Source organism: Pseudoalteromonas sp. FUC4 (genome assembly GCF_008370255.1).
Taxonomy (GTDB): Bacteria; Pseudomonadota; Gammaproteobacteria; order Enterobacterales; family Alteromonadaceae; genus Pseudoalteromonas.
Map to the genome: position 1 here is coordinate 230,687 of NZ_SEUI01000002.1, position 230,686 is coordinate 461,372.

Sequence of the window (230,686 nt, forward strand, 5' to 3'; positions counted from 1 at the left end):
TAAGTAAGCACAAACAAACCCGAACAAGCACCAAATCATTAGCGATGTAAAATCTGCGATGTGCTCTGAGTCTTCAATTAATTCTGTTCTAACTTCTTCAGTCGAAAATTTATCAAATAATAAACCGGCAATAAACACCGCAATAAATCCACTGCCGTGAAAATATTGAGTGACAGAAAAAACAGCCATAGCAAAACCGAGTAATAAAAATGGACTGGTATTTTGCGCAAAGTAATGACGTTTCATTGCAAAGTTTAAACTCGGTATAAAAACAACAATACTTGTAATAGCTATTAATAAAGCCAGGCCTAGCTCTCGGCCAAACACACTTAATGTTTGTGTTGCAGTAATAGCTGAATCAGGATTTTTAGCGAGTAATATAAATATTAAAAATATGGGCACACATAACCCATCGTTCAAACCACTTTCAGTATTTATCCCTTCGCGTATTTTTTCAGGTACTTGTGTACTTGCTAATAGCCCTTTGCTTAATGCTGCATCGGTAGGCGTTAAAATAATTGCAAGTAACGCTGCTTGGATAAGTGAAAGCTCAGCAAAGAAAAATAAAGCAACAGCAATACCAAGTAACAAAGTTAAGGGTAGGGCAACAAACAATAGTAAACTAGGATACTGAAAACTATGCCTTAAAACACTTAGCTTTGATTTAGCTGCATCTGAAAATAAAAATATACTTAGCGTAAGCTCTATAAATGGTAATAAAAGATCAACGCCTTCTTTTATTTTATGTCCTTCGTTGGGTAACATAAAAGCTAAACATATTCCGCCGACAACAAAAAACATTGGACCGGTCACTTCTGTTTTTTCTAACTGGCGAAGTGTTAAAGAATAAATTAAAAATAGTCCGCCTATAAATGCTATTACTAAATACTCCATTAAACTTTCCTTTTAAGTCCTGATTTTGCTCGCTCTTTAATGTTTGTTTGAATATAAATTTGATCGGTAGTCGCAATTTTAGAATGGCCTAAATCTTCAGATAAATGTTTAAGCGGTCTAGTTTGCGCATCATGTGTGGCACCAGTATGACGAAGCCAATGCGCAGTTGCAGCGCCAAGTTGTTCAGCGTCATCTTTAAAACCATCATCAAGTAATGATTGCTGAGCATAATCAAAACTTTGTTGAACTAATCGCCTTATTTGCCTTACTGTCATGCCACCTTGACCACGAATTTTATGAACTAACGGCTCAGATTCATCAACTCGAGGAAGAGCAGGTAGCCCTCGATATAACCTGTATCGTTTTAAATATTCAACAAAATCATCACTTAAGGTTACATCTCGTAATTTATTACCTTTACCCATTATACGTAAAAACCAAAATCCATCATTATCTTGCCAAAAATGAGACATTACCGGCGACCATTGTGGGCGCTCAGATAATTCTGATATTCGTAAATAAAGACCTTTTAGGCAGGCAAGCGTAAATAAGTTTCGCTCTAAATCAGGGTTATGTTCGCATAAATCACGCGTTACACCAAAAACGTATTCCCATTGAATATCACTTAATGTATCAGGAATTTGGATTTGTGATTGAACAACTAAATACGGGCTATTTTTTTTAACAACAGGAACAAAGTTCGCAAATGTTTTTTCTTCGAGTAGGGCAAACTTATAAAATACATTTAAGGCAGTAAACATGGCCGATAAAGTTTGTTGGCTGGCAGTTGATTCTTTTAGCATAAAAGGGCGCCAATTTTGATTTAATCTACGAATTCCTTGCTCATCTTTATAACGCCATTGCACTGAAGTTGCAGCCCAGGTTTTATCGGGTTCGACCATAAAATCAACGTAAGCTTCAATATCTTCACGTTTTAAATCGAATACTGATTTTTCTGCTATTAACCACGACCATAAATAAAAGCGTTCAAGCTCATTTCGAAAACGGCTATAAGTGGCTTCTGATTTTCTGCCATAAACATATAAAAACTGATATAAGAATGTCAGATCGGCTTTTGATTCAGTTACAGTCAAGCCAACTTCCTGTATAAAGGATGCAAGTTCTGGGTATTCTGAATTAAGAGTACCGTCATCTAGATGGGCAATTTGATATCTTAATTGTTTTAACGTATCAACCAAAGCAACAAGCATAATGTATAAATATTCAATTAAATAATAGGCTTACAGAATAACGTTAAAGTCCGATACTGTCTAGTATTGGACATAGTAAAGTTCTAATTATTTTAATACCGTGATTATTCTATGGTTGTTGGTTGCTATATCTTATTAAGGAAAACATTATGAAAAAACTAATTATACTAAGCGTACTTGCATTAACTGTTGCGTTAAGTGGGTGTGCTACTACAGGTAGTGCATCACCAAGCGAAAAACGTGCACTTGTACAAAGTATGAAAACAAATACATTAGATAAATTATACGCTGAAAAACCCGATGTTAAAAAGCAAATTGCTAATTCGGCTGGTTACGCTGTTTTTGATAACGCGAACGTAAATGTTGTTTTAGCCAGTTTTGGTGGCGGTTACGGCGTAGTTAAAAATAACCTTACTGGTAAATCGACTTACATGAATATGGGTGAAGCCGGTTTAGGACTTGGTTTAGGTGTAAAAGATTTTAACGTTGTAATGGTTTTTCATAATCAAGCTGCACTAAATAGATTTATTGAACATGGTTGGGCTTTTGGCGGAAACGCTGATGCAGCAGCTAAATATGAAGATAAAGGCGGTGCATTGGTTGCCGAAGCAATTGCAGACCAAGTTACTGTATATTCTGTAACCGAAAATGGTCTTGCACTACAAGCTGTATTAAAAGGAACTAAGTTTTGGGTTGATTCAGAGCTTAATTAACCACCAAATTACTCTCCTAAAAGCGAGCTGGTTTGTATAATCACGCTCGCTTTATTAAAACCCAACCAATTTAACATAACGTAATTTATGAGCTGTGTTGTAAGATTAAAAATAAACTATTTACTATGTCCTCTAGTGTCACTTATACTCAGAATATTATTAATCCTTTAAGGCTGTTCTATATTGTGTGATTTTAACTATTATCTTGAAATACTTCGAAACGTTTCTCTCATAATAGTCCCCACACTAGTAGGCTATATTTCTTTTAAACAATACAATATTAATAAATTAAAATATGATGTCGAGCATCACAAACTAAAGCTAGAGCTTTTCAACAAAAGATTTGATGTATTTGATACTACGATGAAGCTTTACAAAGAAACTATGGAAAATACAGTCAAACAAGAAACATTTAATGATTTCAATACAAGCTATAACTCCTCATTTTTCCTTTTCCCAAAGTCTTCTGGTGTTTATGACTTATTAGATGATTTTCATAAGCGATTTGTCGCAATTCGTGGATATAGAGTAGCTCCTTATAAAAATGGTTCTTTAATCATGGATGTGGATACTAGCAAGAATATTTCCGAAAACTTAAATTGGATTAGAGATAATATTCCGATTTTAAAGGAACTTTTATCTATACATATATCTGTGCCTTAATATATTAAGGTATCCAACTTTTCATTGATTTCTAAAATAATAGTTTATCTCTATAGTCTACTTCATATTTATTTGTCGTTTAACTTTTTATCAAACGCCTCAGCCAACTTTTCAGTTTCACTAAAAACGGTATTCCAATATTTAATACGCGTGTCTGTATCGAGATCGGTAAAGTCGTTCCTGTCTGGAATTTTCCCGTAAGGTAAGCTTGCTACAAATTCTTTTGATGGGGTGATCATCACCACGTTGTCGTAATTAAGTGGTGATACTTTACGTTTTAAATTTTTATCAAACCACCCTGCTTTTGGCTCGCTATTAAAATGCGGATATAAAATTAAGCCTGGATTATTAATTTTTAAATCAAAGTGGTAATCGATAATTCCGCCGTCGCGATATATTCCAGGAGGCGAGCCTGCAATATTTTTTATGCCTTGCATAACAAGCGGTATTGAACCCGATGCAAGTAATGCGTCTTTTAAATTATTTTGAGTAAGCGCTATATTTTGCGTTTTAAAATTGTAGCTGTCGGTAATTGATAAGTCACTTGTTGCTGGGCCAAATATAAAACGCTCATACTGCGCGCCTAATAATTTTCGGTTAGCGCGGTTGAGCATATAACTTTTTGATAAACCCATTAACTGTATTAATTTATTTTCGCTGGCAATAAAGCCATTCGATTTTGCGACAATAAAGTGCGCTTTAAATACGGGGTTATTTATAATTTCGGTTACGCCGTTATCGCCAAAAACCTCTTCAAGTAATGCGCGCGCTTTTATTGTGATTTCACTTGGTGTTGGTTTATTACTTGAGTACCGAGTTTGCGAATACGATTTTGCTAAGCGCTCAATTGCTGCAACGGGATCATTTTGTGCAAAACACGCAGAGCGAAAAGCGCCGGCAGATGAGCCAATTAAATTAAGTGGTTGAGTGCGGTTTTTAAAAAATTCACTAAAAATATATTTATCTAAGCCAAATAATGTAAACCATTTTGGGCCGCCACTCGCGCCTAAAAAAGAGGTGAAAAGTTCTGGTTTAAAGCCCTGTTCGTTTATTATTTTTGCTGCGGTTTTACCTGCGTGGATCTCGATCATCTAAAAAGTTGTACCTTTATTATTGGTTATTATAGTTGTTTACTTAAAACTTAAAGTGAATAATTATTCAAAACAAAAAGCGATTTTATGTTGCCATAAAACCGCTTTTTATAGTTAAAGGTGCTTTAATTAGTCCCAAATGCCGTCTTCGCATTTGCCCTGTACTTTTACATCTTTTACTTTAAATTCGGGCTCTAGACCTTTGTCTCTTTGTGCGTGGTAATCGCTCGTGACAGACAAAATAGTTGGCGTGAGCAATATAATAGCGATAACGTTAACCACTGTCATTAACCCTAAGGCAATATCAGCTAAATCCCAGACTTCTTTTAATGTGGCCGATGCGCCCCACAACATCATTGATAAATAAAGCAAAGTGTAAATACCGCGCCCTACTTTGTTGTCGAGTTTAAATAAATGCAAGTTACTCTCTGCATAGGCGTAGTTTGCCACCACCGATGTAAAAGCAAATAAGGTTATAGCGGCTGCTACAAAGTAAACACCACCTTGTGCTAAATGAGCGGTCATGGCGCTTTGCGTTAAACGAATACCTTCCATTTCGCCGCTTATATCTATATCGGCTAATAAAATGATCACAGCGGTACAGCTACAAAGGACTATTGTATCGAAGAATACGCCTAGCATTTGTATGTAACCTTGCGTTGCAGGATGGTTAGGAATTGGGCTGGCACTTGCTGAAGCATGCGGCACACTACCCGCGCCCGCCTCATTAGAATATAAACCACGTTGAATACCGTTTTTAATGGCAGCGCCCATTGCACCCGCTCCGGCTTCTTGTAAACCAAATGCTGATAAAAATATATCTTTAAGCATGGCAGGTACTTGCGTGAAATTTATAATCGTAATAATAACGGCGGCAAGTACAAACACAATGCCCATTATTGGTACAACACGCTCTGCAAATCGGGCAATTGCTTTAAAGCCACCGAGTATGATTGAGCCTGCTAGTACGGTAATAACAAGGCCTGAATAAAATGTAGGAACTTCAAACGCGTAGTTAAGTGCGTCGGTAATTGTGTTAGTTTGCATTGCGCTAAACGTAAATCCGTAACCTAAAAACAAACACGCGGCAAACACAATGGCAAACGCCCGGCTACCCAAACCTTGTTGAATATAATATGCAGGCCCGCCTCTAAACTCGCCACCACTATCGCGCACTTTATATACTTGCCCAAGTACGCTTTCGGCAAAGCCTGTAGCCATGCCCAATATGGCTATTACCCACATCCAAAATATAGCGCCGCTGCCGCCAAGTGAAATTGCAACCGCCACACCGGCTAAATTACCGGTACCTACTCGTGCGCAAAGCCCTGTACACAATGCTTGGAATGATGAAATATCGTCTTTTTTACATTTGCTGCTGCCTTTTAAAAGGCTAAACATATGTTTAAATTTAAGTATTTGAATTGCTTTTAGTCGTACCGAAAACCATATACCTGTAAACAACAGTATATAAATAAGTACCTGACCTTCTCCCCATAAAAGGTTGTTTACACTTTTGACGACGGTATCGAACATTACTAATCCCTTTTTATTTTATACTTTTACTTTATGTTAGCACCGACTTTAAACTCTGCATGTAGCGCTACTCAACCTTAAAACTCCGGCAGCTCATTATGCATTAAACATAATAGTGTTTAAGTTTGGCTTTACCCGATAGTGAAGTGTGTATTGGTGTTTAATAATCTGTAAGCAAGCACATTTAACATTGAATTTTATTTCTATAAATATGAATAATAAATCACACCTACACTTTATATTGATTAGTTAAAAAATCAATAATATCTTTTTAAGATTCAGTATTTTATTTTGCGCATAGGTGCGGGATGCAATAGTTTTTATTTTGATGCAGTAAGCTTTATATGAGGCGTAATGAGGATTAAGAATGGCAAAAAAATAGCGCATAAAGTTATGCGCTTTTTTGTAATTATATTTAATTAGTTATAGCTGTATTGTGTAGGTGCACTGTAATGGTTGTTGCTGTTAATCTGTAAATTTTGCATTGCTAAGTATGAGCGACCGGCGTCTAAGCCTAATTTATGATCAAAACGTAAATCGTTATTTGAACTACCTAATAATTTGCTATGCAGTTTTTGGTCTGCAAAAATTTGAATTATTTCCACATCACTTGGTGGGTTTGCAATAAATTCAAGCTCATCTAAATACGCTTTTTCGTGCTGTATTAAGTAGTCTAATGTTTTTGGACAATAACCTGATGCAATAGCAAATGTTCTTAGCTTTTGCACCCATGCAGATTGCGCTTGAAAATTAGCGTCAACCGTTCTTATTACCACAATTTTACGAGCGCCTCGGTTGTAAGCTTCACGCACTGGTAATGGAGCGGCTAAACCGCCATCAAGATAAAAATCGCTCTGTGCTTGTTCTTCAGCAAGATGTGTTTCATTCGCTGCTTTTGCATTTAACCAAGGTGTTAATTTTACACCCTCTTTGTACAAAAATGGCAGTGCGCTTGATGCTTTTAAAAGATCGCGCCATTGATTATCTTCACCTGTAGGCGATAAGTAATATGGCTTTCTGTCACGCGCATTAGTAGCTGTAATAAGTAGCTCACGTTCGCCTAAACTTGTTTTTGCTGTTTTAAAGTCTATCGCTCTTTTTACTTCAGTGGTTTTGTCAAAGTACCAATCTAAATCAACTATGTGTTTACCCACTAATCCGCGACCAAGCTGAAAAAAACGCTTATTACGCGAAAGTCCTCTAATTAGGCGTTTAGCGTAGCCTTTTTGGCGCGCTAAGTAGCTAGTTAAATTTTGCGAACCTGCTGAAGTGCCAATGAATAAATCAAAAGGGTCATAGCTTTGCTCTAACCACGCATCAAGTACGCCCGCTGTGAAGATCCCTCGCTGCCCGCCACCTTCAGCAATCAGTGCAACTTTTGGTTGCGCTGTTTTGTTAACTGAATTAGCTGTTACAGTGTTTAGAGAGTTCACGGTGTACCTGCCTTTAATTTTATGATGTCTAGTTTAATAGCTACATTATAAAAAATAAAAGTAATATTTTAAAATTGATCATTTAAATTAGTTCGATTGAAAAAACAGAACGGTATGTAAAGCAAAATGTATACTAAAAATAGCAATCAAATTTACTTTGAATATTTAAATATCGAATTCAACTTTATACAGACATCACTTAAAGTTAATAAAATGAGTTAAAAAAGTTTAACTTTTGATGATGCCTGTATATTAACAAGCCCAGAGTGTACGCTTGCTTAACTAGCTATATTTTAGTGCTTTATTTCCATTAAAATTTCGAGTGCACGGTGGCGTTTTTCACTATCGAATACATCATTGGTAAATATAAACTCATCAACTTCTAGCTGTTTCGCTATCATCTCTAACTTGTGTTTAATACTTACATGTCCGCCTACTACGCTTAGGCTTAAAAAGTTCTCTACATGAGCGCGTTCTTGTTCGCTCCATAATCCGTCCATACTTTCAACAGGTGGTTTTAACCAAAGCTCGTTACCGCGTATAAGTTCGAGCACACGTTGCTTAGAAGTAGTCGACAAGTATTGCGCTTCATCGTCGGTGTCTGCTGCCACTAAAGGCAGTGCAAGCATGACGTATGGCTTATCAAGGTCGCTTGATGCTTTAAATTCTCGCTTATACAATGCTATTGCGTCGTGCACAAAACGCGGTGCAAAATGTCCTGCAAATACATACGGTAGCCCTTTTTGCGCCGCTAGCTGCGCGCTAAATAAACTCGAGCCTAATAACCAAATAGGAACGTTTGTGTTCTCACCCGGTATAGCGCGTATTGGGTGTGTACCATTATAAGGACCTAACAAAGTTTGCAGCTCAGTTACTTCACCCGGGAAGTTTTCTGCACGGCTCATATCGTTGTTTAATGCTCGGCTTGTTACTGGGTCGCTACCTGGGGCACGCCCTAGCCCTAAATCTATTCGCCCTGGATATAAGCTCTCTAACGTACCAAATTGTTCAGCAACAACTAATGGGGAGTGGTTTGGCAGCATAATACCGCCTGACCCAACGCGTATCTTTTTGGTATTACCTGCAATGTGACCAACCAAAATAGACGTGGCAGCGCAAATTATACCTGGCATATTATGATGCTCAGCAAGCCAAAAACGGTTAAAGCCAAGCTCATCTGCTCGCTGTGCGTATTTAGTACTTTTATGAAGAGTGTTGGCAACACTGTCCCCTTTGATCATGGGGGCAAGTTCTAATAACGAAAAAGGAATGGAATTTAACAAAATAGCAGCTCCTAAAAATGCATACTAACAATGTATTACATCATTAGCATAAAACACTTAAATGGGTCTGCTATTAGTTCAATTCAAGTTACGCAGTGGTATTAGAGCAAAATAGGTATATGTTATTTTGCTCTAAGGTATTCAGGCAAGCTGTGCATCACGTTGGCGCAGCTTTTTATAGCCTTCTGAATCCACGCCTTTTTTCCAATACCCTGAGGATACAATATTACCGCGTGGTATATTAAATTGCTCTGTTAACAATGTTTTTGCATTACGAACAAGCCCAGCCTCCAATGCCATAAATACAATAGGAGACTCTGCTGTAATGTGCAAATTTTGAAGCGCGCTAAGTAGCGCTTCGTCAGCATTTTCGGTAACAAGCCAATTAACATCGCGGCTTATTTCTAAATCAATAATGTCTTTTTCGGTGGGTACATGTACAAAGGCATCAATTTTTGAAAATAAAGGTAATTGCTGTATATACCCCTTTATTGCATTTACCGATGTTAAATCGCCAAGTAATACATAATGTGAATGCCCATAATTATCTAGCTTTTTAGGGCCTGGGCCTGCTATACCTAGCTCATCCCCTACTTGTGCAATTTTAGCCCAATGGGTTGCTGGGCCTTGGTGCATATTAATTACAAAATCGAGTGTTAGTGCGCCGCTTTCCTCATTTACATGCTGTATTGTGTATGAGCGCATGCATGCTGTTTTTAAATTAAAATCGGCAACGCCATTTTGTGGAATAAGCACTTTTACATAATTACCAATGTGCACGGAGGTTATATCTGCAAAATCGTCTGAGCCTACAACAATACGCTGTAAGTGCGGTGTAATTTGCTCAGTGCTTAATACTTTAGCTTTGCGAACTTGTTTACCCATTTAAAATCACCTCGTTTACAAAATAGTTAACTGCTTTTTATAGCAAGCATTGCACAACGCCCAATTAGTTGATAAAATCAACTATAACAAATTAATTGATTTTGTCAACTATATTGAGAATTCTATGAATACACCTTTATCAAATACCTTGTTTGAGCTCATGCAAAATTACCGCGTAACAATTCGCGAGGCCATTAACGCAGGCGAACTTGGTATTAACGCTATGCACGTACGCTGTATACATATAATTGCCGGTACAAGTAACTGCACAGCTAACGATATAGTTACTAAAACACAGCGTGATAAAGCACAGATAGCACGGTTAATTAAAGACCTTATTGCGTTAAACCTTATTAATAAGCAAGCAAGTGAGCACGACAAACGTTGCTTTATTTTGTCGCTCACTGAGCAAGGCAATACATTGTTTGATAAATTATTAGCGTCTGAGCAGCAAATAAATGATCAAATGTGCAAAAATTTAAATCCTCAACAAATCAAAGACTTTCTAAATACAGCACAACAAATGATCAAAAACATGGATTGATCGTCTTTCATTTCTTGGCATAACTCATACAAAACGCATATACTGTACACTTATACAGTATGTGCGTTTTAGGTTGTGTTATGTTTGTTATTCCCGTTTATATAGAAGCCGGTGTGTGTGGATTTGAATCGCCCGCGGCGCAATATACCGAGCTAGGTGTTTCTCTTGATGAGCTATTAATAAAACACCCAGATGCCACATTTATTGGCATTGCATCGGGTAACTCTATGCAAGAGGTAGGTATTTTTGAAGGCGACCTACTTGTAGTAGACCGTGCAGAGCAAGCCGATAATGGCGATGTTATTGTTGCTAATTTAAACGGCCTGTTTGTTTGTAAGTTACTCGATAAAACCAATGCAAGGCTGCTGTCGGCATCGTCCCTACATAAGCCAGTACAACTAACACCAGCAGATGAGTTTCAATTAGAGGGCGTAGTGACGCTATCAATAAGAATGCACAGGCAAACTCCAGAGCTTTTAAAATGTATGCCTTAGTTGATGCTGTTTCATTTTATGCAAGCGCCGAAAAAGTATTCGACCCTTCCATTCGCTCTAAACCTGTTGTTGTACTTACTAATAACGACGGCTGCGTATGTGCTGTATGCCCTATTGCTAGGCAGTTAAACATTCCTAAATTTGGCCCTTACTTTAAAGTTAAGCATTTGCTTGAGCAAAACAACGTGGTTGTACGCTCAAGCAATTACGAGCTGTATGCCGATTTAAGCGCCAAAATGATGAACATAATTGGCCGCTTTTGCGACACACAATATATATACAGTATTGATGAGTCGTTTTTACACTTTAATGGCTACACACCACTTATTAAAAACTGGTACGAATACGGCCATGTAATAAGGCGCACCGTATGGCGAGAAGCAAAACTGCCCGTAGGCGTAGGATTTGGCCCAACACCTACCCTTGCCAAAGCAGCTAACCACGCGGCTAAAAAGCTAAGCGGGTTTGATGGTGTAGCCGTTATAGATAACGAGCAAAGCCGCCAAGCTATTTTACAAAGAATGAGCTGCGAAGATGTATGGGGTATAGGCAAGCGCTTAGCTAAAAAGCTCAAAATAATGAACATAAACACAGCATGGGAACTTGCACAGCAAAGCCCTAAAACAATGCGCCGCGCGTTTAGCGTAGTTGTAGAACGTACAGTAAGTGAGCTTAACGGTGTAGCATGTTTAGCCTGGGACGATGTACGCCAAAATAAACGAGAAATTTATTCTACCCGTAGTTTTGGCGAACGAATATACGAGCCTAGTGCATTAAAAACCGCTCTTATGAACCATGTTACTACGGTTGCCAGTAAATTACGGGCGCAGCGCTCACTAACAAAACAACTTTATATATTTGCCGCAAGCGGTAAACACGAAGACCGCTATTGTAAAAAGTCGTTTATGTATAAGTTTGCAACTCCCACTAACGATACCTGCGTAATGGCAAATGCAGTCTCTGAGGTGTTTAATACTATTTATCAGCCAGGGGTTCGGTTTTATAAGTGTGGCGTAGGCGCTTTAGAGCTTACCTCGGTGCAGTATCAGCAAAGCGATTTATTTAATCAAAGTGCCGATAACCCAAAATTAATGCAGTGCCTAGATACAATAAATAACCGATACGGAAAAGGCATGCTAAGCCTTGCTAGCAGTAAATTAAATGACCGCTGGCACATGAACCGCGATTATTTATCGCCCCAGTACACGACTCGCTGGCACGATATACCTAAAATTTACTGCGAATGATTTGCTACTTACTAGATGCTTTATTTACTTTCATCTGCTTTTTTAAATGTGCACTCTACACTGGGTTCGCTCAATGTGTATTTTAGTGTGTTATCAGCTAAAAATTTAATGCTTTGGCTGATTGTTTTTTCGTTTGCGGGATTTTCACAACGGCTCATTCGTAAACCGTTTTCAAGACCATCACTTTTATATTTTAATGAGCTGGTAATAAAACAAAAGCCAGGTTTTTTTACTGTTTGTGTACCGTTATGAAGCGGACCAAATATAATTTGTTCTCCTAACTTAAAGCCACTATTTGGGTTGTTTTCTTCTGTTAGGCTTAAGTTACTATTAACGCATAATCCTGAATTAGTTGAGACAACATCGTACGCACCCAATTTTGACTTTAAAAGCGGTATAAATCGTGTTTTATTACTTGGCTCACTAAAGGCATAAGCACTTGTAAATGTAATTGCTAACAAAGCAAATGTTATATATTTCATTGCGTGTGTGTATCCTTCGAGAGTTAATGTATTAGATAAGCAAAAAATGCTTATCTACTTAACTTTTTACAACTATAACAGAGATTTACTATAAAAGGAGAGAAGTCGTGCTACAGCACTTAGATACCATAACTAATCATTTTGTTGTTAAGTACTCTGTTAAATACGTACTGAAACAACAAAACGATTAAATACACATTACTGCCAGTACTTTTGAAATAACTGAGGGTAGCTTTGCTTTAAAAATTTAGGTTTGTCTTTAAAACGTTTACCTGCTGGTTGCTCACCTGATGGAACAAACGGCAGCTCATCGTCGTTACGCTCTTCATAGAGTAAACCCGCAATTAAATCGTACTCATCAATATAAGGGTAAGGTTGCTCGTTTAAATAATATATCGGTGAACACTGTGCCAGTGAATCGGCATTATTTAAGGCATTGTTAAATACTGTTTGTCCGCGAGATATAAGCCAGCACCTAAATTCACTAAAGCCGCATTCGTCGTTACAACCCGCCATTACAAATGCCGCACCAAATAGATCCCAGGTAAAACATTTACGCATGTTAATACCAAAAAACTTATCAAAGGCAATTAGCTGCTCGTCTGTTAAATCACTTAGCCTAGCTTTTAAATTATCGCTCACACTTTGTGGGTCAAGCCCTAAGTCAGGTGCGGTTACTAAATCCCAAAAGGCCTGCTCTGTTAATGCTGCCATTATAAAATCTCTTTTACTCGGCCAACTTGACCATCTTCTAAACGCACTTTGATGCCGTGTGGGTGATTTGGCGATTTTGTTAAAAGACGCTCAACAACACCCTCAGTTAATGTGCCGCTGCGTTGATCTTCTTTTAATACAATATTTACTGTAGTGCCTGGTGAAATTTGCGAACGCGAAGGAACAGCCATAATTTAAACCCTAAAAATAATTTATCTAATTATAACGTCCATGTGATGTCATACCAACTAAACCGCTGTTAATTGGCTAAAAATGAGATGTGTGCTGGTTTTACGTTCAACTTAATAGTTGCTAGCTGGCTAAGTATAATCTGAGTTAACTCATCAAGTTGCAGTTTTGCATCTTCACGGGCTATCTCATCAATAAAGTAACATTGTACTTTTAACGTGTTTACTTCGTTATTTAAATCAACTGTATGCGTTAGATAATCAAAACCAATTACCATTTCTTTTATTGCTTCGCATGCATTAGTAAGGGCTAAGCGAATTTGTTTATCGCGCTGTTTTTGAGTTTTAGTCATAAATATAAAGGTTACTTAGTCTGGGCTTGTTGCTGTTTTTTGAACTCTTCGTAGTTAGAGTCTTGTTTATCTAGGCATTCATAATATTCTTTGTCAGCTTTAAAGTTACACTCATCAAGTCGTGCCGATTGCAATTCATGAAAACGTGCATCAGAGCTGCAACCAGCCAAAACACATGATCCAATAATAAGTAATGCGCTGCTTTTTAGTTTATTGATAAACATTAAATTTCCTTACACTTTCTATATCGAAAAAGCGTTAAATTATTATGATATTATTGTATATTAGCGCCCTAAAATCTTAATCTCCAAAGGATCTATTACTATGATGTCGCAGTTACAAAAGTTGTTTCAGCGTATAGACAAAAGCAAGATATTTCAATCATTTGTTATAGCTGTAATTATTGTTTCTGCCCTTACAGTAGGTGCACACACTTACTCACTACATCCTACCGTAGAGCTTGCTCTAAATTGGATGGATGTTGGCATTACTGCATTCTTTTTAATTGAACTAATAATCCGCTTTGTTGCAAGTAAAGGCATTAAAGACTTCTTTTCAAAGGGATGGAATATATTTGACACTATCATAGTATTGGGCAGTTTATACCCTGCTGCTGGCTCTACAATGTTAATTGCTAGGCTGTTGCGCATATTTAGAGTGTTACGATTGGTTTCGATGATCCCAGAGCTACGCTTATTAGTTAACTCATTGCTTAAAGCAATTCCGCAAATGGGTTATATAGCTCTATTAATGTTTGTTATTTTTTATATATACGCCGCTATGGGCAGCATGATGTTTGCTGAAATAAACCCCGTACTTTGGCAAGACGTCTCAATCTCAATGCTTACTTTGTTTAGGGTCGCAACGTTTGAAGATTGGACCGACATCATGTACGAAACAATGGCAGTGTACGAATTAAGCTGGATTTATTACCTTACGTTTATATTTTTAACCGCATTTGTATTTTTAAATATGATGGTAGGTGCCATTTTAGAAGTAATGAGTGAGGAGCACCGAAAAGCGAGAGAAGAGCTCGCAGATGACAGCTCATTACCTGCAACGCAAGGGCAAGTAAACGAGCTACAATCCCAAATTGCTGAGCTTAAAGCGCTATTGAGTAACCGAAAAAACTAATCTGATAAGAGTACTAAAGCACCCACTTAAAGTTTAAAAAGTGGGTGCAGCTTAGGCATTCAACGCAAACATGCATTCCCAAAGTGCTTTAATTTTCCTTGTTATCAGGTTTTTCACCCGTATCTTCAAACGAAATGATGTTATCTACTTTCATTTTAAACGCATCAAAAAATGCGTTTTTTAGTACAGAAATAACGGCTTGAAAAGTCGACACATCCGTATTATCTAATTGCCCCTCTATAGGAATGCGTGCAGCAACGAGTTTAGACTCATCGTTTTCGAGTATAGAGCCCAGTAGATCTACACTGCCTTCAAATATGGCAGTAAAGATACCGTCATCATCTTTTTCTATATCTTCTCGCCAAGAAAATACACTCAGGTTTTGAACACCCGCTTTTACATAACCATTCAAGTTATTATCTTTAGCCACAAGCTCCATTGCACCATCAATGCCCCCCGCTTCAATATCAAACGGTGTATACACTTTAAACACAGTGTCGAGATTTTTAACTGAGAAGTGCTGTATCTCTGCGTTAAAATCAAAATTAGCGCGTTTGCTAAAAGGGTTTAGTTTGCCATCAAGCTTTAATGCGGCCTCTCCCATTAACGCCCCCTCTACGTTTAAAGTAGTCACAAGTGTTTTTGATAGGTTTTGCGCATTCGTTATATTTTCAATTCTGGCATTAATATTTGATATAAAAGTGGGTTTTTCACCACTATTGGTTGAGTTAACTAAGGTTAACTTGCCTTGCTCAATTATTAAGGTATCAATAGAAAACAGTACTAAGTCATTCGCCAGCCCCACCCAAGTGGTTTCATCTTTTACTTGTTGATTTTGCTCAGAGGCATTGGGGTCTTTATCGTAAATAACTATTTCAGGACGCGTAAAAGCCATATTTGTGACTAAATTCCCTTTTAAAAGGGCTGACCACGCAAGTGAAAAGTCGAGAGTTTGAATACTAAGTAAAGGCTTAGGAGCTGAAGTTGCATCAACAGCGTAAATTTCAACGTCGTCAATCGCGTAGGCACCGCGATATAAAAACAAATCTACATCACCAACATGCCCCGTTACACCTTGCGTATGTTTTAGCTGATAATTTACATACTGCTGAAGTGCATAAGGCGCGGCTATTCTGGCAATAATAAGGACTAATAAAATAACAGCAAATGAGTTAAACCATTTGCTATGAAATACATTAGAAATCGAGCTCATTGTAATTTCCTTTACCTAATACTTTCAAATGAGCATTTTAAACATGTAAGAATTACGCAAAATTGTAATAACACTACGTAAATCGTATTTAAAACACATCGTTAATAGCCTAACTGAAGTCAGATTGGCTAATTTAAGTATTAACAGCAAAGGTTATACCAATTTAAAATTGCTACAAAAATTGGGTTTATGCAGCAATGCTTAACTAAATAAAAACAGCTAGTACCTTTAATATATCAAGGATAGAGCTTGCTCAAATCTAACTGGCTTACTGAATATAAAACCTTGGTATTTATCAATTTCTAAGTTTTGTAATAACGTTAACTGAGCTGGGTTTTCTACACCCTCCGCTATTACTTGGCAACCAATCATATGCGACATGTTGGTTACCGCAGAAACAATACTTTTATCTTTAGAGCACTCACAAATATTATCAATATAAGATTTGTCTATTTTAATGTAATCAACTGATAGCTCTTTTAAAACCGATATAGAAGAAAACCCAGTACCAAAGTCATCAATTGAGATACGCACACCGGTGTTTTTTATGGCCGTAATCACTTTTGACAAATACGGTAAATTCTTAATCATGACTGTTTCTGTTATTTCTAAATGCACATTGTATGGTTGAACCGCGTATTTAGTTAAAAGGGTAACTAAAAAATCTAAAAAGTTATGGTTTTCTAGTTGTAACACCGACACATTAATCGACAATCCAATATTACTATTGACGGCATTTAGCTTACTTAAGCTCGCAATCGCTTGCTCTAGTACAAATTCACCGAGTATATTAATTTTTCCATATCGCTCTGCAATATCTATAAATTCTGAAGGGGGAATAAACTCATCATTAAATTGCCAACGAAGTAGTACTTCAAACGTGGTTATTTCATTTGTACTTATATCAACAATAGGTTGATAACAAAGATGAAAGTCACCTTTTTCTACGCACTCCTTAATTGAGCTGCGAAGTACTTCTTCTCTTTTAAGCGATTCATGCATTCGCTCGTCAAATACCGATATTTCGTTACGGCTTTTCTTACCTTCATACATAGCCACATCAGCGTATTTAATCGCATCTGCAAGATTAAAGTTTTCGCGCGTAAAATACAGCCCAACCTTAAAAGACGGATTTACTTGATAGCTGTCCATGCTTACTGTTTTCGTTAAGGTTTTAACTAATCTAAAAACACAGTCAAAAAGTTCATCTTCGGTGTTACTACGAGAATAAAAAATAAACTCATCACCTCCCCATCGACAAGCAATAAAGTCGCCTTGGGTTTGTGTTTCAACTAATCGTTTACCTGTTTGGGCCAGCACAAAATCACCAAAGTCGTGACCGTATTTATCGTTGATGATTTTAAAGTCATCCATATCTAAAAATAAAACGGCTTTAATATCATCATTTTGATTGACTAAATCAAGTTCAACATTAGAAACAAAACTCCCCCTGTTAAACAATTTAGTTAGATTATCTTTTTGCTCTAAAAGGATTATTTTTTCAGTACGGACTTGCACTTCATTTTCTAAGTTTTCAATGAATTGATCTAACTTAAGTTCATTATTAATAGATGACTTTACATCTTTTGCACTGCGTATAGCCGTTACAAAACATAAAATAAACCATAAAACGAGTCCTAAAACGCCTAATACATTCTCATCTTCTATTGGCTGTAAAAGTAATAAAATACTAAATGGAACCAACAAACAGGTTATATACGACAAGGATGAACGAATATCAGAAGCTAAAACGTTTACACCGCCACCAGCAAGGGAGCTAAAAACAACCAAGGAGACAAATTTCTCCTGTATTCCCATGTTTTCATAAAACAAAATAGGGAAAGCAGCCCATGTTAAAGCCGTTAGTAATAAACCTATAAAATACAGGTGATATTTAAAAGCATGGGTGTTGTTAACAAATACATGGCTGGCTATTCGAAGTAATGAAATAAATGATAACGTAAAAAGCCAATAAAGTTTTTCTTGTGATGCGCTATGGTTAATACTGCTAAAAATAAGAAAACAAGAAACAACCGTATTTATAGCAATTGCAGAACTAAAATAGGAGCTAACAAATGCTAACCGCTTATTGGCAAAATTATTTATGTGAGAAGTCATTAATGTTACTTGAACAGGCTGTTGCACAGTGTAAACAGTTTACTTAAGTTCAATAATAAACAAAAGTGAACATTCATAAAAAAGTATTATTTAAGCCTCTTAAGCGGTTTTATAAGCCATTAAACTAAAAAGGGCTGGCAAATTGCTAACCCCTTTTGTTAATACTGATTATATATTACTCATCATCAACAATTATGCGTAACATACGACGAAGTGGCTCTGCCGCTCCCCATAAAAGCTGATCGCCTACTGTAAATGCGCTGATGTATTTTGGCCCCATCGCTAATTTACGAATACGCCCAACAGGAATACTTAACGTACCCGTTACTTTAACAGGTGTTAAATCTGTAGCACTGATATCGCGCTCGTTTGGAATTACTTTAACCCACTCGTTATGAGACGCTAAAATTTCTTCAATTTTTTCTACGCTAATATCTTCACGTAACTTAATAGTCATCGCTTGTGAATGACAACGCATAGCGCCAATACGTACACACAAACCATCAATAGGTACTGGTTGCTTTGAAGAACCTAAAATTTTGTTCGCTTCAACCTGCGCTTTCCACTCTTCTTTAGACTGGCCGCTTGGCATAGGTACGTCAATCCAAGGGATTAAACTGCCCGCTAGTGGCACACCAAATTGGTCTTGTGGTAAATCGCTTGACGCCATTGTTTCACTGACTATTTTATCAATTTCTAAAATAGCAGAGCTTGGGTTATCAATTTTGTCAGCAACACTTGCATGAATAGCGCCCATTTGTGCAATAAGCTCTTTCATATTTCGTGCACCAGCACCAGAGGCCGCTTGGTAAGTCATTGGGCTTACCCATTCAATTAGGTCTTGCTCAAATAAACCACCTAATGCAAGTAACATCAGCGATACTGTACAGTTACCGCCAACAAAGGTTTTAACGCCTTGCGCTAAGCCTTGTTCAATAACATCTTTGTTTACGGGATCTAGCACTATTATGCTGTCCTCACTCATACGCAGTGCTGAAGCTGCATCAATCCAGTAACCATCCCAACCCGACTCGCGTAATTTAGGATATACCGCATTGGTGTAGTCACCACCTTGACAGGTAACAATAATATCCATTTTAGCAAGTTCGCTAATGTCACTTGCATCTAGCAATGGTTTTGCATCGCCAGCTATATCTGGGCCCAGTTGACCTGCTTGTGAGGTGGTGAAAAAGGTGGTGTCGATGTTTGCAAAATCACTTTGCTGCTGCATACGTTCTAATAACACAGAGCCAACCATGCCACGCCAACCGACTAATCCTACTTTTTTCATTGTTTGTTCCACTGTTTGGTTCATAAAAGATGCCTTAATACGTTAAAAATTAAAATTCATTGCGTGAGATTTAATTTTTATTAACGTCAAAATAACACCACCAGCCCACTAAAACTAGTGAATAAAGTAGAACTTAAATTTTTTTCATAGTCATAAAAAACCCTGTATTAAATACAGGGTTGATGGTGGGTTTATTCACCCCTTTCGAGGGGGGTTACATTAAAGTAAACGCTTAAAACTCGTAGCTGTAACTTAAGTCAAAGGTAATACCCTGCTCTTTAGAGCGCACAATAATATCTGATTGGGTTACTTCTTGATCTTCATCGAGTAAGTTTTTAACTTTAAATTTAACTTTAGAATTAAAATCAGGGTAGTACGTATAAACTAAATCAAGTGAATGAAATGGCTGCTCGTAGGCATCATCACGATTAGCTACTCCGGCCGCTAATATGCGCTCACCAAATACGTTATAAACAAGTGAGCTACTGTGCATACCATCAAGTGAATCGTAATTAAGTTGTAAGTTAACTACATATTGAGAGTGACCAGTCATACGCTTTTTAGGATTAGTTAACGTGCCAGCAAGCGCAGGGTCAATAGACGCCTCAGAATCACTTATCGTAATGTTACCACTGGTAAATAAACCTTCTGCGGCAAACGTTAAGTCTTGAAGCCATTCAGCTTCAATACCGTAAACCTCAGCAGTTTCACCGTTAATAAATGACGCAGAGTAATCTTCATCACCAATATTTAGCACTGTTTCGATAGGCGCAGTTATGTCTTTATAAAAGGCAGCTACACTAAAAGAATTACCTGCTTGGCCGTAATACTCATAACGCAGGTCATAGTTTTTAATTGGGCTACTTTTTATACCGGTACGGCCAAATGTTCTGATATCAGTTAACGGGTCATAATATGTTACCGGTACAACTTCACGAAAGTCAGGTCGAACAACCGTTTCGCCATAACCTAAACGAATTTGATAATCGTCACTGCCTACATAAGTAACTGACAATGCAGGATACCAATCCTCTGTGACGATAGAACCCGTTTCAATTTTTTCAGGGTCGTAAAAAGTATTTAAGTCTTGTTGATCAAAGATAAGGCTCGATGTACCAATTGATGTTTGCTTAAACTCTTCATAACGAATACCACCACTGACTCTTATCCATTGCTCGTAAAAAACATCAAATGATACATAGCCAGCATCTACCTTTTGAGCGGCAATATAATCGTCGGCATCAGGCGCTGTTGGCTCATTAAAATCAACTAAAATGGCATTATTATTAATGAAGTCGTCTGTTAAGAAACCACTATTATTGAGTGGATCAGCGCTTCCCTCATTAATTGAAATACCAGAGCCACCACTGTTGTTAATTGCAAAACTTGAGGTATTAAATAGTCGCGCCCTATCAGAAAAATCGTAACCAAACTTAAACTCAACTTCCATCGCGTCAAAAGACAGTGGTAATGTAAGATTACCGCCGTAGGACTTAACGCGCTCTTGCATATTGGTATACGACATAATTACGCGGTTATCATCGCCAGTTATAGTAGAACCCGCATAGGTGCCATCGTTATTATAACTATCACGAAATTCAAAATCCGCACTGGTAGGAATATCTGTCGTTGCTTTAGCTTCAGTGTATTGCCAATCAGCGCCTATTCCCATGTAATCTAAAAAGGTATGTTGACCAATAAATTGTGTAATGTTTAACTGCCGCTCTTCGTAATTAAACGCATGATTACGATTTGCAACGCCATCGCCTGTAATACTAAACGTAGAGCTACCTGCTGGGCTTTGCGAAATAGCAATTTCTGATTCGTCTTCATTATCAATAATATAAAGCTGTTGAGCTGAAATGCTATGTGTGCCAAGCGTATAAGAAAGGCTAAGCGATCCGTTATAACTTTCGGTCTCAGTAGTTACCTGCGAATTTTTGACTGTGTTGTAGCATGAGTTAGATACATCATCTGCTGTGGCAAGTGACGTTGTACAATCAATTGAGCCATCCTGGTTTTTAAGATCTTGAGTAATTACAGAGCTAAAGCGCTCTTCAAAATCCCATTCATTTTTATATGCGCCAGCCAGTAAAAAGCCAAACTTCCCGCCAAAGTAAGACTCTTCAAAGCTGTCGCCATAATGCGCTTTAACATTATAACGAGGGTCTAACGACTCATCTTTTAGCTCATACCCACGTGGCAATGACTTTAAAAGTGCGTTATTAACAGCAGTTGCTTGTTCTGCACGCGTTAAATCGCCATCTTCAAAGCCTTCACGGCTAACTATATTACCAATACCAAAGTTACCTCGGTATTGAGATATCGCATTATTTAAAGCCTCTGGGATGCCCTCTTCATTACGATTATACGTAAATCCATCGCCTGATGCCGTGTCGTATCCTGCGCCTACTTCAAATCCTGCAGTAAATTCACTAGGTGCTGTTTTAGTTCTTATATCAATATTACCGCCACCAAATGCAGCGGGCATATCAGGCGAATACGCTTTTTGAACAGCCATACTCTCAATAATACTGGCAGGAAATATATCTAGTGGGATTACATTACGTGTTAAATCAGGGCTTGGAATATAAGCACCATTTAATCGAGCACTTGAATAGCGCTCACCTAAGCCACGTACGTAAATAAACTTACCATCAACGAGCGTTAGGCCTGTTACTCGACGAAGCGCAGATGCTGCGTCGCTGTCACCCGTACGTGCTAATTGTTCAGAACCTAAAATATCGGCAACAAATGCTTGGTTTTTACGCTCTTCAACAACAGCGGCTGCGCTGCCTTGTAAGCGCGTACCTACAGCGACAACTTCTTCTATTTCTTGTGAATTGGTTAACTGTTCATCCGATTGGGCGGCAATAAGGCTTGTAGACTGTGTAACTAAGCCTAAGCCGATTGCCCAAGTAATTTGATTGAGTCTATGTTTTTTAGACATGAGATAATCCTAATCAGGTTATACAAAAGAGGCGCCTGACGCTTATATACAAGCCACAAGGCGCCTTTAATTAGAGGTTATAAATGCAGTACTTCGTTAGTCAGCATTAGCTGCTGTAACAGCCGCTTGAACCCATTTATACCAGCTAGAATCTGTATCCTGATCCGATACTGCACCAATGTAGTTAACGTTTTCAAAGAATGAATCTGTTGCACTTAAATCAGTGGCCGTAACCGTCACTTCGCTAGCTGCAGTGTTAGTTGCAAAACCATTTTCAGCAAGAAGCACCACGTCATCAGTTAGAATTTGATTAGCACCGCTATTTTCAAACCATGCTGTTTTGGTTTGACCCTCTAATGGTCCACTTGCAAAAGTATCTGTATCTGTAAAGTTTGCAGAGCACGCCATTACAGAGCTTGTGAATGAAATTTTGTCTGCTTGCTTTTCGCCGTCACCAGAGAATTGAATACACTGTGTATTTGTCGCGTTTTTCTTAATAATAACGGCGTTGTAAATACTTGAATTGAACTGATCATCAAACTTGTATGCTTGTGAAGGGTCATCATCACGTACAGAGTTGCCATCAGTCGTAATTACAGTAACATTTGCAACAGTTGGGTTAGAGGGAGAAACTTGCTCAGAAGATGCACCTTTAACGCCATCAGATTCAAAGCCATTGTTACCCATGTTTACAACCGTGCCGTCGTTTAACGTTACAGTACCGTGCTGAATAAATAAGTATTGAGCTTTGCCCTGCCAACCTGCATCAAAGTCAAATGAATCATCTTGTGTATCTGTTACTGCAACATGTTTAAGTGTTGTAGCACCACCAAAAATTTCGATACCATCATCAAAACCTTGGTGAATATGTAAATAATCAAACTCAGAACCAGAACCTACAGCATTAAGTGTTAAAGAGTTTAAATCATCGCCTTCACCACCAACACGTGGACCCGAACCCGCATACCAAATTTTAGCCCATTTAATATTACCGCTAGAGTCTGCATTGTCGTTACCACCAAAGTAACTAGTAATACCTTCAGAGGCTACGTTACATGTACCACCACCGCGTTCTGCATCAGTACATTGGTCAGTAATACCGTTACCATTGATGATGATACCGCCCCAGTCAGCGTAACGTGCGCCTTCGCCCGCTGTATCAAAACGGTCAAACGCATTAGCAGAAGTAAATACAACCGGCTTTTCTTGCGTACCTACTGCTTGAATTTTTGCACCGCGTGCAACGCGTAAGATTGCTTCACCTGAACCAAAAGCTAACACCGCACCTGGCTCAACGGTCATTGTTGGACCATTCGCTGGAATTTCAAAACCATCAACCGTGTTGCCGTCTTCACCAATTTGCAGGGCATCATCAAAAACGTGAACACCGCCACCTGGCAATTCTTTAAACGTAATGTTATTTGTAATAGAAATTGTTTTACTCGCAAATGAGTCGTTATATAAACAATCAATTCCGCTAACGACACCCGTTACCGTACCTGCATCTGATTCGTAGCTTGCACACTCAGCGTCTTCATCAGCCGTTGAACCCGCTGTATTATTTGAATTATTAACACTGTTATCTGTTGACGAGCTGTTATCGTTTACCGTTGGTGTAATTTCGATATCGCCGCCACAGCCAGCTAGAGTCATTGCAGTTGCTACTAGGCTTACCTTGAATAAATCAGATAATTTCATTGTTCACTCCGTTAAAGTATTTAATTATTTTGTTATCGTATTAAGTAAAAACTTAAGTCACTTTAAAGCACGATACTCATGCATTAAGGTGACTTAAGTTATCGAATGCAGGTAAGATACTGTAGTGATATGACAAAGTAGTTACAGTTTAATAACCATAAGGTGACAATATTAACTTTCATAAAATCAATTGGTTACTTTTTATAGCAACAAAAAAACCGCCCTGAGGCGGTTTTAGTATTGCGATTATGAACGGCTCTTACACGCGTTACTTGTTAATTAGTAAAGCGCTTTAAAATTTACAGTAAAGCTGTTCTAAGTGTTTCTGCATGCACTTTTTCGCGCTTTACATATTTGATCCACTGCTGCGCTAAACGCTGAGATTTTTTATGTTTTTCTGCCTGCTCAAACGCTAAAATAGATGCATCAAAATTTTGCATGTTGTACTGCGCCATACCGAGTGCAACGAATGCATTTGATTCAAAATCAAGACCACCTTTATCAAGTGCTTTACGCGCTGCATCGGCGGCTTCTTCGTATTGCTCTGTGTTAACAAAAACTTCAGCTAAACGTTGGTCGTATTTACCGTGCTCAGATAAATCCGCAGCTTTTGAAAAGTAAGTAATAGATTTTTCATCTTCTTTAGCTTGGATCATCGCCTCGGCTACAAAAGCGTAGTTTTTTGCTGTTTTTTCAGCAATATCTTTATCAATGGCATCGCTCATCACTTTTGCAGCTTTAAACGCTAAACCATTATATAAATACACTTGCGCTAATTGGCGTAAATCAGACTTAGAGGTTAAAAATCCTTGCTGGTAAGCCGCTTCAATTACCGCCAACTGTTGTTTTTCTTGACCTGTTTCACCATACATACCCGATAACTGTACCCAATACTCAGGCTTGTTATAAAGCTTTACCATGCGCTCAAGTACTTCAACAACTTTGTCAGTTTGATTGAGTGAGTAGTACATGGCACGCTGAAGTACTAACCAGTTTTCTTTAGGGATTTTGCCTTCGCTATCGCTTAAAGCAATCACTTGAGATATGTACTCAAGTCCTTTTTTATAATCCTTTAACTGATAGTATGTTTGAGCCCTTAACAAGTAATAGCCTTCTGTTTTAGGCTTAGTGTTAATACTGTCCCAGTCATCTAAAAATGCGATAACTTTAGGATAATCACTATTAGCCATAGCTAGTTGCGCTAAACTAAAGGTAGTACTTAAACGAAGCGACTCAGGAATAGCCCCTTCTGCTACGACCTTTTCAAAAGAAGCTATCGCTTTTGGTAAATCGTTTTCGTTGTAATAAATAAACCCGTAAAAGTTATGCATCATTGCCACTTCGTACGAGTTCATGCTTGAAGCTCGCTCTTCAATGCTATTAAGCGCTTCAAGTCCGCCTTTAACATCGCCATCATCAGCGAGTTTTTGTGCACGTGCGAGTTGGCTATAAACCTTTTCGCGAAGTGCTGGTACACGTTTCGTTTTTTGTTCTTGCTCTGCATATGCCGTAGCTACATTTAGCCCTGGAATTAGGCTTAGAGCACTTGGTGCAACAATACTTGTACTTACTGCAGCGGTACAAAATAGTGTTAACTTTAAAAGTTTAGTTGTAGGTAGTAATTTCATAATCGCCTCGCATTTCTGTCCATTTACTCGTGGTTAATGACTAAATTAACCACTAATTTGGAAAGATATTTTGTTCTGAACACCCGCAACTTCAACGGCTTCACCGTTTACTACGCGCGGTTTATATTTAAATTTAAGGGCTGCATCCATCGCGGCTCTATCAAAGAGTGACTCAGGCTCTGCTTTTACTACTTGTGGGTCGCGTACTGTGCCTTGCTTAGTTACTGTAAATTCCACAATAACGTAGCCTTCTATACCACGAGATAACGCACGGCGCGGATAAACAGGGGCCACCTTTACAATCGGTAAGTATTCACCATCACTTTTTTCAAGTGCTAACCCGCCAGCTAAATTTACATCCGCATCTACATTGGCACCAAAGTCAAAGTTGTTAGCATTTGCTGTAGCATCACTATTTTGCATTTGCGGTGATTCCATTGGTGGTGGCGGCTCTTTTGGTGTTGGCGGCTTTTGTGGTTTACGCTCTTTTTTTTGTACGGTTTCTTCTTTTTTCAAGCGAACAAAATCAAGTACGTTACCCTTAACCGGATCCGTCATAGCGCCTTCACCGCCAGTAATAAGTGCCTGCATGCCTAAAAACAACATAAAGGTCACTACACCGGCTATTACTAATGCAACTAAATATCGCAACATAACTAGCCCTTAAGACGCATCTTGTGCGGCAATAGATACATCAAATGCGCCCGCAGCGCGCGAGGCATCCATCACCTTTATTAACATTTCGGTAGTGGCTTTTTTATCTGCTTGAATCACAACGCTACCTTGTGGATTTTCAGCTTTTAAACGCTCGATATTGGCTTGTACTGCGCGTACATCAATTTGACGTTTATTAATCCAAATCTCGCCTGTATCAGAAATCGCCACAAGGATATTTGCACGCTCTTTTTTAACCGCTGTTGCAGCTTCTGGGCGGTTAACATCAATACCGGCTTCTTTAACAAAAGAGGCAGTTACAATAAAGAAAATAAGCATGATAAATACAACGTCTAGCATTGGAGTCATGTTTATTTCTTCAGCTTCATCTTCTTGAAATAGGTTTCCTAACGGGGCTCTCATTTTTATTCTCCTAGGACGAGCGACTTTATATAAGCCGCTTATCAAAATTTTACTTAATGGTCTAAAACCATGCTGTCTTGTAGTAGTTCTACTTCGCGCTTAGCTTTTCGTTGTAAATACGTTGAAGCAAATACCCCAGATAACGCACCTACCATGCCAGCCATTGTCGGAATAGTTGCTTTAGATACCCCGGATGCCATTGAGCGCGCACTGCCTGTGCCGGTAATTGCCATTACATCAAACACTTCTATCATGCCCGTTACCGTGCCTAACAAACCAAGTAGTGGGCACAAAGCAACCATCACATTAATCAAAGAAAGATTGGTGTTTAAACGCATACCTGCTCGCGATATCATCGCTTCGCGTATTTGCTCTGCATTCCAACTATCACGTTCTGCACGGTTAATCCAATTGGCTTTAAGCGCATGTTTGTAGCTTCTAAAACCATTAAAAAAGTAAATAAATCGCTCGAGTATCAATAACCACATCGCGAAGATTAACACCCCGATGACCAAGAGAACTTGGCCACCAGTGTCGAGAAAATCACGGATAGCATTGATTGAGTCAATCAATAGCACCATGGTTTATGCTCCCTTTTCGCTTCGCTCTGCAATAATACCAGCGCTCTGCTCTTGAATAGTCAGCAAGATATTTTTAGCGCGCGTATTAAGTAAGGTGTATAAAAATACCGTCGGAATTGCCACAACTAAGCCAAGTACCGTTGTTACTAGTGCTTGARAAATACCGCCCGCCATAAGCTTAGGATCCCCAGTACCAAATAAGGTAATTGCTTGGAATGTATTGATCATGCCTGTTACCGTGCCTAATAAACCTAACAGCGGTGCAACTACAGAGATGATTTTGATAAGTGTTAAATTACGCGTCACTTTTGGCATTTCACGTAAAATAGCTTCACTTAGTTTAAGCTCCAGTGTGTCGTGTGAAACACTTGGGAATTGATCTTTTACTTTCATTACGCGCCCAAGCGGGTTGTCATCACGTGCAACTGTATCTTTAAGCTGACGACGAATTTTACCGCCCATAATTAATAACGAGAAAAAACGCTCAAGTGATATAAGAAGTGCAATAACACCTACGCCTAAAATCACATAACCCACGGTGCCACCTTGATGAACACGCTCCTGAGTATCGGGTGCTTGTACTAATAAACCTAAAATAGAGCCGCCTGTTGGGTCAAGTGCAAATTGCACCACACCGCTTTTAGTACTTTGAAGATCCTCAGCCGTTGCGGTAAAACGCGATACGGGCTGGCGAGTTAATTCACTCAAAGAATTAGTCGAGGAATTAAACTCTAAATACTTACCGTTTGATATAAGGTTAAATGCGCCCACTCGCACAACTTCTTGCTGTGCTTTAGTACCGCCTTCAACAATAACGCTTGCGTTAAAGCGGCTAACTTTACCTTGCTCTGTCATTTCGCGTTGTAGTTCAAACCATACTTTTTCAATATCTTCTATTGAGGCAAGTTTTGACGTTGAACCCATTTTTTGAGCAAGTTCATCCATAAACGTACTGCGCCCGTCTATTTGAGCCGACACAATTGATGTCGCAAACTTATTGCTCGAATCACCTGCAACTTGTTGAAGAACGCCAAACAACTCTTTAAGCGAACCCATACGTTTAGAAAGCGTGTCTGTTAAGTTAGCAAGCTTTACTTCATTTTCTTCAAATTGCGTTTCTAGGCGCTCAGATTCCACCAGCATTTGATTGCGCTTTGCTTGGGTATTTTTAAGCATTTGTACTTGCTCACTTTGGCGAGCAGCAAACTCTTGTTCACGTAGCTTATTTTGCACGCTTTGAGCTGATTGACCATTTTCGAGCGTTTTAAGTAATGAATCTAAGTTCATTGGCTCTGCCGCTATACTTGCACCAGTAATGCTTAAGCTTGCAGCAAAAAGAGCTATTTTTGTCATTTGAGTAAACAATTTCATTTTCAACCTCTTATTCTGCTGCATGTACTGGCAGAGTTAACATATCTGGGGCAAGTTGTTTACGCGCAATGCGTAAACCTTTATTAATTTGGCTTATTGTAGAGTCTGGTAATGCTTCAAATGATTTTGTCTCTGCATTCCAGCTACCTGCTTTTTTGCCATCGCGTGTTAAGTAAATAAGCTCTAAACGGCCAATGCGTAAAAAATCAACTTCACGCTCTTTGTCATCCACATTTAAAAGTGCGGTATAAGCTTCAATAGTGCGCCCGTAGTCTACTTCTACTTGATACGCTTCAAGCACACGGCGAAACTTTTCGCTTGAGTTGATATCTGCACGATTCATCATTTCTTTTAAAGACGTAACGCGCTTAGTGCGCTCATCAGCTAAAAATGGAATATCTAAAGATACAAACTGCTCAAGACCTTCAATCATTCTAAGCATTAGCGGCGTAATTTGACGCTCAATAATAGAAACCTGATCCATTGACAGGTTTAAAGATTCCATCTCTTCTATTTGATTATTTAACTGTTTAGTTAGCTGGGCGTTGTAAACAGCTAAACCATCAATTTCTTTATTGAGGGTTTTAAATTGCTGTAAACGTCCTTGCATTGAATCTGCAATCTTGTCTATTTTTGTTTGTGATTGCGCAGCTGATTTATTAATTTCACTGCTTTTATCAATAACCTTATTTAAATCGTTTGCGTGTACTGCTGCACTTGCGGCCACAATACCAGCTAAGATTAATGGTTTAACGCCTTTCATCGCATACACCTTTACTCGTTAGTTAGCGGATTTGCTAGTTTGTTTTTTAACGTCATAAACTTTGTTATATAAATAATTTATGACTTAATAATTTCAATGAGCAGGAGTTTATAGATGAAACATGACAAGGATGTTGCGCAAAAAAGTCGCTTTTATGACAGCGGTAATAATTGAGACTTAATGGGATTTTAATATTTTAAGAGGTAGGCAAAAGGAATTTGAGTGTTTAATTGCTAAACACTCAAAATTTAAAATAAGTGTTAGTTTATAAGTGTATTAACGTGGTTTAACGTTTTTTGCCAATCGGTGTAATTTATTTCAACTGGGTATGCTTTATTATCTTTTATAAGCACGAGTGAGGGGAAACCTTGAATAGGTAATGTACGAACAAAGGATAGCTCTGATTTGAGCTCCTCATTAAGCTCGATTGAGGTTAACTGCGCCGAAAACTCATCTTTATCTAAGCCAATTTTTTCAGCCAAACTAATTAACGTACTTTCATCAGAAGGATTTTGCGCATTTAGGTAGTAAGCGTGTTGAATTGCAGCCACCATTTGAGCTTCTTTATCCGCTTTACGCGCTATAAGTGCAGCTCTACATGCGGGATACGTTGAACGCCTTGGCTGGCAATTGCGCCAAAAGTTATAATTAAATTGCGTACCTAACTGCGCTGAAATTTTATGCCAAGTTCCCTCGAGCATCTCTTTCATATTTTGTGGCATTGGGTCTTGGCTATCAGGTGCTAGGCCACCAACTTTATATTCAATTGCTACTTTACGAGCAAGCTCTGACTTTAGCTTAAGCCAGGTTGGAGAGTAACCCCAACACCAACTACACATTGGGTCATGAACATATATTAATTTACTTTGAGACATATTAATCCTTCAACTAGTTCGAGACGACTCTATTTCGACCTGAAGCCTTTGCACTATAAAGAGCTTCATCAGCTTGTTTTAATGAATCATCATAATCAGTTACTTTATTTACTTGGGAAATACCAATGCTGCAGGTGATTGAAATGCACTGCTTGTCATCAGTGAATATAACATGCCCTGCCACGACTTCTCGAAATTTGTTCGCAATTACAGAGGCTGTAGAGGCAGTGAGCTGCGGTAAAATAACGACAAATTCTTCACCGCCATAACGGGCCTTTAACGCAGTTGCCAAAAATTGAGACTCAAGAAGTTTGGTAAATTCTATCAATACCGTATCACCAAAATCGTGGCCATGCGTATCGTTTAAAGATTTAAAATTATCTAAATCAATTAACAAAATTGAAAAAGGTAAGTACTGCTCTGGGCGTGTTTGAGCAAGCTTTAAAAAATGAGAGGTAATAAAACGTCTGTTTGCTATACCAGTAAGGGGGTCGGTATAAGCATCTTGTTTTTGCTCCAGCGTAATATCGGCAATAGCCATATGGCTTTTATGCCTAAAATACTCACCAATAAATGAGAATAAAAACACCATAGAAAAGGACGCTATAAATCGTGTTTTTTCAACGAAGCCATAGCTAACTTGACCAAAGTCAGGGCCGTATAAAATAACAATACAAGAAAACAGTAAAGTACACCCCAACCAAGCACCTAATCTGACCCCTAAAGATGCAAACGTTACGACAGGATAAAACATTAACCAATATAGCGCGGTGTTGTCTTTACCACCGGTATAAACAAGTGCAACAAACATCATGCACACAATGCTCATACTTATTAATGCCACTACTTGAAGATTACCCGTTCTTATAAAGTATATAGAACAGCTTATATTTGTAATGTTAACGATAATTAATGAAGCGGTGAGTATTGGCGAGTAAACCTGATAATTCAAAAACACTAATACAGCAATCACCACAATTGAAATCCCAATCATGGTAAATAAAGAAAACGCTTTGCGTTGCATGTCTGAGCTATAAACACTGTCAATATTTATTAGACTCAGCCAACTTGGTTTATTCACATTTTTTTTAGTCATTAATTTTATACTTTAAACTTTTGAACCATATTTTCTAATGCACTAAACTGTTGTTTTAGTTTGGTACATTCGTTAAGCGTGTTGTTTAAGTTCGCCTTGCCTTGTATACAAAGCGCATTAATTGTTTGAATATCGGTATCTAATAACTTAACTACTTGGTTTTGCTCATCGGTTGCACTGGCCACGGAGTGATTAGCATCATTAATTTGTTTAATAGCCTGTATAACATGGCTCATTAAATTGCCTACTGCATCTGCTTGTTGCACGCTTTTTTCACTATCTTGTAGGCTTGTTTTCATAAGTTCTACAGCAAGGTTTGAGCCTTTTTGCAACTGACTAACCGTGTCTTCAATTTCTTGCGTTGACTGTTGAGTGCGATGCGCTAATTGGCGAACTTCATCTGCTACAACGGCAAAACCACGTCCTGCTTCTCCTGCTCTCGCAGCCTCTATCGCGGCATTGAGTGCCAATAAATTCGTCTGCTCACTTACACCTTTAATAACTTCAAGCACTTGGCCAATACTAGCTGTATGCGTATTTAAACTGTTGATAGTTTGCTGAGCTTTTTCCATATTACCCGAGAGCTGATGGATAGTTGCAACACTGTGGCTTAATGCTTCTTGGTTTTGTGTTGAGTGTTCATCTGCATTTTTAGCAAGCTGCGATGCACTCTCTGCGTTATTTGAAATATCCATTGATGTGGCAGAAAACTGATTAATCGCGGATGCCACGCTATCGGTACGCTTGCTTTGATCGTCATACATAGACAACGATGAATGTGTTTGTGACACCAAACTCTCAATAGCTGTATCTAATTGCTCTGTGGTGCTTTTTACATGTTCTATTGAGTGTTGAATCTTTTCAATGAAAATATTAAATGAATGACTTAATTCGCCAAATTCATCATCATTTTCAACGGTTAAGCGCCCTGTTAAATCGCCTTCACCTTGCGCAATATCTTTAATAGCATCATTTAAACGGTTCATAGGTTGCATTAAATAGCGCAATAAAAGCTGCATCATGATAATGATAGTAACAATCCCTATTACCATAAAAACAGCCGCAGTTTGGCCAAAAGCCGATACACTGGCATACGCTTTATTTTTATCTATAACAACACCTAAGTACCAATCTACGTTTTCAATACCACTTATTTTTGTAAACGAAATAAGCTTAGACTCTCCGTTTATCTCGTATTGGGTAAACTCACTTTGCAAAGGCGTATTAGTACCAAAAATGTCTGATGTATTTTTTAAGTTTAACTGTGCATTTGGATGGCTTAACACTTGGCCTTTATTATCGAGTAAAAAACCATAACCGAGCCCTAAAAAGTCAATATCGTTAATGATTTTAGTCACGGTTTGCATATCAATATCGGCACCTGCAACACCACTAAATTGGCCATTTTGTAGCATGGGTACCACCGCTGAAATTGTAAGCTCGTTAGTAGTCACATCAATATAGGGGGTTGTAAAAGCGGTATTAGATTTGTTTTCGACTAATTTGTACCAAGGGCGAGAGGTCGCATCAAAATCAGCAGGTAAAACAACTGATTGGTCGTTTAATATAAACGTGCCACTGGATTTACCTATATAAGTATTTTTAAAACTTCCAGCAAGCTCTGCAGTATTTAATTGTGAAAGGGTGAGTGCTTTAGAATCATTAGCTTTATGGGTTTTAGCAATTGATATAACAATCGCCAACTTTGCATTTAACCAACTCGCTATATTTTGTGAAACAGATTCGGAATTTTGTTGTAATACTAGGCTTAACTGCTGCTCGGTTTGCTTGCGCATCGCAATGTAGTTATTAAAAGTAAATAACCCTAGCACCAAAACCAAAATTAAAGAGGCTGCAATAGTCACTTTGGAAGTAAATTTCAACGAGTTAAGCATATACATCCTTTTTATTATTTTTCTTTGTTATCCATATAGTTTTAGCAAAAATTTAGCTAAATGTCCCAATAAATAAGGCTTGCGACTAGGTTATTAGATAAAAATAAGGATAAAGGATTAAAAAATAAGAGGCTGTAAGGGGTAACCGACTAATATTGAAATAAATTGTGACGAGGTACACCATTTGTGGAACGTTCCTATTAAATGTAGCTTTATAAGTGACTGAATACGTATTCAGTCACTTATATATAGTCTATTATTGCCACTTATTTGCTAAACGAACAACATTTAAACCGTACCATGCAATGAATGCATAACATAACATTGGAACAAAAAAGCTTTGCTGTATATTTACTGTATCAGCTATAAACCCTTGCAGTAATGGTACAAGCGCACCGCCAACAATTGCTAAACATAACCAGCCAGAACCTTTGCTCGTCAATGATCCTAATCGCTCGATTGCAACTGAAAATATAGTCGGGAACATAATTGAGTTAAATAAACCAATTGCCAATACTGAGTATAAAGCGACGTCACCTTGAGTAAAAATAGTGATCAATAATAGCGCAATAATACTAAATGCATTAAACGCTATAGCTTTAGAAGGTGCTATCTTTTGTAATAATACAGAGCCAATAAAACGCCCTACCATTGCCCCGCCCCAGTAGTAACTAATAAGTGCAGCCGCAGTATGCTCTTCAAGCCCAGCTATGTGCGCCTCACCAAAGTAGTTAACTAAAAAGCTGCCAATGGCAACCTCTCCACCTACATAACAAAATATAGCAATTACACCCATAGTTAAGTGCGGTGCTTGCGTTAACGAACGAGATTCAATTGCTGTATTATTTTCCTCTTTGTGGGCTTCAATTTCTGGAAGCTTTATAAAGGCAAATATAATAGCGATAAGCAATAAGGCGCCAGCAAGCATTAAATAAGGTACTTTTACCGATTCAGCAGTTGCTGCAGATGCGGCTAAACTACCTGCTGTACCAAAAAATAATAAACCACCAACATAAGGCCCAACGGTAGTACCAAGCGCATTAAGTGCTTGTGCCAAATTTAAACGAGAAGAAGCTGTTTTTTCGCTGCCAAGAGCTGCAACATAAGGATTGGCAGAAACCTGAAGTACTGTTACACCTGAGGCAAGTACAAATAAAGCACCTAAAAATAGCCAATATTGATGTACTACAACAGCAGGGTAAAACAGCATACAACCCATTGAAGCCACAATTAAACCAGTCAAAATCCCTTTTTTGTAACCAAATTGCTTAACTAAAAGACCCGCAGGAATAGAAACAATAAAGTAAGCTCCAAAAAAGCAAAACTGTACTAGCATCGCTTCAAAAAAGCTCAAGTCAAATACGCCTTTTAAGCGCGGTATTAGTACATCGTTTAAAACAGTAATAAAACCCCATAAAAAAAATAGGGTCGTCATTGCAGTCAGTGGAAACAGATAATTTTTATTTGGCTGTTCGTTGACCGCGAATGATTGATTTGTATTTATTTCACTCACGTCGTTTTCACTCCATTAACAAGTTGAAAACGATTTTACATGTTTAAATATAAATTAGTCAGCGCAACAAAGGAACGTTCCAACTTTATGGTTTGCATTGAGTGTTTGTTGTATTGATAATACGGTCCATCTCGCCACTGTTATGAAACTGATAAAGCCCTTCATTTATGTCCTCTAAAACTAAAAGCCATTTAGGTGTAAGCTTACTAATGGCAAAATATAAAGGGTTGTATTGCAGAGGAATGCTTTCTTGCTCAATAGAAGAAAGCAAAGATTGTTTTTCAGATTTAGTTAAAGAGGAGTACATTATAGAGAATTTAAGAACTTGAGGGTCGCCTATAATCAAATCAACACGTTTAGCAACCAGAAGCTGAACAAGCTGTAAATCATCAACAGAGGAGATAACTTTAAACTCACCATTGTCCATCATAGCATCAAATTCTGGCGTATTTTGATACCCTCGAACAACACCAATCTTTTGCCCTTTAAGTGATTTTAAGTTTCCTGTGAAATGGTCTGTATCGCCTTTCCTTTTTAAAAAGGCAATTTTTCCACCTTTAAATGAATTAGATAAACCGAGTAATTCTCGACGTGTTTTACCATTAACGTAATCGGAGGGGGCTGTATCTTCTATAAAGTATTCAGGCATTAGTATATCAGCTTTGCCTAGTTCTACATTTCGTACTGCTCTTGCCCAAGGCAAAAATTCAATATATACGCTGTAGCCCTTACTATTTAATAATGCAATTGAAAACTGATAAACCCAGCCTTTATTACATAAATTATTACCAATATAAGGAGGCCAATCAAGTGTAGCTAGATGAAGTGTTTGTTTGGAGTTTTTAGCTTCATAGAGCACTCCGGATTTATGGGAATGCCCATTTAAGGTGTGTTGAATACCATTTTGAAAATACTCAACCGATGTTTCAGCAAAACTATTATTCGTTGTTAGCAATAATATAAAATAAAACCAGCGCATTTTAGAATCTATTTGTGATTAATATTGTTTTAAGTTTAGCTACAACTAAGACTTTTGCACAAATAAACCTTAACTAATCAGCTTTTTTGCCACCTCATTTTATTGTTTGTATCACGAGAGCTAATAATAGTATCGTCACTACTCTCTACACCGCCTAATTTAGCCAGGCGGTCATACAATACTACATTACAGGTTGCCGCTAGATTCATACAGCCGATAGTTGGAATATAAACAACCTCATCGCACCACTTTAAAACATCTTTTGATACAGTGCCATCTTCGGGGCCAAATACATAAAATGCATTTTCAGGGTGTTTAAACTCAGGTAAAGGTGTTGCACCTTCAATAAGCTCAATAACCACAACCGTAGCACCTTGTGGCTTTATTGATTCTAAACTATTGGTTTCAGTTAAAGGAATACGTTCCACTACATTTTTTGTGTCTGTATGGAATTTTTTAGCATTTAAGTAACGATTACCTGTAAAGAAAACTTGTTTGGCATCGTAACAACCAGCTGCTCGCAATACACCGCCAACATTAGTCGGGCTTTTAGGATTGATTAAACCAATTACCGCTTGTTGTGTACTCATTAATCTACGTCCTTTGTTGGCCACTCTGCAATGTACAAATCAAAGTCGTCGAGTTTTACATCACAGTCTTTTACTGTTTTGTCTTTTACAGAAATACCTAGCTCATGCATCTTTGTTTTATCGCCACTATTTAATAATGGGTGCCAAGAAGCCAAACCACGGCCTTCGTGTAAACGACGGTAACTGCAGCTTTGTGGCATAAAAAAGATGTCTTTAAGGTTTTCTTTTGTAAGTTTTACACAAGAAGGAACAAGCGTTTGGCGGTTTTCGTATTCGCTACAACCACAAGTGTTGTTATCGAGATACTGACATACAATATTAGTGAATATTAACTGCTCACCTTCGCGTAACTGATCGGTGGCGGTAAATTCGTCTTCATCTTCGCTATCAATAAACGTGTTTAAACAACATTTTCCGCATCCATCACAAATGGCTTCCCATTCGTTTTGACTCATGTCGCTTAAGCTTTTTTTAAGCCAAAATTGTGTATTTGCTAATTGTTGATCAAACATAGTTTACTCGTGCCCCCTAAAGAGCGCGCATTCTACCGTATTGCTGTAAATGGCGCAAAGCCAATACCCTTTCAAAGTACTGGCTTTGTGCTATAAATTAGCTTTGAGATTTAACCCAACGCTTAATTTTTTCCTCTAGTATTGGCATTGGTAATGCACCATCAATCAATATTTGCGTGTGAAACGCTTTAATATCAAATTTATCACCCAGTTGTTTTTTAGAAAAATCACGTAACTCTTGAATTTTAAATTGCCCTAACTTGTAAGAAAGCGCTTGTCCTGGCCATGCAATATATCGCTCAACCTCTGCAATTACATCGCTCTTTGCCATAGACGAGTTAGCAAGCATGTAATCTATACCTTGTTGACGCGTCCATCCTTTTGCATGAAAACCAGTATCAAGCACTAAACGCATTGCACGTAATTGCTCATCCGATAAGCGTCCGTACCACATATAAGGGTCGGTAAATAATCCGAGCTCTTTGCCTAAGCTTTCTGCGTAAAGCGCCCAACCTTCGGCAAACACCGTATAACCACCAAATTTACGAAAATCAGGTAACCCCTCTATTTCTTGCTGAAGTGCTATTTGAAAGTGATGGCCCGGGGCTGCTTCGTGAATTGATAAAGTTTCGAGTAAAAATTTAGGCTGCGCTTTTAAGTTATAAGCATTGATATAAAAAATACCTGGGCGAGAGCCATCAGGTGCCGGTGATGCATAAGATGCACCGGCTGCCGACTGCGCTCTGTATGCTTCAACCGCTTTTACAACGTAAGGGGCTTTGGGTGCGATGTTAAAAAGCAGAGGCAAACGCGCGTCTATTTTTTTCTTAACGTTTTCATATGCTGCAATTAACTCCTCAGGCGTGTCGTAGTAAAATTCATCTGAATCACGTAAATGGTCAAAAAATTCAGATAGCTCGCCTTTAAAGCCTACGGTTTCTTTTACTTTTTTCATTTCGCTTAAAATGCGCGACACTTCACTTAAACCAATGTCATGAATTTCGTCTGCAGATAAGCTAAGCGTTGTGTTTTTCTTAATTTGGTATTCGTACCATGCTTTACCGTTTGGTAAGTCACTATAACCTACGCTTTCTCGGCTATTAGGAATATACTGATTAGCTAAAAAGTCACTCATGCTTTTATAAGCAGGTACTAAATGCTGCATGATCAATTGACGATACTGCGCTGTAATTTTTTGCTTTTGTTGTTCGCTAAACGAGTCTGGTAATTTTTTAATTGGTCCCCAAAATAGTGAATCTTCGGCATTTTTAACTACATGAGCTGCAAATTGTGGCTGCAGTTTTTCAGCAAGTGGTTTTGGTAACGTAATACCTAATTTAATGCCTTGTGCCATTGAGCGCTCTACACTAGCAAGCCACTTTACAAAACCTTCGCTACGCGAGATAAAAGCCGTGTAATCTTCAGCGGTATTAAACGGCTGAGCACTTTGACCTGAACCAAAACCTGCAAAGGTGTTATGTGCACCTGCCATTTGATTAATTGGTAGTAAATAATCAGGAAACTGCATGCCTTCTAATTTAAGTGCAAGGTCACGCTCTAATATTTCAAAACTTAAAAGCGATTGCCCTGTTAACTGTGCTTCATCTATAAAGTTTAATCGCTGTTGATATTTTTTATAAAAAGCTGCTTTTTTTGCTCTATTTTCTTTTGAAATCGCAGGCGTAAATTGATCGTTAAACTCATTACGACCATTGTATGTTGCGCTGATGGGGTTATATGTGAGCGATTCATCGTAATACTGTGCAACAAGTACATCGAGTTGTTGTTCTGCCGAGAGCTCTGAAACAATACCTGCCGATGCGTTAACTGTGTTTAACTGTGTACTGGGATTAGTGTGTGTACTAAGCTCAGTATTCATACAGCCACTTAAAGCAAACATAACGCCACTGGCAACTAATGCTAATTTAATTGATTTCATAATAATCCTTTTTAATATCGTTTTTTAATTATGCGCATTAAAGCGTGCTTAATAAAGAAATTACGATAGATTGCATTCATCGTATTAAATTTGCACTTTTATCTTAACTTGTTACATTTCTATTAATTCAAATATGATTTAAAAGAAAAATAAAATGAAAAAACAACTACTCAGCACCTCTATTGCCTTACTTTGCTTAACCACTTTTAATACCCATGCTGTCATATACCTATCGGCTAAAGCCATGGTTGATGTTGAAGATGGCAAACTCATTAAATCTCCATTAATTACTATTGATGATGGCGTGATCACTAATATTGAAAAAAATAAAAAACCCACGCTGACTAAAGATGATAAACATATTCAACTACCTGATTTAACCCTTATGCCAGGTTTAATGGATATGCATGTGCATTTAACGAGCGATCCTACGGTGCCGCGCAGTGAACGCTTGGGTCAATCTGTACCTAGAATGGCAATTAAAGCGGCTCATTTTGCTAAAAAAACCTTAGAAGCCGGATTTACAACAGTACGTAATGTTGGCGCAGAAGGTTACAGCGTTATAGCGGTGCGTGACGGCATAAATGCGGGTGACATAGTTGGCCCTCGTATTTGGGCTGCAGGCCCATCACTCGGCATTACTGGCGGGCACTGTGATAACAACCGATTACCTCCTGAGCTTAAATATACTTCAAGTGGCGTCGCAGACGGTCCATGGGCTGCGCGTATAAAAGTACGCGAAAACATTAAATACGGGGCAAACGCTATTAAGTTTTGCGCCACAGGCGGAGTATTTTCAAAAGGGACTAAAGTAGGTGCACAGCAGTATTCTTTTGAAGAAATGAAAGCCATTGTTGAAGAAGCCCATATGCGAGATTTACCAGTAGCTGCCCATGCGCACGGTACAAGCGGGATTAAAACAGCCATTAAAGCAGGTGTTGATAGCGTAGAGCATGCCAGCTTTTTAGATGACGAAGCGATAGCACTTGCCAAAGTGCATGGTACGTGGCTTTCTATGGATATTTATAATACCGAATATACGCTAACTTATGGTGAGCAAAACGGTGTAGACGAAGAAAACTTAAATAAAGAGCGCCAAGTGTCTAAAAGGCAACGTGATAGCTTTAACCGTGCTGTAAAAGCAGGCGTTAAAATGGTGTTCGGTACCGATGCTGCAATTTACCCGCATGGCGACAATGCAAAACAGTTTAGCCGCATGGTTAAATTTGGCATGACAGAACTACAAGCCATTCAAGCATCCACTATTAATAGCGCTAAGTTATTAAAAATGGATACTCAGTTAGGACAAATTAAAGCAGGATTTGCAGCTGATATAATTGCGGTAAAAGCAAACCCTCTTAAAAGTATTAAAACCTTAGAGGCAGTACCTTTTGTGATGAAAGCAGGTGTTGTTTATAAAAACCAATTGTAAATACACGCTATTAAGGCTGAGCTTACTTAGCCTTAATAAACCCTCACCCATCTCAAGCAGCCTATAAAAGGTACAACGTACCTTTTATAGGCTTAACTTTGTTTATTAATTATCCGAACAGTTTGATTTAATCAAATAAAATGAACTTTCTATTCACTTTAAAAACAATAACCATTATCATTCGCGCAAATTCAATAACGCGAATAGTTATCACTCTATGAAAACGTTTAAGTACTCTCTTATTACTCTTGCTTGTTTAAATGCAAATATGGCATTTGCCCAAAATACACAAGTTGATGCTGATATTGAACGCATCAGCGTATACGAAAAACAAAACCGCGTGGTGATGAGCTCAGGTCTTGCTACTAAATCAGACATGTCTTTAATGGAAACACCTGCACCGGTTGTAATTATTGACCGAGAACTGATTGAATCTCAAGGTGTAGATAGCCTACAAGATTTAGTTAGAAACGTAAGTGGTTTAACACAAGCAGGTAATAACTACGGTATTGGTGATAACTTAGTAATTCGTGGTTTAGATGCAAACTACACCTATGATGGTATGTACGGTGGTGCAGGCTTGGGTAATACATTTAACCCAACTCGTTCACTTACAAATGTTGAATCTGTTGAGGTTTTAAAAGGCCCTGCAACAGGTTTATATGGCATTGGTAGTGCAGGCGGCGTAATTAACTTAATTGAAAAAAAACCAGAGTTTGAAGAAAAACACAAAGTAGCGGCTGAGCTTGGCCAGTGGGATAGCTATTCATTATCGTTTGATAGCACCAACGCTATAACTGATGACTTGGCCTATCGTGTAATGGCTAAAACAGCGTCAAGTGACGGCTTTCGTGATTTAAAAGAAGATCGCGACGAAATTTATACCTCACTTAAATACGTGCTTAATGACAGACAAAACATCATGCTTTCTGCAGCGTATATAAAAGATGAAATAGCGGTTGATTCTATTGGTCACCCTATTCGTATTTACAACGCAGAAACTGCAAACGGTTTAAGCGCAGGTGAAGTTACCGGTGCCGATTTAGTAAACGATCCAACAGGAAGCGGCGTACAGTTAAGTGATGCACAACGCGACCAACTTGCTAATTCGCTATCTGCATCTGATGGCTTAACACCTTATAGCTTTGGCACAAATGGTATTATTTCACCAATGGCTGATGCCAACAAAGGTGAAGAGCTGCGTTTTAAATTAACGCATAACTACTACATTACTGACGATTTGTTTTTAAACCAGCAGCTACAGTACCGCAACTACACATCTAGTTTTGCACGCCAAACAGGTGCATATAACTACGTCTATTCAACGCGCAGTGGCATTATTAATAATGACCCTCGTGCACCTTTAGTTGAAGACGGCGTACTTTACCCGTTTGCAGCACGCCGCCAAGAATACCGCCAAGTAGAAGCCGATGAAAAATCGTGGCAGTACTTTTTAGATTTACGTTATGACTTTATGTTAGGCGACGTAGATAACGAATTGCTTGTTAACGCCAACTATGAAGATAGAGATATTCGTTTTAAACAATTCTCAATATGGGATCAAGATTACGTACTCACAAACAATGATGGTGATGTAACGTACCAAGGTTCTTTACCGTATATTTACGATATAAGAGAACCAAATTGGCCATCTGGCAGCTTTGATGACTTCGATCCACTTAAAACCAGCGACTACAATAAAAAAGTACAAGCATGGGGCTTAGGTATTCAACATGTAGGCTACATAACTGAAGAACTTACAACGCGTATTGGTGTAGCATATAACCGAATTGAGCAAACTTATGAGCACTTTGGTGTTGATGAGCGTTACAGTTCTAGCCGTGCAGAGCCAACTCCTGAAGCGAGTACATCAGATTCAGGCTTAACATACAACCTTGGTGCAACGTATCAGCCATCTGAAGATTTATCTGTATTTGTAAATCATTCAAAAGGTCGTACCGCTTATAGTGTGTTAGGTTCAGTGGCAGGTAATGAAGCTGACCGAGAAGATTCAGAGTCTATAAGTAACGACCTAGGCTTTAGATTTAAAGCGTTTGATGACCAACTACTAGCATCTGTTGTTGTATTTGAAAGCTCTCGTACTAATTTAGAATACGCAAACCCGCTTTATGACGCTTTAACATCAGGCTCAAATGTACCTGAGAGCTATTATGATGGTAAAGAGCAAACAAAAGGTGTTGAACTTGATTTAAACGCTTACTTAAATGATAAATGGAAGATAAACATAAACGGTATTTATCAAGATGCACGAGACAAAAGTAATCCTAATAGCAGCAGTTATGATACACGCCAAAAAGGTGTGCCTTACGTAACAGCAAGTACGTGGGTAACCTACTACGCAGATATGTTTAACTTACCTGAAGCTGTAAATATAAGTGGTGGTATTACATTTGTAGATAACAGAAGTACTAATTCAAGTTCGTTCTCGATTCCTGATGGTTATGTACCAAGTTACACTACTTACGATACAGCTCTATCGTATACAACTGATAAATGGCATATGCAGTTAAACTTAAATAACTTGTTTAACAAAAAATATTACTCAAAAGCAATGTTTTTAGGTGGTATGCCAGGGGAAGAGCGTAATGCTAAATTAAGTTTTAGTTACACACTTTAACTCGCTAACCTGAACTCTGGATAATAAATCTATCTCAAGCAGAGCTCAGGTTAGTTAAATACTTAAAAAGCACGGTATTCTAATTTAGAAGCCGTGCTTTTTTATGTTTGATCTACACTTAATCTAAATCAAATAGTAACCACTATGCGACCGTTAATTTCACCTTTGAGCATATCATCAAAAATTTCGTTAATGTCCTCTAAGCGTTTTTCTTCAATAATCGCTTTTACTTTACCTTGCGCAGCAAATTCCAAGCATTCTTGCAAATCTTTACGCGTACCAACAATAGAGCCCACTACTGACACGCCATTGAGCACTGTATCAAAAATAGGTAGCGGCATATCCTCTGGGGGTAATCCGACTAATACACATTTACCGCCACGGCGTACACTTTTATAAGCTTGTTCAAACCCCGCTTTAGATACCGCAGTACACACAACGCCATGCGCGCCACCTACTTGTTCAAAAATAGCTTCACTAGGAACAACTTCTTTAAAATCAAGAGTAATATCTGCGCCTAACTCTTTAGCAAGCGCGAGTTTTTCTTTGCCAGTATCTACAGCTATTACATTAAAACCCATTGCTTTAGCGTATTGCACGGCCAAGTGACCTAATCCGCCCACACCAACAATAGCAACCCACTGGCCTGGTTTAGCGCCAGATACTTTTAATGCTTTATAGGTTGTAACACCTGCACAAAATAATGGAGCAGCCTCAGAAAAACCGAGACCTTCTGGTATTTTTACAACATAGTCGCCATGTGCTAAACAATATTCTGCATAACTACCATCAATAGAATAGCCGGTATTGTGCTGCGATAAACAGAGTGTTTCTTTACCATCTAAACAAAACTCACAGTGCCCACATGCACTATAGAGCCAAGGAACACCCACTTTATCGCCAACTTCTAAGTGCTTAATGTTACTTCCAACTTTATCAATAACACCGACTCCTTCATGCCCTGGAACTAATGGCATTTTTGGCTTTACCGGCCAATCACCATGACAGGCATGTAAATCGGTGTGACAAACGCCACAAGCGGCTATTTTTACTAAAACGTCGTTTATTCCAACCTCAGGAATTGGTAAGTCTGTTATTTGTAATTTACCTTTGTATTCATTATTAATTGCAGCTTTCATAGTCATTCCATCGTATGTGAAAAAATTAAAAATAAGGATTTATTTACGTATTGTTGTGTACAACATACCCCAATATAGATGTATAAATATTAATCTAAATCATACTTTAGTCGTTAAAATATAATTTATAAAATGGCTAAGAACTTGCTATCCAAAATGAGCGTGCTAGCATTTACTTTCTGAAATTACTGAAAGTTACTAAGCTATGAGTTTATCCGAAAAGAATTTTGCCTTTGTAATGCATTGTGGTGAGATGGGCAGCCGCTGGGGATTCAATCGTACGATTGGGCAAATGTGTGGTTTGCTGATTATTACTAAAAATCCAATGACAGCTAATGAGATTGCAGATGCGCTTAGTATTTCTCGCGGTAATGTAAGTATGGGTATTAAAGAGCTGCAATCGTGGCAGTTAATTAAAGTACAGCATATTCCTGGCGATCGTAAAGAGTACTATGCCCCTGCTGGCGATATTTGGGATATGGCGAATCGCGTATTTGAAGAACGTAAAAAACGCGAAATTGAGCCCACCTTAACATTGCTACGCGATAACTTATTAGACGAAGCCAGTAACGACGATGAGCTTTATGCACAAAAACAAATGGGGGAGATTCACAACCTACTTGAAACCGTCACTAAATGGTCATCAGAGCTGCAACGTTTAACGCCAGAGCAGCTTAATAAGCTGATGAAACTAGGTTCTGGAATTGGTAAAGTTATTGACCTAAAAGAAAAAATATTCAAAAAAGAATAAAGCCGCAATTGCGGCTTTATTTATAGATATATTTTAAAAATTAGATTTTTGGATAACCAATTCTATCCGACAAATAACCGACACTAGTAGCAAAGTAATACGAGCGGTTCCAATGCATAAACACTTTGTAGTTATCATACGCTAAGTACATACGGCCATTTATATCATCAGGCATAACCAGCGCAGCACGTACGTCCACATTAGGTAAATCAGAACCATCAGCTTTACGAACACCCAGTGCTTGCCAATCCGCTAATGAACGCTCTGAGTCGTTCCAATATTCTAACCACTGCTTGCGTGTTTTTGTACCACGCACTAAAACATATTTACTGTCAAAGTTTTCAGGTAGCTGAACTTGGCGACCCCACGTAAGAGAGTCATTCCAACCTTCTTGCTTTAGATAATTAGCAATTGAAGCAAAAGCATCTTCTTTTGTAGTCCAAATATCTTTACGACCATCGTTATTGTAATCAACCGCGTAAGCATTAAAAGAGGTAGGCATAAATTGCGTTTGCCCCATAGCACCTGCCCAAGACCCTTTAAATTTATCAAGCGTTATGTGGCCCGACTTTAAAATATCCAGTGCAGCCCAAAGTTGGCGCTTATAAAGAGCTTCTCGGCGGCCATCAAAAGCAAGTGTCACTAATGATGAAATAACGTTATGGCCACCTTGAATGGTACCAAAGTTACTTTCAAGTCCCCAAAGCGCGACTATAAAGCGTGCTTGTACGCCAAAATCTTTCGCTACTTTTTCAAGTACCTCTTTGTTTTCTGCGTAAAGCTTACGTGCACGGTCAATTTTCCATTGTGGTACACGTTTTGGTAAATACGTTTCAAGGGTTTCTTTTACTTCTGGCTGGTTTTTGTCAGCCGAAACCACTTTTTCTTTGTACGTTGCTGTTGCAAACGCATCGTCAATAAGTTTGGCTTCGTAACCTTTTGCAATGGCTTCTTGCTTTAAATTCGCTAAATAATCTTGAAATTCAGCCTGAGTTTTTGCCATAACAGGTGAGCTTAAACATACACCACATAATATAACGATAAGTTTTTTAATCACTATCAACTCCATTGTCTTTTCGTAATTGGCTTAGCAAATTTTGCTCAGGTGGTGGAATTTGTAAGTAGTAGCCTTTATCAGGGTTTGATAACGCAGATTTTACAGTTTCTAAATCTGCCCCACCTAAATGCTCACGTTTTGCTAAGTTGATGATCATCACATAAATAGGTTGACCAAACATAGTCATCAAAGGTTCCGGAACTTTACTAAAATCATCTCTTTTTTCGACAAATAAGAACGTATCCGCTTTTTTCTTACTTTTATATACTGCAGTGAGCATTATGGCCCTATAAATTCTTGCTTAACAATGCCGCACACTATAACATGAGAGTAATAATAAGTTAGAAAAATTAGATTAGAAATTTCAATAAAGGCCTTATTCAGCCTATGTTTATCTAATATTGATTTTTAATCAGACAATTCAATTGAGCGTGTATGTCGGACCAAATTTTTGAGTTAAAAGGGAATCTTTTTACGTTATCAGTTTTACATCTTTATAGTACTGATATAGCCCTTCTAGCAGAACAACTGTATGTAAAAATAGCCCAAGCACCTAGATTTTTTGAAGGTGCTCCTATTGTTGTTAATTTACTTGAAGTTAAAAACAGTTCACTCGATTTTGTACACTTAAAATCGTTGATTGAGCGCATGAGCTTTAATGCGGTGGGTGTGTGTAATGGCTCTGATGAGCAACATGCCCAAGCTAAAGCGGCTGGCTTATCTGTTTTAAATTATTCACAAGACGTTAAGAGCGAACCTGTTAAACAAGAGGCTAATACGTCTATTGTAGAAAAAACGGTTCATTTACCAGCGCAAATTATCAGCGGTACAGTTCGCTCTGGACAACAAGTTTATGCAAAAGATAGAGATTTGATAGTACTTGGCGCAGTTAGTCATGGCGCTGAAGTTATTGCCGATGGCAATGTGCATATTTATGGCACGCTACGCGGTCGCGCTATTGCAGGCGCAAAAGGTTTTAAAGAAGCACACATTTTTTGCCAAAAACTTGAAGCCGAGTTGGTTTCAATAGATGGTAACTACTGGATCAGTGACTCCCTTCAAGGCGAACATTGGGGAAATGCAGTGCAAATACAACAAAAAGACGAATCATTAGAAATTTCAGCTTTGGTTAAAGGATAAATCTCATGGCAAAAGTAATTGTCGTTACCTCAGGTAAAGGCGGTGTTGGTAAAACAACATCAAGTGCTGCAATTGGCACAGGCTTAGCGTTAAAAGGCTATAAAACAGTTATTATCGACTTTGATATTGGTTTACGTAACTTAGATTTAATTATGGGTTGTGAACGCCGTGTTGTTTATGACTTTGTAAATGTAATTAATGGTGAGGCAAACCTTAACCAAGCGCTTATTAAAGATAAGCGTGTAGACAAATTATTTTTACTACCCGCTTCACAAACACGTGATAAAGATGCTTTAACACGTGAAGGTGTTGAACGCGTACTAAATGAACTAAAAGAAGACTTTGATTACATAGTATGTGATTCACCAGCAGGTATTGAAGCTGGCGCTATGATGGCAATGTACTTTGCTGATGAAGCAATTGTGACAACAAACCCAGAAGTATCGTCAGTTCGAGATTCAGATCGTATTTTAGGTATTTTACACAGCAAATCAAAACGTGCTGAAGAAGGCCTAGAAAACATTAAAGAACACTTACTATTAACACGCTATAACCCTGGTCGTGTTGAAAAAGGTGAAATGCTATCGGTAGAAGATGTGCAAGATATTCTGTCAATCCCATTATTAGGGGTTATTCCTGAATCGCAAGCGGTATTAAGTGCTTCAAACTCAGGCCAACCTGTTATATTGGATACAGAATCTGATGCAGGCCAAGCTTATTCTGATGCAATTAACCGCTTACTAGGTGAAACCGTCGATTTTCGCTTCTTAGACGTTGAGAAAAAAGGCTTATTTAAACGGATTTTTGGAGGTTAACGTGTCTTTACTTGACTACTTCCGCTCAGAAAAGAAAAACAGTGCGTCACTAGCAAAAGAGCGATTGCAGATCATTGTCGCGCACGAGCGTTCTCAACGAGGAACGCCGGATTACTTACCACAATTAAAACAAGATATTTTAGATGTGATCCGTAAATACGTGAACGTAAGTACCGATGCAGTTCAGGTTCAGTTTGATCAAAACGAAGACGACTTAGCCGTACTTGAGCTAAACGTTACACTACCTGATGAAGAAAAGAAGTAATTGAAGAAAGGGCGCTTTATAAGCGCCCTCTTTATTTTTATTTACTTTGTAATAATCACTGTGAATATCTACGCTTTATGCCTGCGCTCAACTAAAATCTTTTAACCATGTAATATGAACCAATAGACCCTTATCACACAGTTAAAGGTATATATTTAGCGTTAAGTATCCCACTCTTTTAAGGCATCTTTAACGAAGCTGTATCGCCAAGAGCTTAGTAAGTCAGGCTTTATATGACTCTTTTTTTGCTCATTAGTTAACTTCCAATTCCAACTAATCAATTGATTAATTTGCTTTTTAGAGGCCATAACGTCTTCTGGTATATTGTGCTCTTTAGCTACTTTAGTGATCTTTTGTTTAATATCTTTGGCTACTTTTTTATAAGTAGGAAAATCAATTAAGCGCTTAAGTACATCAGGGTGCTCAGCATCTGGTACAGCTTTGGCAACTTCAATACACTTTATTATATCTACACCAGAGCGATTAACTTCAATAGCTTCAACTCCTGGAATTTGTCGTAGAGCATTTAAACTTGAAGGACCACGTTTAGCAATTTCAGTCATGTTATGTTCTTTTAACACAAAATTTAGCGCTAAATTTTTCTTAATGGCTTTGTTTCTGCGCCATACAGCAAGTTCTTTTAAAACCGCGAGTTCGTGCGGTTTAAGTTGCCATGCATTTTTAATATCTTTATATAAAAGCTCGTCTGGTGTTTGAAACGCACGCTTTTTAGCTATCAGCTCACTCTCGTTTATTACAATGTCAAAGAACCCTGCGGCATTAATACGTTCTATAATCAGCTCGAAACACGGCAATAAGTAAAAAGTATCTGCAGCAGCATAATCTAATTGTTTTTTAGTTAACGGACGTTGCAGCCAGTTAGTACGTGATTCACTTTTATCTATTTCAATACCTTGCAACTCTTTTACCATAAGGGCAAAGCCCATACAGTTACCTTCCCCAAGTAACTGCAACGCAAATTGTGTATCAAATAATGGGGATGGAACAAAACCTGCGTACTTTTGAAAAACTTCAATATCTTCTGAAGGTGAATGCAGTACTTTTAAAACACTAGGATCTTTTAGTATTTCCCAAAAATCGAATAATGAGAGCTCAGCTAAGGGATCGATAAGCGCTAAATGCTCACCATCAAAAACTTGGATAAGTGCAACTTCTGGATACAAAGTGCGACGACGCATAAACTCAGTATCAATAGCTAAAATAGGCTTGTTTTTTATTTGTTCAACAAAAGTGTTCAGTTGATTTTGGGTTTCGATCAATTGGTATTGCACTTAATCTCCTACAATAAAAAAGCCGACATATGTCGGCTTTTTTATAGGTTGCTAATCTTTCAAGGCTCTTCGGAGTATTTTACCTACGTTAGTTTTAGGTAACTCATCCCTAAACTCTACCAGTTTTGGGACCTTGTAATTAGTTAAATTATCACGACAGTGACTTATTATATCTTTTTCAGTTAAAGAAGGGTCTTTTTTAACAACAAAAACTTTAACTTGTTCGCCACTTACATCGTGAGGAATACCAATAGCAGCAACTTCAAGCACACCTTCGTGCATAGCCACTACTTCTTCAATCTCGTTAGGGAAAACATTAAAGCCAGATACAATGATCATGTCTTTTTTGCGATCTACAATAAAGAAGAAACCTTCATCGTCATAAGTTGCAATATCACCTGTTGCAAACCAGCCATCTTTTAAACATTCAGCGGTTGCATCTGGTCGCTTGTAATAACCCACCATAACTTGCGGGCCTTTCACACACATTTCACCCGGCTCACCTTTAGCGGCTTCTTCACCGTTATCAAGTATTAACTTAATTTCAGTATTAGGCGCAGGCAAACCAATAGAACCATTATATGATTCTAAATCATAAGGGCTAATAGTTACCAATGGAGAACATTCTGTTAGGCCATAGCCTTCCATTAATTTTGAGCCAGTCACTTTTTGCCACTTTTCAGCAACAGGACGTTGCACTGCCATACCGCCACCAAGTGACATTTTTAAATGACTGAAATCAAGTTCAGCAAAGCCCGGTGTGTTTAATAAACCATTAAATAACGTATTAACACCCGTAATAGCTGTAAATTTATGCTGACCTAGCTCTTTAACAAACCCAGGCATATCTCGTGGATTTGTAATTAATATATTTAAACCACCGTACTTCATAAACGTCAGGCAATTAGCTGTTAAAGCAAATATATGATAAAGCGGTAAAGCGGTAACAACAACTTCTGTACCACGATTTAACACTTTGTCTAAACAGCCTGAAACTTGTTCAAGGTTACCAACCATGTTGCCATGGCTCAGCATTGCCCCTTTAGATACACCTGTTGTGCCACCGGTGTACTGTAAAAAAGCAAGATCGGACAAGCTCATTTCAGGACGTGTATATTTAGTTTCGTCTGCAGCTAAAACGTCTGAAAAGTTAATTGTGTTTGGTAAGTTGAACTTTGGCACCATTTTTTTAATGTGCTTCACAACAAAGTTAACTATGTGCTTTTTAAGCCCACCAACCATATCGCCTACTTGCGTTACTACAATGTGTTTAACATCAGTGTGTGCAAGTGACTTTTCTAGTGTGTCAGCAAAGTTTGCTAAAATGAAAATGGCAGTAGTGTCAGAATCCTTTAGCTGATGCTCTAACTCACGCACAGTGTAAAGTGGGTTAACATTTACAACCACACAACCCGCACGTAAAATACCTAAAATAGTGACTGGTGTTTGTAGTAAGTTAGGCATCATTACGGCAACTTTGTCGCCTTTTTTAAGACCTAAATCATTTTGAATGTAGGAAGCAACTTTTTTTGTTGCTGTATCTATTTCGCTATAAGACAGCGTTTTACCCATATTAGTAAATGCAGGTAAATCGGTGTAGTCGGTAAAACTTTTTTCGAACACTTCGAGTAACGAGTTGTAATGCTCAGGATCGATTGTTTCAGGCATACCCTCTGGGTAGCGCTTAAGCCAGATTTTTTCCACTCTTAGCCCCTGTTTATAATTATATTTTTATTAACCTTAATCTAAGTAAGGCGCTTTAACAATTGAGCAAATACTCTAATGGAGGAATAATCCCACATTTTACGTAAACTTACAATTAACATGCACCATTTTGCAGCATAAAGTCTTGAATATGCTTAAAACATAGTTCGTTACTTTGCATATGACAATGGTGCCCACCATCTACATTAATTACCTTTAAGCTATTGTAATAACTAATATACTTTGCCATATTTTGTTTTACAAACGAATAACCTTCGTTACCTAAAATTAATTGGCACGGTGCAATTAAATCTTTTATTGCACCAATACATTGCGCCTCATCAAACCTAAAACCTGAGTGATTTTTAAGCTTTGGATCTGTTGTTAATGTATAACCATCTAAAACCGATTTTATATTTCGCTGCATTAAAAGAGCAATAAGCTCACTATTTAAATCGGTTGTTTGGGCACGTGCTTCATAAATAAGTTCTTTCGATTTATAAACTCTCTGCTTCTTATTTTTTAAGCGCGATCTATTTAATACAGCACTTTTTAGCTGTTCACATACGCCTTCGCTAGGAGTTGTAACACAACCAATCCCTTCAATAAAGGTAACAGACTTTACATAATCACTAAAGCAACTAGCAAAAAGCCCTGCAACCATCGCTCCCATCGAATGACCAACTAAATGAACTTTTTTAACACCAAGCGCATTGATAAGTTGGTACACATCATCAATATAATCAACAAAATAATAATGTGCATCATCACTTCGCCAAGATGATAAACCATGCCCAACAAAATCAATACAGTACCAAGTGTGCTTTGGCTTAGCTTTACTTAACATGGGTATAAAACTGTGGCAGTTATCTAACCAACCATGTAACGCTATTACTATTTCGTCCCCAAAACCTACTTTTAAGCCATGAATATTTAAGTTATTGGTTTCAATATTAAATGGCTTCACAGCAAGTTCCTTTATAAATTTAAAGCATTATTATTTATAGCATACAAGTTGTCAGACCACTAACCGAGAAAATGGTGCCAAATTCGCTATTTAATTATCTTGGCGATCTAAAGAAAGCAAAACATATAAAATAAAATTTAAACAATATCATAAGTTTAATTACATAAAAAATAAACTGACCGATTTAAATATGTTTACTTTGTATGCCTTTTAAACAATTAAAAGGTGATAGCATTATATGTACTTAAGCTATAACAAGTATAATTTAAATAAATAGAACTAACAGTGTTAACTACAATTCTATTTATATAACCCCAAATTATAAATATCTTAGATATTCATTTATTTATCATCCTATCTGTATACAATATCAGCGGCTATTAAATAAGGTACACTCATAAGGTACAACCATGAAAAAACAGATCAGCTTATTGGCACTTTTATGCACCGCTTCTGGTGCTTACGCAGAATCAGCACCTAAAAATGTAATTTATATGATTGGTGATGGCATGGGTCCGGCTTACACCACGGCTTACCGCTATTTTAAAGATGACCCTGCAACAAAAAAAGTAGAAGGCACGGTTTTTGACACTATTTTAAAAGGCATGGCTCATACCTACCCTGACGACCATACTTATGTAACAGACAGTGCAGCGGGTGCTACAGCACTTAGTAGCGGTCATAAAAGTTATAATGGCGCGGTTGCTGTAGATACAGAAAAAAAACCAGTTAAAACTATGCTTGAAATTGCAAAAGAGCGTGGTATGACAACAGCGCTAGTTGTAACGTCACAAATAAACCATGCAACGCCTGCCAGCTTTACAGCTCACAATGAATCTCGTTACAACTACGATGATATTGCCAACGATTATATTGATAATAAAATTGCTGGTAAATTACCCGTTGATTTAATGCTAGGTGGCGGTACTAAATATTTTATTCGTGATGACCGTAATTTAGTTGAAGAATTTAAAGCGGCTGGCTACCAATACGGTGACGATATTAATAATTTGGGCCAAATTACACAAATACCTGCCATAGGTTTATATGCAAGCAAAGGCCTGCCATTTGCACTTGATATGAACCCAACTCGCCTTACTCAGTTAACATCTAAAGCACTTGGTTTACTAGATAACCAGAACGAAGAAGGCTTTTTTATGATGATTGAAGGCAGCCAAATTGATTGGTGTGGTCACTCTAACGATATAGCCTGTGCGATGGCTGAAATGGACGACTTTGCTAAATCAATCGAAAAAGCAAAAGCGTACGTTGATAAAAATAAAGATACTGTACTTGTAGTTACAGCCGATCACTCAACGGGTGGCTTAACTATTGGTTCGCACGGTCAATTCAAATGGGAAACAGACGTAATTAAGGGTGTTAAGGCAACGGCAAGTAAGTTAACAGACAAACTTATGGAGTCTAAAGACTTAAAACCAGTATGGACTGCTAACACCAATATTGAATTTACAACTGAAAACCAAATAAAACTTGAACAAGCTAAAAAAATGGGCGAAAAAGCGCTTAATTTAGCTGTTAAGAGTATTATTAGCGATGCAAGCTTTACTGGCTGGACAACAGGCGGGCATACCGCTGTAGACGTGCAGGTATTTGCCTATGGCAAAGGCAGTGAACAATTTATCGGCTCACAAAATAATACTGATATTGCAGATAAGCTGATTGGCTTTATTAAGCAGTAAGCTTTACGTGGTTTTTAACACAAAAAGCCCGAACATTTGTTCGGGCTTTTTATTAAATTTTATCGCTGTATTTATATAGAGCGCTTAAATAAGCGTTAAGCGTATATATCGACGCCTATTAAATTTTGTACTTCTGCTCTGCGCTCTAAATTAGCAAATTCAGTATAAGTAGAAATCGCTTTGCTTACTTGAACTGTAGGTTGGTCGTAAATTGTTTGGCTGTATTCATTGCTTTTAGCACTGCTTTTAAAAAGCTGATTAGCAAGTTCAACACCCTCAACACTGCTTTTTACGTAATCGGTATTTGTTTTGTTAGCAGCCGGTTGCTCTAATAAACTCTGTGGCTTATTAGTAACAACTTTAGTAGAGCTAACCCTACCCGGAATATCTCCGGTAAAAAAACCTGAACCAATAGGCAGCGTCATTACGCGTCTCCAACCTTAATAATGCATAAAATTATGATTTAAAAACAACCAATTTGCAAATAATACTTGAATTCAAGATTTGGTTACTCTCGACCTGGTAACTTTTTCCACGTTACTGTATCGCGCACATATTTAGGTTGAGCGTCACTCGCTTTTACAACGTCCCCTGCTAAAAACGCGGCTTCAACATGCGCTAACATATAACGTGCATCAGGCAATGTAATTTCAGTATTAATTGTCACGTTTGCAAAGTCATTAAGCGCATCAGGATAGGTTTTAAAGCCCGTACCCACCGCTACAGATGGCTCCGTGGCTGCTATATACTCATTATTTAGTAAATCAGGTTTTATAACGCATTCTTGGTTAACTAAAAGCATTAAATTATTTTGCGCTTGGTAATGTGCAAAGTATATCTCCCCCATACGCGCATCTATACTTGGATAGACGCTCAGGCTGCCGTTTTGCTCAAACGCTTGTTGAGCCATAGTAGCCAGTGTAGAAACACCTACAAGCGGCAAATTAGTTGAATATGCTAAGCCTTGTGCTATTGCTACACTAATACGTACACCGGTGAAACTACCTGGCCCTTGGCCAAAACCGATTACGTCTAAATCTTTTAATTTACAGTTTGCTTTAGTTAAGAGCTCATCTACAAGTGGAAGTATTTTTTGGCTATGCTGCTGCGGACACTCTTCAAAATGATGAAACGTTTGGCCCTGGTAATGTAAAACAATTGAAAGTGCTTCAGTTGAAGCATCAAGGGCAAGAATATTACTTTTGATCATTTTAGTACTCTAATTAATTTGTTTTAAAAATGTATTGGCATCTTCTAAGCTTCGCGTGCGGCGCATCGGCGGTAAGCTTTTCAAAAATACTTGGCCATATTGGCGTGTAACTAAGCGATTATCGCATATTACAAGTACGCCTTTGTCTTTACTATCTCGAATTAAACGCCCTACACCTTGTTTTAGCGCAATAACAGCCTGCGGTAATTGTATGTGTGAAAAAGGGTCTTTTCCTTGCATTTGGCAATCTTGCATTTTAGCTTGTAGCAATGGATCGTCAGGGGCTGCAAATGGCAATTTGTCTATAATAACACAGCTTAATGTACTGCCGCGTACATCAACACCTTCCCAAAAAGAAGCCGTGCCGAGTAATACCGCATTACCATGGCGAGTAAACTTCTCTAAAATAATACGCTTAGACATTTGCCCCTGCATATAAACTGGGTAGTCTATTTGTGTAGTAAGCCCTTCGGCCACTAAGTGCATCATTCGATAACTAGTAAATAGCACAAAACAACGCCCTTGCGCTGATTTTATAAGCTCAAGTGTTAGTTTTACAATCGCATGCGGCATATTATCAGCGTGCGATTCAGGTAAGTAGCGGGGTAAACACAGCAGCGCCTGGTTAGGATAATCAAATGGGCTATCTACCATCATGCTTTGTTTTGGTTTTAAACCTAGGCTTGCATTAAAATGCTCTAGTTTATTATCAACCGAAAGTGTTGCTGAAGTAAATACAAAGCCTGCGCCCGTGTCTTGCATCATTTGAGCAAACTTAGCTGATACATTTAATGGCGTTATATTAATTGTTAAATAACGGCGCGTTGTTTCATACCAATAACTAAAGCCAGTTTGGGCTGTGTCAAAAACCCGCTCTAACTGCCCTTTAAATGCCAAGGCACGCTCAAACGGATGCTCTATTTTATCGCTTCTGTCTAAGCAAAGTTTAAGTACTTGGTAAACAAAATCTAAATCACTGATGACACGATGAAGCGCCGCGCATATTTGTTTATCGCTGAGTTTTTCTCGCCAATCGCCACGACTGCCATCAACGCCAAATTGTAATCGTAAGTCAGCTACGCTTGTCTCAAGCTTGTTTAAGCTTTTACCCAGTTGCAGCATATCGGGAATTTCAGCTCTATAAATAGCACGTAAATCGTTAATTAAATCCACAAGCTTTTTAGTGCTTACACTTTCACCAAAATAATCACTGGCAATTTCGCTTAACTGATGGGCTTCATCAAATATATACGCATCAGCTTTTGGCATAAGTTCAGCAAAGCCACTTTCTTTTACAGCCATATCAGCAAAAAACAAATGGTGATTAATCACAACCACATCGGCATCGGCCGCAGTTAACCGTGCTTTGCGAATATAACAGCTTTGAAAATCTGGACATTCTTTGCCTAAGCAGTTATCAGCTGTTGAATTTACATAAGGCAATACTTTGGCATCATCTTCTATACCAATACAATCGGCTAAATCGCCCGATTGCGTTTCGCTTGCAAACTTAGCTACCATGGCTAGTTGATGCATTACGTCAGAGTCGTCAGTAGGTACATGCGCAACATGTTGATTAAGTCGGTAGGTGCATAGGTAATTGGCGCGCCCTTTTAATAAGGCGGTTTTTTTTGAAGCACTTAAAGCTTTAACTAGTTGCGGTAAATCGCGGTGATAAAGCTGCTCTTGTAGAGCTTTAGAGCCTGTTGATATTATCGTGCGCCCTTTTGACTTAAGTGCAGGGGCTAAGTATGCAAATGTTTTACCAGTACCCGTGCCTGCTTCAACAACTAATTGTGAGCTGTTTTTTAATGCATCCGCAACAGCTACTGCCATATCAATTTGTGGTTGGCGAGGCGTATACCCATCTAAAGATAACGCCAAAGGCCCGGTTGCACTAAACAGCTGTTTGATAATACCAATCACTTTAAAATAAATAATAGCGGGATTTTACGTAAGCAAAGCATTAAGGGCAAGTAATTACAAAACCCACTTTTACTTTACGAATTAGTACGCACTTTAATAGTGTAATTAATCATTCGATTTTACAATATACTGTGTATTTATAACGTACATTTAATTTAATAATGACAATATTTACAAAGCCCAATTTCCTATTAACTCCTACTAAAAATAATCCCTATTAAAAGCTATATTTAGACATAAAAACTGTGACTCTGAAATATTACAGGAGTACCATACGCGGGTTTATAATCCTCTTTTTCGTGTGTCGTTTAAAAATAGTAAGGTTAGCCAATGAATGCTTGGTATCTCATTTGTTTTCTCTCTGCCATTGCAATTTTTATTGCTTTTGCAAACCAATATATCCTCAAAATGCAAACTACAATTGCCATTACTACAGGCTCAGTTGTTATTTCTTTATTATTGATTATTGCCGTTAAATTATTAGGCGATCAAAATGCATTAGCCATGACCCAAATTGTTTCCAGTATTAACTTTAACGAGTTATTACTCAAAGGTATGCTCGGATTTTTACTTTATGCTGGCGCATTGGAAATTAACCTTATGGCGCTTCGTAAACAACGATGGGAAATAACCGCACTAGTGCTATTTTCAACCATTGCTTCTACTTTTATAGTCGGTTATTTAAGTTTTTATCTATTTGCCTTATTTGGCTTTGATGTACCATTTATATACTGTTTATTATTTGGCGCACTTATTAGCCCAACCGACCCTATTGCTGTACTTGCTATTATTAAACAAATGCGTGCACCAGAGGGTATCTCAGTTCAAGTAGAAGGTGAGTCGTTATTTAACGATGGTATTGGCTTGGTAATATTTACGACCATTTTTTCAGTTGCTTTTTATGGCACCGATGCACAATTTGGCGATATAGCAGAACTCTTTTTTGTAGACGCCCTAGGCGGTATTGCATTTGGTTTAGTTATCGCTTTGGTTGGCCACTTTTTAATTATTAATAGCCGCGATGTAAATATTCGCTTATTAATTACCTTAACTATTCCTACCGCAGGTTTTGCCGCTGCAAATATTTGGGAAATATCAGGCGCACTTGCCATGGTAACCAGTGGCATATTAATGGGGAACATTACTCGCTCTAAAGCAACTGAGCGCACGGGGCCTGAAGATACTCGTTACGTAAAAGATTTTTGGCATGCAACCGATAGCTTTTTAAATGCCCTACTGTTTTTAATAATAGGTATGCTAATAGTAACTATGCCAATCACACTTGGTGAAATTGGCTTAGGCTTACTGATGGTACCTGCAGTATTAATAGCACGCTTTATTAGCGTAGGCGCACCCTTTGTTATCTTTAAACGCTTTAGAACTTACGATAAACACAGTGTTAAAATTTTAACCTGGGGTGGGCTACGTGGTGGCCTTGCACTGGCAATGGCAGCAGCAATCCCACGCGAGCAAGTTTTTGTAGGCGGCTCTGACCTACATAACCTAATCGTTATTGTTACTTACGTTGTGGTTATATTTTCTATTATTGTACAAGGCTTAACTATTTCGCCGCTTATCCAAAGCAGCATTAAATCAGCTGAGCAAGCAAAGTAATAAATGCTTTGTGAGCAATCAACTCAGTAACCAAGTTATTATATAAATCACTTGGTTACTGTTACTCTCGTGTTACAAAAACACTTAAAAGTTCTATAAATTGTTATCCTTTTTATTTATCTTCTTTGTTTAAATTAATCCACTTGAAATGCAAATGAAAACAATTATAATTTTGGCTTTTCCTCTGTAGGGCTTTTCAATGTCCAAAAATAATTCTCACGTGTTTTTTAATTTGATATCTATGGGCAAACGACAATTTCATTGTTTTTTTGTGCTTTTTATAATGGCTATGGCAAGCTTTAATGTGTCGGCCTCACCTAATGAGCAAACAAAAATAAAACAAATTGCACAGCTTGCAGAGTATGTAGGTGTAGATTACGTGGCAGCTGTTGGAAATGGTGAAATACTAGACCCCGACGAATATCAAGAAATGACTGAATTTTCGCACGTCATTATTGAGCAAGCTGGACAGCTATCAGGCCAAACTAATGAGTTTGATACAGTAAAGGCACAAGCTAAAGCACTGCATACAGCGATTGCTAATAAAGCGAGTGTTGCTGATGTACGTGCAGCAAGCTCAGCGCTTCGTGAGTCGCTGCTTATTTTTATGCCACAACTATCATTACCTACATCGTTGCTTGCGGTTGAGCAAACTAAAGCGCTTTTTGCTGCTAACTGCTCAATGTGTCATGGCCTAAGTGGTCAAGGCGACGGCCCGCTTGCAAAAGATTTATCGCCAGAACCTACCAATTTTACCGACGAAGAACGTGCAACTAACCGCTCATTAATGGGGTTATTTGACGCTGTAAGTAACGGCATTGACGACACACCTATGGTTGCTTTTACTCAATTTAACGAACAACAACGATGGTCTTTAGCTTTCTATGTAGGTAGCTTGGCATTTAAAGATGTTCAAAAACCACAAAATGTAGAACAAAACATTACGGCTTCGCAGATTGTAAACCTAAACCCTGCACAATTATCGGCAGGTCAAAGTGAAGCACAAGCACATTACGTTAAATGGCTTCGTGGTAACCCAGAACAATTATTTAGCGCTAACAAAAATCCGATAACAGTTACTCGCACGCAATTACTAGCAGCACAAGCCGCGCATGCTAAAGGCAATTACTCACAAGCAAGTGATTTAGCAATTAGTGCATACTTAGATGGCTTTGAGCTTGTTGAAAACAACTTAAATGCCTACGACGAGACTTTGCGTAAAAACATCGAAGTACAACTGATGAGCCTGCGCCAAACATTCAAAAACGAAAAAGATACAGCCGTCGTTGCCGAAAAAGTAAATGCGGCACTCACGCAACTCGCTAAAGCTGATAGCATGCTAAACGAAACAAAGCTAACTGATGGCGCTCTACTTTCAGCAAGTTTAATCATATTACTGCGAGAAGGCTTAGAAGCACTCTTAGTTGTTATTGCCCTTATGACTGTGCTTATTAAAACGAAACGTCAAGATGCGCTTAAGTATGTACATATTGGCTGGGTAACAGCACTTATTGCCGGTGGATTAACATGGGCTGCTGCGCAAACATTAATAGAAATAAGTGGTGCAAGTCGAGAAGTAATGGAAGGTGCTGGTGCATTGTTTGCCGCTGTAATTTTACTGTATGTTGGCGTATGGATGCACAGTAAAACAAGTGCGCAACAATGGCAAAAATACATAAAAGACAACATAGATAAGCGTCTTGAGTCGGGAACACTTTGGGGATTGGCGGGGCTTTCTTTTATTGCCGTATACCGTGAAGTATTCGAAACCGTATTGTTTTATCAGTCTTTATTAACGCAAAGCTCACCTGCTCAATATTCATCTATCGCATCGGGTTTTGCGATAGCTATAGCAATACTAGCTATTATTACGTGGGTATTAATTAAATACTCGATTAAATTACCGGTGGCTAAGTTTTTTGCCATTACCACTTACCTACTATTTGCACTCTCGTTTGTGCTTATGGGCAAAGCCGTAATTGCATTACAAGAGGCCGACATAATAGGTATTACCTCGCTACCAATGAGCTTTGATATAGCATGGCTTGGTATTAAGTCAACATGGCAAGGTATTATAGCTCAGGTATGTGTGTTCGCTATATTTAGCTTTTATATATTTAAAAGCAAAAACCAATAGTAATGCCTATCTGCTTAAGAGTTTAAGCTAATTGGCATAAGCAAAATACATAGTAAAAAGGCCCGCAAGGGCCTTTTTGAGTTAATTGCTTATGTATTTAGTAAAGTTGGTATTATCAAGCCCATGTATCTAAATGGGGGTTTTCGTCATCGTCTACGTTAGCGTTTTTTTTATTATTTTTATCATCAAGCATATTGAGCGTTTTCTTTTTTTGTAACTCACGCCTTTTTTTATTCTCTAGCTCAACTTTTTCAGCGGCCGATCCACTTTGCACACCCGCAATATGAAAAGCACTTTTTGACTCAACTTCTAGTCTGGTTATTCTTCCTAAATAAGGAATCATGATATCCATACACACTCCCTTAGTTTATTGTTTAATTATCTAAACGCTTGGTTTGGCTAATAAACAAACAAATATATACAAAAATTGCACTTTTCTTCCCAATATTATCGACAGTTATAAGATATGCTTTAATTAAGCTAAAAAAAACTTGCCATAATACGGCTGTTTATGTTTTTATGAATGCGAAATTTATTTAAACAGATAACAACTGAACGTTACTATAATAACGAGCAGTTACATAGGATAAAAAATGCGCTTAAACCTGACAACAGTACATCATCACCACCATTCACCGGAATAACCTGTCAGGTCTTTCGCTGAGAGGTTATTCCTAAAAGGAACCTCTGGCGATTCAAAAAACATTGATTCATTTTCGCCCTGAGGTTCCCCTCGGGGTTTTTAGTTTTTAAATTAAAGGAAAATGAATAATGAGTAACTCAAATCGTCTACGTATCGCCATCCAAAAAGGCGGCCGCCTATCTAAAGATTGTCAAGATCTGTTAAAACAGTTAGGTGTTAAACTTAACCTTCGTGAACAACGCTTAATTGCACACTCAACTAATATGCCAATTGACGTACTACGTGTGCGCGATGACGATATTCCTGGTTTAGTAATGGACGGTGTATGTGATTTAGGTATCGTTGGCGAAAACGTACTAGTGGAAGTTCAAGCAGAACGTGAACGTCAAGGTGTTCCAAGCGAAGTCAACAAACTTTCAAAACTAGATTTTGGTTACTGTCGTCTTGCACTTGCATGGCCACAAGAGCTAGGCGCTCGCGATAAGAGCTGGTTTGAAGGCAAACGTATTGCAACTACCTACCCAGAAATTTTAACGCAGTGGTTAAAGCGCGAAGGCATTAACGCAAGTACAGTAATGCTTACTGGCTCTGTTGAAGTAGCACCACGTGCAGGTTTATCTGATGCAATTTGTGATTTAGTATCTACTGGCGCAACACTTGAAGCTAACGGCTTAATTCAAGGCGATACAATTTTAGAATCAAACGCCTGTTTAATTCAAAATAAAGATCTTCAAGACGCTGACAAACTAGCACTAATCAATAAGCTTATGCCGCGCCTACGTGGTGTTAGACAAGCTAAAGAAAGCAAATACATCATGCTACACGCTCCAAAAAACAAGCTTGATGAAATTTGTGAAATCTTACCAGGTTCTGGTCAACCTACTCTACTTGCCCTTGCTGGTAACGAAGAGTACGTAGCACTTCACATGGTAAGCAGTGAAACATTATTTTGGGAAACAATGGAGCAGTTAAAAGCCCTAGGCGCTAACTCTATTTTAGTTATGCCAATTGAAAAAATGATGGAGTAAGTACCATGCTTCGTTGGAATGAGGAATCTTCACAAGTACAAGCAGCGGCGCTAATGCGTCCTGCAGTTTCTGTAAGCGCAAAGGTTGAAGCAATATGCAAAACTATTTTAGCTAATGTAAAAGAGCAAGGCGATGAGGCCTTACTTAGCATGGCCAAAGAGTTTGATAATAGAGCTAACCCACGTTTGCGTGTACCGCTAGATGAAATTAACGCATCTGAGCAAGCACTAAGTGCAGAGCTTAAATACGCAATTGACACCGCTTATGCAAATGTTAAACGTTTTCACGAAGCGCAGTTGCCAAAAGATATTAAATTATCGACCCAACCAGGCGTTGTATGTGAACTGAAATATCAAGCCATCGAAGCAGTCGGTATATATGTACCCGGTGGCAGTGCTCCACTGCCATCGTCGGTTATTATGCAAGGTGTATTAGCACAGTTAAGCGGCGCTAAAACCGTTGTACTTGCTACGCCGGTACAAGGTGACAAAGCAATTAACCCTGCTATTTTATATGCGGCTAAGTTATGTGGCATTACTACTTTAATAGAAAGTGGTGGCGCAGGCGCAATTGCAGCAATGGCATATGGCACCGAATCGGTTCCTAAAGTAAACAAAATTTTTGGCCCAGGTAATAGCTTCGTAACAATGGCTAAACAGCTCGTTGCGCAAACTATCCCAGGTATGGCAATTGATATGCCAGCAGGTCCTTCTGAAGTATTAGTTATTGCAGATGAACGTGCAAACCCAGAATTTATAGCCGCCGATTTACTCTCACAAGCAGAGCACGGCGCAGACTCGCAAGTTATTTTACTATGTAACAGCGAAAATATTATAGAACAAACTCAGCAGGCACTTACACGCCAGTTAGCTAATTTGAGCCGCAAAGAAACAGCCGAGCAAGCGCTTGCTAATTCTTCACTTATTTTGGTTGATTCAGTTGAGCAAGCATTTGAAGTATCGGCGCAATACGGCCCAGAGCACTTAATTTTACAATTAGCTGATGCAACTCCTTACCTAGATAAAGTTAAAAATGCAGGCTCAGTATTTGTAGGTGACTACACACCAGAATCTGCAGGCGATTACGCATCGGGTACTAACCACGTGTTACCAACGTATGGTTATAGTGCAACTTACTCGAGTTTAAACTTGCTTGATTTTTTCCGTACATACACAGTGCAAACAATTACTAAAAGTGGTTTAACGCAGCTTTCAAAAGCAATTTTACCACTTGCAGACGCAGAAGGCCTTGATGCCCACGCTAATGCGGTTTCAATTCGTTTAGAGGCAATTAAAAATGAGCAATGAGAGCGCACAATCGTCTAGCTTATTACCTAAAAATATTGCAGCTCTTGCTGCCTATAGCTCTGCTAAAAGTGAAAAGCTAACCGGTACTACGTGGCTAAATGCTAACGAAAGCCCGTATGCTAAAAACCTTGAACTGAGTATTGAAGATTTAAATCGCTACCCCGATCCACAACCGCAACTGGTTATTGACAGGTACGCAGCTTATACAGAGCTTAAAAGCGAAAATGTATTAATGACGCGCGGTGCAGATGAAGGCATTGAGCTTTTAGTACGCACTTATTGCGAACCTGCAAAAGACAGCATTGCGTTATTTTTACCAACCTACGGTATGTACAAAGTAACGGCTGATACTCATAACGTTGCTATTAATAGCCTAACGCAAGCGCTATTACTTGATGGTAGTGTGGATGAAATAGTTGCAGCTGTTGGCAGCTCAAAATTGGTATTTATTTGTAACCCAAATAATCCAACGGGTAGCTTAACGCCTCTTGATAAAGTAAAAGCAATTGCAACAGCCCTTGCGGGTAAAGCCTTAGTAATTGTTGATGAAGCCTATATAGAGTTTTGCCCAGAGCAAAGCGCCACTAAACTTATTAATGAGTTTAGTAATGTAGTGGTTTTGCGTACACTTTCTAAAGCCTTTGCACTTGCAGGCCTTAGAACTGGTTTTACACTTGCACAACAAAGTGTACTAGCGCCAATTCGTAAAGTGATTGCGCCGTATCCGGTATCGGGTGTGGTGGCAAGTATTGCAGCGCAAGCAATTGCACCTGATGCAATTACATCAATGCGCCGCCAAGTTACTATTTTAAATAGCTTAAAAGCTAAGTTGGTAGATTGGCTAAACGCCTCTCCTGCTGCATTAAAAATTCTCACTGGTGAAGGTAACTTTGTTACTTTAAAATTAGCCGATAAAAACTACTTTAAAATTGCACTTGAGCAAGGTTTGGTTATGCGCGCTTTTACGCTATACGGTGAAGACGATTGGCTACGAATTTCTATTGGCAGTGAACAAGAACTTGAACAAGTAAAAATTTGGTTAGATGGCTTACAAACGCCGGCTACCGCAGCATCTTTAGCAGGAAACGAAGTATCATGAGTAACCCCTATTTATTTATAGACCGCGACGGCACTATTATTGAAGAGCCAATTACCGACAAACAGGTAGATAGCCTTGAAAAGCTAGCATTTTTACCTGGTGTTATTCCTGCGTTATTACAATTACAAGCCGCAGGTTACCGTTTAGTAATGGTATCTAACCAAGATGGCTTAGGCACAGACAGCTTCCCGACTGCTGATTTTGACATAGCACAAGATAAAATGATGGACATAATGCAAAGCCAAGGCATTAGCTTTGAGACCGTATTAATTTGTCCACACTTTGACGAGCAAAACTGTGATTGCCGTAAACCTAAAACAGGTTTATTAACTGAGCTTATGCGCTCTGGCAAAGTCGATTTAGCACGTTCATATGTAATTGGCGATCGCCAAACAGATATTGGCCTTGCACAAAACTTATGTTGTGAAGGCATTTTGTACGATGGCAGCTGGCCTGCCATTGTTACCAAGCTAACCACAGCCAACCGCGAAGGTCGTGTTACCCGTAACACCAAAGAAACCCAAATTGATGTAGCCATAAACCTAGATCAAACTAAAAATGGCAGCATAGACACCGGACTTGGCTTTTTTGATCATATGCTTGATCAAATTCGCACCCACGCAAACATTGGTTTAAACATTAAAGCCAAAGGCGATTTACACATAGATGAGCACCACCTTGTTGAAGATATTGGTATTGCTCTTGGTGTTGCACTTAAACAAGCGCTTGGCACTAAATCGCAAATTGCACGCTATGGTTTTGCGCTTCCTATGGATGAATGTAAAGCCGAAGCACAAATTGATTTATCGGGTCGTGCTTCATTTGTATTAAACGCTAACTTTAGCCGCGAAAAAGCAGGCGACTTAGACGTGCAAATGGTTGAGCACTTTTTCAAAAGTTTAAGTGATAACGCCGCTATTAGCCTTATTTTATCGGTAAGCGACGGTAACTGTCATCACCAAGTAGAAGGCTTATTTAAAGCGTTTTCACGTGCTCTTCGTATGGCAGTAGCACAAGACACGACCCAACAAACAGCCAGCTCTAAGGGATGTTTATGATTGCCATAATTAATACCGGTTGTGCCAATATAAATTCAGTACGCTTTGCGTTTGAACGCTTAGGGCAAACGCCAACAGTAATTACATCACCAGAGCAATTAGCGGGTTTTGAACGCGCTATATTGCCAGGTGTAGGTCATGCGTCGGTTGCTATGAAACGCCTAGTAGATAACGGCTGGCAACAAGCTATAAATGAATACCAGCGCCCACTGATGGGAATTTGTTTAGGTATGCAGTTACTGTGCGAAAGCACCGAAGAAGGTAACGTACAGTGCCTAGGTAAAATACCAGGGCAAGTAAAAGCGCTTGATGTAGGCAATTTAACGTCGCCGCATATGGGTTGGAATAACTTAAGCGTTAATAAAGAGCATGCATTAACTAAAGGGCTAACGCTTGATGAGCAAGTTTATTTTGTTCATAGCTTTGCGCACACCGTAAACGACGCCACACTAGTAAGCGGCGAGTACGGTCAAACCTTTTCAGCCATTGTTGCTAAAGACAATTACGCAGGCATGCAATTTCACCCAGAGCGCAGCGCAAAAGTTGGCGCACGTTTATTACAAAATTTTGTTGATTGGCAGTTATAAGCTGCCCATTAACTAACAAAAAAGAGATTATTTGTGATTATTCCAGCATTAGACGTATTACAAAATCAAATTGTGCGCTTGTACCAAGGTAAATACGACACAGCACAGTTTTACCCTTTCGAACTTGGCGCGCGTTTAAAAGAATACGCCGACAGCGGCGCAGGTAAACTACACCTTGTTGATTTAGAAGGTGCACGCGATCCAAGTAAAAAACAGTGGAAACATATTCAAGCTGCAACCAAAGCACTTAACGTACCGTACCAAGTGGGCGGCGGTATTCGCTCAGAGCAAGATGTAAGTGATTGGCTAAAAGCCGGTGCAAACCAAGTTGTTATTGGTTCAATGGCAGTAGAAAAACGCGAACAAGTAAAAGCCTGGATTGAACAATTTGGCGCAGAGCACTTTGTAATTGCCCTTGATGTAAATAAAACAGCTACGGGCTGGGCACCAGCAACACACGGTTGGTTAAGTGAATCTGAATTTGGTTTACTAGAGCTGGTAGATTTTTACGTGGGCTTAGGTGTTATTGATTTTTTATGCACGGACATCAGTAAAGATGGCACCATGACGGGTCCATCGTTTGAGCTTTACGAAGATTTAACTCGTCACAACAGCACTATTAAAGTGCAAGCTTCAGGTGGCGTAAGCTCACTTGACGACATTAAAAAGCTTAAAGAGCTTGGTGTGGGCGGCGTTATTTTAGGTAAATCATTGCTTGATGGCGCATTTAGTGTTGAGGAGGCGTTGGCATGTTATCAAAACGCATAATCCCATGTTTAGATGTTAAAGACGGCCAAGTAGTAAAAGGCGTTAAATTTAAAGGCCATGAAATAGTTGGCGACATTTTAACAATGGCTAAAGCCTATAGCGAAGCTGGCGCCGATGAATTGGTTTTTTACGAGATCAGCGCAAGCGTTGAAAAACGCCTACTTGATGTAAACTGGGTAGAGAGCATTGCACGTAATATCGATATTCCATTTTGTGTAGCCGGCGGTATTAAGTCGGTCGCTGATGCAGCGCGTGTTTTAGAGCGCGGCGCAGACAAAATAAGCATCAACAGCCCTGCTATTGCGCGCCCTGAACTTATTAAAGAATTACACGATGAGTTTGGCAAGCAATGTGTTGTTGTAGGTATTGATAGCTTTTTTGATGAAATTACCGGCGAGTATTTAGTGTATCAATTAACCGGCGATCCTAATGCATCAAGCCGTACGCGCTATAAAACACAAGAATGGGTTAAACGCGTACAAGATTTAGGCGCAGGCGAAATTGTATTAAACTGTATGAACCAAGATGGCGTTCGTAACGGTTACGATAACGAGCAACTAAGTAAAATTCGCGAGCTGTGTGACATTCCTTTAATCGCCTCTGGCGGTGCAGGTAGTATGCAAGATTTTGTTGATGTATTTAAACAAAGCAAAGTAGATGGTGCATTAGCCGCCAGCGTTTTTCATAAAAATGTGATTAACATTGGCGAACTAAAACAATTTTTAACAGATAACCAAGTGGCAGCAAGATTATGCAAGTAACACAACAAAACCAAGCTCAAGTCGATTTCGCTAAAAGTGACATGATCCCTGCTATTATTCAAGATGCCCGCTCGGGTGTTATTTTAATGCAAGGCTTTATGAACAGCGAAGCACTCGCTGTTACCCTTGATACCAATAAGGTAACGTTTTACTCGCGTTCAAAATCGCGTTTATGGACTAAAGGCGAGTCATCAGAGAACTACTTAAACGTAGTATCTGTGCATACTGATTGTGACTACGACTCAATTTTAGTCCTTGCCAACCCAGAAGGCCCAACGTGCCACTTAGGCACACAAAGCTGTTTTGGTGATGAAGCAAAACCAAGTTTAAGCTTTTTAGCACAGTTAGAAGATGTGATTGTTGAGCGTAAAAACGACGACCCATCAAAAAGCTACACTGCATCATTATTTGCAAAAGACTTAAGCCGTAGCTGTCAAAAAGTAGGTGAAGAAGGCGTAGAAGTGGCACTTGCCGCTATGAAACACGATAACGATGAGCTAACAAACGAATCTGCTGATTTAATTTATCACCTTACAGTATTACTACAACGCCAAGGCTTAGCCCTTGAAGATGTAGTTAAATGCTTGCAAGGTCGCCATAAATAGTACTTGCTAAAGAAAATTACAAAAGGCCCATATTTTATGGGCCTTTTTGTTTTTCGCTTTTAGTTGAATAAATTATGTATGGTATAGTGCAAGGCTCAATTAATCGGTTACTGTGAACTATGAAAAACTATATTACTCCTTCCTTCGTCGCATTTGTTTTAGTTGTCGCATTTATTTTAGCGGGCTGTACCAGCAAAACTAATCAGACTACAACGAAAGCAACCACTACTACAACGAAGCAGTCTGTAAAAACCACAGTAATACCCGATGAATGCAGCACCATTAATAACCTAATAAATGGTTATGAGTCTGGTTTTAATTCAATAAAAACAGATAAAGTAAATAACCAGTTTACTAATCAATGGCGTACTAATTCTCATATGATTGGAGCAAACTGTACAGTTACTTTAAATAAGTCAGAGCAAGCAAGCTACCAATGCCAAACACCTGTTAATACACAAACGCAAACCGTAAAGTCTCATCAAAAACTGGCTAAGCAATTACGCCAATGCTTAACCAAAACAGGTTGGTTTGAAAGTCAAAAAGAAACAGCAAGTTCAATTTACAGCACCTTTGTACTCGATACTAAAACCCCAGTGATTACACTCTCAACTAATCAAGAAGGTAAAGGATTTACTACTCGCTTTGAAATTGCACCACCGTTAGGACTTTAATATGCGCCAATTAAATCAAAACAAAAAACCATCTAAATTTAAAACTGATTGCCTAGGAATATGCGAAAGGCGCAGCGGTTACTGCACCGGATGTGGGCGTACCAACGAGGAAATATTTGATTGGATAATATTATCTGAAGATGAAAAAAAAGCGATTTTAGAAACACCGCGAGCCGATATCTCAAAAGCGTAATGGAGCTAAAAGCCTCAATATCCCGAGGCTATAAATTAACGCTATGCTTTATCGAGCGCTTGGCTTACATCAGCAATTATATCTGCAATGTTCTCAATACCGACTGACAAACGGATTAAATCGCGACTTACACCCGCATTAGCAAGCTCTTCATCATTTAGTTGGCGGTGTGTAGTTGATGCAGGATGGCACGCAAGCGACTTGGCATCGCCAATATTAACTAAGCGTAAAATCATGTTTAGCGCATCAATAAAACGAGTACCCGCTTCTAGGCCACCAGCAATACCAAAGCTTAAAATACCCGATGCTTTACCACTGGTAATTTTTTGACTCATTTCGTTATACGGGCTTGATTTAAGCCCTGCGTAGTTAACCCAAAGCACTTTTGGATGGTTTTCTAAATACTCAGCCAGATACTGCGCATTTTCGCAGTGGCGATCCATTCTTAAGCCTAAGGTTTCAAGGCCAATTAAAATGTCAGATGCGTTTTTAGGGGCAAGCGCTGCGCCAGTATTTCTAAGTGGCACTACTCTACAGCGTCCAATAAATGCAGCTTCAGCAAAGGCTTCGGTATAAACCACATTGTGATACGACGGATCGGGCTCGTTCATCATTGCAAAGCGCATGGCATTCGCTTTCCAATCAAATTTTCCTGAGTCGACAATCATGCCGCCAATGGCTGTACCGTGCCCGTTTATATACTTTGTCAGTGAGTGAACCACTATATCGGCGCCCAGCTCAAATGGGCGGCATAAATACGGCGTAGCCACGGTATTATCAACAATAAGCGGCACACCTTTGCTGTGTGCAATACGTGCTAAACGTTCAATATCAACAATATTGCCTGCCGGATTACCAATAGATTCACAAAAAACAGCGCGGGTGCTGTCGTCAATTGCATTCTCGAACGCGGTAAAGTCATCGGCCTTTATCATGCGTGCTTCAATACCTTGCCTAGGTAAGGTATGTGCAAATAAGTTATACGTACCACCATATACTTGGCTAGTGCTTACAATGTTAGTACCGACTTCACACAAACATTGAATAGCATACGTAATAGCAGCCATCCCAGAGGCAACAGCCAGCCCACCAATACCCCCTTCCATCGCGGCAATACGTTGTTCAAGTACGGCATTTGTTGGGTTCATTATGCGGGTGTAAATATTCCCAGGTACTTTTAAATCGAATAAATCAGCACCATGCTGCGTGTTATCAAATGTATAAGAAGAAGTGTGATAGATAGGCACGGCTGCCGATTTGGTCGTAGCCTCGGATTCGTAACCGTGGTGCAGTGCTAATGACTCTAATTTCATAATTTATTCCTTCAATTAATTTACTACTAACCTAGCACTTCTTGGCTATAAAATGCACATGAAATATACTAAAGAGTGCTGAGGTGATTTGATTCAAGTTAAAGGCAGGTCAGAGCGAAATATAGTCATTCACACCTAAGAACTACACTTTAAAGTGGTTTAGGGTATGTGCTTACTGGCTACGAATAATGAGCGAAAATCATTTGATGATCACCGCTTTTCTTTCGAGCCAGTAAGTGCTCCACGGCTCGCTAACGAATACTCAGGGCACGCACACAAACTGCTGGCTATATTTCTTTCGAAGAGCGTGGAATACATACCAATCCTTTATAAATAGGAGTGGATGATTATGTCGATAGATCAATTTGCTGCACATATTGGCTTAGATTGGGCAGATAAAAAACATGATGTTTGTATTCAATTTAAAAATGGCGAGCGTCGTTTTGAGGTAATTCAACATATACCAGAATCATTAGATACTTGGCTCAATACGTTGCACAAACAGGTAAATGGGAGAATCGCTGTTGCGCTGGAGTTAAAAAAAGGCCCAATAGTGTATGCACTACAAAAATACCCCTTTATTACAGTTTTCCCCGTTCATGCGTTGTCACTAGCACGTTACCGCCAAGCATTTTCACCTAGCGGTGCCAAAGATGACCCTCAAGATGCAGAGTTAGCACTTGACCTTATGCTACGCTATCCAGAAAAAATAAAAACAATTGAACCAAGTACCGGTGAACTCAGGCTATTACAACAATTAGTTGAACAACGAAGACTGCTGGTTGAAGATAAACGACGTTTTGTTAATAGGCTTATTAATACACTTAAGCAGTACTACCCTCAGCCTTTAGAATGGTTCTCCCACCGAGACAGCGGGCTATTCTTAGATCTCATTGCTAAATGGCCTAGCCTTCAGCTACTTAAAAGAGCTAGAGCTAATACAATACGGCGTTTTCTGAACTCTAAAGGTGGGCCCGCTGTTAAGCATACAGAATCACGGATTGAGCACATTAGAAATGCACTTCCACTTACAACGGATCAATATGTTATAGAAGCTAATATGTTGCTCGCTGTAACTCAGGTAAAGCAAATCAAATTAGTAGTGGAGAGTATTAAAGTTTATGACGTGCGTATTGATGAGTTGTTTAAAACATTACCAGATGCAGACATTTTCAAATCCTTACCAGGTATCGGGCCATGTATGGGGCCTAGAATGTTAGCGGCTCTTGGGGATAATCGTAACCGTTTTAATAGTGCCGAAGAAATTCAAAATTACGCAGGTATTGCGCCTGTTACTGAACGAAGTGGACAGAAGTCATGGGTACATTGGCGATGGCAATGCTCTAAGTTTGTAAGGCAAACTTTCGTGGAGTGGGCAGCGAAAACAGTACATACTTCTTATTGGGCGGGTATATATTATCAAGGACAACGTTCTAAAGGTAAGTCACATCAATCTGCTATTAGAGCGCTTGCATTTAAATGGATACGCATAATATATCGGTGTTGGAAAACGAAATGTTGCTACGATGAGGCTAAGTATTTAAAGGCACTTAAAGAGCGTGATTCGCCATTATTAAAGACATAAATGACTTGATGAATGCCTCAGGGCGTGAAGCGGACGTTGAAGCTTTCGAATTCCTCTTCTATTTTTTCATAACTAGCAACTAGCTTCTATAGTCATGGAAACGACCCAATGGGTCGATTTTATGCACTGTGCAAAGCGCAATAGTTATAAAAATGTGACATATGGCAACACGTTATAATTTATGTTACAACTGGTCAATCAGAGAAACGACCCGTTGGGTTGATATTAAATTGTTATGTAGTTTCTGTTAGCAGGGAGTAATTTTGAGCACTTTTCAATACGAGCATAAAATAGAGTATATTAAAAATATAAACGACTATTTAAAGTTGTTAGCTACTCTATCGTCGGCTTTGCTTCTACTTACCCCTACTATGTTAGTAAGTGTATTCATTGACTCAACATACAAAGAAGCCTCTATAGCGGCCACCATCGGATTTGCATATTCAATCTTGGCTGCAACATCATCAATTTTTTTTACTACTGACGCTATGCAATATCAAAATAATGATAAATATTGGACCTCTGGCCTTCAAAGGCATAAGTCATTTGTGTTTTGCTTTTATAGTTGTCAATTTGTGTTTTCTTTATCCGTTTTTGCATTAGCGTTATTTATTGCAATCAATATATTGCCCTAAACTACATAACAAATGCATTAACTACTCACTGCGCTCGCTAGGTATTTTAGCCTACGTGTTTTTGCCCGTTATACGGGTGTTAGGCGAATATGGAAGTTTCATGGCATGGCAAAATTAAAAATCCCTGAGGATATAGAAGTACTAAAACAGAGAGTTATTTTAGCTTTAGGTGATGTAAAGTCCGAACAAGAAAATACAAAGGTTGACAACAATTTTCTTTTCACTGCAAAACGCACTGATGCAGGAAGAACATTACCTCCATATTATCTCGTTTTCTTTTTGTTAAATGATTTATTAGGTTTTAAGAACCTTGGTAGATTTGAAAAAATATCATGGTCGTTACCAATTGACTTTAGAGGTAAGGCTTTTTTAATTGAATATCGAAAATTTGGGTTGGGCGTTTTTGCCGATAATTTAGAAACTGATGAAATCGAAGCACAAGAGATTGTTAAAAACATCCATAAGGCTGTAAAAGTAGCTAAACCATATTTTGAATGGGTTGCTTCTGAAGCAGTTAAAAGTTCTAAATTAAACGTCAAAAACAATAGTTCTAACTTATTCAACGCTATCAATATCTTGTTGAGTTATATAAAAAAGAAAAACAAGAAGCTGAAGATCGTAAAGATGAAGTACATAGAGAAACAAAGAAAACTTCATATGGAGAAGCTACTTCAATTCATATCCCTTCTGCTCAATTACGAAAGAATGCCAATTGGTTAGCTACTTCGGCTATTGAAGCATTCTTTAGCTGGACTGAGCATTTGTTCGTACATCTAAGTATTGTTACTAAAAACATTGACGATGGCGAAAAAGTTGCAGATCTAGCAGGTGCTGAATGGCAAGTGAAATACACTACTGCAATAGATATTAACATCAAAGAAAATAAAATATTCTTTGATGAATTAATTTTCTTAAGAAGACAATTTAGGAACTTTATTGCCCATGGCGCATTTGGTAAAGATGGTGAAACCTTCACCTTTCATTCAAGTACAGGCGCTGTTCCAGTATTGATGCCTCACCAAAAAGGCAAAAATAAGTTTTCACTTTTTGGTGATATTTCGTTCAATGAGGATGAGGTGATATCTTTACTCGAACGTTTTATTGAGCATTTATGGTCGTCTGAAATACAACCAGCAATGTACTATGTTATGGATAGCGTTTTGCCTACAATACTTACAATGGCTAATGATGGCTCATATTCGAGAGCTATGGTTTCAATGGAAGATATGGAAAGCTTTGTGAAGCATTTAAATTACCAATTCGATCAAGCGGCTAATATGGATTGGTAAATTCGCCATACAAGCTGTTTAACAGTGTTTTACGAACGTCCGCAAATGGCACTCTCCAGCCATTCAACAACATAAAATATTAATAATAATTGGCAAGGTATTTTACTGTGTCGGATGGCGCTTTGCTTATCCGACCTACACAGGCACTTACCAGTCATAAATAAACCACCCAAACATCAACAAAAAAGGCGCTTCCATTACGGTAAGCGCCCTTCTCTTATCTCACTAATTACTTATTTTACGATTGTCATTTCGTCTAACAAGTTTTGTGCATTATCTACTTTATCCATTACCCACAGCATGTAGCGAGAATCAACGTGGATTGAGCGATTAAGCTCAGGGTTGTAATCCCAGTCACCAATAATACTTTCGTAAACACCGTCGAACAGTAAACCAACAAGCTCTGCTTTGCCGTTAAGTGTTGGCGAACCTGAGTTACCACCGGTAGTGTCTACATTTGATAAAAAGTTAACGGGGACTGTATTCATGCCACCCGTGTAATCACCGTAAAGCTTGGCTTTAATTTGCTTTTGTAACTTTTTAGGTGCATTAAATGGGTCAACATCGGTGTTTTTAGCTAGTAATCCTTCAAGCGATGTAAAGGGTGTTGCTACCAAGCCGTCTTGAGGTGAGTAGCCGCCTACAGTGCCATAGGTTACTCGTAGTGTGCTGTTGGCATCGGCGTATACCGGTTTGTTTTTAGCTTTGTTGAACGCAATGATTGCGCTCATTAACTCTGGGCGAGCTGCTTGTAATTTACCTGCAAGTGCTTTTGATTTATCTTCCTGTGCTTTCATTACTTTAAAGATTGCTTTAGCGTACTGCATAAATGGGTCTTGGCTTTGATTTAGCTGGCTAAACGATTGTTCAAATAATGAATTGCGAACAGTGGCATTATCAAGTCTTGACTGTTCATACATGCTATCAAGTAATGCGCTTTGAGTTGCTTTATCAAACCCATTTTGTACTTTAAATACGTTATCAACCTCGCTAAAACGCTCTTCTTTTGGAAGTGCTGCATACAGCTCTAAAAAGTGCAGTAAAATAGCTTTATCTACTTTGCTATCATAACGGCGCGTCATGCGCTCAAGCCCTGCTTTAATACGAGGTAAGTCACGTTCTTGATAACCAGATTCACGTTCGCTATTTGGCTTTTGTTTTTCGTAAGCTAGGCGGTATAAACGTCGTGCTGTGCTGATCATTTGTGAGCGATGTACATAACCTAACATTCGGTCGCGTTCACTGTGCTCTTGTGATTGTGCAATTAGATCAGATAACTCACCCAATACGCTTCCGTATTGCTCTTTACGCTCACTATCGCTATTGATCCATTGTGTTAACTCTTGCTCAAACTGCTTTTTGCGCTCAAGCATAGTGCCTTTTTTGAAGCTTTCGATCATCGAACCAAAGTTTTTAATGTAGTTATTATAACCTGCAATGGTGCTTTCGTAAGCAATACGCGCTTTACTGCCGTCTTCTGAATTTTCTTCAATAAGCGACACGTATTTTGAGTTATGAACGCGTGCTTTAGGGTAGCTGTCGTTAAATACGTTATCTACCTCTGTTGCTATACGGTAGCGGTTAGTTCGCCCTGGGTAGCCTGTAACCATTACAAAGTCGCCTTCTTGCACGCCTTTGGCACTTACTTTTAGGTAAGAGTCAGGTACGTAAGGTACGTTGTCTTCGCTGTACTCTGCTGGTTTTCCATCTTTGCCTACATAAGCGCGGTAAAAACCAAAGTCGCCTGTGTGGCGCGGCCACATCCAGTTATCTATATCGCCGCCGTATTTACCTACGCCCATTGCCGGTGCATAAGATAAACGTACGTCTTTTATTTCAAGTGACTTAATTAGGTAAAACTCTAAACCACCATGAAACGAATACACGTTACAACGATAGCTTTCGTCGGCTTCACATTGCGCTACTAGTGCTTTTTCGTTTTGTTCGAGTGCATCGTAGCGTGCTTTTGCTGTTAGCTCGTTAGTACCTTTAATTACTTCATCTGTTACGTTGGTAACCGTTTTTGTTACGTATACGCGTGACCCTGGGGCTGCTGGTAAATCCTCAGCAGGACTTTTAGCTAAAAAGCCATTTTCTAAAATGTTGTTTTCAGGTGTTGAATTGTATTGAACAGAGCCATAAACACAATGATGATTTGTAACCACTAAACCCTTAGGCGATACAAACGATGCTGTACAGCCACCTAGGCTAATTACCGCGTTCATTGGGAATTCGGTTAATTTAGAAATAGATTCAACATCAATTTCAAGCCCTTTGGCTTTTAAAATTGATTCTAACTCTGGAAGTTGGTGTGGTTGCCACATGCCTTCGTCGGCTATGGCACTACTTGAAAGTGATAGTGCAAATGTGGCTGCTAATGTAGCTACAAGAGGTTTTAAACGCATTACAGAATCCTTTTTATTTGTTTCTATAACAGGTTACTCGTCAGTAGCTAATTAGGTCAATAGCCGTGCAACTATTTGTTACAATATAACGTTTTTTACATAGCATTTTGTGAAAATTTAATAAATTCTTTAGCTGGAATCGGTTTGCTAAAGTAAAAGCCTTGCATAAAATCACAGGCTAATTCGTTTAATAAAGTGTGCTGTTCTTTTGTTTCTACACCTTCGGCAACCACTGTCAGCCCTAAACTGTGCGACATGGCAATAATTGCTCTCACTAGATTACAATCTTCATTATTTAACACAATGCCATCTATAAAACTTCGATCTATTTTGAGCACATTAAAAGGATACTCTCTTAAATAACTTAATGACGAATAACCCGTACCAAAGTCATCCATTGATAAGTTAATGCCTAATGCCGTAATTTCAGTCAATATATCAACAACATTAGTGTGGCAACTCATCAGTACTCCCTCAGTAATTTCAAGCTCTAAACTTTCGGGGTTTACGTTTGCATCAATAAGTGAATTTTGAATAAAGCGCAGTAATCCTGAATCTCTAAATTGACGAGGAGATAAGTTAACTGCCATTGTATATTTCTGTCCGCGTTTACAGCTGCTTTGCCACTCATTTAAAAAATGTAATGCTTGGCTAATTACAAATTTACCAATAGGTACAATTAATCCTGTATTTTCCGCAATAGGTATAAACTCATCGGGTGTTACATTCCCTAACTCAGGGTTATGCCAGCGTAATAACGCTTCTGCGCCAATGATATCTTTATTTTTAACGTCTAATTGTGGTTGGTAATATAGTTCGAATTCATTACGCTCAAGGGCACCACTCATTTGCTCTTCAATTGATAAACGTCGCTGGATTACTTCATTCATTTGCTTTGCAAAAAAAGAATAGGTGTTTCGACCTAATGCTTTAGCTTGATACATTGCGGTATCTGCGTTACGTAGTAAATCTGAAGCTGAACTACCATTTTCAGGATACATAGCAATACCAGCACTTAACGTAACCATTAATTCGCGGCCTTCTATTTTAAATGGTTCTCTGAAGTTTTTAAGTAACATATCGACTATGCGTAGCGCACTTTTCGCACAGGTTAAATCTGGTAATAATACAATAAACTCATCGCCCCCTAACCTTCCTACCATACCGCTATCACTGATAGTTCGTTGAAGTCTTGTAGCAGCTTCAATTAATAGTTTATCGCCAACTTCGTGTCCAAGTGAGTCGTTAATTTTTTTAAAATCATCTAAATCAAGAAAACATACAGCGGCATTACCTTTATTTTCATCCGCATCTTTCAAAATTTTTGATAACTTATCTAGCGCTAAAAACCGATTAGGAAGTAATGTTAAGCTATCAAAATAGGCTTGATGGCGTATTAGCTCATCTGATTTATGCTGTTCGGTAATATCACGAACAATAACCATGACTTGCTCATATTGAGGTACATGGTTTACACGTGCTTCAAAATATACAGTGCCTTTAGGTAATCTAAGTTCGTACTCAAAGCTAACCATTACTTTTTGTTTTAGTGCTTGGGCAATATTAATCTGAAATTTAACCGCAATTTCATCAGGTAATACAGCAAACATGCTTTTACCAATAAATTCATTAGGATTAACATAAAGGTTATTCTTATTGCTGGCGTGATAGTCGACAATAGTGCCATCTTCTTGCATTAAGAAAAATAAATCAGGAATCGCTTCGAATATGGTTTCAAGCATTTTTTCTTTGAAAACAGCTTGCCCTTGGGCCTTTTTTACATCGGTTAAATCAATATCTATGCAATACATTTGTTTAATATTATATTGATTTATAAACATTACATGACTTGAATACACACACACCTGTGTACCATTCTTACGCTGTAAGGTAATCTCTGCTGCAGGAATTTCTGTACCGTTGTTAAGCCAATTAGTATGAGCCGATACAACCGCGTCTTGCATTGGGGTAGGAATAATTAAATCTTCTAGTTTTTGTCCAGCAGCTTCTTGTGCATTATAACCATAAAGATACTCACTGCCTTTATTCCAATAAATTACACGTCGTTGTTCGTCATATCCTTGCACAGAAATAGCATTAACCGCATCAAATAATTGATGAAGAGGGTCGTTTGTAACAAACTGATGAGTTAACGCATTTACAACTTTATCTATTTTCATTTCGATGACAAGGATCAAGAAAAACTTACTAATAATAATAGTATTTAATGACTAATTTTTCTCTAAAAAATGTATTTATATTAGTAATTAATTTGATTTTAGCAACAAAACAAGTCAGTAGCTCAATTTTCATACATACATTTCATGTAAATAGGTGCTTTTTAAGACAAAATGTAGCTGCCGGCTCTGAATTATCAGGCCTAATAGCTCACTCTATTTTTTATAATACCAATTTAGTCTTAGAATTATTTTTTGATAAACTTAGTAGAAAGAATATGAAAACTTCCCCTGATAACATCATTCCGTTTTTTTAACATATCTATATTTTTAATACGCTACGATTTCCAGTTTTATTATTTCATAGTGAATTTAAAAAATATCAACACATAGCGTGATCCACGCTGTAATACGGAAGATCACGCTATGATTAATTAATATAAAAAACAGTATAATTTTTATCGTTATTTATCAGTTACATCATTTGGATGTTCCACGCCAATCCATGCTTTAAATAATGCCTTTTGCGCAAGCGTTGCGTCTTTATCAGCAACTACTTTTTTTGGTTTATCAAAATCTTCTGAGAGCACTAACGTTAAAGTCTCAAGTGCATCACGACGAAGATAGTCAACCGTTACCTTGTCGCCAGCTTTAAACGTTTCTAGGCTGGTTTTTAAGTCTTTACCTACGTGATGTTTATTTATAGCAACAATCTTATCATCGGTAGTTAAACCTGCTTTCCATGCGCTTCCACCGCGGCGAACGTAGCTTAGGGTAAGTAGCTCACCTGTGTTTTTAGCGGTAGCATCAATGCTTGCAAGGGCTTTTGCTTTTTCTGGACGCTCAAATTTCAAGCCTACTTTAGTAAGTAAGTCGTCAAAGTTTATACTTGCTGGCGATTCTACATTTTCTTGCCACCAGCTTGAGTAATCACGCCCTGTTAGATCTTTTAAAATATTAAGCACGTCTACGTCTGTAAAACCAGCTGGCAATTTATGATTGTTATAAAGTGCTTTGTGCACGTCACGGTAGCTTATTTTACCTTGGCTTTTTTCAAGTAGGTCGATATCTAAAGCTAAAGAGAGCAACGAGCCCTCAGAATAAATGTTGGTGCTGTAGTTACGTGCATGATCGCCACCTTGATTAATCCATTTATCAAAGCTTGTTTCGCTTGCGCTTTGCACTTCACGGCCTGGGGTTTGTAAATGACGATTAATGGTTTTGCTCATCACTTTAAAAAATTCATCCGTGGTTTCAATACCAGAGCGAACCATTAAATGATCTTCAAAATAACTTGTTGAACCTTCAGCGATCCACAGTAGTTTTGAGTAGTTCATGTTTGTATAATCATAAGGCACCAAGCCTTGAGGGCGATATGCTTTTACATTCCATGTATGAATAAATTCGTGTGCGGCTGTGCTAATAAAACCTAAGTAATCTTCGCGACTACCAAATCGGTCACGTGGACGTTGAATAATTGTTGAATTTAAATGCTCCGTTGCACCACCTGCGCCCGACGTAGCATGTACCATAAATACATAGCGTTCATACGGATAGCCGTCCCAAATGACATTGCCGGTAGTAACTAATTTTTTAAGATCTATAAGCATTTGATCTACGTCGTAATTACCTTCGCCCCATATAACTAAATCATATTCACGGCCGTCTACTTCAAAAGTATGTAACTGATTAATACCCGTTTCGATTGGCGAATCAACAAGTACGTCGTAATCAGCTGCTTTAAAAGTATTTTTACCTTTTAAATTATCCATACCCGATACCGAGCGCCATTTTTTAGGCAGTTCTAAATTAACGGTTACAGGCTCTTGGCGAAACGAGTCACTAAACATAAAAAAACCTGACGCATCTATAAATGCATGACTGTCGTCGATATGGCGAGCTCGCTTACCAAGTTCGTTTGCATACACTTGGTAGTCAACATTAACTTCTGTTGGCTCATTAAGGTGGATGCGCCATGTACTGTGGTCAATTTTTTCCCACTTTAACTCTTTGCCATCTTCATCTTTAGCTTTGAAATAACGAACACCATTAGCAAGGTTTAGTATTTCGTAACGACCCGTACGCCATGCTGGAAGTTTTATATCAAGATGTGCTTGCGCAGTTTTTGGAAACTCTACACTTACATCACCTAAATGGTGCTGTGGTTGCGAAATTTCTAAAGAATAATTCACATCGGCAAATACAGGTGCTGAACATGCAGCTAGGATAGAAAGGGCTAATAACTTTTTCATAGAAACTCTTAGTGGAAACTTAATTGCTTGCAAGACTAACAAGCTGCTATTTAAAAGTGAATTAAATACGACAAATTGCCCTGTATACGAGTTTATACGTAGTAGCTCATTAAAATTTCTAAGTTTTTTACTAGATAACTACACATAATAAAAATTTGTTGTAAACTAAAGATAATGAAATTAAATTGATGGCGGTACGCTTAGGTGTCACAAAGATCTAACGCAGCAGATAAAAAGCTAAAACAAGCAATTGATGCTCGTATGGCTGTTGAAAGTGCACGCAAACATCAAGTGGATATTTTGTGTGACTTTACGGCTAAGTTATCGTTGAGCTGTAAAGGGCTAGATATTGAGTTAGATAACCGTCTTGCCAAATTTAGAAGTGCCCTAAATAAAGGCATGAGTTTTGAAAATATTTCTCCACTGATTAGTGAAACTTTAACATTACTTAAAAACCAAGAATCAGTTCAACAAACCCAACAACGTGATTTGTTCAACAATGTGCAAAATGCGGGTAAGCAACTACAAAAAACCAAGGGTTTACCTGATGAGACACGCAGATCTCTAAGAAACCTACTTGATAATGAAATTAATAATGTCCATTCAGTGCATGGTTATATCCCGCTTCTTGATCAACTTATATCGTTTTACCATCAAGTTTTAATCACAAAACAAGACCCAGTAATTGACAAAAAGCTACCTACTGTACAGAGCCATGCAAATAAACTGCTTGAACTTGCTAATGAACTTGTTCTGGAAGATGAAGCTACTCAACAAATTAATCATATAAAAAATAGCATTACCGCAAGTAAAACTATAACAGCATTGCTTGATGCTGCGATTAGCATTATCGATGTAGTGGTAAAAAATATAAGTAAAGAGCGTAAATCAGCGCAAAGCTTTTTAGTTTCATTAAATCAAACCCTCGAAGATTTACACAATTCTATTATCTCAACTAGCAAACACTCTGAGTCAATGGAAGTTGAGTTTGACTCATTAAATAAAAGTATCGAACTAAAAATAAAAAACCTTAATGAACAAACCCAAAAAGCCACGTCAATTTCATCTTTAAAAGAACTCGTAGATAACGAATTAAAATCACTAAGCGAAGATTTTATAGCTAAAGAAAAACTTGAGCGAAAAGACAGAGAAATGCTTAGCTCTAGCTTTAATGAAATAAATAATCGTATTGGCACTTTAGAAGGTAAGTTAACTACTTATAAAAAACGATTAAACGAGCAGCGCTTTAAAAGCTTACTTGATGGGCTTACAAAACTGCCTAACCGAGCCGCATTTGATGAACGCTACGATCACGAAATGCACTTGTTTAATGTACAACCATCAGATGTTACGCTTGCAGTTATTGATGTTGACCACTTTAAATCTATAAATGATAGATTTGGCCACACAGCAGGCGACATAACACTTCAGGTTATATCAAAAGCACTACAAAAGTCTGTTAGAAAGTCAGATTTTATAGCGCGTTATGGCGGTGAAGAATTTGTACTATTAATGCCAGGTGTATCGCTAGAAAACGCAACATTACCCCTGGATAAAGTAAGAAAGGTGATTAAAAATATCCCTTTTAAATTTAGAGAAAAACAAATCGAGATCACTATTTCGATAGGTGCAACTCAGTTTAAAAAAGGTGATACGCTATTAAAAGCCTTTGATAGAGCTGATGATGCCCTTTACGATGCCAAAAACTCAGGGCGAGATAGACTTTGTACCAGTAAGTAATGTCATAGCTATTATAACTTTATGACAAGCAGTTTTACGATTTAGCAGTAAGGAGCACGTCTATGTTAATACAGTTAAACCCAACTGGGGTTTTAGATTTACTGTCGCAATTAGAAGTTGATTTATTAGAGCAATCTTCTGCTAGTGAGCGTTATAGGTTATTTAGAAACTGCGTACTTGCAGTGCTCAATGTAGGTAGCCATACCGACGAAAGTAACGATATATACGAAAAATACCAAGATTTTGATATTCGTTTAGTAAGCCGCGAACGAGGTATTAAAATTGAACTTGAAAACCCACCCGAAACAGCATTTGTTGATGGCGAAATAATTACCGGTATTCACGAACATATATTCTCTGTTATTCGTGATATTTTATTTATTTGTCAAAAATACGAAAAAGATTTAAAAGAACAAAAAGCAATTACGCATATGGTATTCGATATGCTTAGAAATGCGGGTGCACTGCGTGTTAAAAGTGAGCCAAATATGGTTGTTTGCTGGGGTGGACACTCAATAAACGAAGTTGAATATAAATACACGAAACAAGTAGGTTATGAGCTTGGTTTACGTGGATTAAATATTTGTACCGGTTGTGGCCCTGGTGCCATGAAAGGCCCAATGAAAGGTGCCACAATTGGCCACGCAAAACAGCGTAATACCGATAACCGATACTTAGGTTTAACAGAGCCAAGCATTATTGCTGCTGAGCCACCAAATCCTATCGTAAACGAGTTAGTTATTTTACCGGATATTGAAAAACGCCTTGAAGCTTTTATTAGAACAGCTCACGCGATTATCATTTTTCCTGGTGGCGCAGGTACTGCCGAAGAACTGTTATATTTATTAGGCATATTACTGCACCCAGATAATACCAAGCAATGTTTACCTGTTATTTTAACTGGCCCTAGTGAAAGTGAAGCATACTTTAAAGAGCTGTGTGATTTTGTTGAAATAACACTCGGCAAAGAAGCACTGGATAAGTTTGAAGTTATTATTGATAACCCTCAATTAGTGGGTCAAAAGCTAAAATCAGCGATGGCTAATGTTCGTGATTATCGTAAAAGTGAAGGCGATGCTTATTACTTTAACTGGACATTAAAAATAGATAACGACTTTCAACAACCTTTTGCACCAACACATGAAAATATGGCAAGTCTTGATTTACATCTTGATCAACCAAAACAGTTACTAGCAGCTAATTTACGCAGGGCTTTTTCAGGTATTGTTGCTGGAAATGTAAAAGACGAAGGCGTTAAAGCCATCAAGCAAAACGGTCCATATGTTTTAAGCGGCGAACCTGCCCTTATGGAAAATATGGATACGCTATTACAAGCATTTGTTGATCAAGGCCGTATGAAACTCCCTGGCAGCAAATACGTTCCGTGTTACAAAATAAAAGCATGAGTTTTATAGTTTGAAACCCCATTTACTTCTTATCGATGCGCTTAATTTAATTAGGCGCATTTACGCCGTTGACGCTAATCAAAAACATCACAGCGACGAGCAAATGATACAAACGTGTTGTTCTCGTGTAGCGCATGCATGTAAAAAGCTTATAGATACCAGTAATGCAACCCATGCCATTGCTGTGTTTGATGGCGACAAAAGCTGGCGTTATCATTTTTATAAAGACTACAAACACTCGCGCGCGCCAATGCCTCAAGTATTAAAAGACGCCCTATTGCATTTTAAAACCGCAATTGAAGAAACCGGCATTGTTGTATTTGAGCCTATTAACGATGAAGCCGATGATATTATTGCAACGCTTGCGTTTAAGGCATCAAATAATCAAATAGCTAATACTGTTGTTTCTACCGATAAAGGCTTTTTACCATATATAGGCCCTTATATTACAGTGTATGATTACTTTAAAAAACTCTATTTAGATGAGAAAAGTATAAAAGAGCGCTTTGGTGTTGAACAAAATAAGCTTGTTGATTTTTGGGCTTTAGCGGGTGATAAGACAAATGATATTCCTGGCGTAAAAGGGATCGGTACTAAGTCGGCGCAGCAAATCGTTAATAACTACAATTCCATTGAGAAAGCTGCTGAAGATGAGTCTTTAAGCCCGAGTATTAAAACAAAGCTAGCCGCTAATATGGATATGTACGTAATTTCAAAGCATCTAGTTAGTTTACGCACCGACATAAATTTAGGCTTTAGTTTAAAGCAGTTAAGGCTTAATTAATCGCAAGTTAATAGCCTCTAAACATTACAAAACGTATACTATTTATTAGTTACCGGAGTTAGAGTAAACCATATTGAAAAAATTTATCCGATATTTAATTTTAGGTTTAGGGCTATATGCGCTGATAGCTGCATTGGTGATCACTTTTTATAAAGACGATCCTCAGGCCATGATTTGGCAAGACCGTGAAGCTTTCAATAAGCGTTATATCGAAAAACTATCCCTAGAGAACCCTGTAACACTCAATAGTGTTCTTGATTATTTAGGCAGCCCCGATCTTACTTATGCTAAACGAGATGGCGAACAAGTCTTTCAGATAGTGTTTTACCGTACACAGCATATAACATCTGACGGTATAACCACCATGGATGAATGTACTGGACTATTATTTAAAAATGGGCAGCTATTTTTATGGGGCCCAAGTGCATACAATAAATACCAAGAACAAAATTAGGTGAAGGTTTAATGGATGAAGCTGTTTCAACTACTTTAGAGCAGCTGCTTAATAATACGCAGCTGTTTTTAAGCTATTATAATAATAAACAAAAATGGACAGCTTTATACCCAATCGCAAGTAAGTTAGCTGAGCAATATAGAGTACTCTATGCTGAGCAGCCCTTCGCATTACAAGCCCGATTGACGCTTTACAACCCTAGTTACTCTTATGCCACAAATTTAGTTGTTAGTCAGAGTGTTATAACTGCAGCATTTTGTAAGTCTCAAAACTATGATAGTGCTCTAAGTGAGCTATACATAGTGGCTGCTCTCATTGAGCACTTATGTGTTGGAGCGCAATTAAACAAACTTTGCAAGCAAACACCTTTTCAAGATTCTGATAAAAAAATATGGAAGATGCGCCATCAATTAGCTGCAAAAGTAATGTTATCTAGTGGTGATTCTGCCAAACCCGTTACACAATTGTTAGCTAAATTAAGTAAATATAAACAAGCATTGGTAAGTGCACCTAAAATTATGCTTTACGATGGCGGCATTACCCTGATTGCTTTAGCAAATATTATTAGCATAAATGTTACTAGCAATACGGCTAACAAACATATTAATTTATTTAAAGCACTTACTGATTTGTACATTCGCACACCAAATTTGTTTGCACTACAGCTAATTAAATCGCTTATAGCCCATTTAGGGCCCTTATTACCGGGAAGCCGCGTTTTATATGCCGAGCAAACCATGATTTATTTAGCAACTGATGCACAGCAAAGGCATGTTTTAATTAGTACTGCTAATGCAAATAAATTAGCTTGGTATAGAGTAAAAGCAGCACTTAACGATAATCCAAAACAATGGCACTGCACTGACAAAACAATCAGCTTTAAAGTGTTTAACAGTGAACATGTTAAGTCAAAAAGTGAGGTTGAGGTTGATAAGGCACAGTCTTTACTTCAACTAATTAGTAATATTAAGCTGCAGCACGAATACAGCTATAAAGGATTAAGCCAGTTAATGGCGCCTCACCCTCTTGTAATTGCTAATTTATGTGAAGCAGTAAAACCTTATAATAAAGAGCATCAAGCCGCTAAAGACTTAAAGCATAGCTTATCTATGGTCGGTTATTATAATGCACCTGCAATAATTCAACGGGTTGTTTTTGAACAGTTAGTTAATGTTACCCCGCACCCTCTACAAGCCTATGTTACTAGCCGGTTAAATGGACTAGTAAAAATAATGGCTTTATTGGTAAGTAAAAATAAACACGAGCAGTTTGAGCATATCACTTTACCTTTATACGCTTACGTCCATTTTTTATTAACACACTGTAGTACACAGCTTTCTCGTAAAACACTCATTGACGACACTCCAAATAAAAAACTGAGTGCGCCGATTTGTTCATTTTTTGGGGTAAATGTGATTAATAGTGAGCAACTAGCACAACAGCTTACTCATTTATTAAGTGACAACCCCTGGACAGCTAAGCTGTTAGAAGCAGAGCAAACACCTAAAAAGCATTTAACTGATTTTCATAAACTCTGGATCACACTTAAAATTGTTGCTCAAAATGTGTTTAAACCAGAACTTTCACTAACTCCGTGGCAGCAGCAAACGTTAAATGAACAGCTAAAAATACTCAAGTGGGATAACCAAGCTGATTTTTATCAACAATTAGAATCCCTTGAGTTGTTTGATAGTATTTAGTTTATTAGAAGCTATTTTATGTCTTTATACCCATTATAACTTTCGTGTATACCCAGTATTTTTTGTATAAACTAGCAAAATGGGTAATAAATTGGTATAAATGCGCCCTTAAATTTTCAAGCACGTTCACATAAATGATCTAACAAGCGATTACTCTCTCAGGGTAATAATTTATGTGCAAATCAAACTCTTTAAAGGAAAAGTCAATGGCCAAACAAACCATCACAGTGATCAAAGGCGACGGCATCGGTCCGAGCATTATCGACTCAGCACTTGAAATATTAAAAGCCGCAGGTTGCGACTTTGATTATGAATTTGTTGATGCTGGCCTAGCTGCACTTGAAAAAACAGGTGAGTTATTACCGCAAGAAACAGTTGATACAATTGCTAAAAACAAAATCACTCTTAAAGGCCCATTAACTACGCCTGTAGGTGAAGGTTTTACATCTATTAACGTAACACTTCGTAAGCAATTTGGTTTATACGCTAACGTACGTCCAGTTAAATCATTTGTTGGTACTAAAGCACGTTACGACGATATTGATATCATTACTATTCGTGAAAATACGCAAGGTATGTACTCAGGTGCAGGCCAAGTAGTAAGTGAAGACGGTAATGAAGCAGAAGCAAAATCGATAATTACGCGTGAAGGCGCAGAAAAAATCGTAACTTTTGCATACGAGCTAGCGGTACGCGAAGGTCGTAAAAAAGTAACTGCTGTTCATAAAGCTAACATTTTAAAATCAACTTCTGGTTTGTTTTTAAAAGTTGCACGTGAAGTAGCTGAGCGTTACCCACAAATTGAATCAAACGAAATGATTGTTGATGCAACGTGTATGAAGCTGGTAATGACACCTGAAGAGTTTGACGTAATTGTAACGACTAACTTATTTGGTGATATTTTATCTGACCTTTGTGCTGGTTTAGTTGGCGGTTTAGGTATGGCACCAGGTGCTAACATTGGTGAAGACGCTGCAATTTTTGAAGCGGTACACGGTAGTGCTCCAGATATTGCTGGCAAAAACCTAGCTAACCCAACGTCTGTAATTTTAGCGTCTATTCAAATGCTTGAGCATTTAGATATGGGCGACACAGCAGAGCGCATTCGTAGTGCTGTTGCTGATGTTATTCAATCTGGCGACCGTACAACTCGCGATTTAGGCGGCAGCCACGGTACAACTGATTTCACTCAATCAGTAATTGACCGTCTATAACTATTTACTCGTTATTAATTTAGAAAGCCCGCTAATTTAGCGGGCTTTTTTTTGTAAATGCATACCACATACACTCAACATCAACCTGCATAATTTCTTCCAAATAAACCAATCAAAACCCTTACTTTTGACAATTCAAAATTATAAACACAACGAAAATGAAATTTTAATGCAAATAAACGATTTTAAGGTTGACGTGACGCCTAAAAACCCTTAAAAATAAACCTATACAGAATTTTTAATTTAAAAGCAGTGTTTTGCTAAGTAGAGTAATAATCATGAACACACACATTAATCTTTTAGTCGTACTCGAACTGGTCCTAGTTATAAGCCCAGCGGGGATGTATTAAAAGGTGATACTGCTTTTTAAAAACCCTCGCACTACGCGGGGGTTTTTTTATGCATAAAAAAGCGCACAGAGGAATGAGGATGAGCAAACAAGAATATAATGGTTCTGAACTAGTAGTTCAGGCATTAAAAGAGTTAAAGGTAAAATACATATTTGGCTACCCCGGTGGTTCGGTTTTAGATTTATATGATGCACTTTTTCAGCAAGATGATATTGAGCATATATTAGTTCGTCATGAACAAGCTGCAACACATATGGCTGATGGTTATGCTCGTGCTACTGGAAATGTTGGTGTTGTACTTGCAACCTCAGGCCCTGGCGCTACAAACTGTATAACAGGTATTGCAACGGCCTATATGGATTCAATTCCTATGGTTGTATTATCAGGCCAAGTACCTACAAATTTAATTGGTGACGATGCATTCCAAGAAACTGATATTGTTGGCTGTTCGCGCCCTGTAGTTAAACATAGCTTTAACTGTAGAAGCGCTAAAGAAATTCCTACCATCTTAGCTAAAGCTTTTTATATTGCTAGTACAGGTCGCCCAGGCCCTGTTGTGGTTGAGCTCCCTAAAGATATGCTTAACCCTGCAATTAAGTTTGAATACGAATTTCCTCAAACAACAGAACTAAGAACATACAGCCCTAATACTAAAGGGCACTCAAAACAAATTCGCAAAGCCGTTACCACTATTTTAGAAGCCAAAAAACTGGTTATTTACTCTGGCGGCGGTATTGTTATTTCAAATACATCAGAGCAATTAACGCATTTAGTTGAGTCGTTAAACGCACCTATTACAAATACTCTAATGGGGCTTGGTGGCATATCGGGCGTGCATCCAAACTTTGTAGGTATGCTAGGCATGCACGGCACACTTGAAGCTAATAAAGCAATGGCTAATGCCGATGTGATTTTAGCACTCGGTGCACGCTTTGATGACCGTGTTACAAATAACGTTAAAAAGTTTTGTCCTAATGCCACCATTGTTCATGTTGATGTTGACCCAACTTCTATTTCAAAAACAATTAAAGCGCACATTCCGGTGGTTGGTTGCTTAGCCACGGTACTAGAACAACTGCAAGCTGGCATTGATAAAAGTCCTATTAAAATTGATCGCAGCGCACAAGAAGACTGGTGGCGTCAAATTATCAGTTGGCGTGAACAAAAATGTTTAAGCTACAACACGACTGAAGACGAAAAAATTAAACCACAAGCTGTAATTGAGGCGGTTTACAAAGCAACAAACGGTGATGCTTATGTCAGCTCAGACGTTGGTCAACACCAAATGTTTGCAGCGCAGTATTATCCATTTAAACATCCTCGACAATGGATCAACTCAGGCGGGCTAGGCACTATGGGCTTTGGTTTACCTGCCGCTATGGGCGTAAAGCTTGCTTTTCCTGATAAAGAGTCTGTGTGTATTACAGGTGATGGCTCTATTCAAATGAACATTCAAGAGTTATCTACCTGCTTGCAGTACAACTTAGCGGTAAAAGTTGTATCTCTAAATAACCGCTCTTTAGGTATGGTACGCCAATGGCAAGACATGGTTTATGGCGGACGTCATTCATCATCTTACATGGACTCACTGCCTGATTTTATTAAGTTAGTTGAAAGCTATGGGCATGTCGGCATACAAGTAAACACACTAGATGAATTACAACCGGCTATAGATAAAGCAATGAGCATTACCGATCGTTTGGTATTTTTAGATATCAACGTTGATGAAAAAGAACATGTATACCCAATGCAAATTAAGTTAGGCGGCATTGATGAGATGTGGTTACGTAAAGGAGTAAAAGCATAATGCGTCGTATTTTATCTATTCTATTAGAAAACGAACCAGGTGCCCTATCGCGTATTGTCGGGCTTTTTTCACAGCGAGCATACAACATCGACAGTCTCACTGTAGGCACAACTGACGATCAATCATTGTCGCGTATTACTATTACTACTATGGGTGATGACAGAGTCGTTGAGCAAATTACTAAACAGGTTAATAAACTTGTAGATGTGCTTAAAATTATCGATTTAACAGAAATGAGCCATATTGAACGTGAACTATTACTTGTTAAGGTATTTGCTAAAGACGAGACGACTCGTGCAGCCGTTACGCGTGTCGTTGATGTGTTTCAAGGTGCTATTTTAGATATGGGCCGACAAAGCTACAGCCTACAATTAGTTAGCAGTACAGACAAAATAGAATCGTTTTTAGACACTCTTCGTCACGAAACAGATATTATTGAAGTTGTACGCTCAGGTGCAGTTGGCATTGGCCGAGGCGATAAAGCGCTAAAAGCATAAGTTTCGTCTATTAAAGCCGTTATATAGCGGCTTTTTAAACATAAAAAAAAGAGCTAAATAGCTCTTTTTTTAATTTAATTTGTTAAACCGATTAAAGGTTTACTTGGTCTTTAAGACCTTTACCTGGTTTAAAGCTTGGGATAGTTGCCGCTGCGATTTGGATCTCAGCACCCGTTTGTGGGTTACGGCCAGTGCGAGCTGCACGTTCTTTTACTGAGAAAGTACCAAAACCAACTAATGCTACTGAATCACCTTCTTTTAAAGAAGAAGTTACAGCACCTGTAAACGCGTCAAGAGCACGAGTAGCAGCGGCTTTAGAGATTTCTGCATCAGTAGCAATTTTTTCAACTAATTGAGCTTTATTCATTGTTAGATTCCTATTCGTTATTATTTTGCCTTCGCAAAACCTATCTTTATGCATTTTTAAAGAGTTAGCAACAGCAAATTGCATTTTTTGCTTAAATTCTTAAAAAATGAGTAAAATTTAAATAATTCTCGGTAAAATACAGCGTGTTGGGTTAACAAAGACTTAATTTGAGTACAATTTTGGTGCAAGTTAAGCAACTGGGTAAATAAACTATATTTTCTCGATAACTAAGGTCACTTCCCCGACCTCGACACCAAACTTAACAATAGATGTGCGGTTTATCAAGCGCGATTGTGTAACCAAGTACATCCAATCGTCAAAATTCACTTCTAAAGTACTGCCGTCATATGGAAGTGCTACGTCGTAATTCCAATGAAATACGCTACCATCACTTTTACCTTTTGCCGTACCTATAACATCGGCCGCGGTACCCGTTAAACTATTGTCGTTATTTAGCGTTATTTTCCAAATACGCTTTTGAGTTTCGCCATCGTCGTAAACAAAATCTTCTTCGATAACGCCCTCATTACCATCCCAAGTCGCATTCATGTCTACGACAAGCTTTCGGGTCAGTTCGCCTTTAAAGTCTTGTACAACACCATAGGCTTTCAATTCTCCGCTAAAAAAGGTTTTAAAATCGAAATTTGGCGATGTATTTTTATAATGTTCAACATTTGGTGCCGAACAACTAATTAACAGCACAGCAAATAAGCATATAACCACTGTTTTAAACGTGTTTAATACATTCATATTAATTCCCTAATAGTTGCTTTCGTAGTTTTGGTTCAGAGGTTTTCTCATCTAGCCAAATGGCTAAAAAATCGCTCGAAAATTGAAGTTCATTAATTTCACCAATTTTTTCATCATTATGATAAAAAGTGCTCATACCCTGCTCAGTTGTGATTAACGTCAGCGAATCACCTTGTTTAATATCAGGCCAAATAGACAATAATTTGCTGTCATATTTACCAGCTAACTCTGTTTTTCCAATATATTCCCACTGCTCATTAGTTGCTTTCACTATTTCTTTAGCATCAAAGTCTCGTAAGTAGGTGAGTTTAAATTTAACAGGATGCGTTCCTTCACTGTAATTACCGGAAGGGGTAAATAGCACAGCGTCATATACATCCCAAAATAAATACTCCATTCGCGCCTCACCCACTTTACTAAATTGTGTGTTGGCTAAAACAATTGAAGTTGTAAGCAAATAAAAAGTAACTGCCTTCAGTAAAAATTTCAAAATGAGCTCCCTTTGAATAAGTGAGTAGTGGTACGAAATGAAAATTATTGCCGATCAGCGGTTAATAAATAACTTTATTTTTTTGGTTTATAAAAAGGATAGCGGTAAACACTGCAGACCAAAGTACGCCGTAAAAAAGCCAAAATTGCCATAAAGGTAATCCAAGGCTTATTACTTCAAAACGAGCACCGGCCCAATAACTTGCAGGCGCAAAAGCCATGCACACTAAAAAGGCCTGCCAAAGCTTTAATTTACTCAAAAATACCATTGAGGTATTTAAAGAAAGTAATAATGCAGCCCATAAAAAAACAAGCCATAGGGGGAAGGGATAAACTTTAAATTCTAACAAGCCTAACTTTACAGCTATAAATTCTAACAACAGAGCTAAAGGTAGCGCTTTGACTAGCAGTAAGGTGTCTTGCTTTTTTTGCTTTGACAACCAAAACATTAAAACAATAATTAATCCGCTAAAAAGTAGCGAATCAGCTTCAAGCAGCAGTGATAAAAACCACACTGCTTGAAAAAAAACAAAATTAGTAATTGAGCGCAATATCATCGTTATCGCTAATAAAACGTGGTTTACGCGCCATTAAATGTACCGTACTTGTTGCTCTAGCTCTAAACGCGCCTTCGCAATAAGCAAAATAAAACAACCATAAACGATAAAAACGTTCATCAAATTTAGAGCGATCTAAATCAGGCCAGCTTTTTATAAAACGACTTCGCCAATCAGCCAATGTTCGCGCATAGTGTGCGCCAATATCATTAACAGTATGAATTACCATGTCAGTATTATTTTTAATCTGTTCACTCATTTCGTTAAGCGATGGCAAACACCCACCTGGAAAAATATACTGCTGGATAAAGTCAGAGTTTTTTAAGTAATGCTTATAACGCTGATCGCCAATAGTAATTGCTTGTATGAGCATGGCACCGTCATCTTTTAACAGTTCACCACATTGGGTAAAAAAGCTAGGTAAGTACTCATGGCCCACCGCTTCTATCATTTCGATAGAAACAAGCTTGTCGTATTTTCCTTTTAGTAGTCTGTAATCGAGCTTGAGTAATGTTATTTTACTTTCAAGACCAAGTTCAACAATTTTGCTGGCTACATAATCATATTGCTCATCAGATATGGTTGTAGTTGTTACATGGCAATCGTAATGTGTGGCTGCATATATAGCAAAAGCCCCCCACCCTGTACCAATTTCAATTACTGAATCATTTTCTTGAAGCTCAACCTGCTCACAAATGCGTTTCAGCTTGTATTGTTGAGCCTCTTCAAGTGTCGCTTCTTTTGTAGGATATACAGCACTTGAGTAGAGCATTTCTTTACTCAAAAATGATTCGTAAAGATCATTACCTAAATCATAATGAGCAACGATGTTTTTCTTAGAACCCGATTCAGAATTTTTGTTTTTTATATGATTAAACCGATGTGCGATATTACTAAAAAATGCGAATTTCTTTTCAAACTCATCAAGTTGCTTCTCATTTATAGCAAATATCTCAATGAAAGAGGTTAAATTGTCACAAGACCAATGCCCCAAAATATACGCTTCACCAGCGCCAACGCTACCAGATAATGCAAATGCTTTATACATAGCTTTATCGTTTACTATAATTGTTGCTTTTAGAACTGAAGATGAGTCACCAAAAGCTGTACGCTCATTTGCATCAATTAAAATTATTTGGCCTGTTTCAATTGACGAAAAGGCTTTAGTCACTAATTTTTTATATATGTTAGTTAACCAATTTGTGCTTTGTTCGCAGTTTAAGCTCGACACTTTATCCATTGAAATACCTATTAATTGTCCTGACTATCTATGCGCTTTATGGCTTGCCTGAGTGGCCTAAAAAAGGAACTCGTTTAATAAACAACTTTAACGCTTGATAATAAATACCTTTGAAAATAGACCATGTCATGGCCGGAAAACGTTTAAATAACTTATTAACTTCTTCTTTAGTAAGTTCTTTACGTTTTAGGCGAAGTGTAGCATCAAATAACAGCTCTTCATTTCGCTTATTTTCAATGTGTATCAATGTTTTATCAGACGACTGCTTAACATGCCAATGATAGTTCATGTCTAGATTCATGAAAGGTGATACGGAAAAAACCTTTTTAAAGTTCACTTTTTTTTCTAAAGGGACCAAATAATAATGACGTTCGTTCCATGGTGTATTACTTACTTCAGCAATCATGTATTTAAAACGAGTGTCGTTATGTCCAAAAAAGTAAAAATTAACAGGACTGAAATACACACCAAAACAACGAAGTTGCCCAAGCATGTATATATGAGTAAAGGTTTCAGTAATACCTAAATTGGCAAGTTGTTCATGCGCACGCTCAATAAGAGGCAGCTTAGCAAGTTGTGAGGTACCTGTAAGATAATCAGTTTCATTAAATTTTAACGCTTTTAAACCTGATGTACCTATGTGTTTATGCACACCATTCAATTGGTTGGGATTATTTAAATCTACCCACATCATATACAAAGGGTAACTAAAGCGATGTCCTTTAACAGCAAAACGGCGATGTTTAACATCGCCTAAATACACTGCACTAGTCAAATTCGACCCCAAGTTGCTTGGCTACATCTACACCACTGTGTACGCCATCTTCATGAAAACCATTGTACCAATAAGCGCCACAAAAGTAACTGTTGTTGTGTCCATCAATACTGTGTTTAAGTTTTTGAGCCGCAATAGACTCTTGGTTAAATACAGGGTGATGATACGTAAACTCGCGCAAAATTTTACTTTGGCTTATCCCTTCAAGATGGTTAAGCGTTACACAAAACTGTGTATCCGATTGTATACCTTGCAAAATATTCATTTGATAAGTAACAACAGCGGCTTTATCTGTGTTGTTATTAAGTAGGTAATTCCAGCTTGCCCATGCCGCTTTTCTATCTGGTAAAAGGTTTGTATCGGTGTGCAGCACAACTGAATTCTCAGTGTAAGCTATTGCACCCAATACTGACTTTTCTTGCTCAGTAGCATCACCCAGTAGTTCAAGCGCCTGATCTGAATGACAAGCAAATATTACTTTATCAAATTTGCTTTGCTCACCATTGGCAAACTCTATTGTTACTTCATCATTTTGACGTGTAACTGATTTAATATTTGTGTTGAGGTTGATTTTATCGGCAAAACCTCTGATCAGTGGCTTAATGTACTGACGAGATCCACCCGGTATTACGTACCACTGTGGTCTATTGGTTACATCTAAAAGCCCATGATTAAAGAAAAACTTAACAAAAAACTCAACGCCTACGTTTTCCATTTCTTTAATACTGGTAGACCAAATAGCCGCGCCCATAGGAAGAATATAATGATATTTAAAGAAGTCATTAAACTGGTTATCGTTAAGCAATTGCCCTAATGATTGATCAGACTGGTAATCACTTTTTTCATGCATTGCTTTGCACAGTTTATTAAACCTAACAATGTCGTACAATAATCGCCAAAACTTAGGTCTAAAAATATTACGACGCTGTGCAAATAAGCTTGTAAACGTATGGCCATTGTATTCAAAACCAGTGGCTTCGTTGTGCACACTAAAGCTCATCTCGGTTGTTTGTTTATCAATACCAATGCGCGAAAGTAGCTTTTCAAAATATGGGTAAGTTCGGTCATTAAATACAATAAAGCCTGTGTCTATTGCGTATTTGATGCCGCACACATCAACATCAACCGTTGCAGTGTGACCACCTATGTAATCATTTTTTTCGAATACGGTTACATCGTAATGTTTGTGAAGCAAATGCCCACATGTTAAACCAGATACACCAGTTCCTATTATTGCTATTTTTTTCAACGGGCTAATCCTTTTGCGATTTTAAGCCAAATGGGCAGTGGTAAAATGCGTAATGCTTTTAATATAAGTGTAAAACGATAAGGAAAATGAACGTCTTTGCGACGTTTTTGAATACCTTTAATCATGTAGTCAGCTGCTTTTTCAGCCGTAACGGCCATAGGCATCGGAAAATCATTTTTATTAGTAAGTGGCGTTTTTACAAACCCAGGATGAACTAAAGTCACATCAACATCATTTAAATCAACAGCTAAACTTTTTGCTAAGTAACTTACACCCGCTTTTGATGCACCATAAGCTTCTGAACGAGGTAGCGCAAGATAAGTAACACTTGAGCTAACTAAAACAAGTTGGCCACCTAGATTTATTTTAGGAAGTAACGCCTCAAGGCAGTACCCCATAGAAAGTAAATTTACGTTTATTACACGCTCAAACAATGCACTATCAAAGTTGCGCGCATCATCTATATATTCACAATTACCCGCGTTTAAAATAACACGGTCAAAATGAGGAAAGCCAATAGTAGACTCTTTTATATCTTGCAGGTTAGTTGCATCAAATTTACATGCTTGTATGTTGTCGTATTTAGCAAGCTCGGCCAGCTTTTCACTATTACGGCCGCAAGCTATAACAGTGTCTCCAAGCTGCGCATATTTAATTGCTAGCTGCTCGCCAATACCTGATGTAGCACCCGTTATAAGTGTGATCATAATTAACCTGCCCTTTTATCAATTAGTTTTATAACGCTACCAAGTAAAGGAATATGTTTGTATAACAACTCGCCCACATTAAAGTAGTCTCTGTGCTTAATAATTTTGCCATCTTTAAAAGTAAGCTTGCTATGACCGTCTACCGAGATAGTTTTACCTGATGAAAGCTTTGGATGTGCATAATGCATAGTCCAATAAATAAAAGCATTATTATCACTATTAAACGAATCACTAATATCAAACTGGCAATGCTTAACATTGCTGTATAAGTTAGCAAAGTACCTGCGCAATTCTATAATGCCGTTAATTTCATGCATCGGGTCTATAAACTGTATGTTGTCACAGTAAATATCACTCAATAAATCAAGATTAGTGCTATCAAGCTGTTGGTATATTTCAACAAATTTATCTACTGGTAACTGGTTATCCATATCACACCTTAAATGCAGCAAGTGCACGTTCTCGTGCCGCTTTATGATCAACTATTGCTGGCCAGTAACATTCCTTATCTTTGCCTGTTGCTGCTAAGTAAGTGTGTGGAAAATGAATGTGTTTATCTGGCACGTTTTCAAGCTCTGGCAAATACTTACGGATAAACTTGCCCGTTGGATCAAAGCGCTCGCTTTGTCTGATAGGATTAAAAACTCTAAAATAAGGCTGAGCATCACAGCCCGTACTTGCAGCCCACTGCCAACCACCATTATTTGAGGCTAAATCGCCATCAATTAAGTGCTGCATAAAAAAGCGTTCACCTTCACGCCAGTCTATTAATAAATGCTTAGTTAAAAAACTTGCAACCACCATTCGTAAACGATTATGCATCCAACCGGTTTGCTTTAGTTGTAGCATTGCAGCATCCACTAACGGGTAACCTGTACGCCCTTCGCACCATGCTTTAAAATCGCTTTCGCTTTTACGCCACACCACCGCGTTATACTTTTCGTTAAAGTTATCGCCGCGCGAAAGCTTCGGAAATTCAGCAATTAAATGCCTGTAAAATTCGCGCCAAACAAGTTCGTTAATCCACGTAAACGTTTTACTTTTTGATGTAGTTAAAATATCAGGGTAACGCTGCTGAATATTAATAAGCAGTTGCTTTGTACTTACAATACCAAGAGCTAAATACGGGCTTAAACCCGATGTGCCTTTTACACTAGGAATATCACGCTGGTCGTCGTAACTTGTAAGTTTGTCGCATATAAAATTATCAACTACGGTAGAGAGTGTTTCGTCATCAACCGGCCACTTATCTGAGCACCCATCACTTTTTAGTAAATCACTCTCGTCAAACTTAACAGGGTCAGAAGTTAAAGGCCATTGTGGCAAACCAAAGTGTGTATCTTGATACTGCTTTAACCATGCACGTTTAAAGGGAGTAAACACTTTATACATTTCATTACTTTGATTTTTGACAGAGCCTGCAGGCGCAATTAAATCGCCTTCGTACAAGGTAAAAGTAATAGAAAGCTCATCGCATTCATGCAAAATTGCTTTATCGCGGTTTACTTCATTAAGCTCATATTCTGTATTAGCAATTACGTGTTTTACATCGTTTGCTTTACAAAAGTTAATAAGCTCGCGCGTACAATCACAAAAGCTAGGCGCTTCAATAATATGTAAAGTAATACCATAATCAGCAAGTTGTGATTGAAGATAGGTAACTCGGCGCTTGAGTAGGTCAATCTGAATAGGCGCTGCTTGGTGCTGCTGCCACTGCTTTTCAGACACAAAAAAAATGGCGTGTTTAGCGCCATTATTTAGCGCTTGAATTAACGCTTCGTTAGAAAAAAGGCGCAAATCACGCCTAAACCAAAATAATGTATCCATTAAATACCAAATCGTAGTTTTAAATCGTGAGGGTATGGGTTAAAAAATACTTGTTTTTCAAGGTACTCATTTGGATGAACTTTCAAATGATGTTTTAACAAGGTGAGTGGTACATATAATGGCACCAATCCTTCGCGGTATTCGTCTATGGCATCACGAAGTTCTTGTTTTTCAACCTTCGATAAATCATTTTTAAAGTAGCCTTGTAAATGCATTAGGGTATTGCAATTATTTCTGCGAGAAGCTGGCTTTTTCAGCCCCGTCATCAAACCTAAAATATATTCATCAGCAACTGCATTTATATCGTCACCTACAAACGTTCCAAGCAGGTTACCCAAATCACGATAAGCTTGGTAATTGTGAGCCATCAACAAGTACTTATACTGTGAATGAAATTGAGTAAGCTTATGAACCGTTAGCGGTTCTTGTACTAACTTTTGCCAATTTTTAAATACGTAAATTCTCATTACAAAATTTTCACGTAAATGCATGTCATTTAAGCGACCGTTTTCTTCACATGGCAATAATGGGTTGTGTTTCATTATTTGCTCAGCAAAAAAACCAACGCCTTCAGAGGTATTACCCGTACCTGCTTCGTTGTATATTTTAATGCGCTCCATGCCACAGCTTGGACTTTTTGCGCAAAATACAAACCCGCTCAACTCTTTAGCCTGTTCTGTTGCAACTTTTTTACCATACTCGGTAAGTTGTTCACCTACATCTCCAGTACCATCTGGGCGACATACTTTAATAGTATCTCCCACTTTAACTTGGCGAATAGTTGGACGAGGTATTGGTAAACCTACCGCTACCTCCGGACAAAACCGTGTGTATTCAACGTGTTTACCTAACTCATCCATACAGAAATTTGACTTTTTATGTCCTGTGTCAAATCTAACTTTTTCGCCTGCTAAGCAGGCGCTTATACCTATTTTTATTATATCTGTGTGCATAAATTCTCTTAGTAAATCAAATTACCTATTGGATTTAGTAACTTGCTGAAGCCCTTATTAAAATGTAGCGCACTACTGACAACTGTAAAGCACAAACAGCCATCTTTTGTTAAAGGAGTATGTTGGTGGCTACCGTCATGCCATATAAAGTCACCTGGTACGTAACTACCATCTTCATCAGTAAACTCGCCATCAAGGAGTAAAGTAACTTCAAAGCCAGTATGCGTATGCTCTGGTATTTCGCCGCCAGCATCAATATGTAACAAGCTAGAGCGTAATGGGCCATCATCAAGTGCAACACGAGATCTCGCAAGCTTACCTACTTGGGTAAATTTACTGTGAGAAATACGCGTTAGCGCACGTGGAAGCTGATAGTTATGCTCATTAACTTTAATAGAAACAGGTTCTACTTCATAAACCTCGTCGATAGAATCATCAGACGTGATCATATCAAGCACATTCAATTCAAATTCTTCAAGTAACTCAGCTTGAGGTTGCTCGTGTTGCGCTGGCTCTTCGCTGAATAATGCGTTTGCATTGCTTGCCTCAATTTTAGCTACTTTAGCTTGGCACACAGGGCACATATCTACATGTATAGAAACGGCTAAACTCAATGATGTAGCAAGTGATGCATCGCAATACTGTGTCAGTAAAGTTTCACTCGGGTGATGTTTAATCATGCTGATCTCCCATTTCATTACGTAATTTTTGCAAGGCTAAACGTAATCGTGATTTTACCGTGCCTACTGGAATATTAAGTTGATGTGCAAGTTGCTCTTGCGACATATCTTGAAAATAAACGCCTCTTACCACTTCGCGTTGAGCAATAGGTAATTTGTCTAAATAACGTTTAATTTGTTTATCTTCTAAATGATCACTGTATTCGTGATGTGTATCTTGTGATTCGTTTAATAATGGCCAAATATCTTCGCTTATATTTTCTTCTTTATTACTTTTCATTTTACGAAGCATATCGAATGAAGCATTACGCATAACGGTATAAACCCACGTAGTAGCCGCACCTTTATCACTGTGATACAAATGTGCTTTTCGCCAAACAGATGTTAATGTCTCTTGCACAAGTTCCATTGCTTGAGCTTCAACACCAAATTGCTTAATTCCGAAGCGTTTAATTTTTGGCGCAAAGTATTCAAATAAATAAGAAAATGCTTTTTTATCGCGTGACTGTGCAACATCTATAAGCGCTTGCATGAGTTCTTTACTCGGCGTTTCTGGCATGGCAGTGTACTTACCTGTATTAGGTTCACAACGTGGTGACTGTTGTTGACTTACCATAATAATTTATCCCGTTATTGCTTTTGTATTAAGTAATACGGGCAATAATTAATTTAGGATCATAAAATTTAGGCAAATTCGTTATTAATCACAGTATGGAGGAAATTCAGTAAGTTATCAAAGTTCGTTTCAAACGCAAGTTGCTGCTTTTTCTCAATAGAAATGGGTAGGAGCTCAAGCCAACGGGCTGCAATCCAAGGCAGTTTGTCAAAGTGAGTTTTTTTGTACAGTAAATTAAGTTCCGGGTTACTTTCAAACACGTTTAAAAGCGCATCATGCAATAAGTCATGTTCGCCAACTGAATTGTTAGAATCCTTATACCAATAAGGCGTATTACAAGGCGACACTAAGCCATGTCGCAGCTCATCCTCGTCTTGATAGACATCATTTATCTGAACGCTTTGAGAGGCAAACACATCGATTAATAATACATCGTTGTCGTCTTGGTCAAAATCAATAATATCAACAAGGCAACCTTGCGCGCTTATATTAAATGGCGTGTCGTGCTCAAATGTACAAAGTACAAACCCTGTATTGTTTTTTAATGCGGTTTTAACCATATTTAAATAGCGAGGCTCAAATATGCGTAATCGCGTATAGCCTTCAGGTAATATAAAAATGGGTAATGGAAAAATCGCACGTTTCATAAAGTCTACTTCTTTCAAACATTCTGCCTTTATTTACGTGCGCTTTTGCTAAGTCGATCAGCTTTGTACGAATCGAATTAATTACCAGCTATATAATTGGCTAAAGATTAAACCAACCTCCCATAGCTTTAAACACTTGAACCGAGTAGTAAGCGCTAATCATGCTGACTACGGGTGCTAACATTAATGCAAATAATCCAAGTTCACTGCTCATCGTTTTAATCCTTTAAATAATTTATTTTGCGTTTTTAATACTAGTGTCAGTATTTTTAAGCGTTGTGCTATCTGTTAAAACGGGCTCATCTAATAAACCCTCTAAAACAGTTTTAGCATCAAAATAAAGCGTTTCCTTTAGTGATTTTTCAAGCTCAATTGTGGTTTGCTTTACGTAGCTTGTTACACTTTGAGTTAATATATCAGTTACATCTAGGTCCACTTCTGTTGCGTGTACTTGCGCAGAACCTAATACTAATAAACTTGCCATAGCGATTTTAATTGAATGTTTCATAATGGTATTCCTTGTTTGTGTATTGTTTAGACGTAGTTATATACTCAAGGGTTGTGCCAACATAGAAATAAACCGTAAGTAACTGTAATTAAAAAACTTTACACACATCACTTTACTTTAATAAATTCATACCTTGTTAATTTAACCATTTAATTTAATTTTTTGACTATTTTTTAGTTAATAAATAAAAGGGTTTAAATGTATTAATACCGTCACACTAAATACATTTAGCGTTTATAAAAACGTCATATCCACCCGCTAAAGTGCACACCACTATAAATAATTCAAAAAGTGCAGTATGACCCTTTCATCACGTCGAAATTTTTTAAAAACCTCAGCAGCAAGTATATTTACCGTAGCAGTATCGAGTGCCATTACAGGTTGTGCTCAAACACTAGTAAACAAACCTCTATCGGCTATTGAATTTAAACACGGTGTAGCTAGTGGCGATCCGCTCAGTAATGCTTTAATAATTTGGACACGTGCAACCACTGCTCAATCAAATTTTGAAGTTACTGTTGCCTGGGAGCTGGCAAGTGATTCTCAATTTAAAAACATCATTCGCAGCGGGCGCGAACAAACAGATAAAAGCCGAGACTTTACAATAAAAATAGATGTGCAAGAACTTGCTCCAAACACAGAGTACTTTTATCGTTTTATGGGTTTGAATACACAAAGCCCAATTGGCCGTGCTAAAACACTACCAATAAACAATGTTGAACAAATAAAAATGGCTGTTGTGTCGTGCTCAAACTACCCTGCTGGGTACTTTAATGCCTACACTGATGCCGCCAAGCAAAAAGATTTAGATGTAGTACTGCACTTGGGAGATTACATTTACGAATACCCAATGGGCGGATACGCTACCGAAAATGCTGAAAAAATTGGCCGCCAATTAGCAGCCGATAACAGCGGTGAAATTATTACCCTTAGCGACTATCGTAAGCGCTATGCCATTTACAGAACAGACCAAGGCCTTCAAGCACTTCACGCTGCAGCGCCTTTTATCGCAATATGGGATGATCACGAAGTTACTAACGATACCTATAAAAGTGGTGCTGAAAATCATACCCCTGATGAAGGTGACTTTTTTAAGCGCCGTGCAGCAGCTATTCAAGCCTATTACGAATGGCTACCAATTAGACCGCCTATGGGCGAACAAAGCCCGCAAATATACCGCACCTTCGATTTTGGTAATTTAATAAGCTTACACATGCTAGATACTCGCGTAATAGCGCGCGATAAACAACTTGCCTACAGCGACTATAAAAACCTAGAGACCAAACAAATGGATGTTGCGCGCTTTGCCAGTGATTTAAATAATCCAAAAAGGCAGTTACTAGGTAACACACAACTAAACTGGCTCACGAGTGCAATAACTGAGTCAAATGCAAAGTGGCAAATATTAGGCCAGCAAGTATTAATGACTAAAATGTGGCTACCTACTGAAATATTCTCGCAATCCGATCGCACTAAAATACCTCAGGTATTAAAAGAGCTTGTTGCCATTAAAAAAGCCGTATTAGCAAATAAAGCGGTAACGCCCGCGCAACTCGCACGCGTAAATACTTTAATGCCTTACAATTTAGATGCATGGGATGGTTACCCAAGCGAGCGCGAAGCATTATACAAAAGCATTACCGCATTAAATAAAAAATTAGTCGTGGTTGCAGGTGATACGCACAATGCGTGGCATGGCACATTAAAAAATGCACAAGGCGAAAGCGTAGGAGTAGAGTTTGCAACGCCTGGCGTTACATCCCCGGGTATGAAGCATTATTTAGCGCTTAATACAGCACAAGCAAAGCAAATGGCAGACTCGCTTTCATTGTTAATAAACGATTTAAACTATTGTGACTTATCGCACCGTGGGTATATGTTACTGACTATTACTAAAGAGCAAATTACTACTGATTGGCGTTATATAGATAATATAAACTCCCCAAGCTACAACATCACTGATCAACACCAAAGTGTTTATAAAGGCTAATACTTTTAAAAAGAAGGTAAAAACATTATTTACCTTCTTCGTTTATTTTATTAAACGCGCTTAATTACAACTATAGATAAGCGTCCACGAAGCATCACTTCCTGGAATACTGTTTGTATACCAATTTGCGCTATACGCATTGCCTTGATATTGCATTTTATCGTCGGTGTTATTATGAGTAAATGGACCGCCTGCGTAATCCTTGTTCACCCAGTTAGGATATGCATTAATACCGTTACAATCTGTTGAACTTACAACACTGCATCCGTTTGTATCAACACTTGTACCAGCGGGTGTATCTGGGCACTGATCAATATCATCATTCACTCCATCGTTATCCGCATCGCTTTGTGGTTCAACAACTTCAACAACGCATCCTACATTATTAACAGTCTCACCTGCAGGTGTATTAGGGCATTGATCAGCACTATCGCTAATACCATCGCCATCGCTGTCAGTTACCGCACAGCCAATACTGTCAACCGTTGTCCCTGCAGGAGTGTTATTACATTGATCAAGGCTGTCACTTACGCCATCCCCATCGCTATCTAAATCAACATTGCTACTACCACCACCCCAACCTTGAATGATCTCTTTAACTTTGGTGCCTGACGATGTTAGTGAATTCCAACTACCGCCAGGAGTAAATAACGATGCACCTTCGTTTTTGTCGTTTAAAGCCCAGTTAGCGTGGCTAATATTGTTTGTTTTAAAAAATGCCATCCATGCATCGGTTTCATTAACATTAACACCACCATTACCATCAGCATTAACCGTTCCCCACTCTGTGGCAAACAAAGCAATACCGTTATCGAGTGCTGTTTGTGCTTTATTTCGATACGATTGACCATGCGTGCCAGCATAAAAATGCAGAGTGTAAGCAATATTGGCGCGATCAATTGGGTTTTGTGATGCTACATCAACATCTTGCGACCACGTAGGCGTTCCAACCACAATTAAGTTATCAGGGTCGATTGCTCTGATTTTATCAATAACTGTTTCTGAATAAGGTTTAATATCGTTAACCCACGAGATTTGTAACGGCTCGTTATAAATTTCATAAATAACATTGTCGTACTGCCCATATTTGGTAGCTACGTCTTCAAAAAAGCGAACTGCAGTTGCTTGATCGGTATGTGCTTCATGGCTATGAAAATCAATAATAACGTACATATCCTCACTAATAGCTGCGTTTACAACAGTATCAAGACGGCTCATGTTGCCCTCCCAATCAAAGTTCAAACTACCACCAGTGCTCGTACCATGGCCAATAGCTGCACGGATTAATGTTGCATTAAATTCAGTTTTTGCCTTTGCTACTGTTTCTGCTGTATAAAATTTTTCAGCGCCCCACCCCGTATTACTCCAAAATAGGCTAGGTCCTGCAAAGCTTGTATTTTCTCCACCTGCAAGAATTTGATTCCCACTCACCGTTAACTTCTCAACAGCGGCATTAGCCATTGTTGAGCATCCTAATAATAAAGCTAACGATAAGCTCGCCACTTTAAAATCCTTTCTTTCGTGATTATTTGAACTGTTATTCATCGTATTTCCTTAAATTGAAATTATCAGTCGCCATTGCTTGACGTAATAAATTGACACCAAACCAATACTTAATAGTTAAATAAAATTAATTTGGCGAGCGGAAAGTATCATTTATTTATTAACATTAAATGAATAAAAAGGTACAGGAAGAAGGATTTTAATTAACTAAACTTCAACAAGTGAGCGATTTAACGAGGTTTGAGGATTTTACTGGGTATATACAAGAATTTACACGATGTTTACATGGTGTAGGCAAAAAATCTCGGTTACAAAAAATATATATAAAAATGAAAAAGCGGTAATAATAATTATTACCGCTATCAATAATAGCTAAATATTAGGGATAAATATGTGGAAAGAAAATTAATAAGCCAACCAAACCGAGTTCTGATTAAGTGGCTTATTTTTTAGTAGGCAACGCTTTTCTGCCCAAACGGTATGCATCCATCATGCTCAGCACCCAAATTATAATCATTAAAGGTACATACTTATATTCAGCGAGTTGAGCGCAGGCGTCAGAAGGTTGTTGCGCGGCTTTTAATATGGCGGTAATCAACATGGGAATTTTTCCGTTTACAATTTCATTTGCAGTACACTGTGCAATCGCAAATATATCTTGAAAGGTTAAAATTAAAAGAACAGAGAATACACCCGCAAAAATAGCGCCTATAAGGTGTTTTTTTAAAGAAAAATGCCCCGCACCAGGATAAACAATGGCGGTAAGTAAAGCAGCTTTTAGATCTTGTTTCATGGTTATTTCAGCTCGTAATATGTATTACACTAGACACCAATATAGTGAATTAATTCTCTTTAAAATCAAGTAAAAGCTAAAGTAGCGTATCAAATAAAGTTATTTAGAATTACTCACAGCTAAGATTGAAACCTTCAGCGTACAGTTGTACACTGAAATTAATTCCAATAGTGGTAGGAACAGTTATGTCGTTAGAAGCGCCTTATTCCCGTAAAGAAGAGAAATTAAACGTAATCAGCCATGCACTCGGTATTATATTTGCCGCGTTTGTTATGTGGGATTTATTTAGCCAAGCCACCAGCACTAAAGCGTATATTAGTACTGCAATTTATGGCAGCAGCCTATTTGTGCTGTTTTTGTCATCCACTTTGTACCACGCCAGTATTCAACCGCGCTTAAGAGCCTTTTATAAAAAGTGCGATCACTGCGCCATATACTTATTAATTGCCGGCACCTACACCCCCTTTTTATTAATCTCATTAACCGGTGCTTGGTCATGGGCAACACTTACATTTATATGGACTGTGGCACTGGCGGGCGTTGCGTACAAAGTATTTGTAAAAAACGGTAATAAAAAAATATCACTCGCCACCTACTTACTCATGGGTTGGTTTGCACTGGCTATTGTATATCCGCTTTATTCAAGTGTTGATGTAAAAGCACTTTACTGGCTACTTGCCGGCGGTATTTTTTATAGTTTAGGCACTTTTTTTTACAGTGCTAAAAGCACCCAATTTAGCCACGCTATTTGGCACTTATTTGTTATTGCTGGGTGTGTTTGTCATTATATTTCAATTAGTAATTATGTTTATTAAGCTGGTTAGGCTAATTAGAATGTTCTGGTTTGAGGTGTGAATTCAGCCACTCGACAACATAAAATATTGATAATAATTGGCAAGGTATTTTACGGTGCCGGATGGCGCTTCGCTTATCCGACCTACACTGGCACTTACTCGCCTGTAATAATCTCAGTAACAAATGGGTCAGTCTTCCTTTTGACTAGGAAAAGAAGCAAGACCTGCCCAAAATTTTACGGTAATTATAATTATCGAAAATAAGTATATAATCTATGGATAAAAACTATGGGCATGCTCTATTTCTGCCATTTTTTTTAGCTATGTACAGTTGCTTATCTGCTTGTTTATATAAATCTTCAATTGAGGTGTTTTCTTTATTCAATTCAGATAGACCTATACTGATAGTTGTACTCATCGTAATATTATTATAAGTAAAAACTTTATCTTCTATAATTCTACGTATTTTTTCTGTAATCACCTTTGCTCCATCAAGTGAAGTGTCATTGAGTAAAATAGTAAACTCTTCTCCACCAACACGAGCAAAAACATCACTTTTCCCTATGTTTTTTTCTATTTCTTTTACTACATTTATTAAAATAAAATCGCCCACTTGATGTCCATAATTATCATTGATATTTTTAAAGTAATCTATATCAATCATTAAAAGTGAAAGCTGTTTTTTCTCTCTAGCTGCTATAGCTATTAATTTTTGGGACATTTCAAAAAAATAACGTCGATTATATATGTTTGTTAGCTCATCAATCATCGATAAATGATGCAGTTTATTAACGCTTTTCTCCAAATCATCATGAGCCTGAATACTCGATAAACGACTACTGTATATAGCTTCTGAAAGTAGCATAGTAGCGGGTATATAAATAAGTGTTAATACAATCAAACTAATATGGTGATGTTCACCGTAGTAAATCATAATGAAAATTTGAGGAATAATCATTGAAAAGAAAAAAATCAAATATGCCTTATAAAGTGATGACATAGATAATGCCGCAGCCGTTATAATCCCTATAATCATAACAAAAACAACTAATTCATACGGTTGAGGCGCATACAAAATGGATAAAATAGAAGACATTGTCCACATAATGGCTTGGAATACGTTAGAAATAATGAAGTATATTTCATTTTTTTGTATTCCTTCTTGGTTTTTTGTTCTTAAATATTTTTTAAAACTTTTTGCATTATAAAAACGACACGTAGCTAATAATGTTTGAAAAATAAACCAAATAATTAAGATATTAAATGGTATATATTTAATAAACACACCAATATAAGCAAGAGAAACGATTAACATAGCAATCATAGCTCTTGGTGTTTGCTCAACTAAACTTTCTATAAGTTTAGGATGGACGGTTAACATATTATTCCCTGATTTTTCATTCTAAAGCTCCTTTTACACTAATGTTATTAGCTAATCTCGGTTGTACAAAGTAGCCAACTAGCAATAGACTTCTAATCATTAACCCGCGTAGAAATATCACTGGCAGATATCTAGCAATGCCATAACCTTGTGCTAATTCAGAGTCAAGTATCAACAGCTCCGTATCACGATCAATAATTTCTACACCTTCAAGCATGGGAAATTCATCCTAATTAATCAGCATGCTACGTAAAAAAACTAGCCTATCTTAATCAAGCTCGCGGGTAAAAGTAGACAACGATACTATTTTTAATAGAATCGAAGAGTCGTTTGCAAAAATGAAAAAGTTTATAGCGTATAATTATCACAGTTAGAATATACCACCATAAAATACCGTATAAAATATAATAATAAATAATAAATAATAAATAACTATTACTGCTTTTAGTTTGTATAAGCATAGTTGGTTGACAATTAACGTTAAGCATTCCTAAACCAGTTACTACAACATTGATTTTGGCTGAGTACATTAAAACACCTGATTTGAAATGAGATTTATAACAAATATGTTCTCATCGGATGCCAGCTCACAGTGTGAAAAGCAGCTCAATAATTCTAATTACTTTATACCTTTAGCAACTGAGAAGTTTAAATTCTGTACCTATTAATACATCAACTAACAAATATCAATTAGATATTGATTCAACAAGCTCTGCTAGCTTGCCTTTGTTAGGGGTTGAAAAAGATAGAATAACAGTCACGCCATTATTTAAACGCTTCCAGCTAAGCGTTTCACCTTGTGAATTAATGATAGCAAAAGACTATTATTTGAATGCAGGTCAGCTCCATCATAAAGTTTCATACTAAGCACCTCCACGCACTGTTTGTTTTTCGTTCAACACAACTGTATCGAAAAACTCGAGACGCTTTCTATGTGATTATCAAATTTTAACTCCACATGTTACGGTTCAACAACATACGTTTATGATACTGATTCTCCCATAATAATCATGTCACTCCCATCGGCACTCGCGCATATTCACTTTGTCATTTTTAAACAATACGCCTTCTGATAATAACTTTTCGCGTTGTTCTTGATATTTATCACTTCCTTCGGGGAATGATATTTTACCTTGGCTATTCACTACCCTGTGCCAAGGTATAACCGAGTCGTTTGGCATCATTTTTAATAAGCGCCCCACCAACCGTGAGTTTTGAGGGTAACCCGCAAGAGCTGCAACTTGCCCGTAGCTTGCCACTTTACCTATTGGTATGCCTGCGATAACAGTATAAATAAGTGTTTCTTTATCAATATCAGCATTCATTTAAATACGCCTCACTAAGTACTTTAAATTGCTCCCAAATAGTGCGCGCTACAGGGCCGTGGTGTACTGCATGCTGCCTGAAGGCTCTAATTTGTGCACTAAATTTATGCTCTCGGTCAGTTATGTGTATTTCTTGAAGTAAGCCTGCTTTAATTTCGGGTGCACAATGCTCTAGGCTCATCATTGCCCAACCTGCGCCTGAGAGTAAAAATGATTTTAAGGTCGATACATCATCAATTTTCATCATGGCTGAGCCTTTTGAGTACGATAGCCTGTCGCTGTCGATACTCAAGTCACTTTCAAACATGGCTAAACACGGATACGTTTGTAGTTCGCTATAGGTTAGCTTTTGAGGAAGTACGCCTTTAGCGCTCACAATGCCAATATCGAGCCTGCCTATAGGTACGCTTTCTAAATCGCCTGTCGCATGAAATAAATCAAACCACGGGCCAATGCCTAATTCGGCTTGTCCACTATTTACTTGCTCTAACGAAATAAAACGCTTCCCGCTTGTTAAACTAAATTCGGTGCTGGTAAACAACCTAAAAGTATTACTTATGATCTCATTGTAACTCTGCGTATGGCAAAGTTGTTCGTAACAAATTCTAAATTGGGGTTCATTACCGAGTGCCAATTCTTTAGCAAGCTGTGCTAGCTCGTCGTTGGCATGAAGAAGTTGCTGCGCCTCGCGGTGAAAAATACGCCCTTTTTCAGTAAGCTGTAATCGGTACTTACTTCTGTCTAGTAACTCAAACCCTATTTTTTCTTCTAGATTTTTAATAGCGAGTGTAAGCGCGGGCTGCGTTTTATGTAGCTTTAGTGCTGCCCCGCTTAAGCTTGCGCTTTGCACTATGGCATCTAAAATTATTAATTGATTCAGCTTCATATAGCACTCTGCAACATTATAAGTAAAACTTATTGAGTTTCTAAAATTTAATGATTTTTATTTTATATGTTTGCAGCGTATGCTGCACTTAATTATTTTGCCATCATTGCAACGGAGAAGACATGAAACTCTTTCGTCTATGTTTTTTAACTACGACTTTATTAAGCTTAATAGCCTGTTCTGAGCCAGAACAACAAGTTAAAGAAGAGCCCATTCGCCCTGTTAAACTATTCAACATAGGTCATGATTCTCAAACTAACATTCGCAGCTTTCCTGCTGAAGTTGTTGCAAACCAAGGCTCTTACCTTGCTTTTAGGGTAAACGGCGAACTTATTAAGTTTCCTGTGCTTGCTGGTGAACACGTTGAAAAAGGTGATTTATTAGCAAAACTGGACCCAGAAGATTTTCAGTTGCAGTTTGACGAGCGCAAAGCGCGTTTTGAATTGGCAAAATCACAACTTGGCCGCATTGAGCAATTGTTTGAGAAAAAAATCACCAGCCAATCAGAATTAGATCAAGCCACTGCTAATATGCAAATTGCTGAATCTGCATTTAAAATTGCACAAACAAACCTTGAGTACAGCGAGCTACGCGCTCCATTTTCAGGCACAGTTGCAAAAGTATTTGTTAAAAACTTTGAAAACATTCAAGCCAAACAAAATATATTACGCTTAGAAACACGCGATTTAATGGATGTAGAAATCCAGGTTCCTGAAAAAATAGTCGCTCGTTTTCAAAAAGGCACTGATTACCACCCCACAGTAAAATTCGATGGCTTTGACAATAAAGAATACACACTTGATATTAAAGAGTGGGATACCCAAGCAGATCCTGCAACGCTTACCTATAAAGTTGTATTTTCGCTACCAGTACCTGAGGATTTTAATTTACTAGCGGGTATGACGGGCAGTGTATTTATTGATTTAAGTAAAGTAACTCGCTCGCAAGTGTCTTACACAATACTGCCAATTGAATCAGTGTTTTCTGAACCTCAAGAATCTATTAAAGATAATGCCTACGTGTGGCTTTTTGATTCAGAAACTAGCCAAGTACATAAACAAGCAGTAAAAATTGGCCAGCTACACCGCGATGGTATTGAGGTGTTAAGTGGTATTAAAGAAGGCCAAATTGTTGTTTCTGCCGGTGTGCACTCACTAAAAGAAGGCATGAAAGTAAGAGCATGGAATAAAGAGCGAGGCTTATAATTATGAGCTTTGCACAACTCTCCATAGAGAAAAAAGTAATCAGTTGGATGTTTACACTGCTGCTATTAATTGGCGGTACCGTGTCGTATTTTGACTTAGGGCAATTAGAAGACCCTGAGTTTACGCTTAAAAAAGCCATGGTTATTACTATGTACCCTGGCGCGTCGCCGCAACAAGTTGAAGAAGAAGTAACTTTTCCTCTTGAAAATGCGATTCAGCAATTACCGTATGTTGATTACGTTACATCTATTTCGTCTAACGGTAAGTCGCAAATTTCGGTAGAAATGAAAAGCACTTATCGAAAAGAGCAACTTCGCCAAATTTGGGATGAAATGCGTCGTAAAATTAACGACCTTTCCCCTTCGCTTCCCAGCGGCGTTTACCCTAGCACTATTTTAGATGACTTTGCCGATGTTTACGGTGTTATGTATTCGGTAACCGGTGATGGCTACTCATATGACGAACTTAAGGACTACGTCGACTTTTTAAAGCGCGAACTAGTCTTGGTTAAAGGTGTAAGTAAAGTAACGGTTGCAGGTGAGCAACAACCGCAAGTAATGGTTGAAGTATCAACGCGTAAATTGGCTCAACTAGGTATTGCACCAAGTCATATATTTCAGTTACTGCAGTCGCAAAATACGGTTTCTAATGCGGGTAAAATTCGCGTGGGCGATGAGTCAATTCGCTTGCACCCTACTGGCGAATTTAAAGATGTAAAAGAGCTCGAAACGCTATTAATTTCAAAACCTGGTGCAAGTGAGCTTATTTATTTAGGCGACGTAGCAAAGGTTTACAGAGAGTACGCAGAAGTACCTAACAATGTTATTCGTTATAACTCTCAGCAAGCTTTGCTTATTGGCGTGTCGTTTATGTCGGGAGTTAACGTGGTAGATGTGGGTAAACACATTGACGATCACTTAGCTTCACTTGAGTATCAACGCCCTCATGGCATTGACATAAATTCGGTATACAACCAACCTCAAGAGGTTCAAAAATCGGTTGATGGTTTTATTATCAGCTTACTTGAAGCTATTGCGATTGTTATTGTAGTACTGCTGTTATTTATGGGTTTAAAAAGCGGTGTTTTAATTGGTGGTATTTTACTGCTTACTGTATTGGGTACGTTTATATTTATGAAGTTGTTTGCTATCGACTTGCAACGCATATCGCTTGGGGCACTTATTATTGCGCTTGGTATGCTGGTTGATAACGCAATAGTTGTAACCGAAGGGATACTAATCAACCTTAAACGTGGACAAACAAAACTCAAAGCAGCGGTTAATATTGTTGAGCAAACAAAATGGCCCTTACTAGGTGCAACAGTTATTGCGGTTACTGCGTTTGCGCCAATTGGCTTAAGCTCTGATGCCAGCGGTGAATTTGCCGGTAGCTTGTTTTGGGTGTTGTTTATTTCGCTTTTATTAAGTTGGATAACAGCCATTACGCTAACGCCATTTTTTGCCAATTTAATGTTCAAAGAAAACGAGTTTAAAAACGAAGAAGGCCAAGATGATGAAGACCCATATAAAGGTTTTATTTTTAACGGTTACAAAGCGATTTTAGATTTGGCGCTGCACTTTAGAAAAACCACGCTTATATTAATGGTTGTTTTACTGTGTACTGCAGTTGTTGGTTTTGGCTCTGTTAAACAATCGTTTTTTCCTGCCTCTAATACACCTATGTTTTATGTTGATTACTGGCAAGAGCAAGGATCTGATATTCGCTCAACCCTAGAGGGCGTTAAAAAACTTGAAGAGTTTTTGCAAAAAGAAGACCTTGTTGAAGAAGTAACAAGTACAACAGGCCAAGGCGCGCCACGCTTTATGCTTACCTACGCACCAGAAAAGTCATATCCCGCGTACGGGCAATTAATTATTCGTGTGGCCGACAGAGAAGCCGTAGCAACTGTAATGCAAACTGTACGTGATTACTCAAATAATCATGCGCTCTCTGCGCAGCTTAAAATTAAGCCAATGGAAATTGGCCCCTCTACTGATGCAAAAATAGAAGCGCGTTTTTCAGGCCCTGATCCTGTTATTTTAAGACAATTGGCTGCTAAAGCTGAAGAGCTTATTGGTAATGATGATGGCGCATACAATATTCGTGATGACTGGCGTGCACGTACTAAAATGATTCGCCCACAGTTTAACGAGCAAAAGGCACGCCGCTTAGGTATTAGTAAATCTGACTTAGACAATGTATTACTAACAAGCTTATCGGGTAAACAAGTGGGCGTATATCGCGATGGTACACAATTGTTGCCTATTATTGCCCGCTCTCCTGCTAACGAGCGCTTAAACGTGGAAAGCGTAAACGACCTTCAAATATACAGCCCAGTACTTGGTGTATTTGTACCAGTAACCCAAGTGGTAGACGAGTTTATTGTACAGTGGGAAGATAGCCTAATAATGCGCCGCGATCGCAAACGTACAATTACGATTATGGCCGATCACGATGTATTAGGGGATGAAACCCCTGCTAAACTATTTGCACGTATTCGCGGACCAATAGAAAACATGGAATTTCCGCGCGGTTACGAACTGGAATGGGGCGGCGAGTTTGAATCTTCAAGCAAAGCTCAAAAAGCAATATTTGGCTCATTACCGCTGGGTTACTTAGCGATGTTTGCAGTAACCGTATTACTTTTTAACTCGCTTAAGCAACCACTGGTTATTTGGGCAACGGTTCCGTTAGCTATTATCGGTGTAAGCGCGGGCTTGTTAGCTATGAATGCGCCGTTTAGTTTTATGGGACTACTTGGTTTATTGAGCTTAAGCGGTATGCTTATTAAAAACGGTATTGTATTAGTTGATCAAATAAATCTCGAATTAAGGGAAGGTAAATCGCCTTATGAAGCCGTATTTGACTCTGGTGTAAGCCGTGTACGACCGGTTGCAATGGCAGCTATAACCACTATTTTGGGTATGATCCCGCTGTTATTTGACGTGTTCTTCCAGTCAATGGCGGTAACAATTATGTTTGGTCTAGGCTTTGCTACAATTTTGACTCTAATTGTAGTGCCAGTACTTTACACGGTTATATTTAGAATTGATTACGAACCGCGTAAGTAGTTAAGCATATAATCGGTTAACATTAAAAATGCCACTGGCTCAAGGTCAGTGGCATTTTTATTTAATACCGATGAAAAAAGAAAGGCTACATATTTAGTTGTTAAGAAACTAACCGCAACACTTCTTATATTTTTTGCCGCTACCACATACACAAGGTGCGTTACGCTCTGGTACTTTATCAAATACTTGTGGTGTTGACTTGCTAAGCGCAAAGTCTAGTTCACGAATATCTTCTGATACTTCAGCTTTAACTTCAATTAAAGCAAACAGCGAATGCTCTTCTAGTATTGCTTCTATTTCTGATTGTCGTTCAACTGAGTTTACAGTTAACGTGAGCGGGTGTAACTCTGAGCCTGGCTTTGCAGTACGTTTTGGCGCAAATCCATTACTGTTATTTTTACCCATTATGTCGGGCTTACCCATAAAGAAAAACTTTGACATGCTACTTCTATAACCTTTCTACATTATTAAGACGGCGCATCTTAACAGCTTACCATTCACATAACTAAGTGTACTTGCTAATGCACAATATTAATTAGGCTTTAATGTAGATACGTCTAATATAGCGACATAAAGAGGCCATTTAATGAACTTAGATGGCACACGCAACACAGTTAACGCCTGCGCTCTAAAAACTCATTATCGGCGATTGCAATTTATTTAGGTATACTCTTATTTCATATTGGCTTCAGCATTTAAAAAGTAGAACCTCAAGTGACAGCAAAGCAACTTTTTCGAATAATAATGGCTTCTAGCATACTATTCCCACCCATACTTTTTATTGCTTGGGACGAGAACCTAGACCCGCCATTTATTGCCAATACCGCTTATGATTTTTTAACACATAAGCTGTTCCCTGTTTTATCAGTGGTACTTGGCATTGCGGCAGGTATCTACGGATATAAAAAGTACAATGCATGTATAACATTTAAATCAAATTTTAAAGATTATCTAGAGCACGATGGACGGCTTCGTGGCTGGCTTGGTATTTTGTTTATACCTGTTTTAGTTTACTTATGGCTGTGGGCTACTTTTTGTATTTCAATAAAATTGTGGGCTTATTATTATAGCGATAATAGCTGGCAGCAAGAGTATCAGCTAGTTGCAGTAGAGGCATGCCCGACTGATTACGAATACAGCTGCGCTAAGCTGGTTGTGTTAGATTTAAATACTTACAAAAAGCGCTCTTTTAGATGGTATTTAGATAAGAGTAAGTTGCAGCGCTTACAAAATGAAAATATAAACATAGTGGGTGTTAAAAGCCCACTCGGGGCTATAGTTCATCAAATACAGTGGTAGTTGAGCTTTAAATACACTACTTTTTTAAACTTAACGTGCCAGATGAACGAGCTTTACGATTTGCTGGCTTGTTGTTATTTGAGTTTTTACTATCGTCTTGCGTATTTTTACTAGCTCCACCTTTACCTACATAGGTAGTAGAGCGTTTTTGATAGGCTGAATTACTTCTTTGAGTGCGGGTGCCTCGTTCATTATTAAATGCACGTGGGTTTTCTCCCTGAAAATCACGCTTTTTAGGCTCGCCTTTGTTGTTATTACTAATGCTATTTTGCTTGTTGTTATCAACCGAGTGCTCTTGCGTTTTACCCGAATCGGCTATTGAATCGTTAATTTGCGCCATTTCTACATCAGTTAAATGTCGCCACTGCCCTACTTTTAAGCCCTTAAGCGTCACGTTCATAATGCGTGTACGTTTTAATGTCACAACTTCATAGCCTAAGTATTCGCACATACGGCGAATTTGACGGTTTAAACCTTGAGTAAGTACTATTTTAAATTCTTTAGGGGCAGTTTGGGTAACTTTACACTTTTTAGTAACAGTATCTAAAATTGGGATGCCGTTTGCCATTTTGGTCACAAATTGGCGGTTTAGCGGTTTATCAACCGTGACTACATATTCTTTTTCGTGGTTATTACCTGCGCGCAAAATTTTATTAACGATGTCGCCTTCGTTGGTTAAAAAGATTAACCCTTCTGAGGGTCTATCTAAACGGCCAATAGGAAATATACGAGTTGGGTAGTTAACTGCTTTAACTATGTTACTTTGAATTTTACTCTCGGTAGTACACGTAATACCAACTGGCTTATTATAAGCAATATATACGCGCTTTGGTTTTGCACGAAGAGGATTACCATCAATTAAGACGGTATCAGTATCTGCTACTTTTACGCCCATTTCTGGCGTATTACCGTTAACCGTAACACGACCCTGCTCAATATATTTATCGGCTTCGCGGCGTGAACAAAATCCTGTTTCACTAATAAATTTATTTAAACGTTTTAATTCGGTCATGGCACTTATAGCGTAGTAATTTTTAAGGCGAGTAGTGTAAACCACCCACACTATTTTTTCGCCCCTAATTTAGAATTTATAGGTGTTTAAGCATTAATTTTTGCTTTCGTTAATTTACGCCATACAAATTCAAGCGGGCCTTGCTTAAAATAGCGGCTGTATATAAAGGTAAACATGAGCTGCAGCGCAACTAATGCCGTTGCAACTATCCAGTAGTCAATACGATCAAAATTGAGCACCCAGTGCGTAAATAGCACTTTATATAACAACAGTTGTATGAGTGTTTGGCTAATATATAAAGTAAATGCTAAGCGCCCCGCTTGTTGAATAAGCGTGCCGACGTGTGCGCTGTTATTGCAAAGTTTAACAATTAAATGAATATACAGCGTAGCCATACCTAGAGCCGCAAACATATTTACAAATTCTTGCACCCCATACCCTAAGCTACCATTAAGCTGTGATGCATAAAGCCTAAGGGCACAAAAAGTAATAGTTATTACAGTGCAAATTATTAACTGCTGAGTTGTTAAGCCTTTACTAAAAACACCTTGTTTATATAAATAAATGCCAATGAGCATAAGGCCTACGCACATCCACATTGTCATTATTGGCACCATAACAAGCATCAATGTGTTCATGGCCAGGTTACTAATAAAGTAATCAATATAGTGTGGGTTATATAAGTCTATAAACTGTGGTGTATCGCGGTAAATCACTTCATCGGGGACGCTAGATACAATAAGCACTGTAGCTACAGCCGATAACAAGGTAAATCCTAGCCCTCTTTTTAAAAGTGCGTTGTTATCACTGTCTAAATATTTAATAACAAACCAGCCAGATACACCGTAAACGAATAAAATATCACCGGCCCAAAGTAAAAAACCATGCGCTAACCCAAAGAGAATTAACCAATAAAGCCTACTTTTTATCTGCACTTCAGACTTATAACGATGCCACTGAATGTAAAGCCCAGCACCAAAAAGCAAACTAAACAGGGTTCTAAAACGGCCATCTACAAACACGCTGCTAAGGGAGTAAATAATAGAGTCGCTTACAGGAGGATTAGTTAAAGGGGTATACCCGTATTCAAAAATGCCGAAGGCGTAAGCATTCATGTAAACGAGACCAAGCACGGCAACGCCGCGAATAAAGTCCATGTTATAATTGCGCATTAAAGCTATTACCCGTTAAATATTATTCTTATAACTGTCAGCCCAATCAACTGACTGCTGGTAAAGTGGAGGTAGTATAGCACTGTCTATATTTAGCAAAAGTATAGCTTGTTCAAGTGCCCACCAGCTTCCTGTTTCATATGCTTTAACAACGTTTAAAATATAATACAGAGTGTTTTTGTCCCCTAATAATGCCGTTTTTATTTCATCAGGAAAAGGGAGCTTTTCAACAAGCAAACTCATGGGTTGATCAAGGATTGCATCTAGCAATGAGAATAACCCGGTTAAAAAGGCTTCGCCTGACAGGCTCTTATTAACCTTTTTTGCTAATAACTCACAAAAACGAGCACGTACAACACACACTTGCATTAGCTCTGCAGGTTTTTTACCTGCGGTATGAGCTGTAACAATAAGGCTCACAAACTTTTTAAGGCGTTCGTGTCCTAAATACACAAGTGCTTGCTTTAATGATGATATTTGGCTTTGTATGGGAAACACACCGCTATTTATTAATCTCAGTAACTTATATACAAGCGCAGCATCAAGCTCAAACAGACCCGATATAGCTTTTATATCTGGACTGTTTTTCATTATTTCGGCGTAAATAGCGACGACTAAACCATAGTTATAGTCGATGTCGTTTTGCTGAATCATTGTAGGCTTTGCAAAAAAATAGCCTTGAAAATAATCAAACCCCATATCAAAGGCGAGCTTATAGTCTTCTTGTGTTTCTATTTTTTCGGCTAGTATTTTTATTTGTTTATGCGCTTGTAACTTATTAATTATGGGTTGTATTTCGCTAAGAGGTGTAATTGCAATATCAAACTTAATGAGTTTAACAAGCTTTAAAAAACGATCCCATTGTGGTTTATATACAAAATCATCGAGTGCGAGTTTGTAGTTACTATGAAATAAACCTCGGCATAGTTCATAATTATCGTCGGTAGGTTCTATGGTTTCGAGTAACTCAATCACAACGTCTTGGCATGGTAAAAAAGCACATAAATCGAGTTTTAAAGATTCTGGCCCTATATTAATGAGCGCTTTTTTACCTGATGTAATATGGCGTGTACCTAAATTTAATTGATTTTCCATAATAAGCCTTGCTGTTGCTTGGCCTTCGGCAATATCAGGAAAATAATTTTTAGGGCTATCACGAAAAAGTAGCTCATAGGCTACTACTTTTTTACTTCTATTGAATATTGCTTGCCTTGCAACAAATACAGACACATTACCTACTTCTTAGTTTTTATATAATACTAAGTAATTAAACCCCAAGCAGGTAGATTTGTCACTAAACTTTAAAGTACAGCAACGATTTACCGGTATAAGGTTGTTATATAATCAGTTGCCACTTGTGGCCATGAAAAACGCATTTGCTCTGCGCTATGCTTAATTTTATGCCACTTTTTAGGATTTTGCTTTTTAATTAAGAGAGTTTCGTCCAAACAGCTAATTAAATTACTCGTTTGTGTTGCCAATGTATCGCCATTAAAACTAAAACCATTTTCGTGGTGTTTAACAGTATCTTTTAATCCGCCAACACTGTGTACTAAACACGGTTGCCCCGCTCTCATTGCTAGCATTTGGCTAATACCACAGGGTTCAAACGAGCTTGGCATTAAAAATAAGTCACCTAATTGATACATTAAATCGCCAACACCTTGCCCATACCCTTTCAAAAATAAAAGGTTGGAATTACGCGCCATTGCTTTGGTAAATATGCTTTCGAGTTCTTTGTCACCCGAGCCTAGAATAATAAGCCTGCCGTTATGTTTATTAATTAATTGGCACACTTTATCAATAGCTAAAGCCCCATTAGCCTGCTGGCACAATAACAATACTTTTTGATCTGTAAGTCGGCCAACACTTGTGACTAATGGGCCATTATTAACTATTGCTTTAAATTGCTGTAGTCGTTGGTGGGCAATATAGTAGCCGCTTTGTAACTGCTCGTAATTGGCCATCCAACCAAACAAAGTACTCTCAGCTTGGCTGTAAAAGTCTGCGAGAGTTGCTCCTTCAAGCGCATTGCTTGGATATTCGCAGCCATTTAAAATACCAACAAGCTTACCTTGGCTTGCTGCATTTTGCAGGTCTTGCTCAAGCCCTTCGCCACCAAAAAAACCATGTTCGTAATTACTAGGTTCAAGAACCTCTTGGCTGTAAGTTGGCGATACAACATGTATTTTATCGCACAGATTTATTGCACTGCGCATAGGATTAAAACAATGAGGGTAACGCGGGTCGCATAATTGCTGGCCATTATAACTAAGTGATGGAAACCACGCCTCTAAGCTCGAATCATCATGTTTGAAAGGTCTTATCCCTTGCAGTGCAATATTATGCACTGTGAAAGCAATAGGTAACGTATTAAGTGAGCTATAACGTGGCTCAAACTTAAGTAAAACTGCAACGCAGGCACTGTGCCAATCATGTAAATGTAGCGCTGTAGGGCGCTTTAATACACCTTGTAATAACGCTTCGCAGACGGCTGCGTTAAATAGAGCAAATTTAGTCGCATCAGTTGCAAAAGGCCTCCCCGGTGCATCATTACAATATACACTGCCTGATTCACTGAATAACGGGTGGCTAATGACAATTTGGCTTACATTATTTTCGGCTTGTTGTATTTTAAAAATGGTTAACACATGGGGTTGAGCATTAAATGCAACAGTTACTTCACCTACATAAATACGCTCAAGCGGCTCAAACCCGTAATCAGGAATAACAACATCAACCGTTATTCCTTGCTTTGCGAGTGCCTTAGGTGCATCGCGTACTACATCTGCCACACCGCCTACTTTTGCGCCTGGTAACGCGTCATTTTCTGCTGCAACCATTAATACATGCATTAATTTATTATTTCCTTTAAACCTGTGTGAGCTTGCTCACAAATGAGCAAGCTGTGTTGTCGTGCTTATCTAACTTGTTGTTACGCTAGCTTTTTATTTTCTCGCGCTTGGCGCTCTAACTTTTTTGCAAGCTCAGTGAGCATATCACGTGTAACAAGAACGATACCTTTTTTAGATACCCTAAAGCCGTTTTCTTCATCTGTTTTTTTGTCAAAACCGATTTCAAGACCTGCCGGTATTTCACAGCTTCTATCTATAATCGCACGTTTTATTTTACAACCTCGGTTTATAACCGCACCGGGTAAAATAACCGACTGCTCAATGGTACAAAATGAGCGAACGTGAACGTTAGAAAACAACAGTGATTTTCTAACCGCAGAGCCCGAAATAATACACCCACCCGAGACTGTTGAGTCCAAAGCCATACCGCGCCTATCTTCATCATCGAAAATAAATTTAGCAGGTGGTAGTTGCTCTTGATAAGTCCATATTGGCCACGTTGGATCGTATAAATCAAGTTGTGGTTCTGGCATTACCAGTTCCATATTAGCTTCCCAGAACGAGTCAAGCGTACCTACATCGCGCCAATAAGGTTGCCCTTCTTGGTTTGGATCTCTAAATGGGAAGGCAAACACATTATGCTCTTCTATAATCGCTGGAATAATATCGTGACCAAAATCACGTCCAGAGCCTTCATTCTCAGAATCTTTTTTAAGTTGCTCAAACAAAAATTCAGTATTAAAAATGTAGTTCCCCATTGATGCTAAGCATGTACCTGGCTTGCCGGGTACTGAGCTAGGCATTGCTGGTTTTTCATCAAAACGGCACACTCTATTTTCTTCATCAACGGTCATTACACCAAACGTGTCTGCGGCTTCCTCTACTGGCACTTCAATACAACACACGGTCATATCTGCGCCTTTTTGCACATGTTCAGCCAATAAAGCACCATAGTCCATACGGTACACATGATCTCCAGACAAAATCATCACATATTTAGGAAGCTCGTGACGAATAATATCTATGTTTTGAAAAACAGCATCTGCGGTCCCACAATACCAATCATCACCTTGGCGCTGAGATGCAGGGAGTATTTCAACCGACTCACCCAGCTCTTTTTTAAAGTGCCCCCATGCGCGGTTTACATGGCGAATGAGTGAATGCGACTTATATTGTGTTGCAATACCAACGCGTCTCACACCCGAGTTAATACAGTTTGATAGTGGAAAGTCGATAATTCGATGTTTGCCACCAAAGTAAACTGCTGGCTTTGCTCGCCAATCGGTTAACTCATGCAGGCGAGAACCGCGACCGCCTGCCAGTATTAACGCGTAAGTTTCTCGGGTTAAGCTACTTATGTAGCGATTTGCATAATTGGGCATAATACTCTCTCCATTTAGTCTAGGCTGCTAGTGGCATGGCTTTTAGTTGTCGTTAAGTCTGTTTCACTAATATTGAGGGGTTCTAAATGCCAAATATCTTCACTGTATTGGCTTATGGTTCTGTCACTTGAAAACAGTCCACTGGCTGCTGTATTTAAAATACTCATTTGTGTCCAGTAGGTCTGATCTGCGTAAGCTTTATCAACTTCTTTTTGAGCTGCTACGTAACTTTCAAAATCGTGAGCAACAAGCCATGGATCGTGTGGGCTCTTAATTGCATTTATTATGTCGTCAAATAAGCATGGCTCAAATAAATTAAAATGTCCGCTCTCAAGTAATTGCATCACATTCTTTAAATCGCTATTTTGCGATATTAAATGTTCTGGATTATAACGTGATTTAATATCGTCAATTTCGTGCGCTTGTGCGCCAAACAAAAAGAAGTTATCAGCACCAACAGCATCTCTAATTTCAATGTTTGCGCCATCCAGCGTGCCTATTGTCAATGCACCGTTCATCATAAATTTCATGTTGCCAGTACCAGACGCCTCTTTACCTGCGGTAGATACTTGCTCTGACAAATCGGTTGCAGGACAAATAACTTCCATTGCGGTTACGTTGTAATTAGGTAAAAATGCGACGCGTAAATATGGCGCAGCTTGAGGGTCTTTATTTATAACCTCTGCCACGTTATTAATAAGCTTAATGATTTTTTTAGCCATGTAATAACCCGGCGCTGCTTTACCACCTAATAAAACACAACGAGGAACAAGCCCTTGGGTATCCCCACGGCGAATACGGTCATATAAATGAATCACATGAAGTATGTTTAATAGCTGACGTTTATATTCGTGAATACGTTTTACTTGAACGTCAAACATCATCGATACATCAAAATCGATATCGCAGCGCGCCTTAACTAAATCAACTAGACGTTGTTTGTTTTCACGTTTAGCATTTTGCCACTGCTCATGAAATGACTTGTCGTCATAAAAACGACGTAGGTCACTAATTTTTGAAAAGTTTTTAACCCATTCATGGCCAATTTTTTCACCAATTAATTCACTTAATACTGGATTACAATGCGCAAGCCATCGACGAGGCGTTACACCATTTGTTTTGTTATTAAACTTATCTGGCCACAGTGCGTAAAATTCTTTAAATAATCCCGCTTTTAATAATTCGGTATGCAGTGCTGCTACACCATTTACAGAGTAACTACCTACAATAGCTAAATAAGCCATACGAATTTGTGGCTCATCACCCTCTTCAATCAGTGACAATGCACGTTGCTTTTCAACATCTCCCGGCCATTGCTGTGCAACTTGTGCTAAAAAGCGTGCATTTATCTCGTAAACTATTTCTAAAATGCGTGGTAATAATTTTGAAAACAACGAAACAGACCATTTTTCAAGCGCTTCAGGAAGTAGCGTATGATTTGTATAAGCCATTGTTTTAGTTGTGATTTGCCAAGCATCGTTCCAATCTAATTCATAATCATCAATTAAAATACGCATTAGCTCAGCAACAGCAATACTTGGATGCGTGTCGTTTAACTGAAAAGCATGAAAATCAGCAAAGTCACTAAAGCTCTCGCCATGCTGTGAAACCCATTGGTCTACTACGTCTTGAATACTCGCCGATGATAAAAAGTATTGTTGGCGTAACCTAAGTTCCTTACCATTTTCGCTGCTGTCATTTGGATACAGCACCATGGTAATTTGTTCGGCTAGATTTTTTTGTGCGACGGCTTCTGAATAACTGCCCGCATTAAATTCGGTTAGATTAAATTCATCTGTCGCCTCTGATTTCCATAATCGTAGCGTATTTACAATATTGTTTTTATAACCTGGGACAGGTACATCGTACGGTACAGCTAATACATCTTGTGAGCCCATCCATTGACGATGCTCTCTGCCAAATTTATCTGTGTAACTTTGCACATAGCCACCAAACTTCACACGTTTTGCATGCTCTGGTGCGCTTAGCTCCCATGGATGTCCTTCACGTAGCCAGTTATCTGGTTGCTCAATTTGGTTACCATCCTTAATCGATTGATTAAACATGCCGTATTCGTATCGTAGGCCATAGCCAATAACAGGCAACGCTAAACTAGCACAGCTATCTAAAAAGCAGGCTGCAAGACGCCCTAGCCCGCCATTTCCTAGGCCAGCGTCGTGCTCGGCGTCTTCAATTGTTTCTACTGTTGTGCAGTACTCTTGTAGTGCTGAGCTTACTTGTTCATCTAAATCTAGATTTAAAACAGCATTACCTAGCGCACGCCCCATCAAAAACTCAAGAGAAAGGTAAGCCGTTTTGCGGCGTTTTTCTTGCTTAATTTGTTGATTCGTTTCTCTGCAGCGGGCAACAAGTCTGTCACGAATAGTAAGCGCTAATGCGTGATACAAATAATGCTGCGATTCACCAACCTTATCTCGGCCGAGGGTATAATAAAAATGCCGTGTTAAGTCATCTTTAAGCGTACTTTCATCAATAACGGGACCTTCTTGCCAGCCCTTTACTACACACACTTGATCACTTTGTTTAATCATGACTAACATCCTCTAAATTGGCACTAAAAACCCAACTACTTTGTGCTGAAATTTCAACCATCGCATCTTCATTACTGCTCACAGATGCATTGTGTACACTTGATAGAATCATTTGCCACGGCGCATTAATTGGCGATGGGGGCATTTGACAAAAAATTGTTTTTTCACTGGCATTAAATACAATCAACAAGGCATGATTGTTTTGCTTATCAAGTAAGCTATACATTAAAAACTGCCTGGTATCTTCATGCCAGTGAGCATCAGTCATGGTTTTACCTTGTTCGGTAAACCACTTAACGGTAAAACGCTCGTCTATATCATCTAAAAATACACTGTGTTTAAAGGCACTGTGCGCACGTCTAATTTTTAATGCATCATCAATAAATCGTGTTAGCGAATGATTAAGTTGAGAATCTTTCCAGGCAAGCCAACTAGTGCGATTATTTTGGCAATAAGCATTGTTATTACCCCCTTGCGAGTGCGCCATTTCGCTGCCAGCAGCAATCATGGGAACACCTTTTGAGAGAATTAAAGTAAGTAAAAAATTCTTTTGTTGCTGCAAGCGCAGTGCGTTTATTTTAGAGTCGCTGGTAAAACCTTCTACCCCACAGTTAAACGAATGATTTGCACTGTGCCCATCTCTGTTTTGCTCGCCATTAGCTTCGTTATGTTTATGCTCATAACTCACTAAATCAGCAAGGGTAAACCCATCATGACTCGTTATAAAATTAATACTATTGAGCGGCCCACGTTGGCTGTGCTCAAAAATATCAAACGATCCATGCAAACGTTTTGCAACGTTGGCAACAATACCGGTTTCACTTTGCCAAAAACGTCTAATTACATCACGGTATTGATCGTTCCATTCTCGCCATGGCGGCGGGAATGCCCCAAGCTGATAGCCACCTGGGCCTATATCCCAAGGCTCACTTATTAACTTAACCTTGTTAAGTACAGGGTCTTGGGCAACTACTTGTAAAAAAGTATGTGCGGAGCTAAAGCCTGATTTTGTGCGGCCTAAAATGGTCGCTAAATCAAACCTAAAACCATCAACTCCCATTACTTCAACCCAATAACGAAGGCTATCAAGTACAAGTTGCAGTGTTTTAGGATGATCAATATTTATGGTATTACCACAGCCGGTATCGTTTATATATACGTCAGGCTGGCCATCTACTGCGCGGTAATAGGCTAAGTTATCAAAGCCTCTAAGCGATAGTATAGGGCCATCCGCCCCTGCTTCAGCTGTATGGTTGTAAACAACATCTAATATAACTTCTATGTCTGCAGCATGGAGCTCTTGCACCATTTGCTTAAACTCGTTTATATCGTCGTTTACCAAATAGTCTTTGTGGGGCGTAAAAAAGTTAAGCGTGTTGTAACCCCAGTAGTTTTGCAAACCTTTCCCTGTTAAAAATTGCTCACTAATAAAAGAATGAACAGGCAAAAGCTCAACGGCTGTAACCCCTAAGCTTTGCAAGTGTTCAATAAAGCTTGGGTGGCTTAACCCTAAAAACTTCCCTTGTAGAGATTTGGGAATTTTAGGATGACGACACGTTGTACCTTTCACATGGCACTCATAAACAACCGTGTTTGACCAAAGGTGGTTAGGCTTTTTATGCATATACAACGTAGGTGCCGCTACTTTTGATTTAGGTATATCAATCGCATTATTTACAGTGCTTTTAGTACCGATTGGCATTTGCCCGTAATGGCGTTCACTCCAAGTAAACTCACCAAACAAGTCTTTTGCATATGGGTCTATCAGCAGCTTATTTTCGTTAAACAGTTGACCATTTTTAGGGTTATATTCACCCTCAACTCTAAAACCATAAAGCGCACCGGCGTTTAATGGCGAAATATGAATACTCCAAATACCACCTTCGTTGATATTCATCGCCATTTTTAGTATTTCTGAATGGCCACTTTTATCAAACAGGCATACATAAGCTTGGCTTGCACCAGGCGCATATAACGCGAAGTTAACCCCATTATCAATAACACTAGAGCCAAGTGGTTCTACATTACCGGGTGCTACATCAAATCGGTTACTCATCATCAACCTTTTGTAAATAAATAGTAGTTAAGCCACCAATGGCAATTGAAATACGGTGTTTAAAACCATGATTTGATTCGTTTATTGCTTGAACTATCTGCGATGAATCTTTAGTTACCTCAACGCCAGAGCCAAAAAACTGAGTATCATCTGTATTTAAAATGACCCTGTAACGCCCTTTACTTGGTACGCCAATAACGTAGTTTTCATAGGACGCGGGAGTAAAATTAGCAATAACAACCACAAAGTCTTTTGCGTTTTTAGCATAGCGAACAAAGCTCAAAATGCTCTGCTGATTATTATTGTTATCTATCCAGGTAAAACCAGCCGCGCTCGAATCTAGCTCATACAACGCAGGTTGGTTTTTATAAACGGTATTGAGCGCTTTTACGGTGTGCTTTATACCGCTGTGGCTTTCGTGCTCAAGTAAATGCCAATCGATAGAATGATCGTGCCCCCACTCTTTTCGCTGTGCAATTTCACCGCCCATAAATAAGAGTTTTTTACCCGGGTGTGCCCACATAAATGCGTAGTAAGCGCGTAAATTTGCAAATTTTTGCCAATCATCGCCTGGCATTTTTTCAATTAACGAGCCTTTACCATGTACTACTTCATCGTGGCTTAATGGCAATATATAGTTTTCGCTAAACGCGTATACCATCGAAAAAGTCATTTCGTGATGATGATGCTGACGATAAAGCGGGTCGTGCTGCATGTAATGCAAACTATCGTTCATCCAACCCATATTCCACTTATAACCAAAGCCTAAACCGTTATGCTCAACACTTTGGGTGACACCCGGCCATGCTGTTGACTCCTCAGCCACCATCATAATGCCTGGGTTGTTTTTATAGCTGCGCATATTGACTTGCTTTAGGCACTCAATTGCACCTAAGTTTTCGCGCCCGCCGTAACAATTAGCAACCCACTCGCCTTCTTTTCGGCTGTAATCTAAATACAACATAGAAGCTACGGCATCTACACGCAGACCATCTAAACCAAATTGATGTAGCCAATACATAGCATTTGATATTAAAAAGCTTTTAACCTCAGGGCGGTCGTAGTTATAAATGTAGGTATTCCAATCAGGATGAAACCCTTGGCGCTTATCAGCATGCTCATATAAATGGGTGCCATCAAATCGATGTAGGCCATGCGGATCGCTTGGAAAATGCCCTGGCACCCAATCAAGTAAAATACCTAAATTTGCTTTGTGGCACTGCTCTACAAAGTATTTAAAGCTGTTGTAGTCGCCAAAGCGGCTGGTAGGTGCAAATAATCCAACAGGCTGATACCCCCACGAACCATCAAACGGATATTCGCTTATTGGCATAAGTTGCAGGTGAGTAAAATTCATTTCAAGGGCGTAGCTAACGAGTTTGTCGGCAAGCTCTGTGTAACTTAAATAGCGGTTGTTTTCAGCGCGTTGCCATGAGCCTAAATGCACTTCATAAATACTAATTGGCGCATCAATATGATTGCGTTTTTGCCTGTTTTTAAGTGCCTTTTCGTCAAGCTTTATAGATTCTGGTTTATACTGCAGTACACTTGCAGTACCCGGTGCTTGTTGCATTTTAAATGCATAGGGGTCGGCTTTTTCGAGTACCTCTCCACTTTGCGCGGTAATTGCAAATTTGTAGCACATGTCGGCTTTAAGGTCTGGTACAAATAATTCCCATACACCACTTGCAGGATGAAAGCGCATAAAGTGGCGATTCGCTTGCCAAAAATTAAACTCACCAATAATAGAGACACTTGCCGCATTAGGCGCCCACACACAAAAACGCACACCGTCTACGTTTTGTTGAGTACTAAAATGTGCACCAAAATGCGAGTAAGCATGTTCAAGGCTGCCCTCTTTAAATAAATACATTGCCTCTGCATCAAGTGTGCTTTCAAAGCTGTATTCATCATAAAAGGTAACGCTGCTATCTGTGTACTGAGCAATGCATTGATATGGCGCAGTGGGCAAAGCATCTACTTTGGCTATAAATAAGTCACTTTGTTGGTAGCGCTGCGCCTTAATAGTTTTATTATTTAATGTAACACTTACGCTTATTGCACAAGGTAGATAAAAACGAATTTCAACTTCGGCATTCGTTTTATGTGCCCCTAAAAAGCTAAATGGGTCTTTAAATCGCCCTGCATTTAATGCGTGTACTTGTGCATCGTAACTATTTTCATTAGTTGTACTGCTCATTTAACCTTTCCTTATTGAATCGATAGCAGCTAAAAGTGAGGCATTTTTGGTAAAAATTTCTTCACTGGTATGCGTTAATACACGTCGCCAATTAGGATATTCTTTATCTGTCCCGGGGATATTGACCGGATACTTCTGCTCATCTAAGTCATCTATTTGTATTGCAAATAAACGCGATTGAGAGCCTGCTAAACACAATGCAAGTGCGCTATAAACGGTCACAGCTTCACTATGTAATAAAAGCTCAGTTGTATTGCCATGGTGATTAATAAAACGTAGTAACCTTTGTTGCTCTTCTATTCGCTGTTGCTCTAGTTGCTCGTATTCATTGCAAGTTATAAGCTTATATTGTTGCTTAATATCTAAATCATCATGTTGCCACCAGCCTGTAAATGGAGGGACATCGTGATTAGCTATCATTAACAAACAATGTGTTGCCAGCTCATCTACCGATAAAAACTCTCCACTGTATTGTTTTTCAAAATAAAATAAGCTGTTAGAAAAAATGCCGCTAGATGCCAAAGCTTCTCTAACTTCTGGTGGCACAACGCCTAAATCTTCACCAATAACAATACTTTGATTAACATGCGATTCAATTTTTAAAATGGCAAGTAAATGCTCAAACGGGTAGTAAACATAACAGCCATCTCGTTCGCCATTGTTTTCAAAGCACCACCATAGGCGCCTAATAGCCATTACGTGGTCAATTCGAAGTCCACCTACGTTTTGCATGTTTGAGCGAATGAGCGAGCGGTAAAATTGGTAGTGATTATTACTAAGACTTTGAGGATTGAGAGCTGGAAGCCCCCAGTTTTGACCAGCTTCGGCCCATGGGTCAGGTGGAGCGCCTACACTTGCTCCTTGGCTAAACAACGATTGCTGATTTTTAAATTCAGACCCATCACCCGCACAACCAACAGCTAAATCATTGATTAATCCAATAGGCATACCTAGCTCTGCACAACTTTTTTGACACAGTGCCAATTGCGTATGCGCTTGCCACTGCAGGTAATAAGCAAATGTTAAGTTATCTGATTCGAGGGTATTTAACGTAGTAGAATGAGTATTACAAAAATCAGTAAACGCTTGGCGACGCTCAGTACTTGCCGTTAATTCAAATTGATTATAAAGCGCTTCAAATAACGCATACTTTATACGACTTACATTTTCATAATCTATAAACTGATCATTACTTTTAATAAGTGCAGCGACATCATCTTGCTGCATAATGGCGTCAAGATGTTCATTATTTGTTGCGTCTTCGCTTAATACGATAGAAATATAAAGGGGATTTAATAAAGCGCGACTATTAGGGCTATAAGGACTGGCTCGCTCTGGCATATCAGCAAATAACAGATGCAGTGGATTAAGTAATATGTAATCCATGTTTTGGGAGCTGCATAGTTTTGTAAGCGCTAATAAATCGTCAAAGTCGCCAATACCCAAATTCGCTCTATTTTTTAATGTGTAAAGCTGAATAGATAATCCAGTGCGCTTTGTGTCTTCCACTTGGAAGACTTGCTCAGGCACGCACCAGATTTGTGTAATAGCGTGTTGCTCACCTACTTGAACATTAGCGTCATGATAGCCAATTGGCATACTATCTACGGGTAGGGCCAGCTCAATATAGCGTACGCCATGCAAGTAGTATTCACCAGTGACAGCCAAGTTATAAAGATTATCAAATGCTATATGCATTCCAAGTGAAGGGACATCAATGTTAGCGGCTAAATATTGCTGACGCTCATCTATACGAAGCTTTAACAAACATGCACTTTGCTCAACCAAACTTACACTAGGTACTAAATCCAGCCAAAGCGATGCATCTAAATCATAAGTTAGTTGAGCTATTCCTGCTTCATTATTTGTATCAACACCACAACATTGTAAAGCACGTTTACGCGTTTCTTCGCTAAAAAACACCTGTTCACCTGTATACTTGGTGAATTCAAAGCCAATACCATGCAGGTAAAACAACTGCGAAAGAGCATCCATTGAATCGCCTTAATTAGTGCGTTGAGTATTTACTATGCTGTTTTCTGTGCCAAATGTATTGCCGATATAACCGTCAGCTTGATGGTCGTTATCCCAAATGTCTCCATTAATTAGATAACGAAAGTGAAATTGTTGATCGATAGGTAAGCGTTGCTTAAATTTAAACACACCTTGTTTTTTATAAAGCTTCATTGGCACTGGTTGCCAATCATTAAATTCACCTAATAAGCAAACTTCTTCTGCCTCTGGATGAGAAAATTCAAAAGTAACTTCAGCTTCATCTTTTGTTTTAAAAAAACGTTTATTCAACATAGCAGGCTCCAACTAAACCAAAAAGGGTACTTAATCTTTGCCACAGGCCATACAACTAAATAAAAAGGCGATGTGGATTCCATTCAAAATCATTAAACACGTTTTAAGTTAACCAAAACTTTATTTACGCATTATTACAGTGCAACAATTCATTTTTTCTGCACCTAAAAAGTGCGGTTAGTGTATAAACAATCTATTTTAAAAAGCTCACTAGTACATAGCAATTTTTGAACCAACTAGGCTTACACTGCATTTTATTTATTTAACCGAATTTAAAGTTAAATAATCCATAAGTATTACCTAAATTTATAAAATTCTTTTGTTATGTACTTTCATCAGCGATAATACACATCATCTTAATACTCTGAAATATCATAATTTTCATGTTGAAAAAAAGCATTTTTATAACTATAGCCACCATATTTTTAATAATAGCCACACTTATTGGTTCTTCAATCTATACCCTTTATAGTAAAAAAGAAATCTCAGTTGATCCTAAATTAAAAGAAATATCAGGTATTGAATTTGATAAGCACAAACGTTTATGGGCTATTAACGATGGAGGCAATGAACCTAAGCTTTACCGACTCAATAAAGACGGTTCTATTGCTAAAGAAATTTTAGTTGAAAACGCTAAAAACATTGATTGGGAGGACATGACCCAAAACAAATTTGGGCACTTCTTTTTAGGCGATTTTGGTAATAACAAAAACGATCGTAGATGGCTCACTATTTATAAAATAGAAAACCCGATAGATATAAAAACAGATACGACTCAAGCAGAAATAATTAAGTTTACCTACCCAGAAATGGATGGCAGTCCAATAAAACCCAATAACCGTAATTTTGATTTAGAGGCATTTGTAGCTCTAGGACGTCACTTATATTTATTTACTAAAAACCGCACAGAGCCATTTGATGGTATTACTAAGGTTTATAAAGTTGGCGATCATGCTGCTAATTTTAAAGCAGAGTTAATAGACTCATTTAAAACATGTACCACTTTAGAAAAGCTATGCTGGATAACATCGGCTGCTTTAAGCCCTGATCGTAAAAAGCTGATATTACTTGATTCAACCAGTATTTGGTTATTCGAAAATTTTGAGGGTGATAAGTTTTTTTCTGGCGATGTATCAAAAATTGACTTAGGAATAGTAACTCAAAAAGAAGCTGTCACTTTTTTTGATGACAATACTATTGTATTTACAGATGAAGAGTTTAAAGGTATTGGCGGAAATGCTTATTTTATAAAGCTTGATGAAGCCAAAAAAGAAATTATAAGAAAAAAGCCGATCTCAGAAAAAGTACTTCCATAATATAAAGTTAGCTAAGCTAAAGTTCTAAAGCTTAGCTAACTCATGAAAGGTATCTAGTTAGTTACTCTTTTCGTTTGACGAATGGAGTGCTTTTTCTACATCAACACCTAAAATCAACACTCCAATATGACTATTGTTATCATCTAAAACAGGAAAACTTAGCTGTACTTGAAAATGATGTGTTGATGCATCATAGGTTACGCTATCAAAGTGATAGTCCTTTGGCTGTTTAAATATTTTAGTAAACTTATTTTCATCTCCTTGCCAGTAATCACTGGTTAACTTACTTATTGCTATATTTTTTCCTTGGCTATCAGTCAATATAAGCTCAGTAACAATACCTTTAAATTGCGATTGCCATTTTTTTAATACTTTAGATAACGGTAAATCAGGCATAGCTAACCCATCAGCATGCTCAACATGTTTACTTTCTTTTATCCAAAGCTGGTCTCGCTTCTTAATTTCGGGCTCACTCAAAGGAGCCTCATTACTTATTTGAACTTGCTCTATTAAACTAGGTAAGTTTAATAAGGTTTTAGCGCTACTGTAGAGCCTATCAAGCATTTGCTTTTCTTCACTTTTTGATAGTAAAAATGGAGCTTGCGCACAAGTATTTATATTTTCATCGAACTGCTGCATAAATTCAGGAAGGCGTTTGATAAGTGAATGCGAAGCAAATAATCCCAAAGGTACATATCTAAAAAATTCTTTTTGGTACTCGTCTTTATTAATCCCTAGCTTAGGCTGCTAATTCAAAATCGTCTAAATCAAGTAGGATTCTATCAATCCGCTTATGGTGCATAACATTTACTATTTTTTTTAATGAATTGACTTCTACCTCAGCAATAATATTCTGAGTTTTAAACCAATTTGCTTGATAACTTCCTCTTACTGCACCATAACGCATTTTATTTTTTGGTTTATTAATGCTTTCTGGATGAGTCAACCCGTACCAGCTTTCTAAAAAAACGGGGGATGATATACATCCATAAGCTTTCATTTCAGGCATTAAATGGGTTGTGAAAATCCATCTAAGCGCTCCAACTTTAATTCTCGACGTGCACGTAACCATGGCAAGGTTTGTAGCTGAAGAGAGGCTCAGTTAAACCTAACAAAAGAGTAAAAAGATATGCGGGCATAATCTATTGCTAAATAATGTACAAATTAAAATAAGTGTAGCCAAACAGATTAAAATTGCATTATTTGCTGTAATTATGTAACAGCTCTACTGTCTTCGCTATGCAGCGCTGACACAGTTAATAAAGCGTTCTGTTAGCAGTGTTACTGCAGCTTTGTCTGTATAGTGCTGCTTAGCATTTTTCATAATATGCTTTGAGCAAACATTTTTAGATTCTTCAAATTGAAAATTGCAGCTAGCAACAGTATTACCTAAAGCTTCCTGATAGGCTTTATCTGCGCACATAGCTAAAGCAAAGTCTGTAGCGCCAGCAATTATTTCATTGATATTTACTGAGGATGTTTCGAGTTTAAAATAGATATCACTATACGTATTAACCTCTGTATTCTTCTTTGAAGAAAAATGACTAGCTTTGGCAGTTAAATAATAGCCTATAAGTATGATTGATAAGATCATTGTAAAAACCGTTTTCATAGTTACCCTTAACACAATAATTAGAATTGCATTATTAATAGTATAGTTCGATTTTTTACATAAGTACGAGGGAGGAAGGCTCTCTACATCCATGTAATTAGTAAATAAATCCTTGTTATATAATTACTAAAAACGCAATTAAAAACTGTAGCTGATATTATCACTCAAGTGAAATAAAGCAAGAGTCTATAAACAATTTATTTAGCAATGTTTATAGTGACTCTAAATATGTAAACAGTGTTTAACGACTCAAGTGTAAAAGGGAGATTAACGCTTAAATTTAGTTTCTAAAATAACAGAAGATGTTGTGCGCTCCACCCCATCAAGATTTCCTATATCGTCCAACAAATGACTAAGCTGTTCTAAATTTTGAGCCTGTACCACAGCAATTAAATCAAACTCACCACTTATGGCATAGAGCTGCGAAATAGCATCAATTTGCTTAAGCTCAATGTTTGTTTTAGTTGTTAATTTTTGCCTTACTTTTATAGACACATGAGCTGATACCATTTTACTAAGGTAGTCGTCACCGTAATCTACGCTGTAACCTTTAATCACACCGGTTTCTTCTAATTTGAGCATTCGGCTTTGTACTGTTGAACGAGATAAGTCAAGCATTCGCGCAAGATCAGAAATACTCGCTCTTGCGTTTGTTTTTAGTACTGAAAGTAGCTTTTCATCTTGTGGAGTTATCATAATGGTAATTTTCTTCGTTATTTTGACTTTTATTTTAATCATTTTTCACAAAATAGCACTGCAATTTTTACTACTAACCTTCGATAATGGCACCTAACAGAAATAATAACGTGTTTGCTGAAGAATAAAGGCTATATTCTTCTTTGAGTTAGCAACTAATCTTTTATCTAAGCCCATTAAATTTAGGTGTAAAAATGCAAGTAACAAGAGACTTATTTAACGACGTAATGGTACCAAACTATAACCCTTCGGCTATTATTCCTGTTCGTGGCGAAGGCTCTCGTGTATGGGATCAAAATAACAACGAGTTTATTGATTTTGCAGGTGGTATTGCCGTTAACTGTTTGGGTCATTGTCACCCGGCGCTTGTTAAAGCATTAAAAGAGCAAGGCGAAAAAATTTGGCATTTATCAAATGTAATGACGAATGAGCCAGCGCTTCGTTTAGCACAGAAAATGGTTGAAGCAACATTTGCTGACAAAGTTTACTTTGCAAACTCAGGTGCAGAAGCAAATGAAGCGGCGCTTAAACTAGCCCGTCGTTTTGCACTTGATGTGTACGGCGCTGAAAAATCGCAAATAATTGCATTTAATAAAGGCTTTCACGGTCGTACTTTCTTTACCGTAACTGTTGGCGGACAAGCAGCTTATTCAGATGGCTTTGGTCCAAAACCTGCTGACATAGTACATTGTGATTTTAACGATATAGCGGCTTTTGAAGCGCTGGTCAGCGATAAAACATGTGCCGTTATGATGGAACCATTACAAGGTGAAGGCGGTATTATTTCACCAACAGATGAATTTGCTAAAAAAGTACGTGAACTTTGTACTAAACATAACGCGTTACTTATTTTTGATGAAGTACAAACAGGTGTTGGTCGCACAGGCGATTTATACGCTTATGAAGGTTTAGGGGTTGTTCCTGACATTTTAACAACGGCAAAAGCATTGGGTGGTGGTTTTCCAATTGGCGCTATGATCACTCGTACACCAATTGCTGAGCATTTAAAAATTGGTACTCACGGTTCTACTTATGGCGGTAACCCGCTTGCTTGTGCTGTGGCTGAAGCGGCATTTGATACAGTAAATACACCCGATGTACTAAACGGCGTTAAAGAACGTGAGCAATTATTCCGTGACGGATTAAACGCAATTAACGAAAAGTACAACGTATTTAGCGAAGTACGTGGTAAAGGCTTACTAATTGGCGCAGTACTAAATGACAAATTTGAAGGCCGCGCACGCGACTTTTTAGTAGCCAGTGCTAATAATGGTTTGATGAATCTTGTAGCGGGTATGAATGTAATTCGTTTTACACCGTCTTTAGTTATCCCGTTTGAAGATATTAAAGAAGGCTTAGCGCGCTTTGAAAAAGCCGTTAGCGACGTAGTAAACGGTTAATATAGTTTAACTTAGCACGCCTATAGGCGTGCTATTGGAGCAAGCAATAAATGCAAGTATTACGTCCTATTACTGCCAATGATTTTGACGCGCTTAAACAAATAGCGATTGAATCCGGTCATGGGTTTACCTCTTTACCTGTGGACGATGCACAGCTTAAAGAAAAAATTGAACGTGCTGAAAAAAGCTTTGCCAAAAACATTAACCAGCCACTTGATGAAAGCTATTTATTTGTCTTAGAAGACAGTGAAACAGGTGAGGTTATTGGCACAACCGCTATAGAAGCTGCGGTAGGTTTATCGGTGCCTTTATATCATTATCATTTGGGTAAAACAGTACACCACTCGCCTACTTTAAATGTATATAACACCGTTGATATTTTAAGCATGTGTAACGACTACACAAGCTGCTCTGAAATATGCACATTATTTTTGCGCGAAAATAGCCGCAAAGGTTTAACGGGTCGATTTTTATCGCGTTCACGCTTTTTGTTTATGGCTCAGCATAGCGAGCGTTTTGCCGATACTGTTATCGCAGAAATGCGCGGTGTTAGCGACGAAGACGGTCATTCTCCTTTCTGGCAATGGCTACAAGAGCACTTTTTTAGTATCGAATTTCCACAAGCAGATCACTTAGTTGGCTTAGGCGATAAGGTATTTATTAGCGAGTTAATGCCTAAATACCCTATTTATGTGAACTTGCTTAGCAAAAAAGCCCAAGCAGTTATTGGGCATGTGCATGAAAAAACAAAACCTGCGCTAAAATTATTAGAAAAAGAAGGGTTTGAGCACCGAGGCTACGTTGACTTATTTGACGCAGGCCCAACAGTTGAAGCAAAGCTTGGTAATATTCGCAGCATTCGCGACTCTCAAGTTTGCCCTGTTACGATTGGCGAGCTTGATCACATATCACAAAATAGCTCTGATACGCTGGCTGTATGTAATCAAGGCGTAAGTGGCTTTAGAGCAACATTTACCAAAGACGCACATTACAATCATGCAAAACATACCCTCGTCATTAGCCAAGATGTGGCTAAGGCGCTTAATTTAAGTCAAGGAGATGCAGCGCGATTTTTCCGCCTGTAAATAATTTATGAATACACACCTAATTAATAACCAATGGCATGTGGGCCTTGGTCCAGTATTTGAGTCAATAAATCCAAGTAATGGTGATGTGGTATGGCAAGGTAATGGCGCAAACGCCCAGCAAGTAGATTCTGCTATAAAAGCAGCTAGAGCCGCGCAATTACAATGGGCAGACAAACCTCTTGAAGAGCGTATAGCTATTTTAGAAAACTTCGCGGCGCAATTAAAAGAACACAGCGAAGAATTTGCTAGCATTATTGCACGCGAAACGGGCAAGCCATTATGGGAAACCCGCACTGAAGTGGGCGCAATGACAGGCAAAGTAGCAATTTCGGTTAAAGCCTATCATGAGCGTACAGGTACAACCGAAAACCCAATGCCCGGTGCTAAAGCGTTTATTCGACACAAACCGCATGGCGTTGTGGCTATATTTGGCCCGTATAACTTTCCAGGGCATTTACCAAACGGGCATATTGTTCCTGCAATTTTAGCCGGTAATACCGTGGTATTTAAGCCATCAGAACTAACGCCGCACGTTGCAGAATTTACCCTCTCACTTTGGCTAAAAGCAGGTTTGCCAGCGGGTATTATTAACCTTGTGCAAGGTGAAATTGAAACAGGTAAAGCACTTGCCTCTCATAAAGATATAGATGGGTTGTTTTTTACCGGTAGCTCAAACACAGGCCACTTATTACATAAGCAATTTGCAGGGCACCCTGGCAAAATTTTAGCACTTGAAATGGGCGGCAATAATCCTCTTATTGTAAAAGATGTGAGCGATATAAGCGCTGCTGTACACGATATTATTCAATCAGGCTTTATTACCTCAGGTCAACGTTGTACGTGTGCACGTCGCTTATTTATTGAAAAATCAGCCAATGGCGATGCTATTTTAGAAAAGCTAATAAGTGCAACTAAAAATATAGTTGTAGACGACAGCTTTGCTACAGAGCAGCCTTTTATGGGTGCAATGATAAGCGAAAAAGCAGCACTGGGTATGGTTGCCGCGCAAAGTGAATTAGTGTCAAAAGGCGCGCAAACCCTTGTTGAACTTAAGCAATTAAAATCAGGCACAGGTTTTGTAAGCCCGGGAATTATTGATGTAACAAGCATTACCGACATGCCAGATGAAGAGCATTTTGGACCGCTAATTAAAGTGTATCGTTACACCGACTTTGACAGTGCAATTATTGAAGCTAACAACACAAGTTTTGGTTTATCTGCAGGTTTACTAGCTGATAACGAAGATGACTACACTCACTTTTTAAAGCGCATTCGTGCCGGTATTGTTAACTGGAACCGCCCTATTACGGGTGCCTCTAGCGCAGCTCCATTTGGCGGTATTGGCGCCAGTGGTAATCACAGAGCAAGTGCCTATTACGCCGCCGATTATTGCGCATACCCTGTAGCATCGGTGGAGTCAGATAAAGTGAGCTTACCGCAAACCCTAGCGCCGGGCTTAGTAATTGAATAAGCAATAAAACCAAATTTTAGATTTAAGGACTTAACATGCATACTGATGTAAATACATTATTTGAGAACCTTTGGGAAAACTATTTAAACGTAACTCCATCGGCAGACAAAATTCATGACCTTTTAGGATCTACGCAAAAAGATGACATTATTAACGATCATATTGCGCTGCGTACATTTAATATAGAAAAAGTGAGTCTTGAAAAGCTCGCCGCTCACTTTTTAGCTATTGGCTACAAAGAATGTGGTGAGTACCACTTTGAAGCTAAAAAACTCTACGCAAAGCACTACGAGCATAGCGATCCTAATCAGCCAAAAGTGTTTATCTCTGAGTTATTAGTCGAAAAATGCTCACCTGAGTTACAAGCCATCGTAACCGATATGGTAAGCAAAATTGACGAAAATGCCGTAACTGCAGATGATTTTTTATACTCAGGCACACATTGGCAAGTAAGCACCGATACTTACAAACAGCTGCTAGCTGAAAGCGAATATGCAGCGTGGATGTCTGCGTGGGGCTATCGTGCCAATCACTTTACTGTAAATATTAATACGCTTGCTAAGTTTGATAATATTCATGATGTTAATCAAGCTCTGAAAGATGCTGGCTTTTCGCTTAATACATCAGGCGGCGAAGTTAAAGGCTCACCAGAGGTGTTACTAGAGCAATCGTCAACTTTGGCTGATGAATACTCAGTTACCTTTAGTAATGGCGATATGAGCATTCCTAGTTGCTTTTATGAGTTTGCTATTCGTTATCCTAAATCCGATGGCGAGCTTTATACGGGTTTTGTTGCAGCCTCAGCTGACAAAATATTTGAAAGTACTAATGCTCGATAGCAAAATCTAAAGTACTTTATTTTAAAAGCCCATTATGGGCTTTTTTTATGTCGGGCAGATTCAAGTCGGTAAGCTATATTGATTAATTATAAAAATAACGGTTTATAATCGTTTTCTAACTTTTCAAACGACAAGTCACCAATAAAGCGACCAAAGCTTAACCACGTTGCTAAACCGCGTAGATCTTTAAAGTGTGGCGGTACAAACTGCGGGCTCTCTATTACACCTAAATCATGCAGCTGCGATATTAATCTAAAATCATCTATCGATATTTTACCTACCAGCAATAAAGGGAGTCTATCGATTCGACCAAGCTGTATTGCCACGCGAATTAAGTTATATACCAGTACAAAGCCTTTAATGTAGGCAATATCTTTTGTAAAAGGCAAGCCTGTTGGCGTGCTACCTCTAAATACACGCTGCGCGAGTGTGTAGCTGTCATCTTTTGATAAGCCCTGCGCTACGTAATCACGGTATATATCTACAAACTCAGCACCATCAATTACTTTTGTAACGGCTTGAATCCGGTTAACTAATTTAGATAAACGCCTTGGGGTCGATTTTAATGTAATAATTTCGGTTAATACCGCTAAGCCTTCTTGGGTAATAGTGGAGCTTGGCGTGCCTTTACTTAAACACGTTAAATAAGGCTGAGCTAAACCATTTTGAGTGGTACCTACGTGTATCCACCCTTCGTGAACCTCTAATATATCAAGTTCACGCTGAGAAAATTTAACATCTTGATTAAGCTTTATGTTATTAGCGCCCGCAGCTGCATCGCTAACAATACCATCGCTAAGCATTACTTCTACGTTTATGCCTGCCATACTACTATTTACTTGCTCAGACAAAATACGCACTGCATCAACAGCATCAATATTTTTAGGGTCGTCAGGCAGTATGTCGGCTATAAGTAAATTTTGCAGCGGTTTATCAAGCATATTAGCTAGCTCAGAAAGTGAGGGCTCACCGGCATGAAATAAATCTTTAGGGTGACCAAATAACTCCACAGATAAGTCATGAAACTCAGGTGTGCCACGATACTCAAGCATGCTTAATACTGTTTTATACTCTGTGCACATTTTTCCCATGTATTGAGCAATGGGGTTTAACTGCCCCAATTGGTTAATAATGTTACGGTGTAAAGTAGAAAACGCTTGGCGTAACTCGCTAGGTACAAAACCAAGATCGCGCTGTTGATAGTATGCACGATCGATAAGTGGATTTTTTTGACATTTTTGTCTAAAAAACTCCTCTTTAATTTGTTTATCCCAATTAATAGCATCGAGTATCCTAATAGGCGTTTGCAATACAATTAATTGATCCGATAACTCACGAGTTTTTAGTAGTAACGCCTTGTCTATCATGGTGTAAGCTCAACAATAAATGAATTTTGAGCATAATTTAAAAAGGCCAAATTACAAAGCAATATCACATTTTTTTAGCTATTGTTTTTAAGATGATCGACCCTCATATCTATGCCGTATGAGTTACTAAATAAAAGGTATAAAGCATGAAAAACGAACTCGACAATAAACAGATTTTAGCCGTATATGAACGCATAATTCAAAAAGGTAAAATGACTGACGAAGGTAAACATTATCAAGGCGTTACTGCTTATTCAGACGTAGACGGCTACACCGTATATCTACAAGGTAGCGGCGTAGACCTGCGCTTTGGTTTTCATAATACTTATCATCTAGATTATGAGCATGAAAAACATAAAGATGATTTTTTGAAAAAGTTATATAACATTGCAAACGAGAGCTAATGCACCCACGAAAACTAAGACACCGACCTACCAGTAAGCTCAATACTTCTTTTATTAATCAAGTAGTAGAAGAGCTTAAAGCTAATCCAAGCAAGGTCTCTATTATTCAAGACAACCTAGAACAATACCGTTCTCAAACTCATTTAAAACGTGGGTTTTTACTGGCTATAGAGCGCTTTGATTGGGTTTTTGAAGCAAGCGAAGATATTGATTTTATTTGCCAGCAAATTTTAGCTGATGACTATATTGGCAATAGACTAAGACGTTACCCCCTACTTTTTAAAGGCGTTATTAATAATGCCTGACCTTTCAAACTTAATCTTTCAAACCAAGCGCTTTAAAACGATAAAACCACAAAGTTTACCCTCTATATAAACTTATTAGAGCACTAAGCAATTACAGGTTTAGTGCTCTTTTGTATCAAAATAATACTATTAGTACTCTAACTATTATTGCTCTAATGTTTTTTTGACATTTTATTCATTTATTGCTGTAAACAAATCATTACTATTATTGATTTTAAAAATTGAATTCACAAACCTTTGTTTTAAATAAAATTAAACACATAAAAACCTCATCTTCTTTATCGTATTAATTGCACTTTTATTAATGATTAATCTACATTTTGGCATCTAGGCATTTACTTCAGCCTTGAATTGTTAGAGCTATTACCTTAAGCTTATCTTTATTGAACGTTCAATTAATAAAAATTATGCCTAAAGTCGGAATGGAACCTGTCAGACGTCAGCAGCTAATTGACGCAACTATAGAGTCAGTTGCAAATAAAGGGCTTCAAGGCACAACGATAAACAGCATTAGTAAAAATGCAGGTTTATCGTCAGGCATCATTAGTCATTATTTTGGTGGTAAGCAGGGGTTAATTGAAGCCACGGTTAGGTACTTACTAACAAGCTTAAAGCAAGGCTTAATAAGTAAAGTAAATCATCAAACCACTGCCATTGAGCGTTTAATGTTTATTATCGAAGCCAACTTTGCGCTTGTACAACAGCGTAATGATACAACCCGAACGTGGTTAAGTTTTTGGGCGCAATCGATGCATGATGAAGAATTACACAGACTACAAAACGTAAACAGTAAACGCTTGCAAAGTAATTTAGCATTTTCTTTTAAGCAATTAATGCCTATTGAGCAAGCAAATCAAGCTGCAGAACTTAGCGCCGCGATGATCGATGGCCTATGGTTAAGAGCAGTACTGAGTAAATCAGACAATAATCAGTTTAAACACAGTGAAAAGTTAGCAAAAAGCTATGTACTTTCACTTATCAAGCAATATGGAGCCTAGCGTGACTACACCTGTCTATCAAAATTTTATTAACGGCCATTTTCTAGCAAACCAGAGCGGCAAAACATTTGATGTAACAAACCCAGCAACGGGTGAGGTTATTTACGCAGTAGAAATTGCCGACGAATTTATTCAAAACGAAGCGATTGCCAGTGCAAAGCAAGGTTTTGCACAGTGGTCAGCAATGTCACCTATTGAACGTAGTCGTATTTTATTAAAAGCAGTGGCTATTTTACGCGAGCGCAACGATGAGTTAGCACTTGTAGAAGTACTAGACACCGGTAAACCAATGCAAGAAGCAAATTGTGTTGATATTGAAACCGGCGCTGATGTAATTGAATACTTTGCAGGCCTTGTGCCAGCACAAGTAGGCCAACAACAAATGGTAGGTGATGACTTTTACTACACACGTAAAGAGCCATTAGGTATCTGTGCGGGTATTGGTGCATGGAACTACCCACTACAAATTGCATGTTGGAAGTCGGGCCCTGCACTTGCAGCTGGTAATGCATTTATATTCAAACCATCTGAAGAAACACCACTTGGCGCTATTAAACTTGCAGAAGTGTTTGTTGAAGCTGGTGTGCCTGCAGGTGTGTTTAATGTTGTTCAAGGTGCGGGCGATGTAGGCCAGTGGCTAACGCAGCATAGCGATATTGATAAAGTATCGTTTACAGGTGAAGTGGGCACAGGTAAAAAAGTAGTAGCAAGTGCTGCCGGTACATTAAAAGATGTAACAATGGAACTTGGTGGAAAATCTCCGCTATTAGTATTTGATGATGCCAACATTGAGCAAGCGGTTAGCGCTGCTATGCTAGGTAACTTTTATACGCAAGGCGAAATTTGTACTAACTGTACACGTATTTACGTTCATAAAAATGTATATCAGCAGTTTATTGATGAGCTTAAAGCGCGCACTGAGAAAAACATTATTGCTGGCGACCCACAAGATTTAAATACTAACTTTGGCGCACTTATTTCTAAAAAGCACCAAGAACTAGTAATGAGCTACGTGAATAAAGGCATCGAAGAAGGTGCAACGCTGTTGACCGGTGGTACAACGCTTTCACCTAAATCTGCACCTAATGGCTATTTTGTAGCACCGACTGTGTTTATTGATTGCAATGACGATATGACTATCGTTAAAGAAGAAATATTTGGCCCTGTAATGAGCGTGCTTGTTTTTGACGACGAAGACGATGTTATTGCACGCGCTAACGCAACTCACCTAGGCCTAGCCGCAGGCGTATTTACGAGTGATATTAAACGTGCGCACCGCGTGATTCATAAGCTACAAGCTGGTATTTGTTGGATTAATGCATACGGTAACTCACCTGCTGAAATGCCTGTTGGCGGTTACAAGCAATCGGGTATTGGCCGTGAAAATGGTATACAAACTCTTGATCAATACACGCAAACTAAGTCTATTTATGTTGGTATGGCCGACATAGAAAGCCCATTTTAAGGCGCCCTACTATGAGTAATAATTACGACTATATTATTGTTGGCGCAGGTTCGGCAGGTTGTGTTTTAGCAAACCGTTTATCTGAAGATTCAAGTAACCGCGTGTTACTACTAGAAACTGGCGGTAGCGATAAAAGTATTTTTATAAAAATGCCAACCGCATTATCTATTCCTATGAATAGTGACAAATACGCATGGCAGTTTCATACTCAGCCCGAGCCTCATTTAGATAACCGTGAGATGCATTGTCCTCGAGGCAAAGTATTAGGTGGTTCGTCATCTATTAATGGCATGGTATATGTACGTGGCCACGCAAAAGATTTTGACGAATGGCAGCAACACGGTGCAAACGGTTGGGATTACCAATCATGTTTACCGTATTTTCAAAAAGCAGAAAGCTTTTACCTTGGTGAAAATACTTACCGTGGTGGCAAAGGCCCGCTTGGCGTTAATAACGGCAACGAAATGCAAAACCCGCTTTATCGCACGTTTATAAAAGCAGGTGTTGAAGCTGGTTACGCCTCAACAGATGATTACAACGCGTCGCAGCAAGAGGGTTTTGGCCCAATGCACATGACCGTAAAAGACGGCGTGCGCAGCTCTGCTTCTCGTGAGTATTTAGACCCTGTTAAATCGCGTAGTAATTTAACGATTATTACAGGTGCACTAGCACAACGCGTGATTTTAGATGGCAAAAAAGCCACAGGCATTGAATACAAAGTAAACGGCGACGTTAAAACTGCACATGCTGCAAAAGACGTTATATTAAGTGCAGGCCCTATCGGCTCTCCACATATTTTACAACTCTCTGGTATTGGTGATACTCAAGCGCTTGAAAAAGCAGGCGTTGAAGTACAGCATCACTTACCTGGTGTCGGTCAAAACTTACAAGATCATCTTGAGTTTTACTTTCAATACAAGTGTAAGCAACCTATCACGCTTAACGGCAAACTAGGCATTGTTTCAAAAGGATTGATTGGCGCGCGCTGGTTATTAACGCGTTCGGGTTTAGGTGCAACGAATCATTTTGAATCGTGTGCGTTTATTCGCTCAAAACCAGGTGTTGAATGGCCAGATATTCAGTATCACTTTTTACCAGCTGCTATGCGTTACGATGGTAGAAGTGCATTTGCAGGTCATGGTTTTCAGGTACATGTTGGTCATAACAAACCAAAAAGTCGAGGTAGTGTCACTATTGCTTCTGCAAACCCTGAGCAACCACCAACCATTTTATTTAATTATCTTGAACACCAAGACGATATTGAAGGCTTTAGAGCGTGCGTTCGCTTAACACGCGACATAATCGAGCAAAGTGCCTTTGATGAATACCGCGATGAAGAAATTCAACCCGGTAAACATATTCAAACAGATGAAGAAATAGATGCCTTTGTACGCCAAGCCGTAGAAAGTGCCTACCACCCTTCTTGCTCATGCAAAATGGGTGAAGATGGAATGGCCGTTGTTAATTCAAATACGCAAGTTCATGGTATTGAAGGACTACGTGTTGTTGATTCATCTATCTTCCCAACAGTTCCTAACGGAAACTTGAATGCGCCTACTATTATGGTTGCCGAAAAAGCAGCTGACATAATTTTAGGTAAAGAAGCATTACAGAAATCGGATGTGAATGTTGCCATAACAACAAATTGGCAAGAAACACAACGTAGCTCGGAGATCTAATTTTAGCCACATGCTTAGGTTTAGCCTCGTCGGGCTAAACCGTTGCGTGCCTTGCAGTGGCACACGATGTAAATAGGTTACGTTGTGTTAATGCGAGAATAAAACAATAAAATACGGAGTGCTTATGAATTATTTTTATTCATTATTGGAGGGTAACAATGACTATTTGGCTTAATGCAGGCATCATTTTTACCTTACTTGCTATTATCACTATTTTAATTAAATGGGGTAATGTTCGCGTAGTAGGTGTAACACCAGTTAGAACCTTTACGTTTATAGCAATACTATTTACTTCTGGCCTTGATGTTGGCCTTATCATGTTTCCTTTAACTGAGTTTGCAGGTTATGCAGACATAAAAGCAAGCCCAGAATACGCGTTTGCAAATCCATTAGCTATTGAGTTTGGCTACTGGGGATTTTTGATCTGGGGATTTTACTTTCTTACGTGCTTTTATTTCTGTGTAATAGAACCTAAAGTGAAATTTTTCGAAATTCCTTGGGTTAAATTTATCAATAACGTTGTAATTATTGGTACATGTGCATTTACTGCTTATCTACTGCTTACAAACCTACCATGGTATTTACCCGAATTAGGCGATGGAACAAGTATAGTTTCTGAGTTTTATTTAATTGTCTTCGCGGCTATCTGTTTTGCTGTTTACTCAAGTACTGATATTAAATATGTACGTATTTTAAGTATTTCTACTACGTGGTTATTTTTAGCTTTAATCGCCTTTATGTGGGTTGGCGCATTTGTGATTGGTGATAGTCAAATGTCAGCATTTACAGATAACTTAGGCTCTATTGGTACTTACTTTGCAAACATTAATGAATTTGTTTTACCGCTTAATGATTACCATGAGTTTTACTTATTCTGGTGGTTTGCGTGGAGCATAATGATTGGTCAATTTACATCTCGCTTTGTTGGTGGACTTAAAACATACCAAGTATTAGGTGCTATGTTGATTTTCCCTTCTATTCCTATTGCGATTTGGTTTAGCGTACTTTATCACTACCATGAAGCGGGCATTCCAACTCAAGGTATTAAAAACTTTGCAATGGTATTTGTAGGTATTGTATTTGTAATTAACTCACTCGACTCGTTAGTGCGTTTGTATACAGATAACCTAAACTTTACCGTAAAGCGTTTTGGCAAAATGAAATACATAATCGGAAATGTTGTTGCTCTATCGTTACTTACACTATTGTTTAAATTAGAATTCTTACAAATTCAGTGGGTAGGCGCATTAGTTATCGGCTTGTTCTTTATCTGTGCAGCTTTTATTGGTTACAGTAAATTTAAAACAGTAACGAATATAGATAGCTCACCAAAAGCAAACGCAATTGATTACACAAAAATAGACACTGTACACTAGGGATTAATAATGAATAACAAACTAAAACAACTTGTAGTAGCACTACCATTTGCACTTTTATCAACAACTGCAGCAGCTGATTGGTCAACAACAATCACTGCGGCGTCTGACTACACTTTTAATGGTGTAAGCCAAACAGATAGCGATCCTGCAATTCAAGGCAGCTTAGATTATGCCTTTGATAGTGGTGTTTACGCTGGTGTTTGGGCTTCAAATGTAGATTTTGGTGACGATACTGATTTTGAGTTTGATGCTTATGTAGGTAAATATGTACAACTTGATGAGCAATTTAGCGTTGACTACGGCATTGCTTATTACACTTATCAAGGTAATAACAGCGATGGTAACTACGCTGAAGCTTACACTAAATTTGGTTATACAAGTGAATACGGCCAAACTGAGCTTAACTTTTGGTACAGCTGGGATTACTTTGGTCAAGGTGGAGGCCATGTAATTTCAATGATAGCACACACTTATGAGCTAGCTCCAAACCATGCACTACGTGCCAGCTTTGATATTTCAAACTCATTAGACGGTGATAAGTGGCTATGGGATCGTGCTAAGGGCGAAAAATCGTATTATCACTACCGTTTAGCTTACCAAACAAGCTACGAAGGTTTTGGTATTGAAGTGGCCGCTGAAAACACAAGCTTAGATAATGATGCGTCTGACGAGCGTATTGTACTTGCTATTTCACGCACATTTGATCTTTAATACATCAATTACTGAGTAAACAAAAATGCCACTCTATTTAGAGTGGCATTTTTATTTGTAAACTAACTAACAATATCCCATGCACTTGTACCCGATGCTGAAAGATTACTAGTGTTGTTACGTAATACTTTATTACCGACATTAATCGATGACTCAGGGCGGCTAACTAAATATCCCTGAACAGAGCTTACACCCATTTTTTTAACGAGTTCAAACTGCCCAATTTCTTCAACGCCTTCTGCAACAATTTTAAGACCTAACTTTTTCCCAAGATCACTAATTGTATTTAATATATCGTTATATTTTTGGCTTTTATTGGCTTGTGCTATAAACGAGCGATCAATTTTAATAACATCTATTGGTAAATCTGCTAATGTACTTAAAGAACTAAAACCTGTACCAAAGTCATCAATAGCAATAGTGATACCCTCTTCTCTTAGCCTACTGAGCTCTTTAATTATTTTAGGGCTGGCTTTAATAAATGTTGATTCTGTAATTTCCAGCATCAAAGACGTCGCTGGTAATCCGGTTTTTTTAAGCTTCTTCATTACCCAATCATAAATATCACGATGCTTTAGTTGAATGCCCGAAACGTTAACTGATATTTTTACTTTGCGCATACCTGCATTGTGCCAAGCAGACATTTGCCGACACGATTCCAGCATAATCCAATCGCCAAGCTCTAATATTAAATTAGACTCCTCTGCTATCGGAATAAACTCTGAAGGCGGGATCATTCCCTCAACCGGGTGATCCCAACGAGTGAGGGCTTCGAAGTAATCGATCATACAATCTTCAACGTGCACAATTGGCTGAAAAGATAAGTACAAATCTTTACAAGCGACTGCTATACGTAGCTCTTCGAGTAAATAATGGTAACGGCGCATTTTATTACCCATTTCTGGTGAGTAAACTTTAAATATTCCCTTACCATCGCTTTTAGCTCTGTACATAGCAACATCAGCTAATTGTAAAAGGGCCTGCGGCGTTGACGCACTCTCTGGATATACTGCGATACCAATGCTGGCACTAATTTTTACTATTTTATTGCCTAGCACAAAATCTTTTTCAAGTTCACTTAGCACGTGCTTTGCAATTTCAATAACTCTATCGCTATCATCAAGTAGTTCTATGAAAATAGAAAACTCATCCCCTCCGAGTCTAGATAGGTTTTGCTCTAACTGGTTAGCACTATTTATATTACTCAACTTATGGTGACGTAAAACGTTTGCGAGTCGGCCCGCTACCTGAACTAAAATTTCATCACCAAAGCTGTGGCCAAACGAGTCATTTACTTGTTTAAAACCATCAAGATCTATAAACAGAAGTGCACATTTCAGCTCATCTTGATTCGCGTGATTAATTTGTCTGTCTATATGTTCAATATACGCATGGCGGTCAATTAATAACGTCAGTTTATCTTGGCATATAATTGTTTGGGTTTGTTTTACATAATTGGCCACGTGTGTATTTAAACTATTTATTGATTGGCTTAAGCTACTTACACCCAAAGGATTCTCTGCTGGTTTTATTTGTAGGTTAAATGCAGTGAGTAATCTATTAGCCTGATGATTAAGCTCAGCAATTTGATTTTTATAGTGACGTTTTCTGCGCTCTCTACGTAAATACAAACCACAGCTAAATATTAAAACACATAAAAATAAAAAATTAATAGGTGATGCAAGCGTCATCATAACTAGCTTACTTGAATCGGCTGCTACAAACTGAGTGTCAGTGGTTTTAATAAGCAAAAAATCCGCAGTAGGCTGCTGGATTATATAGTGGCCATTTAAGATCGGGTTATACCAAGGAGCCATATCAAGCGTGGTATTCGCTATTTCGAAGCTTCGTATATCAATACTGGTATGAAATAGATTTATACGGTTAATCTGATTCGTTAACTCTATATTTATGAAAAAACAAAATAGAATTATTATTAAGAAAATAAAACCAAGTGGTTTAAATTTATCCATAAAAAAAATCCATTTATCTTACCTCTCCCTTGAATCCATCCCCAAAAGCGGATTATATCGCTTGCATTTGTTACTACGCAAGCATTGATATAATCCTAAGCCATTAGCATAAAAAAAAATCGTAACAATAATGGATTACCTAACTATATCCTGCATATAGTATAGCTGGGATAAACAAAAATAAACAAAAATGTTCTAATTGTTTAAAATTTAATACATACCGTCAATAAGCTCTATAATTTTTTCTTCGGCGTCTATAAACTTATCCAGTCCACCACCGGTGCGATAAGATGCTTGCGCTATTTTTTCATTCGTTTGAACGTCTTTAATCCAAATATTTGCGTATGCCATATAGAGCGCTAAATCCCAACGCCAATTTGCTACGTAGTAAGCAACGGCATTACACCCTGTTGTGTCTGCATATGGTAACTCAGTCTGGTAGTCTTGATGCTGCAATACATAATTAGCAGGAATAACTCGGGTTTCTACCTCATGCTTTGCAAAGCCTTTTTTCATGGCATCTAAAACACCTTTTTTAACAGCCTTATGTTCAGCAATACACACTGTTTTGGGCTTATTTGTTTCAAAGCGAGTAATATCTTGCTTGGCCGCACAACCTGCCAAGGTAGCAACCATTGTAGCTGCAACTGTTATTTTTAAAGTTTTCATATTTATTCCTTTTTTAATATTTAAAGTTGCCATGCATAGCTAACTTTTGTAAATAAGGTACGCTGATCTCGTTCAATATTTTTAAGCGAATCGTCTTGGTAACCTCTATCTGAGTAACCCAAATAAAACAACGTTTGTGCATTAATTTTATACGAGTAAACAAGCTGGCTGCCATAGTCTTTGTTAATTTGGCTAACTTGATAAAAGTAGACATTTTCGTCTCTATCAATATCTTCAAATTGTAAAATAAGCTTAAGAATTGAACGCATACTAAATTTATAATGGAGCCTAAGATCAACTAAGTTAGCTGTAAATACACGCTGCCCTTGTGGGTTATCTAATTGGCTGTAGTTATGTTTTACATCGAGCTGCCAATGGTCATTAATGTCCCACACCATTTGGGTTTGGGTGTCAAACACATCACCTAATTGCTCATTTGCATAATCAATGCGGCTAGCGTATTCAACATATAATGATAACTTTAAATCTTTAGTGGGTTTAAAGCCCGTATAAATGTAACCAATATTTTGATTATAAAAATTGTCATTATAATTTTCATAACGGTGTACTAAACCAATTTCAAAAATAGATTGTTTTTGGCCTTTAAAACTCAAAAAACCTTCGTACTCTTCTTCAAGTAAATCGCCATTTTGCGCCCATGTTTTATCCCAGTCAGCTTCGTATGACCATGAGGTAAGTAAATCTGATTCATCTCTGTACCATGTTTGTCCGCCACCAAAGCCTACTTTTTCATAATCGACTTTAGCTTGATAACCTAAATCAGTGCGGTAGTCCTGCCCAATATTTTCATAAGATGCAAATAATTTGTAATCACGTTTATCGCGGGTAAGTTCTAGAGCATAAGCTTCATCTGATTGCGTTTCAGATAAGTTATAGTTCTGAATTAAAAATTCAGAGTTACGGGTATCAGCAGACGATATTTGATATAAAAGAGTATCCGATTGATTAAACCAGTAGCTACCATCCACTGATAATACAGTGTTGTGGTAGTCATCACTTTCTCTGTGCGTGCTTGAAATACCAATAGTACCTTGCTGACCTAAGTCATATTGATAACGCCCTGCGGCTGCATTCGTTTTTTCGTTTAAGCTTGCAAAGCCAGAGCCCTGATTCGTTGGCAGTAAAATATTACTATTATCGTCATCAGCCAGCATTAGCGCATAACTATGATCACCCGTTTTACCCGTCAACTTTGCACCTAAAGTAGGCTCTGCAATTGTACGTGTGTATAAAAGCTCAAATAAGCTACTTTTAAAGTAAGAAGCACCATCTAAAAAGAAAGGACGTTTTTCAGCGTAATAAATTGAAAACGTTGTATTTACATCAAGCTCTAAAGAGTCAGTTTCTACTTGCGAAAATCAGGATTAATTGTCGCGTTTAAAACAGCATCTTTTGTTAAACCCCAGCGTAAATCTAAGCCCACTTCAGTATCTATATCACCCTTATCCCAATCACCTGGCAACGCAGATTTATTATCGTTACGAAGTGTGGTTAATGTAGGTGTTAATTGGATATTTTTACTTGATTCTATATCGCTAAAGCCAACTAACTTATCAAACTGGCAAAGGCTGCATTTCACATTTCTATCAAACCCCATATTTGATAGCTGATATAGCACATCTCGTTGGTAGTTTCTCATGACTGAAAAACCCCACGTTAGCTCATTTTGATTTTCGGGGAAACGTAGTGCCTTAAAAGGAATACGCATTTCAACAACATAACCTTGCTCGTTAATTTGCCCTGCGCTATCCCAAATAGCATTCCACGAAGTATCAGAGGTCCAGCCATCAGTGTCGGTCATGCGAATGTCGCCTTGTGCACCAAGAGGGTTCACATGAAATTCATAACCACTGCGTTCATCATTAAAGGTGTCAATAACAAGAATAACTACGTCGTCTTCCCACAACGAATCGCGGTCACGCAGTGATGCACGAATTTGCTCCGGGTTTGGATCCTCTGCAATAAAGGCAACATATAAGTTTGTGCCATCCTCGTAAATAAAAGCATCAGTTTTTACAGGGGGTGTGCCTTTTTCGTTAGGCTCATCTTGGTAGAGTAAAGATATACGTGTTGCATTTTGCCAGTGCGCTTCATCCATAATACCATCAACGGTGATATTTGAATCAATACGAGATAAGGGTACTTGCTGTTTTTCGGCCGCTACATTAAGGCTTGAGAGTAATAATACAAAACTTAAAAATAGGAAGGTAAACTTTTTTATTATAGTTATAAAGTACTGCATAAACATCCATTTAGACTGTAATTACCCATAAGGAGTAACTTAAGCCGAGGATTGTAATTTATCCAGGTACATTTGTTAATACTTTGAAATGAAATATTAACTATTTAATGATAAAGGAGTAACTGATTGTTATATATTATGTTTCGAGTAGTTTAAGCTTATTGTCTATACCATTCCATACGTCAGCGTCATCCGGTGCAGGTTTAACCTCTGTAATGCGCGGCCAAACCAATGCGAGTTCAGCATTTAATTCTGTGAATTCTTTTTGAGATTCTGGTAGCTCATCTTCTTGGTATATAGCATCAGCTGAACATTCCGGGACACATAAACCGCAATCGATACAATCAATCGGGCTAATAGCTAAAAAATTAGGGCCTTCAAAAAATGCATCTGCAGGGCACACTGATACGCAATCGGTGTACTTACATTTTATACAATTTTCGGTGACAACAAACGCCATACTATTTTAATACCTAAAATTTTAAACAACAGTTGTGGATCATACCCATCCACTCCAAAAATACAATAAATAAGTGCCATATCACCCTATTTTAACGTAAAATGCGCGCCTAATGTCTGCACACCCGTTGTGCCCTGCATCCCCTTATTGTGAGCGGTAATAATACCCCGCTATGACACCTAAAAGAGATATAAATGATACGTTTAACCGAAATAAAGCTGCCACTTGATCATGACGAAGACGCAATTGGTCAAGCAATTGTAAATAAACTAAAAATCCAACCTGAACAATTGCACAGTTTTAATGTGTTTAAACGTGGTTATGATGCACGTAAAAAATCAGCTATTTTACTTATTTATACACTCGATATAGCAGTTGATAACGAAGCCGAGCTACTCGCAGCATTTGAAAAAGACCAACATGTAAAAGTAGCACCAGACACAAGTTATAAATTTGTAGCCCAAGCTAACAATAATATCAAAGAGCGCCCTGTCGTGATTGGTTTTGGTCCTTGTGGTTTATTTGCGGGCTTATTACTTGCTCAAATGGGCTTTAAACCCATTATATTAGAGCGCGGTAAAGAAGTACGTGAACGTACAAAAGACACGTTTGGCTTTTGGCGTAAACGCACACTTAATACAGAATCAAATGTACAATTTGGTGAAGGTGGCGCAGGTACATTCTCAGACGGTAAGTTATACAGCCAAGTAAAAGATCCAAAGCATTATGGTCGAAAAGTCATTACTGAATTTGTAAAAGCAGGCGCACCCGATGAAATTTTATACGTAAGTAAGCCACACATTGGTACGTTTAAACTTGTTACCATGATTGAAAAAATGCGCGCTCGTATAATAGAACTCGGCGGCGAAATTCGCTTTAGCACACGTGTTGACGATATTCATTTAGATGACGGACAAGTAACAGGTTTAACGCTTTCAAATGGCGAGCAGCTAAACACTCGCCATGTTGTATTAGCCGTTGGCCACAGCGCACGTGACACGTTTGATATGATCCACAAAAAAGGGATTTATGTTGAAGCAAAGCCATTTTCAGTCGGTTTTAGAATCGAACATAAACAATCAATGATCGATGAATGTCGTTTTGGCACAAATGCAGGAAACCCAATTTTGGGCTCTGCCGATTATAAACTTGTTCATCACTGCGACAATGGCCGCACCGTTTACAGCTTTTGTATGTGCCCAGGTGGCACAGTAGTAGCGGCAACCTCTGAAGAAGGCCGCGTTGTTACCAATGGTATGAGCCAATATTCACGAAGTGAACGCAACGCTAACAGCGCTATTGTGGTAGGTATATCACCAGAGCAAGATTTCCCTGGTAACCCACTTGCTGGAATAGACTTACAACGCAAACTTGAAGAGCAAGCGTATGAGCTTGGTGGTAGCAACTATGATGCACCAGCCCAGTTAATTGGAGATTTCTTAAAAGGTAAATCATCAGCAGACTTAGGTGAAGTACAACCCTCTTACACACCTGGTATTAAGTTAACTGACTTGAGTAAAGTGTTACCACAATTTGCAATTGATGCTCTTCGCGAAGCGATACCAGCGTTTAATAAACAAATTCGTGGTTTTTCAACTAACGACGGTTTATTAACCGGCGTTGAAACACGTACTTCGTCGCCTATTAGTATTAAGCGTGATAAAACATTCCAAAGTATTAACACCAAAGGGCTTTACCCTGCAGGTGAAGGCGCAGGTTACGCTGGCGGTATTTTATCAGCGGGTATTGATGGTATTAAAGCGGCTGAAGCGGTCGCACTGTCTATGTTAGAAAACGCTTAAACCTCTTTTTTAAGCTGTTTATCGAAAAGCCTCACTTTGTGAGGTTTTTTTGTGCTAAATATATAGAAAATAATAACACCTCAAGCACCCCAACAATGATCAAAACATTTACCTTTTCGTTGCTTAGTGTATTAGCAATTTTTAACGCTAAGGCACAAGAACTAAAAACCATCGATGAAATTCACAGTGCATATAAAAATAATTCTATTAATGCACAGCAACTCACCCAAAATTACATAGACCGAATTAATAAACTTAATCCACACTATAATGCGGTTATTAGTTTAGAGCCTACAGCGATTGCTCAAGCTAAAACGTTAGATGAACTTGCCGTCAAAGGCACGTGGGCAGGTCCATTACACGGAATACCTGTACTTCTTAAAGATAATATAGAAACGAAAGGCACACTTCCCACAACGGCTGGCTCTTTAGCACTTAAAAATAACGTTACTAATAATGATGCTTTTGTTGTTAAACAACTACGTAATGCGGGCGCTATAATTTTAGGTAAAGCTAATTTAAGTGAGTGGGCAAATTTTCGTTCATCCTATTCATCGTCCGGCTGGAGTGCCGTAGGCGGACAAACACATAATGCGCACGATGTAACACGTAACCCATGTGGTTCTAGCGCAGGTTCTGCTGTGGCAGTCGCACTTAACTTTGCGCCCATAGCATTGGGGACTGAAACAGACGGTTCAATTACGTGCCCTGCCTCAGTAAATGGAATTTATGCAATAAAACCGAGTATGGGCCAAGTATCACGCTCAGGTGTAGTGCCTCTTTCTAGCAGTCAAGATTCCGTAGGGCCGATGGCGCATTCACTTAAAGATGCACTGCTAGTTTTATCGGTTTTGCAAGGTGAGGACTCTCTTGATGCAACAACTACAGGGTTTAAATTAAAAACAGGTAATCTAAAATCAAAACCATCACTTATTATTGGTGCACTACCAAGTGATAAATTTACAATTGGAACGCAGCGCCTTTATGCCAAGCAGTTACAAGGATTAAAACAGGCTGGGCACACTATTATTAATGTAGATATTACTGATAACTTAGATACGCTATTTGTTGATGAATACTATATTTTACTTTATGACTTCAAAGCCGAAATTAATCATTACCTCGCAAGCACTCCAACACAAGTGGCTGTTAGAAGCCTAAAAGCACTTATTAATTTTAATATTCAAAATAAAAACACAGAAATGCCCCACTTTGAGCAAGATATACTAGTTCAATCTCAGGCTATTGATTTAACTAACAAACAAAAATATCAAGAGACTAAAGAACGCTATCGCACTTTAGCAACGACAGCCATTGTTAATGTATATAAAAACAACAAGCTTGATATTGTTATAGCGCCTACAGTATCACCCGCCTGGAAAACAGACTTAGTTAATGGTGATAATTTTAATGGCAGTAGTAGTTCATTATCTGCTATTGCTGGCACAACGCACATAACCCTACCGGTCGGAAACGTAAGTGGTTTACCGGTTGGTTTGTCCATAATAGCAAATAAAGAGGACGAGCAAGCGGCTTATTTATACGCAAATATTATTGATGAGGTGTTATCATCTGGCACAAAAAAACCTGAGTAAACTCAGGTTTTTTTTAAACTAAACGGCGTTAACTATGACTTTTTAAGTGACAGTTTTTCGCCTTTTAAGCTTTTACGAACGCTTGAAATACGTGAGCGATTTACTGCTCTCGCTTCACCGGTTGCTTGTCCTGATAACTTGTTAGAACGTGTACGGCGTAAATGCGCTGGTTTTTTACCAATTTTATCAATGAGTACTTCACGGTTACTTACTTCATAACCTTCTAAATATACACGTTTGATTTTTTGGCCAATTAGCGTTTCAATTTCAAACAAGGTGTTTTCTTCTTCGCGGCTAACAAATGAGATTGCTTGGCCTTGACGACCAGCACGACCTGTACGGCCAATACGGTGAACGTAATCTTCTGCAAGCCAAGGTAAATCAATGTTAATTACGCGCGGTAAACCATCAATATCAATACCACGAGCAGCTACTTCTGTAGCTACTAATACGCGTACCTTGCCTTCTTTAAATTCACGTAAAGCACGACGACGGTTACCTTGAGATTTATCACCGTGGCAAACGCCAGCCGGAATACCATCAAGGTTAAGCTCTTTAACAAGCTCGTCAGCGGTTTCTTTCATGTTTACGAATACAAGCACTTGTTGCCAGTTTTTCTTACCAATCAATTCAGAAAGTAGCTCTTGCTTACGACGCTCTTCAACTGGGTAAACAACATGCTCAACAGTGCTTGCTGTGCTGTTTGTTTGGTCAACCCGCACTATTTCAGCTTGTTTTAATACTTTTGCTGCAAATTGTTTAATTGCTGCTGGGAAAGTAGCTGAGAAAAGTAAAATTTGGCGCTCTTCTGCACAGCTTTTAATTACGTTTTGCATATCTTCGATAAAGCCCATATCAAGCATACGGTCAGCTTCATCAAGAACAAGGTGCTTAACATTCGCAAGGCTTAAGTTACCTAGGCGAATATGGTCAAATAAACGACCTGGTGTAGCAACTACAACATCAACGCCTTCTTTTAAAGCGTTTGCTTGGCCAGCAGTGCTCACACCACCAAATAAACTAACTACTTTAAGTGATGTATGCTTTGCAAAGTCTCTAAAGTTATTAGCAATTTGCTCTGCAAGTTCACGCGTTGGTGCAAGTACTAATGCATGAGGTGCATTAGTTGTGCTGAGTTCAGACTCAACCAATTTTTGGATGATAGGTAAAGCAAACGCGGCAGTTTTGCCGGTACCAGTTTGTGCACTGGCTAAAACGTCTTTACCTTTACGAACAGCTGGAATTGCTGCGCGCTGAATGGGCGTAAGGGTGTGATAGTTAAGTTCGTCCAACGCCTGGATGATTTCAGGAGCGAAACTAAAAGATTTAAAATTCATGCTGTATAACCTACGGCCACATTATCAAGGGCCGCAAATTATACAGCAAAAACGAGCTGACAGTTAGTTATAACTTAACTAAAGTGCCTTTTAATGCAACACCAGCCATAATAGTACCTGCACCACATTCAAATTCAGTACTACTGACAAACTCACGTTTTTTGTAATATGATTGAATATTAACAACTGCATTCATGCCTTCTTTTACTGCACGCTCTTGTAATGCTTTAAGTGCACTTAACATTACCCACTCACATGCCTCAGTATCAGACTTACCAAATGCATTGGTTTTTTTATTAGTGATTACTTCACCGTATTTGCTGCTTTCTTTTGAATGGCTTTGGTCAGCAAAGTAAAGTGGAATATCCAATAATGCATTTTTTGCTTTAGTTGTTTCTAACAATTTTTGAATTGGGTATTTACTAATATCATCACGGGCTTGAGCAGCCGATGTTATTAATGCTGTGGCAATAAGTAACGTACTTATAATCGTTTTCATTTTATCTTCCTTCTCGTGTATAAAATTTCCATGCAACGCCAAAACCAAGAGATATATTACTATTTTGCTTAACTAAGGGACTGTGTTGCTGCTTTGTATTTGCTAGGTAATCATATTTTACAAAACCACCTAGCCAATATTTTTTAGTATCAAAATTTATCCCAATGGATAAATCTGATCCTGAATATCCAGAACGGTTATTAAACTCAGCTCGCTCAGCACTACTATCAAGTAAAGAAATACCATAATAATAATTTAAATAACGATCGTCAGCAAAATTAGCGTTTGCTCTTATGCTGGTACTTAATTCATAATTATTCGTTACTAAGAGTGGCGACTCAAAATAAATACTCGGTCCATAGTGCCAACCTACATTAGTGACAGACCCAAAATCGGTAGCCATTGCTTTTCGAGTAAAAAGCCCTAAATATAGGTGGCGTTTTGTTTGTGGTGTCCCCATAAAATAATAATTTAATGATGGCCCCAGTTCAAACACCCAATCTAAATCATCTAAGCCCTCACGTGCAGTGTTATCTTTACTGTCAACGGCAATACTTACACCGGCAGAAATATCTAAATGCAGGTTCCCCTGCTGCCACAAGTAACCTGTAAAGCTATTGCGGTCGATATCTAAATCATCACTTTGATAGCGGATATAAGGTACTGGGAGTACATACTGTTCACTTTGATCAGAACCTAGGTAATGTGGGATGTCAGCCATAAAAATACCGCCACCCACTTCAAGCTTTGATGCACCAAATGAAAACGTACTAAATAAAGTGAGTAATAGGTATAACCACTTAACTTTATTCACCTTGAAACCGTTTAAAAATAAGAGATGTATTAATACCACCAAAGGCAAAGTTGTTACTCATTACAAAGTTTGTATGAATCTGTCGGCCTTCTTCAATAATGTAATCAAGAGGAGCACATTCACTGTCTATTGTGGTTAAATTAATAGTGGGTGCAAACCAGTCATCATTCATCATGTTTATACTTGCCCATGCTTCTATAGCACCACACGCACCAAGAGTGTGCCCTAGGTAGCTTTTTAATGAACTAATTGGCTTAGCCCCTAATGCATTAAATGTTGCATGAGATTCTGCAATGTCACCTCTGTCGGTTGAAGTACCATGTGCATTAATATAACCAATTTGATCCGCTGAGATATTAGCGTCTTGCAGTGCCATTTCTATAGCAACTTGCATGGTTTCAGAAGTTGGTTGCGTTACATGTTTCCCATCGGAGTTACAACCAAAGCCGACTACTTCAGCTAATATGGTTGCACCACGAGCTTTAGCATGTTCATATTCTTCTAAAATGAGTGTACCTGCGCCCTCGCCAATAACTAAACCATCACGATTTTTATCAAATGGTCTAGGTGTATTTTTAGGTGTGTCATTTTTTGTACTCGTTGCATACAAAGTATCAAAAACAGCCGCTTCTGTAACACATAACTCTTCAGCACCACCTGCGACCATCAACTTTTGGCGACCGAATTTTATGGCTTCGTATGCATAACCAATTCCTTGTGAACCAGAAGTACACGCTGAACTTGTTGTGATCACACGACCTTTTAAACCAAAAAATACGCCAACGTTAACCGGTGCAGTATGAGCCATCATTTGAATATAACTCGTCGCGGTTACGCCATTCATAGAACCACTTTCCATCATGCGGCCAAAAGAGACTAAAGGCTCTGTTGAACCTATTGATGAGCCGTATGACACGCCAGTAGTACCATCAGTTAAAGCTGGGTGTTCTAATAATTGTGCTTGTTCTAAGGCTCGCTCAGTCGCAACTGTCGACATAAGAGAGACACGCCCCATAGAACGAACCTTCTTTCGCGTATAGTTTGCTGGACGGCTAAAACTTTCAACGGGGGCTGCTAAATTGGTATTTAAACCATCAATATAATCCCAGCTAGGCATACGTTTTACTGCATTTTCGCCTTTTATTAAAGCCGCTTTGAATACATTCCAATCATCACCTAGCGCAGTGATAGACGCCATTCCCGTTACTACAACACGTTTCATTACGCCATTCCACCATTAACTTGAATTACCTGACGGGTAATATAACTTGCGCCATCAGACATTAAAAAAGCGACTGTTGCAGCCACTTCATCTACATTTCCCATACGATTAGCGGGAATCATTTTTTTCATTTCGGCTATTGGTAAATCATCAGTCATACCAGTATCAATAAGACCAGGTGCTACGCAATTCACTGTTATTTTTCGCTTTGCAAGCTCGACAGCAAGAGCTTTCGATGCACCAATAATACCCGCTTTTGATGCACTATAATTAACTTGTCCACGGTTACCAGCAACGCCCGACACTGATGACATTGCGACAATACGCCCACCTTTACGATTACTTACCATAGGCATAACTAATGGGTGCAACACATTATAAAATCCATCTAGATTTGTGTGTATTACGCTATCCCACTCTTCATCTGTCATTGCAGGAAATGCAGTATCAGCAGTAATACCGGCATTGCATACCACGCCATAAAATGCACCATGTTGCTCTACATACCCACCTAAAATTGCTTTAGCTGATTCTCTATCTGCAACATCAAATTGTAAAATATCAACATTAACGCCTAAAGCAATAATTTCAGATTTAACCTGTTCTGCAGCTTCTATTCCTGAGCGACAATGCAAACTAATATCAAAGCCATCTTTAGCAAGCTTTAAAGCAATGGCTTTACCAATACCTTTACTTGAACCGGTTACTAATACACGTCTTGACATTAAATTTGCTCCGCTAAAAATTGACTAGGGTTTTCTGGTTGAAATACATTAATTTTGGCACCCACTAATAACACATCGCCTTCTTTAATAGTGCACTCAAATGCACTTAAGCCACTTTCTTCACTATATAATTTTTCAACTTCAATTGTTAAAGTGCTATTGAGAGAAAAACCAGCGCAATGCATTTTATACTTACGGCTACTTACTAAAAATCCGACTTCTACCTTAGCGCCACTATCTACTTGATTTGCGTTAGCATAAGCGGCAATGGTTTGTGCCATATATTCAATTCCAACATGGCTTGGTACCTGCTTTAACTCAGGGTCATAAAAATTACTTTGTGGAGTAATTGTAACAAGACAGCGTCCGCTAATTTCATCATAACTTTCTAAGCTATCAATTAAAATCATTGGTGCAGTGTGTGGTAATACACTTTCGATTGGGTGATGAGGATGATTCATAGCTTATAGTCCGATTAATACACTGACGTTATTACCGCCAAATGCAAATGAGTTTGACAAACAGGTAGTAATTTGGGAAGGGTGCTTAGCACCAACTGGAACAAGGTTTATTGCGGGTAAACTGGTATCCTGTTCACCATCCCATACATGAGGAGCATAATCATTCCCGCCCAATAATAACCAACATAAACCTACTTCAGTCGCGCCAGCGGCACCTAATGTATGACCAATCATACCTTTTGAAGAGCTACATGGTGTTTCAATACCAAAAACATTCATTATAGCTATAGCTTCCATTTCATCATTTTTAGGTGTTGCAGTTCCATGTAAATTTACATAGTCAACTTCATTTATATTGATATTAGCGGCAGCTAGCGCACTTTTCATTGCCCTTGCCGCTCCCTCGCCTTCTGGGTGAGGTGCCGACATATGATGCGCATCGCTCGATTCACCAACACCTAATAGTTTAACTTCCCCTTGCTTTTGTACAATACACAAAGCGGCAGCTTCACCTATATTTATTCCATCACGATTCTTACTTGATGGGTTTGATATGCCTGCTGATGTTGATGCTAAAGCATGAAAACCATTTACCGTCATACCACATAGGCTATCTACTCCACCTACAATTGCAGCATCGGCTAACCCGCAAGCTATCATTTCTTGTGCTGTCGCAAATGCTTTAGAACTTGATGAACATGCTGTAGATAACGTAAAAGCAACACCTTCTAAACCCAGCTCACTTTGAATAAATTGTGCTAGGTTATCCATCTCTTGCTGCTGGTAATGATACTCACTCGGAAAAAGACCCTCTTGCTGTTGAGTTTTCATTGCTTGCTCACCATGAGCAATACCTGATGTACTCGTACCAACAATGACTGCAATTCGCTGTGCACCATATTGCTTTTTAAGCTCAGTAACGGGTTCTCTTAATTGCTCAAGCGCATGTGCTGCCAATTGATTATTTCTAGTTTGAAACTCGAGATCTCTGTCAGTTAATAAGGGTAACTCAGCATTTACAGCGCCAACATAAATAGGACCTTCGTCAAAGAGAGTGTTATTGATAACAATACCCTCTTGACTGCCTGCGAGTAAATTACGTTTTATACTTTGGTTATTACACCCTAGTGCATTTATCATGGCGTAATGGCTAATAAATAGCGGTTGTTGCATATTAATATTCTTCTAATCTTTCTATAGTTAAACGATAATTCTGCTCGTTCTCAACTAGTTGAGTGTGTGAGCCATTATATATAACTTCACGAATTAATGTCTCTCCTCGATAAAAACGACGAGTTAATTGTCCTGCAATAGTAGTTTGAGTTACTTGGCAGTTTTTACAAATATGTTGTTTAAGTTGTGCCAATGGCCAAAACGCACTTTGCATGTCATAAATAATTTTTTTTCCATCAAAGTCAACTCCTAGCGAATTAGTCGTCGTTAATTGATTCGTATGGGTATTAAACTGCAGCTGAGATAGCGGGACACCTTCAAAACTCAATGCTGCAACTTTTATCATTTTCTCAGAAAACTCAGTAGACACTAGCATTGACTGTTCAACAACACCTGAGAATTGAAACTTCTCAAGCCAGCCTTTGCCAACGATTTCGTTAGGTATTAGCATTGGCTCAAACAGTGCAGTATCAACCTTTGGTTTATAAGCTATCTGGCAAGCATTTAAAAACACTATAAAAATTATAATGAATGCTATTTTCATATTTTGGCTAAGCAACATATTTATACAACAGCAGCATTGATATCAGTCATTTCAGAGTCACATATTTTTTCTAAAATATTGAGACCTCGTTTAGTGTTTTTAACAAACGGATTTTTTTTATCCCATGCATAACCCGCTAAAATAGAGCACACCATTGCTTTTACATCTGGCTGGCCGTCTGCAAAAAAGATAACCGATTGTAAACTCGTATCATACCAAGAGTTCACAAAGTATTTGAATACAGTGATCCCTTCACGCAGTGGTATTTCATATTCATTTTTCCAGTCAACAGTCTCACCTTGTAATTGTTTAACCACAAGTTCAGATGCCTGTACCGCAGAACGTAGTGCAATTGTAACTCCAGAAGAAAATACGGGATCTAAAAACTCACCTGCATTACCTAATAACGCAAATTTATCACCATGTAACTGCTTTACATTTGCTGAGTAACCACCAATAGTACGCACAGGAGCAATAATTTTAGCGTCATCTAATAATGCCGATAAGTTATCATCTTCACTTATAAACTGAAGTAATATTTTCTCAAGGCTCATATCTGGATTTTCTATCTGTGCAGTTTCACCCACAACGCCTACGCTCACCGTACTGTCACTGAATGGGATAAGCCAATACCACACGTCAGGAATATCTGGGTGAACTGTAATAAGTATTTTATTACGATCAAATTTAGGACAATCTATATTATCTTTGAAATGTGTGAATACAGCTTTACGAGGTGATAACTCACTCGCTTCTTCTAAATCTAATAAACGAGGAAGAACTCGACCAAACCCACTGGCATCTAAAGTGAAACGGGCTGTTATTTTACTTTTTTGCTCCGTTTTTAAATTAGTGATGTCAATACACGTACCATTTTCATCTGTTGTGAAGTTTGTAACACGATTACCAAAGCGAATTTCAGCGCCTTGATTAATCGCTTCTTGAGCTAATAAATTATCAAACTCAGCGCGTTTAACTTGATACGTTGTACCAGGTCCTTCACTAAATTTTTCTTCAAAATTGAAATTAGTGTGATGGCCACTTCGGTAGAATGCAGCGCCATTTTTAAATTGAAAACCTAATTTTTCAGCATTTTCAAGTAAGGTGTCGAGCATATTTGCTTTGCGTAAATAATCCATTGATTGTGGTAATAAGCTCTCACCAATAGAAAAACGAGGAAACTCATCTCGCTCTACTAAACATACACTTAAACCATGCTGCATTAATAAACACGCAGCAACTGTTCCTGACGGACCAGCACCGATTATAGTTACATCAAAATCAGTTGATATCATTAAATATTCCTTTTCGATACAAGAGTAAGGCGCGGGGCCATAATGAACACCATAACAACACCTATAAATACAGTGAAACCAAATTGGCTCACAGCGGGTGTTGAGCTAAAAATTAAAATTGCAAATACAAATAAAGAGCTCAAAGCTGAGATGAGCGTGGTTAATGTTATTTTTTCACAAAGACCATGCTCAGCATAAAATACGCAGTAGTCTAAACCCAATGCCAAAATGAGTATGCCCGCTACATAATTAAACACACTTAAGCCGTCAAAAAACCATGCACTAATAACAAGTGCTATTACCATAGCAATTGCAGGTCGGCTTACTGCAATAAACGCATTAAGTAATCCGTACCGTAGCCAAAAAACAAGCATTGCGGCACCAAGTGCTAAGCCATATATTAAAATCAAGTGATGCCTAAACAACCCTACCTGCTCACTTACAGCTAATACTTTATCAACAAAAACAACATCTTTGTAGCTATTTAAGGTCCTTTCAAGCATCTTTGGATCATTGATGCCTTGCAACTTTATAATGCTGTAGTAACGACTATTAATTTCGACCCATTGATCAGTAAATAAGTGGGCTATTTGGCTTTTTTGCCATGTTGGATAATCTAACTGAGTTAATTCAGGATTATTTCGCGTGTAAGGTAATTCTAATAATGTTTTTAATTGATCAAACAAACCGTCATTCTCGGCTTGCAACATTAACGCTTGCGACTTTTTTTGCATAGCAATAGAGGGCAGCCACTGGCTAATACTTGAATATTTAGTAAAGGCATTATTTTGCTGTAATTGCTTTAAGTCTTCAGCTAATTGTTCAGAGCGTTCCAATGTTTGCTGAGAAGATCCCCCCGACACTAAGATATATGGGCTGTCCCATTGTGCATTTAATATTTTTGAAATTTGCTGTTGTTGAGTCACTAAGCTAGCTGAGCTTTTATAAAACGTACGCGGATCATCAACATTATTAACCACACTTAAAGCGACTATTGCTATAACTACAAAACCGGTCTGCCACCAATAGTTTAAGCGTTTTTTAAGGAGTGCTTGTTGCCAATTATTAAGTTGAATAACAAAATGAGGAATTGCACTTGGCTTTTTTACTATAAAACTAGCAATACTTGGGTAAACAAGTAATACAGTCAGTAAAGCGCCTAATAGACCAGCCATAGTAAATACAGCAATTTGCTTAAATAATACTAATGGAGTGAATACTAAAATTAAATAACCGACTGTTGTCGTAATAAAACCCAATAAAAGTGACGCACGAATACTACGTAAGGGATTAAACCGGTCAACTTTGCTAAAGCGTAATTCGCTCAGTGCATGAAAACTATAATCAGCAGCAATACCAATTAATGTCACAGCAAATACCAACGTTAAAATATTTACTTCAGTAAAAAATAAACGTAATGCACTATATCCATAAAGCATACTAATAGAGATGACAAATAGCGTACAAAAAACACTTAACGCACTTCTATAAATAGCCACAATCAACAATAAAGTAGCAATAATTGAAATACTGCCAAATACAGTCATCTCGTTTTGAGCGGTTATACTTGCGTCTGCGGTAAAAAATGCGGCTCCGGTAACAAGATAATTTACCCCTGATTTTTCCTCGCTACTTTGTTTTTTTATATCGTTAACTTTTGCAGCTATATCTTTGGCTATATTTAAATCTAAGCCAGTATCAGCACTAACAAAATTAATAAGCACATAGTAAATTGCATCGTCAGAACTACCGTTTTTTATCTCATCTTGAGCAATAAGATAACCTTGGTAATTTTTAAGCTTCATTGAGGGTACGTTTTGTTGATTAAAAAAATCAGCTAAACCCAAATTAGGATCAGAAGATAATGTCGCTGCAACCCATGGCGAACCCATTTCATTTAATAAACTAAATTGATAATTAAATACGGCACCCGCAGTTTTATTTTGTAATAAGTGTTTATACTTTTCACTCAAAAATGCATATTTATAAGGTAGGTAATCCTTCACTACAGATTGCAGTTCTGGAAGTGCTCCAAAATGAATATTAACCTCAATGCCATTTATATCTCTTAGTGCAAGTGCGGCTTTCTCTGCGTACTTTATGGCGTTACTACGCTTTTTGTGACCAACAAGCATGACGTGTTGACGCAACTGTTGCTGCTCAACGTTATCATTCACTAATCGCACATCCTCACTTTGTTCTACTGTAAATATCTGGTTAATATCAGCCACAATAGCAAAAGGCTTAAATAGCCATAAATAGCTTAAACCAGCGAGTAATATGAGTAGCTGTATCCCCCAGAGGAGTAGCTTAGTGCGTGAGTTTAACGTCATCCATGTCATTTTGCGTCAGCTCCTTGCTAGTAAATATCATCGTTATCTCTGTTTTATTATTCTGCTGATCGGTAAGCATTATACTACGCTGACTTTCATCAAGTGCACACAAGTTGACGTTGGTAAATAATGCAGCAACGTCTTCAAGTTTTGGTATTAGGTTGTAACAATGTTCATCATTTGAAGCGGCTATGCTCCAATCGCTTTCGTTAATGTCACCACTAAGTAACTTTGCAAGTAAACTGTTTATTTGTTTATCTTGGGTAAGGATTTCATACGCTTTTGTTGATTCTAAGCGACGGTAAATCCCATTAGGGAGTAACAGCATTTCACTGCTAACCGGTGATAGGGTGTGCCAGTAAACATGTTGATCATAAATAACAAAGTTACCTTGCGATTTAATCGCACGCTTTAGAAATGTAAAATGTTTAGCTTGGCTAAACTGACCTTTACCCTGCGCTACTTTAAAACGAGTAAAGTCATTAGCTGCAGCCTGCGTACTTAAAAAAAACAAAAGTACTAAAGCCAGTTTATTCAACATAAGCCATCACTTTATCGATAAATATACTTGGCGATTCAAATTGGAGTTCTTGAGTATGTAAGTCCATCGCAACTTGTATCGTATAAGCTTTAGTCAAAACCTTATCCGTATCAAGGCATTCAATACGGTAATCAATTTTAATCCGCATCTCAAATTCAACCAAAGAGGCGTGAATACGTATACGAGATCCAAATACAGCCGATGCAACATACTTTAATCGCATATCAACTATCGGCCACATAAAACCAGACTCTTCCATCGCATTATAGTTATAACCAATTTTATTAAGCAATGCACAACGGGCGTCTTCTATGTATTTTACATAGTTACCATGCCAAACAATTCGCATTGGGTCTAAATCATAAAACGGCACCACCATATCAATGGAGGTACTAACAATTGCTTTGGATTTTTTCATTATTTACCTTTAACTAGTTTGATAAAGTGCCCAGCGTTGAGTTTGGATATACTCAATCGTCTGACGTAATATCTTATCTGTTGGGCGATCTTCTTCTAGTAAATCAAAGAAACTAGCTACATCATCAATCATTGCAGTAATTTCAGGGTTTAATGCAGAAGCATCTATTTCATTATTTAAAATACGAATTCGAACACCTTGCACAGCAGCCAATAAAGTTGCCGCGAGTACCTGCTCTGTTAGTTGTAAAATACGTAAACAGTCACGTGCAGCAATGGTCCCCATACTCACTTTATCTTGGTTATGACATTCTGTAGAGCGTGAAAAAACGCTGGCTGGCATTGTTAATTTAAGTGCTTCAGCAGTCCATGCAGAACAACCAATCTGGATAGCTTTGAAACCATGATTTATAAAGTGACGTTCACTTGAGGCCGCACTTAAATTGGATGGCAAACCATTATTCATTTTAACATCAACCATTGTCGCAATTTGTCGATCTGCTAAATCAGCTAAATTTGCCACACAGTTTTTCATCGAGTCCATTGCCATTGCAATATGACCGCCGTAAAAATGACCTCCATGTAAAACATGCTCGCCAATACCATCAATAATAGGATTATCATTGGCACTGTTAAGCTCATTTTCAATCATATTTCTTAACCATGGTAGGCTATCTTCAAGCACACCTATAACGTGCGGAGCACATCGTATAGAATAGCGATCTTGTAAGCGGTCTGAATTACGAGGATGCTCAACATGGTTTAAATCATGCTGAATGCGTTTAGCAACATTTTGCTGACCAACATGCGGCTTAACACTAAATAAAATATCATCAAAGTGATTGCTATTACCTTTAAGCGCAATACTTGCAAGTGCAGTTATACGGGTCATTAAACGACTTGCGTACTCAGAGCGGTCGAATGCTTGACATGCTAGCGCCGTCATTACGGCGGTGCCATTCATAATAGCCAGACCCTCTTTAGGGCGTAACGTAATTGCTTTTAAACCTTCAGCAGAAAATGCCTCTAATGAATTAACAACCTGATCTTTATAGTACGTATCACGCTCACCAATTAAGCTACCAGCAACATACGATAGAGGTGTTAAATCACCACTTGCGCCTACCGATCCTTCTTGTGGAATGACAGGAATAATATCGCGGTTGATCATCTCAACTAATAATTTCAGTAAATCCCAACTTACGCCAGAATAACCTTGTGACAAAGACGCCAAGCGGCTCGCTAAAATAAGCTTACCTTGTTCTGGCGTAAAAAAGTCACCTAAGCCACAACCATGAAAACGTGTTAGGTGTATTGGCAGCTCATTAACGAGTGATAAAGGAATTTCAACTGTGCATGAATCACCGTAACCGGTTGTTACACCGTATATGTGACCTTCTTCGGCTAATAACTTATCTAAAAAAGCGACAGCAGAATCAATTTTTTTTGCAAAGTGACTATCACCAGAAAGCGCAACTCCGCGCTTATCTTTTACAACACTGATAATGTCTTCAATTGTTAAACGCCCTGCACCAAATAATAGGTGACTTGATGTGTTACTTTCCATTTACTACTTCTCCAGATATTTAGCTAGGCTTTGAATCTTTGTCTGTGGCTTTAGGCCAAAAATTAAAAAAATTGTACCATTGATACGGCGCTTTTTTACAATAAAACTCGAGTCGTTGCGCGAACTTAGTAGCCATTGACTGAAAGTACGCTTGACGCTCTTTACGCTTGACCTTAATAGGGTCTGCAAATTTTTCAATGTACGTTTTATAACGTCCTTGCTCATTAATACAAAACATTAAAAATACAGGGCATTCCATAATATTTGCAAGAGCAAATGGACCTACCGCAAACGGAGCATCTTCTCCTAAAAACGGCACATGATGTACACTATTTGGATTATTAACCGATGTACGGTCAGCAAATATAATTACGGCTTCACCATCGTCTAACTTTTGCTTTAATTTAATTGTATCATCCGGACCAAAGTTATTGATATGAATAAAATTAATGGCTGCATCTTGGTTAACTTTTTTCAAAAAATTATTAAATGAAGGTGTATGCTCATTATAAGTGATCACGTTAAGCGGTCGTTTGTTATCTCCCATACTAAAAATAGCACGACAGATTTCCATATTGCCTAAATGAGCACTAAAAATAACGGCGCCTTTAGCCTCTAGTAATTGCTGATAACCTTCTGGTGTAGCAATTTCTAAATCTTTAATATTTACTTTACCAAGCCAGGCATCAAACTTATCTAAAATGGCCATACCAAAGGAGAAGTACAACCTAAAACCTTGTTTAAAACGCGCCCAACCAGTGCGCTTACCTTCACCCATGCTAACATTAAGATTATCTAAATAATGCCAAATAGCTTGACGAGACAAGCGACCAGTAACGTAAAAATAAAACATAACTGGTGTTAAAACTATTTTAAACAGCCACTTACCAAATACTTTGTATATAAAAACCAATACTTCGATACCTAGCATAGAGCCGCGTTCTTTTAATTGTGACCAATGAAATGGTTTATCAACGTCATTATGTGGTGCTGTTTTTTTCTCTGACATGCAATAAATCCCTTTATTTAAATTTGTTTAAAATTAAACGTGGTAAACGCCACAACATGCCAAAAAAGAGCCTCGTATGCATTTTTGAAATCAATACGTTATCGTCCCAAACATTAAAATGTGACACTCCATTCTCCGGGTAATGAACTTTAGTTTTGATAAATTTAACAGGCGTACCTTGCCAATAAAGCTTTACCATTACCTCTATATCAAAATCCATTTTATTACCCAAACGAGTACTATTTATAAGTGTTATATAAGCATCTAACGGATATACACGAAAGCCACACATAGTGTCTTTTAATGCAAACGATAACGTTTCTATATAAACCCAAAAATGAGTAATAAAACGTCCATAATAGCGTCCTTTTGATATTGACTCATCGTAAATAGGTTGCCCACTCACTAATGCTTTAGGGTAAAGTTTAGAGCGTACAACAAGTTGATTTACATCATTTAAATCGTGTTGACCATCAGCATCAATTTGAATTGCATGACTCCAACCTGCTTGATGCGCATGAACAAGACCCGTTTGTACAGCGGCTCCTTTGCCACCATTTTCAATACGACGTACCAATGTAACTAAAGCGAACTCAGCATCTATTTTCTCAAGTACGCTTTGCGTTTGTTCGTTGCTTCCATCATCTACCAATATAATTGGCAGATTAAAAGCAACTAGAGCAGTTATCGTATCGTGAATCACTAAATCGTGATTGTAATTTGGGATGACAAATCCATATTTACTCGACATTATAAAGCACTCTTATTCATCATTTAGAACTACTTTGCCTGATGCATGCTGTCCATGCTCTGAGCTGTAACTAAAGCTAAATTTAGTATTTTTAATTTGTTTTAATAATAAATCTACTTCGTAATTTGGTTTAACTATAATCTGAAACTTTAACGCATCAACTGAAATTGCTTTTTGGCAATCTACATTCAAATATTTAGTCAAATAATGCATCACCCAATCAAGTTGAGCGATGCCTGGTAAAATTGGTGCTTGCACAAAGTGACCTTGAAAATAAAATAGGTTTTCTGGTATTTTTAAACGCAAAAGCACATGGTCAGGGCTTTGTTCTATTACATCACAAATAGGTTTATATACGAAATTAGTCAAACATTTTCTCCAATTGCATTTTTTCGAGTTTACCTTGCGTGTTATAAGGTAATGCCGACAAATAACGAAACTTACGCGGTATCACTAAAGGTTCAAAAAATGCTTTTAAATGACTCTTAAGAGCCTGTGAAAACTTAAATTTACCGTGCTCTGCTAATACAGCTTCACCCTCTTGGGTTAGCACTAATACTGCGGCAATTTCACTTCGTTTGTTTTTCTGCTCATTTTCAAGAAGTAATACATAGCATTCGTTAACCAAAGTATATTGATTTATCTTTTGTGTTATCTCATCTAATGAACAACGTTTTTCTTCAATTTTAACAATGCGATCTGCACGACCTAATAACGAAAACTGATTACTGTTGGTTAGTTGCGCTCTATCATCTGTTTGATACCACTGACGCTGATCAACATAAGGCGATGAGATAATAAGTCTTTGTAAATCATCAGTTTTTATTTTTATAGGCGTAAATGCTTGCCAGATTATAGACTCACTTTGTTGACGCCAAGCTATTCCGCCAGTTTCAGTACTTCCAAGCACTTCAACCGGTGCATAACCAAATTGCTCGCTTAGTAAATTAGCTGCAACTGATTGCAGCGGTCCACCAGATGAAAAACAGCAGCGTAATTTATCTTTAACAGATACTAATACGTTATCTTGAACCAATCGATGATAGTAAGCTGGGCTACTAATTAAAGTAATATCACTTTTAGGCGTATTTTTAATAAACGAAAGTAAATGCTCTGGGTATTCAAAACTACTAAAACAAACATTTCTCCCAGAGTATAGCGGCCAAAGAACTTTAAATAACAATCCATAAATATGTTGATGCGAGACAGTAGCAACAAAAGTTGTATTTACAATTTGCTCGCCAAATTGCTCTTCAAGTACATCGAGCTCTAAGACTAATTGCTTAAACGTTTTATCTATCGCTTTTGGTTGTCCACTCGAACCCGATGTAAAAAAACGAATACTTGTAAGCTCGTTAATCTCAAGCTCAGCTGTAGTGCTACTTCTTAAATCTGGTGTAAATGCGATGTCAGCAGATGATAATCTAGCATCACCACAAAATGCATCGGCATAGCTTAAGCATTGCGTGAGCTGGGCAGGTTGTCCATTTTGGGGCAAAACAATTGACTTTTTTGCCACTAATAAAGCAAAAAACAATACGCTAAACTGGTAGCTATCAGCATCAAAAAGCAACCACGTAGTTTCAGGCTGCTTAGAAAAATTTTTAGCGTGGCCGTTAACCTGCTCACGCCAAGTTGTAAAATCATGGTTCTCACCATAAAAATAGTTATTATTATTTGGCCACTTCATTCGATTTATTTTTTGCCTTTTGCCATTTTCTTACAATCAATTCTATGATCATTAATAACCCCATTAGCAGATATGAAATCAAGCCATTATAGGTAAGCCATACTTTTGGATTTGGGTGAAATACGGTTACAGTCGCAATTAAACCATTCAATATAAAAAACACACACCACACTTTAGTCACTGATCGTGTGTAACGTTTTGCATTTTCATCTAGGGTTTCAAACTTACCTGCAATAATTTCAATTACACTGGGGGGGTTATATAGTGAATAAGCAAATACAGCTAAAAAGCAGCTGCTGATAACAACAGGGTAAAACTTTAACGCTAATGCTGAATTTGCAAAAGTAGCAAAAAGTAATAACCCACACCCGCATGCAGTCATAATTTTTAAATGAGGAATCGTTGTTTTGCTGTCTTTAACCAACCAATGCCTTAGCAGTAAAACGGCAACAAAAACACCACCAATAATTACCGGTTCGCTGTACTGTAAGCCAAAATATACCGCAAAAGGGTAAGTTAATAATAAGCCAGCTAACAACGCCTTTTTCATTAAGCCTCAACAACCATTAGCTTTTCAATTGCGTCAATTACATCTTGTACGGTACGAACTTGTTTAAAGTCATCAGGTTCGATTTTTTTACCTGTTTGTTCGCGTAATTTTACAACCAAATCTACGGCATCAATGCTATCAAGATCTAAATCTTCATATAAACTTGCTGTGCGAGTAATATCCTCAGGCTCTATCTCAAAATATTCCTGTAAAATATCGCTAAGCATCGCAAAAATTTTCTCGCCGCTTTTCATGTTTTCATTATTCATATATATATCCAAATACTGTATCGCTTTAAAAACGCAGTATGTTATGCCCTTGTTGCAGCTATAAAATCACATAAAGTTTTAACCGAGTAAAAATGCTTTTTACTGTCATCGGTATTTCCATCAATTTTTACATCGTATGCTTTTTTAATTGCTACACCTAATTCAAGTGCATCAATTGAATCTAAGCCTAAACCATCAACAAAAAGTGCTTCTTCATCGTTAATATCTGCGGCTTCAATGTCTTCTAAATCTAAAGTTTCGATAATTAGTTGTTTAACTTCAGTGCTTAAATCACTCATATTTTAATTTTTCCTCGTTAAGGTAAGCTTGTAAATCGCGTGTTAGTTTGCGTACCGAATTAGTTACCTGATCGTCTTGTATATAAGGTTCTATCAAATAAGGAGGTAAAACACGCATCTTAAAGGTAAAACGGCGTTCAGTTACCTGATACCACTTTTGTCCTTTGGTTAATGTTATTGGGTTTACGTCAATTAAGATTGGTAAAATATCAACTTGAGTTCGGAGCGCAATATTTCCAGCCCCTCGTTTAAAATGCCAAGGTTTACCTGGTACACTTCGCGTTCCTTCAGGGAACACTATAAGATTGTTTCCACTGGCAAAGCTTTTTTTACATTGCCCTAAAAAGTAATCTGGCTCTGCATCATTATTAATATAACCAGTGGCTTTAACTACACCTTTTAGAAAAGGATTTTTCCATAAATCAGCTTTAACAACGCAGTCTGCATTGCGCACAATAGAAATAAGCACAACAACATCAATTAAAGATGGGTGATTAGCTATTATTAACTGCCCTTTTGCTTGTTTTATTGCATCGATCTTATCTACATCTAAGCGTAAAATGCCAACTAAGCGCATATAACCCACAAAAAATTTAAATGAATAATGCACAGCAGTTCGTGCAGCTTGATTTCGTTTATTTACATCACGATAAATAAGTCGTTGAATTGAAAAGATAATAACAGACAATGCCAAACCACCAGCACTAAACAAGGCGAAGGCGCTGCCTGTTGCAATAATACGGTATGCTTTTATCAATTGAGTTTTCATTAGCGCGACAGCTGCCATTGATATCTTTTTGAGTTTATTTCTAACGTATTATTTTGTGAAAAATAAAACTTTAAAAAATCGAGAGCTTGTAACTCAGCTGCTTCGCTTTCTCTTACATGATGATGACCGGTGCATTTTAGTTCAAAACCGTTACTACTTTCACACGGTTCAATAAGCAACCCTACTGCTATATTGTCAGGTTTTTGTTGTACATAAGGTTGGTAATGTTCAGGTACAGCTTGGTCACTATATACATATAAAATACGCTCATAGCCATGCATTTGCAGCTTTGCAAGAGCATCTACTAATCCCATAAAAAAACTATCTTCACCTGCGGACATAGCACAAAGCGGTGCTTTATTTCCAGCATAAATACTAAACAAACCACCCACAGCATTATGCACTGATAACGCAAAGTTAGTTGGAGAAAGCGTTTCTTTAGCTGCAACAGCTGCAATTAATTTAGTCGTTTTGTGTAGGTCGCCATGGCGAGAAGAAAATACACTAGGGATGTTATGCTGAAATCCTTCACTTGCCTCTAAAGCGCAGTGGAGTGTCAGTTTAGCAAATGCGCTTAAACGTCTTCGCTGCATCGCAGGTATCTGTTTTAATTCAGGAAGAGTTAACGTTTGCGGGTTTACTATCATACTGTTGGAGTATGATTGCCAATCTTGGTGATTTATTTTTCCGTCGCCCCAAGCGATGCATTTTTTGATAATAAATTTCAATGTAATAATCCCTATTACAGCAGTGGTGACAAAAAGAGGCTAGATTCTACAGTCGCACTTGTTTTGATTCAAGGAAAACTGTCATATAACACCACGTTCGCCGAAAAAATCATCATCTTGGATTATTTTCGCCCAACATTCTCGTTGGTTTTCATCTTCTTGCCAAACCAGTAAAATAGCGTGTTCAATCAAGCCTAAGCTCATATCGGTTTCAGCTAGCAACTTATTTTTTTCTATTGCTTGCTTACTACTACCTATAAAAATGTTTGGACCATCAATCGCATACGTATTAGCTATATAATAGTTTGCTGCATTACCAACACTTGCTACAAAACTTAATGGTTTTATAGGGTTGTTTTGGTGTACATCAATTAACATTGATTGCATTGAATCACTCGAAAAATAATCCGCGCAACTATACAAACCACTCTTTGCACTTAGTTCAATATCCCCTTTAGCACGGTATACTGCTAGTAACGCAATTAGTGTAAAAGAATCCATCCTACGAACCTGTAAACCTGTTTCTTGTTTTACGAGTTGCCTTAAGCTTTTTACATCTAGCTTTTTTTCAAAACTTAAATAACTACTGCCGACTTCTTTCATTCAGTACCCCTATAACGCTGAAAAACCAAAGCCGCATTATTACCGCCAAAACCAAAGTAATTAAATAATACAGTGTTCACTTGTGAAAAATCATTTCCTTTATAAAAAGGCCACATTAAATCGTTATTGTTACTTATATAATCTGGCGGGGTGTACGATTTTTTACTCAAACAATCAGCAAATAATGCAATTTCAATTGCACCACATGCGCCTAACGTGTGCCCTGTAAAAGGTTTGAAAGCAATAATAGGAGGAGGACCCTGAGTTATTTCTGATGTATTAAATAATGCAGTTAAAGCATTGCACTCTGCTTCATCATTCCCAAGCGTGGCGGTACCATGCACTTTAATTAGATCTATATTATCACTTTGGATATTTGCCTGTAATAAACAATCATTAATAACTTGTGCAATGTGACTGCCATCTTCTTGAGTCATTGTTAAACTATAAGTGTCGCATGACGATGCACCACCCAGCATTTTGAGACTGCACTGCGCGTTAGGCGTCGATGATAAATAAAGAGCTGCAACTCCCTCCCCTAAGATTAAGCCAGAACGACCTTTAGCAAATGCAATTAATTCTGTTTTACTAATTAAATCTAACGACTTAAAGCCTTCAACTGTTAAAGGGTTATAAAATTCGCAACCTATAACCAATGCATGTTCAATTTTTCCGGTACTTATTAAACGCGAAGCATACAAACATGCATTAGCACTTGCTGTACATGCTGTGCTAAACGTAAATTCCAACTCATTTAAACCATATCGTTTTACTAATGCTTGGCTAATTTTATCTGTTTTAGATAGCCACAACTTACCTTCATCTCCCACTTCCACAGCACTGATGTCTAAAGAGGTAGATCCTAAAAATAAATTAGTTTTTGCTAAATCACTAGCTGATAGATTCAACTTTTTAAAAAGAGGATATAAAACGGCATCAAAATAACTTAAAATACACGAAAAATCGCTACAATTTATTTCTTCTCGAAATGATTTAAATGCCACACTTTCATCTTCAATAGTGCTTACAACACTACTTGTTTTATTACTTAATGGTGCCGATAAGACCCCGCTGGCATTTAAATATACATCCCGTTTATTCATTACTTAGCACGCTCTTGAATAATAAAGTCGGCAATTGTATCTATAGACTGTAAATGTTTACGCGTTTCTTTAGAGCCTTCGACTTTAATGCCAAAGTTTTGTTTTAATACTAATGAGAGTTGTAGAGCATCTAATGAGTCTAAGTTGATGCGTGATTTACTTCCAAACAATAGCTCTGAGTCAATAATATCAGCGGGCTCAAAATCATCCTCTTTATCACATTCAGTGATAATCAATTGTTTTAACTGTAGTTTTAATTCGGCTAATTCCATGTCAAATTCCTCATTTTTTTATTAAATATACATAATGCAGCAACAAAGCATAGCAATGAAAAACTCCAAAGCGATGCTGTATATTGCCAAAAAGTGTGATCAACTGATTCACTCATCAGTTGTCGTAATAGTTGAGCTGACCAATACATTGGCGACCCATTTGCCAGCGCGGCTAAATTATCAGGCATAATTTCAAGCGGCACCATAAAGCCACTCAATGCAGCTAAAATTATATTGACCCCACCACCTACAACAATTGCTTGTTCATAACTCGACACCATACTTGCTAATAATAAAGCAAAGGCAATTGCAGTAAAACTAGCGGTTATAAATGTAAATATACTAAGCAATAAACCATACAGCGGTAGTAAAGGTAAATTCAAAAAGTAGGGAATTGCAATACAACCTATGATTGCAAGTAAACAGCCTTGTATAAGGCTGACAATTACATAAGCACACGCTTTGTTATAAAAATAGCGAGCCATACTAATTGGGTACGTTTTTAATCTAACCAAAGTGCCATTATTACGCTCATTAATAAAAGTGAGTGAAATAGGCAAAACAATAAAATAAATACCAAATACCCACCAAGCAGGAATGCTATTCAACGCTGGATTGTGTAACGCTTTAGCTAACGGCTTTTCTAATAAGTAACTTACATCTGATGATTCAACAACTTGATTAACTTGCTCATCTAAAGATAAATCCTGAGATAAATCACCTGTATCAAGCATATACAAATAGAGTTTTAATTGAGATAAGCTCGCTTTCAATTTTTCAGTCATTAGTAATCGCGTTTGCGGCGCAAGGTCGTCACTTATATCTAACCGTAACTGGCTATTACCTTGGCGCATTAAAATTTGTTTATCTACACCGGCTTCTATTGTTAATCTGTTATCGGTATTGTTTTTATCTATAGTAAAACCCTGTGCAATTAAAAGTGCGATTAAAACATTACTATTCGCACTATTCTCTAGCCCAATTACACTGAGTGTTAGGTTTGCTTGTATATTTTTTTGCGACTGGCTGCTTGCCATCGTCATAATAACCATAAACACAATAGGCATAAGTAATAGTACGGCTAAGCTGTGTAAGTCATTTGCAATTAACCTGGCTTCTTTTTTTACCGTATGGATTAACATGATGACTCCGAAAATAAGTCACGATACAGTTGCTCTATATGACTATTTGAGAATGTCAGTGTTTTAATATCATGACTCAAATTAGCAAGCACTGTAAAAGTAGATGCTAGCTGCTCGCTATTACTCACTTTTAATTGATGTCCGCCATTTTCTAAAATGGTTATCGGCTGTTTAAAAAGGGCTATTTGACTTGGAGATAAAGGCTTAACAGTAGTGAAATTTAAAGACGGTTTTTGATTGTTTAAAAGCTCATTCGCAACGACTTTACCATTATTTAAAAATACGACTTCATCGCATAGCAATTCAACCTCATGTAATAAATGAGAGGTATAAACCAAGGTTTTACCTTGTTGTTTTAAATCCAATAATAAATTAATTATTGCATCACGAGATAATGGGTCTATGCCTACCGTCGGTTCATCTAAAAATATAATGTCTGGCTGTTTACTCAAGGCAATTGCAATATTTAAGCGACGCTTATATCCACCAGATAAAGAACCCGCCATTTTATTAATAACATCATCAAGCCCGCATGCACGTATAGCCGATTTAATATGGTTTGAATGTAAACTGCGATTTTTTTCACTTATGGACACAAAAAAAGCTAAATTATCGTGCACACTAAGTTCATGATAAAAAGCAAAATCTTGCGGTACTAAAGCAACTTTTTGGGCTATAGCTTCTTGGGTCGTATACAGTGAATAAAAAGGGTAACTAATTTGACCTGTTTGAGCAGTCAAAAGACCACTCATTAATGAAATTAATGTTGATTTTCCAGCTCCATTAGGTCCTAAAATAGCAGTGCAGCTACCTTGAGCAAGATTGAGTGATATATTATTAACACTCAATGGCATATTTGCTTTATAGCCAAAACTCACTTGTTTTAGCGCCAACATAATTGGCATTAACTTCGCCATACTATTCCCTGTACCATTAAATATTCCTTTGAATTTTTATATTCTATTAATAGTGGACTGCGTAACCATCTATAAACTTTGCGCAACAGAAAATGCATCGCCAATCGCTCTTTGCAAATCTAATTTTTCAGCGTTTAACGCACCGCCTATATAGCTAACTGGCATTAAACTGCTTAGTTGATGATGATACTCTGGCAGTACCGACTGCTGACCACTACAAATTACAACATGGTCCACATTTAATATTCGTTCACGGTTACGTATATTTAAATGCAAACCTTCTTCATCTATTTTTTGATAATTCACAGCAGCAAGCATTTTTACTCCCTGCTGTTTTAAATGCTCTCGGTGTATCCAGCCTGTCGTTTTCCCTAAGTCTGCACCGTGTTTTCGTAATTTACGTTGTAGTAAATACACTTCACTTGATACTGTTGATTTGACGGGTTTTCCTTTTATACCACCTGCATTGCCGACGCTTAAGTCAATACCCCATTGCTCACTAAAACGTAAGTTTGAAGGTTCAAGATTCAAACACTGACTTTTCATTGCAACTATATAAGCTGCAACATCAAAACCTATTCCACCAGCGCCAATTATTGCAATTTTTTCGCCTGGCTTTACTTTAGCGCTAAGCACTGCCTCATAACTAATTACATTTGGTAATTTAATACCTTCTATTTGAGGGGTTAAACCTGTTACCCCCGTAGCAATAACGCAGTGATCAAAACGAGCTAAAGCCGCTATATTCGCTTTTATATTTAAGTTAATTGTAACATTTAGATTTTTTAAACGGCTTTTAAAATAGCGTAACGTTTCTCTAAATTCTTCTTTTCCAGGTACATTGGCTGCAAGTAATAGTTGCCCACCCAGCTCTAATGCGCTTTCAAATAAAGTAACTTGATGGCCACGTTCTGCGGCATAAATAGCACAAGCCATTCCTGCAGCGCCACCACCTACTATAGCAACTTGTTTTACCTTATTCGTTTTATTAACAGGCATTAGCGTTTCATTACAAGCTCGAGGATTAACAATACATGTGGCTGGCAAGTTAATAAAGATATTATCTAAACAAGCCTGATTACAGCCAATGCATGTATTAATTTGATCAGAATTACCCGCTTTCGCTTTTGAGACAAACTGACTATCGGCTAAAAAAGGGCGTGCCATAGAAATAAAATCAGCATGTTTACCTGCAAGTAATTGTTCTGCAACTTCTGGAGTGTTAATTCTGTTGCTCGTAATAACAGGCACTGTTACTGCTGTTTTTAGCCGTTGACTTAAGGATGAAAAAAATGCTCTTGGGACACTCGTTGCAATAGTAGGAATGCGCGACTCGTGCCAACCAATACCTGAATTAAGCATATCAACACCTGCACGTTCTAGCTCTTGCGCCAACTGTAATACTTCATCAAAAGTACTGCCGCCTTCAACTAAATCAAGCAAAGATAAACGAAATATAACTATAAAGTCACGCCCTAAAGCAGCGCGAACTTGTTTTACAATACTAACTGCAAAGCGAATACGGTTTTTATAAGAACCGCCCCATTGATCATCTCTATGGTTTGTCGCTTTAACAATGAATTGATTTATTAAATACCCTTCAGAACCCATAATTTCGACACCATCGTACCCTGCTTTTTTAGCGAGCTTGGCGCATTGCACAAAATCATCTATTTGTTTTTCTATTTGTTGATGGGTTAATTCTGCTGGAGTATAAGGGCTTATAGACGCTTGAATAGCTGATGGTGCAACTTGCTTAGAATGGTAACCGTAGCGCCCTGCATGCAATATTTGCATACAAATTTTTGTATCGTGTTTTTTAACAGCCTTTGTAATTAACCTGTGTTGCTCAACTCCCTCTATAGAATCTAAGACACTACGGTTAGGCGCTAATATTCCTTCTTGATTTGGAGAAATACCACCGGTAATAATCAAACCAACACCTGCGCGGGCACGTTCACCATAAAAAGCGGCTAAACGCTCAAAACCTTGAGGTAACTCTTCTAAATTTGTGTGCATAGAGCCCATCACCACACGATTATTTAGTGTAGTGGAACCTAACTGATAAGGCGTAAACAAATGGCTATATAACATAAAAACAACACAAAGTGGCTCAAAACCGCGCTAGAGTAACAAGCTTTAATTATGACTGCAAAATTTACTGCGATATTTTAAAATTAACGACAAAACAGTTTGATTTAAAAACAAATAAATAATATATCTTGTTGTGTAGCAAAGTGATGACTATGATAGTTAACAAGTTTATTATACTAATTAACTTTCAAATACAGAGTGCTATATTTAAAAAAATTAACAATATATTATTACTCTTTTTACTCCCTCTTATACAAGGAATCGTTATGTTTTCATTAAAACCATTATTAATGGGCTTAGGTTTAGCTGCATTATCAAGCTCTGCATTTGCACTAACAACAAGTGAGCAGCTCAATTATGACCGGTTAATTTCAGGCGATATTAGTCAAGTAAAACAAGCTGCTCAGTCTATTGTATCTAGCAACAACAGCAACCCTGAGGTGCTAGATGTTTTAGCCCAATACTTAGCCAAAAACTACTTAGCTGCAGCTGATTACCAATTAGATACAATGGCATGGGCGTGTCGAGCTTTAGGTGAGACAGGAAACGCGCGTTACCGAGATTTACTCTCGACTATAGTTAATAGCGATGCACATAAAAAAATTCGTAAATATGCAAAAAAATCATTAAAGCGATTACCTTCTGATAGTACTGAGCAATTTGTAATTGGGTCCGTAGATTTATCAAACTTACAAAAAAATGCCCCTAAGTCGGACATTCCCTCGCTTAAAGGTGACGATAAAGTCCTGTTTGATATAGCTAGTGAAAATTTAACTGAAATTAAATTGCTCGCCCAACAGTACACATCTAAAGGCCTACCCTCTAAGAAAATAGGCGACACCCTTGCTGAGTATTTTGCTCAAAATTACAAAACAAGCGAACAACACAAATTCGATACTTTAGCGTGGGTATGCAAAGGTTTAGCAACCGATGCAACCGGACGATATAAAACACTAATTGAAGACGCTGAAGAAAACAGCCCTATTCGTGCAGTTAGAAAGCATTGCCCTGATGATATTGATGGAAATGGCCCGTATTACAAAGCAGGTGATGTTGATTTAGCTGCAATTATTAAACAGCTTAAATAACTTATTTATAAATAACGCCGTAATTTAACGGCGTTTTTTGTAATTAACGTTTACTTTAATAGATTTACTACTTGTAAGTTCAAACATGCTATTTTCGGGTGATGGTAGCCCCATCATTAAATTAGGGTTGTTGGAAAACCCAACTGGTTCTTTAGGAATCGAACTCGACGATACATCAAGTAGACCATTTCCATTTAGATCTTGAAAAAAACGCAAACAATAACGACCTTCTGGTAACTCATTCAGCGTTACTTTATGCTCATCACTCGTTACTGTAAAATTTTGTACTCGAATCTCTGGTAAATCATCCCATGCTAAGTCTATATTACTGCAATCAAGCACTTGAAAGTGTGATTGACCTTCAACCTGCCTAAACTTAGCGAACGAAATATCAAGAGAGTAACCTTGCTCTACAGCAAATAATTTAAAACTAAATAGTACAGTAAAAGCGAAAATAACTATTTTATACATCAGTTAATCATCCAATTTAGTGTGGTTTGAGTTTTTATATTGGGTATAATAGCTGACTATTAGGAAGTTATAAAAGGTAAAAGGATGCACAAAGTACTCGTTATTCATTATTCTCAAACAGGTCAACTCACCAAAATTGCAGATTCAATTGTAAAACCTCTGCAAAATGATGATGAAATTACGGTAGATTACCTTAATTTAAAACCTGAAAAAGAATACCCTTTCCCTTGGCCTTTTTTAACCTTTTTTCATATTTTTCCTGAATGCGTAAAAATGACGCCGCAACCAATGAAAGTTGTTGAGCCCGCTCATAGCGATTACGACTTAATTATTTTAACGTATCAAGTATGGTTTTTATCTCCATCGCTCCCTATTTCATCATTTATGCAATCACCACAAGCAAATAAACTACTAAACAATAAACCCGTTATTACCGTTATTGGTTGTCGTGGCATGTGGTTAAGCGCACAAGAAAAAATGAAACAGCTACTTAAAAATGTCAATGCTAACCTAATCGATAATGTGGTGCTTAGTGATGAATGCGGTACTGGCTTTAGCTTTTTAGCAACACCACTTTGGATGTTCACAGGAAAGAAAAAACCTGTTTCGTGGGTGCCTGCAGCAGGTATCGCCGAAAAAGAAATTATTGATGCAAGCCGCTTTGGTATCGCAATAAAAAAATCAATTAACAATTTACCCAATACGCAACAGCTTCAACATTCTGTATTAAAAGGATTAGGAGCAGTTAAAGTAAATGAGAGATTTATTGCCAGTGAACGTGTTGGTCAACATAGCTTTAAGATTTGGAGTAAAATCCTAACAGCTTTGGGTCCTATGCACTCAAAGCGTCGAAGTTGTGGGCTTATAATCTATGTGCTATTTTTGCTCACCTTAATTATTACTGTGGTGCCAATTACAGCAATAATAAAAAAATTAATTGCCCCTTTAACAAGAAAAAAAATTGCAAAGCAAAAAGCCTATTTTGCTGAGCCTTCTGGAGAGTAGTTTTACGTTATGGAAAATGCCGTATACATAAATAACTTACATGCTGTTTTACCGAATAGCCCTGTTAATAATAAAGAAATGGAAGTTGTATTAGGTGAAGTTGGAGGGCAACGCTCGCGCGCTAAACCTGTTATTTTACGCAGCAATCAAATAAAAAATCGTCATTACGCTATTGATCCACAAACTGGCGAATATAATTACACAAATGCATCGTTAGCGGCTGAAGCTGTAAAAGGATTATTTACTAAAGAAGGTACCCAACTAGAGCAACTAGACTCTTTGGTGGCAAGTACCTCTATGGCTGATCAGATCATGCCTAATCATGGTGTAATGGTCCATGGAGAGCTTAAAAACCCAAGTCTTGAAGTTATCTCAACTGCAGGTATTTGTTTGTGCGGAATGACGGCTCTTAAATATGCTTACTTAAATATTAAGGCTGGTGAGAGTAAGCACAGTGCAGTCGTTGCCAGTGAGCTTGCATCCAATGTAATGCACTCAAGAAACTTTGCCGCCGAAAGCGATTATAAAGTTGATATGCTCAACCAGAAGCCTGAAATAGCTTTTGAAAAAGACTTCCTTCGTTGGATGTTATCTGACGGTGCTGGCGCAGCATTATTAAGTAACCATGCTAACCCTACAGGTTTATCACTTCGTATTGATTGGATTGATATTGTTTCTTATGCAGATCAACTTGAAGCGTGTATGTATGCAGGGGCTGAAAAAATAGATGGCGCATTAAAAAGTTGGACCCGTTTTGATTCAAAAGAACGTGAACAACAATCAATACTTTCTGTTAAGCAAGATGTAAAACTACTTAACGAAAACATCGTTAAATTCACGGTTGAAGATGCACTTAGTAAAATAATAAAAAAACGCGCCATAAAAGCCAGTGATTATGATTTCTTTTTGCCGCATTATTCGTCAGGTTACTTTCGCGAACGTTTATTTGAAGGATTAAATAATATTGACTTTCAAATCTCTTACGACAAATGGTTTACTAACTTAACAGAAAAAGGCAACACAGGGTCTGCATCTATTTTCATTATGCTTGATGAGCTTTTTAAATCAGGTAAATTAATTAATGGTCAAAAGCTACTGTGTTATGTACCTGAGAGCGGTCGTTTTTCAAGTGCATTTATGCAATTAAGTGTCGTAAACCAATAGTTTAGAGTCCATTATGAAAAAAGATGAAGTACCTCAAGATAATAGCAAAAGCTATCAGGGTCAAAACAAGTTACTTTACGCGGTAGACGACAGCGGACATTATCACGGTGTTAAATCATCTGGCTGGGAAGTAGAAAATTTTGCAACCCAACTAGCGGTAGACGATTTAAATGAACAAACAAGCCAAGCTCTATCTGATGCTCATTCGGGGCTAATTTCTCCGCTTGGTTATCATATGCTAGCTAGGCGCTTTGATGTGGCGACTCTTGCTGCCGCGAGTGGCTTTTTTCAATGGCAAATTAATCGTCATTTGCGTCCCGCTATTTTTTTAACGTTATCTGATAAAAAAATTAACCGCTATTGCGATACACTAAAAATTAGTCGTGACGCTTTACTCTCACTGCCCTCACAATAACGAACCTTCTATGCCTGATATTATTTTACCTATTAACCACCTACAATCTTCACATTGTGAAACGGGTGTAGTTGCCACACTTTTACAAAGTAAAGGCATTGATATGAGCGAGCCGATGGCTTTTGGTCTTGCTTCAGCACTTACCTTTGCTTACTTACCTTTTGTAAAAATTAGTGGGATGCCATTAATTGCTTATCGCATGCCCCCAAAAACAATCATTAAAAAGGTATGTAAAAAATTAAATATTGAATTAGAAACGCGTAAGTTTTCAAATGCACAAGATGGGATGCAAGCACTCGATGATGAGCTAGCTAAAGGCAATTTAGTTGGTTTACAAAGCTCTGTATATTGGCTGCCTTACTTCCCTGAAGATATGCGCTTTCACTTTAATGCACATAATCTAATTGTTTATGGTAAAAATGCTCTGGGCGAATATCTTATTAGTGACCCTGTTTTTGAGCATCCAGTAACGTGCCCCGCAGAAGATTTAAAAAATGCACGCTTTGCAAAAGGTGCACTCGCGGCAAAAGGATTAATGTATGTTATTCGCAGTACACCATCGAATATTGAGCTCAATGAAGTGATTAAGCCTGCAATCAAAAAAACAGCAAAAATGATGAATGGACTCATATTGCCGTATTTTGGTTTTAAAGGCATTCGTCATATGGCAAAACAAATACGACTACTTGATAAAAAAACACCTAAATATACGCGTCTTTATTTAGCGCATATTGTGCGTATGCAAGAGGAAATAGGCACCGGTGGGGCTGGTTTTAGATTTATGTACGCCAGCTTTTTAGAGCAGGCAGCCGAAATATGTCAAATACCTGCACTCAACCAGTGCGCAGAGCACACAACTTTAGTAGGTGATTTATGGCGAGAGTTTGCAATGGATGCCGTAAAGTATTGTAAGAAGCGCGGTGATATTAGCTTAGATGATATCGCAAAAAAACTTGAACAAGTAGCTGAAGAAGAAGCAAAACTGAGTAAAATGCTACTTTCAGCTATCGCTTAAATGTTAAAAGTCACCTTAGCGTGACTTTTATTTTAATAAACAGATTAAAGCTGCCACCTAATTACTAAGAAAGTAGTGCTATATCGCCTTGCTTAATACACTTAGCTGCGCCGCCTACAACATCGCTGTTATTTAACTCATTAATTAACACTTCGCCTTGAGCTTGTTGTTCATCACTAAGCGGTAAATACGGTAATCTAAATACTGGGTTTACAGCACCTGTCATCATCATGGCGGTATTAATAGCAATCGGGTTTGGCTCACAGAACAACCAGTTCATCAATGGTTGTAACGACGCATTTAGCTCGTTACTTGGTGTATCCATTAACTGACGAAATAACCCAGGTATAAGGTTAGAAGTAACCGAAATCACACCATGCGCTTTGTACGTATGGCGTGCATCATGACTTTCGTCATCGTTACCCGACCAACATGCAATACCTTGTTGCTCATAATGGGCTATGCGCTCATTGCCGCCACACTCTTTAACACCAATAAAATGCTCATGCTGTGCCAGTGGCTCAATAATATCAGGTGTTAGGTCTTGGCCTGTGCGACCGGCTACGTTGTAAATAAAGGCAGGACCAATATCTAGCACACGTTTAAAGTGCTCTTTAACACCCGCGATTGACGTACGACCGTAGTATGGGTTAATTTGCAGTGCTGCATCCATACCACTGGCAAAGCCATATTTAGTTGCTTTAATCGCTTCACGGGTATTGTTACTACCGGTATTACCAACAATAACCAGTTTTTCACCATACTTGTTTGCACTGTGCGCTATAAGCATTAAATGCTCTTCCCAGTTCATTAACTGGCCTTCGCCTGTTGTGCCACCAACTACAATGCCATCAACGCCCGCTGCAATTTGTATTTCAACGAGTTCATCGTACTTTGCGAGATCAATTTCACCGTTTGCTAAATATGGCGTTTTAATAGCTGTAATAAGGCTTGCTTGTTTAATTTTCTCTAGGGTGCGCATAAAAATTCATTATTTATAAAACTTGCGCTATTTGTAACATACTTACCAGTATTTTTGGAGGTATAAGCGCACATTTAATTATAAAATCGCTTGTGTTATTGAGTTTGGTAATACAAAATGAATGGCTGTATATATAAACAGTGTTTTATTTTTAACGATACCAGAGGCTTTATGCGTTTATCTGACTACTTAGCAACTCATTTTTATAACACCGATGAACTGTGCCAAGCATTAAACATAGATGCAGATACACTTTTAGCTTGGCAAGAGCGAAGTGTGTTCCCCAAACCAAGTTACTGTATTAAAAGTCAACTTAGCTGCAGCTCATATTCGGGTTTGTATGAATGCGAAGAATATGACGACTATTATCCACGCGGCTGTGTTAATTGGGGGCAAGGTCTTTTAAAACAAAAAATAGAATCATCAAGCCATGCTTTTAATTTTTTTGCGCAGCAATATACTGCAAGCCTAACTAAACTCGCTCAGCAAGGGTTTACGTTTAGCGAAGAGCTATTTGGCTGTGAAATAGACGAGCACTTACAGCAAGTTTGGCAACAGTTTTTATGCAGTAAGTATGGTGTACTTACTCAAAATGGATTAATAGACGAGATAGTCTCGGTAGATATTGGCAGGCTATTAGTTGACGACATTACAGAACTGCGCAGTAAAGCGAGTTTAAACCAAGAAGAAAGAGCGCTACTGCACCCGGCCATGAAGCTTTTGAACAAAGCGTTAGGGCATGGCGCCGATCATGAAAAACAACACACATTACGCACCCGCTATATAGATGCACTTATTTTAAAATACGATTTATCTATTAAATAGTTTTGCATTAGTTTAATTATTTTAGGATTATTTGACGAAAAACAAGATCTGTTAACTTAATTGTTATGCAAAATATAATTTAAAGGCACTGACTCAATGACAATCAAAACACAAATAAGTGTAATTTCTGCTGTAATCACCATCCTGTCTTTTAATACACTAGCTAAAGCTAACCACGAAATAGTAAATGACGACATAATAAAAATGCAGCGTGCAGCGCTTGCTAAAAACACCGCTAACAAAGGCTTTGGCCCACAATCTCCACGCAATATTGATAATTATAAAGGCGAAAACACGGCAGTTTTCTCTCATGCCTCAACTTCATCAAATATGAACTTATGTAATATACACTTTCATAAAAATGCTGAACATGCCGGTGGCGAGTTTAGTAAATATGCAGGAAATGGTAATGGAAAAGGTTTTCAAAGTGGCTACTTATATTCAGGCTCTTTAACTAAAAGTGAAAGTAAACCAGCAAAAATTGAAGTTTGTCCAAGCGATCACGGCGCGCTTTTAGTTGGCGATACCATTGAGGTTCATAACGTTCATACGTCAGCAATTGTAAAACCAGGCCCTACCTTGGGGAGTTGTTTAAGTGATTCGATTAAAAATCCGCAACTACGTGTTGAAGCTCAAGTATATGTATTAGTAAACGATGCTAACGCACTTGATTTTGCTCAAATAAGCGCCGTGTCATCTGTTAATGGTTACTATCAAGCTATTGCTACACCTACAAATACGGGTAAACCTGTTGTTTATAGCGGTTCAACTACTGGCCCGAGTTACAACGAAGCAGGCTCTCCTTTCCAAGTAACATGGTCAGTTAAACCAAAAGTGGCAAAGGTTGATATAAACAGTGTTGGTAAATGGTGTGAAAGTAACACCTTTAATGAAGATCATGCTCACGGCGTACGAAATCTCGTAATAAATCCTGCATTACTCTCTAAAATCAATAATTAAAATTTAGCCAAATAAAAAACAACCCGCTAATTAGTGGGTTGTTTCATTATGACCGTTAAAATGAGTATTACGCTTAATGGGATAAAAATGTCACATTAAATGTATTTAAATCTTCATATGTAATACATGTTTGCTCATTAGTATTAAGCTCAACAACACCACAGTAAGAACCAGTTATAAACACTTGCCCTGCTTTTAAGTTAATTCCCTTTGCTGATAAGTAATTAACTGCCCAATAAAGTGGAAGCTGCGCAAGTTCTGCAGGGTGCAAACCTGCCAAATTTAACTCCAGCTCAGTTTGCTTAACATTAATATTTACAGTACTTGCGTTATACGCTTTGGCTTTATCTATTTGTGGGCCTAAATACACGCCTTGATTAGATAGGCCATCGGCCAGCTTTTCAATGTGAGTGCTTGGAGTATCTTCATCAAACCTTTTTTGAATAAGCTCAAGTGCTAAATGGGCACTGGCAAATGCAGTATCTACGTCTTCATTTGTATAGGTATTGTTACTTGGTAAATCGCTTTGCAAAATAAATGCAATTTCTGGTTCTATAAGCGCTTTATTATTTGTTGTATACAGTGGGCAATTTTCAGCTTGTTTTATAGGTGCATGTAAAAGAGGCGCTAATATAATTGAGCCATCATCTAAAGGCAGCATACACTTCCAGCCATATACAGTTTGATCATTTAAATAAATCATCAACTTTTGTACTTCCATCGCATCGTCAGTCGAGTCTAGTACTAACTCTTTAGGAAAATTTGAACGTGCTGGGTTTTCTTCTCTTTGTGCTAATAAGTGAGTAGCAATTAGTTTTAGCTGTATTGAGTTGTTCACATAAATCTCTTTAAAATACGTTACTGGTTAAGCAGTAAATGGGAAGGATTACATTATTAATGTATTAGTTTAGGCATTAGAACATCATGTTAAATGCCTATAATTAAAATTGTATTTAAAACAAAGCATGGTAATTATTTAAGTATCAATAGATTTAAGCGAGCGTAAAAACAGTCCTAAGCCACCAAACGCTAAAATTATAATAACAATCAAATCAAACGACGTCATAGTTCGCATACTAAATCGAACACTCGATATAACACCAAATATGAGTGCTGTTAACGAGCCAAGAGATAGCACCCAGCCTAAAATGTTTTTAGAATTATAAAAAATCAGACCCACACCAAAAATAAACGGGATCATAACCATGCCGCCTGTAACGCCAAAGCCACCTAAAGCATTAACACTATAAATGCGAGAACTTAGTCCAAAATTAGAGGTCACCGAAATTGCGTTTAGCAGCATATAAAAGCCACCGCACATCATAATTAGACCAATAAAAAAATGCCCAATACCACCAGAGCTTCCACCAGCACCTTTCATTATTAAATATTCCTTTTATATTTTTAACTTAATCGTTTTAAATGGTAATTGCTCGAGTATTAACATTGACCGCAATCAGCATAATCAATGAGTGCACACGCGAAAGCATTTATCGCGCGATTACATGCCAAATAACATAAAACCAAGATAAAAAACCGTGAAAAATTGCCCATAACACAGACTCATTAGCACTCCACGAAATAGCAATTGCTAGGGCCGTACCAAAAGAGACTCCATATTTTACTATTTCATTTCTTGAGTTTCTCATTAATTATATTCCTAATTTTTAACTTATTAGCTACTTGATTTGCTTACTAAAACTGAAAGCTCTTTGCCATCAATATTAATACTTGCTTCTTTGCCTAGTTCAACAACTAAAGAGGGAGCCATATGTTTTCCACCTAGTTTTAGGTCAGTTGCTAAACTAACAGTAGAATCATCGATTGGCGTTACTGTAAGAGCAAAACTATACGAATTATCGACTGAAACTGACGCCTTTTCATTTGATTTGACTACTAAAACAGGTGAGCCAATTAAGTTTTTATTATCATAAAATTTGGCATTCACTACAAAACTATCATTAGCTTGTGCAAAAGAGGCAAAGCCTAACAACGCTACTATTGCGATTAATTTTTTCATTATTATCTCCATATAAATTGATACAGCTTAAAGATATTGGGGCCTGTTGACCTTTCAGGATTAAAATTTGTTCAATCTAGGGGCTATTTAATCGCGGCGCGAGGTTTGTAACCTAGTTAGCTAAGTAAAAACCGAGCAATAAAGAGTAAATAGCCCCTGGGCAGAACCCTTCGGGCAGCGCATGTTTGGCATTTGTGCTACGTTATCGCCTATTTATGGGGAATAACCACACTACATAGGCTTTGCCTTGCCTAAATACCAAACAGTCTGCTGCAAGTTTAACCTCGAAAGATAAACAGGCCCTAGGCTTTATTGGCTGTTATTTTTTAGCTAGTAATTTTTTAGTGATTGATGTTACATCGTTCACTATACTTTTCATGCACCAAAGCACTTAAGAGTGCCTATGAGTGTTTCTATATTTACACCAGAGAACTTTAATGTAAACAACAAATTAAATAGGCTATTTATTAGAGTGGGTTGTGATACCAAAACGACTTTTTATAAAGTTATAAACCTCTTTTGATTTCGACGCACTACGAATGCGAATTAACAAAAAAGAGTCCTAATAGGTTTCATTCATATTAGCGAAGTTGGGTATTTAGGCAGGTTGGAGTGTAAGAATAAAAGGTGATGTAAGTTAACAGCACCTATTTGAGTATTTACTTAGTTATGTAGTTTAGCTAAGTGGTATAAAACTGCTTAACCAATTGATTTATATACATCAATACTACTATTGGTTAAAAGCCCAGTAACTTGCGTACCAAATGCTTTAAAGTGTGGCTCGTTTTTATGCGCTTCAAAGTGCTCGTCAGACGCCCACTGTTCACTAACAACGTAATCGGTATGTTCATCATCACTTTTTACCGATAGTTCATAACGTAAGCACCCTACTTCTTGGCGCGATGACTTTTGTAAGTTTTCAAGTGCTGTAAGCATTACATCTGCATCAATATTTTTGCACGACAGTGCAGCTATAACCGTTAACATGTGTATTCCTTTTTAAAAGTTAAGGTGTAGATAATCTACACCTTAAAATATTTAGTTTAACTTTGCGTTTGAGGTAAGTTTACTGATCCCACTGCGGCGCAAATTCTGGTGTTGCTTGGCGGTCGCCACAATCTAGACCATCAATGCGGGCTATGTCTTCATCATCTAATTTAACGTGGTCGTTAAAGTTATCTTCTAAGTTTTTGCGCTTAGTTGAAGATGGAATTGTCGTCATGCCGCTTGCGTTAACCCATGCTAAAACAACTTGTGCTGGACTTGCATCGTGCTTTTTAGCAATGTCGATAATAGTTTGATCTTTAAGTACTTTACCTACTACAAATGGCATATACGCAGTTACATGTATATCGTGCTGAGCACAAAATGCGCGTAATTTAGTATTAGTTAAATATGGGTGAACCTCAACCTGATTGGTAAATATTTCACGCGAGTCAAGCGTTTGCATTGCTTCATTTAAGTTTGCAATGGTGAAGTTTGATACACCAATGTGCTTAGTTAAACCAAGCTGCTTCGCTTTTAGTAATTCAGTAAGGTATTCACTCATTGGCTCGTCGTTAGCAGGCGATGGCCAATGAATTAGCAGTAAGTCGACCGAATCAACTTGTAGCTTTTCAAGTGACTTTTTAACGCTTGGGATAAAGTCGCTTTTATTTAATTTGTTATTCCACACTTTGGTAGTTAAGAATATTTCACTGCGCGGAATATTACTATCTTTTATGGCTTGGCCTACTTGCTCTTCGTTGCCATAAATTTGTGCAGTATCAATATGGCGAAACCCAACTTCGAGCGCCATTTTTACTGAGTTATAGGCAGTGTCGCCCTCCAAACGGAATGTTCCCATACCTAGTTCTGGCATTTCTATTACACGTTTTGTCATGGTTTATCCTTATAAAATAATCGGTTTGAAATACAAACTTCACTAGGGCGTGTTGTTCTTTGTGGATTGAAATTTGTTCAATCTAGGGGCGATTTAATCGCGGCGCGAGGTTTGTAACCTAGTGGGCTAAGTAAAAACCGAGCAACAAAGAGTTAATCGCTCCTAGAAAGAACCCAACGGGCAGTGTATGTTTGGTTTTTATGCTGCGTTATCGCCTATTTATGGGGAACAACCACACTACATAGGCTCTGCCTTGCCTAAAAACCAAACTTACTACTGCAAATTCAACAACCAAAGAGCAACACGCCCTATAGTTTTACGAAATACACCTTTTACTTCTTATTAAGACTGTCACTTAAAATTCTATGACCTCATAACAGGTATGAGGTCATTAATTTTAGTTTCAACCTTAACAGAAGATAGTTTACGCTTGCTGAATTTCACGTTTATCAAGCATACCGCTGTAGCGTGTAACACCAAGTGCTAAAACAGAGATAACGGCGCCTATCCATGCTGTATCTTGCAGGGTCATGTTCTCTACTACGCTACCGCCAATAATTGAGCCAAGTGCAATACCAATATTAAATGCGGCTATGTTCAAACCTGATGCAACATCTACCGCATTTGGCGTGTGCTTTTGTGCTTGCTTTACTACATAAAGTTGCAAGCCTGGCACATTACCAAAAGCAAATGCGCCCCAGACTAAAATAGTAAGTACAGCAGCAATTTTTGATTCCATCGTAAAGGTAAATATCAGTAAAATAATACTCAAAGCGCTGAATATAATGCTCAGGGCACTAATTGGGCCGCGTTTGTCGGCCAACTTTCCACCCCAAATATTACCTATCGCTACCGATACGCCGTAAACAAGCATTATTAAGGCAATAGCCGAAGGCGCAAAACCTGTTTGTTGCTCTAAAATAGGTGCTAAATAAGTAAACGCTGTAAACGTGCCGCCGTAGCCCAGTATCGTCATTAAATATACGAGTAATAAACGCGGTTTTACGATTACTTGTAGTTGTTCTTTAAACGTGGCTGGTATTGATTGTTTTAAGTTTTTTGGCACTAAAATAGAGCTGCCGATTAATGCAATTAAACCTAATACCGACACAACTAAAAACGTTGCACGCCAACCAAAGTGTTGTCCAATCCATGTACCTAGTGGCACACCAGTTACGAGTGCTACAGTAAGCCCGGTAAACATAATGGCTATTGCACTGGCTTCTTTGTCTTTGCTTACTAGGCTAGTGGCAATCATCGATCCGATTGAAAAAAACACACCATGGGCAAGCCCCGTTAAAATGCGCGCAAGTATTAATGTTTCGTAACTTGGCGCTTGCCAAGCAAGTAGGTTACCCAATACAAATAAGCCCATTAAACTTATTAGTACCACTTTACGATTCCAACGACCCGTTAAAGCTGTTAGCACCGGCGCACCAATAGCAACGCCAACCGCATATAAACTTACAAGCAAACCTGCTGAAGGTAGGCTTACGCCTAAGTCGTTTGCAATGGTCGGTACTAATCCCACTATTACAAACTCAGTTGTTCCTATTGCAAATGCGCTTAAGGTAAGCGCCCACAAAGCCAATGGCATAGTTATATCCTCATTAATATTTGAAGAATGTAGTTTGGCTAAAATATCATTTGCAAAAAACAGTATTAGTGACAAAATACTTTTGTTAATAATGCAAAGGTGATGTTGGTATACTTATGGCGGTTCATTCAAAAACTGAAGATTTAGAAACGTTTATAACGGTAGTAGATTGCGGAAGCTTTTCGGGGGCAGCTAATTTGCTCGACCAACAAGTGGCTAAAGTGTCGCGAGCAGTATCACGCCTTGAAAATACACTGCAATGCACTTTACTAAACAGAACAACACGCCGATTAGAACTTACCGAAGAGGGACATACTTTTATAAAATATGCGCGCGAGGGGTTAAATACGCTTTATACCGGTGAAGAAGCCATAAAGCTTTTAAAACAAGCGCCAAGTGGTAAGCTGCGAATAGATGCTGCAAGCCCTTTTGTATTACACCAACTTACGCCTTTAATTGGCGAATTTGCCAAGCAATACCCTCACATAACGCTTGATATAACCTCACACGACAGCATTATTGATTTACTTGAACATAAAACCGATTTAGCCATACGCATTGGTGATTTAAAAGACTCAAATTTACATGCTCGTAAACTTGGCAGCAGCCAGTTACGTATTGTAGCCAGCCCAGAATATATAAAAAACAACACAGCAATTACACAAATAGATGACTTACAAAATCACAAAATAATTGGTTTTAGTGACTCCCCTAAATTAAACACTTGGCCGTTAGTAAAGCCCGCTTTATTTACGTTTTCGCTTAGCGCAAGCAGCGGCGAAACACTACGCCAGCTGTGTATTGCAAACCAAGGAGTGGCACTACTTTCTCACTTTATGATTGGCAATGACCTAAAAACAGGTAAATTAGTTGAAGTGTTACCTAGTGCAGTTAGCTCTCCTAATAACCGAGAGGTTGTACAAGCCGTGTATTATAAAAATAGTGCTGTATCGTCTCGCATTACAGCGTTTTTAGATTTTATAAAGCCACGACTAAGCTTATAACTATATTAAAAAGCAGGTTAAATTATGCTTGGTTATTAAAAAGCAAACCTGAATTTTTATTATCTGAAGATGATGAAAACATTGAATCCATTAAAGTAGATACATTTTTTCGCACTGTTAATTGTATCGACGATAGCTCACTATCGAGTTGCTTTTTAAGTTCGCTTAGCTCTTCTATCGCTTCCCCTGTGGGCGTATCAGAACTATTGGTCATTTCTCTTATTTTACTCTGTAAATCTTTAATTGACTCGATCGCTTTATTCATTTGAACTGCTGAATTGTCACTCGAATCTTCTGTTTCGCTGCTAATAATAGACTTTGCGTCTTCAGTAGCTGCAGTAGAGCTCGTAGTTTTTTCGGCGTCTTTATTTAAAGAAGAGTCTGCTTTAGCCTCTGGACTTTTACTAGGATCATCCATTTTTACAGTGTTTTTATTTAAATTATTTAGATTCGAATAGCTATTGTCATTGTATAACTGTGAAGAAAGAGTTCCAAAATTCATTTTTGTCTCATGTGTCTAAAAATTGACGACTTTATTTTTATAATTAGAAGCAATTATCATTCCAAACATGGTAACAAATTGACCGCCCGTACCTTAAATGGGATCAGGATTTATAAGTCGCCACGGGGTATTATTTTGCTTAATTTAAAATGCTAGGAAAGCTATACTTTTAAAATACGCCTGCGAAAGGCTAAATACTTTATGCACAGATGAAAACGCCATAAAGCTTTAAAACAATCGCCAAATGGCAAGCAGCTAATAGACTCGGCAAACCCTTTTGTATTGCATCAACTTACGCCTTTAGTTGGTGAATTCGCTAAGTAATACCCTCACATAACGCTTGATATAACCTCACACGGCAGTACTATTAATTTACTCGAGCATAAAACAGACTTAGCCATACGTATTGGTGATTTATAAGATTCGAACTTACATGCTCGTAAACTTGGCCGTTAGTAAAACTCATTTTATTTACGTTTTCGCTTAGCGCAAGCAGCGGCGAAACAGTGCGGTATCACCGCGAATTGTGGCGTTTTTAGATTTTATAAGGCCTAGGCTTAGTTTATAAGTTCTGCGTATTAATATTGATATGCTTATTAAACGTTTTAACCGATTTTTTGACGCTTTTTAATAATCAAAAAGTATAAATAATAAAAGTAGTAATTAAAGGTATTAATCAACATGGATTCTTTAACGCAGATAGCATTAGGCAGTGCTGTAGGTTATGCGGTATTAGGCAATAAAATAGGTCGAAAAGCCGTTTTATGGGGAGCAATTTTAGGCACGCTCCCTGATTTAGATGTATTTTTAGCTTACAGCGGACCAGTAGAAGCGTTTACTTATCATCGTAGCTTTAGCCATTCGTTATTAATACATTTATTAATTAGTCCGCTTATCGTATGGCTAATATTAAAAGTACACGCGGGAATGCAAATTTATAAAGTGCGCTGGTTTTGGCTAGTATTTTTGAGTTTATCTACGCATGCCCTATTAGACAGCTTAACAGTGTACGGTACACAACTACTTTGGCCTTTTACTGAGTACCCCTTTGCAGCTTCTAGTGTGTTTATTATTGATCCCGCTTACACGCTTCCTTTATTAATTGGCGTAATATGTACGCTAATACCCAAAATAAAAGCAGCAACGGCTTATCGTATAAATGCAGTGGCCTTAGTTTTAAGTAGCTTATATTTATTTTGCGCTTTAATTTTAAAAGTAAATATTGATGACAAAGTAAAAACAGCTCTCAACAACAGGCAAATACCAGTAAATGAGTATGTTAGTACACCTGCACCGCTAACCACTTTACTGTGGCGTATTGTTGTGATGTCTGACGGGCAATACTACGAAGGTTATGCATCAGTATTTGACGCGCCCAGCGATGTTACATTAACGGCTTATCAAACAATGCCTTCATTGTTAAATAATATTAGCGATGAATGGGCTGTAAAACGCTTGCAGTGGTTTACTAAAGGGTTTTATTCAGTGCGCCAACAGCAAAACAATATTGTACTTTCTGATTTACGTATGGGGATGGAGTGCAACTATGTGTTTAATTTTGTAGTGGGCAAAAAAAATGGTTCAGAGGTGAGTCTTGGTAATTTTGAAAAAATAAGTCAAAGACCAAACTTAAACAATCTTCATAAAATATGGGACAGGATTTGGCAACCAAATGTGTCTTTAGCCTCACCCGCTGCAAAAAATGACTGCAACAGCGAATAACTCCATACCAGGTTCGTACTAACTTGAGTAGGATAAGTTAAGTTCAAGCGGCAGTTAAACTACATAGTTGTATAATTGAAGTTACTGCTGTTTTTTTTGCTGATACATTGCGAAATCAGCTTCTTGAATCATATCCTCAACCGATTTACCGGTATCGTGTTTAAAGTGTGTTACTCCTACACTGTAATCAATTTTGTATGGCTTATTTAAGGTATTATTAGTATACTCTATTGCATCCGCAAACCGTTGCAATACGGTCCCTGCTTTTGTTTCATCTGAGTCGCTTAACATCGCAACAAATTCATCACCACCAAGTCGGCCTATTACTTCACAATCTCGAAATGAACTAAGCATAATTTGTGCAAATTTATTCAATACAAAATCGCCTTCGTGGTGTCCATAAATATCATTAATTTGTTTAAACTTATTGAGATCAAACAATATAAACGACATTGACACTTTGTTTCGTCTACAGACATTTAGCGTATGCTCGGCAAGATTTAAAAAGCCACGTCGGTTAGAGATTCTTGTTAATTCATCAATTGTAGCTAGTTCAATAGATTGAATTTCTTGCTCAACTAGCGTGCCTAAATCTCTTAGTAATTGTTTTTCTTCATCATTGAGTTGTCTAGGTTTACTATCAGCAAGGCACAAAGTACCTATAATGACTCCTTCCCGTAATTTTAAAGGAAAGCCAGCATAAAAGCGTACTTTAGGATCGCCTGTGACAAAGGGGTTATCAAAAAACCTTTTATCTTGGGCTGTATCTGGGATGATTAGTAGATCGTCTTGATTTATGGTATGTCCACAAAATGAGGTTTCGCGAGGAAGCTCAGGCGCATCAAACCCCTGCCTAGATTTAAACCATTGGCGGTCTTCGTCAATCAAAGTAACTAATGAAATAGAAACATTAAACATACGCTTGGCAATACGCGTAACACGATCAAAGCGTTCTTCATGCGACGTATCTAGAATTTTTAATGCTCTAAGCGCGTGTAATCGCTCAGCTTCGTTATTTGGAATCTCAGGTTTAATCATTAAAGCTCTATTAATTTTAAATGTTTTATAAATTGCGAAATTGGAGTAATATTTTCGAGTATATAATTTGATAAACTTATCTAAAGTATAAACAGTCTGCCTATTCAAACTAGAACATTACCTAAAAATAGCAATAAATATTTATAAATATCAGTAAGTCGTACCTAAATAAAGATAAGGTTCAATCGGCAATAAATTATGATTAAAACAGGTGGGATTAGTGCTTGGATACAACACAGGTACTCTTTAATACAAAAAGTAGTAGTGGCTACTTAGTTTTATTTAAATAGCCACTGGATTTGGCATACATACAAAAATAAACACTTTAATTTTGGTGTTCATACTGCCCGCGATAAACTTCAAACACTTTTAAAACAGTATGTTGCTCTTTAGTTAGGTTATCAAACCAAGTATCAAACAATTCATCATCTTCTTGCTCGCTTAGTGCCATATACCTTGCTAGTAGCTCTACAATATCATTATGGTTGCAGGTTAGCGGGTTTACTTGCTGCGCTAAGGTGCTGTGGTCGCGCTCTCTTAGGGTTTCCATCACCCCTTGATCAATTTGTTCTTGTTGTTGTGTTGCGTCACTCATACATAACCTCTGTAATAACTTTATAACCGTATTTGTTAACGTTTTTGACTCTTAAATATAGTTATAACAGCCTAAACAGCAATAGCCAGCATTTTTAATTCAAGTGCTTATTTTTTGATTTGTTTGCACAAATAGCCAGCAATTACGGTCCTTTTAGAGAACATTTTAATAATTTGCAATGAGAGAATAAATACGTTAAATTAAAATGATACATTATCACATATTATTTATTGAGACGTATTATGAAACCAAATATTCATCCTGATTACCACGTGGTTGCTTTTCACGATACTGCTGCCGATTCTTACTTTATTATTGGCTCAACCATTAAAACAAACCGCACAGTAGAAATAGACGGTAATACATATCCGTATGTACCTATTGACGTATCGAGCGACTCGCATCCATTTTACACTGGCAAACAAAAAACAGTCGCAACTGATGGCCGTGTGGCACAATTTAATCGTCGTTTTAAAAACCTATCTACGGCTAAAAAAGCTGATTGATAGTTTTTTCATGCTTGGGTGCGCTTTGGATTTTGTATTGTAAGCTCAAATAACTTGCTGATTATAAAAACTTAGTTTAAAGCAATAAAAGTATGAAGAGCTAGTAACTAATTTGTTGTAGTAATACCGCCGAGGTTATATGTTCCTCTGCGGTATTTTTATAGTTTATTTGTAGTTATTTAACCACTACCGAAAACTCAGGAACGGCTTGAATCACCTTTTTAACTGTACAGGTATTTACAGCAGCAATAAGTGCTTTTTTATATTTAACAGGAAAGCCATCAGGTAAATTAATTTCAATCGAGAATAACTTTTTACCATTATCGTCTACATTTTCATTATTTTGTGTAAGGGTCATACCCTCGGTAGAAATGTCTCGCTGTTCACAAAACTTACGTGCATAAAAGCCTGCACATAAAACCATACTTACTAAAAAATAATCGAACGGTTCTGGGAATTCAGCCCCGCCACCAGCATTTACACTTTGATCGCTTATTACTTCTAGGTCGCCAAATTTAGCGCTTTGTTTTTGGCCTTCTAACATTGAAACTGAAATTTCCATTGTGTTTCCTTATATTTATTGCTGCAGATACCTTTAACGCAATTAATTAAAAGTAATTCCTAAAGATACATAGTGTTTAGGTTTATGAACCGAACAGTAATTCAAAGACCCCTGGAGGTTCATGTAACTCATGATATTTTTTACGTAAGTTATCTATATTTTTCAGTGGTACTTTTGCCGCACTTAGCCCCTGCTCGTTCGCTGCTTTTTTTGCAAGTTCAGCTTGGGCAATCACTTTATCAAGGCCTTGTAATGATTGTTCAGCTTTTTTGTAAAATTTAGCCGTTTTACTTATTTTTACCAGCTTAATAAATTCATCGATTGCGGTATTAAATTCGTCAATCTGTGTAGCCTGCACTGCTTGTTTGTATGCAAGGCCGGTATTTTTCATATTTATTTCAAGATCGACTGGCTGCTGGGCTAAAGCCAACGTGCTAAATAGTAACGTAATAGCTAAATAAAAATACTTCATGAAAAACCCTATAAATAAAAGAGGGCTAATTATATCAATTATAGTGTCGAAAGTAACTCTACAGAAAGAATATGCTATTAATTGGTGTAAAGGGGCTTTACAGTAAACAACCACAGAATTTAGGTAATAAAAAAGTCTGCATTTGCAGACTTTTAAAGTGTTAGCATTTATTTAATATTACTCAGCCACACGCTTTGGTATGGTTCTAGCTCTATTGTTAATTGGCTTTCTTCAATTGTTTTATCGGCAACTAAATCAAACCACTTTTGGGTGTTAATCAAATTTAGGTCAGCCAATGTGAGTGTTTGTGGTTTATCGCTAATGTTATAAACACAAAATATGCTTTGGCGTCTGTCAATGCTTTGTCTCCAAAAACCAAACAACTCACCTGCTAAATGCAGCGTAAACTGTGTAGCATTTGGGTGGAAGGCACTTTGCTTTTTGCGCACTGCCAATAAGCTTTTTATGCCGTTAAACACTTTATGATGATGACTGTACTTTTCACCAATTGCCGCCAGTAGCTTTGACTCTTGCCAACGATGGCGGTTAATAGCACGGTTATGCTGTGAATTTTCAAAGCGTTCGTAATCGTTAGTAGTACCCAACAAACTATGAATATAAAGCCCTGGGATACCTTCAAGCGCAAACATAATTGCGTGAGCACACATAAACCGCTCCAGGCCAAACTTATCTGGGCCATTGTGCGTACCTTGCATTGCATCAAATAGAGCAATATTTAGCTCGTACGGTGTATGCGTGCCATCGTTACTGGTGCGCATTGATACACGACCACCAAATTGCATAGTGGTACTTACCAGTGACGCTACTTCGCTGGGTTGCAATAAACCTTCAATTGGTCTGAGCCCTATTCCGTCGTGCGAGGCTATAAAATTAAAGTATGCCGTACCATTTTGCGCAGGTGGCATACTCATCATCCAATGTTTAAGTGCTGCACTATCACCACTTAATAATGTATGTAGCAATAACGGTGGTAAGGCAAAGTTATAAATACTGTGCGCTTCGTTGGCATTACCAAAGTACGATAGGTTTTCTTGGTTTGGAATATTGGTTTCGGTAATTATAACTACGCTAGGCTCTGCGTGCTCAATTAGTGTTCGCATGAGCCTTACTGCTTCATGTGTCTGCGGCAAATTAATGCAACTTGTATTAAGCTGTTTCCACAAAAACGCGACCGCATCGAGTCTAAATAAACGCACGCCATTGTCTAAATAATGCCTAATTATTCCCACAAACTCTTTAAGTACCTCGGGGTTTGCAAAATCAAAATCAACCTGATCGTGACTAAACGTACACCACACGTGTTTTTCGCCGCTTGGCGTAGTTACAGTATTTAATAACGATGACGTACGCGGGCGCACAACTTGGCTTAAATCATCCGTTAAGCTCGCCGTTTTAAAGTAGTCTTTACCAGGGTGTAAATCATTTAAAAAGTTCTCAAACCATACGCTTCTGCTTGAGCAATGGTTAATAACTAAATCTGCCATTAGCTTTACGTCTTTAGCGATGTTTTGAATATCTCCCCAATCACCCAGTGACTCGTTAACTTGCACGTAGTTCATTACGGCAAAGCCTTCGTCTGAGCTGTACGGGTAAAATGGCAATATGTGCAGCGCATTTAGCTGCATATCACATTGCTCTTTTATAAACCTGTGTAGTGTTTTAAGCGGTGCCTCCATTGGGCTCGATACCGCAAATTCGCTATCGTCGTGTTTAATAATAGAGTCGCCATAAGCAATCAATACTATATCTTGCTCATCCCATCGGTTTGTATGGGGTGTCGGGTCGCGCAGTGCATTGCTACCTAATATAATTTTAATGAGTTGCTGAGCAAGCTCAGTAACCGATAAAGGCAGCTCAACACCCTCATAAATAATATGAAGATGTTGCTCTACTCGTTGTAAAAATAATTCGCTAACTGAAATCACATGCGCCCCTAATATTTATTGTTTAGACTTATAGGCTAGTTAACCTGCACGCAGGTTAACTATATTCTTCGTTATCTAGCTCTACGGCTTCTTTTAAGCGCTCAAGTACGTCTGGCATTGCTGATACAACACGGTTCCAACTTGGCACAAATGGCGCTTCCATTGGGTTCTCTAAAAAGTGTTGCCCTGCTTCCATAATATTTTGTGCAAACATTTCTACTGCTTTTTCTTCTTGGTGTACATCAAGCGTTAACCCGTTCATAAGAGCATCGTTATGATACGTTTCAATAAAATCTAAACCTATACGATAATAGGTCGCTTTTAATGAACGAATTGTTTCGCTGGTAAAAGTAACACCTTGTGTTGCCAGCTTTCTAAATAATGCCTTAGTAATATCAATCGACATTTTAGACAAGCCTGCACTTTGATCATCAAGTGAAAGTTCTTGGTGTTTATGATCGTAATTATCGGCAATATCTACTTGGCACAAGCGATTATGCGAATAGTTACGATACATTTCACTCAGTACGCCTATTTCAAGGCCCCAGTCACTTGGAATGCGAATATCGTTTAATACATCACGTCTAAACGAAAACTCACCTGCAAGTGGGTATCTAAAAGAGTCCATATATTCAAGGTAATCGGTATTGCCTAAAATTGTTTTAAACGAGCGAAGCAAAGGCGTTACTAATAAGCGCGATACACGGCCATTAATTTTGCCATTAGCAGTACGCGGGTAAAACCCTTTACAAAATTCATAGTTAAAACGCGGGTGTGCTACAGGGTAAATTAAACGCGCAAGTAAGCTTCTGTCGTAGGTTAAAATATCGCAATCATGCAGTGCGATAGACTCAACCTCAGCTGTTGCTAATTTATAGCCCATGCAGTACCACACATTACGCCCTTTACCCAGCTCACGTGGTGCAACGCCTAGCTCTTGTAGTTCTTTATCAAGTGCTTGTAGGCGTGGGCCGTCGTTCCATAATACTTTATGATTTTGGTTTAGCTCTTTAAAAAAGCCAAGTGCATGGCGGTACTGTGCTTCGTCGGCTCTATCTAGGCCTATCGTAATTTGTGATAAATACGGTACTTGGCGTAATTCACTTACTATATTTTGCAGCGCAGGGCCTTCAAGTTCACTAAATAACGAAGGAAGTATTAACCCCATTGGGCGCTGCTTGCTAAAAGTAAGTAGCTCTTTTTCTAAATCCTCAATTGGTCTATCGGCAATGTTATGTAATGTTGTAATAATGCCATTTTGGTAAAAATCAGCCATGAGATGTTAGCTCCTCAGAAATACTTAAAATACTGCTAATGCACGGCAACGACGTTATTTCTTCAATCCAGCCCAGCGGTGCTGGTGATTGAGAGTATCGTGCTTTGTTGTGCGACAATTTAACCGGCTTTTTACTCGCCGGATTGGCAATAATAATGGCGATATTTGCGTGCTCTAACATTTGCTTATCGTTATCGCTATCACCCAGTGCTATAACCGTGAGAGGCTTTCTGAAATGATGGGTAAACTGTTTAACTAACCACTGCTGTGCAGCGCTTTTATCGGTATTTTTGGCAATGTGAATAAATCGACCACCAATTTTTATATCGTAGCCGAGTGCTTCAACATCGTTTACAAAGGCTGTGAGTAATTCGTCGTTGCCATACCAATAAAGAGGGTCTGAATAATCGCGGGTTTGTGCGCGGCGAGCTTGTGCATCGCTAAGCCCTGTAAGCTCTGATATTTGCTCACTCGATAAATCACTAAACAATTTGTAATGCGCTTTATAATCGGCCTTTAAAGTATTTAAATCACTTAACAAACTCGCTAGCGGCTTTGCCATTGCGTAGCACCAATAAGCGCCTATTTTTTTACAACCAATTGGCTTGAGTTCAAAATAATCCTCTGGAATAAATACCGCTGCACCGTTTTCGACAATAAAAGGCTGTTGAATATTTAAATCGTTTTTAAGCTCAACCACTTCGCAAAATGTTTTACTAGTATTAAACACAACAGGAATATGCGCATTTTGCAGCTGCTGTAATAACTCACTGATATTATTTGTATTGTAATCAGCGTGATCGAGCAATGTGCCGTCTAAATCTGTAAAAATAATGGGTTGAAGGGTGTCATCACTCGTTAGGTGCATACCGCTAATATCGCGATTGCTATCAAGTTCAATTAACGCGTTTGCTTTAGCGCTCAGTGTGTTTAAGTTCTCACGCGTAATGCGCTCAAAATGAGAAATAAAATACACCAATTGCTCGTTAGTCATAGTGCCTGAGCCTTCACCTTTTTTGGCTATTAGCTTTTGTTCTTGCTCTTGTCGCCATGTAAAAACATCACTAAAACTCGGTGCTTTTAGCATAACGGTATAATCAATTAGATTAAAAACGGCTTTATATTCGTTTGCCAAACAGCTATTTACACAGCGGCGCCAAACGCCTTCTTTATCGAACTGTTGCTCTAACTCGTTAAGCGGCTCACTCAATGAAAACAATGGTTGTGGCTCACTGCCCACGCACCACCCTTCTAAAATAACAATATCAACTGGCTTTTCGTTTGTTAACCAATCACTTGTTGGCACGCAGTCGTCTTCGTGTTTATTAAAACGTGGAAGCGGTACGTTTACCTCTCCTGCCAGTAAGTTAGTTATTGTGCTATTCATTAACGCTACATCGTGAGTACCCGGTACTCCGCGAGTAGTAAAAAGAGGATGTACGTCTTTGGCAAGCTCAGTACGTGCTTGTTTTGCTAAATAAAAGTCATCAATTGACAATGCTACACTGTTAAGTGGTGTGTTTTTAGAAAACCACGTAACTAAAAAATCTGCGAGTGTTGTTTTTCCTGAGCCCTGGCATCCATTTATGGCAACAAAAATAGGAGTATTTGTTTTTTTAGATTCGAGGATGTCATGCGCAAGTGGAACAAAATATTGCTCACTCAAATATTGATACTTTAAAGGCAGTTGGTGTTTTGCTAAAAACGGGGTTATATCCACAATATTGGCCTCTGACATAGTAACTCCTTTGCATACAATGCGTTCTGGAAATTAAATGCAGATACTAGACCATTATTATTTTTGTATATTTATTAATAGGTTAAAAAAATAGCGCATTAAAAATGCGCTATTATGGTGCAATGTTTTTAACTTACGTGCACTATTAACTCTCTTGAGGCTGTGCCTTAGGTAATACAAGGTTGAGTACAATGCCTAAAATAGCGCATAAACTTACGCCCTCTAAACTAAATTGGCTACCACCGATATGCATACCGCCAATACCGCACACCAAAATAAGTGCAACAATACTTAAGTTACGTGGTGCTGTTAAATCATCGCCCGACTTAACTAATGTATTTAAACCCACTACAGCAATAGAGCCAAAAAGTAGGATCATAATGCCGCCCATTACAGGTACAGGTATAGTCTGTAAGCCAGATCCCATTTTAGCTACAAATGCTAAAATAATGGCAATAATGGCTGTCCACATCATTACTTTAGGATTGAAGTTTTTGGTAAGCATTACAGCGCCCGTAACTTCTGAGTAAGTGGTGTTAGGCGGGCCACCAAATAATGATGCAGCAGACGTTGCAAGGCCATCACCAAACAAAGTACGGTGAAGCCCAGGCTTTTTCAAAAAATCTTTATTGGTTACCTGGCTAATAGCCATCATATCGCCAATATGCTCAATTGCAGGTGCTATTGCTACAGGTACCATAAACAAAATAGCCTGCCATTTAAACTCAGGCCATGTGAAGTTTGGTACAGCAAACCACTGTGCGTTAGTTACTGCGTCAAATTGCACAACGCCCATACCAAGCGATAAACAATAACCCGCTACAACCCCTGCCAGAATAGGTATAAGCTTAAATACGCCTTTTCCCCACACTGCAAAAATAAGCGTAACCACTAACGAAAACAACGAAATATAAATAGCGCTGTTGTAATCAATAATTTGAATACTGCCGTCGCCACTTTTACCCATCGCCATATTTACAGCAACAGGTGCAAGTGCAAGGCCAATCACCATAATTACTGGGCCTACAACCACAGGCGGTAAAATTTTATGAAGCGTTGCAACTCCTTTAAATTTCACTAATAAACTTAAAAGCATATAAGCAAAACCCGCCACCATTAAGCCGCCCATAGTAGCCGGCACGCCCCACATTTGCACAGCGGCAATAATGGGTGCAATAAAAGCAAATGATGAAGCTAAAAATATAGGCACTTGGCCTTTAGTCACTACCTGAAACAGCAAGGTACCAATGCCTGCGGTAAAAAGCGCAACATTAGGATCCAAACCCGTTAAAAGCGGCACTAATACCAGCGCACCAAATGCTACAAACAGCATTTGCGCGCCCGTTAAAATAGTTTTTATTGAAAAGGTGTCATTATTTTGCACTTAAGACTCCTAAACAGTACCGAATATTTTGTCGCCCGCATCGCCTAAACCAGGGATAATATAGCCCTTTTCGTTTAAGTGGCTATCTACAGAGGCTGTAAATATTTCTACGTCGGGATGTGCTGTAAGTGTTTTTTCCACACCTTCTGGTGCAGCTACTAAAACAATTACTTTGATTTCTTTACAGCCTGCTTTTTTAAGCATATCGATTGTGGCAATCATTGAGCCACCCGTTGCAAGCATAGGGTCAATAACTAAGCTTAAGCGCTCATCAATATTACCAACGAGCTTTTCAAAATATGGTACTGGTTCTAGTGTTTCTTCGTTACGTTCAAGACCAACCACACTTACTTTAGCCGCCGGTAATAACTGCATAACACCGTCCATCATGCCAAGACCAGCACGCAAAATAGGCACTACGGTAATTTTTTTACCTTTAATATGCTCTACTTTTAATTTATTGCCATCCCAGCCTGTAATTTCGTTATCTTCTAACTGTAGGTTTTTAGTTGCTTCGTAAGTTAATAAGGTTCCAACTTCAGAACATAATTCACGAAAGCTTTTAGTACTAATACCATGCGCTCGCATTAGGCCTAGTTTATGTTGAACAAGAGGGTGAGAAATAACGTGAATTGCCATGATATAAACCTACTGATACAAGAATTTGCAGTATTTTATATTAAAAAAGGTCATTTGACCTGTAGTTTTAAAGAGATTTTCATACATCGTGCCAAAATGCATTGTTTTGCTTGATATTTATGCAAGAGACTAGGGCCTGTTTATCTTTCGAGGTTAAATTTGCAGCAGACTGTTTGGTATTTAGGCAAGGCAGAGCCTATGTAGTGTGGTTATTCCCCATAAATAGGCGATAACGTAGCATAAATTCCAAATAGGCGCTGCCCAAAGGGTTCTGCCTAGGGGCAACTTACTCTTTGTTGCTCGGTTTTTACTTAGCCCACTAGGTTACAAACCTCGCGCCTCGATTAAATCGCCCCTAGGTTGAACAAATTTTAATCCTGAAAGGTCAACAGGCCCTAACAAAACCTGTTTATTAAATGTTACTCGCTAACCAGCTGTTTACTTGCTGTTGCATATAACTATTTATTTTTTGGTGCTCGGGGCTCCAGCCAGCTAAAAATCGATAAAAGTCAGCCCATGCAGCAGGCCATAAAGCGAGCCAATCGTCAGCTATTTTACCTGCTGGTGCTGTAGGATGATAAGTAGTAATAGCAGTCTTTAAATTATCAAAATAATACGCAAGGTACTCATCAGCGCACTCGTGTAATTGTGCATCACTTAAGCAACTGGTCATAAAATACATTACATCAATTATTCCGCAACCTGCACCTATATATTGAAAATCATAACCGAGTATTTCATCGCGCTCATTTGCTGCAAAGTTAGCAAGTTTTGCATCGCCATGAATTAGCGTTTTATAGGCACAACGTTGTAGCTGTTCATCTATTTTATGTGCAGCATTTTTAATATCGGACTTTTTATCGGCGTGTTCACTTAATTTATTAAACTCATCGGGTCGTGTGCTTAAATGCCAGTAGTTACCTTGCAGCCATAACCCGTTAGCGGATTTATTTAAGTTAAACGCATGAAAGTACGCAAGCCACTCTAATATAGCTTTAACATGTTGTGGTCCTGCTTGAGCAAACCCGTGTTTGGTGAAGTTTTTAAACACCAGCGCGTATTCATCGTCTTTATTAATTGCACTTATACATTCGATGCTTTTTGCTGTGCTAGGTAAAAACGGGCTATAACGCTTATAAAAAGTGTATTCAACGCTGTAAGAGTACTGTTTTCTTTTTAGTGCAAGTTCGCTTTGCTTAATTTTTGGATGATTTATATAACGGGGTATTTTTATTGCTTTAATAACACAGGCTTTATTATCAAGCCGGCACTGAACAATACTGCCACACCCACTCCAAAGGGATGTTAACGTATCGCCGATTTCAATGTGCTTAAAGTAAGGTTGTAATAAAGGAATGTAAAATGCCATAGCTATATTAAGTAATTAAATTTTATATAGTTTAACATTAGAAGATATTTTTAATAAAAGTACATAATAAAAAATCCTACGGTTTAGCAAAAATATACTTTTCTTTTGAAGTGAAGCCAACTTAGCTTATCTAATCAATGTATACTCGATTCTAATTGAAAGTGCAAAATTAGAATGGGTGTTTTACTTATTATTGTTTTTCTGTGTTACGAAATTTCATAGCAACAACAATTGAAACACCAAAAACAGCGCAATAAATAACGCCAAAATATATATTGAGAACAACAAAAGACATGATTGAAAAACAAAACGTTATTAAAGCAACTACAGCCCAAATAGTAGCGACATTAAAGAAATTCTTCTCGTCATGTCCATTTTTAAACCTACGTACTGAATAGATTGATAAAGCTAATATCCCCAAAACCTGAGGAATGTATTCAAATATCATTGTGAGACTCTCCTTGATCACATAACGCTTACCTAAGTGGAAAATTATAGCCAACTGTAATTTTCTTTTCATCACTTGTTAGCACTACAGACACCACTTACTGATAAGCTCATAGCCTGAAAAGTTAAGTGAGTATGTTTTATTTTCTTTAGAATATGCGACAGTTTTACCGATATATTGAGGGTTAATATCTATTATGAATTTATACCCATGCCGAAATTTTATTAATGGCTCTTTACGGTATCTACATTTACAAGCATTTCGTAAATCTCTATCTTTTATTTCAACACAATTTTCGCCTCTGCATCCATTACTGAATAGGCAAGACGCCGTACATCTGATAGCTCATTTACCTTACTTTTATCACCTATGAACAAAGCTTCAGAATACGATGTACAAGGAATTATTACACATATGAAAAGTATAACTGCATATTTCAAAATATAGTGCTCCCTCAAGTAGTGCTAACTTTTAAATAAGGGGCGCAGACATGTGGGGCATAATGGCGAAGCCGCCCCGCGTGTTTGCGTCCCAGCGAACGAAGTGAGTGACTTAATTTTTTTGTTATGCCCTTTACGCATTGGGTATTTTAACTAGCAAATCCGTGACGCCTAAATCTACACCAAGTTGTGACAACAGTGTAGACACCTGTCCACGATGATGAGTTTGATGATTAAAGAAATGCAGCAATAGATGTGCGAAGCATTTTGAATACGAGACGCCTCCCATATTTTGATAGTTTAGGTCACTTGCTAAAATGCCCTCGGAAAGCTGATTAACAAAATTCAAGATTGTATTATCCAGATTTACCCTTTCTTGTTTAAGCAGGGCGAGTTCTGAGAACAGAAGTGTGTCTAGTTTTTCAGGTTTAGGCTTCGATGCTAACGAATCTAATGCTGTAAAAGCTTTGGGATGAGTGGCAAAACGTTTAAGCCAAATTATATCTGCCACCACGATATGATTGAGTGTACCGATGATAGATCCAAAGAAAGCCCCTCTATCCTTGGCAAGTTCCACTGAGCTTAAATTCGACGCAGCAGAATAGATAGAAGCGTTCATCCATTTATTGTATTCAGCCATCAATATGAAATTGCTTTTCGAAGACATTCGTTTTCCAGAAGGGCATAACAATTTAATAGTGCGCTCATCGCGCATATTTCTGCCAACCATACGCTCATGTATTTTATAAATCATTTTTACCAAATAACTTAACACATTGCTATATATAATTTTTTATTAGCATTCAAACTCTCAATAAAAGAGAAAATGCGCTCGCCACTTATTTTCTTGAATATGTGTGCATCACAACTATACTGTATATAAAAACAGCGCAATTATTGGTGATAGTATGAAAACACGTTCCCCATTTTTAAATTATATAGCCGATTATATGTTGGTACGTCAGTATTCATTACGCACCGTAGATACCTACCTAAGATGGATTGCATCTTATATCCATTTTCATAATAAACGCCATCCCGCCTCAATGGGGGACAATGAAGTCGAACGCTACTTAGAACATTTAGTGTTAAAGCAAAACGTTGCACCACGTACGCAAGCCACCGCACTCAATTCATTGTCATTTTTATACAAGCACATAATAAAAAAAGAACTCTCATTAAATTTAAATTTTGCCCGTAGTAAAAAACAAGCAAAGCTCCCTGTAGTGATGACCCCAGAGGAAGTTAAAATGTTGATGGCTCATTTAAATAAGCGCTATTATTTAATTGCAGCCCTTATGTATGGAAGTGGTTTAAGAGTAATGGAAGCGGTGCAATTAAGAGTAAAAGATATTGATTTTGATTATAAATGCATTCAAGTATGGAATGGAAAAGGTAATAAACACCGCATTGTTACGCTGGCCACAGAGCTAATTCCTATGCTGAGAAATCAAATTTTGAACGTTGATGACTATTTAAAACTGGATTTAAATAATACGGAATATTCTGGCGTATGGATGCCATATGCTTTAACAAAAAAATATCCAAGTGCCGCAAAATCGCTTGCGTGGCAATATTTATTTCCTTCTCATATATTAAGTTCAGATCCTGAAAGTGGTGAAATAAGGCGACATCATTTTCATCACTCTTGTATTAGAAAAGAGATTAAAAAAGCCGTCCAAAAATCAGGGTTAACAAAAATAATAACACCTCATACATTGAGACACTCTTTTGCTACTCATCTACTGCAAAGTGGCGCCGATATAAGAACTGTTCAAGCTCAGCTTGGCCATTCTGATGTTAAAACTACACAAATTTATACCCATGTACTACAGCAAGGTGCTAACGGGGTTATTAGTCCTTTTTCGAGATTATAAACATCCCTCTTTAATGCTCTACACATACATACTCGCTTACAAATCAATACCGCTATCTATTTCTACTTTAAAAAACACATAAAAAAGCCCCGCTTGTTTTTACACAAGAGGGGCTCCACACTAATTTTTTACTCAAAAATAAAAGCGCCGATACTGCGGGCGCTTTGCATCATTGAATTTTATTACTTTAGCTTACTGATTAACTACGCTTTTAAGCGGGTTAATTGGCTGTGCGTTATCGTCTAGTATGTTCATATCAAAATCGAACTCATCTACACGAATCGCTTTTTCACGTTTGATGTTGTAATCAATTAACTGAACGTGCTCAGCTTGCGTGATTACGTTTGCCGCTAGTGCGTTATCAAGCGTAATGTTAAAGCGCGCACCTGCCTTAATTGTTCTAGCACGTAATGCTTTTTTAACTTTAGCCAGCTCGCCAAGTGATGCCATTTTAGCTTTGTAAGCTTGCTCATTAATATGATGGCCATCGCCAACTACTGGTTTAACTAAATGCGTGATTTGCGCTTTAAATGCAGTATCAAGCTGAGCTTGCTTAGCTAGTTTGCGGATTAAATCATCGCTAATTTTTGGCATTTTAGTTGAGTAGTTCATTGTAATGAAACGAATAAACTTACGTGTACCACTTGCAGGGAAGTTATCTAAAAACTTATGCAATGCTTCTTCAGCGCTTTGTAGTGCAAAACGAGTCGCGTAATGGAAATACGGTGCAGCTTGCTCACGCTCGCTACTTGATACTTTTTGCTCGTAGTATTTAATTGATGCCATAGCTGCATATAAGAAGCTCATTACATCGCCTAAACGTGCCGATAGCATTTCTGCTTGTTTTAACTTACCGCCAAGTACAAGTAACGAGAAGTCTGCGTACACTGCAAGTTTTGCAGATAACTTATGTACTGCTTTTTCGTAGTCGCGCACTTCTGGTAAATCAGAGTTTGCGCTTGCTGTAAATGGTAAAACACCTAAGCGGAAAGCACGTAAGCTGTTTGCTGTGCTGTAGCCGATTGTTTTACGCAAAATGCCGTTAAATTCTTTATCTGCGCCTTTGTCTTCACTGTGAATTGACTCAACCATAGATTGTAAATATGGGTGACAACGCATTACACCTTGACCAAAGATCATTAGGTTACGTGTAAGAATGTTCGCGCCTTCTACCGTAATGGCAATCGGCTGAGCAACATAACCGCTCGCAAGCGTATTTTGTGGACCATTTTGAATCGCTTTACCTGCTTGAATATCCATTGCTGAATCAAGCACGTCGCGACCAAGCTCTGTCATGTGGTATTTAGCGATTGCGGTTACTACTGATGGTTTTAAGCCCATGCCTAAGCCTTCAGTTGTAAGTACGCGCATTGCTTCTTGTAGGTATGTTTTACCTGCAATGTCGGCTAGTTTTTCTTGAATACCTTCAAACTGGCCAATGGCTAAACCAAACTGTTCACGCACTGCTGCATATTCAGATGCTGATTTAAATGCAACTTGTGCTGTACTAACACCTAGCGCAGGTAATGAAATACCACGGCCAGCACCTAAACAGCTAACCAGCATTTGCCAACCACGGCCGATATTTTTTTGCCCGCCAATAACAAAATCCATTGGTACAAATACTTTGTTACCACGTGTAGTACCGTTGTAAAAACGAATACCCATTGGGTCGTGACGATTACCAAGCTCTACACCTGGGTGCTCTTTAGGAATAAGTGCACAGGTAATGCCTAGGTTTTCTTTACCACCAAGTAGGCCATCTGGATCAACTACTTTAAATGCTAAACCAAGTACGGTAGCAATAGGTGCAAGTGTAATGTAGCGCTTGTCCCAGGTAATTTCTAAACCAAGGACTTCTTCGCCGTTGTACATACCTTTAGTTACTTTACCAACATCAGGAATACCACCTGCATCAGAACCCGCTTCTGGGCTTGTTAATGCAAAACATGGAATGTCTGTACCATTTGCTAGGCGTGGCAAGTAATGTGCTTGTTGTTCTTGCGTACCAAAGTGAAGTAATAACTCACCTGGGCCTAACGAGTTAGGAACCATTACGGTTACCGCAACTGCTGAGCTTTTAGTCGCAATTGTGCCAACAATGGTAGAGTTTGCATAAGGGCTAAACTCTAAACCACCAAACGACTTAGGAATGATAAGCGAGAAAAAACGCTCTTTTTTCAAAAATTCTAAGATGTCATTTGGTAAATGAATGCCGTTTTGAATCACTGAATCGTCAATCATGCCCAATAACTCTTTTACTGGACCGTCTAAGAATGCTTGCTCGTCTGCGCTTAATGTAGCAGCAGGTACGTCGCGAAGTGCACTGAAATCAGGTTTACCTTGGTAGATAGAACCTTCAAGCCATACATCACCCGCGTCTAGCGCTTCTTGTTCTGTGATAGAAATACTTGGTAATACTTTTTTTAGTTTTGTACGTAAACTCATGATTGAACTCATCCGACCAGCTAAATAATACCTACATTACGTCATAAAAAATCGTTTAGATCAATTACTCTATTCAATTAATTAACAGTTTTTTCAATTTATTTTCTTTACCTGAACGTAAACTGTTGAAACACAAAGGCTTACAGTTGTACGCTGAAAAAAAGTATTTTGACTAAAATGATGAATAAAACAGCAAACATCCTAGCGCTGTATCTATTTTTTGATGGGCATAAAAAAAACGCAGCACAAATAGGCTACGTTTTTATTCAATTTGTAGGGGCTACATTATCAATTAATCTAGCTAAAACTACCTAAATTTAAATCAAATTGTATAAGCGCTTCACTTAGCAACTTTAACAACTTGTTTGCCGGTAAAACCACCAGCAAGTTGTTTATTAAGCGCTTGCGATACTGACTCAGCACTAAAATCTACGGGCGTTACTTCAGGGTATTTAATGTCGCCACTAACAACTCCTTCAAGTAACAAGTTGCCCATAAAGCTCAGGCGTTGTTGTGCACACAAACTATTAGCAAGCCATGCACCACCAATTGATACAACGCTAATATTGGGCGCTCGGTGATACATTAAGTCTTTATCAAAACAAGGGAGCGGGTTTAAGCAGGCAATACGTCCGCAAAAACGCATTAACTCAATATTACGCTGAGTACACTCGCCACCAATTGTATCAATAATCGCGTCAAAGCCTTGCGGGCCAAGTTCTCTGCGGATTTTTTCGCATAGCTTTTTATCGCTATAGTCAAAAACCACATCAGCGCCTAACTGCTTAACCAACTTATGGTTACGCTTTGATGCTGTGGTAAATACATCTGCACCGCGCTGTTTTGCATATTGAATAGCAAACTGCCCTACTGCTCCGGCTCCGCCTTCAATAAAAATAGTATCGCCTTCACTAATGCCTATTTTATCTAAGCTGATGAGTGCTGCCATACCGGAGCATGGAAGTGTTGCTGCAATGGCCGGATTTAAACCGCTTGGCACAACCGACACTGCAAAGTTAGGTACTTTGGTGTATTCGCTCAAAGCACCTTGCTCACCAATGTTGGCATGCCACATAACCCGCTCGCCAACATTTGGAAACACACCTTTATTAGCTTTAACCACAACACCTACGGCATCTAAGCCTAAAATGTGTGGATACTGCCATTTACAAAAGCCTGTTTTAGCAAATTGACCATCAACTGGATTTAAACCAACGTACTCTACTTTTACAAGCAGCTCGTTATCTGCACAGTCTGGAACAGGCAGCTCAGCATCCGCTAAGTCAATTGCTTCATTTGGTTCTGGCAGTACAATAGCGCGCATTGTTTGCGGGATAATGTATTCATGTAAATTTTCAGTATTTGGCATCAATATAACTCTACTTATTAGTGTCGTTTAACGCATAACTCCATTGGCCATTAAATGACTGGTAAGCATTTACTTTGGCAAGCAGTGAAGAAATTGTTGTTTCAACAGCATTTTCTTGTGCTATTAAAACATCCTGACGCGCATCTAACAACTCAAGGTAAGGGATTTGACCTTCTTCGTACATTGCTTGTGCTTGTAAAAATGCTTTATTAGCAAAGTCATAGCGTTCATCGGCAAAGCGTTTTTGCTGTGCTTGATTGACCAACAATTGCAGTGAAAGTTCACTTTCACTGAGTGCTGTTAATACTACTTGTTGATAATCGCTGTAAGCGGCTTCGCTTAAAAACTGCTGCGCGTCGCGCTGTGCTAATAATGCTGGGTAGCTTAATAACGACCATTGCAACTGCGGCGCTACTTGCCACTGCTGATCGGTATTTTTTAAGCCGGTACTGTCTATACTCACAACCCCTGCAAATGCAGATAAGCTAATATCTGGTAATAACGCTTTGCTAGCTGCAACACTTAAACTATTTGCTTGGCTAAAATCAAACAACGCGCGGCTAATATCAGGACGTAAGGCAATGGCATTATTAGCGTTTTTTAGTGCGACGCTAAAGTCACGTTCAAGCACGCCTTGCTCGTTTTCAATAGCAATATTTTGCGCTAGCTTACCGCTTAGTACTGCAAGCGCAGATAAGTCGCTGTATTTTGCATATTCAATGGCAGGCATAAGTGCTTGTTGCTGCCTAAGCTGCGCCATAGTACGGTTTAAATCAAGCTCGTTAGCGACACCTTCATCAACACGGGCTTGAAGAACGTCAATACTTTGCTCAAGGGCTTCTATTTGAAGCGCTACAATGTGTTGTTTTTCAACATTACCCTGATAGCTCACAAAGCCTTTAACCACCGACGATACTACTTCTATTTGTAATAAACGTACTTGCTCTGCTTGGCTCATGGCCGATGCATTTGCAGCATCAACCAACGCCGTTATGCGACCAAATAAATCTAGCTGCCAATCAAGTGCAACGTTTGCACTTGATTGGCGGTCAAACACGCTTGGTGCATCGCTTCGAGCTGCGCCAACATTTACGCCACCTTGCGGAAGGTACTGGGCTTTTTGCTCTCCTAATCGCGCTAATGCGCTTTTAAGTGTTAGCTGGCTTGTTTGCAAATTATAGTTATTTGCAAGCGCGCCAGTAACAAGCTCATTTAGTTGATCAGAATTAAGCTTTTTCCACCAGTTTGTTTCATCAGCAACGCTAACGTTACTTGCAATATTAGCTTTAGCGACAAAATCGTTAACGGCTTTTTGCTCGCTCATGGTGTCTATTTTACTCGCGCACCCTGCTAAAAACGCAGCGACTAATACCGCACTGACAGTTAGACTTGTTTTAAGTCTTTTTTGCATTAATTTAGTCATGAGTATTCTCCTGCGCTTTCTCTTTTTTGTTAGTCACTAGCATATAAAATACCGGCGTAAACAATAGGCCAAACACAGTTACACCTATCATGCCTGAGAATACTGCGTTACCCATTGCGTGTCGCATTTCGGCGCCCGCACCTGTGGCAAGTACTAACGGTACAACACCTGCTGTAAATGCAATTGACGTCATTAATATTGGGCGCAAGCGCATACGACATGCCTCAAGTATTGCCTCTAAGTGCGATAAGCCTGAGTCGTGTCTATCTTTTGCAAACTCAACCATCAATATCGCATTTTTAGAAGCCAACGCGACCAGAACTATGAGCGCTATTTGGGTGAATATGTTGTTGTCAGAGCCTACAAACCACACACCTAACAAGGCTGAGAAAATAGTCATAGGTACAATTAATATAATTGCCAGTGGTAAACGTAAGCTCTCGTACTGCGCTGCAAGTACCATAAATACAAGTAATACAACTAACGGGAATACATAAACCATGGTGTTACCGGCAAGTACTTGTTGGTACGTTACTTCAGTCCACTCATACTCAATACCTGTTGGTAGTGTGTCTGCGAGTACTTTTTCAATAGCAACTTGTGCTTGATCAGAACTATAACCTGGCGCTGGGCTACCATTTAACTCTGCACTTGGGTAACCGTTGTAATGCATAACACGGTCAGGACCAATTGTTGGTGTTACTGTTAATACAGAGCCTAGAGGCACCATATTACCTGAGCGGTTACGTACTTTTAAATTAAGTATTTGATCAGGGTCTAAGCGGTAGTCAGCATCAGCCTGTGCATTTACTTGGTACGTACGGCCAAACATATTAAAGTCATTTACGTATACAGAGCCTAAATAAATTTGCAGAGCATTAAATACTTCATCAAGTGGAATACCTTGAATAAGCGCTTGCTCACGGTCAATATCAATATCCATTTGTGGAACTTGAATACGGAAACTTGAGTACAGACCCATTAATGCAGGGTCTTGTTGCGCTTTACCAATAACGGCTTGCAGGCTATTAAATAGTGCTTCAAACCCTTTGTTAGCTCTGTCTTCTATTTGCAGTTTAAAACCACCGGTAGTGCCCAAACCTTGAATTGGCGGCGGTGGAAATACCGCTACAAATGCCTCATCAATGGCAGCAAAACGTTTATTCAACTGCGCCGCTATCGCCATCGCTGATTGGCTCGGGTCGGTACGTTTGTCAAAGCTTTCAAGTGGTGTAAATACAATGCCGCTGTTAGGGCTATTGGTAAAACCGTTAACCGATAAGCCAGGGAATGCGACAGTATTTGCAACGCCTGGTACTTCTAGTGCAATTTGCTGCATTTGAGCTAATACATCTTCAGTACGATCAAGGCTTGAAGCGTCAGGTAACTGCGCAATAGCCACTAAATATTGTTTATCTTGCTGTGGAATAAAGCCACCTGGTACGGTATCAAATAACTTAATTGTGCCGCCAACAAGTGCAATGTAAGCCACCATTACAACAACGGTCATACGGATTAGTTTTTGTACCAGTTTTTCGTAGCCTTTTGCACCACGATTAAATACGCGGTTAAATGGTTTAAACAACCAACGACCAAACAATTTATTAAGTAAACGCGTGAACGCATCTGGTTTTGCATCGTGCGATTTTAGTAACAATGCAGCAAGCGCAGGCGATAACGTTAATGAGTTAAACGCTGAAATAATCGTCGAAATTGTAATTGTAAGGGCAAATTGCTTATAAAACTGACCTGATAAACCGGTAATAAACGCAGTAGGAATAAATACAGCACTTAGTACTAATGCAATGGCAATAATAGGGCCAGTTACTTCGCTCATTGCAACGCGGGTTGCTTCAAGAGGCGATAAACCATTTTCGATATTACGCTCTACGTTTTCAACAACTACAATCGCATCGTCTACAACAATACCTATGGCCAATACTAAACCAAACAACGACAAGGTGTTAATTGAGACACCTAACCACTGCATTACAGCAAACGTACCAATGAGTGAAATAGGCACAGCAATTAACGGAATAATTGATGCACGCCACGTTTGTAAAAATACAATAACAACAATAACTACCAGTACAATTGCTTCAAGCAAAGTGGCAATTACCGCGTCAATTGAGCCGCGAACAAATACCGTTGGGTCGTACACAATGTCGTATTCAACACCGGTAGGGAAATCTTTAGACAAGCGCGCCATTGTTTCACGTACTTGATCAGAAAGTTCAATAGCGTTTGAACCTGGGCGTTGAAATATTGGCATTGCAAGAGCTGGTTGGTTATCAAGCTCTGCACGCAGTGCGTAAGTGTCTTGCCCTAAATCAACACGGGCTATATCAGATAAACGCGTTAACTGACCTTCATCGCCTACTTTAATAATAACTTGTTCAAACTCTTCAATACTGTTTAAACGGCCTTTAACATTTAACAGTATTTGAAATTGATTGTCGTTTGAAATAGGTTGCGCGCCTAAGCTACCTGCAGCAACTTGCTGGTTTTGCGAGCGGAGCGCTGTTACTACATCTGTTGCTGTTAATTCGCGTGCAGCAAGTGCATCTGGGTTTAGCCACACTCGCATTGAGTATTTACCGCCACCGAATAAGCGAATATCACCTACGCCTGGTAAGCGTGCAATTTCATCTTTAATGTTTAAATCAGCATAATTAGATAAGTAAGCTGTGTCGTGCGTTTTTTCAGGTGAGTATAAATGCACTACCATGGTCAAATCGGGTGATGATTTTTCAGCCACAACACCTAAACGTTGTACTTCTTCAGGCAAACGTGGAAGTGCACTGTTTACACGGTTTTGAACTTGTACTTGAGCACGGTCTAAATCGGTACCTAACGCAAAGGTTACCGTTAGTGTCATACGGCCATCACTGGTACCTTGCGAAAACATATATAACATGTTTTCAGTGCCGTTAATTTCTTGCTCCAGCGGTGTTGCCACTGTTTGCGCAATAACGGTAGGGTTAGCACCTGGGTAACTTGCAGTAACAACCACTGTAGGAGGAACTACTTCTGGGTATTCACTTACTGGTAGTTGGAATAATGATATGCCACCAGCAATTAAAATAACCAACGATAGCATGGCCGCAAATATTGGGCGCTGTATAAAGAAATGCGAAAATTTCATCAATAAACCTTATTGCTTAGCCACAAGTTGTGCGTTGTCGTTTGACAATGTAAATGCCACACCGCTTGTATCAATTGTTACTGTTTGAGGAGAGATTGGCATACCAGGACCAACGCGAGCAGGACCATTTACTGCAATTACATCACCTTTGCTAAGGCCTGAAGTAACCGCACGTAATGCACCGTAACGCTCACCAATAGTAATTAGTTTGTATTCAAGTACGTTGTTTTCGCCAACGGTTAATACAAAACGATTTTTAAGGTCGGTACCAATTGCACGCTCAGGAATAATAACTTTTTCACTCACTTCATTAGCCGCTAACTTAATGCGTGCAAATGAACCCGCTCGAAGTTGATTACTATCTTCATCAAATACTGCACGTACACGTAATGTGCCCGTTGATGAATTAATTTGGTTATCAATAAAGTTAATGTAACCTTTGTATGCAAAATCACTTTGACCAACTTTTTGCATTACAACAGTTTGATGGCTCGCAGCAGTAACATCATTAAAAGAGCTATTCCATGTGCGTTCATCAACATCAAAATAAGCGTACATAGCTTGGTTTGAAACAATCGATGTTAATACGCTTTGACCCGCAAGTACGTTATTACCTTTAGTAATATTTGCACGAGAAATAATGCCGTCAATGGGTGATACTACTGACGTAAATTCTAAATCAAGCTCTGCTGAAGTAAGTTGTGCTTGCAGTGCTGAAAGCTGTGCTTCGCGTTGGCGCAGTGTTGAAGTACGCGCTTGTGCTTGCTCAGTTGAGATTGCCTTACGGTCTAATAAGCGTACAGCACGTTTGTCTTCACTTTTAGCTTGTTCTAGTGCGGCTTCTGCACTTTTAATTTGTGCTTTTAAGCTTGCAACAACCGCTGCAAATGGGCGTGCATCTAATTGAAATAAAACATCGCCTTGCTTAACCACGTCGCCTTCTTTAAATTCAATGCTATCGATGATTCCTGATACACGCGGCATTAAAGCAACTTCTTGTGGAGACTCTAAACGAGTTGTATATGTGTGCCAGCTTTGTACCGGCTTAACAAGCACCTGTGCTACATCAATTGGTTGAAGTTGCTGTGCAGGTGCTGATTGAGCTGTGCTCTCATCAGCACAACCCGCAAGTGTTAAAGATGCCGCAGTAAGTGCAGCAGCAATTAGATGTTTGTTCATGAAGACGCTCCATTGTTGATTAGCCTCGCATAATACGTATTAAACCCGTGTGTAAAAACCATAGATTTTTAAATTCATTAATGCCAAAATGGCATCAATAGATTAGTTAAGGTGTAATAATGGATACAACAAGTCGACTTTTAATGTTACTTGAAGTAGTTGAGCAAGGCTCTTTTGCTAAAGCTGCAGAAATACGCAACATAGATCGCTCTGTTATATCTAAACAAATTAGCCGTTTAGAGGATGAGTTAGGCGTTAGGTTACTTAACCGTACTACCCGTTCATTTTCGCTCACAGCGGCAGGCGCCGAAATGATAAAAAAAGCAGCTGAGCTTAGAGAGCTGCTCGGCGAAACCGTGCGCATGGCTGAAAACTATCATTTAGAGCCGCGCGGCGTTTTAAAAATCACTTCATCAACACTTATTGGTCGCCGTTATTTACAACCTGTGCTTAATGATTTTCAAAAACGCTTTCCGCAAGTAGAAGTCGAATTGCGCTTAGACGATAGATTAGTTGATATTGTTTCTGAAGGATTTGATTTGGCGTTTAGAGTAGGAGAGCCTAAAGACTCGTCACTTATTGCACGTAAAATAGCGCGTAATCGATTATTAATTTTAGCTGCGCCACAGTTTATTGAAACTTATGGTATGCCAAAAACAATGGAAGAGTTAGCGAAATTACCAGCAGCAAGCTATGCCAGTAATTCTATTCGAGTAGAAGCGATAGATTATTACGATAGTAAAGGTGAGCAGTGCGAGCAAAAAATAAAAAGTGTGTTTAGGGCAAATGATGCTGAATCATTGTTAATGAAAACATTGTCGGGCACCACTTACTTTGTTGCCCCTGCATTTATTATTGGTGATGAAATAATACAAGGTAAGTTAGTGCCTTTATTGACCGATGTAAAACTGATGGAATTTAGCGCTATGTATGCCGTATACCCGCATCGAGATTTACCAGTAAGAACCCGATTATTTTTTGATGCTGTGCGCGAGCATTTAGGAAAAGATAAACCGATTTGGGAAAACGGGATCCCCAATTTTGAGCAAATGTACTAAGTAGTACGACTTACGAAACAACTGCCTCGTAATCATTTTCTGTTTTAAACTTACAATACACTTTATTGCGACCAAATTGCTTTGCTTTATATAGCTGTTTATCAGCTTGGTTTACAAAGCTTTCCAATGAATTGGTACTTTTGAACTTTGCGACACCAATACTGGTTGTAACATTGATTGCAAGGCCGCCAATATCGAATGTGGTACTTTCAAAACGTGCTCTTATTTGTTCGGCGTTTTTAAGCGCGGCCTCATCATTTTCAAAAGAGCTAAATAAAGCAAACTCCTCACCACCTACTCTAAATACATACCCTCTGCCAAGTGCAACCCTTAGTAAAGTGGCCACTTCGACAAGTACTTGGTCACCCACGCCATGTCCGTGCTCGTCATTTACTTGTTTAAAAAAGTCTAAATCGAGTAAAAATAAATATAACTGTGACTTATCTTGTAGTTCTACTTCAAAGTAGTGGTTCATTGAAAGGCGATTGCCTGCACCCGTTAACGGGTCAAGTAACGCTAAATTTTTAAGTCTCCTCGAAAAATGTGAACGACTTCCTTCAAAAACGTGAGAAATCGCCCAAATACTTAAATAAGCACAGAGTAGATTAAGAGGTAAGTTAAAAGTCTCAAAGGGGGCAAGCGTAGACTGACTTCCTAAAATAAATACTTGGATGACTAATAAATTTGCAGAGAAAATTACACCATATTGTTTACCTAATAGTAGGTAGTACAAAATAGGTAATGCAAACGACCATACATAAACACCGTTACGAGGCGACGCCAAAGATGTACCCAAAATAACAATGAATGTGATAAGTGCGCACATTCCAACAGATTGCCAAAACTGTAATGGGCGGCGTATAAGTGTAATGTAAGTAAATATACAATAAATGGAAAAACAAATTTCGATATAGCCAAGCAATGGAAAGTTATTTACGGTTAAATTAAACCCCGCAAATCCAGCCGATAAAAAACCAAAACAAAGGCACATTCCTCTTAGAACGTCCTTTCTTAATGATTTAGTGCTATTAAGGGCTGCGATATCCATTCTAATCACTTAATAAAAATAAAAAGTAAGTTTAACGTGAAAATACAATTTAACAAGCTTTGTTGCTCTAAAAGCATGTAAACACACCCTTTTATTGGTGATTAAGGGACACGTTTAATGTTTTCGTTTACAAATTAGCTCTAACAACTAGCCACCTAACATAGATAAATTAGTAGTAATACCTGTATTACCTTGATGTAAAAGATGAGTTGGCTTTTTAGTTTTAATATAGCGAGATAACAATGCCATTAATTCACTATTCGAACTGTCGTTCATATATTCTCTTAGCGAAATCCCCTCTTCAGAAAACAAACACAAGTGCAGATTTCCTTTTGCTGTAACCCTTAATCGGTTACAGGTACTACAAAAATCGTTGCTGTAAGGCATTATTAAACCAATTCTGCCTTGATAGTCAGGATGCGCAAACTCTTGAGCAGGACCTGCTGATGCACTACGCGCAACTTGCTGCCAACCCGTTTGTAATAGCTGAGTTTTTAAAACTTGCCCAGATACATGGTTAGCATCAAAAAAGGCTTTGTTATCGTTTGTTTGCATCAACTCTATAAAGCGGATGGTAACGGGGCGGTGTTTAACCCAATTTAAAAATGTATCAAACTCTTTTGCGTTATATTGCTTCATCAGCACGCTGTTTATTTTTACCGAATCAATACCCGTTTCAAGCGCTGTATCAATACCTTTCATTACTGAGGTAAATTTGTCATGCCCAGTGATGGTGTTAAACATGCGTGAATCTAAACTATCAATGCTTACATTAATGGCATTTAAGCCTGCATCTACCCAGTCATGAATATTCCTATGAAGAGAAAAACCATTGGTAGTCATTGCAATTTTTTTTATGCCCGCAACATCGTTTGCCGCGCGAACAACATCTATAAAGTCTTTTCTAAGGGTTGGCTCTCCGCCAGTGATCCTTACTTTTTCGATACCATGGTGTGCAAACGCTTTAAGAGTATTGCTAATTTCATCAATTGTGAGGAATCCACGGTCGTGACCGCCCTGATAACCATCTGGTAAACAATAAACACACTTAAAATTACATACATCCGTAATAGACAAACGTAAGTAACTAAACTCTCGCCCTGTTGGGTCGATTAGCATAAATAAACCTTAACTAATATCAACAAGTAATAACAACCTAATACCAATTTGCAATAATACTTAATCGTTTAATTAAGTGAATTAGTATAAACAACGCTACTTATTGATACATAAATAATAATTACATAAATATATTTAATAACTAAAGGGGCAGCCTAAAGCATACCTCTTTAATTATTTTTGTTTTACGCTTCTAAGCCTTTTTTAAGTTCGCTTGGCTTCATTGGTAGGTCACGTAAACGAACGCCTACAGCATTAAACACTGCATTACCAATAGCAGGAGCAACCCCTATCACCCCAGGCTCACCTAAACCAACTGGAAACTCATCGCTTTGTAAAAACTCGATGTCCATATCTGGCACATCTTGCATTCTTAGCGGTAAATAAGTATTAAAGTTAGTCGCTGATACCTGTCCATCTTTATACGTATTTGACTCATGCAATGCAAGGCTGCTGCCCCATAGTAACGACCCTTCAATTTGCGCCAATGCGCCATCAGGGTGAACTATTAAGCCCGCATCTACAACAACATAAAGCTTTTTAAGCGTTATTTTACCACTATCACGGTTAACGTGAACATGCGCTGCGGTTGCAAGCCATGCTGGCATTGTGCGTTCTTGCCCTGAGCTTACAGAAAAACCAATGCCTTCGTCTTTCGCCAATTTTACAGAAGCTACTTTGTCTGACACTGTTTTAAGCACATTACGTAAGCGCAGTGCTCCGCCAACGCTCTCAGGCGCTTTACCCGCTTGCTTGCCTTTACCATCTAACATTTCAATTCTAAATTGAACAGGATCTTTGCCTTGCTTATGGGCAATTTCATCAATAAACGACTCAAGACTCCATGCAATCCAGCCTGGCCCTACTGAACGTAACCAACCTGGATTAAAGGTGCTTTGCGCAACTTCATTATTAATAGCGCGTGCACGATGACTGCTCATGCTGTACCAATGATCAGCGCCTGATGCTGAAAATGCATCAAATTTACCTTTGCCATCAACACCCGGTGATAAAAACCCTGGTGCCATGGCTTTAGTAGGCCAACCAGCGGCAAATGCATGTTCCATTCCTGTGAAGGTACCATTTTTGTCAAACGACGCCGTCAATTTTGCAGCAGATGCAGAACGAGACTGATCGAATAAGCTATCGTCTGCTCGTGTAAATACCAGTTTTACTGGTTTACCTACTGCTTTTGCAGTTAGAGCTGCAGGTACAGTCCAATCACCAAATAATCGACGACCAAAACCACCACCTAAATAGTAAGGACGAATAATTACTTTGTTTTGTTCTATATCAAGTGCTTTAGCAAGCGCAGGTAACGTAAGTGACTGCCATTGGTTACCTGTATGAATAATCCAATTCCCGTCTTTAAACTCTGCAACCGCATTTAATGGCTCTAGCTGATAATGGCTCGCTGTCGCTGTGGTATACATTGATTCTAACGACTCATTGGCATCGGCTTGGGTTTTCTTTATATCGCCTTCATCAACAAACAAAGTACCCGAGTCGCGTTGCTCGCATAATCGCTTACCTTCTTTTTGAATATCAGCTTCAGATATATTTGCCGACTCACCTTTTTTGTAACTCACCTTTAAAGCATCTACTGCTTTAATGGCACTTGGATAACTATCAGCTAATACAACAACCCAGCCTTGCACTGTGTTACTAGGGTCATTTAAAATTTCATAGCCTTTGTAACCTTTAATTGCTTTTGCTGCACTATCGTCAACGTTTGTCACTGTACTGCCATAACGAGTTGGTGGAATAACTGGACGCGCGTACAGCATGCCTTCAACTTCTACATCTATCCCATATACTGCAGTACCATTTGTTTTGGCTGGTATATCAAGCGCTTTAAAGTCTTGTTTAAGCCCAGTTAAATGACGTTTATTAGCAGGTTTTAGTGGCAAGTTTGCAACTTCATCACTTGTGAATGTACGATTAAATTCGCCCTTTTTAACTATGTCTGCGTAACTAACCGATTTTTCGCCTGCAATAATATAGCCCTTTTCGGCACGACATTTGTCTGAAGGCACGCCGAGCATTTTAGCTCCGGCTTCTATTAATGCAATTCGACCTGCAGCACCGGCTTGAGATAATGGCTTAAAGCTTTGAAATACAGACCACGAACCACCCGTTACCATAAAGCCCCATTTTTCATGAGTATCTACGTAGGTAATTGATACTTTATCCCAATCACATTCAAGTTCATCAGCCACAATCCGCGCAAGAGCAGTACCAATATGTTGACCCATTTCAGCTTTTGCAATACTTACTTCTACAGCGCCGTCGGTGCTCATAGTCCACCAAATGGTGGGTGAAAAAGCTTGTTGCGCAATTGATTCTTTTGCACTTAGCGAACCCGAAAATAACGCAGGGGCAAACGCCATGACTAAACCTGCGCTAGCAGTGCCAATCATGAACGAGCGACGATTTAAATTAACGGTTTCGCTATTTTTTTGAAATAATTTTTTCATTATCGGCTCCAGTTAAGCGTCTTGTGCATTTGGATCAAATATATTTACTACACTTTGTGACTCATCTGCAGCGCGTTGAATAGCAGTTTTAATACGTTTATAAGCCATACAGCGACAGTAGTTACCATTCATATGGCTTACTATCTCTTCATCTGAAGGACTTGGATTAGCTGCCAGTAATGTAGCCGCTTGCATTATTTGCCCAGACTGACAGTAACCGCACTGTGGTACTTGCTCTTCAACCCATGCTTTTTGAAGTGGGTGTTCGTTATTAAGTCCTTCAATTGTGGTAATGTTTTTTCCTGCAATTGCGCCAATTGGTAAAACACATGAGCGAGTTGCCTGCCCATCTAAATGCACCGTACACGCACCACACATTGCAATACCGCAACCAAACTTCGTCCCTTTTAATCCAATTTCATCACGAATAACCCATAACAATGGTGTATCTTCACTTGCGTGTGATTCAACCACCTTGCCATTAATTGTAAACGTCACCATAGCTTGCCCCTTGATTAAGCTTTATAGCCCCAATATTAGTTAATACGTTGGCTTTTACCGTTAAAATTGTTGTAACTACTCACTCTAAAAACATCATTTACTATGTAATACCCATTGTATTCACAGCTAAATACTTTAAACATAATCGTAGTTACAACTGATATAATTAAATTACTTTTTGTGAACTTTTAATTCATGCTTCGCTATAAAATTACTCAGCTGCAGTTGCGTATCTATATCTACACTCGCACTACTTAAATTAATTGTATTGACGACTTCACTGCTGGAACGCAGTAATTGCTGTGCCCCCTTATCAGAAGTTAAGCTTGTAAGCTTTGATAAATCAACCGCTGGGAATATAGCGGGTACACCTAAACGCTCGCCATAGTTTGCACACCAGCGCGAGGATTCACGTGTGAAACCTGTAACTAATGCAGCTAGATCTTGCGTTTTAAGCTCAACCTGATCGGCAAGCATAAATAAAATTCCATCATAAGCATGGTGTTTAGATAGCGCTTGCGAAGCGACAGCAATTGAAACACCTAAGCCGTCATCCCATCGTTTGTTTTCAATAATATGTATATTTGAATGCCCGCTGAGTGCTTTTACTACCTCTGCGTGCCACTTTCCTGTAACTACATATACGGGTGAATCATCAAGCGCTTGCAGCACTTCAACCGCTCGCTCAATCATTGTTTGCCCTAAGCCCACATCAGCTATTAACTTACAACCATCAAAACGAGATGATTGACCTGCTGCCAACACTACTTTTGCAATTAGCACGGCTCTTGCCCCCAATGGCTCAGTGATTGGGCATCTTTATCACACAGCACTGCATGTATTTCACTGATCAGCGATAGTGCAATACTCTCTGGCGAGTCGCCCCCTAAATTTAAACCGACAGGCCCAAAAACAGGAGACTTAATTTGTGACACATCCGTATTTGCGTGCTCTAAAACTTGCTCACGCCTGTGCTTAGGACCCAATAACCCTATATATTTAAACGGTACATCTTTAAATTGAGCCAACGTACTGGCGTCAAGTTCAACGCTGTGAGCCATTAAAATAGCCGCATCGACTTTATTAGTTATGCAATATTCTTTTAACTCACTCGGTGTGATGCGCAAAATAGCATCTGCAT

214 protein-coding genes and 2 pseudogenes (2 of these 216 cut by a window edge) are annotated in these 230,686 nt (G+C 38.3%); 69 read left to right on the forward strand and 147 right to left on the reverse strand.

The genetic code is table 11. From position 1 onward, the window contains the following. Positions 1-894: the 5' portion of a cation:proton antiporter gene (locus tag EU510_RS07010; protein WP_149592868.1), read on the reverse strand. It extends 306 nt beyond the left edge of the window; the window shows 894 of its 1,200 coding nt (coding positions 1-894); the start codon lies at positions 892-894; its stop codon lies beyond the left edge, outside the window. Continuing rightward, positions 894-2,105 (reverse strand): tyrosine-type recombinase/integrase, encoded by a 1,212-nt coding sequence (locus tag EU510_RS07015; RefSeq protein ID WP_149592869.1) that lies wholly within the window; start codon positions 2,103-2,105, stop codon positions 894-896. The genes EU510_RS07010 and EU510_RS07015 overlap by 1 nt, the downstream gene beginning before the upstream one ends. 149 nt (positions 2,106-2,254) lie before the next feature. On the opposite strand from EU510_RS07015, the gene EU510_RS07020 reads away from it, so the two are divergent. Together EU510_RS07020 and EU510_RS07025 are read left to right on the forward strand one after the other, a co-directional pair. Further along, a complete protein-coding gene (locus EU510_RS07020) occupies positions 2,255-2,818 on the forward strand; it encodes a YSC84-related protein (RefSeq protein ID WP_149592870.1) in 564 nt (187 codons plus the stop codon). 183 nt (positions 2,819-3,001) lie between these two features. After that, positions 3,002-3,481, forward strand: a complete 480-nt coding sequence (locus EU510_RS07025; protein ID WP_149592871.1) for a hypothetical protein — start codon at positions 3,002-3,004, stop codon at positions 3,479-3,481. A 68-nt stretch (positions 3,482-3,549) separates the two neighbouring features. Here EU510_RS07025 and EU510_RS07030 read toward each other — a convergent pair whose 3' ends face one another. From EU510_RS07030 to EU510_RS07050, 5 genes are all read right to left on the reverse strand, one after another. Next, positions 3,550-4,572 (reverse strand): patatin-like phospholipase family protein, encoded by a 1,023-nt coding sequence (locus tag EU510_RS07030; RefSeq protein WP_149592872.1) that lies wholly within the window; start codon positions 4,570-4,572, stop codon positions 3,550-3,552. Positions 4,573-4,701: 129 nt separating this feature from the next. After that, positions 4,702-6,108: an alanine/glycine:cation symporter family protein gene (locus EU510_RS07035; protein WP_149592873.1), complete on the reverse strand. Its 1,407-nt coding sequence runs from the start codon at positions 6,106-6,108 to the stop codon at positions 4,702-4,704. A gap of 419 nt (positions 6,109-6,527) precedes the next feature. Continuing rightward, complete coding sequence (locus EU510_RS07040; protein WP_149592874.1) at positions 6,528-7,541, reverse strand: patatin family protein; 1,014 nt, start codon at positions 7,539-7,541, stop codon at positions 6,528-6,530. Positions 7,542-7,834: 293 nt separating this feature from the next. Further along, a complete protein-coding gene (locus EU510_RS07045; RefSeq protein WP_149592875.1) occupies positions 7,835-8,824 on the reverse strand; it encodes an LLM class flavin-dependent oxidoreductase in 990 nt (329 codons plus the stop codon). Positions 8,825-8,965: 141 nt separating this feature from the next. Further along, positions 8,966-9,709, reverse strand: a complete 744-nt coding sequence (locus EU510_RS07050) for a siderophore-interacting protein (protein ID WP_149592876.1) — start codon at positions 9,707-9,709, stop codon at positions 8,966-8,968. Positions 9,710-9,833: 124 nt separating this feature from the next. On the opposite strand from EU510_RS07050, the gene EU510_RS07055 reads away from it, so the two are divergent. From EU510_RS07055 to EU510_RS07065, 3 genes are all read left to right on the forward strand, one after another. Further along, a complete protein-coding gene (locus EU510_RS07055) occupies positions 9,834-10,253 on the forward strand; it encodes a MarR family winged helix-turn-helix transcriptional regulator (protein ID WP_149592877.1) in 420 nt (139 codons plus the stop codon). A gap of 80 nt (positions 10,254-10,333) precedes the next feature. Next, positions 10,334-10,747, forward strand: coding sequence for a S24 family peptidase (locus tag EU510_RS07060; RefSeq protein WP_149592878.1), 414 nt, complete (start codon positions 10,334-10,336; stop codon positions 10,745-10,747). Then, positions 10,735-11,994 (forward strand): Y-family DNA polymerase, encoded by a 1,260-nt coding sequence (locus tag EU510_RS07065; protein ID WP_149592879.1) that lies wholly within the window; start codon positions 10,735-10,737, stop codon positions 11,992-11,994. The genes EU510_RS07060 and EU510_RS07065 overlap by 13 nt, the downstream gene beginning before the upstream one ends. A gap of 20 nt (positions 11,995-12,014) precedes the next feature. Here EU510_RS07065 and EU510_RS07070 read toward each other — a convergent pair whose 3' ends face one another. The 5 genes from EU510_RS07070 to EU510_RS07090 form a co-directional block, all read right to left on the reverse strand. Continuing rightward, positions 12,015-12,476, reverse strand: a complete 462-nt coding sequence (locus EU510_RS07070; protein ID WP_149592880.1) for a hypothetical protein — start codon at positions 12,474-12,476, stop codon at positions 12,015-12,017. A 198-nt stretch (positions 12,477-12,674) separates the two neighbouring features. Next, a complete protein-coding gene (locus EU510_RS07075) occupies positions 12,675-13,190 on the reverse strand; it encodes a DUF4240 domain-containing protein (protein ID WP_149592881.1) in 516 nt (171 codons plus the stop codon). After that, on the reverse strand, positions 13,190-13,381 hold the full coding sequence (locus tag EU510_RS07080) for a YwbE family protein (protein ID WP_004334795.1): 192 nt from the start codon (positions 13,379-13,381) through the stop codon (positions 13,190-13,192). Before EU510_RS07080 ends, EU510_RS07075 begins: the two co-directional genes overlap by 1 nt. Positions 13,382-13,449: 68 nt before the next feature. Next, positions 13,450-13,731 carry a hypothetical protein gene (locus tag EU510_RS07085; protein ID WP_149592882.1) on the reverse strand — a complete coding sequence of 94 codons (282 nt, stop codon included), beginning with the start codon at positions 13,729-13,731 and terminating at the stop codon, positions 13,450-13,452. Positions 13,732-13,742: 11 nt separating this feature from the next. After that, positions 13,743-13,955 (reverse strand): hypothetical protein, encoded by a 213-nt coding sequence (locus EU510_RS07090; RefSeq protein WP_149592883.1) that lies wholly within the window; start codon positions 13,953-13,955, stop codon positions 13,743-13,745. Positions 13,956-14,055: 100 nt separating this feature from the next. Here EU510_RS07090 and EU510_RS07095 point away from each other — a divergent pair, with 100 nt between their 5' ends. Then, a complete protein-coding gene (locus EU510_RS07095) occupies positions 14,056-14,865 on the forward strand; it encodes an ion transporter (protein WP_149592884.1) in 810 nt (269 codons plus the stop codon). An 88-nt stretch (positions 14,866-14,953) separates the two neighbouring features. On the opposite strand, the gene EU510_RS07100 is transcribed toward EU510_RS07095, so the two are convergent. The 19 genes from EU510_RS07100 to EU510_RS07190 form a co-directional block, all read right to left on the reverse strand. After that, a complete protein-coding gene (locus EU510_RS07100; RefSeq protein WP_149592885.1) occupies positions 14,954-16,078 on the reverse strand; it encodes a DUF748 domain-containing protein in 1,125 nt (374 codons plus the stop codon). A 228-nt stretch (positions 16,079-16,306) separates the two neighbouring features. Then, positions 16,307-18,196, reverse strand: a complete 1,890-nt coding sequence (locus tag EU510_RS07105) for a putative bifunctional diguanylate cyclase/phosphodiesterase (RefSeq protein WP_262501204.1) — start codon at positions 18,194-18,196, stop codon at positions 16,307-16,309. 175 nt (positions 18,197-18,371) lie between these two features. Further along, entirely contained in the window at positions 18,372-19,511 is a 1,140-nt protein-coding gene (gene asd / locus EU510_RS07110) for an aspartate-semialdehyde dehydrogenase (protein WP_149592887.1), read from the reverse strand. A 208-nt stretch (positions 19,512-19,719) separates the two neighbouring features. Continuing rightward, entirely contained in the window at positions 19,720-22,437 is a 2,718-nt protein-coding gene (locus EU510_RS07115) for a TonB-dependent receptor plug domain-containing protein (RefSeq protein WP_149592888.1), read from the reverse strand. A gap of 96 nt (positions 22,438-22,533) precedes the next feature. Continuing rightward, positions 22,534-24,135, reverse strand: a complete 1,602-nt coding sequence (locus tag EU510_RS07120; protein WP_149592889.1) for a hypothetical protein — start codon at positions 24,133-24,135, stop codon at positions 22,534-22,536. Positions 24,136-24,434: 299 nt separating this feature from the next. After that, positions 24,435-25,763, reverse strand: coding sequence for a tetratricopeptide repeat protein (locus EU510_RS07125; protein ID WP_149592890.1), 1,329 nt, complete (start codon positions 25,761-25,763; stop codon positions 24,435-24,437). 45 nt (positions 25,764-25,808) lie between these two features. Then, the gene (locus tag EU510_RS07130) at positions 25,809-26,414 is read right to left on the reverse strand and encodes an energy transducer TonB (protein WP_188085412.1); all 606 of its coding nucleotides are present in this window, start codon (positions 26,412-26,414) and stop codon (positions 25,809-25,811) included. Positions 26,415-26,426: 12 nt separating this feature from the next. Next, positions 26,427-26,840 carry an ExbD/TolR family protein gene (locus tag EU510_RS07135; protein ID WP_004334764.1) on the reverse strand — a complete coding sequence of 138 codons (414 nt, stop codon included), beginning with the start codon at positions 26,838-26,840 and terminating at the stop codon, positions 26,427-26,429. 53 nt (positions 26,841-26,893) lie between these two features. Further along, on the reverse strand, positions 26,894-27,421 hold the full coding sequence (locus EU510_RS07140) for a MotA/TolQ/ExbB proton channel family protein (RefSeq protein ID WP_010552929.1): 528 nt from the start codon (positions 27,419-27,421) through the stop codon (positions 26,894-26,896). Positions 27,422-27,424: 3 nt separating this feature from the next. Further along, positions 27,425-28,792 carry a MotA/TolQ/ExbB proton channel family protein gene (locus tag EU510_RS07145; protein WP_149592892.1) on the reverse strand — a complete coding sequence of 456 codons (1,368 nt, stop codon included), beginning with the start codon at positions 28,790-28,792 and terminating at the stop codon, positions 27,425-27,427. Positions 28,793-28,802: 10 nt separating this feature from the next. Continuing rightward, entirely contained in the window at positions 28,803-29,555 is a 753-nt protein-coding gene (locus EU510_RS07150; protein ID WP_149592893.1) for a DUF3450 domain-containing protein, read from the reverse strand. Between the two features lie 260 nt (positions 29,556-29,815). Next, the gene (locus EU510_RS07155) at positions 29,816-30,430 is read right to left on the reverse strand and encodes a DsbA family protein (RefSeq protein WP_149592894.1); all 615 of its coding nucleotides are present in this window, start codon (positions 30,428-30,430) and stop codon (positions 29,816-29,818) included. 13 nt (positions 30,431-30,443) lie between these two features. After that, complete coding sequence (locus tag EU510_RS07160; RefSeq protein ID WP_149592895.1) at positions 30,444-31,526, reverse strand: GGDEF domain-containing protein; 1,083 nt, start codon at positions 31,524-31,526, stop codon at positions 30,444-30,446. 5 nt (positions 31,527-31,531) lie between these two features. Next, positions 31,532-33,421: a methyl-accepting chemotaxis protein gene (locus tag EU510_RS07165; RefSeq protein ID WP_149592896.1), complete on the reverse strand. Its 1,890-nt coding sequence runs from the start codon at positions 33,419-33,421 to the stop codon at positions 31,532-31,534. A gap of 256 nt (positions 33,422-33,677) precedes the next feature. Further along, the gene (locus tag EU510_RS07170) at positions 33,678-34,934 is read right to left on the reverse strand and encodes a sugar MFS transporter (RefSeq protein ID WP_149592897.1); all 1,257 of its coding nucleotides are present in this window, start codon (positions 34,932-34,934) and stop codon (positions 33,678-33,680) included. Between the two features lie 85 nt (positions 34,935-35,019). After that, on the reverse strand, positions 35,020-35,913 hold the full coding sequence (locus EU510_RS07175; RefSeq protein WP_149592898.1) for a substrate-binding periplasmic protein: 894 nt from the start codon (positions 35,911-35,913) through the stop codon (positions 35,020-35,022). 77 nt (positions 35,914-35,990) lie between these two features. Next, positions 35,991-36,503 (reverse strand): RNA methyltransferase, encoded by a 513-nt coding sequence (locus EU510_RS07180; RefSeq protein WP_149592899.1) that lies wholly within the window; start codon positions 36,501-36,503, stop codon positions 35,991-35,993. Beyond that, entirely contained in the window at positions 36,503-37,015 is a 513-nt protein-coding gene (locus EU510_RS07185) for a YcgN family cysteine cluster protein (RefSeq protein WP_149592900.1), read from the reverse strand. The genes EU510_RS07180 and EU510_RS07185 overlap by 1 nt, the downstream gene beginning before the upstream one ends. A gap of 97 nt (positions 37,016-37,112) precedes the next feature. Beyond that, a complete protein-coding gene (locus EU510_RS07190; protein ID WP_149592901.1) occupies positions 37,113-38,954 on the reverse strand; it encodes a DUF885 domain-containing protein in 1,842 nt (613 codons plus the stop codon). A gap of 154 nt (positions 38,955-39,108) precedes the next feature. Between EU510_RS07190 and EU510_RS07195 the strand changes: the two genes are divergently transcribed. Together EU510_RS07195 and EU510_RS07200 are read left to right on the forward strand one after the other, a co-directional pair. Further along, on the forward strand, positions 39,109-40,386 hold the full coding sequence (locus EU510_RS07195; RefSeq protein WP_149592902.1) for a metal-dependent hydrolase family protein: 1,278 nt from the start codon (positions 39,109-39,111) through the stop codon (positions 40,384-40,386). Between the two features lie 217 nt (positions 40,387-40,603). After that, the gene (locus EU510_RS07200; protein ID WP_149592903.1) at positions 40,604-43,024 is read left to right on the forward strand and encodes a TonB-dependent receptor; all 2,421 of its coding nucleotides are present in this window, start codon (positions 40,604-40,606) and stop codon (positions 43,022-43,024) included. A gap of 128 nt (positions 43,025-43,152) precedes the next feature. On the opposite strand, the gene adhP is transcribed toward EU510_RS07200, so the two are convergent. After that, positions 43,153-44,163: an alcohol dehydrogenase AdhP gene (gene adhP, locus EU510_RS07205; protein WP_149592904.1), complete on the reverse strand. Its 1,011-nt coding sequence runs from the start codon at positions 44,161-44,163 to the stop codon at positions 43,153-43,155. 205 nt (positions 44,164-44,368) lie between these two features. Here adhP and EU510_RS07210 point away from each other — a divergent pair, with 205 nt between their 5' ends. Continuing rightward, the gene (locus tag EU510_RS07210; protein WP_024596846.1) at positions 44,369-44,914 is read left to right on the forward strand and encodes a GbsR/MarR family transcriptional regulator; all 546 of its coding nucleotides are present in this window, start codon (positions 44,369-44,371) and stop codon (positions 44,912-44,914) included. Positions 44,915-44,954: 40 nt separating this feature from the next. Here the strand turns inward: EU510_RS07210 and EU510_RS07215 are convergent, their stop codons facing one another. Together EU510_RS07215 and EU510_RS07220 are read right to left on the reverse strand one after the other, a co-directional pair. Continuing rightward, a complete protein-coding gene (locus EU510_RS07215; RefSeq protein ID WP_149592905.1) occupies positions 44,955-45,971 on the reverse strand; it encodes a lytic transglycosylase domain-containing protein in 1,017 nt (338 codons plus the stop codon). Next, positions 45,964-46,251, reverse strand: a complete 288-nt coding sequence (locus EU510_RS07220) for a YcgL domain-containing protein (RefSeq protein ID WP_149592906.1) — start codon at positions 46,249-46,251, stop codon at positions 45,964-45,966. The genes EU510_RS07215 and EU510_RS07220 overlap by 8 nt, the downstream gene beginning before the upstream one ends. A 155-nt stretch (positions 46,252-46,406) precedes the next feature. Here EU510_RS07220 and minC point away from each other — a divergent pair, with 155 nt between their 5' ends. Genes minC through minE form a run of 3 tightly spaced genes read left to right on the forward strand, consistent with a single transcriptional unit; the run spans position 46,407 to position 48,191 of the window. Further along, positions 46,407-47,111 carry a septum site-determining protein MinC gene (gene minC / locus EU510_RS07225; RefSeq protein WP_149592907.1) on the forward strand — a complete coding sequence of 235 codons (705 nt, stop codon included), beginning with the start codon at positions 46,407-46,409 and terminating at the stop codon, positions 47,109-47,111. 5 nt (positions 47,112-47,116) lie between these two features. Then, positions 47,117-47,926, forward strand: a complete 810-nt coding sequence (gene minD / locus EU510_RS07230) for a septum site-determining protein MinD (RefSeq protein ID WP_004334708.1) — start codon at positions 47,117-47,119, stop codon at positions 47,924-47,926. Position 47,927: 1 nt separating this feature from the next. Continuing rightward, positions 47,928-48,191 carry a cell division topological specificity factor MinE gene (gene minE / locus EU510_RS07235; protein WP_004334706.1) on the forward strand — a complete coding sequence of 88 codons (264 nt, stop codon included), beginning with the start codon at positions 47,928-47,930 and terminating at the stop codon, positions 48,189-48,191. Between the two features lie 161 nt (positions 48,192-48,352). Here minE and rnd read toward each other — a convergent pair whose 3' ends face one another. From rnd to EU510_RS07250, 3 genes are all read right to left on the reverse strand, one after another. After that, positions 48,353-49,483: a ribonuclease D gene (gene rnd / locus EU510_RS07240; RefSeq protein ID WP_149592908.1), complete on the reverse strand. Its 1,131-nt coding sequence runs from the start codon at positions 49,481-49,483 to the stop codon at positions 48,353-48,355. A gap of 51 nt (positions 49,484-49,534) precedes the next feature. Beyond that, on the reverse strand, positions 49,535-51,187 hold the full coding sequence (gene fadD, locus EU510_RS07245; RefSeq protein WP_149592909.1) for a long-chain-fatty-acid--CoA ligase FadD: 1,653 nt from the start codon (positions 51,185-51,187) through the stop codon (positions 49,535-49,537). A 115-nt stretch (positions 51,188-51,302) separates the two neighbouring features. Beyond that, positions 51,303-52,154 carry an alpha/beta hydrolase gene (locus EU510_RS07250; RefSeq protein ID WP_149592910.1) on the reverse strand — a complete coding sequence of 284 codons (852 nt, stop codon included), beginning with the start codon at positions 52,152-52,154 and terminating at the stop codon, positions 51,303-51,305. A gap of 410 nt (positions 52,155-52,564) precedes the next feature. Between EU510_RS07250 and EU510_RS07255 the strand changes: the two genes are divergently transcribed. Further along, complete coding sequence (locus tag EU510_RS07255) at positions 52,565-53,854, forward strand: alkaline phosphatase (protein WP_149592911.1); 1,290 nt, start codon at positions 52,565-52,567, stop codon at positions 53,852-53,854. A 95-nt stretch (positions 53,855-53,949) separates the two neighbouring features. On the opposite strand, the gene EU510_RS07260 is transcribed toward EU510_RS07255, so the two are convergent. From EU510_RS07260 to EU510_RS07270, 3 genes are all read right to left on the reverse strand, one after another. Continuing rightward, entirely contained in the window at positions 53,950-54,279 is a 330-nt protein-coding gene (locus tag EU510_RS07260) for a hypothetical protein (RefSeq protein ID WP_149592912.1), read from the reverse strand. Between the two features lie 83 nt (positions 54,280-54,362). Continuing rightward, positions 54,363-55,064, reverse strand: a complete 702-nt coding sequence (gene tsaB / locus EU510_RS07265) for a tRNA (adenosine(37)-N6)-threonylcarbamoyltransferase complex dimerization subunit type 1 TsaB (protein WP_149592913.1) — start codon at positions 55,062-55,064, stop codon at positions 54,363-54,365. A 9-nt stretch (positions 55,065-55,073) separates the two neighbouring features. Continuing rightward, entirely contained in the window at positions 55,074-56,990 is a 1,917-nt protein-coding gene (locus EU510_RS07270) for an ATP-dependent DNA helicase (protein ID WP_002960248.1), read from the reverse strand. A gap of 330 nt (positions 56,991-57,320) precedes the next feature. Between EU510_RS07270 and EU510_RS07275 the strand changes: the two genes are divergently transcribed. Continuing rightward, on the forward strand, positions 57,321-58,604 hold the full coding sequence (locus tag EU510_RS07275) for a cation:proton antiporter (protein WP_149592914.1): 1,284 nt from the start codon (positions 57,321-57,323) through the stop codon (positions 58,602-58,604). Positions 58,605-58,887: 283 nt separating this feature from the next. Next, positions 58,888-60,741: a cytochrome c/FTR1 family iron permease gene (locus EU510_RS07280; protein ID WP_149593286.1), complete on the forward strand. Its 1,854-nt coding sequence runs from the start codon at positions 58,888-58,890 to the stop codon at positions 60,739-60,741. Positions 60,742-60,856: 115 nt separating this feature from the next. Here the strand turns inward: EU510_RS07280 and EU510_RS07285 are convergent, their stop codons facing one another. After that, positions 60,857-61,093: a hypothetical protein gene (locus EU510_RS07285; RefSeq protein ID WP_149592915.1), complete on the reverse strand. Its 237-nt coding sequence runs from the start codon at positions 61,091-61,093 to the stop codon at positions 60,857-60,859. Between the two features lie 419 nt (positions 61,094-61,512). Here EU510_RS07285 and hisG point away from each other — a divergent pair, with 419 nt between their 5' ends. The 10 genes from hisG (at position 61,513) to EU510_RS07335 (ending at position 69,464) form a co-directional block, all read left to right on the forward strand. Beyond that, positions 61,513-62,412 carry an ATP phosphoribosyltransferase gene (gene hisG, locus EU510_RS07290; RefSeq protein ID WP_039487703.1) on the forward strand — a complete coding sequence of 300 codons (900 nt, stop codon included), beginning with the start codon at positions 61,513-61,515 and terminating at the stop codon, positions 62,410-62,412. Positions 62,413-62,417: 5 nt separating this feature from the next. Continuing rightward, entirely contained in the window at positions 62,418-63,719 is a 1,302-nt protein-coding gene (gene hisD, locus EU510_RS07295) for a histidinol dehydrogenase (RefSeq protein WP_149592916.1), read from the forward strand. Then, on the forward strand, positions 63,709-64,818 hold the full coding sequence (gene hisC / locus EU510_RS07300; RefSeq protein WP_149592917.1) for a histidinol-phosphate transaminase: 1,110 nt from the start codon (positions 63,709-63,711) through the stop codon (positions 64,816-64,818). The genes hisD and hisC overlap by 11 nt, the downstream gene beginning before the upstream one ends. Next, positions 64,815-65,876 carry a bifunctional histidinol-phosphatase/imidazoleglycerol-phosphate dehydratase HisB gene (hisB, locus tag EU510_RS07305; protein ID WP_149592918.1) on the forward strand — a complete coding sequence of 354 codons (1,062 nt, stop codon included), beginning with the start codon at positions 64,815-64,817 and terminating at the stop codon, positions 65,874-65,876. The genes hisC and hisB overlap by 4 nt, the downstream gene beginning before the upstream one ends. Then, positions 65,873-66,463: an imidazole glycerol phosphate synthase subunit HisH gene (gene hisH, locus EU510_RS07310; RefSeq protein ID WP_002960265.1), complete on the forward strand. Its 591-nt coding sequence runs from the start codon at positions 65,873-65,875 to the stop codon at positions 66,461-66,463. The genes hisB and hisH overlap by 4 nt, the downstream gene beginning before the upstream one ends. A gap of 33 nt (positions 66,464-66,496) precedes the next feature. Then, complete coding sequence (locus tag EU510_RS07315; RefSeq protein ID WP_010552951.1) at positions 66,497-67,231, forward strand: 1-(5-phosphoribosyl)-5-[(5-phosphoribosylamino)methylideneamino] imidazole-4-carboxamide isomerase; 735 nt, start codon at positions 66,497-66,499, stop codon at positions 67,229-67,231. After that, the gene (hisF, locus tag EU510_RS07320) at positions 67,213-67,992 is read left to right on the forward strand and encodes an imidazole glycerol phosphate synthase subunit HisF (protein WP_002960269.1); all 780 of its coding nucleotides are present in this window, start codon (positions 67,213-67,215) and stop codon (positions 67,990-67,992) included. Before EU510_RS07315 ends, hisF begins: the two co-directional genes overlap by 19 nt. Then, positions 67,983-68,597 carry a bifunctional phosphoribosyl-AMP cyclohydrolase/phosphoribosyl-ATP diphosphatase HisIE gene (gene hisIE, locus EU510_RS07325; protein WP_033029702.1) on the forward strand — a complete coding sequence of 205 codons (615 nt, stop codon included), beginning with the start codon at positions 67,983-67,985 and terminating at the stop codon, positions 68,595-68,597. The genes hisF and hisIE overlap by 10 nt, the downstream gene beginning before the upstream one ends. Positions 68,598-68,716: 119 nt before the next feature. Further along, entirely contained in the window at positions 68,717-69,271 is a 555-nt protein-coding gene (locus EU510_RS07330) for a hypothetical protein (RefSeq protein ID WP_149592919.1), read from the forward strand. Between the two features lies 1 nt (position 69,272). Beyond that, positions 69,273-69,464, forward strand: a complete 192-nt coding sequence (locus EU510_RS07335) for a DUF1289 domain-containing protein (RefSeq protein WP_149592920.1) — start codon at positions 69,273-69,275, stop codon at positions 69,462-69,464. Between the two features lie 41 nt (positions 69,465-69,505). Here the strand turns inward: EU510_RS07335 and EU510_RS07340 are convergent, their stop codons facing one another. After that, positions 69,506-70,777 carry an O-acetylhomoserine aminocarboxypropyltransferase/cysteine synthase family protein gene (locus EU510_RS07340; protein ID WP_149592921.1) on the reverse strand — a complete coding sequence of 424 codons (1,272 nt, stop codon included), beginning with the start codon at positions 70,775-70,777 and terminating at the stop codon, positions 69,506-69,508. A gap of 349 nt (positions 70,778-71,126) precedes the next feature. On the opposite strand from EU510_RS07340, the gene EU510_RS07345 reads away from it, so the two are divergent. The 4 genes from EU510_RS07345 (at position 71,127) to EU510_RS07360 (ending at position 74,286) form a co-directional block, all read left to right on the forward strand. Then, on the forward strand, positions 71,127-72,362 hold the full coding sequence (locus EU510_RS07345; protein ID WP_149592922.1) for an IS110 family transposase: 1,236 nt from the start codon (positions 71,127-71,129) through the stop codon (positions 72,360-72,362). 263 nt (positions 72,363-72,625) lie between these two features. Beyond that, positions 72,626-72,997 (forward strand): hypothetical protein, encoded by a 372-nt coding sequence (locus tag EU510_RS07350; protein WP_149592923.1) that lies wholly within the window; start codon positions 72,626-72,628, stop codon positions 72,995-72,997. 105 nt (positions 72,998-73,102) lie between these two features. Continuing rightward, positions 73,103-73,717 (forward strand): hypothetical protein, encoded by a 615-nt coding sequence (locus EU510_RS07355; protein WP_149592924.1) that lies wholly within the window; start codon positions 73,103-73,105, stop codon positions 73,715-73,717. 41 nt (positions 73,718-73,758) lie between these two features. Continuing rightward, entirely contained in the window at positions 73,759-74,286 is a 528-nt protein-coding gene (locus tag EU510_RS07360; RefSeq protein WP_149592925.1) for a hypothetical protein, read from the forward strand. Between the two features lie 233 nt (positions 74,287-74,519). Here the strand turns inward: EU510_RS07360 and EU510_RS07365 are convergent, their stop codons facing one another. From EU510_RS07365 to EU510_RS07375, 3 genes are all read right to left on the reverse strand, one after another. Further along, positions 74,520-76,691 (reverse strand): S46 family peptidase, encoded by a 2,172-nt coding sequence (locus EU510_RS07365; protein ID WP_149592926.1) that lies wholly within the window; start codon positions 76,689-76,691, stop codon positions 74,520-74,522. A gap of 95 nt (positions 76,692-76,786) precedes the next feature. Continuing rightward, entirely contained in the window at positions 76,787-78,871 is a 2,085-nt protein-coding gene (locus EU510_RS07370; protein WP_149592927.1) for a bifunctional diguanylate cyclase/phosphodiesterase, read from the reverse strand. A 461-nt stretch (positions 78,872-79,332) separates the two neighbouring features. Continuing rightward, the gene (locus EU510_RS07375) at positions 79,333-81,120 is read right to left on the reverse strand and encodes a M61 family metallopeptidase (RefSeq protein ID WP_149592928.1); all 1,788 of its coding nucleotides are present in this window, start codon (positions 81,118-81,120) and stop codon (positions 79,333-79,335) included. 204 nt (positions 81,121-81,324) lie between these two features. Between EU510_RS07375 and EU510_RS07380 the strand changes: the two genes are divergently transcribed. From EU510_RS07380 to ilvN, 8 genes are all read left to right on the forward strand, one after another. Beyond that, a complete protein-coding gene (locus EU510_RS07380) occupies positions 81,325-82,860 on the forward strand; it encodes a GGDEF domain-containing protein (protein WP_149592929.1) in 1,536 nt (511 codons plus the stop codon). 62 nt (positions 82,861-82,922) lie between these two features. Continuing rightward, a complete protein-coding gene (ppnN, locus tag EU510_RS07385) occupies positions 82,923-84,266 on the forward strand; it encodes a nucleotide 5'-monophosphate nucleosidase PpnN (protein ID WP_149592930.1) in 1,344 nt (447 codons plus the stop codon). 10 nt (positions 84,267-84,276) lie between these two features. Beyond that, positions 84,277-85,050: a flap endonuclease Xni gene (xni, locus tag EU510_RS07390; protein WP_149592931.1), complete on the forward strand. Its 774-nt coding sequence runs from the start codon at positions 84,277-84,279 to the stop codon at positions 85,048-85,050. 70 nt (positions 85,051-85,120) lie between these two features. Then, the gene (locus EU510_RS07395) at positions 85,121-85,504 is read left to right on the forward strand and encodes a DUF3192 domain-containing protein (RefSeq protein WP_149592932.1); all 384 of its coding nucleotides are present in this window, start codon (positions 85,121-85,123) and stop codon (positions 85,502-85,504) included. An 11-nt stretch (positions 85,505-85,515) separates the two neighbouring features. Continuing rightward, positions 85,516-87,204 carry a hypothetical protein gene (locus EU510_RS07400; protein WP_149592933.1) on the forward strand — a complete coding sequence of 563 codons (1,689 nt, stop codon included), beginning with the start codon at positions 85,516-85,518 and terminating at the stop codon, positions 87,202-87,204. Positions 87,205-87,410: 206 nt separating this feature from the next. Further along, positions 87,411-88,418, forward strand: a complete 1,008-nt coding sequence (locus EU510_RS07405; protein ID WP_149592934.1) for an isocitrate dehydrogenase — start codon at positions 87,411-87,413, stop codon at positions 88,416-88,418. Positions 88,419-88,847: 429 nt separating this feature from the next. Beyond that, entirely contained in the window at positions 88,848-90,575 is a 1,728-nt protein-coding gene (locus EU510_RS07410; RefSeq protein WP_149592935.1) for an acetolactate synthase 3 large subunit, read from the forward strand. Next, complete coding sequence (ilvN, locus tag EU510_RS07415; RefSeq protein WP_149592936.1) at positions 90,575-91,072, forward strand: acetolactate synthase small subunit; 498 nt, start codon at positions 90,575-90,577, stop codon at positions 91,070-91,072. Before EU510_RS07410 ends, ilvN begins: the two co-directional genes overlap by 1 nt. 91 nt (positions 91,073-91,163) lie before the next feature. On the opposite strand, the gene EU510_RS07420 is transcribed toward ilvN, so the two are convergent. The 15 genes from EU510_RS07420 to EU510_RS07490 all read right to left on the reverse strand — a co-directional run bounded on the left by EU510_RS07420 (position 91,164) and on the right by EU510_RS07490 (position 102,437). Further along, positions 91,164-91,439 (reverse strand): HU family DNA-binding protein, encoded by a 276-nt coding sequence (locus EU510_RS07420; protein WP_149592937.1) that lies wholly within the window; start codon positions 91,437-91,439, stop codon positions 91,164-91,166. A gap of 210 nt (positions 91,440-91,649) precedes the next feature. Continuing rightward, positions 91,650-92,189 (reverse strand): DUF3833 domain-containing protein, encoded by a 540-nt coding sequence (locus EU510_RS07425; protein ID WP_149592938.1) that lies wholly within the window; start codon positions 92,187-92,189, stop codon positions 91,650-91,652. 1 nt (position 92,190) lies between these two features. Further along, positions 92,191-92,679 carry a chalcone isomerase family protein gene (locus tag EU510_RS07430; protein WP_149592939.1) on the reverse strand — a complete coding sequence of 163 codons (489 nt, stop codon included), beginning with the start codon at positions 92,677-92,679 and terminating at the stop codon, positions 92,191-92,193. Positions 92,680-92,740: 61 nt separating this feature from the next. Next, positions 92,741-93,235: a DUF2878 domain-containing protein gene (locus EU510_RS07435; protein ID WP_149592940.1), complete on the reverse strand. Its 495-nt coding sequence runs from the start codon at positions 93,233-93,235 to the stop codon at positions 92,741-92,743. Further along, a complete protein-coding gene (locus EU510_RS07440) occupies positions 93,213-94,475 on the reverse strand; it encodes an SAM-dependent methyltransferase (RefSeq protein WP_149592941.1) in 1,263 nt (420 codons plus the stop codon). Before EU510_RS07440 ends, EU510_RS07435 begins: the two co-directional genes overlap by 23 nt. Before the next feature lie 37 nt (positions 94,476-94,512). Next, on the reverse strand, positions 94,513-95,250 hold the full coding sequence (locus EU510_RS07445) for a DUF1365 domain-containing protein (RefSeq protein ID WP_149592942.1): 738 nt from the start codon (positions 95,248-95,250) through the stop codon (positions 94,513-94,515). Then, positions 95,243-96,499, reverse strand: a complete 1,257-nt coding sequence (locus tag EU510_RS07450; protein WP_149592943.1) for an NAD(P)/FAD-dependent oxidoreductase — start codon at positions 96,497-96,499, stop codon at positions 95,243-95,245. Before EU510_RS07450 ends, EU510_RS07445 begins: the two co-directional genes overlap by 8 nt. Then, positions 96,496-97,206, reverse strand: a complete 711-nt coding sequence (locus EU510_RS07455) for an SDR family NAD(P)-dependent oxidoreductase (RefSeq protein ID WP_149592944.1) — start codon at positions 97,204-97,206, stop codon at positions 96,496-96,498. The genes EU510_RS07450 and EU510_RS07455 overlap by 4 nt, the downstream gene beginning before the upstream one ends. A gap of 2 nt (positions 97,207-97,208) precedes the next feature. Further along, a complete protein-coding gene (locus EU510_RS07460; protein ID WP_149592945.1) occupies positions 97,209-97,637 on the reverse strand; it encodes a nuclear transport factor 2 family protein in 429 nt (142 codons plus the stop codon). A 1-nt stretch (position 97,638) separates the two neighbouring features. After that, complete coding sequence (gene phrB / locus EU510_RS07465; protein ID WP_149592946.1) at positions 97,639-99,033, reverse strand: deoxyribodipyrimidine photo-lyase; 1,395 nt, start codon at positions 99,031-99,033, stop codon at positions 97,639-97,641. After that, positions 99,033-99,986, reverse strand: a complete 954-nt coding sequence (locus EU510_RS07470; RefSeq protein WP_149592947.1) for a YbgA family protein — start codon at positions 99,984-99,986, stop codon at positions 99,033-99,035. Before EU510_RS07470 ends, phrB begins: the two co-directional genes overlap by 1 nt. A gap of 8 nt (positions 99,987-99,994) precedes the next feature. Continuing rightward, on the reverse strand, positions 99,995-100,666 hold the full coding sequence (locus EU510_RS07475; protein ID WP_149592948.1) for a ChrR family anti-sigma-E factor: 672 nt from the start codon (positions 100,664-100,666) through the stop codon (positions 99,995-99,997). Then, positions 100,659-101,282 (reverse strand): sigma-70 family RNA polymerase sigma factor, encoded by a 624-nt coding sequence (locus EU510_RS07480; protein ID WP_002962457.1) that lies wholly within the window; start codon positions 101,280-101,282, stop codon positions 100,659-100,661. The genes EU510_RS07475 and EU510_RS07480 overlap by 8 nt, the downstream gene beginning before the upstream one ends. A 68-nt stretch (positions 101,283-101,350) precedes the next feature. Next, positions 101,351-101,929 (reverse strand): LON peptidase substrate-binding domain-containing protein, encoded by a 579-nt coding sequence (locus EU510_RS07485; protein ID WP_188085405.1) that lies wholly within the window; start codon positions 101,927-101,929, stop codon positions 101,351-101,353. 235 nt (positions 101,930-102,164) lie between these two features. After that, positions 102,165-102,437, reverse strand: coding sequence for a hypothetical protein (locus tag EU510_RS07490; RefSeq protein ID WP_149592950.1), 273 nt, complete (start codon positions 102,435-102,437; stop codon positions 102,165-102,167). Between the two features lie 298 nt (positions 102,438-102,735). Here EU510_RS07490 and EU510_RS07495 point away from each other — a divergent pair, with 298 nt between their 5' ends. Next, the gene (locus EU510_RS07495) at positions 102,736-104,427 is read left to right on the forward strand and encodes an alkaline phosphatase D family protein (RefSeq protein WP_149592951.1); all 1,692 of its coding nucleotides are present in this window, start codon (positions 102,736-102,738) and stop codon (positions 104,425-104,427) included. Positions 104,428-104,487: 60 nt separating this feature from the next. Here EU510_RS07495 and EU510_RS07500 read toward each other — a convergent pair whose 3' ends face one another. Both EU510_RS07500 and EU510_RS07505 read right to left on the reverse strand, forming a co-directional pair. Next, the gene (locus EU510_RS07500) at positions 104,488-105,972 is read right to left on the reverse strand and encodes a cellulase family glycosylhydrolase (RefSeq protein ID WP_149592952.1); all 1,485 of its coding nucleotides are present in this window, start codon (positions 105,970-105,972) and stop codon (positions 104,488-104,490) included. 400 nt (positions 105,973-106,372) lie between these two features. After that, the gene (locus EU510_RS07505) at positions 106,373-106,723 is read right to left on the reverse strand and encodes a hypothetical protein (RefSeq protein ID WP_149592953.1); all 351 of its coding nucleotides are present in this window, start codon (positions 106,721-106,723) and stop codon (positions 106,373-106,375) included. A 185-nt stretch (positions 106,724-106,908) separates the two neighbouring features. Between EU510_RS07505 and trhA the strand changes: the two genes are divergently transcribed. Continuing rightward, on the forward strand, positions 106,909-107,538 hold the full coding sequence (trhA, locus tag EU510_RS07510) for a PAQR family membrane homeostasis protein TrhA (RefSeq protein WP_149592954.1): 630 nt from the start codon (positions 106,909-106,911) through the stop codon (positions 107,536-107,538). Positions 107,539-107,803: 265 nt separating this feature from the next. Here trhA and EU510_RS07515 read toward each other — a convergent pair whose 3' ends face one another. The 4 genes from EU510_RS07515 to EU510_RS07535 all read right to left on the reverse strand — a co-directional run bounded on the left by EU510_RS07515 (position 107,804) and on the right by EU510_RS07535 (position 111,109). Beyond that, positions 107,804-108,898, reverse strand: coding sequence for a GGDEF domain-containing protein (locus EU510_RS07515; protein WP_149592955.1), 1,095 nt, complete (start codon positions 108,896-108,898; stop codon positions 107,804-107,806). 16 nt (positions 108,899-108,914) lie between these two features. After that, positions 108,915-109,115, reverse strand: coding sequence for a hypothetical protein (locus EU510_RS07520; RefSeq protein ID WP_149592956.1), 201 nt, complete (start codon positions 109,113-109,115; stop codon positions 108,915-108,917). A 796-nt stretch (positions 109,116-109,911) separates the two neighbouring features. Then, positions 109,912-110,223: an MGMT family protein gene (locus tag EU510_RS07530; protein WP_149592957.1), complete on the reverse strand. Its 312-nt coding sequence runs from the start codon at positions 110,221-110,223 to the stop codon at positions 109,912-109,914. Then, positions 110,213-111,109 (reverse strand): LysR family transcriptional regulator, encoded by an 897-nt coding sequence (locus tag EU510_RS07535; protein WP_149592958.1) that lies wholly within the window; start codon positions 111,107-111,109, stop codon positions 110,213-110,215. Before EU510_RS07535 ends, EU510_RS07530 begins: the two co-directional genes overlap by 11 nt. Positions 111,110-111,231: 122 nt before the next feature. Between EU510_RS07535 and EU510_RS07540 the strand changes: the two genes are divergently transcribed. Further along, positions 111,232-112,314 carry an efflux RND transporter periplasmic adaptor subunit gene (locus EU510_RS07540; protein ID WP_149592959.1) on the forward strand — a complete coding sequence of 361 codons (1,083 nt, stop codon included), beginning with the start codon at positions 111,232-111,234 and terminating at the stop codon, positions 112,312-112,314. 2 nt (positions 112,315-112,316) lie between these two features. Continuing rightward, positions 112,317-115,385, forward strand: coding sequence for an efflux RND transporter permease subunit (locus EU510_RS07545; RefSeq protein ID WP_149592960.1), 3,069 nt, complete (start codon positions 112,317-112,319; stop codon positions 115,383-115,385). A gap of 108 nt (positions 115,386-115,493) precedes the next feature. Here the strand turns inward: EU510_RS07545 and EU510_RS07550 are convergent, their stop codons facing one another. Continuing rightward, complete coding sequence (locus EU510_RS07550; RefSeq protein ID WP_149592961.1) at positions 115,494-115,826, reverse strand: PBPRA1643 family SWIM/SEC-C metal-binding motif protein; 333 nt, start codon at positions 115,824-115,826, stop codon at positions 115,494-115,496. Between the two features lie 303 nt (positions 115,827-116,129). Between EU510_RS07550 and EU510_RS07560 the strand changes: the two genes are divergently transcribed. Then, positions 116,130-116,684 carry a hypothetical protein gene (locus tag EU510_RS07560; RefSeq protein WP_188085406.1) on the forward strand — a complete coding sequence of 185 codons (555 nt, stop codon included), beginning with the start codon at positions 116,130-116,132 and terminating at the stop codon, positions 116,682-116,684. 16 nt (positions 116,685-116,700) lie between these two features. Here the strand turns inward: EU510_RS07560 and rluF are convergent, their stop codons facing one another. The 10 genes from rluF to EU510_RS07610 all read right to left on the reverse strand — a co-directional run bounded on the left by rluF (position 116,701) and on the right by EU510_RS07610 (position 132,220). Further along, positions 116,701-117,696, reverse strand: a complete 996-nt coding sequence (gene rluF, locus EU510_RS07565) for a 23S rRNA pseudouridine(2604) synthase RluF (RefSeq protein WP_149592963.1) — start codon at positions 117,694-117,696, stop codon at positions 116,701-116,703. A gap of 86 nt (positions 117,697-117,782) precedes the next feature. Next, positions 117,783-118,853, reverse strand: coding sequence for a DUF418 domain-containing protein (locus EU510_RS07570; protein WP_149593287.1), 1,071 nt, complete (start codon positions 118,851-118,853; stop codon positions 117,783-117,785). Between the two features lie 30 nt (positions 118,854-118,883). Beyond that, complete coding sequence (locus tag EU510_RS07575; RefSeq protein ID WP_149592964.1) at positions 118,884-120,098, reverse strand: EAL and HDOD domain-containing protein; 1,215 nt, start codon at positions 120,096-120,098, stop codon at positions 118,884-118,886. 89 nt (positions 120,099-120,187) lie between these two features. Further along, positions 120,188-121,723: a glycogen synthase gene (locus EU510_RS07580; RefSeq protein ID WP_149592965.1), complete on the reverse strand. Its 1,536-nt coding sequence runs from the start codon at positions 121,721-121,723 to the stop codon at positions 120,188-120,190. An 80-nt stretch (positions 121,724-121,803) separates the two neighbouring features. Continuing rightward, positions 121,804-123,105 (reverse strand): glucose-1-phosphate adenylyltransferase, encoded by a 1,302-nt coding sequence (gene glgC, locus EU510_RS07585; protein ID WP_002958601.1) that lies wholly within the window; start codon positions 123,103-123,105, stop codon positions 121,804-121,806. Positions 123,106-123,119: 14 nt separating this feature from the next. After that, positions 123,120-125,657, reverse strand: a complete 2,538-nt coding sequence (locus EU510_RS07590) for a glycogen/starch/alpha-glucan phosphorylase (RefSeq protein WP_149592966.1) — start codon at positions 125,655-125,657, stop codon at positions 123,120-123,122. Next, positions 125,650-127,713: a glycogen debranching protein GlgX gene (glgX, locus tag EU510_RS07595; RefSeq protein WP_149592967.1), complete on the reverse strand. Its 2,064-nt coding sequence runs from the start codon at positions 127,711-127,713 to the stop codon at positions 125,650-125,652. The genes EU510_RS07590 and glgX overlap by 8 nt, the downstream gene beginning before the upstream one ends. Next, entirely contained in the window at positions 127,706-129,913 is a 2,208-nt protein-coding gene (glgB, locus tag EU510_RS07600; protein WP_149592968.1) for a 1,4-alpha-glucan branching protein GlgB, read from the reverse strand. The genes glgX and glgB overlap by 8 nt, the downstream gene beginning before the upstream one ends. Continuing rightward, positions 129,914-131,908, reverse strand: coding sequence for a 4-alpha-glucanotransferase (gene malQ / locus EU510_RS07605; protein WP_149592969.1), 1,995 nt, complete (start codon positions 131,906-131,908; stop codon positions 129,914-129,916). A 9-nt stretch (positions 131,909-131,917) separates the two neighbouring features. Next, entirely contained in the window at positions 131,918-132,220 is a 303-nt protein-coding gene (locus tag EU510_RS07610) for an isoamylase early set domain-containing protein (RefSeq protein ID WP_002958606.1), read from the reverse strand. Between the two features lie 383 nt (positions 132,221-132,603). On the opposite strand from EU510_RS07610, the gene EU510_RS07615 reads away from it, so the two are divergent. Beyond that, positions 132,604-133,536, forward strand: coding sequence for a hypothetical protein (locus EU510_RS07615; RefSeq protein WP_149592970.1), 933 nt, complete (start codon positions 132,604-132,606; stop codon positions 133,534-133,536). A gap of 57 nt (positions 133,537-133,593) precedes the next feature. On the opposite strand, the gene EU510_RS20055 is transcribed toward EU510_RS07615, so the two are convergent. The 4 genes from EU510_RS20055 to EU510_RS07630 all read right to left on the reverse strand — a co-directional run bounded on the left by EU510_RS20055 (position 133,594) and on the right by EU510_RS07630 (position 135,844). Further along, positions 133,594-134,223, reverse strand: coding sequence for a cache domain-containing protein (locus EU510_RS20055; RefSeq protein ID WP_262501206.1), 630 nt, complete (start codon positions 134,221-134,223; stop codon positions 133,594-133,596). Between the two features lie 52 nt (positions 134,224-134,275). Beyond that, on the reverse strand, positions 134,276-134,545 hold the full coding sequence (locus tag EU510_RS20060; RefSeq protein ID WP_262501207.1) for a hypothetical protein: 270 nt from the start codon (positions 134,543-134,545) through the stop codon (positions 134,276-134,278). 228 nt (positions 134,546-134,773) lie between these two features. Then, positions 134,774-135,148 carry a hypothetical protein gene (locus tag EU510_RS07625; protein WP_149592971.1) on the reverse strand — a complete coding sequence of 125 codons (375 nt, stop codon included), beginning with the start codon at positions 135,146-135,148 and terminating at the stop codon, positions 134,774-134,776. A 267-nt stretch (positions 135,149-135,415) separates the two neighbouring features. Then, positions 135,416-135,844 carry an Lrp/AsnC family transcriptional regulator gene (locus EU510_RS07630; RefSeq protein ID WP_002958609.1) on the reverse strand — a complete coding sequence of 143 codons (429 nt, stop codon included), beginning with the start codon at positions 135,842-135,844 and terminating at the stop codon, positions 135,416-135,418. Between the two features lie 194 nt (positions 135,845-136,038). Between EU510_RS07630 and EU510_RS07635 the strand changes: the two genes are divergently transcribed. Genes EU510_RS07635 through EU510_RS07650 form a run of 4 tightly spaced genes read left to right on the forward strand, consistent with a single transcriptional unit; the run spans position 136,039 to position 140,642 of the window. Beyond that, positions 136,039-137,244, forward strand: coding sequence for an aspartate aminotransferase family protein (locus EU510_RS07635; RefSeq protein WP_149592972.1), 1,206 nt, complete (start codon positions 136,039-136,041; stop codon positions 137,242-137,244). Between the two features lie 50 nt (positions 137,245-137,294). After that, positions 137,295-138,329: an arginine N-succinyltransferase gene (gene astA, locus EU510_RS07640; RefSeq protein WP_149592973.1), complete on the forward strand. Its 1,035-nt coding sequence runs from the start codon at positions 137,295-137,297 to the stop codon at positions 138,327-138,329. 7 nt (positions 138,330-138,336) lie between these two features. Beyond that, positions 138,337-139,803, forward strand: a complete 1,467-nt coding sequence (gene astD, locus EU510_RS07645; RefSeq protein WP_149592974.1) for a succinylglutamate-semialdehyde dehydrogenase — start codon at positions 138,337-138,339, stop codon at positions 139,801-139,803. Between the two features lie 35 nt (positions 139,804-139,838). Further along, positions 139,839-140,642 carry a DUF1338 domain-containing protein gene (locus EU510_RS07650; RefSeq protein WP_149592975.1) on the forward strand — a complete coding sequence of 268 codons (804 nt, stop codon included), beginning with the start codon at positions 139,839-139,841 and terminating at the stop codon, positions 140,640-140,642. A gap of 86 nt (positions 140,643-140,728) precedes the next feature. Here EU510_RS07650 and EU510_RS07655 read toward each other — a convergent pair whose 3' ends face one another. After that, a complete protein-coding gene (locus EU510_RS07655; RefSeq protein WP_149592976.1) occupies positions 140,729-142,009 on the reverse strand; it encodes a flavohemoglobin expression-modulating QEGLA motif protein in 1,281 nt (426 codons plus the stop codon). A gap of 146 nt (positions 142,010-142,155) precedes the next feature. Between EU510_RS07655 and EU510_RS07660 the strand changes: the two genes are divergently transcribed. The 7 genes from EU510_RS07660 to EU510_RS07690 all read left to right on the forward strand — a co-directional run bounded on the left by EU510_RS07660 (position 142,156) and on the right by EU510_RS07690 (position 148,950). Beyond that, positions 142,156-142,413, forward strand: coding sequence for a DUF3081 domain-containing protein (locus tag EU510_RS07660; RefSeq protein WP_149592977.1), 258 nt, complete (start codon positions 142,156-142,158; stop codon positions 142,411-142,413). Next, positions 142,413-142,718: a hypothetical protein gene (locus EU510_RS07665; protein WP_149592978.1), complete on the forward strand. Its 306-nt coding sequence runs from the start codon at positions 142,413-142,415 to the stop codon at positions 142,716-142,718. The genes EU510_RS07660 and EU510_RS07665 overlap by 1 nt, the downstream gene beginning before the upstream one ends. Positions 142,719-143,140: 422 nt before the next feature. Next, positions 143,141-143,716: a transcriptional regulator BetI gene (gene betI, locus EU510_RS07670; RefSeq protein WP_149593288.1), complete on the forward strand. Its 576-nt coding sequence runs from the start codon at positions 143,141-143,143 to the stop codon at positions 143,714-143,716. A gap of 1 nt (position 143,717) precedes the next feature. Further along, entirely contained in the window at positions 143,718-145,181 is a 1,464-nt protein-coding gene (betB, locus tag EU510_RS07675) for a betaine-aldehyde dehydrogenase (RefSeq protein WP_149592979.1), read from the forward strand. An 11-nt stretch (positions 145,182-145,192) separates the two neighbouring features. Beyond that, positions 145,193-146,860, forward strand: coding sequence for a choline dehydrogenase (betA, locus tag EU510_RS07680; protein ID WP_149592980.1), 1,668 nt, complete (start codon positions 145,193-145,195; stop codon positions 146,858-146,860). A gap of 158 nt (positions 146,861-147,018) precedes the next feature. After that, positions 147,019-148,236: a BCCT family transporter gene (locus EU510_RS07685; protein WP_149592981.1), complete on the forward strand. Its 1,218-nt coding sequence runs from the start codon at positions 147,019-147,021 to the stop codon at positions 148,234-148,236. Between the two features lie 9 nt (positions 148,237-148,245). Then, positions 148,246-148,950: a TorF family putative porin gene (locus EU510_RS07690; RefSeq protein ID WP_149592982.1), complete on the forward strand. Its 705-nt coding sequence runs from the start codon at positions 148,246-148,248 to the stop codon at positions 148,948-148,950. A gap of 62 nt (positions 148,951-149,012) precedes the next feature. On the opposite strand, the gene EU510_RS07695 is transcribed toward EU510_RS07690, so the two are convergent. The 4 genes and pseudogenes from EU510_RS07695 to fdxA all read right to left on the reverse strand — a co-directional run bounded on the left by EU510_RS07695 (position 149,013) and on the right by fdxA (position 154,315). Next, a complete protein-coding gene (locus tag EU510_RS07695) occupies positions 149,013-150,767 on the reverse strand; it encodes a putative bifunctional diguanylate cyclase/phosphodiesterase (RefSeq protein WP_410477410.1) in 1,755 nt (584 codons plus the stop codon). A 366-nt stretch (positions 150,768-151,133) separates the two neighbouring features. Continuing rightward, positions 151,134-151,592: an Sbal_3080 family lipoprotein gene (locus EU510_RS07700; RefSeq protein ID WP_149592984.1), complete on the reverse strand. Its 459-nt coding sequence runs from the start codon at positions 151,590-151,592 to the stop codon at positions 151,134-151,136. A gap of 20 nt (positions 151,593-151,612) precedes the next feature. After that, positions 151,613-153,855: pseudogene (locus tag EU510_RS07705) on the reverse strand (DUF5916 domain-containing protein). Positions 153,856-153,991: 136 nt separating this feature from the next. After that, positions 153,992-154,315, reverse strand: a complete 324-nt coding sequence (gene fdxA, locus EU510_RS07710; protein WP_149592985.1) for a ferredoxin FdxA — start codon at positions 154,313-154,315, stop codon at positions 153,992-153,994. Between the two features lie 194 nt (positions 154,316-154,509). On the opposite strand from fdxA, the gene EU510_RS07715 reads away from it, so the two are divergent. Then, a complete protein-coding gene (locus tag EU510_RS07715) occupies positions 154,510-156,117 on the forward strand; it encodes an NAD(P)/FAD-dependent oxidoreductase (RefSeq protein WP_149592986.1) in 1,608 nt (535 codons plus the stop codon). 95 nt (positions 156,118-156,212) lie between these two features. Next, positions 156,213-157,712 (forward strand): amidase family protein, encoded by a 1,500-nt coding sequence (locus EU510_RS07720; protein ID WP_149592987.1) that lies wholly within the window; start codon positions 156,213-156,215, stop codon positions 157,710-157,712. A gap of 32 nt (positions 157,713-157,744) precedes the next feature. On the opposite strand, the gene EU510_RS07725 is transcribed toward EU510_RS07720, so the two are convergent. From EU510_RS07725 to EU510_RS07860, 28 genes are all read right to left on the reverse strand, one after another. After that, positions 157,745-159,049, reverse strand: a complete 1,305-nt coding sequence (locus tag EU510_RS07725) for a DEAD/DEAH box helicase (RefSeq protein WP_149592988.1) — start codon at positions 159,047-159,049, stop codon at positions 157,745-157,747. 67 nt (positions 159,050-159,116) lie between these two features. Beyond that, positions 159,117-159,548, reverse strand: coding sequence for an excinuclease ABC subunit A (locus tag EU510_RS07730; protein WP_149592989.1), 432 nt, complete (start codon positions 159,546-159,548; stop codon positions 159,117-159,119). Position 159,549: 1 nt separating this feature from the next. Next, the gene (locus EU510_RS07735; protein WP_149592990.1) at positions 159,550-160,362 is read right to left on the reverse strand and encodes a MipA/OmpV family protein; all 813 of its coding nucleotides are present in this window, start codon (positions 160,360-160,362) and stop codon (positions 159,550-159,552) included. Then, positions 160,355-161,584, reverse strand: a complete 1,230-nt coding sequence (locus EU510_RS07740) for a beta-ketoacyl-ACP synthase (protein ID WP_149592991.1) — start codon at positions 161,582-161,584, stop codon at positions 160,355-160,357. The genes EU510_RS07735 and EU510_RS07740 overlap by 8 nt, the downstream gene beginning before the upstream one ends. Continuing rightward, positions 161,584-162,309, reverse strand: coding sequence for a 3-ketoacyl-ACP reductase FabG2 (locus tag EU510_RS07745; RefSeq protein ID WP_149592992.1), 726 nt, complete (start codon positions 162,307-162,309; stop codon positions 161,584-161,586). Before EU510_RS07745 ends, EU510_RS07740 begins: the two co-directional genes overlap by 1 nt. Beyond that, a complete protein-coding gene (locus EU510_RS07750; protein WP_149592993.1) occupies positions 162,309-162,770 on the reverse strand; it encodes a hotdog family protein in 462 nt (153 codons plus the stop codon). Before EU510_RS07750 ends, EU510_RS07745 begins: the two co-directional genes overlap by 1 nt. 3 nt (positions 162,771-162,773) lie before the next feature. After that, positions 162,774-163,943: a beta-ketoacyl-[acyl-carrier-protein] synthase family protein gene (locus tag EU510_RS07755; RefSeq protein ID WP_149592994.1), complete on the reverse strand. Its 1,170-nt coding sequence runs from the start codon at positions 163,941-163,943 to the stop codon at positions 162,774-162,776. A gap of 1 nt (position 163,944) precedes the next feature. Beyond that, positions 163,945-164,487 (reverse strand): DUF3261 domain-containing protein, encoded by a 543-nt coding sequence (locus EU510_RS07760; protein ID WP_188085407.1) that lies wholly within the window; start codon positions 164,485-164,487, stop codon positions 163,945-163,947. Positions 164,488-164,507: 20 nt separating this feature from the next. Then, complete coding sequence (locus EU510_RS07765; protein ID WP_149592996.1) at positions 164,508-165,782, reverse strand: NAD(P)/FAD-dependent oxidoreductase; 1,275 nt, start codon at positions 165,780-165,782, stop codon at positions 164,508-164,510. Continuing rightward, a complete protein-coding gene (locus EU510_RS07770; RefSeq protein WP_149592997.1) occupies positions 165,782-168,124 on the reverse strand; it encodes an MMPL family transporter in 2,343 nt (780 codons plus the stop codon). Before EU510_RS07770 ends, EU510_RS07765 begins: the two co-directional genes overlap by 1 nt. Continuing rightward, positions 168,093-168,656, reverse strand: a complete 564-nt coding sequence (locus tag EU510_RS07775; protein WP_149592998.1) for an outer membrane lipoprotein carrier protein LolA — start codon at positions 168,654-168,656, stop codon at positions 168,093-168,095. Before EU510_RS07775 ends, EU510_RS07770 begins: the two co-directional genes overlap by 32 nt. Further along, positions 168,646-169,074 (reverse strand): acyl-CoA thioesterase, encoded by a 429-nt coding sequence (locus tag EU510_RS07780; protein WP_149592999.1) that lies wholly within the window; start codon positions 169,072-169,074, stop codon positions 168,646-168,648. Before EU510_RS07780 ends, EU510_RS07775 begins: the two co-directional genes overlap by 11 nt. A gap of 9 nt (positions 169,075-169,083) precedes the next feature. Then, positions 169,084-170,640 (reverse strand): histidine ammonia-lyase, encoded by a 1,557-nt coding sequence (gene hutH, locus EU510_RS07785; protein ID WP_149593000.1) that lies wholly within the window; start codon positions 170,638-170,640, stop codon positions 169,084-169,086. A gap of 19 nt (positions 170,641-170,659) precedes the next feature. After that, positions 170,660-171,649 (reverse strand): family 2 glycosyl transferase, encoded by a 990-nt coding sequence (locus tag EU510_RS07790; protein ID WP_149593001.1) that lies wholly within the window; start codon positions 171,647-171,649, stop codon positions 170,660-170,662. A 13-nt stretch (positions 171,650-171,662) separates the two neighbouring features. Further along, positions 171,663-172,400 carry a glycosyltransferase family 2 protein gene (locus tag EU510_RS07795; RefSeq protein WP_149593002.1) on the reverse strand — a complete coding sequence of 246 codons (738 nt, stop codon included), beginning with the start codon at positions 172,398-172,400 and terminating at the stop codon, positions 171,663-171,665. 12 nt (positions 172,401-172,412) lie between these two features. Continuing rightward, positions 172,413-172,769, reverse strand: a complete 357-nt coding sequence (locus tag EU510_RS07800) for an acyl-CoA synthetase (RefSeq protein WP_149593003.1) — start codon at positions 172,767-172,769, stop codon at positions 172,413-172,415. Further along, positions 172,762-174,090, reverse strand: a complete 1,329-nt coding sequence (locus EU510_RS07805; protein WP_149593004.1) for an AMP-binding protein — start codon at positions 174,088-174,090, stop codon at positions 172,762-172,764. Before EU510_RS07805 ends, EU510_RS07800 begins: the two co-directional genes overlap by 8 nt. Then, a complete protein-coding gene (locus EU510_RS07810) occupies positions 174,074-174,640 on the reverse strand; it encodes a hypothetical protein (protein WP_149593005.1) in 567 nt (188 codons plus the stop codon). Before EU510_RS07810 ends, EU510_RS07805 begins: the two co-directional genes overlap by 17 nt. Further along, entirely contained in the window at positions 174,640-174,894 is a 255-nt protein-coding gene (locus EU510_RS07815; protein WP_149593289.1) for an acyl carrier protein, read from the reverse strand. The genes EU510_RS07810 and EU510_RS07815 overlap by 1 nt, the downstream gene beginning before the upstream one ends. Positions 174,895-174,950: 56 nt before the next feature. Beyond that, on the reverse strand, positions 174,951-175,208 hold the full coding sequence (locus tag EU510_RS07820; protein ID WP_010553039.1) for a phosphopantetheine-binding protein: 258 nt from the start codon (positions 175,206-175,208) through the stop codon (positions 174,951-174,953). Continuing rightward, positions 175,201-175,977, reverse strand: coding sequence for a lysophospholipid acyltransferase family protein (locus EU510_RS07825; RefSeq protein WP_262501208.1), 777 nt, complete (start codon positions 175,975-175,977; stop codon positions 175,201-175,203). Before EU510_RS07825 ends, EU510_RS07820 begins: the two co-directional genes overlap by 8 nt. Continuing rightward, complete coding sequence (locus EU510_RS07830) at positions 175,977-176,705, reverse strand: beta-ketoacyl synthase chain length factor (RefSeq protein WP_149593007.1); 729 nt, start codon at positions 176,703-176,705, stop codon at positions 175,977-175,979. Before EU510_RS07830 ends, EU510_RS07825 begins: the two co-directional genes overlap by 1 nt. 81 nt (positions 176,706-176,786) lie before the next feature. Next, positions 176,787-177,308 (reverse strand): hypothetical protein, encoded by a 522-nt coding sequence (locus tag EU510_RS07835; protein WP_149593008.1) that lies wholly within the window; start codon positions 177,306-177,308, stop codon positions 176,787-176,789. Beyond that, entirely contained in the window at positions 177,305-178,411 is a 1,107-nt protein-coding gene (locus EU510_RS07840) for a beta-ketoacyl synthase N-terminal-like domain-containing protein (protein WP_149593009.1), read from the reverse strand. The genes EU510_RS07835 and EU510_RS07840 overlap by 4 nt, the downstream gene beginning before the upstream one ends. After that, on the reverse strand, positions 178,411-178,683 hold the full coding sequence (locus tag EU510_RS07845) for an acyl carrier protein (protein WP_010553044.1): 273 nt from the start codon (positions 178,681-178,683) through the stop codon (positions 178,411-178,413). The genes EU510_RS07840 and EU510_RS07845 overlap by 1 nt, the downstream gene beginning before the upstream one ends. Next, positions 178,674-179,825 (reverse strand): ABC transporter permease, encoded by a 1,152-nt coding sequence (locus tag EU510_RS07850; protein ID WP_149593010.1) that lies wholly within the window; start codon positions 179,823-179,825, stop codon positions 178,674-178,676. The genes EU510_RS07845 and EU510_RS07850 overlap by 10 nt, the downstream gene beginning before the upstream one ends. Further along, positions 179,819-180,742: an ABC transporter ATP-binding protein gene (locus EU510_RS07855; RefSeq protein ID WP_149593011.1), complete on the reverse strand. Its 924-nt coding sequence runs from the start codon at positions 180,740-180,742 to the stop codon at positions 179,819-179,821. Before EU510_RS07855 ends, EU510_RS07850 begins: the two co-directional genes overlap by 7 nt. 69 nt (positions 180,743-180,811) lie before the next feature. Continuing rightward, complete coding sequence (locus EU510_RS07860) at positions 180,812-182,836, reverse strand: 2,4-dienoyl-CoA reductase FMN-binding domain-containing protein (RefSeq protein ID WP_149593012.1); 2,025 nt, start codon at positions 182,834-182,836, stop codon at positions 180,812-180,814. A gap of 266 nt (positions 182,837-183,102) precedes the next feature. Here EU510_RS07860 and EU510_RS07865 point away from each other — a divergent pair, with 266 nt between their 5' ends. After that, the gene (locus EU510_RS07865; RefSeq protein ID WP_149593013.1) at positions 183,103-183,924 is read left to right on the forward strand and encodes a HEAT repeat domain-containing protein; all 822 of its coding nucleotides are present in this window, start codon (positions 183,103-183,105) and stop codon (positions 183,922-183,924) included. Positions 183,925-183,948: 24 nt separating this feature from the next. On the opposite strand, the gene EU510_RS07870 is transcribed toward EU510_RS07865, so the two are convergent. After that, a complete protein-coding gene (locus EU510_RS07870) occupies positions 183,949-184,395 on the reverse strand; it encodes a DUF2141 domain-containing protein (protein ID WP_149593014.1) in 447 nt (148 codons plus the stop codon). Between the two features lie 84 nt (positions 184,396-184,479). Between EU510_RS07870 and EU510_RS07875 the strand changes: the two genes are divergently transcribed. Genes EU510_RS07875 through EU510_RS07890 form a run of 4 tightly spaced genes read left to right on the forward strand, consistent with a single transcriptional unit; the run spans position 184,480 to position 187,994 of the window. Further along, complete coding sequence (locus tag EU510_RS07875; protein WP_149593015.1) at positions 184,480-185,400, forward strand: dialkylrecorsinol condensing enzyme; 921 nt, start codon at positions 184,480-184,482, stop codon at positions 185,398-185,400. Between the two features lie 9 nt (positions 185,401-185,409). Beyond that, entirely contained in the window at positions 185,410-186,564 is a 1,155-nt protein-coding gene (locus EU510_RS07880) for a beta-ketoacyl-ACP synthase III (RefSeq protein WP_149593016.1), read from the forward strand. A 13-nt stretch (positions 186,565-186,577) separates the two neighbouring features. After that, complete coding sequence (locus EU510_RS07885; RefSeq protein WP_149593017.1) at positions 186,578-186,979, forward strand: hypothetical protein; 402 nt, start codon at positions 186,578-186,580, stop codon at positions 186,977-186,979. Positions 186,980-186,989: 10 nt separating this feature from the next. Further along, positions 186,990-187,994 carry a BtrH N-terminal domain-containing protein gene (locus tag EU510_RS07890; protein WP_149593018.1) on the forward strand — a complete coding sequence of 335 codons (1,005 nt, stop codon included), beginning with the start codon at positions 186,990-186,992 and terminating at the stop codon, positions 187,992-187,994. 64 nt (positions 187,995-188,058) lie between these two features. On the opposite strand, the gene dapA is transcribed toward EU510_RS07890, so the two are convergent. Further along, entirely contained in the window at positions 188,059-188,976 is a 918-nt protein-coding gene (gene dapA / locus EU510_RS07895) for a 4-hydroxy-tetrahydrodipicolinate synthase (protein ID WP_149593019.1), read from the reverse strand. 171 nt (positions 188,977-189,147) lie between these two features. Between dapA and EU510_RS07900 the strand changes: the two genes are divergently transcribed. Together EU510_RS07900 and EU510_RS07905 are read left to right on the forward strand one after the other, a co-directional pair. Then, positions 189,148-189,801 carry a DUF6058 family natural product biosynthesis protein gene (locus EU510_RS07900; RefSeq protein ID WP_149593290.1) on the forward strand — a complete coding sequence of 218 codons (654 nt, stop codon included), beginning with the start codon at positions 189,148-189,150 and terminating at the stop codon, positions 189,799-189,801. 96 nt (positions 189,802-189,897) lie between these two features. Continuing rightward, a complete protein-coding gene (locus tag EU510_RS07905) occupies positions 189,898-190,761 on the forward strand; it encodes a delta-class carbonic anhydrase (RefSeq protein ID WP_149593020.1) in 864 nt (287 codons plus the stop codon). A gap of 73 nt (positions 190,762-190,834) precedes the next feature. On the opposite strand, the gene EU510_RS07910 is transcribed toward EU510_RS07905, so the two are convergent. From EU510_RS07910 to EU510_RS07935, 7 genes are all read right to left on the reverse strand, one after another. After that, positions 190,835-191,599, reverse strand: coding sequence for a 2-keto-4-pentenoate hydratase (locus EU510_RS07910; RefSeq protein WP_149593021.1), 765 nt, complete (start codon positions 191,597-191,599; stop codon positions 190,835-190,837). 138 nt (positions 191,600-191,737) lie between these two features. Continuing rightward, positions 191,738-192,142, reverse strand: a complete 405-nt coding sequence (locus EU510_RS07915; protein ID WP_002958658.1) for a hypothetical protein — start codon at positions 192,140-192,142, stop codon at positions 191,738-191,740. Between the two features lie 109 nt (positions 192,143-192,251). Continuing rightward, positions 192,252-192,410: a hypothetical protein gene (locus EU510_RS19890; protein ID WP_188085408.1), complete on the reverse strand. Its 159-nt coding sequence runs from the start codon at positions 192,408-192,410 to the stop codon at positions 192,252-192,254. 26 nt (positions 192,411-192,436) lie between these two features. Further along, on the reverse strand, positions 192,437-192,781 hold the full coding sequence (locus EU510_RS07920) for a hypothetical protein (protein WP_149593022.1): 345 nt from the start codon (positions 192,779-192,781) through the stop codon (positions 192,437-192,439). Between the two features lie 699 nt (positions 192,782-193,480). Then, the gene (locus EU510_RS07925; protein ID WP_002958660.1) at positions 193,481-193,768 is read right to left on the reverse strand and encodes a putative quinol monooxygenase; all 288 of its coding nucleotides are present in this window, start codon (positions 193,766-193,768) and stop codon (positions 193,481-193,483) included. Positions 193,769-193,847: 79 nt separating this feature from the next. Further along, positions 193,848-194,663 (reverse strand): 2,5-didehydrogluconate reductase DkgB, encoded by an 816-nt coding sequence (dkgB, locus tag EU510_RS07930; RefSeq protein WP_024591732.1) that lies wholly within the window; start codon positions 194,661-194,663, stop codon positions 193,848-193,850. A 424-nt stretch (positions 194,664-195,087) separates the two neighbouring features. Continuing rightward, positions 195,088-196,260: an MFS transporter gene (locus EU510_RS07935; protein ID WP_024593033.1), complete on the reverse strand. Its 1,173-nt coding sequence runs from the start codon at positions 196,258-196,260 to the stop codon at positions 195,088-195,090. A gap of 116 nt (positions 196,261-196,376) precedes the next feature. Between EU510_RS07935 and EU510_RS07940 the strand changes: the two genes are divergently transcribed. After that, a complete protein-coding gene (locus EU510_RS07940; protein ID WP_149593023.1) occupies positions 196,377-197,264 on the forward strand; it encodes a LysR family transcriptional regulator in 888 nt (295 codons plus the stop codon). A gap of 22 nt (positions 197,265-197,286) precedes the next feature. Here EU510_RS07940 and EU510_RS07945 read toward each other — a convergent pair whose 3' ends face one another. Next, a complete protein-coding gene (locus EU510_RS07945) occupies positions 197,287-197,766 on the reverse strand; it encodes a hypothetical protein (RefSeq protein WP_149593024.1) in 480 nt (159 codons plus the stop codon). 163 nt (positions 197,767-197,929) lie between these two features. On the opposite strand from EU510_RS07945, the pseudogene EU510_RS20065 reads away from it, so the two are divergent. Then, a pseudogene (locus EU510_RS20065) lies at positions 197,930-198,183 on the forward strand (LysR family transcriptional regulator); the annotation flags it as partial. A gap of 264 nt (positions 198,184-198,447) precedes the next feature. Beyond that, positions 198,448-199,488, forward strand: a complete 1,041-nt coding sequence (locus EU510_RS07955) for a metal-dependent hydrolase (RefSeq protein WP_149593025.1) — start codon at positions 198,448-198,450, stop codon at positions 199,486-199,488. An 81-nt stretch (positions 199,489-199,569) separates the two neighbouring features. Here the strand turns inward: EU510_RS07955 and EU510_RS07960 are convergent, their stop codons facing one another. Beyond that, a complete protein-coding gene (locus EU510_RS07960) occupies positions 199,570-200,526 on the reverse strand; it encodes a sensor domain-containing diguanylate cyclase (RefSeq protein ID WP_149593026.1) in 957 nt (318 codons plus the stop codon). 325 nt (positions 200,527-200,851) lie between these two features. Then, positions 200,852-201,121 (reverse strand): hypothetical protein, encoded by a 270-nt coding sequence (locus EU510_RS07965; RefSeq protein WP_039487544.1) that lies wholly within the window; start codon positions 201,119-201,121, stop codon positions 200,852-200,854. 242 nt (positions 201,122-201,363) lie between these two features. Here EU510_RS07965 and EU510_RS07970 point away from each other — a divergent pair, with 242 nt between their 5' ends. Beyond that, positions 201,364-201,627 carry a type B 50S ribosomal protein L31 gene (locus EU510_RS07970; protein ID WP_149593027.1) on the forward strand — a complete coding sequence of 88 codons (264 nt, stop codon included), beginning with the start codon at positions 201,364-201,366 and terminating at the stop codon, positions 201,625-201,627. Between the two features lie 175 nt (positions 201,628-201,802). Here the strand turns inward: EU510_RS07970 and EU510_RS07975 are convergent, their stop codons facing one another. The 10 genes from EU510_RS07975 to EU510_RS08020 all read right to left on the reverse strand — a co-directional run bounded on the left by EU510_RS07975 (position 201,803) and on the right by EU510_RS08020 (position 212,568). Continuing rightward, positions 201,803-202,189 carry an OsmC family protein gene (locus EU510_RS07975; RefSeq protein ID WP_149593028.1) on the reverse strand — a complete coding sequence of 129 codons (387 nt, stop codon included), beginning with the start codon at positions 202,187-202,189 and terminating at the stop codon, positions 201,803-201,805. An 82-nt stretch (positions 202,190-202,271) separates the two neighbouring features. Continuing rightward, positions 202,272-202,661: a cytochrome b562 gene (locus EU510_RS07980; protein ID WP_149593029.1), complete on the reverse strand. Its 390-nt coding sequence runs from the start codon at positions 202,659-202,661 to the stop codon at positions 202,272-202,274. Between the two features lie 167 nt (positions 202,662-202,828). Further along, on the reverse strand, positions 202,829-204,607 hold the full coding sequence (locus tag EU510_RS07985) for a sugar phosphorylase (RefSeq protein ID WP_149593030.1): 1,779 nt from the start codon (positions 204,605-204,607) through the stop codon (positions 202,829-202,831). A gap of 55 nt (positions 204,608-204,662) precedes the next feature. Beyond that, complete coding sequence (locus EU510_RS07990) at positions 204,663-205,883, reverse strand: glycosyl transferase (RefSeq protein ID WP_149593031.1); 1,221 nt, start codon at positions 205,881-205,883, stop codon at positions 204,663-204,665. Then, complete coding sequence (locus EU510_RS07995; RefSeq protein ID WP_149593032.1) at positions 205,876-207,621, reverse strand: HAD-IIB family hydrolase; 1,746 nt, start codon at positions 207,619-207,621, stop codon at positions 205,876-205,878. Before EU510_RS07995 ends, EU510_RS07990 begins: the two co-directional genes overlap by 8 nt. Before the next feature lie 145 nt (positions 207,622-207,766). Next, on the reverse strand, positions 207,767-209,005 hold the full coding sequence (locus EU510_RS08000) for a uracil-xanthine permease family protein (protein WP_149593033.1): 1,239 nt from the start codon (positions 209,003-209,005) through the stop codon (positions 207,767-207,769). Positions 209,006-209,014: 9 nt separating this feature from the next. Further along, a complete protein-coding gene (gene upp / locus EU510_RS08005; RefSeq protein WP_002958676.1) occupies positions 209,015-209,644 on the reverse strand; it encodes a uracil phosphoribosyltransferase in 630 nt (209 codons plus the stop codon). A gap of 412 nt (positions 209,645-210,056) precedes the next feature. After that, positions 210,057-211,013: a phosphotransferase gene (locus EU510_RS08010; RefSeq protein ID WP_149593034.1), complete on the reverse strand. Its 957-nt coding sequence runs from the start codon at positions 211,011-211,013 to the stop codon at positions 210,057-210,059. A 190-nt stretch (positions 211,014-211,203) separates the two neighbouring features. Next, complete coding sequence (locus tag EU510_RS08015) at positions 211,204-211,461, reverse strand: hypothetical protein (RefSeq protein WP_149593035.1); 258 nt, start codon at positions 211,459-211,461, stop codon at positions 211,204-211,206. Between the two features lie 573 nt (positions 211,462-212,034). Further along, positions 212,035-212,568: a DinB family protein gene (locus EU510_RS08020; protein ID WP_149593036.1), complete on the reverse strand. Its 534-nt coding sequence runs from the start codon at positions 212,566-212,568 to the stop codon at positions 212,035-212,037. 241 nt (positions 212,569-212,809) lie between these two features. On the opposite strand from EU510_RS08020, the gene EU510_RS08025 reads away from it, so the two are divergent. Further along, complete coding sequence (locus tag EU510_RS08025; RefSeq protein WP_149593037.1) at positions 212,810-213,778, forward strand: integron integrase; 969 nt, start codon at positions 212,810-212,812, stop codon at positions 213,776-213,778. Between the two features lie 192 nt (positions 213,779-213,970). On the opposite strand, the gene EU510_RS08030 is transcribed toward EU510_RS08025, so the two are convergent. The 5 genes from EU510_RS08030 to EU510_RS08050 form a co-directional block, all read right to left on the reverse strand. Next, a complete protein-coding gene (locus EU510_RS08030; protein ID WP_149593038.1) occupies positions 213,971-216,226 on the reverse strand; it encodes an acyl-CoA dehydrogenase in 2,256 nt (751 codons plus the stop codon). Positions 216,227-216,566: 340 nt separating this feature from the next. After that, on the reverse strand, positions 216,567-217,595 hold the full coding sequence (locus EU510_RS08035) for a zinc-binding dehydrogenase (RefSeq protein WP_149593039.1): 1,029 nt from the start codon (positions 217,593-217,595) through the stop codon (positions 216,567-216,569). Positions 217,596-217,605: 10 nt separating this feature from the next. Further along, positions 217,606-219,018 carry a TolC family protein gene (locus EU510_RS08040; RefSeq protein WP_149593040.1) on the reverse strand — a complete coding sequence of 471 codons (1,413 nt, stop codon included), beginning with the start codon at positions 219,016-219,018 and terminating at the stop codon, positions 217,606-217,608. Then, positions 219,011-222,163, reverse strand: coding sequence for an efflux RND transporter permease subunit (locus EU510_RS08045; RefSeq protein WP_149593041.1), 3,153 nt, complete (start codon positions 222,161-222,163; stop codon positions 219,011-219,013). Before EU510_RS08045 ends, EU510_RS08040 begins: the two co-directional genes overlap by 8 nt. A gap of 9 nt (positions 222,164-222,172) precedes the next feature. Beyond that, positions 222,173-223,342 (reverse strand): efflux RND transporter periplasmic adaptor subunit, encoded by a 1,170-nt coding sequence (locus EU510_RS08050; protein WP_149593042.1) that lies wholly within the window; start codon positions 223,340-223,342, stop codon positions 222,173-222,175. Between the two features lie 119 nt (positions 223,343-223,461). Between EU510_RS08050 and EU510_RS08055 the strand changes: the two genes are divergently transcribed. Then, entirely contained in the window at positions 223,462-224,400 is a 939-nt protein-coding gene (locus tag EU510_RS08055) for a LysR family transcriptional regulator (protein WP_149593043.1), read from the forward strand. 10 nt (positions 224,401-224,410) lie between these two features. On the opposite strand, the gene EU510_RS08060 is transcribed toward EU510_RS08055, so the two are convergent. The 6 genes from EU510_RS08060 to EU510_RS08085 all read right to left on the reverse strand — a co-directional run. Further along, on the reverse strand, positions 224,411-225,448 hold the full coding sequence (locus EU510_RS08060) for a GGDEF domain-containing protein (RefSeq protein ID WP_149593044.1): 1,038 nt from the start codon (positions 225,446-225,448) through the stop codon (positions 224,411-224,413). A gap of 147 nt (positions 225,449-225,595) precedes the next feature. Beyond that, positions 225,596-226,567, reverse strand: a complete 972-nt coding sequence (moaA, locus tag EU510_RS08065) for a GTP 3',8-cyclase MoaA (protein ID WP_149593045.1) — start codon at positions 226,565-226,567, stop codon at positions 225,596-225,598. A 185-nt stretch (positions 226,568-226,752) separates the two neighbouring features. Then, positions 226,753-229,044: a xanthine dehydrogenase family protein molybdopterin-binding subunit gene (locus EU510_RS08070; RefSeq protein WP_149593046.1), complete on the reverse strand. Its 2,292-nt coding sequence runs from the start codon at positions 229,042-229,044 to the stop codon at positions 226,753-226,755. A 12-nt stretch (positions 229,045-229,056) separates the two neighbouring features. Then, positions 229,057-229,545, reverse strand: a complete 489-nt coding sequence (locus EU510_RS08075) for a (2Fe-2S)-binding protein (RefSeq protein ID WP_007582016.1) — start codon at positions 229,543-229,545, stop codon at positions 229,057-229,059. A 171-nt stretch (positions 229,546-229,716) separates the two neighbouring features. Continuing rightward, entirely contained in the window at positions 229,717-230,328 is a 612-nt protein-coding gene (locus EU510_RS08080) for an NTP transferase domain-containing protein (protein WP_149593047.1), read from the reverse strand. Beyond that, on the reverse strand, positions 230,322-230,686 hold the final stretch of the coding sequence (locus EU510_RS08085; RefSeq protein ID WP_149593048.1) for an XdhC family protein. 664 nt of this gene lie beyond the right edge of the window; only the last 365 of its 1,029 coding nucleotides appear in the window; its start codon lies off the right edge, out of view; the stop codon is at positions 230,322-230,324. Before EU510_RS08085 ends, EU510_RS08080 begins: the two co-directional genes overlap by 7 nt.

What these genes read in the sequence shown, in the direction of transcription:
- EU510_RS07015 (WP_149592869.1), bottom strand. Translation starts at nt 2,105, where the DNA reads ATGCTTGTTGCTTTGGTTGATACGTTAAAACAATTAAGATATCAAATT.
- EU510_RS07020 (WP_149592870.1), top strand. Translation starts at nt 2,255, where the DNA reads ATGAAAAAACTAATTATACTAAGCGTACTTGCATTAACTGTTGCGTTA.
- EU510_RS07030 (WP_149592872.1), bottom strand. Translation starts at nt 4,572, where the DNA reads ATGATCGAGATCCACGCAGGTAAAACCGCAGCAAAAATAATAAACGAA.
- EU510_RS07035 (WP_149592873.1), bottom strand. Translation starts at nt 6,108, where the DNA reads ATGTTCGATACCGTCGTCAAAAGTGTAAACAACCTTTTATGGGGAGAA.
- EU510_RS07050 (WP_149592876.1), bottom strand. Translation starts at nt 9,709, where the DNA reads ATGGGTAAACAAGTTCGCAAAGCTAAAGTATTAAGCACTGAGCAAATT.
- EU510_RS07055 (WP_149592877.1), top strand. Translation starts at nt 9,834, where the DNA reads ATGAATACACCTTTATCAAATACCTTGTTTGAGCTCATGCAAAATTAC.
- EU510_RS07060 (WP_149592878.1), top strand. Translation starts at nt 10,334, where the DNA reads ATGTTTGTTATTCCCGTTTATATAGAAGCCGGTGTGTGTGGATTTGAA.
- EU510_RS07065 (WP_149592879.1), top strand. Translation starts at nt 10,735, where the DNA reads ATGTATGCCTTAGTTGATGCTGTTTCATTTTATGCAAGCGCCGAAAAA.
- EU510_RS07070 (WP_149592880.1), bottom strand. Translation starts at nt 12,476, where the DNA reads ATGAAATATATAACATTTGCTTTGTTAGCAATTACATTTACAAGTGCT.
- EU510_RS07075 (WP_149592881.1), bottom strand. Translation starts at nt 13,190, where the DNA reads ATGGCAGCATTAACAGAGCAGGCCTTTTGGGATTTAGTAACCGCACCT.
- EU510_RS07080 (WP_004334795.1), bottom strand. Translation starts at nt 13,381, where the DNA reads ATGGCTGTTCCTTCGCGTTCGCAAATTTCACCAGGCACTACAGTAAAT.
- EU510_RS07085 (WP_149592882.1), bottom strand. Translation starts at nt 13,731, where the DNA reads ATGACTAAAACTCAAAAACAGCGCGATAAACAAATTCGCTTAGCCCTT.
- EU510_RS07090 (WP_149592883.1), bottom strand. Translation starts at nt 13,955, where the DNA reads ATGTTTATCAATAAACTAAAAAGCAGCGCATTACTTATTATTGGATCA.
- EU510_RS07095 (WP_149592884.1), top strand. Translation starts at nt 14,056, where the DNA reads ATGATGTCGCAGTTACAAAAGTTGTTTCAGCGTATAGACAAAAGCAAG.
- EU510_RS07100 (WP_149592885.1), bottom strand. Translation starts at nt 16,078, where the DNA reads ATGAGCTCGATTTCTAATGTATTTCATAGCAAATGGTTTAACTCATTT.
- EU510_RS07105 (WP_262501204.1), bottom strand. Translation starts at nt 18,196, where the DNA reads ATGACTTCTCACATAAATAATTTTGCCAATAAGCGGTTAGCATTTGTT.
- asd (WP_149592887.1), bottom strand. Translation starts at nt 19,511, where the DNA reads ATGAACCAAACAGTGGAACAAACAATGAAAAAAGTAGGATTAGTCGGT.
- EU510_RS07115 (WP_149592888.1), bottom strand. Translation starts at nt 22,437, where the DNA reads ATGTCTAAAAAACATAGACTCAATCAAATTACTTGGGCAATCGGCTTA.
- EU510_RS07120 (WP_149592889.1), bottom strand. Translation starts at nt 24,135, where the DNA reads ATGAAATTATCTGATTTATTCAAGGTAAGCCTAGTAGCAACTGCAATG.
- EU510_RS07125 (WP_149592890.1), bottom strand. Translation starts at nt 25,763, where the DNA reads ATGAAATTACTACCTACAACTAAACTTTTAAAGTTAACACTATTTTGT.
- EU510_RS07135 (WP_004334764.1), bottom strand. Translation starts at nt 26,840, where the DNA reads ATGAGAGCCCCGTTAGGAAACCTATTTCAAGAAGATGAAGCTGAAGAA.
- EU510_RS07140 (WP_010552929.1), bottom strand. Translation starts at nt 27,421, where the DNA reads ATGGTGCTATTGATTGACTCAATCAATGCTATCCGTGATTTTCTCGAC.
- EU510_RS07150 (WP_149592893.1), bottom strand. Translation starts at nt 29,555, where the DNA reads ATGAAAGGCGTTAAACCATTAATCTTAGCTGGTATTGTGGCCGCAAGT.
- EU510_RS07155 (WP_149592894.1), bottom strand. Translation starts at nt 30,430, where the DNA reads ATGTCTCAAAGTAAATTAATATATGTTCATGACCCAATGTGTAGTTGG.
- EU510_RS07160 (WP_149592895.1), bottom strand. Translation starts at nt 31,526, where the DNA reads ATGACTAAAAAAAATGTGAATAAACCAAGTTGGCTGAGTCTAATAAAT.
- EU510_RS07165 (WP_149592896.1), bottom strand. Translation starts at nt 33,421, where the DNA reads ATGCTTAACTCGTTGAAATTTACTTCCAAAGTGACTATTGCAGCCTCT.
- EU510_RS07175 (WP_149592898.1), bottom strand. Translation starts at nt 35,913, where the DNA reads ATGCGCTGGTTTTATTTTATATTATTGCTAACAACGAATAATAGTTTT.
- EU510_RS07180 (WP_149592899.1), bottom strand. Translation starts at nt 36,503, where the DNA reads ATGAGTACACAACAAGCGGTAATTGGTTTAATCAATCCTAAAAGCCCG.
- EU510_RS07185 (WP_149592900.1), bottom strand. Translation starts at nt 37,015, where the DNA reads ATGTTTGATCAACAATTAGCAAATACACAATTTTGGCTTAAAAAAAGC.
- EU510_RS07190 (WP_149592901.1), bottom strand. Translation starts at nt 38,954, where the DNA reads ATGAAATCAATTAAATTAGCATTAGTTGCCAGTGGCGTTATGTTTGCT.
- EU510_RS07195 (WP_149592902.1), top strand. Translation starts at nt 39,109, where the DNA reads ATGAAAAAACAACTACTCAGCACCTCTATTGCCTTACTTTGCTTAACC.
- EU510_RS07200 (WP_149592903.1), top strand. Translation starts at nt 40,604, where the DNA reads ATGAAAACGTTTAAGTACTCTCTTATTACTCTTGCTTGTTTAAATGCA.
- adhP (WP_149592904.1), bottom strand. Translation starts at nt 44,163, where the DNA reads ATGAAAGCTGCAATTAATAATGAATACAAAGGTAAATTACAAATAACA.
- EU510_RS07210 (WP_024596846.1), top strand. Translation starts at nt 44,369, where the DNA reads ATGAGTTTATCCGAAAAGAATTTTGCCTTTGTAATGCATTGTGGTGAG.
- EU510_RS07220 (WP_149592906.1), bottom strand. Translation starts at nt 46,251, where the DNA reads ATGCTCACTGCAGTATATAAAAGTAAGAAAAAAGCGGATACGTTCTTA.
- minC (WP_149592907.1), top strand. Translation starts at nt 46,407, where the DNA reads ATGTCGGACCAAATTTTTGAGTTAAAAGGGAATCTTTTTACGTTATCA.
- minD (WP_004334708.1), top strand. Translation starts at nt 47,117, where the DNA reads ATGGCAAAAGTAATTGTCGTTACCTCAGGTAAAGGCGGTGTTGGTAAA.
- EU510_RS07255 (WP_149592911.1), top strand. Translation starts at nt 52,565, where the DNA reads ATGAAAAAACAGATCAGCTTATTGGCACTTTTATGCACCGCTTCTGGT.
- EU510_RS07260 (WP_149592912.1), bottom strand. Translation starts at nt 54,279, where the DNA reads ATGACGCTGCCTATTGGTTCAGGTTTTTTTACCGGAGATATTCCGGGT.
- tsaB (WP_149592913.1), bottom strand. Translation starts at nt 55,064, where the DNA reads ATGATCAAAAGTAATATTCTTGCCCTTGATGCTTCAACTGAAGCACTT.
- EU510_RS07275 (WP_149592914.1), top strand. Translation starts at nt 57,321, where the DNA reads ATGAATGCTTGGTATCTCATTTGTTTTCTCTCTGCCATTGCAATTTTT.
- EU510_RS07280 (WP_149593286.1), top strand. Translation starts at nt 58,888, where the DNA reads ATGGCTATGGCAAGCTTTAATGTGTCGGCCTCACCTAATGAGCAAACA.
- EU510_RS07285 (WP_149592915.1), bottom strand. Translation starts at nt 61,093, where the DNA reads ATGGATATCATGATTCCTTATTTAGGAAGAATAACCAGACTAGAAGTT.
- hisG (WP_039487703.1), top strand. Translation starts at nt 61,513, where the DNA reads ATGAGTAACTCAAATCGTCTACGTATCGCCATCCAAAAAGGCGGCCGC.
- hisD (WP_149592916.1), top strand. Translation starts at nt 62,418, where the DNA reads ATGCTTCGTTGGAATGAGGAATCTTCACAAGTACAAGCAGCGGCGCTA.
- hisC (WP_149592917.1), top strand. Translation starts at nt 63,709, where the DNA reads ATGAGCAATGAGAGCGCACAATCGTCTAGCTTATTACCTAAAAATATT.
- hisB (WP_149592918.1), top strand. Translation starts at nt 64,815, where the DNA reads ATGAGTAACCCCTATTTATTTATAGACCGCGACGGCACTATTATTGAA.
- hisH (WP_002960265.1), top strand. Translation starts at nt 65,873, where the DNA reads ATGATTGCCATAATTAATACCGGTTGTGCCAATATAAATTCAGTACGC.
- hisF (WP_002960269.1), top strand. Translation starts at nt 67,213, where the DNA reads ATGTTATCAAAACGCATAATCCCATGTTTAGATGTTAAAGACGGCCAA.
- hisIE (WP_033029702.1), top strand. Translation starts at nt 67,983, where the DNA reads ATGCAAGTAACACAACAAAACCAAGCTCAAGTCGATTTCGCTAAAAGT.
- EU510_RS07330 (WP_149592919.1), top strand. Translation starts at nt 68,717, where the DNA reads ATGAAAAACTATATTACTCCTTCCTTCGTCGCATTTGTTTTAGTTGTC.
- EU510_RS07335 (WP_149592920.1), top strand. Translation starts at nt 69,273, where the DNA reads ATGCGCCAATTAAATCAAAACAAAAAACCATCTAAATTTAAAACTGAT.
- EU510_RS07340 (WP_149592921.1), bottom strand. Translation starts at nt 70,777, where the DNA reads ATGAAATTAGAGTCATTAGCACTGCACCACGGTTACGAATCCGAGGCT.
- EU510_RS07345 (WP_149592922.1), top strand. Translation starts at nt 71,127, where the DNA reads ATGTCGATAGATCAATTTGCTGCACATATTGGCTTAGATTGGGCAGAT.
- EU510_RS07355 (WP_149592924.1), top strand. Translation starts at nt 73,103, where the DNA reads ATGGCAAAATTAAAAATCCCTGAGGATATAGAAGTACTAAAACAGAGA.
- EU510_RS07365 (WP_149592926.1), bottom strand. Translation starts at nt 76,691, where the DNA reads ATGCGTTTAAAACCTCTTGTAGCTACATTAGCAGCCACATTTGCACTA.
- EU510_RS07370 (WP_149592927.1), bottom strand. Translation starts at nt 78,871, where the DNA reads ATGAAAATAGATAAAGTTGTAAATGCGTTAACTCATCAGTTTGTTACA.
- EU510_RS07375 (WP_149592928.1), bottom strand. Translation starts at nt 81,120, where the DNA reads ATGAAAAAGTTATTAGCCCTTTCTATCCTAGCTGCATGTTCAGCACCT.
- ppnN (WP_149592930.1), top strand. Translation starts at nt 82,923, where the DNA reads ATGTTAATACAGTTAAACCCAACTGGGGTTTTAGATTTACTGTCGCAA.
- EU510_RS07400 (WP_149592933.1), top strand. Translation starts at nt 85,516, where the DNA reads ATGGATGAAGCTGTTTCAACTACTTTAGAGCAGCTGCTTAATAATACG.
- EU510_RS07405 (WP_149592934.1), top strand. Translation starts at nt 87,411, where the DNA reads ATGGCCAAACAAACCATCACAGTGATCAAAGGCGACGGCATCGGTCCG.
- EU510_RS07410 (WP_149592935.1), top strand. Translation starts at nt 88,848, where the DNA reads ATGAGCAAACAAGAATATAATGGTTCTGAACTAGTAGTTCAGGCATTA.
- ilvN (WP_149592936.1), top strand. Translation starts at nt 90,575, where the DNA reads ATGCGTCGTATTTTATCTATTCTATTAGAAAACGAACCAGGTGCCCTA.
- EU510_RS07420 (WP_149592937.1), bottom strand. Translation starts at nt 91,439, where the DNA reads ATGAATAAAGCTCAATTAGTTGAAAAAATTGCTACTGATGCAGAAATC.
- EU510_RS07425 (WP_149592938.1), bottom strand. Translation starts at nt 92,189, where the DNA reads ATGAATGTATTAAACACGTTTAAAACAGTGGTTATATGCTTATTTGCT.
- EU510_RS07435 (WP_149592940.1), bottom strand. Translation starts at nt 93,235, where the DNA reads ATGATATTGCGCTCAATTACTAATTTTGTTTTTTTTCAAGCAGTGTGG.
- EU510_RS07440 (WP_149592941.1), bottom strand. Translation starts at nt 94,475, where the DNA reads ATGGATAAAGTGTCGAGCTTAAACTGCGAACAAAGCACAAATTGGTTA.
- EU510_RS07455 (WP_149592944.1), bottom strand. Translation starts at nt 97,206, where the DNA reads ATGATCACACTTATAACGGGTGCTACATCAGGTATTGGCGAGCAGCTA.
- EU510_RS07460 (WP_149592945.1), bottom strand. Translation starts at nt 97,637, where the DNA reads ATGGATAACCAGTTACCAGTAGATAAATTTGTTGAAATATACCAACAG.
- phrB (WP_149592946.1), bottom strand. Translation starts at nt 99,033, where the DNA reads ATGGATACATTATTTTGGTTTAGGCGTGATTTGCGCCTTTTTTCTAAC.
- EU510_RS07470 (WP_149592947.1), bottom strand. Translation starts at nt 99,986, where the DNA reads ATGCACACAGATATAATAAAAATAGGTATAAGCGCCTGCTTAGCAGGC.
- EU510_RS07475 (WP_149592948.1), bottom strand. Translation starts at nt 100,666, where the DNA reads ATGATTAAACATCACCCGAGTGAAACTTTACTGACACAGTATTGCGAT.
- EU510_RS07480 (WP_002962457.1), bottom strand. Translation starts at nt 101,282, where the DNA reads ATGGTAAGTCAACAACAGTCACCACGTTGTGAACCTAATACAGGTAAG.
- EU510_RS07485 (WP_188085405.1), bottom strand. Translation starts at nt 101,929, where the DNA reads ATGAAACGTGCGATTTTTCCATTACCCATTTTTATATTACCTGAAGGC.
- EU510_RS07490 (WP_149592950.1), bottom strand. Translation starts at nt 102,437, where the DNA reads ATGAAACATTCAATTAAAATCGCTATGGCAAGTTTATTAGTATTAGGT.
- EU510_RS07495 (WP_149592951.1), top strand. Translation starts at nt 102,736, where the DNA reads ATGACCCTTTCATCACGTCGAAATTTTTTAAAAACCTCAGCAGCAAGT.
- EU510_RS07500 (WP_149592952.1), bottom strand. Translation starts at nt 105,972, where the DNA reads ATGAATAACAGTTCAAATAATCACGAAAGAAAGGATTTTAAAGTGGCG.
- EU510_RS07505 (WP_149592953.1), bottom strand. Translation starts at nt 106,723, where the DNA reads ATGAAACAAGATCTAAAAGCTGCTTTACTTACCGCCATTGTTTATCCT.
- trhA (WP_149592954.1), top strand. Translation starts at nt 106,909, where the DNA reads ATGTCGTTAGAAGCGCCTTATTCCCGTAAAGAAGAGAAATTAAACGTA.
- EU510_RS07515 (WP_149592955.1), bottom strand. Translation starts at nt 108,898, where the DNA reads ATGTTAACCGTCCATCCTAAACTTATAGAAAGTTTAGTTGAGCAAACA.
- EU510_RS07520 (WP_149592956.1), bottom strand. Translation starts at nt 109,115, where the DNA reads ATGCTTGAAGGTGTAGAAATTATTGATCGTGATACGGAGCTGTTGATA.
- EU510_RS07530 (WP_149592957.1), bottom strand. Translation starts at nt 110,223, where the DNA reads ATGAATGCTGATATTGATAAAGAAACACTTATTTATACTGTTATCGCA.
- EU510_RS07535 (WP_149592958.1), bottom strand. Translation starts at nt 111,109, where the DNA reads ATGAAGCTGAATCAATTAATAATTTTAGATGCCATAGTGCAAAGCGCA.
- EU510_RS07540 (WP_149592959.1), top strand. Translation starts at nt 111,232, where the DNA reads ATGAAACTCTTTCGTCTATGTTTTTTAACTACGACTTTATTAAGCTTA.
- EU510_RS07545 (WP_149592960.1), top strand. Translation starts at nt 112,317, where the DNA reads ATGAGCTTTGCACAACTCTCCATAGAGAAAAAAGTAATCAGTTGGATG.
- EU510_RS07550 (WP_149592961.1), bottom strand. Translation starts at nt 115,826, where the DNA reads ATGTCAAAGTTTTTCTTTATGGGTAAGCCCGACATAATGGGTAAAAAT.
- EU510_RS07560 (WP_188085406.1), top strand. Translation starts at nt 116,130, where the DNA reads ATGGCTTCTAGCATACTATTCCCACCCATACTTTTTATTGCTTGGGAC.
- rluF (WP_149592963.1), bottom strand. Translation starts at nt 117,696, where the DNA reads ATGACCGAATTAAAACGTTTAAATAAATTTATTAGTGAAACAGGATTT.
- EU510_RS07570 (WP_149593287.1), bottom strand. Translation starts at nt 118,853, where the DNA reads ATGGACTTTATTCGCGGCGTTGCCGTGCTTGGTCTCGTTTACATGAAT.
- EU510_RS07580 (WP_149592965.1), bottom strand. Translation starts at nt 121,723, where the DNA reads ATGCATGTATTAATGGTTGCAGCAGAAAATGACGCGTTACCAGGCGCA.
- glgC (WP_002958601.1), bottom strand. Translation starts at nt 123,105, where the DNA reads ATGCCCAATTATGCAAATCGCTACATAAGTAGCTTAACCCGAGAAACT.
- EU510_RS07590 (WP_149592966.1), bottom strand. Translation starts at nt 125,657, where the DNA reads ATGATTAAACAAAGTGATCAAGTGTGTGTAGTAAAGGGCTGGCAAGAA.
- glgX (WP_149592967.1), bottom strand. Translation starts at nt 127,713, where the DNA reads ATGAGTAACCGATTTGATGTAGCACCCGGTAATGTAGAACCACTTGGC.
- glgB (WP_149592968.1), bottom strand. Translation starts at nt 129,913, where the DNA reads ATGAGCAGTACAACTAATGAAAATAGTTACGATGCACAAGTACACGCA.
- malQ (WP_149592969.1), bottom strand. Translation starts at nt 131,908, where the DNA reads ATGGATGCTCTTTCGCAGTTGTTTTACCTGCATGGTATTGGCTTTGAA.
- EU510_RS07610 (WP_002958606.1), bottom strand. Translation starts at nt 132,220, where the DNA reads ATGTTGAATAAACGTTTTTTTAAAACAAAAGATGAAGCTGAAGTTACT.
- EU510_RS07615 (WP_149592970.1), top strand. Translation starts at nt 132,604, where the DNA reads ATGTTGAAAAAAAGCATTTTTATAACTATAGCCACCATATTTTTAATA.
- EU510_RS20060 (WP_262501207.1), bottom strand. Translation starts at nt 134,545, where the DNA reads ATGCCTGAAATGAAAGCTTATGGATGTATATCATCCCCCGTTTTTTTA.
- EU510_RS07625 (WP_149592971.1), bottom strand. Translation starts at nt 135,148, where the DNA reads ATGAAAACGGTTTTTACAATGATCTTATCAATCATACTTATAGGCTAT.
- EU510_RS07630 (WP_002958609.1), bottom strand. Translation starts at nt 135,844, where the DNA reads ATGATAACTCCACAAGATGAAAAGCTACTTTCAGTACTAAAAACAAAC.
- EU510_RS07635 (WP_149592972.1), top strand. Translation starts at nt 136,039, where the DNA reads ATGCAAGTAACAAGAGACTTATTTAACGACGTAATGGTACCAAACTAT.
- astA (WP_149592973.1), top strand. Translation starts at nt 137,295, where the DNA reads ATGCAAGTATTACGTCCTATTACTGCCAATGATTTTGACGCGCTTAAA.
- astD (WP_149592974.1), top strand. Translation starts at nt 138,337, where the DNA reads ATGAATACACACCTAATTAATAACCAATGGCATGTGGGCCTTGGTCCA.
- EU510_RS07650 (WP_149592975.1), top strand. Translation starts at nt 139,839, where the DNA reads ATGCATACTGATGTAAATACATTATTTGAGAACCTTTGGGAAAACTAT.
- EU510_RS07655 (WP_149592976.1), bottom strand. Translation starts at nt 142,009, where the DNA reads ATGATAGACAAGGCGTTACTACTAAAAACTCGTGAGTTATCGGATCAA.
- EU510_RS07660 (WP_149592977.1), top strand. Translation starts at nt 142,156, where the DNA reads ATGAAAAACGAACTCGACAATAAACAGATTTTAGCCGTATATGAACGC.
- EU510_RS07665 (WP_149592978.1), top strand. Translation starts at nt 142,413, where the DNA reads ATGCACCCACGAAAACTAAGACACCGACCTACCAGTAAGCTCAATACT.
- betI (WP_149593288.1), top strand. Translation starts at nt 143,141, where the DNA reads ATGGAACCTGTCAGACGTCAGCAGCTAATTGACGCAACTATAGAGTCA.
- betA (WP_149592980.1), top strand. Translation starts at nt 145,193, where the DNA reads ATGAGTAATAATTACGACTATATTATTGTTGGCGCAGGTTCGGCAGGT.
- EU510_RS07685 (WP_149592981.1), top strand. Translation starts at nt 147,019, where the DNA reads ATGACTATTTGGCTTAATGCAGGCATCATTTTTACCTTACTTGCTATT.
- EU510_RS07690 (WP_149592982.1), top strand. Translation starts at nt 148,246, where the DNA reads ATGAATAACAAACTAAAACAACTTGTAGTAGCACTACCATTTGCACTT.
- EU510_RS07695 (WP_410477410.1), bottom strand. Translation starts at nt 150,767, where the DNA reads ATGGCTCCTTGGTATAACCCGATCTTAAATGGCCACTATATAATCCAG.
- EU510_RS07700 (WP_149592984.1), bottom strand. Translation starts at nt 151,592, where the DNA reads ATGAAAACTTTAAAAATAACAGTTGCAGCTACAATGGTTGCTACCTTG.
- fdxA (WP_149592985.1), bottom strand. Translation starts at nt 154,315, where the DNA reads ATGGCGTTTGTTGTCACCGAAAATTGTATAAAATGTAAGTACACCGAT.
- EU510_RS07715 (WP_149592986.1), top strand. Translation starts at nt 154,510, where the DNA reads ATGATACGTTTAACCGAAATAAAGCTGCCACTTGATCATGACGAAGAC.
- EU510_RS07720 (WP_149592987.1), top strand. Translation starts at nt 156,213, where the DNA reads ATGATCAAAACATTTACCTTTTCGTTGCTTAGTGTATTAGCAATTTTT.
- EU510_RS07725 (WP_149592988.1), bottom strand. Translation starts at nt 159,049, where the DNA reads ATGAATTTTAAATCTTTTAGTTTCGCTCCTGAAATCATCCAGGCGTTG.
- EU510_RS07730 (WP_149592989.1), bottom strand. Translation starts at nt 159,548, where the DNA reads ATGAAAACGATTATAAGTACGTTACTTATTGCCACAGCATTAATAACA.
- EU510_RS07740 (WP_149592991.1), bottom strand. Translation starts at nt 161,584, where the DNA reads ATGAAACGTGTTGTAGTAACGGGAATGGCGTCTATCACTGCGCTAGGT.
- EU510_RS07745 (WP_149592992.1), bottom strand. Translation starts at nt 162,309, where the DNA reads ATGTCAAGACGTGTATTAGTAACCGGTTCAAGTAAAGGTATTGGTAAA.
- EU510_RS07750 (WP_149592993.1), bottom strand. Translation starts at nt 162,770, where the DNA reads ATGAATCATCCTCATCACCCAATCGAAAGTGTATTACCACACACTGCA.
- EU510_RS07755 (WP_149592994.1), bottom strand. Translation starts at nt 163,943, where the DNA reads ATGCAACAACCGCTATTTATTAGCCATTACGCCATGATAAATGCACTA.
- EU510_RS07760 (WP_188085407.1), bottom strand. Translation starts at nt 164,487, where the DNA reads ATGAAAATAGCATTCATTATAATTTTTATAGTGTTTTTAAATGCTTGC.
- EU510_RS07765 (WP_149592996.1), bottom strand. Translation starts at nt 165,782, where the DNA reads ATGATATCAACTGATTTTGATGTAACTATAATCGGTGCTGGTCCGTCA.
- EU510_RS07770 (WP_149592997.1), bottom strand. Translation starts at nt 168,124, where the DNA reads ATGACATGGATGACGTTAAACTCACGCACTAAGCTACTCCTCTGGGGG.
- EU510_RS07775 (WP_149592998.1), bottom strand. Translation starts at nt 168,656, where the DNA reads ATGTTGAATAAACTGGCTTTAGTACTTTTGTTTTTTTTAAGTACGCAG.
- EU510_RS07780 (WP_149592999.1), bottom strand. Translation starts at nt 169,074, where the DNA reads ATGAAAAAATCCAAAGCAATTGTTAGTACCTCCATTGATATGGTGGTG.
- hutH (WP_149593000.1), bottom strand. Translation starts at nt 170,640, where the DNA reads ATGGAAAGTAACACATCAAGTCACCTATTATTTGGTGCAGGGCGTTTA.
- EU510_RS07790 (WP_149593001.1), bottom strand. Translation starts at nt 171,649, where the DNA reads ATGTCAGAGAAAAAAACAGCACCACATAATGACGTTGATAAACCATTT.
- EU510_RS07795 (WP_149593002.1), bottom strand. Translation starts at nt 172,400, where the DNA reads ATGTCGAGTAAATATGGATTTGTCATCCCAAATTACAATCACGATTTA.
- EU510_RS07805 (WP_149593004.1), bottom strand. Translation starts at nt 174,090, where the DNA reads ATGAAGTGGCCAAATAATAATAACTATTTTTATGGTGAGAACCATGAT.
- EU510_RS07810 (WP_149593005.1), bottom strand. Translation starts at nt 174,640, where the DNA reads ATGAAAAAGGCGTTGTTAGCTGGCTTATTATTAACTTACCCTTTTGCG.
- EU510_RS07815 (WP_149593289.1), bottom strand. Translation starts at nt 174,894, where the DNA reads ATGAAAAGCGGCGAGAAAATTTTTGCGATGCTTAGCGATATTTTACAG.
- EU510_RS07820 (WP_010553039.1), bottom strand. Translation starts at nt 175,208, where the DNA reads ATGAGTGATTTAAGCACTGAAGTTAAACAACTAATTATCGAAACTTTA.
- EU510_RS07825 (WP_262501208.1), bottom strand. Translation starts at nt 175,977, where the DNA reads ATGAAAACTCAATTGATAAAAGCATACCGTATTATTGCAACAGGCAGC.
- EU510_RS07835 (WP_149593008.1), bottom strand. Translation starts at nt 177,308, where the DNA reads ATGAAAGAAGTCGGCAGTAGTTATTTAAGTTTTGAAAAAAAGCTAGAT.
- EU510_RS07840 (WP_149593009.1), bottom strand. Translation starts at nt 178,411, where the DNA reads ATGAATAAACGGGATGTATATTTAAATGCCAGCGGGGTCTTATCGGCA.
- EU510_RS07845 (WP_010553044.1), bottom strand. Translation starts at nt 178,683, where the DNA reads ATGGAATTAGCCGAATTAAAACTACAGTTAAAACAATTGATTATCACT.
- EU510_RS07850 (WP_149593010.1), bottom strand. Translation starts at nt 179,825, where the DNA reads ATGTTAATCCATACGGTAAAAAAAGAAGCCAGGTTAATTGCAAATGAC.
- EU510_RS07855 (WP_149593011.1), bottom strand. Translation starts at nt 180,742, where the DNA reads ATGGCGAAGTTAATGCCAATTATGTTGGCGCTAAAACAAGTGAGTTTT.
- EU510_RS07860 (WP_149593012.1), bottom strand. Translation starts at nt 182,836, where the DNA reads ATGTTATATAGCCATTTGTTTACGCCTTATCAGTTAGGTTCCACTACA.
- EU510_RS07865 (WP_149593013.1), top strand. Translation starts at nt 183,103, where the DNA reads ATGTTTTCATTAAAACCATTATTAATGGGCTTAGGTTTAGCTGCATTA.
- EU510_RS07870 (WP_149593014.1), bottom strand. Translation starts at nt 184,395, where the DNA reads ATGTATAAAATAGTTATTTTCGCTTTTACTGTACTATTTAGTTTTAAA.
- EU510_RS07875 (WP_149593015.1), top strand. Translation starts at nt 184,480, where the DNA reads ATGCACAAAGTACTCGTTATTCATTATTCTCAAACAGGTCAACTCACC.
- EU510_RS07880 (WP_149593016.1), top strand. Translation starts at nt 185,410, where the DNA reads ATGGAAAATGCCGTATACATAAATAACTTACATGCTGTTTTACCGAAT.
- EU510_RS07885 (WP_149593017.1), top strand. Translation starts at nt 186,578, where the DNA reads ATGAAAAAAGATGAAGTACCTCAAGATAATAGCAAAAGCTATCAGGGT.
- EU510_RS07890 (WP_149593018.1), top strand. Translation starts at nt 186,990, where the DNA reads ATGCCTGATATTATTTTACCTATTAACCACCTACAATCTTCACATTGT.
- dapA (WP_149593019.1), bottom strand. Translation starts at nt 188,976, where the DNA reads ATGCGCACCCTAGAGAAAATTAAACAAGCAAGCCTTATTACAGCTATT.
- EU510_RS07900 (WP_149593290.1), top strand. Translation starts at nt 189,148, where the DNA reads ATGCGTTTATCTGACTACTTAGCAACTCATTTTTATAACACCGATGAA.
- EU510_RS07905 (WP_149593020.1), top strand. Translation starts at nt 189,898, where the DNA reads ATGACAATCAAAACACAAATAAGTGTAATTTCTGCTGTAATCACCATC.
- EU510_RS07915 (WP_002958658.1), bottom strand. Translation starts at nt 192,142, where the DNA reads ATGAAAGGTGCTGGTGGAAGCTCTGGTGGTATTGGGCATTTTTTTATT.
- EU510_RS19890 (WP_188085408.1), bottom strand. Translation starts at nt 192,410, where the DNA reads ATGAGAAACTCAAGAAATGAAATAGTAAAATATGGAGTCTCTTTTGGT.
- EU510_RS07920 (WP_149593022.1), bottom strand. Translation starts at nt 192,781, where the DNA reads ATGAAAAAATTAATCGCAATAGTAGCGTTGTTAGGCTTTGCCTCTTTT.
- EU510_RS07925 (WP_002958660.1), bottom strand. Translation starts at nt 193,768, where the DNA reads ATGTTAACGGTTATAGCTGCACTGTCGTGCAAAAATATTGATGCAGAT.
- dkgB (WP_024591732.1), bottom strand. Translation starts at nt 194,663, where the DNA reads ATGACAAAACGTGTAATAGAAATGCCAGAACTAGGTATGGGAACATTC.
- EU510_RS07935 (WP_024593033.1), bottom strand. Translation starts at nt 196,260, where the DNA reads ATGCCATTGGCTTTGTGGGCGCTTACCTTAAGCGCATTTGCAATAGGA.
- EU510_RS07940 (WP_149593023.1), top strand. Translation starts at nt 196,377, where the DNA reads ATGGCGGTTCATTCAAAAACTGAAGATTTAGAAACGTTTATAACGGTA.
- EU510_RS07945 (WP_149593024.1), bottom strand. Translation starts at nt 197,766, where the DNA reads ATGAATTTTGGAACTCTTTCTTCACAGTTATACAATGACAATAGCTAT.
- EU510_RS07955 (WP_149593025.1), top strand. Translation starts at nt 198,448, where the DNA reads ATGGATTCTTTAACGCAGATAGCATTAGGCAGTGCTGTAGGTTATGCG.
- EU510_RS07960 (WP_149593026.1), bottom strand. Translation starts at nt 200,526, where the DNA reads ATGATTAAACCTGAGATTCCAAATAACGAAGCTGAGCGATTACACGCG.
- EU510_RS07965 (WP_039487544.1), bottom strand. Translation starts at nt 201,121, where the DNA reads ATGAGTGACGCAACACAACAACAAGAACAAATTGATCAAGGGGTGATG.
- EU510_RS07970 (WP_149593027.1), top strand. Translation starts at nt 201,364, where the DNA reads ATGAAACCAAATATTCATCCTGATTACCACGTGGTTGCTTTTCACGAT.
- EU510_RS07975 (WP_149593028.1), bottom strand. Translation starts at nt 202,189, where the DNA reads ATGGAAATTTCAGTTTCAATGTTAGAAGGCCAAAAACAAAGCGCTAAA.
- EU510_RS07980 (WP_149593029.1), bottom strand. Translation starts at nt 202,661, where the DNA reads ATGAAGTATTTTTATTTAGCTATTACGTTACTATTTAGCACGTTGGCT.
- EU510_RS07990 (WP_149593031.1), bottom strand. Translation starts at nt 205,883, where the DNA reads ATGGCTGATTTTTACCAAAATGGCATTATTACAACATTACATAACATT.
- EU510_RS07995 (WP_149593032.1), bottom strand. Translation starts at nt 207,621, where the DNA reads ATGTCAGAGGCCAATATTGTGGATATAACCCCGTTTTTAGCAAAACAC.
- upp (WP_002958676.1), bottom strand. Translation starts at nt 209,644, where the DNA reads ATGGCAATTCACGTTATTTCTCACCCTCTTGTTCAACATAAACTAGGC.
- EU510_RS08010 (WP_149593034.1), bottom strand. Translation starts at nt 211,013, where the DNA reads ATGGCATTTTACATTCCTTTATTACAACCTTACTTTAAGCACATTGAA.
- EU510_RS08015 (WP_149593035.1), bottom strand. Translation starts at nt 211,461, where the DNA reads ATGATATTTGAATACATTCCTCAGGTTTTGGGGATATTAGCTTTATCA.
- EU510_RS08020 (WP_149593036.1), bottom strand. Translation starts at nt 212,568, where the DNA reads ATGTCTTCGAAAAGCAATTTCATATTGATGGCTGAATACAATAAATGG.
- EU510_RS08025 (WP_149593037.1), top strand. Translation starts at nt 212,810, where the DNA reads ATGAAAACACGTTCCCCATTTTTAAATTATATAGCCGATTATATGTTG.
- EU510_RS08030 (WP_149593038.1), bottom strand. Translation starts at nt 216,226, where the DNA reads ATGAGTTTACGTACAAAACTAAAAAAAGTATTACCAAGTATTTCTATC.
- EU510_RS08035 (WP_149593039.1), bottom strand. Translation starts at nt 217,595, where the DNA reads ATGCCAAATACTGAAAATTTACATGAATACATTATCCCGCAAACAATG.
- EU510_RS08040 (WP_149593040.1), bottom strand. Translation starts at nt 219,018, where the DNA reads ATGACTAAATTAATGCAAAAAAGACTTAAAACAAGTCTAACTGTCAGT.
- EU510_RS08045 (WP_149593041.1), bottom strand. Translation starts at nt 222,163, where the DNA reads ATGAAATTTTCGCATTTCTTTATACAGCGCCCAATATTTGCGGCCATG.
- EU510_RS08050 (WP_149593042.1), bottom strand. Translation starts at nt 223,342, where the DNA reads ATGAACAAACATCTAATTGCTGCTGCACTTACTGCGGCATCTTTAACA.
- EU510_RS08055 (WP_149593043.1), top strand. Translation starts at nt 223,462, where the DNA reads ATGGATACAACAAGTCGACTTTTAATGTTACTTGAAGTAGTTGAGCAA.
- EU510_RS08060 (WP_149593044.1), bottom strand. Translation starts at nt 225,448, where the DNA reads ATGGATATCGCAGCCCTTAATAGCACTAAATCATTAAGAAAGGACGTT.
- moaA (WP_149593045.1), bottom strand. Translation starts at nt 226,567, where the DNA reads ATGCTAATCGACCCAACAGGGCGAGAGTTTAGTTACTTACGTTTGTCT.
- EU510_RS08070 (WP_149593046.1), bottom strand. Translation starts at nt 229,044, where the DNA reads ATGAAAAAATTATTTCAAAAAAATAGCGAAACCGTTAATTTAAATCGT.
- EU510_RS08075 (WP_007582016.1), bottom strand. Translation starts at nt 229,545, where the DNA reads ATGGTGACGTTTACAATTAATGGCAAGGTGGTTGAATCACACGCAAGT.